189 protein-coding genes, 1 pseudogene and 1 riboswitch (1 of these 191 only partly in view) are annotated in these 185,005 nt (G+C 32.5%); of the genes and pseudogenes, 138 read left to right on the forward strand and 52 right to left on the reverse strand.

Annotated features, from left to right (window positions below; translation table 11 throughout):
- The 3 genes from KA856_RS03195 to KA856_RS03205 form a co-directional block, all read left to right on the forward strand.
- Positions 1 to 400: the 3' portion of a DUF2871 domain-containing protein gene (locus KA856_RS03195; protein WP_107384989.1), read on the forward strand. It extends 14 nt beyond the left edge of the window; only the last 400 of its 414 coding nucleotides appear in the window; its start codon lies beyond the left edge, outside the window; it ends in the stop codon at positions 398 to 400.
- 193 nt (positions 401 to 593) lie between these two features.
- Complete coding sequence (locus tag KA856_RS03200) at positions 594 to 1,625, forward strand: NAD(P)/FAD-dependent oxidoreductase (protein ID WP_107385700.1); 1,032 nt, start codon at positions 594 to 596, stop codon at positions 1,623 to 1,625.
- Between the two features lie 58 nt (positions 1,626 to 1,683).
- The gene (locus KA856_RS03205) at positions 1,684 to 2,085 is read left to right on the forward strand and encodes a GNAT family N-acetyltransferase (protein WP_107384987.1); all 402 of its coding nucleotides are present in this window, start codon (positions 1,684 to 1,686) and stop codon (positions 2,083 to 2,085) included.
- Positions 2,086 to 2,763: 678 nt separating this feature from the next.
- Here KA856_RS03205 and glcP read toward each other — a convergent pair.
- Both glcP and KA856_RS03215 read right to left on the reverse strand, forming a co-directional pair.
- Complete coding sequence (gene glcP, locus KA856_RS03210) at positions 2,764 to 4,128, reverse strand: glucose transporter GlcP (RefSeq protein ID WP_154409439.1); 1,365 nt, start codon at positions 4,126 to 4,128, stop codon at positions 2,764 to 2,766.
- 214 nt (positions 4,129 to 4,342) lie between these two features.
- Positions 4,343 to 5,332, reverse strand: a complete 990-nt coding sequence (locus KA856_RS03215) for an acrylyl-CoA reductase family protein (protein ID WP_107384986.1) — start codon at positions 5,330 to 5,332, stop codon at positions 4,343 to 4,345.
- A 253-nt stretch (positions 5,333 to 5,585) separates the two neighbouring features.
- Between KA856_RS03215 and KA856_RS03220 the strand changes: the two genes are divergently transcribed.
- Together KA856_RS03220 and KA856_RS03225 are read left to right on the forward strand one after the other, a co-directional pair.
- The gene (locus KA856_RS03220; protein WP_107384985.1) at positions 5,586 to 6,104 is read left to right on the forward strand and encodes a GNAT family N-acetyltransferase; all 519 of its coding nucleotides are present in this window, start codon (positions 5,586 to 5,588) and stop codon (positions 6,102 to 6,104) included.
- Positions 6,105 to 6,373: 269 nt separating this feature from the next.
- On the forward strand, positions 6,374 to 7,228 hold the full coding sequence (locus tag KA856_RS03225; RefSeq protein ID WP_107385699.1) for a hypothetical protein: 855 nt from the start codon (positions 6,374 to 6,376) through the stop codon (positions 7,226 to 7,228).
- 255 nt (positions 7,229 to 7,483) lie between these two features.
- Here the strand turns inward: KA856_RS03225 and KA856_RS03230 are convergent, their stop codons facing one another.
- Positions 7,484 to 9,181: a CDP-glycerol glycerophosphotransferase family protein gene (locus tag KA856_RS03230; protein ID WP_107384983.1), complete on the reverse strand. Its 1,698-nt coding sequence runs from the start codon at positions 9,179 to 9,181 to the stop codon at positions 7,484 to 7,486.
- Between the two features lie 275 nt (positions 9,182 to 9,456).
- On the opposite strand from KA856_RS03230, the gene KA856_RS03235 reads away from it, so the two are divergent.
- Entirely contained in the window at positions 9,457 to 11,061 is a 1,605-nt protein-coding gene (locus KA856_RS03235) for an L-lactate permease (protein WP_107385698.1), read from the forward strand.
- Between the two features lie 380 nt (positions 11,062 to 11,441).
- Here KA856_RS03235 and KA856_RS03240 read toward each other — a convergent pair whose 3' ends face one another.
- Positions 11,442 to 12,593, reverse strand: a complete 1,152-nt coding sequence (locus tag KA856_RS03240) for a glycosyltransferase family 4 protein (protein ID WP_107385697.1) — start codon at positions 12,591 to 12,593, stop codon at positions 11,442 to 11,444.
- A 394-nt stretch (positions 12,594 to 12,987) separates the two neighbouring features.
- Between KA856_RS03240 and mqo the strand changes: the two genes are divergently transcribed.
- Positions 12,988 to 14,466 carry a malate dehydrogenase (quinone) gene (gene mqo, locus KA856_RS03245; protein WP_107385138.1) on the forward strand — a complete coding sequence of 493 codons (1,479 nt, stop codon included), beginning with the start codon at positions 12,988 to 12,990 and terminating at the stop codon, positions 14,464 to 14,466.
- Positions 14,467 to 14,681: 215 nt separating this feature from the next.
- Here mqo and KA856_RS03250 read toward each other — a convergent pair whose 3' ends face one another.
- Entirely contained in the window at positions 14,682 to 16,046 is a 1,365-nt protein-coding gene (locus KA856_RS03250; protein WP_107385137.1) for a sensor histidine kinase, read from the reverse strand.
- Entirely contained in the window at positions 16,039 to 16,713 is a 675-nt protein-coding gene (locus KA856_RS03255; protein WP_107385696.1) for a response regulator transcription factor, read from the reverse strand. Before KA856_RS03255 ends, KA856_RS03250 begins: the two co-directional genes overlap by 8 nt.
- A 155-nt stretch (positions 16,714 to 16,868) precedes the next feature.
- Between KA856_RS03255 and KA856_RS03260 the strand changes: the two genes are divergently transcribed.
- Together KA856_RS03260 and KA856_RS03265 are read left to right on the forward strand one after the other, a co-directional pair.
- Positions 16,869 to 17,921: an ABC transporter permease gene (locus KA856_RS03260; RefSeq protein WP_107385695.1), complete on the forward strand. Its 1,053-nt coding sequence runs from the start codon at positions 16,869 to 16,871 to the stop codon at positions 17,919 to 17,921.
- Positions 17,921 to 18,589 (forward strand): ABC transporter ATP-binding protein, encoded by a 669-nt coding sequence (locus KA856_RS03265; protein WP_107385134.1) that lies wholly within the window; start codon positions 17,921 to 17,923, stop codon positions 18,587 to 18,589. Before KA856_RS03260 ends, KA856_RS03265 begins: the two co-directional genes overlap by 1 nt.
- A 164-nt stretch (positions 18,590 to 18,753) precedes the next feature.
- Here the strand turns inward: KA856_RS03265 and KA856_RS03270 are convergent, their stop codons facing one another.
- Positions 18,754 to 19,725 (reverse strand): YdcF family protein, encoded by a 972-nt coding sequence (locus KA856_RS03270; protein WP_107385133.1) that lies wholly within the window; start codon positions 19,723 to 19,725, stop codon positions 18,754 to 18,756.
- A gap of 223 nt (positions 19,726 to 19,948) precedes the next feature.
- On the opposite strand from KA856_RS03270, the gene KA856_RS03275 reads away from it, so the two are divergent.
- The 3 genes from KA856_RS03275 to KA856_RS03285 all read left to right on the forward strand — a co-directional run bounded on the left by KA856_RS03275 (position 19,949) and on the right by KA856_RS03285 (position 23,642).
- Positions 19,949 to 20,413: a MarR family transcriptional regulator TcaR gene (locus KA856_RS03275; protein ID WP_107385132.1), complete on the forward strand. Its 465-nt coding sequence runs from the start codon at positions 19,949 to 19,951 to the stop codon at positions 20,411 to 20,413.
- Positions 20,414 to 20,776: 363 nt separating this feature from the next.
- Positions 20,777 to 22,165, forward strand: a complete 1,389-nt coding sequence (locus KA856_RS03280; protein WP_181187375.1) for a membrane-associated protein TcaA — start codon at positions 20,777 to 20,779, stop codon at positions 22,163 to 22,165.
- Positions 22,166 to 22,433: 268 nt separating this feature from the next.
- A complete protein-coding gene (locus tag KA856_RS03285; protein ID WP_107385106.1) occupies positions 22,434 to 23,642 on the forward strand; it encodes a putative multidrug effflux MFS transporter TcaB in 1,209 nt (402 codons plus the stop codon).
- A gap of 351 nt (positions 23,643 to 23,993) precedes the next feature.
- Here the strand turns inward: KA856_RS03285 and KA856_RS03290 are convergent, their stop codons facing one another.
- Entirely contained in the window at positions 23,994 to 24,542 is a 549-nt protein-coding gene (locus KA856_RS03290; protein WP_107505327.1) for a TetR/AcrR family transcriptional regulator, read from the reverse strand.
- Between the two features lie 126 nt (positions 24,543 to 24,668).
- On the opposite strand from KA856_RS03290, the gene KA856_RS03295 reads away from it, so the two are divergent.
- Together KA856_RS03295 and KA856_RS03300 are read left to right on the forward strand one after the other, a co-directional pair.
- Positions 24,669 to 25,316 (forward strand): HlyD family secretion protein, encoded by a 648-nt coding sequence (locus KA856_RS03295; RefSeq protein ID WP_210138499.1) that lies wholly within the window; start codon positions 24,669 to 24,671, stop codon positions 25,314 to 25,316.
- A 12-nt stretch (positions 25,317 to 25,328) separates the two neighbouring features.
- Positions 25,329 to 27,203: a DHA2 family efflux MFS transporter permease subunit gene (locus KA856_RS03300; RefSeq protein ID WP_107385692.1), complete on the forward strand. Its 1,875-nt coding sequence runs from the start codon at positions 25,329 to 25,331 to the stop codon at positions 27,201 to 27,203.
- Between the two features lie 394 nt (positions 27,204 to 27,597).
- Here KA856_RS03300 and KA856_RS03305 read toward each other — a convergent pair whose 3' ends face one another.
- Positions 27,598 to 28,233, reverse strand: a complete 636-nt coding sequence (locus KA856_RS03305) for a hypothetical protein (protein WP_107385102.1) — start codon at positions 28,231 to 28,233, stop codon at positions 27,598 to 27,600.
- A gap of 272 nt (positions 28,234 to 28,505) precedes the next feature.
- Here KA856_RS03305 and KA856_RS03310 point away from each other — a divergent pair, with 272 nt between their 5' ends.
- The gene (locus KA856_RS03310; protein WP_107524484.1) at positions 28,506 to 29,411 is read left to right on the forward strand and encodes an alpha/beta hydrolase fold domain-containing protein; all 906 of its coding nucleotides are present in this window, start codon (positions 28,506 to 28,508) and stop codon (positions 29,409 to 29,411) included.
- Between the two features lie 136 nt (positions 29,412 to 29,547).
- Here KA856_RS03310 and KA856_RS03315 read toward each other — a convergent pair whose 3' ends face one another.
- Positions 29,548 to 29,955: a hypothetical protein gene (locus KA856_RS03315; protein ID WP_107384612.1), complete on the reverse strand. Its 408-nt coding sequence runs from the start codon at positions 29,953 to 29,955 to the stop codon at positions 29,548 to 29,550.
- Between the two features lie 12 nt (positions 29,956 to 29,967).
- A complete protein-coding gene (locus tag KA856_RS03320) occupies positions 29,968 to 30,435 on the reverse strand; it encodes a thioesterase family protein (protein WP_107384613.1) in 468 nt (155 codons plus the stop codon).
- A 143-nt stretch (positions 30,436 to 30,578) separates the two neighbouring features.
- On the opposite strand from KA856_RS03320, the gene corA reads away from it, so the two are divergent.
- Positions 30,579 to 31,526 carry a magnesium/cobalt transporter CorA gene (corA, locus tag KA856_RS03325; protein WP_107384614.1) on the forward strand — a complete coding sequence of 316 codons (948 nt, stop codon included), beginning with the start codon at positions 30,579 to 30,581 and terminating at the stop codon, positions 31,524 to 31,526.
- Between the two features lie 74 nt (positions 31,527 to 31,600).
- The gene (fni, locus tag KA856_RS03330) at positions 31,601 to 32,647 is read left to right on the forward strand and encodes a type 2 isopentenyl-diphosphate Delta-isomerase (protein ID WP_107384615.1); all 1,047 of its coding nucleotides are present in this window, start codon (positions 31,601 to 31,603) and stop codon (positions 32,645 to 32,647) included.
- 133 nt (positions 32,648 to 32,780) lie between these two features.
- Here fni and gltS read toward each other — a convergent pair whose 3' ends face one another.
- Complete coding sequence (gene gltS / locus KA856_RS03335) at positions 32,781 to 33,986, reverse strand: sodium/glutamate symporter (protein ID WP_107384616.1); 1,206 nt, start codon at positions 33,984 to 33,986, stop codon at positions 32,781 to 32,783.
- A 357-nt stretch (positions 33,987 to 34,343) separates the two neighbouring features.
- Between gltS and KA856_RS03340 the strand changes: the two genes are divergently transcribed.
- The 4 genes from KA856_RS03340 to KA856_RS03355 all read left to right on the forward strand — a co-directional run bounded on the left by KA856_RS03340 (position 34,344) and on the right by KA856_RS03355 (position 37,607).
- A complete protein-coding gene (locus KA856_RS03340) occupies positions 34,344 to 34,667 on the forward strand; it encodes a PadR family transcriptional regulator (protein WP_107384617.1) in 324 nt (107 codons plus the stop codon).
- Positions 34,660 to 35,220 (forward strand): HAAS signaling domain-containing protein, encoded by a 561-nt coding sequence (locus KA856_RS03345; protein ID WP_210129257.1) that lies wholly within the window; start codon positions 34,660 to 34,662, stop codon positions 35,218 to 35,220. The genes KA856_RS03340 and KA856_RS03345 overlap by 8 nt, the downstream gene beginning before the upstream one ends.
- Positions 35,217 to 36,017, forward strand: coding sequence for a DUF4097 family beta strand repeat-containing protein (locus KA856_RS03350; protein WP_107384619.1), 801 nt, complete (start codon positions 35,217 to 35,219; stop codon positions 36,015 to 36,017). The genes KA856_RS03345 and KA856_RS03350 overlap by 4 nt, the downstream gene beginning before the upstream one ends.
- Before the next feature lie 261 nt (positions 36,018 to 36,278).
- Positions 36,279 to 37,607, forward strand: a complete 1,329-nt coding sequence (locus tag KA856_RS03355; protein WP_107386389.1) for a Na+/H+ antiporter NhaC family protein — start codon at positions 36,279 to 36,281, stop codon at positions 37,605 to 37,607.
- 148 nt (positions 37,608 to 37,755) lie between these two features.
- Here the strand turns inward: KA856_RS03355 and KA856_RS03360 are convergent, their stop codons facing one another.
- Positions 37,756 to 38,364, reverse strand: a complete 609-nt coding sequence (locus KA856_RS03360) for a DNA-3-methyladenine glycosylase (RefSeq protein WP_107505086.1) — start codon at positions 38,362 to 38,364, stop codon at positions 37,756 to 37,758.
- A gap of 210 nt (positions 38,365 to 38,574) precedes the next feature.
- Here KA856_RS03360 and KA856_RS03365 point away from each other — a divergent pair, with 210 nt between their 5' ends.
- Positions 38,575 to 39,153, forward strand: a complete 579-nt coding sequence (locus KA856_RS03365) for a DUF805 domain-containing protein (RefSeq protein ID WP_107384622.1) — start codon at positions 38,575 to 38,577, stop codon at positions 39,151 to 39,153.
- 71 nt (positions 39,154 to 39,224) lie between these two features.
- On the opposite strand, the gene KA856_RS03370 is transcribed toward KA856_RS03365, so the two are convergent.
- A complete protein-coding gene (locus KA856_RS03370; protein WP_107505084.1) occupies positions 39,225 to 40,844 on the reverse strand; it encodes a ribulokinase in 1,620 nt (539 codons plus the stop codon).
- Between the two features lie 243 nt (positions 40,845 to 41,087).
- On the opposite strand from KA856_RS03370, the gene KA856_RS03375 reads away from it, so the two are divergent.
- The 3 genes from KA856_RS03375 to KA856_RS03385 all read left to right on the forward strand — a co-directional run bounded on the left by KA856_RS03375 (position 41,088) and on the right by KA856_RS03385 (position 44,821).
- A complete protein-coding gene (locus tag KA856_RS03375) occupies positions 41,088 to 41,987 on the forward strand; it encodes an ABC transporter ATP-binding protein (RefSeq protein WP_107384623.1) in 900 nt (299 codons plus the stop codon).
- Positions 41,980 to 43,218 (forward strand): ABC transporter permease, encoded by a 1,239-nt coding sequence (locus KA856_RS03380; protein WP_107384624.1) that lies wholly within the window; start codon positions 41,980 to 41,982, stop codon positions 43,216 to 43,218. Before KA856_RS03375 ends, KA856_RS03380 begins: the two co-directional genes overlap by 8 nt.
- 574 nt (positions 43,219 to 43,792) lie before the next feature.
- A complete protein-coding gene (locus tag KA856_RS03385; protein ID WP_182475046.1) occupies positions 43,793 to 44,821 on the forward strand; it encodes an aldose epimerase family protein in 1,029 nt (342 codons plus the stop codon).
- A 275-nt stretch (positions 44,822 to 45,096) separates the two neighbouring features.
- Here KA856_RS03385 and KA856_RS03390 read toward each other — a convergent pair whose 3' ends face one another.
- The gene (locus KA856_RS03390; protein ID WP_107384626.1) at positions 45,097 to 45,753 is read right to left on the reverse strand and encodes an MOSC domain-containing protein; all 657 of its coding nucleotides are present in this window, start codon (positions 45,751 to 45,753) and stop codon (positions 45,097 to 45,099) included.
- Between the two features lie 158 nt (positions 45,754 to 45,911).
- On the opposite strand from KA856_RS03390, the gene KA856_RS03395 reads away from it, so the two are divergent.
- Positions 45,912 to 46,598, forward strand: coding sequence for a ribose 5-phosphate isomerase A (locus tag KA856_RS03395; protein ID WP_181187394.1), 687 nt, complete (start codon positions 45,912 to 45,914; stop codon positions 46,596 to 46,598).
- Between the two features lie 117 nt (positions 46,599 to 46,715).
- On the opposite strand, the gene sdpC is transcribed toward KA856_RS03395, so the two are convergent.
- Positions 46,716 to 48,026 (reverse strand): peptidoglycan release complex CPBP-like subunit SdpC, encoded by a 1,311-nt coding sequence (gene sdpC / locus KA856_RS03400; RefSeq protein WP_107386227.1) that lies wholly within the window; start codon positions 48,024 to 48,026, stop codon positions 46,716 to 46,718.
- Positions 48,027 to 48,281: 255 nt separating this feature from the next.
- Here sdpC and hutG point away from each other — a divergent pair, with 255 nt between their 5' ends.
- Positions 48,282 to 49,211 (forward strand): formimidoylglutamase, encoded by a 930-nt coding sequence (hutG, locus tag KA856_RS03405; RefSeq protein WP_107384914.1) that lies wholly within the window; start codon positions 48,282 to 48,284, stop codon positions 49,209 to 49,211.
- Here hutG and KA856_RS03410 read toward each other — a convergent pair.
- A complete protein-coding gene (locus KA856_RS03410; RefSeq protein WP_107384915.1) occupies positions 49,201 to 50,076 on the reverse strand; it encodes a LysR family transcriptional regulator in 876 nt (291 codons plus the stop codon). The genes hutG and KA856_RS03410 overlap by 11 nt on opposite strands.
- 144 nt (positions 50,077 to 50,220) lie before the next feature.
- Between KA856_RS03410 and KA856_RS03415 the strand changes: the two genes are divergently transcribed.
- The 9 genes from KA856_RS03415 to KA856_RS03455 all read left to right on the forward strand — a co-directional run bounded on the left by KA856_RS03415 (position 50,221) and on the right by KA856_RS03455 (position 61,000).
- The gene (locus KA856_RS03415) at positions 50,221 to 51,495 is read left to right on the forward strand and encodes a YjiH family protein (protein WP_107386226.1); all 1,275 of its coding nucleotides are present in this window, start codon (positions 50,221 to 50,223) and stop codon (positions 51,493 to 51,495) included.
- A gap of 47 nt (positions 51,496 to 51,542) precedes the next feature.
- Positions 51,543 to 53,207 (forward strand): urocanate hydratase, encoded by a 1,665-nt coding sequence (hutU, locus tag KA856_RS03420; protein WP_210138500.1) that lies wholly within the window; start codon positions 51,543 to 51,545, stop codon positions 53,205 to 53,207.
- Entirely contained in the window at positions 53,204 to 54,436 is a 1,233-nt protein-coding gene (gene hutI / locus KA856_RS03425; RefSeq protein WP_107384918.1) for an imidazolonepropionase, read from the forward strand. Before hutU ends, hutI begins: the two co-directional genes overlap by 4 nt.
- 228 nt (positions 54,437 to 54,664) lie before the next feature.
- Entirely contained in the window at positions 54,665 to 55,831 is a 1,167-nt protein-coding gene (locus KA856_RS03430) for a SulP family inorganic anion transporter (RefSeq protein ID WP_233422648.1), read from the forward strand.
- Positions 55,832 to 55,837: 6 nt separating this feature from the next.
- Complete coding sequence (locus KA856_RS03435) at positions 55,838 to 56,962, forward strand: amidohydrolase (RefSeq protein WP_107384919.1); 1,125 nt, start codon at positions 55,838 to 55,840, stop codon at positions 56,960 to 56,962.
- Between the two features lie 77 nt (positions 56,963 to 57,039).
- Complete coding sequence (locus tag KA856_RS03440) at positions 57,040 to 57,921, forward strand: SDR family oxidoreductase (protein ID WP_107384920.1); 882 nt, start codon at positions 57,040 to 57,042, stop codon at positions 57,919 to 57,921.
- 104 nt (positions 57,922 to 58,025) lie between these two features.
- Positions 58,026 to 58,637, forward strand: coding sequence for a flavin reductase family protein (locus KA856_RS03445; protein ID WP_107384921.1), 612 nt, complete (start codon positions 58,026 to 58,028; stop codon positions 58,635 to 58,637).
- An 86-nt stretch (positions 58,638 to 58,723) separates the two neighbouring features.
- Positions 58,724 to 58,824: riboswitch (SAM riboswitch) on the forward strand.
- Positions 58,825 to 58,937: 113 nt separating this feature from the next.
- On the forward strand, positions 58,938 to 60,233 hold the full coding sequence (locus tag KA856_RS03450; protein WP_107384922.1) for a Na+/H+ antiporter NhaC family protein: 1,296 nt from the start codon (positions 58,938 to 58,940) through the stop codon (positions 60,231 to 60,233).
- Between the two features lie 260 nt (positions 60,234 to 60,493).
- Complete coding sequence (locus tag KA856_RS03455; protein WP_107384923.1) at positions 60,494 to 61,000, forward strand: SRPBCC family protein; 507 nt, start codon at positions 60,494 to 60,496, stop codon at positions 60,998 to 61,000.
- 94 nt (positions 61,001 to 61,094) lie between these two features.
- On the opposite strand, the gene KA856_RS03460 is transcribed toward KA856_RS03455, so the two are convergent.
- Entirely contained in the window at positions 61,095 to 61,865 is a 771-nt protein-coding gene (locus tag KA856_RS03460; RefSeq protein ID WP_107384924.1) for a MurR/RpiR family transcriptional regulator, read from the reverse strand.
- A gap of 212 nt (positions 61,866 to 62,077) precedes the next feature.
- On the opposite strand from KA856_RS03460, the gene KA856_RS03465 reads away from it, so the two are divergent.
- On the forward strand, positions 62,078 to 63,676 hold the full coding sequence (locus KA856_RS03465; protein ID WP_107386222.1) for an alpha-glucoside-specific PTS transporter subunit IIBC: 1,599 nt from the start codon (positions 62,078 to 62,080) through the stop codon (positions 63,674 to 63,676).
- Between the two features lie 636 nt (positions 63,677 to 64,312).
- On the opposite strand, the gene KA856_RS03470 is transcribed toward KA856_RS03465, so the two are convergent.
- On the reverse strand, positions 64,313 to 64,843 hold the full coding sequence (locus KA856_RS03470; protein ID WP_107385271.1) for a hypothetical protein: 531 nt from the start codon (positions 64,841 to 64,843) through the stop codon (positions 64,313 to 64,315).
- 256 nt (positions 64,844 to 65,099) lie between these two features.
- Between KA856_RS03470 and KA856_RS03475 the strand changes: the two are divergent.
- The 3 genes and pseudogenes from KA856_RS03475 (at position 65,100) to KA856_RS03485 (ending at position 67,034) form a co-directional block, all read left to right on the forward strand.
- Positions 65,100 to 66,014: pseudogene (locus tag KA856_RS03475) on the forward strand (bile acid:sodium symporter family protein).
- Between the two features lie 180 nt (positions 66,015 to 66,194).
- Positions 66,195 to 66,839: an HAD family hydrolase gene (locus tag KA856_RS03480; protein WP_107385269.1), complete on the forward strand. Its 645-nt coding sequence runs from the start codon at positions 66,195 to 66,197 to the stop codon at positions 66,837 to 66,839.
- Between the two features lie 3 nt (positions 66,840 to 66,842).
- A complete protein-coding gene (locus tag KA856_RS03485) occupies positions 66,843 to 67,034 on the forward strand; it encodes a hypothetical protein (protein WP_107385268.1) in 192 nt (63 codons plus the stop codon).
- 75 nt (positions 67,035 to 67,109) lie between these two features.
- On the opposite strand, the gene KA856_RS03490 is transcribed toward KA856_RS03485, so the two are convergent.
- The 3 genes from KA856_RS03490 to KA856_RS03500 all read right to left on the reverse strand — a co-directional run bounded on the left by KA856_RS03490 (position 67,110) and on the right by KA856_RS03500 (position 68,593).
- Entirely contained in the window at positions 67,110 to 67,295 is a 186-nt protein-coding gene (locus tag KA856_RS03490; protein ID WP_107385267.1) for a hypothetical protein, read from the reverse strand.
- Entirely contained in the window at positions 67,292 to 67,651 is a 360-nt protein-coding gene (locus KA856_RS03495) for an SND2/TMEM208 family protein (protein WP_107385266.1), read from the reverse strand. The genes KA856_RS03490 and KA856_RS03495 overlap by 4 nt, the downstream gene beginning before the upstream one ends.
- Positions 67,652 to 67,762: 111 nt before the next feature.
- A complete protein-coding gene (locus KA856_RS03500; RefSeq protein ID WP_107385265.1) occupies positions 67,763 to 68,593 on the reverse strand; it encodes a formate/nitrite transporter family protein in 831 nt (276 codons plus the stop codon).
- Positions 68,594 to 68,902: 309 nt separating this feature from the next.
- Here KA856_RS03500 and KA856_RS03505 point away from each other — a divergent pair, with 309 nt between their 5' ends.
- Positions 68,903 to 70,291 carry an amino acid permease gene (locus tag KA856_RS03505; RefSeq protein ID WP_107385091.1) on the forward strand — a complete coding sequence of 463 codons (1,389 nt, stop codon included), beginning with the start codon at positions 68,903 to 68,905 and terminating at the stop codon, positions 70,289 to 70,291.
- A 226-nt stretch (positions 70,292 to 70,517) separates the two neighbouring features.
- Entirely contained in the window at positions 70,518 to 71,957 is a 1,440-nt protein-coding gene (locus KA856_RS03510) for an alkaline phosphatase (protein ID WP_107385090.1), read from the forward strand.
- Between the two features lie 129 nt (positions 71,958 to 72,086).
- On the opposite strand, the gene KA856_RS03515 is transcribed toward KA856_RS03510, so the two are convergent.
- The 5 genes from KA856_RS03515 to KA856_RS03535 all read right to left on the reverse strand — a co-directional run bounded on the left by KA856_RS03515 (position 72,087) and on the right by KA856_RS03535 (position 76,818).
- Positions 72,087 to 72,962 (reverse strand): MurR/RpiR family transcriptional regulator, encoded by an 876-nt coding sequence (locus KA856_RS03515; protein ID WP_107385089.1) that lies wholly within the window; start codon positions 72,960 to 72,962, stop codon positions 72,087 to 72,089.
- A gap of 3 nt (positions 72,963 to 72,965) precedes the next feature.
- Entirely contained in the window at positions 72,966 to 74,405 is a 1,440-nt protein-coding gene (locus tag KA856_RS03520; protein ID WP_210129260.1) for a PTS transporter subunit EIIC, read from the reverse strand.
- Positions 74,406 to 74,448: 43 nt separating this feature from the next.
- Positions 74,449 to 75,336 carry an N-acetylmuramic acid 6-phosphate etherase gene (murQ, locus tag KA856_RS03525; protein WP_107385087.1) on the reverse strand — a complete coding sequence of 296 codons (888 nt, stop codon included), beginning with the start codon at positions 75,334 to 75,336 and terminating at the stop codon, positions 74,449 to 74,451.
- 6 nt (positions 75,337 to 75,342) lie between these two features.
- Entirely contained in the window at positions 75,343 to 76,392 is a 1,050-nt protein-coding gene (locus KA856_RS03530; RefSeq protein ID WP_107385086.1) for a MupG family TIM beta-alpha barrel fold protein, read from the reverse strand.
- 96 nt (positions 76,393 to 76,488) lie between these two features.
- Positions 76,489 to 76,818, reverse strand: a complete 330-nt coding sequence (locus KA856_RS03535) for a hypothetical protein (RefSeq protein ID WP_107385085.1) — start codon at positions 76,816 to 76,818, stop codon at positions 76,489 to 76,491.
- 116 nt (positions 76,819 to 76,934) lie between these two features.
- Between KA856_RS03535 and KA856_RS03540 the strand changes: the two genes are divergently transcribed.
- Positions 76,935 to 77,666, forward strand: coding sequence for a CPBP family intramembrane glutamic endopeptidase (locus KA856_RS03540; protein ID WP_107521366.1), 732 nt, complete (start codon positions 76,935 to 76,937; stop codon positions 77,664 to 77,666).
- A 31-nt stretch (positions 77,667 to 77,697) separates the two neighbouring features.
- On the opposite strand, the gene KA856_RS03545 is transcribed toward KA856_RS03540, so the two are convergent.
- Positions 77,698 to 78,390, reverse strand: a complete 693-nt coding sequence (locus KA856_RS03545) for a helix-turn-helix transcriptional regulator (RefSeq protein ID WP_019468333.1) — start codon at positions 78,388 to 78,390, stop codon at positions 77,698 to 77,700.
- 528 nt (positions 78,391 to 78,918) lie between these two features.
- On the opposite strand from KA856_RS03545, the gene KA856_RS03550 reads away from it, so the two are divergent.
- The 7 genes from KA856_RS03550 (at position 78,919) to KA856_RS03580 (ending at position 86,934) form a co-directional block, all read left to right on the forward strand.
- Positions 78,919 to 79,710, forward strand: a complete 792-nt coding sequence (locus tag KA856_RS03550) for an inositol monophosphatase family protein (RefSeq protein WP_107385139.1) — start codon at positions 78,919 to 78,921, stop codon at positions 79,708 to 79,710.
- 113 nt (positions 79,711 to 79,823) lie between these two features.
- The gene (locus tag KA856_RS03555) at positions 79,824 to 80,792 is read left to right on the forward strand and encodes an LCP family glycopolymer transferase (RefSeq protein ID WP_394860903.1); all 969 of its coding nucleotides are present in this window, start codon (positions 79,824 to 79,826) and stop codon (positions 80,790 to 80,792) included.
- Between the two features lie 269 nt (positions 80,793 to 81,061).
- The gene (gene fdhF / locus KA856_RS03560; RefSeq protein WP_107385141.1) at positions 81,062 to 84,016 is read left to right on the forward strand and encodes a formate dehydrogenase subunit alpha; all 2,955 of its coding nucleotides are present in this window, start codon (positions 81,062 to 81,064) and stop codon (positions 84,014 to 84,016) included.
- Positions 84,016 to 84,480, forward strand: coding sequence for a helical membrane plugin domain-containing protein (locus tag KA856_RS03565; protein ID WP_107385142.1), 465 nt, complete (start codon positions 84,016 to 84,018; stop codon positions 84,478 to 84,480). Before fdhF ends, KA856_RS03565 begins: the two co-directional genes overlap by 1 nt.
- Positions 84,481 to 84,605: 125 nt before the next feature.
- The gene (locus KA856_RS03570; RefSeq protein ID WP_181187396.1) at positions 84,606 to 84,890 is read left to right on the forward strand and encodes a hypothetical protein; all 285 of its coding nucleotides are present in this window, start codon (positions 84,606 to 84,608) and stop codon (positions 84,888 to 84,890) included.
- A gap of 26 nt (positions 84,891 to 84,916) precedes the next feature.
- Positions 84,917 to 85,693 (forward strand): N-acetylglucosaminidase, encoded by a 777-nt coding sequence (locus tag KA856_RS03575; protein ID WP_107386434.1) that lies wholly within the window; start codon positions 84,917 to 84,919, stop codon positions 85,691 to 85,693.
- 116 nt (positions 85,694 to 85,809) lie between these two features.
- Positions 85,810 to 86,934: an FAD-dependent monooxygenase gene (locus KA856_RS03580; RefSeq protein WP_107384155.1), complete on the forward strand. Its 1,125-nt coding sequence runs from the start codon at positions 85,810 to 85,812 to the stop codon at positions 86,932 to 86,934.
- Between the two features lie 386 nt (positions 86,935 to 87,320).
- On the opposite strand, the gene KA856_RS03585 is transcribed toward KA856_RS03580, so the two are convergent.
- The 5 genes from KA856_RS03585 to KA856_RS03605 form a co-directional block, all read right to left on the reverse strand.
- Positions 87,321 to 88,277, reverse strand: a complete 957-nt coding sequence (locus KA856_RS03585; protein WP_181187381.1) for a 2-hydroxyacid dehydrogenase family protein — start codon at positions 88,275 to 88,277, stop codon at positions 87,321 to 87,323.
- Positions 88,278 to 88,440: 163 nt separating this feature from the next.
- Entirely contained in the window at positions 88,441 to 88,758 is a 318-nt protein-coding gene (locus KA856_RS03590; RefSeq protein ID WP_107384153.1) for a DMT family transporter, read from the reverse strand.
- Positions 88,758 to 89,078 carry a DMT family transporter gene (locus KA856_RS03595; protein WP_107384152.1) on the reverse strand — a complete coding sequence of 107 codons (321 nt, stop codon included), beginning with the start codon at positions 89,076 to 89,078 and terminating at the stop codon, positions 88,758 to 88,760. The genes KA856_RS03590 and KA856_RS03595 overlap by 1 nt, the downstream gene beginning before the upstream one ends.
- Positions 89,079 to 89,347: 269 nt before the next feature.
- A complete protein-coding gene (locus tag KA856_RS03600; protein WP_107384151.1) occupies positions 89,348 to 89,815 on the reverse strand; it encodes a CHAP domain-containing protein in 468 nt (155 codons plus the stop codon).
- A 313-nt stretch (positions 89,816 to 90,128) separates the two neighbouring features.
- The gene (locus KA856_RS03605; RefSeq protein WP_107384150.1) at positions 90,129 to 90,491 is read right to left on the reverse strand and encodes a DUF4870 domain-containing protein; all 363 of its coding nucleotides are present in this window, start codon (positions 90,489 to 90,491) and stop codon (positions 90,129 to 90,131) included.
- Positions 90,492 to 90,744: 253 nt separating this feature from the next.
- On the opposite strand from KA856_RS03605, the gene KA856_RS03610 reads away from it, so the two are divergent.
- Complete coding sequence (locus tag KA856_RS03610) at positions 90,745 to 91,815, forward strand: NAD/NADP-dependent octopine/nopaline dehydrogenase family protein (RefSeq protein WP_107384149.1); 1,071 nt, start codon at positions 90,745 to 90,747, stop codon at positions 91,813 to 91,815.
- Positions 91,816 to 91,852: 37 nt separating this feature from the next.
- The gene (gene nhaC, locus KA856_RS03615; RefSeq protein WP_210138501.1) at positions 91,853 to 93,253 is read left to right on the forward strand and encodes a Na+/H+ antiporter NhaC; all 1,401 of its coding nucleotides are present in this window, start codon (positions 91,853 to 91,855) and stop codon (positions 93,251 to 93,253) included.
- Between the two features lie 806 nt (positions 93,254 to 94,059).
- Here the strand turns inward: nhaC and KA856_RS03620 are convergent.
- On the reverse strand, positions 94,060 to 94,794 hold the full coding sequence (locus tag KA856_RS03620; protein ID WP_107384147.1) for a CHAP domain-containing protein: 735 nt from the start codon (positions 94,792 to 94,794) through the stop codon (positions 94,060 to 94,062).
- A gap of 499 nt (positions 94,795 to 95,293) precedes the next feature.
- On the opposite strand from KA856_RS03620, the gene KA856_RS03625 reads away from it, so the two are divergent.
- The 4 genes from KA856_RS03625 to KA856_RS03640 all read left to right on the forward strand — a co-directional run bounded on the left by KA856_RS03625 (position 95,294) and on the right by KA856_RS03640 (position 98,935).
- A complete protein-coding gene (locus tag KA856_RS03625; RefSeq protein WP_107384146.1) occupies positions 95,294 to 96,346 on the forward strand; it encodes an LLM class flavin-dependent oxidoreductase in 1,053 nt (350 codons plus the stop codon).
- A gap of 13 nt (positions 96,347 to 96,359) precedes the next feature.
- A complete protein-coding gene (locus KA856_RS03630) occupies positions 96,360 to 96,719 on the forward strand; it encodes a DoxX family protein (protein WP_107384145.1) in 360 nt (119 codons plus the stop codon).
- A gap of 614 nt (positions 96,720 to 97,333) precedes the next feature.
- Positions 97,334 to 97,678: a transcriptional regulator, SarA/Rot family gene (locus KA856_RS03635; RefSeq protein ID WP_107384144.1), complete on the forward strand. Its 345-nt coding sequence runs from the start codon at positions 97,334 to 97,336 to the stop codon at positions 97,676 to 97,678.
- 174 nt (positions 97,679 to 97,852) lie between these two features.
- Entirely contained in the window at positions 97,853 to 98,935 is a 1,083-nt protein-coding gene (locus KA856_RS03640) for a PTS sugar transporter subunit IIC (RefSeq protein WP_107386200.1), read from the forward strand.
- Between the two features lie 348 nt (positions 98,936 to 99,283).
- On the opposite strand, the gene KA856_RS03645 is transcribed toward KA856_RS03640, so the two are convergent.
- Genes KA856_RS03645 through KA856_RS03660 form a run of 4 tightly spaced genes read right to left on the reverse strand, consistent with a single transcriptional unit; the run spans position 99,284 to position 102,280 of the window.
- Positions 99,284 to 99,985, reverse strand: a complete 702-nt coding sequence (locus KA856_RS03645) for an amino acid ABC transporter permease (protein ID WP_107384142.1) — start codon at positions 99,983 to 99,985, stop codon at positions 99,284 to 99,286.
- 12 nt (positions 99,986 to 99,997) lie between these two features.
- Positions 99,998 to 100,684 (reverse strand): amino acid ABC transporter permease, encoded by a 687-nt coding sequence (locus KA856_RS03650; RefSeq protein ID WP_107384141.1) that lies wholly within the window; start codon positions 100,682 to 100,684, stop codon positions 99,998 to 100,000.
- The gene (locus KA856_RS03655; RefSeq protein WP_107384140.1) at positions 100,681 to 101,535 is read right to left on the reverse strand and encodes an amino acid ABC transporter substrate-binding protein; all 855 of its coding nucleotides are present in this window, start codon (positions 101,533 to 101,535) and stop codon (positions 100,681 to 100,683) included. The genes KA856_RS03650 and KA856_RS03655 overlap by 4 nt, the downstream gene beginning before the upstream one ends.
- Positions 101,525 to 102,280, reverse strand: a complete 756-nt coding sequence (locus KA856_RS03660) for an amino acid ABC transporter ATP-binding protein (protein WP_107384139.1) — start codon at positions 102,278 to 102,280, stop codon at positions 101,525 to 101,527. The genes KA856_RS03655 and KA856_RS03660 overlap by 11 nt, the downstream gene beginning before the upstream one ends.
- A 149-nt stretch (positions 102,281 to 102,429) precedes the next feature.
- On the opposite strand from KA856_RS03660, the gene KA856_RS03665 reads away from it, so the two are divergent.
- The 4 genes from KA856_RS03665 (at position 102,430) to KA856_RS03680 (ending at position 106,247) form a co-directional block, all read left to right on the forward strand.
- Positions 102,430 to 103,581, forward strand: a complete 1,152-nt coding sequence (locus KA856_RS03665) for an acyl-CoA dehydrogenase family protein (protein WP_107384138.1) — start codon at positions 102,430 to 102,432, stop codon at positions 103,579 to 103,581.
- 227 nt (positions 103,582 to 103,808) lie between these two features.
- Complete coding sequence (locus tag KA856_RS03670) at positions 103,809 to 104,726, forward strand: ABC transporter substrate-binding protein (RefSeq protein WP_107386202.1); 918 nt, start codon at positions 103,809 to 103,811, stop codon at positions 104,724 to 104,726.
- A 189-nt stretch (positions 104,727 to 104,915) separates the two neighbouring features.
- Entirely contained in the window at positions 104,916 to 105,464 is a 549-nt protein-coding gene (locus KA856_RS03675) for a biotin transporter BioY (RefSeq protein WP_107386203.1), read from the forward strand.
- A 30-nt stretch (positions 105,465 to 105,494) separates the two neighbouring features.
- Positions 105,495 to 106,247, forward strand: a complete 753-nt coding sequence (locus tag KA856_RS03680) for a GNAT family N-acetyltransferase (RefSeq protein ID WP_107386204.1) — start codon at positions 105,495 to 105,497, stop codon at positions 106,245 to 106,247.
- Positions 106,248 to 106,566: 319 nt separating this feature from the next.
- Here the strand turns inward: KA856_RS03680 and fdhD are convergent, their stop codons facing one another.
- Positions 106,567 to 107,355 (reverse strand): formate dehydrogenase accessory sulfurtransferase FdhD, encoded by a 789-nt coding sequence (gene fdhD, locus KA856_RS03685; protein WP_107384134.1) that lies wholly within the window; start codon positions 107,353 to 107,355, stop codon positions 106,567 to 106,569.
- Positions 107,356 to 107,522: 167 nt separating this feature from the next.
- Between fdhD and KA856_RS03690 the strand changes: the two genes are divergently transcribed.
- The 10 genes from KA856_RS03690 to KA856_RS03735 all read left to right on the forward strand — a co-directional run bounded on the left by KA856_RS03690 (position 107,523) and on the right by KA856_RS03735 (position 117,199).
- Positions 107,523 to 108,539: a LacI family DNA-binding transcriptional regulator gene (locus KA856_RS03690; protein ID WP_107384133.1), complete on the forward strand. Its 1,017-nt coding sequence runs from the start codon at positions 107,523 to 107,525 to the stop codon at positions 108,537 to 108,539.
- 99 nt (positions 108,540 to 108,638) lie between these two features.
- Positions 108,639 to 109,799 (forward strand): galactokinase, encoded by a 1,161-nt coding sequence (locus KA856_RS03695; RefSeq protein WP_107386205.1) that lies wholly within the window; start codon positions 108,639 to 108,641, stop codon positions 109,797 to 109,799.
- Positions 109,800 to 109,828: 29 nt separating this feature from the next.
- A complete protein-coding gene (gene galE, locus KA856_RS03700; RefSeq protein WP_107384131.1) occupies positions 109,829 to 110,821 on the forward strand; it encodes a UDP-glucose 4-epimerase GalE in 993 nt (330 codons plus the stop codon).
- 3 nt (positions 110,822 to 110,824) lie between these two features.
- Positions 110,825 to 112,315, forward strand: coding sequence for a UDP-glucose--hexose-1-phosphate uridylyltransferase (gene galT, locus KA856_RS03705; RefSeq protein WP_107384130.1), 1,491 nt, complete (start codon positions 110,825 to 110,827; stop codon positions 112,313 to 112,315).
- Between the two features lie 106 nt (positions 112,316 to 112,421).
- A complete protein-coding gene (gene modA / locus KA856_RS03710; RefSeq protein WP_210138502.1) occupies positions 112,422 to 113,207 on the forward strand; it encodes a molybdate ABC transporter substrate-binding protein in 786 nt (261 codons plus the stop codon).
- Positions 113,208 to 113,219: 12 nt separating this feature from the next.
- The gene (gene modB / locus KA856_RS03715) at positions 113,220 to 113,891 is read left to right on the forward strand and encodes a molybdate ABC transporter permease subunit (protein WP_107384128.1); all 672 of its coding nucleotides are present in this window, start codon (positions 113,220 to 113,222) and stop codon (positions 113,889 to 113,891) included.
- The gene (locus KA856_RS03720) at positions 113,891 to 114,496 is read left to right on the forward strand and encodes an ATP-binding cassette domain-containing protein (RefSeq protein ID WP_107384127.1); all 606 of its coding nucleotides are present in this window, start codon (positions 113,891 to 113,893) and stop codon (positions 114,494 to 114,496) included. The genes modB and KA856_RS03720 overlap by 1 nt, the downstream gene beginning before the upstream one ends.
- Before the next feature lie 79 nt (positions 114,497 to 114,575).
- Entirely contained in the window at positions 114,576 to 115,406 is an 831-nt protein-coding gene (locus KA856_RS03725) for an MBL fold metallo-hydrolase (protein WP_107384126.1), read from the forward strand.
- A 276-nt stretch (positions 115,407 to 115,682) separates the two neighbouring features.
- Complete coding sequence (locus KA856_RS03730; protein WP_107384125.1) at positions 115,683 to 116,687, forward strand: ThiF family adenylyltransferase; 1,005 nt, start codon at positions 115,683 to 115,685, stop codon at positions 116,685 to 116,687.
- 11 nt (positions 116,688 to 116,698) lie between these two features.
- Positions 116,699 to 117,199, forward strand: a complete 501-nt coding sequence (locus tag KA856_RS03735) for a MogA/MoaB family molybdenum cofactor biosynthesis protein (protein WP_107384124.1) — start codon at positions 116,699 to 116,701, stop codon at positions 117,197 to 117,199.
- 62 nt (positions 117,200 to 117,261) lie between these two features.
- On the opposite strand, the gene moaC is transcribed toward KA856_RS03735, so the two are convergent.
- A complete protein-coding gene (moaC, locus tag KA856_RS03740) occupies positions 117,262 to 117,741 on the reverse strand; it encodes a cyclic pyranopterin monophosphate synthase MoaC (RefSeq protein ID WP_107384123.1) in 480 nt (159 codons plus the stop codon).
- A gap of 64 nt (positions 117,742 to 117,805) precedes the next feature.
- Between moaC and KA856_RS03745 the strand changes: the two genes are divergently transcribed.
- From KA856_RS03745 to KA856_RS03775, 7 genes are all read left to right on the forward strand, one after another.
- Positions 117,806 to 119,065 (forward strand): molybdopterin molybdotransferase MoeA, encoded by a 1,260-nt coding sequence (locus tag KA856_RS03745; RefSeq protein ID WP_107384122.1) that lies wholly within the window; start codon positions 117,806 to 117,808, stop codon positions 119,063 to 119,065.
- On the forward strand, positions 119,062 to 119,547 hold the full coding sequence (mobB, locus tag KA856_RS03750) for a molybdopterin-guanine dinucleotide biosynthesis protein B (RefSeq protein WP_107384121.1): 486 nt from the start codon (positions 119,062 to 119,064) through the stop codon (positions 119,545 to 119,547). Before KA856_RS03745 ends, mobB begins: the two co-directional genes overlap by 4 nt.
- On the forward strand, positions 119,548 to 119,994 hold the full coding sequence (locus KA856_RS03755) for a molybdenum cofactor biosynthesis protein MoaE (RefSeq protein WP_107384120.1): 447 nt from the start codon (positions 119,548 to 119,550) through the stop codon (positions 119,992 to 119,994).
- A gap of 2 nt (positions 119,995 to 119,996) precedes the next feature.
- Positions 119,997 to 120,230 (forward strand): molybdopterin converting factor subunit 1, encoded by a 234-nt coding sequence (gene moaD, locus KA856_RS03760; protein ID WP_019468087.1) that lies wholly within the window; start codon positions 119,997 to 119,999, stop codon positions 120,228 to 120,230.
- 7 nt (positions 120,231 to 120,237) lie between these two features.
- The gene (gene mobA / locus KA856_RS03765) at positions 120,238 to 120,846 is read left to right on the forward strand and encodes a molybdenum cofactor guanylyltransferase MobA (protein WP_107386208.1); all 609 of its coding nucleotides are present in this window, start codon (positions 120,238 to 120,240) and stop codon (positions 120,844 to 120,846) included.
- Between the two features lie 12 nt (positions 120,847 to 120,858).
- On the forward strand, positions 120,859 to 121,881 hold the full coding sequence (gene moaA, locus KA856_RS03770) for a GTP 3',8-cyclase MoaA (protein ID WP_107384118.1): 1,023 nt from the start codon (positions 120,859 to 120,861) through the stop codon (positions 121,879 to 121,881).
- 480 nt (positions 121,882 to 122,361) lie between these two features.
- Positions 122,362 to 122,709, forward strand: coding sequence for a transcriptional regulator, SarA/Rot family (locus KA856_RS03775; RefSeq protein WP_019468084.1), 348 nt, complete (start codon positions 122,362 to 122,364; stop codon positions 122,707 to 122,709).
- Positions 122,710 to 122,990: 281 nt separating this feature from the next.
- Here the strand turns inward: KA856_RS03775 and KA856_RS03780 are convergent, their stop codons facing one another.
- Both KA856_RS03780 and KA856_RS03785 read right to left on the reverse strand, forming a co-directional pair.
- Positions 122,991 to 124,199 carry an MFS transporter gene (locus tag KA856_RS03780; RefSeq protein ID WP_107386333.1) on the reverse strand — a complete coding sequence of 403 codons (1,209 nt, stop codon included), beginning with the start codon at positions 124,197 to 124,199 and terminating at the stop codon, positions 122,991 to 122,993.
- Position 124,200: 1 nt separating this feature from the next.
- On the reverse strand, positions 124,201 to 124,635 hold the full coding sequence (locus KA856_RS03785) for a MarR family winged helix-turn-helix transcriptional regulator (RefSeq protein ID WP_107386332.1): 435 nt from the start codon (positions 124,633 to 124,635) through the stop codon (positions 124,201 to 124,203).
- 228 nt (positions 124,636 to 124,863) lie between these two features.
- Between KA856_RS03785 and KA856_RS03790 the strand changes: the two genes are divergently transcribed.
- From KA856_RS03790 to KA856_RS03800, 3 genes are all read left to right on the forward strand, one after another.
- Positions 124,864 to 125,625 carry a VOC family protein gene (locus tag KA856_RS03790; protein ID WP_107385094.1) on the forward strand — a complete coding sequence of 254 codons (762 nt, stop codon included), beginning with the start codon at positions 124,864 to 124,866 and terminating at the stop codon, positions 125,623 to 125,625.
- A gap of 365 nt (positions 125,626 to 125,990) precedes the next feature.
- The gene (locus KA856_RS03795) at positions 125,991 to 127,241 is read left to right on the forward strand and encodes a lipid II:glycine glycyltransferase FemX (RefSeq protein ID WP_107385096.1); all 1,251 of its coding nucleotides are present in this window, start codon (positions 125,991 to 125,993) and stop codon (positions 127,239 to 127,241) included.
- A 168-nt stretch (positions 127,242 to 127,409) separates the two neighbouring features.
- Positions 127,410 to 130,580 (forward strand): efflux RND transporter permease subunit, encoded by a 3,171-nt coding sequence (locus KA856_RS03800; protein WP_107517933.1) that lies wholly within the window; start codon positions 127,410 to 127,412, stop codon positions 130,578 to 130,580.
- Positions 130,581 to 130,892: 312 nt separating this feature from the next.
- Here the strand turns inward: KA856_RS03800 and mspA are convergent, their stop codons facing one another.
- The gene (gene mspA, locus KA856_RS03805) at positions 130,893 to 131,210 is read right to left on the reverse strand and encodes a membrane stabilizing protein MspA (RefSeq protein WP_107386330.1); all 318 of its coding nucleotides are present in this window, start codon (positions 131,208 to 131,210) and stop codon (positions 130,893 to 130,895) included.
- Positions 131,211 to 131,273: 63 nt separating this feature from the next.
- A complete protein-coding gene (locus KA856_RS03810) occupies positions 131,274 to 131,450 on the reverse strand; it encodes an SE1832 family protein (protein ID WP_019468077.1) in 177 nt (58 codons plus the stop codon).
- A 146-nt stretch (positions 131,451 to 131,596) separates the two neighbouring features.
- Between KA856_RS03810 and KA856_RS03815 the strand changes: the two genes are divergently transcribed.
- On the forward strand, positions 131,597 to 132,505 hold the full coding sequence (locus KA856_RS03815) for an AEC family transporter (RefSeq protein WP_107383911.1): 909 nt from the start codon (positions 131,597 to 131,599) through the stop codon (positions 132,503 to 132,505).
- A 117-nt stretch (positions 132,506 to 132,622) separates the two neighbouring features.
- On the opposite strand, the gene KA856_RS03820 is transcribed toward KA856_RS03815, so the two are convergent.
- The 3 genes from KA856_RS03820 to KA856_RS03830 all read right to left on the reverse strand — a co-directional run bounded on the left by KA856_RS03820 (position 132,623) and on the right by KA856_RS03830 (position 135,416).
- Complete coding sequence (locus tag KA856_RS03820) at positions 132,623 to 133,414, reverse strand: glucose 1-dehydrogenase (RefSeq protein WP_107383910.1); 792 nt, start codon at positions 133,412 to 133,414, stop codon at positions 132,623 to 132,625.
- An 84-nt stretch (positions 133,415 to 133,498) separates the two neighbouring features.
- Positions 133,499 to 134,356: a RhaT/GlcU family sugar-proton symporter gene (locus KA856_RS03825; RefSeq protein ID WP_019468635.1), complete on the reverse strand. Its 858-nt coding sequence runs from the start codon at positions 134,354 to 134,356 to the stop codon at positions 133,499 to 133,501.
- Between the two features lie 190 nt (positions 134,357 to 134,546).
- Positions 134,547 to 135,416, reverse strand: a complete 870-nt coding sequence (locus KA856_RS03830; RefSeq protein WP_107383909.1) for a GNAT family N-acetyltransferase — start codon at positions 135,414 to 135,416, stop codon at positions 134,547 to 134,549.
- A 122-nt stretch (positions 135,417 to 135,538) separates the two neighbouring features.
- Here KA856_RS03830 and KA856_RS03835 point away from each other — a divergent pair, with 122 nt between their 5' ends.
- Entirely contained in the window at positions 135,539 to 137,677 is a 2,139-nt protein-coding gene (locus tag KA856_RS03835; RefSeq protein ID WP_107383908.1) for a DNA topoisomerase III, read from the forward strand.
- Between the two features lie 111 nt (positions 137,678 to 137,788).
- On the forward strand, positions 137,789 to 139,123 hold the full coding sequence (locus KA856_RS03840) for an NCS2 family permease (RefSeq protein WP_210138503.1): 1,335 nt from the start codon (positions 137,789 to 137,791) through the stop codon (positions 139,121 to 139,123).
- Between the two features lie 129 nt (positions 139,124 to 139,252).
- Here KA856_RS03840 and KA856_RS03845 read toward each other — a convergent pair whose 3' ends face one another.
- Positions 139,253 to 139,645 (reverse strand): hypothetical protein, encoded by a 393-nt coding sequence (locus tag KA856_RS03845; RefSeq protein WP_107383907.1) that lies wholly within the window; start codon positions 139,643 to 139,645, stop codon positions 139,253 to 139,255.
- A gap of 351 nt (positions 139,646 to 139,996) precedes the next feature.
- On the opposite strand from KA856_RS03845, the gene rpsJ reads away from it, so the two are divergent.
- From rpsJ to KA856_RS04025, 36 genes are all read left to right on the forward strand, one after another.
- Positions 139,997 to 140,305 (forward strand): 30S ribosomal protein S10, encoded by a 309-nt coding sequence (gene rpsJ, locus KA856_RS03850; protein WP_194375799.1) that lies wholly within the window; start codon positions 139,997 to 139,999, stop codon positions 140,303 to 140,305.
- A 27-nt stretch (positions 140,306 to 140,332) separates the two neighbouring features.
- The gene (rplC, locus tag KA856_RS03855) at positions 140,333 to 140,992 is read left to right on the forward strand and encodes a 50S ribosomal protein L3 (RefSeq protein ID WP_019468640.1); all 660 of its coding nucleotides are present in this window, start codon (positions 140,333 to 140,335) and stop codon (positions 140,990 to 140,992) included.
- Between the two features lie 27 nt (positions 140,993 to 141,019).
- Positions 141,020 to 141,643 carry a 50S ribosomal protein L4 gene (gene rplD, locus KA856_RS03860; protein WP_210138504.1) on the forward strand — a complete coding sequence of 208 codons (624 nt, stop codon included), beginning with the start codon at positions 141,020 to 141,022 and terminating at the stop codon, positions 141,641 to 141,643.
- Entirely contained in the window at positions 141,643 to 141,918 is a 276-nt protein-coding gene (gene rplW, locus KA856_RS03865; RefSeq protein ID WP_019468642.1) for a 50S ribosomal protein L23, read from the forward strand. Before rplD ends, rplW begins: the two co-directional genes overlap by 1 nt.
- Before the next feature lie 28 nt (positions 141,919 to 141,946).
- On the forward strand, positions 141,947 to 142,780 hold the full coding sequence (rplB, locus tag KA856_RS03870) for a 50S ribosomal protein L2 (protein ID WP_107383906.1): 834 nt from the start codon (positions 141,947 to 141,949) through the stop codon (positions 142,778 to 142,780).
- Between the two features lie 64 nt (positions 142,781 to 142,844).
- Positions 142,845 to 143,123, forward strand: a complete 279-nt coding sequence (gene rpsS / locus KA856_RS03875) for a 30S ribosomal protein S19 (protein WP_019468644.1) — start codon at positions 142,845 to 142,847, stop codon at positions 143,121 to 143,123.
- Positions 143,124 to 143,150: 27 nt separating this feature from the next.
- Positions 143,151 to 143,504, forward strand: coding sequence for a 50S ribosomal protein L22 (gene rplV, locus KA856_RS03880; RefSeq protein WP_019468645.1), 354 nt, complete (start codon positions 143,151 to 143,153; stop codon positions 143,502 to 143,504).
- A 23-nt stretch (positions 143,505 to 143,527) separates the two neighbouring features.
- The gene (gene rpsC, locus KA856_RS03885) at positions 143,528 to 144,181 is read left to right on the forward strand and encodes a 30S ribosomal protein S3 (protein ID WP_019468646.1); all 654 of its coding nucleotides are present in this window, start codon (positions 143,528 to 143,530) and stop codon (positions 144,179 to 144,181) included.
- A 2-nt stretch (positions 144,182 to 144,183) separates the two neighbouring features.
- Positions 144,184 to 144,618: a 50S ribosomal protein L16 gene (rplP, locus tag KA856_RS03890; protein WP_019468647.1), complete on the forward strand. Its 435-nt coding sequence runs from the start codon at positions 144,184 to 144,186 to the stop codon at positions 144,616 to 144,618.
- Positions 144,608 to 144,817 carry a 50S ribosomal protein L29 gene (gene rpmC / locus KA856_RS03895; RefSeq protein WP_002482620.1) on the forward strand — a complete coding sequence of 70 codons (210 nt, stop codon included), beginning with the start codon at positions 144,608 to 144,610 and terminating at the stop codon, positions 144,815 to 144,817. Before rplP ends, rpmC begins: the two co-directional genes overlap by 11 nt.
- Before the next feature lie 26 nt (positions 144,818 to 144,843).
- Positions 144,844 to 145,107 carry a 30S ribosomal protein S17 gene (gene rpsQ, locus KA856_RS03900; protein WP_019468648.1) on the forward strand — a complete coding sequence of 88 codons (264 nt, stop codon included), beginning with the start codon at positions 144,844 to 144,846 and terminating at the stop codon, positions 145,105 to 145,107.
- A 30-nt stretch (positions 145,108 to 145,137) separates the two neighbouring features.
- Positions 145,138 to 145,506 (forward strand): 50S ribosomal protein L14, encoded by a 369-nt coding sequence (rplN, locus tag KA856_RS03905; RefSeq protein ID WP_019468649.1) that lies wholly within the window; start codon positions 145,138 to 145,140, stop codon positions 145,504 to 145,506.
- 41 nt (positions 145,507 to 145,547) lie between these two features.
- Positions 145,548 to 145,868 (forward strand): 50S ribosomal protein L24, encoded by a 321-nt coding sequence (rplX, locus tag KA856_RS03910; protein WP_107383905.1) that lies wholly within the window; start codon positions 145,548 to 145,550, stop codon positions 145,866 to 145,868.
- A gap of 22 nt (positions 145,869 to 145,890) precedes the next feature.
- Complete coding sequence (gene rplE, locus KA856_RS03915) at positions 145,891 to 146,430, forward strand: 50S ribosomal protein L5 (RefSeq protein ID WP_026034769.1); 540 nt, start codon at positions 145,891 to 145,893, stop codon at positions 146,428 to 146,430.
- Between the two features lie 21 nt (positions 146,431 to 146,451).
- A complete protein-coding gene (locus KA856_RS03920; RefSeq protein WP_002482625.1) occupies positions 146,452 to 146,637 on the forward strand; it encodes a type Z 30S ribosomal protein S14 in 186 nt (61 codons plus the stop codon).
- A 31-nt stretch (positions 146,638 to 146,668) separates the two neighbouring features.
- Positions 146,669 to 147,067 carry a 30S ribosomal protein S8 gene (rpsH, locus tag KA856_RS03925; protein WP_019468652.1) on the forward strand — a complete coding sequence of 133 codons (399 nt, stop codon included), beginning with the start codon at positions 146,669 to 146,671 and terminating at the stop codon, positions 147,065 to 147,067.
- 27 nt (positions 147,068 to 147,094) lie between these two features.
- Complete coding sequence (gene rplF, locus KA856_RS03930; RefSeq protein ID WP_210138505.1) at positions 147,095 to 147,631, forward strand: 50S ribosomal protein L6; 537 nt, start codon at positions 147,095 to 147,097, stop codon at positions 147,629 to 147,631.
- A gap of 31 nt (positions 147,632 to 147,662) precedes the next feature.
- Positions 147,663 to 148,025: a 50S ribosomal protein L18 gene (gene rplR, locus KA856_RS03935; protein ID WP_107383904.1), complete on the forward strand. Its 363-nt coding sequence runs from the start codon at positions 147,663 to 147,665 to the stop codon at positions 148,023 to 148,025.
- 20 nt (positions 148,026 to 148,045) lie between these two features.
- Positions 148,046 to 148,543 (forward strand): 30S ribosomal protein S5, encoded by a 498-nt coding sequence (gene rpsE / locus KA856_RS03940; protein ID WP_019468655.1) that lies wholly within the window; start codon positions 148,046 to 148,048, stop codon positions 148,541 to 148,543.
- A gap of 16 nt (positions 148,544 to 148,559) precedes the next feature.
- Positions 148,560 to 148,739: a 50S ribosomal protein L30 gene (gene rpmD, locus KA856_RS03945; protein ID WP_002482630.1), complete on the forward strand. Its 180-nt coding sequence runs from the start codon at positions 148,560 to 148,562 to the stop codon at positions 148,737 to 148,739.
- A 16-nt stretch (positions 148,740 to 148,755) separates the two neighbouring features.
- Complete coding sequence (gene rplO, locus KA856_RS03950; protein ID WP_019468656.1) at positions 148,756 to 149,196, forward strand: 50S ribosomal protein L15; 441 nt, start codon at positions 148,756 to 148,758, stop codon at positions 149,194 to 149,196.
- Positions 149,196 to 150,488, forward strand: a complete 1,293-nt coding sequence (gene secY / locus KA856_RS03955; RefSeq protein WP_107383903.1) for a preprotein translocase subunit SecY — start codon at positions 149,196 to 149,198, stop codon at positions 150,486 to 150,488. The genes rplO and secY overlap by 1 nt, the downstream gene beginning before the upstream one ends.
- Positions 150,489 to 150,505: 17 nt before the next feature.
- Positions 150,506 to 151,156 carry an adenylate kinase gene (locus KA856_RS03960; protein WP_019468658.1) on the forward strand — a complete coding sequence of 217 codons (651 nt, stop codon included), beginning with the start codon at positions 150,506 to 150,508 and terminating at the stop codon, positions 151,154 to 151,156.
- Between the two features lie 173 nt (positions 151,157 to 151,329).
- The gene (gene infA / locus KA856_RS03965; RefSeq protein WP_001118443.1) at positions 151,330 to 151,548 is read left to right on the forward strand and encodes a translation initiation factor IF-1; all 219 of its coding nucleotides are present in this window, start codon (positions 151,330 to 151,332) and stop codon (positions 151,546 to 151,548) included.
- 31 nt (positions 151,549 to 151,579) lie between these two features.
- Positions 151,580 to 151,693 carry a 50S ribosomal protein L36 gene (gene rpmJ / locus KA856_RS03970; RefSeq protein WP_002482634.1) on the forward strand — a complete coding sequence of 38 codons (114 nt, stop codon included), beginning with the start codon at positions 151,580 to 151,582 and terminating at the stop codon, positions 151,691 to 151,693.
- A 21-nt stretch (positions 151,694 to 151,714) separates the two neighbouring features.
- On the forward strand, positions 151,715 to 152,080 hold the full coding sequence (gene rpsM, locus KA856_RS03975) for a 30S ribosomal protein S13 (RefSeq protein ID WP_107383902.1): 366 nt from the start codon (positions 151,715 to 151,717) through the stop codon (positions 152,078 to 152,080).
- A gap of 23 nt (positions 152,081 to 152,103) precedes the next feature.
- A complete protein-coding gene (rpsK, locus tag KA856_RS03980; protein WP_019468660.1) occupies positions 152,104 to 152,493 on the forward strand; it encodes a 30S ribosomal protein S11 in 390 nt (129 codons plus the stop codon).
- A 76-nt stretch (positions 152,494 to 152,569) separates the two neighbouring features.
- Positions 152,570 to 153,514, forward strand: a complete 945-nt coding sequence (locus KA856_RS03985) for a DNA-directed RNA polymerase subunit alpha (RefSeq protein ID WP_210138506.1) — start codon at positions 152,570 to 152,572, stop codon at positions 153,512 to 153,514.
- Between the two features lie 18 nt (positions 153,515 to 153,532).
- Entirely contained in the window at positions 153,533 to 153,901 is a 369-nt protein-coding gene (rplQ, locus tag KA856_RS03990) for a 50S ribosomal protein L17 (RefSeq protein WP_019468662.1), read from the forward strand.
- Positions 153,902 to 154,468: 567 nt separating this feature from the next.
- On the forward strand, positions 154,469 to 155,281 hold the full coding sequence (locus tag KA856_RS03995) for an energy-coupling factor transporter ATPase (RefSeq protein ID WP_019468663.1): 813 nt from the start codon (positions 154,469 to 154,471) through the stop codon (positions 155,279 to 155,281).
- Complete coding sequence (locus tag KA856_RS04000; protein ID WP_107383901.1) at positions 155,278 to 156,141, forward strand: energy-coupling factor transporter ATPase; 864 nt, start codon at positions 155,278 to 155,280, stop codon at positions 156,139 to 156,141. Before KA856_RS03995 ends, KA856_RS04000 begins: the two co-directional genes overlap by 4 nt.
- On the forward strand, positions 156,131 to 156,937 hold the full coding sequence (locus KA856_RS04005) for an energy-coupling factor transporter transmembrane component T family protein (protein WP_107383900.1): 807 nt from the start codon (positions 156,131 to 156,133) through the stop codon (positions 156,935 to 156,937). The genes KA856_RS04000 and KA856_RS04005 overlap by 11 nt, the downstream gene beginning before the upstream one ends.
- A 3-nt stretch (positions 156,938 to 156,940) precedes the next feature.
- Positions 156,941 to 157,747, forward strand: coding sequence for a tRNA pseudouridine(38-40) synthase TruA (gene truA / locus KA856_RS04010; RefSeq protein ID WP_107386077.1), 807 nt, complete (start codon positions 156,941 to 156,943; stop codon positions 157,745 to 157,747).
- Between the two features lie 202 nt (positions 157,748 to 157,949).
- Entirely contained in the window at positions 157,950 to 158,387 is a 438-nt protein-coding gene (gene rplM / locus KA856_RS04015; protein WP_107383898.1) for a 50S ribosomal protein L13, read from the forward strand.
- A gap of 19 nt (positions 158,388 to 158,406) precedes the next feature.
- A complete protein-coding gene (rpsI, locus tag KA856_RS04020) occupies positions 158,407 to 158,799 on the forward strand; it encodes a 30S ribosomal protein S9 (protein WP_019468668.1) in 393 nt (130 codons plus the stop codon).
- Positions 158,800 to 159,046: 247 nt separating this feature from the next.
- Positions 159,047 to 159,919 carry an alpha/beta hydrolase gene (locus KA856_RS04025; protein ID WP_107383897.1) on the forward strand — a complete coding sequence of 291 codons (873 nt, stop codon included), beginning with the start codon at positions 159,047 to 159,049 and terminating at the stop codon, positions 159,917 to 159,919.
- A 79-nt stretch (positions 159,920 to 159,998) separates the two neighbouring features.
- Here the strand turns inward: KA856_RS04025 and KA856_RS04030 are convergent, their stop codons facing one another.
- Positions 159,999 to 160,994, reverse strand: a complete 996-nt coding sequence (locus KA856_RS04030) for an LLM class flavin-dependent oxidoreductase (RefSeq protein ID WP_107383896.1) — start codon at positions 160,992 to 160,994, stop codon at positions 159,999 to 160,001.
- A gap of 143 nt (positions 160,995 to 161,137) precedes the next feature.
- Between KA856_RS04030 and KA856_RS04035 the strand changes: the two genes are divergently transcribed.
- The 6 genes from KA856_RS04035 (at position 161,138) to KA856_RS04060 (ending at position 166,576) form a co-directional block, all read left to right on the forward strand.
- Entirely contained in the window at positions 161,138 to 162,145 is a 1,008-nt protein-coding gene (locus KA856_RS04035) for an NADP-dependent oxidoreductase (RefSeq protein ID WP_107383895.1), read from the forward strand.
- Positions 162,146 to 162,162: 17 nt separating this feature from the next.
- Positions 162,163 to 163,170, forward strand: a complete 1,008-nt coding sequence (locus KA856_RS04040; RefSeq protein WP_107383894.1) for a zinc-binding alcohol dehydrogenase family protein — start codon at positions 162,163 to 162,165, stop codon at positions 163,168 to 163,170.
- Between the two features lie 342 nt (positions 163,171 to 163,512).
- A complete protein-coding gene (locus tag KA856_RS04045; RefSeq protein WP_107383893.1) occupies positions 163,513 to 165,105 on the forward strand; it encodes a BCCT family transporter in 1,593 nt (530 codons plus the stop codon).
- A 116-nt stretch (positions 165,106 to 165,221) separates the two neighbouring features.
- Positions 165,222 to 165,758 (forward strand): alkaline shock response membrane anchor protein AmaP, encoded by a 537-nt coding sequence (amaP, locus tag KA856_RS04050; RefSeq protein WP_210138507.1) that lies wholly within the window; start codon positions 165,222 to 165,224, stop codon positions 165,756 to 165,758.
- A gap of 12 nt (positions 165,759 to 165,770) precedes the next feature.
- Entirely contained in the window at positions 165,771 to 166,010 is a 240-nt protein-coding gene (locus KA856_RS04055) for a DUF2273 domain-containing protein (RefSeq protein ID WP_019468675.1), read from the forward strand.
- A gap of 59 nt (positions 166,011 to 166,069) precedes the next feature.
- Positions 166,070 to 166,576, forward strand: a complete 507-nt coding sequence (locus KA856_RS04060) for an Asp23/Gls24 family envelope stress response protein (RefSeq protein WP_107383891.1) — start codon at positions 166,070 to 166,072, stop codon at positions 166,574 to 166,576.
- Positions 166,577 to 166,648: 72 nt separating this feature from the next.
- Here KA856_RS04060 and KA856_RS04065 read toward each other — a convergent pair whose 3' ends face one another.
- Positions 166,649 to 168,598 (reverse strand): IucA/IucC family protein, encoded by a 1,950-nt coding sequence (locus tag KA856_RS04065; protein WP_181187387.1) that lies wholly within the window; start codon positions 168,596 to 168,598, stop codon positions 166,649 to 166,651.
- Between the two features lie 100 nt (positions 168,599 to 168,698).
- Here KA856_RS04065 and KA856_RS04070 point away from each other — a divergent pair, with 100 nt between their 5' ends.
- The 7 genes from KA856_RS04070 to KA856_RS04100 all read left to right on the forward strand — a co-directional run bounded on the left by KA856_RS04070 (position 168,699) and on the right by KA856_RS04100 (position 177,522).
- A complete protein-coding gene (locus tag KA856_RS04070) occupies positions 168,699 to 169,874 on the forward strand; it encodes an MFS transporter (protein WP_107383889.1) in 1,176 nt (391 codons plus the stop codon).
- Positions 169,871 to 171,628, forward strand: a complete 1,758-nt coding sequence (locus KA856_RS04075) for an IucA/IucC family protein (RefSeq protein WP_107383888.1) — start codon at positions 169,871 to 169,873, stop codon at positions 171,626 to 171,628. Before KA856_RS04070 ends, KA856_RS04075 begins: the two co-directional genes overlap by 4 nt.
- A gap of 2 nt (positions 171,629 to 171,630) precedes the next feature.
- Positions 171,631 to 172,692, forward strand: coding sequence for an alanine racemase (locus KA856_RS04080; RefSeq protein WP_107383887.1), 1,062 nt, complete (start codon positions 171,631 to 171,633; stop codon positions 172,690 to 172,692).
- A 94-nt stretch (positions 172,693 to 172,786) separates the two neighbouring features.
- A complete protein-coding gene (locus KA856_RS04085) occupies positions 172,787 to 173,797 on the forward strand; it encodes an ABC transporter substrate-binding protein (RefSeq protein ID WP_107383886.1) in 1,011 nt (336 codons plus the stop codon).
- A gap of 12 nt (positions 173,798 to 173,809) precedes the next feature.
- Positions 173,810 to 174,844, forward strand: a complete 1,035-nt coding sequence (locus tag KA856_RS04090; protein ID WP_107383885.1) for a FecCD family ABC transporter permease — start codon at positions 173,810 to 173,812, stop codon at positions 174,842 to 174,844.
- Entirely contained in the window at positions 174,841 to 175,803 is a 963-nt protein-coding gene (locus tag KA856_RS04095; RefSeq protein WP_107386484.1) for a FecCD family ABC transporter permease, read from the forward strand. Before KA856_RS04090 ends, KA856_RS04095 begins: the two co-directional genes overlap by 4 nt.
- 345 nt (positions 175,804 to 176,148) lie before the next feature.
- The gene (locus KA856_RS04100) at positions 176,149 to 177,522 is read left to right on the forward strand and encodes a YjiH family protein (protein WP_107385332.1); all 1,374 of its coding nucleotides are present in this window, start codon (positions 176,149 to 176,151) and stop codon (positions 177,520 to 177,522) included.
- 98 nt (positions 177,523 to 177,620) lie between these two features.
- On the opposite strand, the gene KA856_RS04105 is transcribed toward KA856_RS04100, so the two are convergent.
- Together KA856_RS04105 and KA856_RS04110 are read right to left on the reverse strand one after the other, a co-directional pair.
- Positions 177,621 to 177,938: a heme oxygenase gene (locus KA856_RS04105; RefSeq protein WP_107385333.1), complete on the reverse strand. Its 318-nt coding sequence runs from the start codon at positions 177,936 to 177,938 to the stop codon at positions 177,621 to 177,623.
- Between the two features lie 184 nt (positions 177,939 to 178,122).
- Positions 178,123 to 178,383 (reverse strand): SunI/YnzG family protein, encoded by a 261-nt coding sequence (locus KA856_RS04110; protein WP_107385334.1) that lies wholly within the window; start codon positions 178,381 to 178,383, stop codon positions 178,123 to 178,125.
- A 176-nt stretch (positions 178,384 to 178,559) separates the two neighbouring features.
- Between KA856_RS04110 and KA856_RS04115 the strand changes: the two genes are divergently transcribed.
- The 6 genes from KA856_RS04115 (at position 178,560) to KA856_RS04140 (ending at position 184,525) form a co-directional block, all read left to right on the forward strand.
- Complete coding sequence (locus KA856_RS04115; protein WP_107386485.1) at positions 178,560 to 179,060, forward strand: metal-dependent hydrolase; 501 nt, start codon at positions 178,560 to 178,562, stop codon at positions 179,058 to 179,060.
- Between the two features lie 115 nt (positions 179,061 to 179,175).
- Entirely contained in the window at positions 179,176 to 180,363 is a 1,188-nt protein-coding gene (locus KA856_RS04120) for a UTP--glucose-1-phosphate uridylyltransferase (RefSeq protein WP_107385228.1), read from the forward strand.
- Between the two features lie 18 nt (positions 180,364 to 180,381).
- Positions 180,382 to 181,065, forward strand: coding sequence for a PAQR family membrane homeostasis protein TrhA (gene trhA / locus KA856_RS04125; RefSeq protein ID WP_107385227.1), 684 nt, complete (start codon positions 180,382 to 180,384; stop codon positions 181,063 to 181,065).
- Positions 181,066 to 181,313: 248 nt separating this feature from the next.
- Positions 181,314 to 182,657, forward strand: coding sequence for a multidrug efflux MFS transporter SdrM (sdrM, locus tag KA856_RS04130; protein WP_107385226.1), 1,344 nt, complete (start codon positions 181,314 to 181,316; stop codon positions 182,655 to 182,657).
- Positions 182,658 to 182,843: 186 nt separating this feature from the next.
- Positions 182,844 to 183,299 carry a SepA family multidrug efflux transporter gene (locus KA856_RS04135; protein WP_107385225.1) on the forward strand — a complete coding sequence of 152 codons (456 nt, stop codon included), beginning with the start codon at positions 182,844 to 182,846 and terminating at the stop codon, positions 183,297 to 183,299.
- A 161-nt stretch (positions 183,300 to 183,460) separates the two neighbouring features.
- The gene (locus KA856_RS04140; protein ID WP_107385224.1) at positions 183,461 to 184,525 is read left to right on the forward strand and encodes an Mrp/NBP35 family ATP-binding protein; all 1,065 of its coding nucleotides are present in this window, start codon (positions 183,461 to 183,463) and stop codon (positions 184,523 to 184,525) included.
- Positions 184,526 to 185,005 lie beyond the last annotated feature (480 nt).

Below are 185,005 nucleotides of genomic sequence, written 5' to 3' on the forward strand. Positions count from 1 at the left end.
ATACGCTTTTTTAATTTATACAATCTTAGGATTGCTTAGTGGTTTTTATTATCGTGAATTAACACTTGCCTATGACTTTACAGGTGATACACAATTGGTTGTAGTACATACGCATACGTTAATATTAGGAATGTTTATGCATCTTATTTTATTACCGGTAACGAAGGTATTTAATTTGAGTAGTTACTATTTATTTAATTGGTTCTTTATTGTGTATAATATAGGTGTATTATTGACGATTGGCATGATGTTTACAAAAGGGACATACCAAGTTATTGGACTTAAAGTTCCAGAATCATTTGCCGGCTATGCTGGTATTGGACATACAGTAATTACAGCTGGTTTTATTTTATTATTTTTCTTGCTTAAAAACGCCATTGTCAAAAAAACAGAAAAATAATTTGTATAAATAAATTTTTCTAAATAAATATAATTATATATATAGCAGACGATCGTTATGAATTTGATCGTCTTTTTTTATATCATTTTACATATAAAGTAATGATTTATTAAAAAGTTGCCTTTTTAATTGATAAGCATTATCAATAATAGGATAATAGGTATTAAGAAGAAGTACATGTAGGAGGATTATTATGGATGATGTAATCATTATCGGTGGTGGACCAGCCGGTTTGTTCGCGAGCTTTTATTCTGGATTAAGAGGGATGAATGTAAGAATTATTGATATTCAAGATAAGCTAGGTGGTAAAATGCACGTTTATCCCGAAAAGATTATTTGGGATATCGGGGGATTGGCACCGAAGCCTTGTTATGAAATTATTCAAGATACTGTTAGTCAAGGTTTACATTTTAATCCTAAAGTAAATTTAGAGGAACGCGTTATAGATATTAGAAAAATGGCTGAACGCCATTTTGAAGTAGAGACCAATAAAGGAAATGTATATGAATCAAAATCTGTCATCATCGCCATTGGTGGTGGTATCATTAATCCAAAACAACTTGATATCAAGGGAGCAGAAAGATATCAATTAACAAATTTACATTATGTAGTTCAGTCCTTAAAACATTTTAAAGACAAAGATGTGTTGATTTCAGGTGCAGGTAATTCTGCGCTAGACTGGGCGAATGATTTAAGTGGTTATGCTAATAGTGTGACATTAATTTATCGAAAAGCGGATATCAAAGGTTATGAAGCAATGAAAGATATATTAAATAAACTTGCAGTGGAAAAGTTAGCCAACACACATATTTATCAATTAATAGGTGACGAAACCCAGTCACGTATAGAACAAGTAATATTAGAAAACATTGAAACAGGAGAACAAGAGGTACGATCTTTCGACGAAGTTATTGTCAGTCATGGATTTGATAGAGAAAATACATTGTTAGAACAGTCTACAACTCAAGTTGATATGCATAGTGAATATAATATTAAAGGATTTGGTAACACGGCAACGAGTATTGAAGGTTTATATGCTTGTGGTGATATTATTTATCATGAAGCAAAAGCACATTTAATCGCGAGTGCTTTTAGTGATGCAGCAAACGCAGCTAATCTAGCTAAACTTTATGTTGAACCTGAAGCGGATCCTGAAGGTTATGTATCTAGTCATAATGATGCATTTAAAGAGTCTAATAAAGTAGTGATGAAAAAATATTTATAAACACATTTATATGATTATGCTATAAATGTTTGCTTTGTAGTTTGGGGGATGACACAACATGGTTAAAGTAAAATATGAGGCACCAACGGTACAAGATTATAGAAATATGAGGAAAAAAGCTGGATTGAGTGAAAAATCACAAAAGGCGGCAGAAAAAGGGATATCAAATGCATGCTTTGACGTCACAATATATGATGACGACTTATTAATAGCGATGGGAAGAGTAATTGGTGATGGAGGTACTGCTTTTCAAATTATTGACATAGCAGTAGAACCACGTTATCAAGGTCAGGGTTATGGTAAACAGGTAATGACAGATATTATGAAATATATCTCATCTGTTTCAGAAGATGGTACTTATGTGAGTTTAATGGCAGATTATCCGGCAGATAAATTATATGAACAATTCGGATTTACGACTACGGAACCTCATTCTTGTGGTATGTATATCAAATACTAAATATTTTTAAAAATATTAAGATGCAAAGAAGTGACATGGAGATAGATATATCTGAAAGTACACGTCAATTTCTATATCATCATTATAGTAACTGACGTGTTTTTATTTTATATTAAATGTTTTCATTTTTTAGCGATAATTATACGCGTTAGCACTCAGGGGAATGATACGAGTAGAACCATATCCCAAGGAAGCATGCACGATTAATTTGCAAGATACAAAAAGAGTAATCCAAGGTGGATTAGCTCAGAACGTAAACAAACCCTTCGCATTAATTTGCGAAGGGTTTGTCTAATGTTTATTTATATAGCTTTTTCTTGTGTTAATCTTCATTTATTTGTTTCAATCCCCAATGCTTCTTGGGAGTGAAAAGTATCTACTTTTCACAACTTCTTTGATTGTTTGTCTCATTGATTTGAGACAAAATAGTCTCTGAATTAATAATATTTTTAGTGTGATATTGGCAGTATTTGGGCCGACTCCTGCGGGAAGCGCACTAGCCGAAGACTACAGGCTAAGGCAGTGCCCGCGGAAAGCGTGCACAAAAAAACTGCCAACAAAGTCGGAGACTTTGTTGACAGTCTGAGCAAATCCAAGATGGATTAGCTCTCTTATTTTGAGAATGGATTTTTTAATATCATAAAAACTCATTTTAGTTGTGATTTAGAAATATAGTGTTTATTTTGACTCTTTAACATTGACATCTGTTGCATTTGTTCTAGAACGCAAATCAGCTTCAATTTCTTCTAAACTGCGTCCACGTGTTTCTGGTAAGTATTTAATGACAAAGATTAAAGCGAAGACACCAACAGCTGCGAAGATCAAGAATACTTGTTCTACTGATAAAACATCAGTCAAAATAGGGAATAATTGCGCAACTAGTAAACTACCAATCGATAGTACTAAAGCAGCGATTCCTGTTGCAGCACCACGTGCACGCATTGGGAATAATTCTGGTAACATAACCCAAAGTACTGGTCCCCAAGTGAATCCAAAGAATATGATGAAAAGTGTTAGACAAGCGACCATAATCCAAGCAGAAGATTGAATACCGATTGTCCAAACTAATATTGCCATGATTAATAGTGATGCCACCATACCAATATTACCAATTACTAATAATCGCTTACGATCTATTTTATCAATAATCATAATCGCTACAATCGTAATAAGGACGTTTACAGTACCAATACCAACCGTACCTAATATAGAAGTTGCATCACCAAGACCAGCTTTACTAAATATCGTTGGTGCATAATAAATAATAGCGTTAATACCTATAATTTGTTGTAATAAAGCAAATACACTACCAATGATAAGTGTTGGTCGTAACCAAGGTGATTTTAAAACATTCCAAGTGCTTTCAGAAATAGCATTTATTTCTTTCATATCGGCAATTTCTTTATCGATTTCGCTTTCTTTAAACGTTAATTTCATAACATCACGAGCAGCTTTTTCACTTTTATGTTCAAGTAGCCATCTAGGGCTTTCAGGCATAAATGCCACACCGATTAAAAGAATGAGTGAAGGTAATACTGCTAGACCGAGCATCCATCTCCATCCTTCGATTGGTGTAAAAGCATAGTTAATTAAATATGAAGATAAAATACCAATTGTAATCATTAATTGGTTTAATGAACTTAACGAACCACGTTGTTCGGTAGGTGCCATTTCAGATAAATATACTGGTACGATTGCTGTTGAACCACCGACAGCTAATCCGATAACAAGTCTACCGATTACTAATACTGGCATTGATGGTGCCAAGGCTAAAATTAATGCACCGACAATATAAATAATAGCGATAATAAATACAACGCGTCTACGACCTAACCTATCAGACATAGGTCCACTCGCACCGGAGCCAAATATAGCGCCGACTAACATAGACGCAACGACAAGACCTTCAGTAAAACTATTTAACGGTATATCATCTTTTATAAATAATAGTGCACCTGATATAACTCCCATGTCATAACCATAGAGTAATCCTCCCAATGCACCAAGGAAAAAGATGAGCTTTTTATTCACTTTGATTCCCATATAAACCCTCCTGATAATATTCAATAATAATAAGTATACGCTTTCATATTTTAATTGTAAATGTTAAAGTATAATAAATTTATCTATTGATATATAGTTATATGAATTATAATATTTTTGTAGTTTAAATAAAAATGTATAGTTATATAAGTTGATATCAAATAAAACTCCGCACATCCATTTTTGCTTGATGTGCGGAGTTTATAGAATCATCTTATGAGTCAAATTCGATAACAATTCTACCAGAATTATTATGTTGAATCACTTCATCTATGCTTTTTTTAATATCTTTAAATTTTATATTATGTTTTATATCATGTAATTGGTCTGGTTTTAAATCTTTAGATAGACGACGCCAAATGTGTTTTCGTTGTCTCATTTCTGTATATACCGAGTCAATACCTATAACGTTTACGCCTCTTAATATGAAAGGAAAGACTGAACTGTCGAATGTAGCGCCTCCTGTCATGCCGATGAGTGCAACACTACCATTATAATTAAGTTGTTTAATAACTTGTGAAAAACTGTCGCCACCAACTGGATCGATAACAGCTTGCCATGTGCGTTTACCTAGAGGTTTATTATCTTCTTTGGTAATTCTAGATATAACATCTTTTGCACCTATCGTTTTGAGTGCTTCAGTAGCTTCGGTTTTACCTGTACTAGCGATTACATCGTATCCAATTCCATTTAACATCATTATCGCTAATGTTCCTACACCACCTGTTGCACCTCTCACAAGTACTTGATCTTTTTCTACTGATAGCCCATTATGTTCTAATCTTTCAATTGCTAAACCAGCTGTGTAACCTGCTGTCCCATATATCATAGCTTCTTCAAGTGTGAGATCTTTAGGTAAAGGTACAATCCATTCTTCTTTTACGCGCACATATTCACTAAAACCTCCGAAATGGTCTGTCCCTAAACCGTAACCAGTAACGATGACCTCATCTCCTGGCTCAAAAGCATGTGTGTCAGAGTGAGCCACAACACCTGCCAAATCTATGCCAGGCACCATCGGATAACTGCTAACAATTTTTGAATTGTCCAATGTAGCTAGTGCATCTTTATAATTAATTCCAGAATATTTTGTTTTAATCAATACTTCACCTTCTGGAAGCTCATCTATTGTCATATCTTTAAATTCGCTTGTTACTTTGCCGTCTTGTTCATTGACCACAAAAGCTTTAAATGTTTTAGTCATTGCCTTATGGCACTCCCTTATGTATATATTTATGAACAATTAAAAAACTAGAACTACTTTATCATGTTATTGTTAATTTCACAATAAGCGTAAAAGCACTGATTTAAAAGTAAGCGTTTTAATTTTAGGGGACTTGAATTTTATGTCATAACGCTATACTTTAAGTTGTCAAATAAATATATTAAGTCGTATAGTAACATATTTAACATTTTAGTATACTAATTGACAAGATGATAAAAAGGGGCGATGAAGTATGACTGATAATATTGAATTAGTAAAAGAATCGGAAGTACACCAATTAAGAGAAATTAGTATTGCGACATTCAAACATACATTTAGAGATGGTGGATATACAGAGGAAGATTTTGAAATCTATTTTAAACAGGCATATAATGTGGAAACGTTACAAGAAGAGTTACGTAATAAACATTCATTCACATATTTTTATCTCAGTAATAATGAAATTGTAGGTTATTTTAAATTGAATATAGATGATGCACAAACTGAAGCAATGGGGGAAGACTACTTAGAAATACAAAGAATATACTTTTTACCTCAATCGCAAGGTGGAGGTAAAGGGAAAAAAGTTTTTGATTTTGCAATTAAGAAAGCACGCGAGTTGTACAAGACAAAAATTTGGTTAGGCGTATGGGAATATAATGACAAAGCATTAAATTTCTATAAAAATCAAGGATTGCGTATAACAGGTTCTCATGAATTTTATACTGGTAACGTGGTAGATACAGATTTAATTATGGAAAAAAACATATAGTAGCTTTTGAAAAAGTCATTTTTTCTTTAATCTGTTTAATTATTTTGAATCGCTGTTTGTCTATTATAAAAGCTAATTATTTAATTAAAGTTCTAAAGTTTTAAGTTTTTGTAAAAATTATATTTATTTCAAAAAAAGTTTTGATAAAAGGTGTTTATTTTAATAATAATAGTGAATAACATAATAATTCTCATTCATCCTAATTGCTAAATACATTACATAACTTTTAATTAGGCAATGAGAAAGACACAACTAAGGAGGCTTATTATATGAAAAAGTTATTAGCAGGTTTTCTTACACTTACATTAGCGCTTGCTGCTTGTTCTAATGGTAGTGATGACAATGGTGGTAATAAAGATGATAGCTCGAAAGACAAACAGTCTTCCGATGACAAATCAAAAGACTCAAAAGATTCTAAGAGTGATGACAAAAAAGACAATGATAGTTCCGATGAAAATTCGGATAGCAAATCAGACAGCAACTCAGATAGTGATGCTGATAAAAATGGTTCTGACTCTAGTTCTAGCTCTGACTCTAATTCTGACTCTAGTTCTAGCTCTGACTCTAATTCTGACTCTAGTTCTAGCTCTGATGACAGTAGCAATTCTGGAAATAGTGACAATGCCAATGATAGTTCGACTAATGGTTCCAATGAAAGTGCTAACAATAGCGGTACTTCAAATAATGGTGATAATTCAAGCAATACGAGTAACAATGATAGTACAGCAAGTAATGCAAATAGTAATGCAGACCAAGCTTCTAATAGTGCAAGCAGTTCGAATGAGGGTAACACAAATAACAGTGGAACTTCTCAATATGTGGCACCTTATCAAGGTCAAAATGCAGTACCTGTTGCACAAAACATTACTTCAGGTAGTACTGACCCACAAACAGCTTTACAGTCATTGCCTAATTTCCAAAATTCATTAGATAATGCAACTGCAGAAGTTAATGCGTTAAATGGCCAATCTAATCCTTATAATGATTACGCTATTGAAGGTAGTGAAGGCAATTATAGCTATATTTTTAGTTTCCAAAATCAAGCACAACCGGGTAGTTATTCAATTGTAACAGTTGACCAACAAGGTACTGTTAGAGTAGTTGACCCAGCATATCAACAATAAAGAATCATAAAATAGTGCAAGTTTTATACTTAATATGATAAAGAGGCAAGTAGATGAAATGAATTTGAAAAAAATTGATTTCTAACTTGCTTCTTTTTATTTTTGCTTAACTTTGCAGTATATACTCATGTTACTATTGTTATCACTTAAAACACATTTTATATTTAAAAAAACTCCAAAGTTAACATTGGAATATGAAAACTTTGAAGTTTAAAGTCGGCAACAAATCGTTGATTGTATTTTTGATTATTAAGTTTATGTGTTGGAATTAATAGACTTTTGAATAATATGGGAAATCGTTTCAAAAGCATGATTGTCTTTGTTTATAAATGGATTATCGTGTATATCTTTCATTTGATGACTGATTAAATCATTTAAAAGTGCTTTTGAATCACTATATCGAACTGTAGAAAGAGAATGCATAACATCTTCATAAACACCACGTTCGCAAACATATTTTTCGTGATCAGGCGTATATTGGCAGACAGTTTTATCAATCGTGAGTGCATCAAAAATAATTGAAGAATAGTCTGTCAATACTGTATCTGATACTAACAACAAATCTTGAATTTCTATATGTGAAGGTGCAATGATAGCATTTTCAGGCATATAGTTAGATTGATCGTTGACATGTCCTTTAAAGATAACGTTATATTTATTTAATAAACCATCACTAATTGGTAATAAATCGGTTGTTTCATTTGCTGCTTTCCATGTAGGAACGTAAAGTAATGTTTGTTTTTGAGGGTCTAGCTTTAATTCTTTCTTAATGAATGAGATATAAGGTTGATCAGATTGTTTATCTAATAAATATCTAATTCTTGGATAACCACAATTTAATAAATGAGTATGTTGTTGTGGAAATGCAGATTTAAAATGTTCCATAATGGCTCCGGAATCACTGATGAAATAGTCTTGTTGTAACCATTTATTATATTTGCGTGCGCGATAATTATAAATATTGAGATTTTCATTTGGTTCATGACTATCTAAAAATAGTTTTTTTATAGGTGTGCCATGCCACAGTTGTATAATTGTACCATTTGGTTTGATATCGTCGGGGATATCGTTTTCTAAAATGACCACACTTGCTGTTTCGATAAGACTTTTTGCTTTCGCATCATTTGGATCAATAAAATTAGGTCCATTTACATCATTAGTTATAAAAAATATAGGTAATTTAGAAAAATATTTTGCAAAATGATTAAATAAATAGCGAGAATTACCTCGGAACCCATAATCAAAACCTAAAAAGACAATATGATTTTTAACTTTCGATTTATCTTTTTTGTAAATATAACTGATTTCATCATGTTTTTTTTCGTAATGATGTTGAATTAAATTATAAAGCCAATGTGGAAGTTTGAATTTAGTATTTTTAAGCACTTTATCTGTAAATCGAATATCATCATTATTAGGTGCTAATGTTTCACTATTTTTAAATGGTAACGTGTGTTTATGTTCAAAGGCTAATTTGTTTAAATTAAATTTAGTAGTGTTTAATGGCGTGAACGCTTGAATGCAATTCCAAACAGCATCACTAGTTGTATACGTATGTTTGAAATTAAAAACAACATGGCTATCTGTAGCAACATCATCTTGTAAAAGTGATAATAATGCTAAATCAAATATATTATTAACTGTATATTTGTTTATTATTTTTTGAGCAGTTTCTATATGAAAAATAATATTTGGAAAATGATTTAGATTATCCATCCAATCATTAAAAGTGATTTCTGATTTACCGAAATATCGGCAATCATTTAAATATTGCTGATTGATTGTATAATCTGCAACGATAGTGACGGGTCTTAGTGTAACTGCCTCTAACATTGATTGATAAATCTCACTATTTTGATCTATATATACAAAATGAGAATATCCTTCCGCTGTAGCTTTCTCAAGATGCTGAGCTAAAAGGTCCCACGTTGAAAATTCTATTTGCTTTATCATTTATAATCCCTCTATTTAAATATTATTATCCCTATTTTATCATTTAATATGTCATAGATAAAAGAAACATTGATATTCATATCATTACTGACGTACAGCGCCTGAATTGATATATATTCAATTGTAGTTTATTAGAAAATTAAAAAACTTTAATTTTGGGCTTTTAATTTTTTGAAAATTATTGTATTTTACTTAAAGTAGATGTTATAATTTATGTGAAATAATTCACAAATAAAAGGATGATTAATTATTTTAAGTATAGGAAGTGAGTATATATGTTTGTAGAAAGTATTAACCCCTTTAACAATGTATTATTATCCAGTATTGTGGCTGCTATCCCTATCATTTTATTTTTATTATGTTTAACCATTTTTAAAATGAAAGGGATATACGCTTCAATTACGACATTAGTCGTTACGTTGATACTTGCCATAACGATATTCAAATTGCCTATGAATATCGCTACAGGTGCATCAATTGAAGGATTTTTCCAAGGTGTAATTCCAATTGGTTATATTGTAATTATGGCAGTTTTGTTATATAAAGTTACAAATGAAACTGGGCAATTTGATAAGATTCAAGATAGTATTGCGAGTGTATCTCAAGACCATCGTATCCAATTATTGCTCATAGGTTTTGCATTTAATGGATTTTTAGAAGGTGCAGCAGGTTTTGGTGTACCGATTGCGATATGTGCTTTATTATTAACTCAGTTGGGCTTTAAGCCTTTAGAAGCTGCAATGTTATGTTTAATTGCCAACGCTTCAGCTGGTGCTTTTGGAGCTATTGGTTTACCTGTCACTGTAATTGATACACTTGGTTTGCCAGGTGATGTTACAGGTTTTGCGGTTTCTCAAATGTCGGCTTTAACTTTATCGGTTATGAATATGTTTATACCATTTTTATTAGTATGGATTATTGATGGTTTTAAAGGTATTAAAGAAACATTACCAGCAATCCTTATTGTTGGTGGGACTTTTACCATACTACAAGCTTTGATCACGGTGTTTATTGGACCAGAACTAGCTGATATTATCCCACCGTTAGTATCAATGTTAGCTTTAGCAGTATATTCTAAAAAACATCAACCAAAAAATATATTTAGATTGAAAGATAGCGGAGAACCTAAGACTATTGTAAAACATAATTTTAAAACTTTAATATATGCGTGGAGTCCATTTGTGATTTTAACAGTATTGGTTATGGTTTGGAGCGCACCACAATTTAAAGGACTGTTCACATCTAATGGTGCATTGAGTGCATTAGTATTTAATATTCAACTTCCAGGTACGTATAGCGCTATTGCTGATAAAGCAATTACATTGCCACTCAATATCATTGGACAAACTGGTACAGCAATTTTATTAGTAATTTTAATAACTATATTGATGTCAAAACAAGTGAATATGCTTGATGCAACACGTTTGTTAAAATTAACTTTTAAAGAATTATGGTTGCCTATTATTACAATTTGTATTATTTTAATTATTTCTAAATTAATGACTTATGCAGGTTTAAGTAATGCTTTAGGTGAAGGTATTGCTAAGGCAGGATCAGTCTTCCCTCTATTATCACCTGTTTTAGGTTGGATCGGCGTATTTTTAACTGGTTCTGTGACAAATAATAATACGTTATTTGCTCCGATACAGGCAGCAGTAGCTAATAATATTGGTACAAGTGGTGCATTACTTGTATCAGCCAATACTGCTGGTGGTGTAGCAGCTAAATTGATTTCACCTCAGTCCATTGCTATTGCAACTGCATCTGTACAACAGGTAGGTAAGGAATCGGAATTATTAAAAATGACATTGCGTTATAGTTTTGCATTTATTATCTTTGTATGTTTATGGACATTTATGTTGAGCTTTATCATTCATTAAAACAACAGCATTGATATGTTTGCTAGTCAGTTATCTGTAAATACGCAGAATTAAGGCTGCTTTGATTTGGTATTATATCGAAACACGAAGTTAAATATAAAGATAGAAAAAAAGAAGCCATATGGCTTCATTCAGGCTGTCGACAAAGTTTCCGACTTTGTTGACAGTTTTTTTGTGCCCACTATCCGTGGGCACTGCCTTAGCTTGTAGTCTTCGGCTAGTGATATTCCCACAGGAGACGGACAAATCACTACCAATATTTAATATATAATAATTAACAGTGGCGTTGTTTGTTATGGTGAATAAATCAATTGATAAATGGAATCATAGTGAAATAATGTACTAAAGCTGGCATATGGAAAAAACTAAAAGTTTCTTTTTTATTTCGACGCTATCATCATTTGAAAGTAATGGTAGACAGAATCTGATGAAAATGATTGAACAGTTTGGTATCCATTTTCTATGATCGCTTGTTTATTAAATTCTTGGTTTATAAGTCGTAGTAGTTTATTAGAAAGATCTTCTACATTTCCATGTGCTACTAAATATCCATTGACGTTATTTTGTATCAGTGCATCTGGGCCAGCGTTACCATTAAAGCTAACCACAACATTACTTTGATTCATTGCTTCTAAAATCACCATTCCGAAACCTTCATTACGAGAGGGGATGACTGTAATATCACTTTTAGCTAATTTTTCGTTTAATTGTTGAGTTGAACCATAAAGCTTTATGATATCTGCCAGTTGATGCTCTATGATTAATTGTTGTAAGAGTTCGTGTTCTTTTCCATCACCATAGATGTGTATTTGATATTTAAAACGTCTGACCTCTTGTTGAATAGGTATGATACTTTGAATTAATAGATCGAATCCTTTCTCGTATTCTAATCGTCCTGCAGCAGTGATGATTTTATCTTTTGATACTGAGAGGCGAGGTTCATTTAAAATATTGGGTATGACATAAACAGGAGTTTGAATGAAAGCTTCATATTTACTTTTATCACTTTCTGTTAGTGTGGTTACTTTATCTAAATATTGATAAGCATCTGCAATTTCTCTTTGTAAAGCAATGTTGTGTGCTTCAAAATTCATATGCTCCATACCAATCTTCTCTACATTTTGTGAACCATAGTGAGCAATTAATATATTGAAACTCGCGCGTGTACCTATGAGTATATCAGTAGAAACATTACGTATTGCTTTAATCATTTTGTTTTCAATATAATGTGAAAACTGATATAGTCCTGGTTCATATTGAGAAATTAATTTTGGTTTAGAAAAAGAGGTATATTTGTGGATTCTATTGAAAAAAATATCCTTAATATTAAAAAATTGTAATTGATAGTCTGTTAAAGCACGCACTTTAATAGATTTATGTAGCTTGAAATAAGGTTTAGAAGCCCCTTTGAAAACGGAAATGATTTCAACTTGATGGCCTTTTTCAGCTAAAACATTAGCTAATTGAGAAATAGATTTAACGGTACCACCCATAGCATATAAGTTATGCGTAAAAAAAGTGATAGATTTCATTGGAATACCTCCAAAAGTATAAGAATTAAATTAGAATTTATTATAGCATGAAATTTAGGTGATTGATAAAGTAATGAAGGTTATATGAGACACAATGTAATTTGCTCAATATATTTAAATTTAAAATAGTAATTTAAGTCGTATCATAGCAATGATAGTTAACAGGTATTAACATAATTTAAGTAGAATTACTGAAAGCCCTTTTTTCATAGGGCAATAACGTATATAATTAGAAGTGTACCAAAAGATTCTGCTATTTTTTAAGTACTTCGTATAATTATAGTAGATTAAGATTTAAATCATTTACTATAGAAAACGCTTTATCATGGTTGAGACTTTCCTAGATAAAGATAACGTGTCTATAAACATATATAAAAGGGGGACTGTGTTTGTTATGAGTAAACAACATAGCAAAACAGATGTCATATTAATTGGCGGCGGTATCATGAGCGCAACACTAGGAACTTTATTAAAAGAACTTGCACCTGAGAAAGACATTAAAATGTTTGAAAGATTATCTACACCAGCAGAAGAAAGTTCGAATGCATGGAATAATGCAGGAACAGGGCATTCTGCATTATGCGAACTAAATTATACAAACGAAAACAAAGATGGATCAATTGATATTACTAAAGCTGTTAAAATTAATGAACAGTTTCAAATTACAAAACAATTTTGGAATTACCTTGTTAAGCAAGGTCAATTATCAAAACCAGAAGCTTTTATTAAACCTGTGCCACATATGAGCTTTGTACAGGGCGTACGTAATGTAGATTTTTTAAGAAGACGTGTTGAAAGATTAAATAAAAATATTTTGTTTAGTAATATGGAAATTACGGATGACAAAGATCAAATTTTAGAATGGGCACCGTTGATTATGGAAGGGCGCACATCAAATATACCAATGGCTATTACATATGACAAAACGGGGACTGATGTAAATTTTAGCGCGCTAACAAAAAAACTATTCTCTAATTTAGAAGATAAAAACGTAGAACTTAATTACGAACATGAAGTAGAAAATCTGAGTCAACGTAAAGATGGAACTTGGGAAGTTAAAGTGAAAGATTTGAAAACGGATGAAGTTACAATAGTAGATAGCGACTTTGTATTTATAGGTGCCGGTGGAGCGAGTTTACCTTTATTACAAAAAACAGGCATTAAGGAGTCTAAACATATTGGTGGATTCCCAGTAAGTGGTCTGTTCTTAGTTTGTAGAGACGAGGCTATTACTTCAAAACATCTTGCGAAAGTTTATGGAAAAGCAGCTGTTGGTGCGCCACCGATGTCAGTACCACATTTAGACACACGTTATATTGATGGCAAGCGTACCTTATTGTTTGGACCATTTGCTGGCTTTTCACCAAAATTCCTAAAGACAGGTTCAAATATGGATTTAATAAAATCAGTGAAACCAAACAACCTTATAACAATGTTATCGGCAGGAATTAAAGAAATGAACTTAACTAAATATTTAATTTCTCAACTAACACTGTCAAACGAGGAGAGAATGGAAGATTTACGTCAATTTGTGCCAAATGCTAAAAGTGAAAATTGGGAAATTGTAGTTGCAGGACAACGTGTACAAGTCATTAAAGATACTGATAAAGGAAAAGGTACTTTACAATTTGGTACTGAGGTTATTACTTCTGAAGATGGTTCTTTAGCAGCACTTTTAGGCGCTTCTCCAGGCGCTTCGACTGCAGTTGACATCATGTTTGATGTACTTCAACGTTGTTACAAAGATGAATTTAACAATTGGGAAGAAAAAATTAAAGAAATAGTGCCTTCATTTGGTATGAAATTATCAGAAAATGAAGCTTTATACACTCAAATTAATAAAGAAATAACTAAAAACTTAAAAATTAATTAATAAGTATGATGTACTCATTTTATTAAATGAAGTTCTTGCGAGATAAATTTCCATACTTAAAATAGAAGCGCTAATCCATTACGGGTTAGCGCTTCTTTATATTTAAATCTTGAAATTTTGATCGTGCATGTATACCACAAGTATGTTGTATGATGGTTCGAGCATCGAACCCGTGGCCTCTGAAACATATGGTTTTCTAGGCGTTTACACGCTTGTTATTTATTGATATTAACAGTGAAAGTAGTACCTTCATATTTCTTACTTGATACTTCAATTGTGCCATTGTGTAATTCAAAAATAGCTTTAGCAATTGCTAAGCCTAAGCCATTACTATTATCATGATTGCTTGCTTTATAAAAACGTTCAAATAGACGAGATTGAGTTTCTGGTGTCATACCTTGACCATCATCAGTTATATTAAAACGAATGTGATCAGTATCATGTGTGAGTGTAATGTCAATTGTACCACCTTGTTCTGAATATTTAATCGCATTAGTTATTAAATTTTGAAATGCTTGATTTAATAGTCGCTCATTTCCTATTAATGATATATTAGCTAAATCAGACATAATAATTAACTCTTTTTCGTTCGTCGCAAATTGTTCATGACGTATAATCTGTTTAATGAGCTTATTGAGTTCGATATGATCAGTTAATTCTAGATGCTCCCCATTATCAATTTCTGATAACAATAAAAGTTCTTTTGTTAATTCACTTAGTTGCGTTGTAATTTGGTATATTTCGTCTATATACTGTTCTCGTTCTGTGGCACTTTTTGTAAATTTTAATTGATCAAGTAAATGATGAATATGCGTTAAGGGTGTTTTAATCTCATGTGAAACATTTTGAACAAAGTGTTGTCTCATGTCATCTACTTGTTTTAAAGAAAGTCTCATTTTATCAAAACGGTATTGCAACGTGCCGAATTCATCATTACGCTTAATATCTATTGGCACATCAAAATTGCCTTCCATTAATCTTTCAGTCGCTTGTTTTAACTGTTGTATTGGTTTAATAATCATGTAAGTTGAAGAAATAACCCAAATGATTGAGATGACTAATAATAGTGTAATTAATATGACTAAGAAAATTCTAAATTCACTAAATGTTTTTCCAATGTCTGGTCTCATAAATACTGCATAGTTATGACCATTGGATTGAAATTGCACACCAACAGTATTTTGAGTAGTATTTTCAAAGAATCCAGTGATGAAAGGATTGTATGGTAAATTGCTTATCCCGTGATAGTCATTTCCCTTTAAGACAGATTTAATATTTTTCGAGTCAACATTGTCTTTTCTAAATGCAGTACCATAATAAGCTTTTTTACCATTTTCTGATACGGTCATAACTTGATAATTCATCTGTCCAAGGTGTTCGAAAAAGGGTTTTGGCAATTGTATTTTAGATTGCTTTTCATAAGAAATTGCATCTTTTAATGTTCTCATGATTTTAGCATCATTATTCTCTTTTAAATGATTATGATAAATGACGTTAGTTAATAGGAAACTAAGCACAGCGCTTGATAGTAAGATGACGATTGTATATATAGCAATACGTGAATATAGTGATTTAAACATTGTCATCAACCTTGTAACCTAAGCCACGCACTGTATGAATTGTAATAGTAGCTCCTAGTTTCGATAAACGTTTTCTCAAACGTTTAATGTGTACGTCAACTGTTCGTTCATCACCTTCATAATCAAACCCCCAAATTTTTTCAATCAAATCATCACGGTTAAATACTTGTTTTGGATGCGAGGCAAGTAAGAATAAGAGTTGAAACTCTTTATTTGGCAAGTTCATTGATTTAGTAGAAGATTGAAGCTCTAAATAAGCTTGATTAAGCGTAAGATTTCCAACTTTCAACTCATTATTAGCATTTATATTATAGCGTTTTAATACGGCCTTTATTCTAAAGATAAGTTCTTTCACTTCAAATGGCTTGGTAACATAATCGTCTGTGCCAGTTAAATAAGCTTGTTCTTTATCACTAAGTGCGTCTCTAGCTGTTAACATAATAACTGGCATTTCAAAATCTTCTTTTAAAATTTTACATAATTCAAAACCACTCATGCCAGACATCATTACATCTACGATAGCAATATCAACTTGATGTGTATCTAAATATGACAATGCGTTTTCAGCACTTGATTGTGTTACTACATCTAATCCTTCTCGTGAAATATAATTTGAAACATATTCTAAAATTTTACTGTCATCATCGACAATTAAACAAGTTGTCATGCTCAAAATCTCCTTAATCATTTTACAGACATTATATATGGAAAAATTTAACTTAACAAATAGGAAATATTTCAAAAAGTTAATCATAGTTCATATTGAGTTCATATACAGAGACTAAACTTTAAATATAAGTTCTTGAAAGGGAGTGAATCACTATGAAATTAGCATGGCAAGAAATAAAATATTATAAATTTCGTTATATATTAATCATGTTAATTATATTATTATTAGGCGTTATGGTTCTATTTATTAGTGGGTTGGCACAAGGTTTAGCAAGAGAAAATATTTCTATGTTAGACAATATGAAAGCTGAAAAATATGTGATGCAAAATAACAAAACACCACAAATTGAAAAATCAATTATTAAACCAGAACAGCAAGAGAAGATTGAAGATATTAGCGGGCAGTCACCTTTAAAAATAGCATCTCAAACTTTGAAAATTGATAAAGATGAAGAAGATGTTGTTATGACGAATACAGTGAAAAATGAAAAACCCAAATTGTCAGAAGGGCATTATCCTAAAAAAGACAATGAAATTGCAATTAATAGTAAATTAACTGCAAGTGGGGTAGATGTTGGAGACAACATTAAAATTAAAGACGGTAAAACGTTAAAAGTTTCAGGTGTTTTGGATGACACAATGTATTCTCATAGTTCAGTGGTTATGATGAATAATAATGGATTTGATGAATTGAATAAAAATGTGAGTACTGTTTATCCAATTAAAGATATGTCACAAAAACAGATGAATAAATTAGAAGATATTAATGGTATAGATGTATTTACAGAAGATGATATCACAAGTGAAATACCAAGTTATCAAGCAGAACAAGCACCACTTAATATGATGATAGTTAGCTTGTTTGTTATTTCTGCTATAGTCCTTAGTGCATTCTTCTATGTTATGACGATACAAAAAATTCCTGAAATCGGTATTTTAAAAGCAATTGGAATTAAGACAAGACATTTATTAAGTGCATTAATCATTCAAATATTAATAACTACAATGATTGCAGTTATTATTTCTGTGGCGTTAATCAGTGGATTGTCATTAGTAATGCCAATTTCTATGCCTTTCCATGTAACTGTTACAAATATATTATTAGTCGTGGGTATTTTCATAGTTGTTGCAATTGTCGGTGCAGCATTATCATTTATTAAATTATTTAAAGTAGACCCTATTGAAGCTATAGGAGGTGGAGAATAATGAGTTTACAAGTTAAAGATATTAAAAAATCTTTTGGTAAAGGCTCTTCCGAAACTAAAGTACTAAAAGGGATCAATTTTGAAGTGAATGAAGGAGAATTTATAATTTTAAATGGAGCCTCAGGTTCTGGTAAAACGACGCTTTTAACTATTTTAGGTGGATTATTGTCACAAAGTAGTGGAGAAATATTATATAATGGTGAACATTTATACGATAGTGATAAAAAAGCTTCTGAACTAAGATTAAATGAAATTGGATTTATATTTCAATCTTCACACTTAGTACCGTATTTAAAAGTTAAAGATCAGTTAATAACTATAGGTAAAGAAGCGGGAATGGCTAAAAAAGAAGCCACTGATAGAGCAGAAAAATTATTAACACAAATCGGTTTAGCAGACCAGTTAAACGTATTTCCACACACACTTTCAGGTGGACAAAAGCAACGTGTTGCCATCATGAGATCATTAATGAATAATCCTAAAATAATATTAGCTGACGAGCCAACTGCAAGCTTAGATGCCGAACGTGCTACAGAAGTGATAGATATGATTAAAAATCAAATTCAAAGTAAAAATATGATAGGTATTATGATTACACATGATAAAAGACTATTTGATTATGCTGACAGAGTAATCGAATTAGATGATGGTGTCATTGTTAATCGATAGTATATTTAAAAGAGACATGATAAAAGTCGTGTTTTCAAATTAAATGGGAGTAGGATAGAAATCTTTTTAATAAAATTAGATTTCTGTCCCACTCCCTTTTTTATGAATAGCATTGCACATTCAATCGAATGTAGTATCCACATATTATTTCGTAGTTAATGACTTTAAATGGTTGGTATATGCCACAGTGCCATTATACATGCCCAAAATAACACTGCAAAAAAACAAGTTAGTAAAAGCTTATATTGATACATGATGGCTAAAAAGTCCCTGATTAATGCAATTTCAAAAAAATGATAAGGTGTATGACTGCCGACACCTTTTAAATTGAGATTTAATTTTTGTCCAAACCTTAAAGCGCGCATAATATGAAATTGACTAGTGACACATATGATATTTGGTTCATATTTAAATAATTGCTGAATGAGCACTTTCGTATATTTAAGGTTCTCATAAGTGCTCGTCGATTGGTCTTCAAGTATGATTGCTGAAGGATTAATATTTCTTTGCACTAAATATCGATACATAGCCAAGGCTTCTGAAATTGGTTCGTCAGGTCCTTGCCCACCACTAACAATGATATGTGCGCCTGGATGTAAATGGTATAACGTTATAGCTTTGTCCAATCTTTTAGCAAGCATAGGTGTTACTTGTTCTGTAAAAATACCTGCGCCCAACACCAATATGACGTCAAAATCTTGTTTATACGTAACATTTGAAAAGGCAGAGGCACAAAGTGCATAACAAATGAAGGTGAAACATGCACTAAAGGCAATAGCGGCTAACCAATAAAAAATCACATTGATGCCCACAGGAATTAGACTAATATAAGCACAAGCAATCATGAACAGTAATACCTTATATGCTATAGCGTATAAACGGCGCAAAAAAAGTGTGCTTACACTATGTTTAAATAGATGATGATGTTTGATGTGTAAAAGCAATACACCAACAAACATCGTTATGATTAGAGGGATCGGCAAAGATGACTTACCTACATGTAAGATGATAACAATGTAGCCTAAAATGATTTGAATTACAAAAAAAGTTAAATTAGTAGTAAATTTTAAATTCTTATACATAGCAATAAAACCACATAAAATAAATAAACTTATAATTAAAGACAACGTATACATGGTTCACCCCGAAAATTTATAATATTTTAAATGTAGAGCAATTCTTAAAATTAATCAAATTTTATAGGTATTGTTGATTGTAATTTAGATAGGTTTAAAAATTAAAAACGCAGCGGTTAGAAATTTCTGCTTTTATACCGTCTCGAATATTGATATTATTAACATAATATAAAAAAAATAACGTTTACTTATGTGAGCTAGAATAGTAGAGGTGCGAGAAGTTATGGTTAAAAATTTAAGTAGTCATATTGATTTTATGGGTGAGTTTATAAATGATGTGAATACTTTATTAGCTAAATTGTTAAAAGAACTAAGAGAAGACTATAACGTATCAAAAGAGCAAGCCAATGTTATATTAATGTTAGAAAACGAAAAAGCAATGACATTAACAGAAATAACTGAAAGACAAGGCGTAAATAAAGCTGCCGTTAGCCGGAGAATAAAAAAATTAATACAAGCAGAAGTAGTGCAATGGGAGAAAGCTGAAGAAAATGCAGATCAAAGGTTAAAATATATTAAATTAACAGCAAAAGGTAAACAATTTAATAAACAAAGTAAGGAAATTATCAATACAATTGTCAGTGATATATTACACGACTTATCGGATGAACAAATCGAACAAGCAAGATATGTTTTAGAGATTATTGATCAAAGATTAAAAAATTTCAATTTGAAACACAGTGTTTAATAGTAAAAACAATGATAATATTTTTAAGTAAAGCAAAATGCGTTTAATTAAAACATATTTCAATAACTAGAATGATGTGTTCATGTAAAAATGATTTATTTGAAGTGCCTCATTAAAAGAACAACTATATAAGATTGAAGAAAAAATTAAAGGAATTGTAAAAAGACATTGGACTAATGATGTATATCTTTTACTTATTCATGTACATATAATAGAAATAAAGTAGCGTAAAAATGAATTTTACTTAATTAAAAAACTACAAAAAATTGGTGAAAATGGCTTGATAAAGCCGTATAGTTTATGAATATATTATGTTAAAATAACGGGATAATGTAAAAAATAAGGACTAAGCGTGGTGATAAAATGCAAAAGTGCCCTAAATGTGGGGGAAACATAAGGATAGGACAACGAAGATGTAGTCATTGTGGCTATCGTTTAGAGTCGACTAGTAACGAAAAAATGACTCGAACTTCAAAAGAAAATAAAAAAACTGTTAATAGCAAAGCAAGGAAAATTATTCCCTGGGGTATTGCAGCTTTTATCATTATCCTGCTGGTTATTATATTTATCTTATTGAAAAATTTTAATTCGCCGGAAGCACAATCGGAAATATTAATTAACGCAGTAGATAATAATGATACTCAAAAATTATCAACCTTATTAAGCACGCAAAATAATAGTGTAGATGAAAATGAGGCAAAAGCTTATATTAAATATATAAAAAAAGAAGTTGGCATGAAAGAATATACGAAAGATATTAAGCAAAAAATAAAATCATTAAATAAAAATGAGACTAGTGAAGAAGACTTTGTAACAGCAAAAAATGGTGAAAAAGTTTTGCGTATCAGCAAAAATGGGCAACGTTACTTGATATTTGATAATATGAGTTTTACAGCGCCTACAAAAGAAGCGATTGTAAAGCCTAAGTACGATACAACTTACAAATTCAAAGCAAATGATAAACAAAGAACAGTACATGCACAGAAGAATAAGACGACAGTACTCGGTGAATTTATACCAGGTGATTACGTCATAGAGTCTAAAAAAGAGATGGCTAACGGACAGTTTAGCGGTGAACTCAAATTTAATTTTAATAATAGTAATCATGAGACAGTTGATGTATCAGAAGATTTTAATGAAGCTTATATCGTCTTAGATTTGAAAGGTGCATCTGAAATAGATAAAGATACTGTTAAAGTGAAAGTGAATGATAAAACATATGACTATGCTGATAATAAAGAAATAGGACCATATCCAAAAACACAAGAGTTAACAGTTTCTGCTGAAGGAGAAGCGAAGAAAAAGACATTTAAATCAGCTGAAACGACTGTTAAAACGGATAACTTGAAGGATAAAACATATGTAACATTGAACTTTGATGGTGATGAAATTCAAGACTATGTAGATAAAAAAGAAAAAGAAGAAAATAGCTTCAGAAATAAGGTGGCTCGTTTTTTCGGTAATTATACTGCTGCAATGAATAATGCACATAGTCAAAGTAACTTTAAATTAGTTTCATCTTATTTGAAAAAAAATACTGATAACTATAAATCTATAAAAAATAATGTGAAAGAAAATGCTGTATTTTATTTACCTCAGCCACAAATCACTGAAATTGTGAGACAAGGTGAAACATTTTATATTACAGCTCAAACCGTCAAAGAAAATGGTCAATATGGCGAAGTGGATTACCAACTTGAAGGCGATGATGATGCCAGTAACCTTAAAGTTGTGAAATATTCGGAAGAGTAATATAAAGATATGCTTGCTGATAATAATATAATATATGGAGTAGTGGATAAGCAGAGGAATCTGGAAACAAGCCAACACTGACTCATGAATAAGTGTCAATTTCTATAATAGTTAATAGAAATTGACACTTTCTTTGTTTTTAAGCTAAAGCTATAATAGTAATAATGCTTATTAATTAATAATTTGTAATAAGTTAGTTAACAATACATAAACAAGTGTAAATATCGTCGAATTGGATATTTCAAGTAATTTTTGAAGGAGTTATAAAATGGTAGATAATCAACAACAAAAGCAATCATTCATTTTTATTTTAATTCTAGGTGCGTTAACTGCGATTGGTGCCTTATCGATTGATATGTTTTTACCTGGTTTACCTCAAATTCAGTCTGATTTTAATACGACAACTTCAACTTCACAATTAACTTTATCTTTATTTATGATTGGTTTAGCCGTTGGGAATTTATTCACGGGTCCTTTTTCTGATTCAATCGGGCGTAAGCAACCACTTATGATTGCGATGTTGTTATTTACATTAGCAAGTTTAGGTATTATTTTTGTAAACAATATATGGTGGATGATTATTTTAAGGTTTGTACAAGGTTTTTGTGGAGGCGCAGGCGCAGTTATTTCTAGGGCGATTTCTAGCGATTTGTACAGTGGCAAACAATTAACAAAATTTTTAGCTTTACTTATGTTAGTCAATGGTGTGGCACCTGTGTTAGCACCTGCTTTAGGTGGCGTGATCTTATCATTTTCCACTTGGCATATGGTTTTTGTCATACTAACTTTATTTGGGATACTTATGTTTTTGGGGACTATGTTTAAAGTACCAGAATCATTATCTATCGAACATAGAGACAGTCCTCATATAGCAATTATATTTAAGAATTTTAAACAATTATTAGTAACGCCACGTTTTGTATTACCAATGTTGATTCAAGGTGTCACATTTATCATCTTGTTTAGTTATATTTCAGCTTCTCCATTTATCACGCAACATATATATGGTATGTCTCCACAGCAATTTAGTATTATGTTTGCAGTTATTGGTATTAGTCTCATTATTTCAAGTCAATTGACTGGTAAGTTCGTTGATTATATAAATCGACAAACATTATTACGGATTTTGACGTTGATTCAATTAGTAGGAATTTTAAGTGTAACGATTACTTTATTAAACCATTTTTCAATATGGATTTTATTCTTAGGTTTTATCATTCTTGTTGCACCAGTTACTGGTGTAGCAACGCTTGGTTTTTCTATTGCGATGGATGAACGTACTGGAGGTAATGGGAGTGCATCAAGTTTACTTGGACTTGTGCAATACTTATTAGGAGGGGTGGTTTCACCGCTCGTAGGTTTAATGGGAGAAGGGAATTATGTGCCTTATATCACAATTATCATAATCGCGGGTCTGTTATTAATATTGCTGCAAGTGATGAGTTACTTTGTGTTTAGAACAAGGAAAAGAGCATAAGTGCATATGTGTAAAATCTTGGTGTTACATTGGCAGTAACTGATGCATGAGCTTCAGCTCAAATACTTAAAGTTAATTCAACTTTAATCCACAGAGCAGAAGGTGTGGCAATGACATCCGTTTAAATAAATTAAATTGCTGTCTTACTTTGATTTATTTTGCATGAGTGATTGAGGTTGGTGAAAATCTATTTGCTTTTGGTATACCATGTTGATCTACAGATACTAGATTATGTCGCACTATTATAGTATCAATTTTTATATATATGTGTTCGAATTAGTTAATATAATGAGACTATTAAATTTCTATTATTTTGTAGAAATTTAGTAGTCTTTTTAATTAGATAATTTATTAACGATTCAACTTAATTGTGTTAGCTAATAAAATTTGAGCTAAATCTTTAACCGATTGATTACATCCTTCTTTAATCCAAGTATAAACAAGGCCCATTTGACCACCTAGTGCGTAAATTACAAATTGTTTTTTGTTTAATACATCGGTATAGTCGTCCAAAATTTTAATATAAGTGTCCCGCGTTGCATGCATATACTCAAAAAATAAATTACGATTAGGATATGTGACTAAAATAGCATGGAAATAGCCATAATGACGTTTGATATAACGCAAAATGATTTTGAAAAATTGATATAGTTTAGAGTGATTATCTGCAATTTCTTCTGAACTTTTATATAGATTTTCTAATAGTGTTTTATATTTTTGAATATGGTGTGATTGTATTGTAGCTAAAAGGTCATATTTATCTACGAAGTAATCATAAAATGTAGTCCTATTTATACCACTATATGCGCATAACATTTTGATAGTTATATTTTCAAATGGATGTAACTCGAGTAATGCAATCATATTACGGATGATTTTTCGTTTTGCATTTTGTTTCATAATAACTCCTTCATAGAACATAAATAATGTACCCAACACATTTTATTTAAGTGTCGGTATACTTTTAAATTTCATCTCTTTATAATATACAAGGTGAATTTTAAATGCAAATAGGAGGAAAGTATCATGAAGAAAATGGTATTAATCAATGTCATTACCATTGTTGTGCTTGTAATTATTGGTGTCGTAGGATTCCATTTTTATAATCAAGCAACATCTTTTGTAAGTACAGATAATGCTAAAGTGGATGGAGAACAAATTAAGGTGTCAGCTCCAGCTTCTGGCGAAATCAAGTCACTTGATGTTAAAAATAATGAAAAATTAAGCAAAGGTGATAAAGTTGCAGAGGTTGCTGCTAAAGGTGAAGGTGGTCAATCTCAAGATATGAGTATTAAAATGCCTAAAGATGGCACAATTGTAAAAGTTGATGGCATGGAAGGCTCAATGGCTCAAGCTGGCACACCAATCGCTTACGCTTATAATTTAGATGATTCTTATATAACTGCTAATGTGTATGAAAAAGATATTGCAGACGTTGAAGAAGGTAAAGATGTAAATATTAAATTAGATGGTGAAGACGCTGAATTAAAAGGTAAAGTAGAAGAAGTAGGTAAAGCAACTGCTTCAAGCTTTTCAATGATGCCTTCATCAAATAGTGATGGCAACTATACAAAAGTATCACAAGTGGTACCAGTGAAAATTTCACTAGATTCAAAACCATCTAAAAATGTTGTTCCAGGAATGAACGCTGAAGTAAAAATTCATAAAAATTAAGGAGGTCTTAAAATGACAATGACCTTCATTATTGTTTACGTAGTCATAGCGCTCATTCTTGTCGGTGGACTTAATCTCTTTATCGTGAAAAGAAATAAGCAAAAATCTACCCGAAAAATGGAACAATCTAAGTATGAAAGCATTGCTTCTAACGAAAGTTATCAATCTAAATTTAAAGTTAAAGACGATAAAACAACAACAGAAAACCAAGAGCAAAACAAAGGTGAAACTACAGAAGAAAAGGCAGAGAATGCAAGTCACGCTAATAGTGACACTTCTGAATCATCAACACAACATGATTCGGATCATGAACAAATCAATCCGAATTCTGAAGAAGCACAAGTAAATGAAAAGCTGAAAGCTAAACATAGTTCATTTATGTTTGGAAAAGGCACTTCTCAAGGCAAAGTTTTAATAGCGATGATTTTCGGTATGTTTATAGCTATTTTGAATCAAACGTTATTAAATGTTGCATTGCCTAAAATAAATACTGATTTTAATATTTCAGCAAATACAGGTCAATGGCTTATGACAGGATTTATGCTTGTGAATGGTATTCTGATACCAATCAGTGCTTATTTATTTAATAAATATTCGTATCGTAAATTATTCTTAATAGCGATGGCATTGTTCACAATAGGTTCCTTAGTATGTGGTATGTCAGGTTCATTTACAATAATGATGGTAGGCCGTGTACTGCAAGCAATTGGTGCAGGTATCTTAATGCCACTTGGTACAAATGTATTTATGACTATATTTCCACCTGAAAAACGTGGCGCAGCAATGGGGACACTCGGTATAGCAATGATTTTAGCACCCGCTATAGGTCCGACATTGTCAGGTTATATTGTAGAAAATTATCATTGGAACGTGATGTTCTATGGTATGTTCATCATAGGACTTATTTCATTAGCTATCGCATATATATGGTTCAGAGTTTATCAAGTTACTACAAATCCTAAAGCAGATATTCCAGGTATCATATTTAGTACAATAGGTTTTGGTGCGCTATTATATGGCTTCAGTGAAGCAGGAAATAATAGTTGGAGTTCTCCAATTGTTGTAGTATCTCTTATCCTTGGTGTCATTTTTATTACTGCTTTTGTAATTAGAGAGCTTACAATGCGTGTGCCAATGCTAAGTATGGAAGTTTTAAAATATTCAGGTTTTACATTAACAACCGTTATTAACATGATTGTAACGATGAGTTTATTTGGTGGCATGATTTTATTACCACTTTATTTACAAGACTTAAGAGGCTTTACACCAGTACAATCAGGTTTATTATTATTACCAGGTGCTTTAATAATGGGTGTCATGGGTCCAATCGCAGGAAAATTATTAGATACGATTGGTATTAAACCACTAGCTTTAGTAGGGACAGCAATTATGACCTATGCTACGTGGGAATTAACAAAATTAAACATGAATACAACGTATGGTCACTTAATGGTTATTTATATCATTCGATCATTTGGTATGAGTTTTATCATGATGCCAATAATGACTGCTGGTATGAACGCGTTGCCACAACGACTCATAGCACATGGCAATGCTTTATCTAATACATTGAGACAATTGGCAGGTTCAATTGGTACGGCTTTACTAGTTACAGTAATGTCTACACAAACAACACAACATATCGCCTCATATACACAAGATTTAGATAAAACAAATCCATTTATTAAAGACCGTTTACAAGAAATGGCTCAAGCAATGGGTGGAGAACAAATGGCAACTTCTCAAGTTTTAGAATTTGTGCAAAAGCTTGCTTCTATTAATGGTGTAAATAGTGCTTTCTTAATAGCCACTTTATTAAGTGCTTTGGCATTTATTTTGAGTTTGTTCTTAAAAGGCAAGTCACATTATATTTCAAATGAAGAATAAGTGAAAAAACAGTGATGTAACATCACTGATTAATGAATAAGCGTCAATTTCTATAATAGTTACGTAGAAATTGACGCTTATTTTGTTATTAATACAGTCTGAGTTAATATTTTCATATAGTTAAAGCGATTGGGATAAAAACTTGTGCTAAGTTGATTTTATGTACATTATAAGTGAAAGCTAAATCGTTTTTATAAATTCGCAAGTTAATTAGATAATATATATGATATTGATTATAGTCTTGAAAAATTGCTTGTTTTAAAATCCTTTTACCGATTGGTGTATCGATTAAGTGGAGAAAAAAAGCCCGCAAATGAATTTTTTTCAGTCATTCATTTACGGGTGTAATCTATGATAGTATATGTATCGGCTTTTTGGTAAAGTTTAAATGAAGTTATATTCTAGGTTTTCGATTTCTAAAAAATAAACTAATTAATAGTAAAGCGATACTACAACTTAATAAAATAAAAGCGTTATGGATTGCATTTGACTCTGTTAATATTTGAGCTGAATCAACAGTGATATAATACTGATTCATTGAATTGGCAATTCTTGTTGCAATATTTTTAATCAATGCAGAAAAACCGAAAGTAATTGCAAGCATGATCGCTATGATAAACATGTTAACTATTTTCAATATAGTTTTGTTAAAAAACAACGTAAAAAAGGTTAAGATTAAACTTAATATACAAGCGATAAAAAATACATAAAATACAAGTATCAAGCGATCAATGCTTGTTTGTAAGTTATCGATACTTTCAACGTTGATATTTAAATTCGTTAAGTTATTGATAGTTTCTTGAAAATTTGTTAATTCTTTAAAATTAACCGTTTTATCTACAAAAACTAAATTGAATATAGGTTCCTTAAACATACTATAACCTGAAATAGCAACTAGGATTAAAACGATAACTTGTATAATAAGGCTAACCCAAGATTTTTTCTTTTTTCCATAACGAGCGCCTCGTTGCATTGTTTCACTCGTTAAAGTATGTTCAAAATCTTTAAATTGCTGATTATTTGCGGTCATAACTTACTCCTTTCATTACATTAGATGGGGATCTAGTTATTTTATGACTTTTATTTTGTTATAATATGTAATAACTGTTACATTTTAACCAATGAAGTTGAATAATTTAATTTTTAGTATGAATGGTCATATTTTTTAACTTCAATATCTATTATAACTTCGTTTTTATGTCATTATTTTTATTTTATCATATAATTTATTTTAAATACTGAATTGAAACAAAAATTCTATAATTCTAAAATTTGTTACAAAAAAGATAGGGATGATTATGAATGAAATCAAGACTAACAACAAAATTTGTTAATAAATATTTATTACCACATCGTTCAATTATATTTGATGACCAACAAAGCTTTGAAAAATTTTTACAAAAAAGATTAACGATGAATGAAAAAAAGCACAAGCAACCTGAAACTTTAAATGTAAAATCAGACTTAGAAAAACAAATGATGGATGATATGCAGGTGTTCAGATTTCGCTTTAGACACAGTCAACAAAAGAAAATATTATATATTCACGGTGGATATAATATTTTACAACCTTCTGCATTTCACTGGAGATTTATGGATAAACTTGCGTTAAGTACTTTAAATGAAGTTATTTTGCCAATTTATCCAAAAGCACCCAAATATCATGTTGAGGATACTTATGCTGCGATTCATAAAGTGTACCAACAATTATTAACAGAATGTAGTAATGAAGATATTATTGTGATGGGAGATGGAACTGGAGGCGCATTGGCGTTGAGTTTTGTGCAACAGTTAAAATCAAATAATCAACCTTTACCAGCTAAATTGTATTTGTTTTCACCGATGCTAGATGCTCAATTGGATAATGAAAATATTACAGATGATTTAATCGATAAAGATGTCATCATAAATATAGAAGGTTTACAAAAAATTATGAAAGTATGGTCTGGAAATCTTCCATTAAACGATAGTAGGTTATCACCAATTAATGGAGAATTATTTGGTTTACCACCCATATATATATTTGGTGGCGGAAGAGAGATTTACTTACCAGATATGAAAAAATTGGCTTATATGTTAGAAGATATGCGTCAGCCAGTTCAACTGTATACTTTTAAAAAAATGGTGAATGCATTCGCATTATTACCTATTAGAGAATCGCATAAAGTTGTTAAAGAAATCGTCAATACAATTCACGATAAACGTTAATGTGGAAGCATACACTCGATTTTTAAAATGATGATAAGGCTACGAAAAATTAAAAACAGAGGCGGGGCAGACACCAAATATAATTTTGTTGATATCGCCTTGCTTCTGTTTTTATATGCTCAAACATTTCGGTCAATTAATGGTGTTCATTAATTGTTGTATCAAGGACAGTTAATATAGATTGTGTCCCTTTTAGCTTATAGTATTGCGCTATAAAGTCGTTAAAATCTTGCGTTGGTATATCCATATTGTTGAATTTCGAGAGATATTTTTCATATAGTTGTGTTTCTTCTTGAACAAAAGTTGTGTAACGCTGTATAAAAGCTGCTTCTACATCAATTTGTTCCACTAATGAAGTAATAGTATCTATAGCTTGTTTTTGACCTTGGTAGTAACTAATATCAAAACCGCGTTTAATCAATTGACTATCAGGTCCATTAATGACTAGCTGTTTGTTTTGATTGAGTTCACTAAGTGCAGCTTTCATATCATCATTTAAATCATAAAGTTGCACTTTGATTGTGTCGATTAATCCTTGTGACATATTTATCACTCCTTATCTTGAGATACCGATTTTATGACCTAATTGTTTTGGCCATTCGATTAATTGTTGGTTATCATAATAATTGCTAATTTGGTCAGCAAATGATTGAGGGAATGGCGCTGTTTTGTTGATTGTGCGATCAATCCCTAACATCATTGCTTCATTTGTTGCTATATTGCTGCCGTCTTGGTTCGTCATAACGGAAAAGAAATGTAAGCTTTTTTCATTATAATCATAGATGTAAATTGTAATGGTAAATGTGTCATCTTCAGTTAGTTCAGATAAATAAGCTGTTTGTTCTTCAACAGTGAATAGTGTGTAATTTAACTTGGTACGTTCTTCTAAAGATAAACCATGTGTATAATTAAATTGATTGATAGCTTCGCTGAAGACCATATTGTAATTCGCATCATGTACATGACCGTTATGGTCAATCATATCGGGTGTCACATTGTTGGAAATTGTGAAAGGATTTTTCATTGTTACATCTCCTTTAAAACTTTAATTGTTAAAATAGACATATTTATATTATTTAAGCTAACCTAAGTTTACTAAAAATTGTATATAACATACACAAATAGTATTTCATGATAAAATAAAGAAAATGATTATAGGGGTGAGCTATGGCTATAACAATTAGATACTTATCTTCTGGAAATACATTAGCAAGCGTTAATTGTTTAGAAGACATTCCTGAAACAGCGCAGTTTATATGGTGTGATTTTAACCAACCAACCGAGGCTGAAAATACATTTTTAAAAACACGTTTTAACTTTAATAAACTTGAAATTGATGATACAGTGAACGGGACACCGAGAGCTAAATATAAAGCATATGACACATATCAGTATATAGTTGTTCATGATGTGGATACCGAGAATTTTAATGCAAAAGCATTAAATATTTTTATAAAAGATCGTTTACTTATTACATACCATCATCAACCATTTGATATTTTAAAGAAGATAGAAACTACTTTCAAAACGCAAACAATACGTAATATTCTCCCAACATATATATTTATCTTGGTGTTAGATTGTTTAGTAGATCGTTATTTTGAATTCGTTTATGCCATCGAAGATAAGGTATATGACTTCGAAGACAGTGAAAATATGAATGGTTCTATGAAATTTGCGATGGATAATGTATTTAAAATACGTTCTGAGCTAATTAAATTAAAGCGTGTGATTTATCCAATGACAGAATTAGTTAATCAATTAAAAGAAAGTAACCTATTATTATTAGATGACAAGGATAAACTTTATCTTCAACATATTGATGATCATATGATTAAACAACAAAATATTTTGAAAATATGCCAAGAAATGACAAATGAAATAAAAGATAATTTGACATCATATGCTTCATATAAAATGAATCGGATTATGCAGGTCCTTACCTTGGTGTCAGTTGTTTTTTTACCATTGACATTAATTACAGGTATTTATGGTATGAATTTTATAAATATGCCAGAATTAAAATGGCAATATGGTTATTATTTTGTTTTAGCACTTATGCTATGTATTAGTATAGGTTGTGTGATTTATTTTAAAAAAGAAAAATGGTTTTAATATCATAGTATTATATTAATGATGCAGTTTTAAACTGACTTGAGTAAAATAACTATTGAGGATTGGAGTAAACAATGAGCGATTTAAAAAGAGAACAAAGAAAAAATGAACACGTTGAGATTGCAATGGCACAAACGGATGCTACAATCTCAGATTTTGATGAAATTAGATTTGTACATGATTCTATTCCGAGTATAGATGTAAGTGATGTTAATCTTGAGCATTCGCTAAAAGATTTTACACTTAGTCAACCACTTTATATTAATGCGATGACTGGTGGCAGTGAATGGACGAAACAAATTAATGAAAAATTGGCAATTGTGGCTCGGGAAAGCGGTATTGCAATGGCAGTTGGTTCTACACATGCAGCGTTACGTAATAGTGATATGGCATCATCTTTTACAGTCGTGCGTGACACAAACCCAGAGGGGATTATATTTAGTAACGTAGGTGCCGATGTACCTGTTGATAAAGCTGTCGAATCAGTAAAATTGCTAGATGCTCAAGCATTACAAGTACATGTCAATGCACCACAAGAATTAGTCATGCCTGAAGGTAATAGAACCTTTTCTACATGGATGGACAATCTTGCGCAAATTGTAGAACGGGTAAATGTCCCAGTAATTGTCAAAGAAGTAGGGTTTGGCATGAGTAAAGAAACAATCAAAAACTTATATGAAATTGGCATTAGATATGTAGATGTGAGTGGACGTGGTGGTACGAACTTTGTAGATATTGAAAATGAAAGACGTGCATACAAGGACATGGACTATTTAAGTATGTGGGGACAAACGACTGTGGAATCATTATTAGAAAGTACTTCTTATCAAAAAGATATGGATATACTTGCTAGTGGTGGCGTGCGCTCTCCTTTAGATGCTGTGAAATGTTTAGCGCTTGGAGCGAGTGCGGTTGGTATGTCGCGACCATTTTTAAATCAAGTTGAACAATATGGTATTACAGAAACACTAAACTATACAGAACAATTTACTGAACATATGAAAAAAATTATGACGATGTTAAATGCGCCTACAATAAATGATTTAAAAGGTTCGAAAATGATCTTTGGTCCTAAATTACAATCTTGGATAGATCAGCGAAATATTGATATTTCTAATTAATATCTCATAAAGAAATCATTTTTGTAGGTTAGGTCATTAACTACTGTGTTGATTTTCGTATATGAAATTATTATAGAAAAAACCTGAGACATTATGTCTCAGGTTTTCTTATGTTAAAAATCAAATTATATCATTAGAATAGATTGATAAATGTAGTAACGATTGGGACACCAAGCAAATCAATTAAAAATGCGCCCACAATTGGTACGACAAGATATGATTTTGGTGAAGCTCCGAATTTCTTGGTAATTACATCTAGGTTTGCCATAGCATTTGGGGTTGCACCAAGACCATGACCAATAAAGCCACCAATCATTACAGCAGCATCGTAATTTTTTCCTAAACCGCGGAACACGATAAATATAGAGAATAGCACGATAAACACGACTTGTATTAAAACGATAATAATTAAAGGTAAAGCCAATTGATATATTTCTGTAAGTTGTATACTCATCAAAGCGATAGATAAGAATAGGCTTAGTGATATGTCACTAATTTTATCCACGAATTTCATATCAATAAGATTTAAATTATTATATTCAGAAATATTTCGAATAATTACCGCAACAAACATTGCACCAACATATATAGGAATGTTAATACCTGTTAAATCAGAGAATGTATTTCCTAAATATGAACCAATAGCCATACAAATGGTTACAATCGTAAATTGTAAGAAAAAGATGGTAGTAGGGTTCATGCGATTATGTAAGTATTCATTAGATTTTACGTTACCATAGTCTGTCGTAGTTTCTTCTGCATGTTCAGATTTTAAATTATATTTAGTGATTAAAAATTTCACTACTGGACCACCTACTAAACCACCAGCTACAAGACCTAATGTTGCTGCTGCTAAAGCTGCGGTTAATGCAGAATCAAAGCCCATGTCGCGTATGGTTTGACCATAGGCGGCAGCATTACCATGACCACCTTCCATAGACATAGAACCTGCTGTCAAGCCTAATAATGGTGGTATGTTTAATACTTTTGCTAATGAAATACTAATAAGGTTTTGGAAGACTGCAAGAAAACCACAAAATATAAAATATAAAATAAGTACTTTTCCACCCAAGCGTAATAACTTTAAAGAAGCGCCTAATCCAATTGTTGTAAAGAACGCAAGCATAAAGAAGTTTTGTATAAATTCAGAATCCAGTTTGATTGTTATGATATTTGTAGATTGTAATATTGCAACTAAAATCGAGAAGATTAAACCACCGATAACAGGTGCAGGAATACAAAGCCTTCTTAATATTGAAATATGATTAACAATATATATACCTAAAAGGTATAACAAACTTGCGATTGCTAAAGTAGTAATTGCATCTAGCTCTAGCATTTTCAATCCCCCTTAAATTTCAAATGAAACTCTCCTGTGTGTCTGGTTATATAGATGGAGTCATGTGCAAAATGACAATAAAGAAAGTGCTTACAAAACTCCATGCTATCTATTATACATATTTAAATAGTATAAATCTAGTTTGGAATTAAATATTAAATAGAATAAATAGAGATTGTTTTATTTGTAATTTTCAGATAATCATTCTCTTGTCTAATACGCAAAAATAGATGTTAGAAGAATGAATACACTACTTATCTATAACACAGTACCTTGCAATGTATAGTAGTCTGTGTTATATTCTTTTCGACAGCTACTGTGTAATGTATAGTACTGGATTTACATAGGAGGTAACATATGAATAGCCAATTTAAAAAGGGCGCGCTAGAGCTTATAGTGCTACTTATTATCAAAAGAGATGATCAGTACGGTTACTCGCTCGTTCAAAATATTTCGAGACATATGAGTATTGCAGAAGGAACAGTGTACCCATTGCTACGAAGATTAGTGAAAAATGGAGAACTCACGACATATTACCAACCTTCTTCAGAGGGTCCAGCAAGGAAATATTACAAAGTGACTGACCAAGGTAATGACAGATTAGTTGACTTATTACATGAATGGCGATCGTTTTCGAATATTGTAGAAGTATTTATAAAGGAGAGTGAATGGAATGACTAAAAATGAATTTTTAAAACAGTTGCATAAACATTTGAAACATGATTCTGATGCAGAACGACAAGATATTTTAAATGAGTACGAAACACATTTTTATAGCGAATTAAAAGAAGGTAAAACAGAAGCACAAATTTCAAAAGAACTAGGTGATCCTAGAACTTTAGCTAAAGAAATGAATGCGACAGCTGCTGTAGAAAAAGCTGCTGACAGTAAAAAATTTGGCGACGTTGGGAACGCCATTTTTGCAGTGATGGGTTTAAGTATATTAAATTTCTTTGTAATTTTAGTACCGTTTATTTTCGTTTTAAGTATCGTTGTTTCATTAATTGTAACGACAATTTCATTCGTTTTAAGTCCAATATTATTATTGGTAAAAGGATTTTTAAGTGGATTTGAAAATGTATTACTTTTTGATGTATATGCAGTAGGTGCACTGTTTGGAATGGGATTAATGTTATTTGTGATTACGTATTTAATTTCTAAAGCATTTTATTTAATTTGTGTGAAGTATCTCAAGTGGAATATAAGTGTTGTGAAAAGGAGTGGGATTTCATGAAGAAAACATTGATTAGTCTTTTTGTAATTGGATTAATTGTAACGATTGTTTGTGGCATTGGTGTAGTAAACCAATTTCAAGTAGAAAGTAAAAAGTCGAAAGAAGTCACAGAGAATTATCATAAAGAATATGATGAAAATAAAGTAAAAAATCTCAATATAGATTTGAACAATAGTAATTTAAAACTTAAAAAAGGTGATCAACTTAAAGTTGAATCACGAGGTTCTAACGACAAAATAAATATGGATACTACTATAAAAAACGGTACGTTATATGTGAAAGATAAATCATTAGATAGCAATGTCGATATTACATTTATGGACTTTAAAAATAATGATGTCATTATCACATTACCTAAATCATTGAGCCATTTAAATGTTAATACTGAATCTGGTTCGATTATGATTGATCAAATAAAAGCGGATTATGCTAAGTTATACGCAGATGTTGGAAAATTAAATATCACGCATGCTAAATTTGATCGTTTAATTGCTGAAGTTGATGTTGCAGATATGTATATGGCAACGACTCAATTTAATTCAGGTGAGTTCGAAGCTGATACTGGATCAATCAATATCAAAGACACGCCTATTGATATACCAATTAAAGTGAAAACGGATGTAGGCAACATAGCAATGGCATATACGAATAATCAGCCTGAAAACACACGCATAGAATTTGATAGCGACGTAGGAGAACTGGACATTAATAATCACTTGTTTAAAAACAAACAAGTAGGTAATGGCTCTAACCTCATTCATATTGAAACGGACACAGGTAATGCAGAAATCAACTAAAATTGAAAATATGAGTAAATAACATCGTATGCATTAAGCTACATTGTGTGAGTATAAGCATATCAAAGTCAATTCACTAAAACGATTTTGACTTATGCTCATATTTTAGTTTTCGTATTAAAATTATAGTGATATTGAAAATAATTTATAATTATTTTGTTATTAGCCTGAGAATTGATGAAATTTTAAATTTCTGTGTTTGCTTCTTTTTTGATATACTATAAGCCATATAAAATTACTAGGTTTATAAGGAGGAGTGTTATGCAGGAATTGAATAGAAGTGATAAGCAATATGGTGTTTTAGCACTTCTACCATTAATCATATTTTTAGGGTTATATATTGGTGTAGGACTCACTTTTACCATAATGGGTAAAGAAGACGCGTTTGATCAATTACCAAGACATGTTGCTATTTTTATCGGCATCGTTATCGCTTGGACATGCTATGATAGAAAAACGAAGTTTTCTAAAAAAGTAGAAATATTTACAGCGCATGCAGGCAATTCAGGTATTGTTAATCTAGGCTTGATACTGTTATTAGCAGGCGCTTTTTCTACCGTTACCTCGGAAATGGGTGGTAAGACAGCAATGGTGAATATGGGGCTTACTGTCATCCCACCAAGTCTACTCATACCTGGTATTTTCATTATGAGTGGTTTTGCTGCGCTAACGTTAGGTACTTCTACGGGGGCGCAAGCTGCTTTTATTCCAGTAGGTGTTGCTGTAGCTCAAGCTGCTGATTTAAGTGTCGCAGCAGCAGGTGCCGCTGTTATTGCAGGTGCATATTTTGGTGATAACTTATCCATTATTTCAGATACGACGATTGCAGCTACAAATGGCGTCGGTGCTAAGATGAAAGATAAATTTAAGATGAATGTGTTGATTGCGCTACCTGCTGCACTTATTACTGCAGTTATATATGCAGTTGTGGGTGGAACAGGTAAAGTGGAAGGTGACTTAAGTTTTAATTTTATAAATATACTGCCATATCTATTTGTACTTATAGCAGCAATCGCAGGTTTGGATGTGATTTTAGTGTTGATTATCGGTATCATAATGGCAGGTGTCATTGGTTTGCTTCAAGGCAATTTGGGCATATTCCAGTTTACAAAAGCTATTGGTGAAGGTATGGAAAGCATGTTCCTTATTTTTCTTGTGGCGTTTTTAGTTTCTGGACTTGTGGCATTAATTCGCTATTATGGCGGTGTTGATTGGATTATTAAAACAATGAAAGAAAAAGCAAAAGGCCGAAAAAGTGCAGAATATGTGATTAGTTTAATGTCCGGTGTACTTTCTGCTGCTTTATCACACAATACGTTAGCAATTTTAATTTCTGCGCCTATCGCTAAAGAAATTGGAGATGAATATAAGGTACCTCCTAAACGTATGGCAAGCTTATTAGATATATTCGCATGTTGTGCCTTAATGGTACTGCCGCATGATAGTGGTATGTTAATGGTTGAACAATATGGAGATGTTTCTTATATAGAAGTTTTACAATACACATTTTATCCTGTGATATTTGTCATTTGTACGGTTATTACGATACAATTTGGTTTACTTGATAAAGAAAAAAACCTTTCTAAATAATTTCTATTTTAATTAAGCTAATTATTAGAAAGTGAAAATGATATATCACAGACTAGCCATTCAAAGTGAGCGTTTATAATTCAAATAATTTAATAATATTATAGGGAAGCAGAGATTATATTAAATTTTAATCTCTGTTTCCCTTTTATTAACGCCATGTATCTTGTGGTGGTATGGTAGTACGTTTTGAAATTCTTGAAACGTAGGGATTGCCTTTAACAATAAAGCGAAGCGGTTTTTGCGTCCATTCACCTTTATTAGGAATACCAATTCTCGGTGTTTCCTCAATATGTTTAGGATGTTTACGGTTTTTAGTATCTATTTTTAGATTGCCTTCATTTAATCGTGAACCATCCAAATGTCTCGGTATATTAAATGCTTTAGTCCATTTTCCTGGGCCATTTGTTAATTCAAAGCCATCTTTGTTTCTATTTGAACGCATAGCTTCAATATTCTCTTCTGGTTCAACAGCACGTATCAGGACACCTTCAGGTACACCTTCTAATTGTGTTACAAAGTTGATGAGTAAATGCGTATGCATCACATGGGCATAAATAGTGCCACCAAGTTTATATAATGATTCTACTTTGGGTGTGCGTTTGCCATTAAATCCGTGAGCGGCTTGATCCTTTTCACCAACATAGGCTTCAGTTTCAACGATGTATCCAGTAAATGTATGTAAATCATCTTCGAAAATGACACGCACACCTAATAAATCTTTGGCGATAGTGACTGTATCACGTTGTAAAAAATCCATTTATTAATCCTCCATATAATAGTTTTTGAAATTAAATGTTTTTAAAAATTTTTTATTAAATTGTAAAATTGTGTTACAAGCATGTGAGAATTTTGGTAGAATAACCTTATAAGTTTACTAAAAATTAAAAACTCATAAGTTAAAGTATCAATGACTATATTAAAGTTAAATGAACATTATATCAAATGTACTTGAAACGGGGGGAGCAATTTGGAAAGAAAAATTGGATTTGGAGAAGCATTAAAACTATTTTGGAAAAATTATTTTAACTTCAAAGGCCGTGCACGCAGAAGTGAATATTGGTATATGGTTTTATGGCATATGATTTTTCTAGTACCAGCGTTTGTTGTATATTTCATTGGTTTGATTGCATTAATTAGCGCTGCTGCTTCTCAATCTGAAACGGCCATTATGATAAGCGTAATCTTTCTTATTATCAGTGTGATATATATAGCTGTGTACGGATTAGCTACTTTAATACCTAATTGGGCGATATTTATTAGAAGATTTCATGATACAGGTAGATCGATGTTACTACCACTTATTTATTTAGGTATTTCAGTGTTTTCATATATCATATTTACAGTAATAGCTATACTAGATTCAGATTTCAATCATATGGCAAGTGTGATTTTCATCGTATTGATATACGCATTCTATATAGGTTTTGGTATTTATGCGCTAGTCGTTAGTTGCTTGGATAGTGAACGAAAAACAAATAAATATGGTCCAAGCCATAAATATGCAAACCAATATACTAAAATTGATGACATGTATAGAGAGCAATAGTTAAAATAAACCCAATTATGACAAGTCAAACTGTTAGACTGTTTTTTGTCATAATTGGGTTTTTATAAAGTTTAATTATTAATATATGATAAATTTGGATAATGTTTTCCTAATACGTCATGCAAAGCTTTGTAGCGTTGAAAAAGTACTTCATATTGTTTTACCTTTTTTGGATCAGGCTGTAAACGGTAATAAACAGGTTGTTTCATATGATGTACTGTTTCTTCAAGTGTTTGATAAGCACCACCTACATTTGCACCTAACATTGCTGCACCTAATGCTGTAGCATTGGAAGAATCCATAACGACGACTTCTTTATTTAAGACATTAGTATATATATCTACGAGTAATTCGCTTTTAATTGGTATACCACCAGCAGCATAAACAGTATTAACCGGTATTTGGTTATCTTCAAATTGTTGCATAATTAACTTAGTCCCAAAAGCCGTTGCTTCAATATAAGCACGATGAATCATTTCGAATGGTGTTTGTAACGTTAAGCCAAAGATACTACCAGTAAGGTTACTGTTGCTTAATATACTACGATTACCATTATGCCAATCTAAAACGGTTACGTGCTGTTGATGAATTGGTATCTCAGAAGCTAAATTTTCTAAGTGTTCTAATATAGTAATACCTTCTTTTTCAGCTTGTTTTACTATGGACGCTGGGGCCTGACTAGCTGAATAACTAAATAAATCACCAACTGCAGCTTGACCAGCTTCATAAGCATATAAACCTGGGATAATTGCATCTTTGACTGATCCTGTAATCGCAGGAATTGCAACTTGCTTAGCGTCGAGCATGAGATGACAAGTGCTAGTACCTATAACAGGTGTGAATTCACCCTGTTCGATTGCACCAACGCCGAGTACTCCTGAATGAGCATCTATAATATAAGGAGAAATTTGAACTTTATCTGATAGCCCCCATAATTTTTGATAATAAGTAGTTAAAGCCCCTGCACTTTCACCAATATTTATCACTGGTGCCTCACATTTATTTTTTACAATTGAAGGTAAGTCTTTATCTACCGCTTCAAAAAACGAATAATTAAAGCCATCTTTTTCGTTGTAAAAACCTTTGAACCCTATGCCACAATTTGAACGAATATTGCGATTGGTTAATAAACTAACAATATAATCTCCAGCCTCCATAATATATGCACTCTGCGCTAAAATTTCTGGCGCTTTGTGTTTAACCTCTAATATTTTTGGAATCATCCATTCACTATTAACACTATGACCATAAAAGTCTAACCAATTTGCGTTATATGTGTCATTTATTTTTTTCATAAATGTCGCTTCTTCATGAGCACCATGGTGTTTCCAAAGCTTAACATAAGCATGTGGTTCATCTTTTAATGATTCATGTGTATGTAATGGTTTGAAATGTTCATCTAAAAAGACAATCGTACAACTTGTGAAATCGATTCCCATACCAATTACATTTGATGGATCAATTTTACTTTCTGATAAAACGTGTTGAACACCTTTTTCTAATATATTTGTGTAATCTTCAGCGTTTTGTAAAAAATAATTATGCGGTAAATCATGGCCGTTCAATGAACCTGAAATTGTACCATGAGGATATGCTTCTATGTAGCTAGAAATAATCTCACCATTGGAGGTATCTACGAGAAATACACGACCAGATGCTGTACCAAAATCGATCCCAATACTGTAACTCATGCGGCATTGCCTCCCAATAATCATTTTAATAAGTTCTGATTACTTATTTAATCTAATAATAGTGCTTGCAAAAAACATTGTAAAGATAACAACGTTTTTAGATAATAATGGAAGGTAAGAGTTGATATGAATCATCATACAAATAGGTTAAAAAGCTAAAATACAATTTGAAATGTATATTTAAGGTGCGAAATGTTATTATCAATATATATTCATTCGACTTTAAGGGAGGGAAATCTTATCATGTCCTTAAAAATAGCAAATGTTACAAAAAAATATAAGGATTTTACAGCAGTTAATGACATATCGATAATTTTAGAATCAGGAAAGATGCTAGGATTTTTAGGACGTAATGGTGCAGGAAAGACGACAACTTTTAGAATGATACTTGGTTTGACGCCGATTACAGAAGGACAAATTTTATATAAAGATAAGGCGATTGACCAATCAATATATGATAAAATAGGATATTTGCCTGAAGAACGAGGGTTACATCCGAAAATGAAAGTAGAAGATGAATTGAGATATCTAGCTACATTAAAAGGGATGAAATCAAAAGAGATAAGCAAATCTATTGATTATTGGTTAAATCGTTTTGATATTGAAGAAAATAGAGAAAAGAAAATAGAAGCGTTATCTAAAGGAAATCAGCAAAAAATTCAACTCTTAGCAAGTATGTTACATAATCCAGAATTATTAATCTTGGATGAACCTTTTAGTGGTTTAGATCCAGTTAATGTTGAATTATTAAAATCAGCCGTAAAAGATTTAAATGATGCAGGAACGACGATTATATATAGTTCTCATAGAATGGAACATGTAGAAGAACTATGTGATGATGTTTGCATTTTGAATAAAGGTGAACTTGTTGTTTCTGGGCCAATTGATGAGGTGAAAGCAAATCATGGCAATAAAAGCGTTATAATTGAAACAAATCATGCGATGTCAGAAATAGATGATATTACTGGTGTTATCCAGGTTGAACGTAATAAAAGGGAAATAAGAGCGTTGATAGAAGACGAAGTGATTGCTGAAGAAATATATAATATTGTAGTTCAGTATGGTTTTGTCAAAAGGTTTCAAGTTATAGAACCAACGTTAAATGAGATTTTTATAGATAAAGTAGGTGATGCAAATGGATAAATTTTGGGCTACTTTTTCACTTACGTATAAAAGTAAAGTAAAAACAAAATCATTTATGATTTTCACTGCGATTGTAGTTGTATTAATGTTGGCAGCCGCTAATATTAATAAAATCGTCGATCTATTTGATAATGGCCCTGATAAGATTGGTATTGTAGTTAATCAGGACCAAGTATATAAAGTGATTAAAGCACAAAGTAATCACCTTGATAGTGATGCGAAATTTAAAAAAGTGACTAAATCACAAGCACATCAACAAGTAAAAAATGAAAAGTTAGATAAAGCGTATGTCATTGATTTGCATGATAATCACAAACTGACTGGTAAAATTTTAAGTAAAGATACCGTGTCAAAAACAGATGAACAAAAATTACAAACTACTTTGTCAGCCATTCAAACCAAACTTGTGGCATCTAGTTTAAATCTATCTGAAGATGAGCTAAAACAATTGCAATCTCAAAGTGAAGTAAGCTCACAAGTGCTTTCAGATAGTGCGAACGAGACAAATTTAAGTGAGTCACAAAAAACATTTAATACGATTATCGTTTATGCAGGCATTATGCTCATGTTTTTCATAATCATAAATTATGCCAATCAAGTGGCAATGGAAATTGCAACTGAGAAGACCTCACGTGTCATTGAAATGATTATCACAAGCATATCTCCAGTAACACACATACTTGCAAAATTGTGTGGCGTCATCGCTGTGGCATTAACACAAATTAGTATTTTCATTATTGTAGGCATCATAAGTGTGTTGCTATTTGATATTGGAGATATGCTTAAAGGATTTGATGTTGAGCCTAATGATCTAACAGTACAATTAATTATCGTAGGTATACTTTCTCTTATTTTAGGTATACTTTCTTATATTATATTGGCCGCTATATTGGGTTCGATTACTGCACGAATCGAAGATATTAACCAATCACTTATGCCGATGACTTTGATTAGTATCATTGCATTATATATGGCAATGTTTGGTGTTATAAATCCTGACACGACGCTCATAAAAGTTGCAAGTTTTATTCCTTTATTATCTCCCTTTATCATGTTTTTACGTGCATCAACACCTGACGTAGCTACTTGGGAAATTGTAGTAAGTATGAGTTTATCAATATTAACAATATTTATCTTACTTTATATTGCAGTAAGAAGTTATAAAGATACAATATTAAGTTTTGATAAAGGCTTGTTAAAGTCTATGAAACGTGTCTTCAGTAAAAATTAAAGTGTGTTAACAATCATTAAGATAAGTTATAGATAAACCAATAACTTTTTGAAGTGTATTTAAATATATGAGTAGGGGAGTGAAACTAAAACAACATAATGGTTTCATCCCTACTTTTTTATAAAAAATACTTGGAAGCGTGATTTGCAAGTGCATTAAATATGCTAAATAAATCATATCTATAAAAAAACTAGAAAAAACATCACAATTTTAAATAATATTTGATAGAATTAATAATTAGTATAGATAATGATTTGGTTAAGTTGTTACACTATAGGAAAGTAAGATAACTACCTAGGGAAGTAGTAAACTGTTTTAAAATTTTAAATATTAGTGAATGAGGTATTTTGCTCAGTAAATGGGGACATATTGAGCGCATAATTATCTAAGCTAATTTAAAATGCTGTGCAATTCACTTTAAAAGTAATGCATTATTAAACTGATGAGAATATTGTATCTTGTTTAATAAAGCAAGAATGATGTTCGTTACAGTTGTGATTGAAGTTTTATTCAAGATAAAGCTGAAAGTTAAAGTGAATAATAATATGTTTGGTTCGAAAGGGAGTAATTGATGATGTTTGCAAAAGTAGAAAGACAAAGTAATGGTATTGACTTAATTAAAATAGACAATGAAGCAACTAAGATTGTTTTCACGAACTATGGCGCCCGTATCGTGTCATGGAAATATGATGATAACAATATTGTATTAGGTAATGTGGTAGAAGCGGATGAATTCTATCAACAAAACCCTTTTTATTTTGGTGCTACTGTAGGTCGTTATGGCGGACGTATAGCAAATGCTGAGTTTCATTTAGATGGTACAACGTACCGATTAGATACAAACGATGGTGAAAATAATATTCACGGTGGCTTTAAAGGTATAGATAAATGTTATTTCGATTATGAAATATTTGAGCAAGTAGGCCAAGTGAAAATTGTATTTTCTACCACAATTCAGCAGTCAGATGATCATTTCCCAGGAAATATCAATTTAGAGGTGATACATACTTATGATGTTGACCACAAATGGACAATTGAGTATAAAGCTGTAGCTACCGAAAAAACAATTTTTAATCCTATGAATCATGTATACTTTAATTTGAACAGAGACAATAACGTCATCGATAATCATAGCATCTCAAGTTCAGTATTAAAAATGCACTTATTAGACAATAATCATTTTGTAACAAAACAAGAACCATTAAATTTAGAAAGTGTGTTTGAGCGTAGTCAAATTCAATTTAAAGATATTTTTAATAGTGAACACCATGATATTCAAACACAAATGAAACGATATGGTGGTCTGGATCATCCGTTTCAAATTGGAGAGCAAGGTATGACAGTTGAAAATAAGCATTTTCAACTTTCTGTTGAGACAGATATGCCTAATGTCGTGATTTTTACTTTTAATGATACTACGGAATGGGAAAGTGACTTTAATATTTATAAAGCACATTCAGGATTTACATTAGAAACGCAATGCATCCCCAATGATATTAATTTGTATGGAGAAAATGCGCCATCAATATTAGAAGCGAATCGACCTTTTTATTCTAAGACTTCATATAAAATTGCTGAAAAAACAGGTGGGGAAGCAGAATAATATTACTGTGGTTGAATCAAGTACATTGAAGTGATTTAAAGTAATGCAAAATAATCAAGTGATACTTGTGAATAAGCAACCGACGTTTTATAATATCGTGCTATAGAAGATAGGTTTAAAAGAAATACTCAGGTTAGTGAATCTGTATGAATATCATATTTTGTCAGTTACTTAACCTGAGTTTAATAAATGTATAATATTTACAGATGCTTGTTGTACAGGGGTCTGTTTTTTTATTGCGCATTAGAATATGGCATTTTAGTATATTGTGATATTTATTTTTGTGCGCGTTTTAGATACTTTTCTAATTTGCGTCGTCTTTCTTCAGTTAAATAAGGATTTTTTAAGGCATAGGCTAAGCGCGCAACATTTTTATTATCATTGTAATAAATATCATTGAGTTCAAATACAGTTAAAAGGGAATCTTGCTCTCCGTATTTTATGAGCTGAAGATGAGATGAGTCGCTAACAAAACCTTCTTTAATTACTCTAAGGTAACAACCAGTTCTACATGTACTAGACATACGTTTAATAAGGTTAGGAATTTTATACTTTTCTTGTATTTTCCAACAAGGTTCTCTAATCTCTGAAACTTCGATAATCGCTTCACCTAATTGAAATTGATCACCAAAATGTAAGTCTTTTTCATCCAAATCTTTGACAGTTAAATTTTCGCCAAACATTGCATACTCTGGTAAAACCGAGACATCATCTTTCCATAAATTATAATTTTTTTCACTATATAAACACACAGCTTTATTGGGACCGCCATGTCCTTTGTATTCTTGCTCATCTTCAGAAAAACCTGTTTTTGAAAGCCACATTCTACCGGTGAATGGCTGTTTGTTAAGTGCTGAACGCATCGGTCTTTTAGAACTATAAGGTAAATCTTCTATTTTTCCTGTAGCAATCGCTTTTAAATCATAAATCATGACAATCCCCCTTGTTGGTTATGTATTATTATTGTAAAGCACATATTTGATTATGCAAGAAGATATATTAATTTAAAATTTATACATATTTTTTAGCTATGTATTTTTTTCAATCTCATGTACAATAAAGGTGAGAGTAAGTTATGTAAAGGGGACGCATTATGGATACGAAACAGTTGAAAATTAGTACATTTAATGACGCGTTAAGCCAAATCAGCGACGGTATGGTAGTTGGAATTGGTTCTGGTTCAACAATAGAGTTGCTTGTCCCAAAATTAGCTGAGAAATTGAACCATGAACAGATTGATATTACAGGTGTATGCACTTCTAATAAAACCGCTTATATCGCCAAAGAATTAGGTATTCGAGTAGTGGATGTCAATGATATTGAGAAAATAGACGTTGCAATTGATGGTGCAGACGAAGTGGACAACAATTTGAATTTAATTAAAGGTGGCGGTGGCGCATTATTTAGAGAAAAAGTGATTGACGCCATGGCGGAAAAATTTATTGTTTTAGTCGATGAATCTAAGTGTGTATCATATTTAGGTGAAACGTTTAATTTACCTGTAGAAGTAGATAAATTTAATTGGTTATTAGTTTCTAAAAAAATTGCAGCTTACGATAATTTGCAAGTGATACGTCGGATGGTGGATGATGTCCCATTTATAACTGATAATGGAAATTATATTCTTGATGTTACATTGAATTCATCTATCGATCCTTATGCTATGCATGAATTTTTAATTCATTTAGTAGGTGTCTTAGAAACTGGTTATTTTATCGATGTTACAGATCAAGTCATTATAGGTACACAAAAAGGTGTTAAAATTTTAAATAAATAATAATTTGGTATATTAAAATATAATAAAAGCAGGTTAACTACCGGTATAAATTAAGATAATCATGAGGTTTAGTCATTGTATCTGAATATACGGTAAGTGTAACCTGCTTTTTGTTAATTAGCGACGATGATCACGTTTGTTTTTTAGTTTAAAAGGTGAGCGTTGTCGTTTTTTATTTTGTTGTGTGATTGTCTCAGAAGTATTTTGATCATTATCATGTTCTGTTGATGTTGCTTCTGTTTGTGCTCTCTCAGTAGAATTTTCAACAGCACCGTTTACCTGTGTTTTAACATGGTTGTGTTCTCCTTGAACGTCGTTGTTCTCAGGTGTTTGTGGTGTGTTTTCATCTATAATATTGTTTCGACTGTCATCATGATTTGTTTGTTGGTGATTATTTTGAGTGTCAGTATCATCCATAAGTTCAGTTGATGTTTTTGAGTCAGCATCATCTGAATTTATATGTTTGTCTGTTGCCTCTTCAGTTTGAGAAGTAGTAGATTCACTGTGCTCGTCATCTTCTGTATGAACTTGTGCTTTTGTTGTTGCATCATCGGGTGTTTCACTGCTGTCTTCTTCTTGAGGTGCTTCTGAATATTCATTAACGTGGTCCAAATAATTATTATTATCGACTTCATCTAAACTGCGCTTTGTAAAGAAATAGAGTATCGCGCGAATAATAATACTTAATAAAATGTAAACGACTGCTACAGCTGATGTAGATAGTGCAATTACTTTCATTGCGAAAACACTGCCGAGCTCTTCATTGAATAAGAAAACAAGACCAAATGACATTGCTGCATGGAATATCGTTGCGATATAAATCGTGCGTCCTTTTGTAGCACGAATCAATTCACCTATAATCATAGAGAATGCAAATGTATATAATAAACCATATAAAGTATATTCAAGACTAAATACCATGTTTATATTCCAAATGGAATATAATATACCAACAATAATTGATGCAAAAAATGTATTCATTTTTGTTTCTATAATGTTTTGCAAGTAAGAACGGAAACCGAACTCTATTAAGAATGCCATCACTAGCTGTCCGAGTATAATTGCAGTTATAGAAACTGATAAATCTTCTGCTTGTAATAATACAAAACTATCTGCAAAGATGTTGAAGCTTACCATAGCAATCAAGAAAATGACTAAAGGTAATATAAATGCAAGTAGAATTCGTTCAATCACTTTTAAATCTATTGTTAGTTTTAAACCAGATAACTGCGCTTTGCGATTACTAAAAACAATAATACAAATAAGCGCAGCAATAAATGGTGCTATAGCACTTAAGTCAAAGACAAAAGTTTTAAGTGAAATAGTACTTTGTAAATCTTTTAGTATAATAGGAGCTGCATAAGCAATAATAAAGAAAATAAAAATCATTATTGCCCATTGAAAACCTGATATACGTTGTTTATTCATTATGTAACCTCCAATAGGGTTCAGAAAATCATTTATCACTAATTATACATATTTATTAATCAGAAATAAATTAAATTTAGATATTTATCATTGAAATGTAATAGTAATGCCAAAACTAACATCTAAATGAAATAATTAATTGTAATTTGAAAAATTAAGCAGCTGAATATTGGGTAAATAAAAGCATAAATTGAATTGAATTCAATGTAAGCGTATACTTTTATATGAGGATATTGTTTTAAAAGGAGGAGAATTATGTATAAATTAGCACAGCGCGATTTATGGACAGGTAGAGTCGATAGTGAAACAGATTCATCTCAATTTAGACATTTTCAAACTGTAAATTTTAGGAATATCAAAGATGACTATCGTGAGAAACGCCAAGGTGTGGGGTTATTAGGTTACGCAGTAGACAAGGGTGTTGAATTGAACAAAGGAAGATTAGGTGCAAAAGAAGGTCCCGACGCAATTAAGAAAGCATTTGCCAATCTACCTGTGTTGAGTGACTGCAAGATATATGATTATGGTAATGTAGAACATGATCACAATCACTTAGAAGATACCCAAAAAGAATTCGCACAATATGTTGCAACCTCAATCCAAAGACATAAACAGACGTTCTTATTGGGAGGCGGACATGATATCGCTTATGCCCAGTATTTAGGCATAAAAGAAGTTTATCCTGATGCTTCTTTAGGTATTATTAATATTGATGCGCATTTTGATACCAGAGCAGAAGCACAGTCCACTTCTGGAACGAGTTTTAGGCAGATTTTAGATCAAGATAATCAAGCAGACTATTTAGTATTAGGCATACAACAAGGTGGTAATACACAAGGCCTATTTGATTATGCAAACGAAAAAGATATCGGCTTTGTTTATGCCGAGGAATTATTACATCAAATATCTCCTCCTGTAAAAGATAAGGTAGAACGTTTTATACACAACCATGACGTTATTATGTTCACAATATGTATGGATGTTATCGATAGCGCATACGCACCAGGCGTAAGTGCTAATGCAGTATTAGGCCTATTTCCGCATATTGTACTTGAACTTGCCAAACGTATTATCCCAAATGAAAAAGTCTCAACGATTAGCATTGCTGAAACCAACCCTAAATATGATGTCGATAATCGTACAGCAAAGCTCTCAGCTAATTTTTTACATCATTTTATTCTTTAATATTCCAATAATAAAGACATAAATCTATAAAGGAAAGTACTCGTTCAGGGTGCTTTCTTTTTTTTAAGTAATTGATGTAAATCGTACGACTGAGTGTTGGCTTAATTTCAATTGCATCTAAATCTCGTGCATTAAAAGATTGGTAATAGACACGTGGTATGACTGCATAACCTAATCCTCGATGAACGAAATTAGTTGAAGCTTCAAAGCGGTCGGCTTCAATAATAATATTTGGATGAATATTTAGACGGTTAAAATAGTCATCTAAATGCTTGCGTACTTGTGAACCTTTTGTAGGTAAAATTAGTGGTAAAGATTTAATAGAAACTTTTTTGCTATTCGGGAATGTATTTTTAGGCGTTATGAGTACATAAGATTCTTTATATAGTGGGACAGAGTGTATATCGTCATGGACAATCTGCTCATTTGTTAGGCCTAGATGATTTTCAAAATTTAAAAGTCGCTCTAATATGGTGCTCTGATCATGTACTTCTGAAGCATGATATGTTTGGTCTGCATATTCCTTTTGATGCATAGCAACTACTTGTGAGATCCATTGATTTGAAGATTCAAGAATAGAAAATTTTATTTTAGGTGCATGCCCCATTTTTAAATCATACATTTTTTCCAGCGTTTGATGATAACTTTGCACGAGTTGAACGGCATAGTTATAAAAATGGATACCTTTTTCTGTAATTTTAATATCCTTTGTAGTTCTTAAAAATAAATCATAACCTAAATCTGCTTCTATTTTTTTAATTGTATTCGTTAAAGACGGTTGGCTTATATGTAAAAAATCTGCAGCCTTTGTAAAACTATTATATTTAACGACGGCAATAAAATATTCTAATTGAACAATTTTCAAATGAATGTCACTCCTAAATGATTCGTGTATTTATAGTTTAAAACTATTAATAATTAGTTTATTGATATTGGTAGTCTATATAATAACATATTATACTTTTAGATATAGAGGGAGTCGTACTTTCATGTTAGGGGCGTGAAGTACATGTGGAGATTTTTTATTTATAGCTTGATTGGCATTATATTTTTCTTTGTTCCTGTGACTATACATGGTCAATCAACAATTATGATTGATCATATTGTGCAATGGATCACACTAATCGTGAAACCTGTTTTACCATATTATGTATTGATTTTAATTATTATAGGTGCAATTCATCCATTTCTCAATCAACGGTGGAATGAATCGAAAACAAACATAATCTTTAGTTTATTTAAAGTGGTAGGGGTATTCATTGCTTTCATGGTTGTTTTCAATATAGGGCCTGCTTTTGTTTTAAAAGAAAGTATCGGACCATTTTTATACGAAAAGCTAGCAATACCATTAAGTGTTTTAATTCCTATAGGAGCGATATTTTTATCATTTTTAGTAGGTTTCGGCTTGTTAGAGTTTATCGGTGTGATTTGTCGGCCGATAATGCGACCAATATTTAAGACGCCAGGAAAATCAGCGGTCGATGCAGTAGCATCATTTGTTGGTAGTTATTCAATAGGCTTACTGATAACAAACAAAGTCTACAAGAGTGGTAGTTACACACATAAAGAAGCAGTAGTTGTAGCAACAGGATTTTCTACGGTTTCCGCTACGTTTATGATTATTGTAGCTAATACATTAGGAATTATTCAGTATTGGAATTTATATTTTTGGTTTACACTCGTAGTGACATTTATTGTTACTGCTATTACCGTACAACTCCCACCTATCAGATTTGAACAGCATACGACATATAAAGACCAGCCATATAAAAAAGAGATTCGTAGAAATATGCCATTATTAAAAGAATCTTGGTTAGAAGCAAAATTAGCTGTGAAACAGTCAAAGTCATTAATGGAGCATGTATTTGAAAATTTAAGAGATGGTGTCGTAATGACTATAGCTATTTTACCTTCTATCATGTCAATAGGTTTTCTAGGGTTAGTAATCGCAGAATTTACACCAGTTATCGAATATATTTCTTACATCTTTTATCCATTCATTAGCATTTTTCCAGTAGAAAATGTGGGGGTATTAGCACAGGCTTCAACGATTTCAATTGTTGAAATGTTATTACCAGCTGCAATTGCACAATCAGCAGATTTAGCAACAAGATTTACAGTAGCAGTAATGAGTGTTTCAGCGATTATCTTTTTTTCAAGCGTTGTTCCAGTCATATTATCTACAGAAATTAAAATTTCAGTAGGAAAACTTGTGCTTATTTGGTTTGAAAGAGTAGTACTAACACTACTGATTACAATTCCATTTGCATTATGGATATTTTAAATATCAAAACAAAGGTTGAATTAAAATCGATGAAGGAGAGATTTTTCATGAAAAAAATTAAAGCAAAAAAAGGTTTAGAGATTGAATGTAAAGGTTGGGAACAAGAAGCAGTATTACGAATGCTATATAATAATTTAGATCCTGAAGTTGCAGAAAGACCTGAAGATTTGGTTGTCTATGGTGGCATAGGTAAAGCAGCTCGGAACTGGGAGGCATTTGAAGCAATCGAATCCACACTGCGTTCATTAGAAGCTGATGAAACAATGTTAGTCCAATCAGGTAAACCGGTTGCTGTATTTAAAACGCATGAAGAAGCACCACGTGTGTTACTTTCTAATTCTGTATTAGTACCTGAATGGGCAAACTGGGATCATTTTAATGAATTAGATCAAAAAGGATTAATGATGTACGGACAAATGACTGCGGGTAGTTGGATTTATATAGGATCACAAGGCATCGTTCAAGGTACATATGAGACATTTGGTGAACTCGCTAATCAACATTTTAATGGCAAATTAAATGGGACGATTACACTAACTGCTGGTCTTGGCGGTATGGGTGGTGCACAACCATTAGCAATTACAATGAATGGCGGTGTTGTCATTGGAGTTGATGTAGATGAAACCCGCATTGATAAGCGTATTGATACACGTTATTGTGACGTGAAGACACGAGATTTAGATGAAGCATTAAGTTTAGCGGAAGACGCACGCAAACAGGGTAAACCATTATCTATTGGATTGGTTGGTAATGCGGTCGATGTACATCAAGCAATTTTAGATAAAGGATTTAGAATTGATATTATTACGGATCAAACGAGTGCACACGATCCTTTAAATGGATATGTGCCACAAGGGTATTCATTACAAGAAGCAAGTGCACTACGCAATAAAGACCCAAAACAATACGTAAAAGAATCTCAAGCATCAATGCATAAACATGTCTCGTTGATGTTAGAATTTCAAAAACAAGGTGCAGTCGCTTTTGATTATGGCAATAATATAAGACAAGTCGCATATAATGACGGCTTAAAAAATGCTTTTGATTTTCCTGGGTTCGTGCCAGCATATATCAGACCATTATTCTGTGAAGGTAAGGGGCCATTTAGATTTGCAGCATTAAGCGGAGATCCTAAAGACATTGAGCGTGCAGATGAAGAAATGAGAAAGCTATTTCCTGAAAATGAAAAACTTATCCGTTGGCTAGATTTAGCACAAGAGAAAATTGCATTTCAAGGATTGCCTTCAAGAATTGCATGGTTAGGTTATGGAGAACGTGCAAAAATGGGATTGGCATTAAATAGACTTGTACGTGAAGGTGAAATTTCTGCACCAATTGTAATTGGCCGAGATCATTTGGATTCGGGTTCAGTAGCTAGTCCTAATCGTGAGACTGAAGGCATGAAGGATGGCTCAGATGCTGTAGGAGACTGGGCAATATTAAATGCGTTAATCAATACTGCAGCAGGTGGATCTTGGATTTCATTCCATCATGGTGGAGGTGTTGGTATGGGTTATTCATTACATGCCGGCATGGTAGTTGTTGCTGATGGTTCAGAAAGGGCAGACAAACGGTTAGGACGAGTACTAACTACAGATCCGGGTATGGGAGTAGTAAGACATGCTGATGCAGGTTATGAATCAGCGATTAATGTAGCAAATGAAAAAAGTATTCACATTCCAATGATTACGGGAAAAGGAGATAAAAAATGAACGACTTAATTATTCAAAACATTAAACAACTAATTTTACCAAAGGCTACCGATCGTCCTTTAAAAGGCAAAGAATTAGATGATTTAAACATTATTGAAAATGGAACAGTAGTTGTGCAAGATGGCAAGATTGTTTATGCTGGTGAACATTCTGAGGCTTATGAAGCAAATGAGACAATAGATGCCTCAGGAAAAGTCGTTTCACCTGCATTAGTAGAAGCACATACGCATCTTGTGCATGGTGGCTCACGTGAACATGAGATGTCACTCAAACGTCAAGGTGTCTCTTATTTAGAAATACTTGAACAAGGTGGCGGCATATTATCTACTGTAGAAGCTACACGTCAAGCGACAGAAGACGAACTTTTTGAAAAAGCGGAAAAAAACCTATTAACCATGTTACAACACGGTGTCTTAGCAGTTGAAAGTAAGAGTGGTTATGGATTAGATAAAGAAAATGAACTTAAACAATTGAGCGTTTCGAATCGATTAGCAAAAAAATATAATTTAGACATGAAACATACATTCCTTGGGCCACATGCTGTACCAAAAGATGCGAAGTCTAACCAAGCTTTCTTACAAGAAATGATAGATTTATTGCCAGAAGTTAAACCGTACGCTGACTTTGCTGATATTTTCTGTGAAACAGGTGTGTTCACTGTAGAAGAATCTAAAGCTTATATGGAAGCGGCTAAAAAACAAGGCTTTGATGTTAAAATTCATGCGGATGAAATTGATCCATTAGGTGGTTTAGAACTTGCAATTGATGAAAATGCAATCTCTGCAGATCATTTAGTAGCATCTAGTGAAAAAGGCAAACAAAAATTGAAAGATAGTGATACGGTTGCGGTATTACTTCCAGGTACAACTTTTTACCTTGATAAGGAATCATATGCAGATGCGAGAGGTATGTTAGATAACGACGGTGCTATTGCCATAGCTACTGACTTCAATCCAGGTAGCTGTGTGACTAATAATTTACAATTAGTGATGTCTATTGCAGCATTAAAATTAAAATTATCCCCAAATGAAATTTGGAATGCAGTGACAGTGAATGCAGCTAAAGCGATTAATGTTGATGCAGGTACCATCAATAAGGGTGATAAAGCAAATATTGTAATTTGGGATGCACCGAACCATGAATATATTCCTTATCATTATGGTATTAATCACGCAGAAAGAGTGATTAAAGATGGCAAGGTACTATTTGATAATCGCGTAAAACTTTAAAAGTGAAACTGTAATTAAAATGAATCATTAAGACTTTTGACACTAGATAGAGTGAGGAATGAAATCAACAATATTGATTTGTTCCTTGCTCTATTCTTATTTTAGTTATTTTTGTAATATACATACTTTCTAAACGTAAAATCTAAAAGTACATAAAACGCAAGTTAATAAAATATTTTGACAATTATGATAGTATAGTAATTAAAGGGGTTGGGGGTGAAGTATAGTGTGAGTAACGCTGGATATATTGATCAATGGAAAGGCGACATAGTACAGAATATGCTTACAGGTATATTACTTGCACTTGCATTGTTGCCTGGAGCAATTGCTTTTTCATTTATAGCAGGCGTGACCCCAACAATCGGTATGTTAAGTACTGGTTTGATGATGCTCGTACTCAGCTTGACTGGAAATAGAACCTTGATGGTTTCAGCACCAAGTAGTGGTGTATCATTAGTCGTAGCACCTTTAGCAGCAAGTCACGGGATGCAAGCAGTCATTTTAGCTACATTATTTATGGGAATCATTCAAGTTATATTGGGATATTTTCAAATTAATAAATGGTTAGAATTGATACCAGTAGGTGTAGTAATTGGATTTATGAATGCTTTAGGAATACTATTATTCACATCTCAGCTAAAGAATATCTTGGGGATTTCTATGCCAACGTATATTGTTGCAATCGTATCATTTTTAATTATTTGGTTGGGCAATCGATATATCAAAATTATCCCTGCACCGTTAATATCAATCATAATATTGACTATATTTTCGTGGATATTAAAGCCTGATATTAAATATGTGCATGATTTATCTTCAATACATATTAAACTACCTTATCCAAGTATTCCTACTGAAATATTAAATGTTAATTTCTTCTTAACTGCGTTGTTATATGGATTGATGATGGCTATTGTTGCAATTGTTCAAACGACTTTAACAGCAAGTATGATGGATGAAGTAACCGCTACAACAAGTGATAAAAATCGTGAGTCGATAGGTCAAGGTATAGCCAATTTTGTAGTAGGGTTATTTGGTGGTTATGGTGGAAGTGCGCTTGTTGGGCAATCACGTTTTAATGTGACAATGGGTGCGAATTCTAGAATTTCGACGTTTGTTACCGGTAGTTTTTTACTGGTAAGTTTATTTGTTTTTGGTGAAATTATAGGACATATTCCAATGGCTGTTTTAGCTACTGTACTCATTACCATTTCACTGAACACATTTGATCGACGTACAATACCTTTTATACGCCAATCGCCATTAATAAATGCTTTCATTGTAATACTAACGATGGTGCTTATCCTAATTTCTAATAATTTAGCGCTCGGAGTAGTGGTTGTAACAATACTATATTATTTTTTAAAACGTTTTATAAATTTAGAAAGGACGTGACATGTAATGCCACAATATGAAGATTATGTAAAGTGGAGACGTACATTTCATCAGTTTCCTGAATTGTCGGATGATGAATATGAAACAACGAAACGATTAAGACGTATTTTAGAGAGTTATGAAATTAAAATTTTAGATATACCTTTGGAAACTGGATTGATTGCAGAAGTAGGACAAGGAGATTCATTTGTTGCTGTTAGATCGGATATTGATGCATTACCAATTAATGAAGAAGTTGTACATGAATTCACTTCAACTAATAAAGGCATTATGCATGCTTGTGGGCATGATATCCATATGGCAAGTATTTTAGCAGTAGCTACAAGATTAAAAGAAATTGAAGGGCAATTAAAAGGTAGGGTACGTTTTATTTTTCAACCTGCCGAAGAGCTAGGCTATGGTGCTGTTAAATTAGCTGAGTCAGGTGCCATTGATGGTACAAAAGCTGTGCTAGGTTATCATAATTATCCTACGATGGATATAGGATCATTAGCAGTGAAATCCGGTGCTGTGACATCTTCTGTAGATCGTTTTGAATTTAAAATTAAAGGTAAAGGTGCGCATGCAGCAAAACCTGAACAAGGTAATGATCCAGTCGTCGTGTTAGGTCAATTAATCAATAGCGTTCAATCCATCGTCAGCAGAAATTTATCTGCTTTTGATAATGCTGTGGTAACGATAGGAGAAGTCTCTTGTGGTAACACATGGAATGTTATTGCAGATCAAGCTTATGTACAAGGTACAGTGAGAAGTTTTGATGAACGTATTCGTACATTCATTGAAAAAAGGTTGAGAGAAATTGGTAATGGACTGGCAGAAGTATTTGATGTTGAAATTGAAACAGAATATATCCGTTTACCAGGTGCGGTTATCAATGACGAAAAATTAACGGATGATGCAATCAACATTGCTAAGCAAGTGGGTTATAATGTGAATATAATGGAACAGCCATTAACCATTGGTGAAGATTTTTCTGGTTTTGCTAATAAGTACCCAAGTGTATTTGTCTTTATTGGCTCGAATAGTGATTATGATTTACATCATCCAAAATACGATCCCGATGAACGTATTTTAGAAAAAGTACCAGATTACTTTGTAACATTTGTACAGAAATTATTAAATGAATCTTAAAGTAATAGCTTATGTTATGGACGATTTAATTTGGGTAAAAAATAATTATAATCATTATTTTTGAGGAGGATTAAGCCATGGTGTCTCAAGATCCTAGAACGAAATTTTCAAATGCAGATTTTCCAAAACAAGAGCAAGCCGTTCCAGGTTTACAAAAAAATCTAAACCCTAAACCAGATTGTGGAGAAACTTCATATATTGGTTACGGTAGATTGAAAGGTTTAAAGATGTTGGTAACAGGTGGAGATTCAGCTATAGGTAGGGCTGCTGCGATAGCTTATGCTAAAGAAGGTGCTGATGTTGCGATTAATTACTTGCCATCAGAACAAGAGGATGCTGAAGAGGTAAAAGAAGTTATTGCATCGGCTGGACAAAAAGCTGTGCTAATACCGGGTGATTTACGCAATGAACAATTCAATTATGAGTTAGTAGAGCGAGCATATCATGCGTTAGGCGGATTAGATAATGTTACACTCGTAGCTGGTCATCAGCAATACAGAGATACGCTTAAAGACTTTGATACAGCATCATTTGCTGAAACTTTTGAAACGAATGTGTATCCAATATTTTGGACAGTACAAAAAGCAATCGATTATCTGGAACCAGGTGCTACAATTACGACAACATCATCTGTACAAGGTTATAATCCTAATCCTATTTTACATGATTATGCAGCGTCAAAAGCTGCAATCATATCGTTGACTAAAAGCTTGTCTGAAGAATTAGGTGCTAAAGGTATCCGTGTTAATTGTGTCGCGCCAGGACCATTTTGGTCACCACTTCAAATATCAGGTGGACAACCACAATCGAAAATTCCGGCATTTGGCCAAAAAGAAGTGCTTGGTAGAGCAGGTCAACCTGTAGAATTAGCTGGTGTGTATGTTCATTTAGCAGCTGATGAATCAAGTTACACAACTGGCCAAGTATATGGCGTTACGGGTGGTACACAATTAGATTAATTTGATAGATGGCTATTTCAAAGTGATTAGTGCTTAAATGAACGGTTTACGCACTGACATTTTGACATAGCCACTTTTTATTTATGAAAGGAAAGTGAATTTCAGTGAAGCATTTTAAAGCAAGTCAATTGTCTAAAAGGCAAAACTATAAATTATTGAGTGGCAGTATCATACCTAGACCTATAGCATTTGTTACGTCTCAAGATAAAAATGGCAAGTTAAATGCGGCGCCGTTCAGTTTCTTTAACGTAGTGAATAGTGCACCACCGATGATTATGATTTCTACAGGACGTTCGGAAGGCAAACGTAAAGACACTTCGCTTAATATTGAAGAGACTGAAAATTTTGTAGTGCATATTACTGATGAAACAAATGTTGAACAAATTAATCGCACAGCCGCACCATTGGAGCGTAGAGAAAATGAATTAGAACGCACAGAATTAACCCTTGTCGACTCGGAACTTATATCTGTACCTGGCATTGAGCAAGCGAAGATACGTATGGAATGTAAATTAGAGCGGATTATTCCTTTAGGAGATACTGAAGAGGGGTCAGATCTAATTATTGGTGAGGTATTGATGTTTCATATTAATGAAGATGTGTATTTTGAGGACAGTAAGATAAATGCGCAAGCACTAGAAGCCGTGTGCCGGTTAGCCGGAAATGATTATGCATCAATCGGTGATACATTTACAATTGTTAGGCCAACGGAATAATATTTGAGTTAAAGTATCATTTCATACTGCAAATATATAATTGACGAAGTCGCATGAATAGTGTACTGTTATAAAATAAATAAAATAGCTTATCTAGAGAAGTGGAGGGACTGGCCCATTGAAACTTCGGCAACATGGTGATGCGTGTGCCAATTCCAGTAGCATAAATTGTGCTAGAAGATAAGATTAAAGATGTAACGATTTACTCTTTTCTTCTACAAGAAAAGAGTTTTTTATTTTTTATGGTAAGTAAATAAAACGATTGATTATAAAAGTAATGATAAAGAAAGTTGGTTTTGTATGGCGGAAAATAAAAAAGGTAATGCATGGGCGCTTGTACCGCTTATCATATTTGTTGGTATATTTTTAGGTGTGGGCGTTATTACTGGTGACTTTTCAATAATGCCACTTAATGTTGCAATCATTATTGCATCTATCGTGGGTTTATTGATGAATAGAAAAGAAACATTTCATAAAAAAGTAGATGTGTTTACAAAAGGTGCAGGACATTCAAATATTATTTTGATGATGTTAATATTTCTACTTGCGGGTGCATTTTCTCAAACCACAGAAGATATGGGTGGAGTCAAGTCAACTGTTAATTTAGGACTATCTTTCATACCAGAGAACTTAATTATCGTCGGTTTATTTATCATTTGTATGTTTGTATCACTTTCAATGGGTACTTCAGTAGGTACAGTTGCAGCCATAGCACCGGTTGGCTTTGGTTTAAGTCAGGCGACGGATGTCTCTGCAGCGATTACAATGGCTACTGTAGTAGGTGGTGCAATGTTTGGTGATAATTTATCAATGATCTCTGATACGACAATTGCTGCAGTACGTACTCAAAAGACTAAAATGAGTGATAAGTTTAAAGTGAACATAAAAATTGTATTACCTGGTGCGATATTTACTGTTATAGCGCTCTGGTTTTTAACTCATGGTGCTCAGATAGATACGACAAAATCATATGATTATAATTTTATTAAAGTTATTCCATACTTATTGGTGTTAATTTTAGCGCTAGCAGGCATCAATGTAATTATAGTATTGATAGGTGGTACCGTATTATCTGCTATTATTGGACTAGTTGATGGGTCATTTAATTGGTCAGGATTGCTTAGTTCGATTTCAAAAGGAATTGTTGGTATGGAAGATATTGCAATTATTGCGCTATTAATTGGCGGACTTGTAGCATTGATACAACATAATGGTGGTATAACTTGGTTATTAAATTTTGTACGCAATAGGGTTAAATCAAAGCGTGGTGCAGAATTAGGTATAGCAGGACTTGTAAGTGCTGCTGATATCTCAACTGCCAATAATACAATTTCGATATTAATGGCAGGTCCCTTGGCTAAAGATATAGCGGACGAATACGATATTGATCCAAGAAAATCTGCAAGTATTTTAGATATGTTTGCAAGTTGTTTCCAAGGCTTATTACCTTATAGCCCGCAAGTTATAGCAGCGGCAGGTGTGGCGTCTATTTCGCCAGTTTCATTAATGCCGTATTCAATTTATCCTATAATTCTAGGTATTTGTGGATTAATTGCAATCTTCTTTAGATTACCAAAATTGAATAAAAAAAATTAATTATAAGGAGGGGCGTCGGTTTATACCAATTGAATATAGACTGACTCCCCTGTTTTTAATAAATAATACGATATTTAAAAATAAACATTTTAAATAAAAAAAAGGTAAAATTTTGACGTTTACTGACTAATAACGATAAAATAAATAGGCTGTCACTTTTATAGTGAAAATAAAGGGAAGTTGGATTTCATAGTATTATTGTTTAGAAGTCTAGTATAATGAGTTAGAATAGTAATAAGAGTGAAAGTAGGTGAACAATCATGGCTAGATACAATGTGGAAAATGAAAATGTAGAAATTCAATTGGAACGACTTTTTAAAGTTGAACCTGAATTAGTATATCAAGCTTGGACCGAGCAACGATTTCTTAAACAATGGTTTATGACAACAGAACGAACGAATAAAGCAATAGAAATAGATGCTGTACAAAACGGTGGCTATGAAATTATTGATGTACGTAAGGGAAAAGAAAATATAGTAAAGGGTTCATATGTTACATTGAACCCAAATGAATATATTGTTATGACTATAGGTATGCCTGAATTAAGTGACTCTGAAGATACTATTGAAGTTGAGATGTTTGAAAGAGAACCAGGTATTACACAAATGATTTTTAGTTACACGGCTTATGTGCCTAGAGAACGTAGACTGACATCGTTAGAGTATAAGCAAAAGAAAAAGGAATATCATGATTCCACTGCGCATGGTTTTGAAATGCTATTTGATAAGCTTCAAACAACGCTAGAAGAATATGAAGAAGAACAATAAAATCATTATATCAATTCAACCGAACTCAATAAAAAAGTAGTTGGACTAAGAGGCTGAGACAATTAATTTGTCCAGCCTTCTTTTATTTTATAGATTAATTATTATGGGTAAATTGACCATATTGTTTACGCTCATTAAACTTACGCAGTACCGTTTCAAAAAATATATGATAACTGATAAAACTGGAATAATCGATGCCATTTGTTAAATAAAAAGTATTACTTGAAACGTAAATATTATAATTTGCTTTTTGAGCTAATGTGTTATCTTGGAGCGTAGTAATAGAAATAAAATATTTTTGACGCAGTTGCAATAAATTCGTTATGTCAGATAAATGATATGTCTCTCCGGATAAAGAAATAATAAAAAATAAATCATTATCAGAAGCTTTATTTAATACCATTTTAAATTCATGTACATCGTGTAGCACAATAATATTCTTATGTATGGTTAATAAAATTCTTTGAGCTTCTTGCGCAACGTTCATTTGTGCTAAACCTGTGCCATATAAGTATACCGTTTCAGCTTGATATATTTTGTCTGTAACTAGGTCGTAATCAATACGCTCTAAATAAGTGAAGGTATTTTCAATTTCTTGCTTAAAAGCATTCATAGAGTCAGAAGGCAATTGATGAACTTGTTCAGATTCGAATTTTAAATATGATTTAAAATCACTATAGCCATCAAATCCTAACTTACGAGTGAAACGATGGATACTTGCATTTGATGCATGTGTATAAGCCGCTAGATCTTGTATTTTCATTGTTTTACATTCTGATATATGTGTGTTTATAAAATGAGCGATTTGTAGGTCATTTTCATTTAATTTATTAAAATTATTGTTAATACGTTCATCTAAAAGCAATGGTCTCACCTCAAATTTTTGAAAATATTTTCACGTTTTGAAAATATAATCTTATTGTACAAAATTGTTCGTAATAGCGTCAAACTATTGTTTGTATGTAAGCGTTTACTATAAAATCGAAGATAAATTGATATTTAATCATTCGAATTGATAAGCACTTTATAATTATAAATGGATAATTTCAGAAATTTAGAAAGAAGGGGAAATTTTATATGAACGCAATAAAGAGATTTGGGAGTGCAATGATTGTACCTGTATTAATGTTTGCATTTTTTGGTATTGTACTCGGTTTAGCGACGCTATTTAAAAATCCTTCAATAATGGGGAGTATTGCAGATGAAGGTACGAATTGGTTCAAAATATGGTCAGTGATAGAGTCTGGTGGTTGGACAATATTTAATCACATGGAAGTGGTGTTTGTTGTTGGACTACCTTTATCCTTGGCCAAGAAAGCACCTGGACATGCAGCATTAGCAGCATTAATGGGATATTTAATGTTTAATACTTTTATCAATGCCATATTAACGCAATGGCCACATACATTCGGAGCAAATTTGGAAAAAGGTGTGGAAAATGTAACGGGGTTAAAAGCGATTGCTGGTATAGAAACATTAGACACTAATATTCTAGGCGGTATTATTATTTCAAGCATTGTGACATGGATACATAATCGATTTTATAGTAAAAAATTACCTGAAATGCTTGGTGTATTTCAAGGTTTGACATTTGTAGTAACGATTTCATTTTTTGTCATGTTACCGATTGCTTTAATTACTTGTATTGTATGGCCAACGGTACAAAACGGTATTTCTTCATTGCAAGGTTTTATTATTGGTTCTGGTTATATAGGTGTTTGGTTGTATCATTTCTTAGAAAGAGTATTAATACCAACAGGATTACACCACTTTATTTATGCACCAATAGAAGTAGGTCCTGTTGTTGTGAATCATGGGTTAAAAGCAGAATGGTTTGAACATGTAAATGAATTTGCTAAAAGTAAAGAGCCATTAAAAGAATTGTTCCCGTATGGTTTTATGTTACAAGGTAACGGGAAAGTCTTCGGTTCAATTGGTATTGCTTTAGCAATGTATGCAACAACACCGAAAGAAAATAGAAAGAAAATTGCAGCATTGTTAATTCCAGCAACATTGACAGCGATTGTTGTTGGCATTACTGAACCATTAGAGTTTACGTTTTTATTTATAGCACCTTATTTATTCGTTTTACATGCAATCTTAGCAGCAACAATGGATACGTTAATGTATGGTTTTGGCTTAGTAGGTAACTTTGGCGGAGGGTTATTAGATTTCTTTGCTACGAATTGGATACCTTTGGCACAGAATCATTGGTTAACTTATGTGATTCAAATTGCAATTGGTTTAGGTTTTACAGCAATTTATTTCTTTTTATTCAAGTTTTTAATTATAAAATTTAATATTCCTCTTCCTGGGCGTAAAAAAGACGACAAGGATATGAAATTATATAGTAAAGATGATTATAAAAACAAGGATGGTAAAGGAGCAGTTACTAAAAAAACTGGTTCAACAAATGAGTTTGAAGATAAAGCAATATATTATTTAGAAGGTCTGGGTGGAAAAGAAAATATTAAAGATGTTACAAATTGTACGACGCGTCTAAGATTAACAGTGAATGATGTCAATAAAGTTGAAGATAGTGATTACTTTACGCATAGACAAATGGCACATGGTTTAGTAAAAAGTGGGAAAAATGTGCAAGTCGTAGTAGGTATGTCTGTACCTCAAGTAAGAGAAGCATTTGAAAATTTAGTATTTGAAGAAAAAAATAATTAATAAAAAGGTTGCATATAAGATTATGCTCAAAAAAGGACTAATCCATATGAAAAAAATGGATTAGTCCTTTTTTATATGAATAAATTGCGATTTTGATCGTGCATGCTTGCCTGGGAATATGGCTCGAGCCTGTAGTCTCTCACTCATATCATTACCCTGGGCGTCAGCACGATGCAAAATCGTTTGAAATATTTCTCAAGATATAAAAGAAAAAGCTCAATTAAAACAATTCATTAACCCTGATAAATTGATGAAGTGCTTATTTTATAAAATTAATAACATGAATTACTTTGAAATAATAAGTAATAAAGAATTGTCCTTTTTATATGGATAAATTGCGATTTTGATCGTGCATGCTTGCCTGGGAATATGGCTCGAGCCTGTAGTCTCTCTCTCATATCATTCCCCCCGGAGTCAGCACGATGCAAAATCGTTTGAAATATTTCTCAAGATACAAAAGAAAAGGTTCATTACAGAACACAAAAAAAGTCAATTTCTATATAATTACAATAAAAATTGACGTTTATGATTGAGTCTTAGATGTTGATACTTTAGACTCATGTTTATTAATTCTCAGTGGAAAAGAAACAAATCGAGTTTGTTGTTTATATTAATGATATCGTGCATGAGTGTGCTTTAAGAAATTCTAGTTTTATGCATTAAACGTGGTTGATAGGTCGCACTATAAATATCAATGTTGTGTGTTGCGATAGCGTGAATTAATTTAGAGAATACTGTAGGTGAACAAGAAACGTTGATGGTATTTCGATTGAAGGTATAAACAATAGTTTCAGTGTGATTGAGTAAATTCATAATATCGATAACTTTATCTTTAATAAAAGCATCGTGAAGGCCGTCAACAGCGATTTCGAAACGTTTAGATGATAATAGTAAATGATCTAAGTCTAATAGTTCATGTGCATGATTATTTTCTAAAATTTGATAGATTAAATAATTGTGGAAACTGAGAAAACTAATTAAATAAGGTAGTTGTTGCTTAGGTAAATTCACTTCTAAAGCATATAAATGATTATTTTTGAAAATAGTAAACTTGAAGGATTTACAAAAGTGTACTTGTTTCAAAAGTTTTAACAAATTTTTGCGGATATGACGTTTATTTAAACCACTGATGTTTAATACAAACGTTTCAGTTTTATCTAAAAACATATTATACCTCCATATCTATATAAAGTGACATACGTATATTAAAAATAATATTCTACTGCACTTAAAATTGTACATGTTTTAAATTCTATTAAATTGTACCACTCTTTTTAAAAGAAGACACTAGGTCTTTAGAACGAAGTATAAAATTTTTTAAAAGTTGCAAATTTAGAATTCATAATATTTAGAAAATTCTGTTGTTTCAAGGCTTAAAGTATGATACATTCTTCTTTATTAATACAGAGAGGGAAGTGTTTAGATGTTATCAAAAGTAAGTAAGTTTGCAACGAATACGTTCTTAGTATGGATGCTTATTGCAGCTATCATTGGTTTTATATTTCCAACGCAACTTGCTACTTTAAGTAGTTGGGTACCTTATTTACTAGGGATTGTTATGCTAGGTATGGGATTAACTATAGATCCTAAAGATTTTAAAATTATATTTCAAGCACCTAGATCAGTAATTGTCGGTGTGATATTGCAGTATACAATTATGCCTTTAAGTGCATTTTTAATTGTCAAACTGTTTCATTTGCCTCCAGAAATTGCTATTGGTGTGATTTTAGTTGGATGTTGTCCGGGTGGTACATCTAGTAATGTTATGAGTTACTTAGCAAATGCAAATGTTGCTTTGTAAGTAGCTATTACTAGTGTTTCAACATTGCTAGCTCCATTTTTAACACCAGCTTTAATATATTTATTTGCGCATGAATGGTTGCAAGTTTCATTTATTAGTATGTTTTGGTCAGTAGTTCAAGTCATTTTAATACCAATAATCATTGGTTTTGTACTTCAAAAAGTATTTAAGAAATTTGCTGATACGACTGCCACTGCATTGCCAATTGTTTCTGTTGTTGCTATTTCATTAATACTTGCGTCTGTAGTTGGTAGTAGTAAAGCACAAATTTTGGCCACTGGTTTACTTATTTTTGCGGTTGTCATTCTTCATAATTTGATTGGATATGTATTGGGTTATACATTTGCCAAAATCTTAAAATTAGATCGACCGGATAAAAAAGCAGTATCAATAGAAGTAGGTATGCAAAACTCAGGATTAGCAGTTTCTTTAGCCACAGTACATTTTAATCCATTGTCTGCAGTGCCAGGGGCGGTATTTAGCTTAATACATAATATTACAGGACCAATTCTTGCAAAATACTGGAACAAAAGGTAAATATAACTGATTTTAGGTTGAAATTAATAAGGAATTCATAACTAAGATGAAAACATTAATATTTTTGTGTTTTCATCTTAGTTTATTTTATCTGAGGCGATGGCAGGCTAGAGGGACGGAAAGTATGATACACTGACAATAATTTGATTTTATCTTGTTTATTTTAGAGGAGGGTACTGTATGTATCGCGCAGTGATATTTGATTTTGATGGAACAATTATTGATACAGAAAAACACTTGTTTGAAATAATAAATAAACATCTAAATCATTATGGTTTGGAGGAAGTTAGTTTAGATTTTTATCGACAATCCATCGGGGGATTGGCTTCAGATTTGCACCAGTACTTGGAGGCTCAACTCGGACAAGAACGCAAGGAAGCAATTTATCAAGAGCATAATGAAACAAGTATACATTTACCGATTGTTACGCATATGAAACAACTTATGGATTATTGTAAAGTGCGCCATATACCAATGGCTATTGCGACAAGTAGTTTTAGAAACGATATTCAACCCACATTCGAGCAATTGGGGTTAGATACGTATATCGATGTTGTTGTTGGAAGAGAAGATGTAGAAGAAATAAAGCCAAGTCCTGAACTATATTTAACAGCAGTTCAAAGATTAAATTATAACCCAGTTAATTGTTTAGCCATAGAAGACTCAGTCAATGGGGCAACCGCTGCGGTAAATGCTGGTTTAGATGTGATTGTAAACACGAATGATATGACGGAAAAACAAGATTTTAGTAACATAGCCTATGTAGGTAAAGATTTATCAGGTACAGCTATCATTGAAAAATATTTTGAAAAAAGTAGAGGCTAGTGTATGAATGGATATTTAATTCTATTTTTTTTAGGCGGTCCAATTGTTTTAGCAATAGGAAATTTAGTTTTAGGTCCAATCTTTAATAAAAAAGTTCCGTTAAAGATACAATTTCGCTCATTTATGGTTGGAAGTCTTGTTTACTTATTGGGAGCTTTGGTTTTATATTTTCTTGTTTTACAAAATCAATTTTAATTTAAAACCCCTTATTTTGACATTGAAAAAATGTGTCGATAAGGGGTTTTTGTAATATAAGATGAAAATGATAGCCTATTTTAAAAATTGAAGTATTAGTGTCACAATAACTAACACGAGTAAAATAGAATCAATACCTACCATAATTGCAAAACGTGGATTTTTTTCTCCAGTAGCTTTAGATTTTTTTACAGCTTTTAAATTAGGAATTAAACTTACGCTTAATAAAATGATAACAATAATACCAATGACAATGCTCACGATTTATCACCACCGTTTTTATGATTATCTATAAATTCCCATAGATAACCTGCTATTATACCAATGATTAGGCCGGTTATAATACCGATTTTCAGAGCAGAAAACATAGCACTGATAATGATTGCAATTAGTAGAGAAATAGGTAAAGTAATACCAAATTTATATTTTCGTTCTGGTGAATTTACAATAGTAAAAATTAAGTAATATAGTATCCCGAATACAACAATCGTAAGTAAACTTTTTAGCACTAAATTTCCGGCAGAAACATCACTATCACTAAAATAATTGATCAGGAAAAATAATATGCCAAATATAATTGAAACTGTGATTGTTCGTTTCAATAGATGTTTATTCATATTGAACTCCTTTATAATAAAATCTATTGACCATTATATCATATAAAATTAGGAACTATAACTTCATAAATACTAGACTTCAACTTTTAATTACAATAACTCAAGCTGCAGTTAATGAATTTTGTTGTTTTGATATTGCTTATGATCATTTAAATAAGCATAGAACAAGCCTATAACTAAGCCACCACCGATATAATTACCAATACCTGCACCAAGCAAATTGATTAAAGCTGGTATGACTGAAAGGACATCACTTTGATATACGAGGCCGCCTGCGAATAATACAGTATTATAAACAACGTGCTCATAACCCATAAATGCAAAAATTGATACACCAAACATCATGACGAACATTTTTGCTAGAACATCGTCTATTTGCATAGCTATTACAAGGGAGATGTTTATAAAGAAATTAGCAAAAATACCTTTTATTAGAATGGCGACAAAACCTGCAGTTAGTGTTTTATGGTCGATTGTAGCTTCTAATTGTTGCATCATCTCAGGAGTCATTATATCTGAGGAACGTATCAATAAAAAGAATATTAATCCACCTAGAGCATTACCAATAAAACAAAGTGTAAAAATTTTAAAAACGCGGAATGGCGAAATGACTCGATAATAAAGTCCTACTGTAAAATACATGAAGTTACTTGTTAATAATTCGGAATTTGTAAAAAGTATTAATACTAAAGCAAAACTGAATGCAATCGCACCGACTAAATTTGTAACACCCATTGGAACATCAGATGCTAATGAACCTTTAATGAGTAAGACAAAAACTGTTATCACGCCTAAGATAAATCCAGCCATAATGGCACGTAGCAGATAGCGTTTTAAATAAAAACTTTGCAATATATCTTTGGCTCGAATTGTCTCTACGACATGATGGACCCAAGCTTTACCATAAAAAACTTTATCCCATTTTATGTTTTTTTCGTTCAAAACTTTATCCTCACTTTCTATTAATTAAAAATATTATACTATGTAACTGCATTTTTGTGAAATAATTCACAAAATAATCATAATTAAAAACTGCTGATTAATTAACTAATATGAATATTTAATTGTCCGCTATAATATCAAAAATAAAATTTACATTGCGTTTTCTCACAAAATAATCTAAAATAAAAACATATGTAAGGGCTTACATAAATGAAAAATAATTGTTTTAATTTTTAGAATTTATAGTATAATAGCGTCATAATAAGTGAATTATTATCACTTATATTTGAATGAGATGGGGTTTGAATGATGAATGAGAATAACGAATTACAAAGGGGACTAGGTGCACGTCAAATGCGGATGATAGCACTTGGTGGAACAATTGGTGTCGGACTCTTCATGGGGGCGACAAGTACAATCAAGTGGACAGGACCTTCAGTAATATTTGCATATTTAATAGCAGGTCTGTTTTTATTTTTAGTGATGAGAGCTATGGGGGAAATGGTATATTTACATCCGACCTCAGGTTCATTTGCAAACTTTGCAAGTGATTACATAAATCCAGTTGCTGGTTATCTGACAGCATGGAGCAATATTTTCCAATGGGTTGTTGTAGGTATGAGTGAAGTTATCGCCGTTGGAGAATATATGAATTATTGGTTCCCTGATTTACCACAGTGGATACCAGGTATTATTGTAGTATTATTGTTGGCAGGTGCTAACTTAGTATCAGTTAAAGCATTTGGTGAATTTGAATTTTGGTTTGCAATGATCAAAGTAGTAACAATTATTTTAATGATTATCGCGGGATTCGGTTTGATATTCTTTGGCCTTGGTAATGGAGGAGAAGCTATTGGACTCTCTAATTTATGGTCACATGGTGGCTTTATGCCTAATGGTTGGATAGGATTCTTCTTTGCACTTTCTATTGTAATTGGTTCTTATCAAGGTGTTGAATTAATTGGTATCACTGCTGGTGAAACTAAAGACCCGCAAAAAAATATTAAAAGTGCGGTTAATGGTGTTATATGGCGTATATTAATATTCTATATCGGAGCTATCTTCGTTATTGTAACTGTTTATCCTTGGGATGAATTAGGAAATATCGGCAGTCCATTCGTTGCAACATTTGCAAAAGTAGGTATTACATTTGCAGCAGGACTCATTAACTTTGTAGTTTTAACGGCAGCGATGTCTGGATGTAATTCTGGTATATTTAGTGCTAGTCGAATGACGTTGAACTTATCTCAAAAAGGAATGTTACCTAAGTTTTTCCGTAAAGTTATGAAAAATGGTGTTCCTATTTGGACAGTAACTGCAATAGCAATTGGTATTTTAATTGGCGCATTATTGAACGTTATTTTGCCTTTATTCATTAAAGGCGCGGACAGCATTTTTGTTTATGTATACAGTGCCTCAATTTTACCAGGTATGGTACCGTGGTTTATGATATTAATTAGTCATTTAAGATTCAGAAAAAATCACAGTGAAGAAATCAAGAATCATCCGTTTAAAATGCCAGGCGGTGCAATAACAAATTATATTACAATGGCGTTCTTTATCATGGTGTTAATAGGCATGTTATTTAATAAAGAAACAGTCGTTTCAGTTGTTATTGGTATCGTATTCTTAGGTTGTATGACATTGTTCTATTACCTGAAGGGCTATCATAAATTAAGTGATGATAAGCAAATTTAAATAGTAAAACAAAACGTAAAACAGTAGGTCGTTTTACAATCAACTTTTAAAAAGCCATAAATGATACATTAACTTGTATCATTTATGGCTTATTTTGTTATCGACAATATCGTAAATATGATTACACTAATGTTTTACAAAAAATTAACAATATAAAAATACTCACTCAAAACTCGTGCTTTAGAATAAAGTTGAGGTCATAATACATATCTAAAGGAGTTATTATATGAAAATACTTAATAAACTAGCTACTGCTACAATTGCAGGGACGATTATTGCCGGTTCATCATTAGGGAGTGGACAAGGGATTTATGCAGCTGGGAAAAAAGATGAGACTAAAGATGCAAATCAGAATTCTGATGTAGCTTACATGGGCAATACAAAAAACCCTAAAAACGTCATCTTTTTAGTTGGAGATGGTATGGGTCCTTCGTATAATGCTGCTTATCGCTATTTTGCAGACAATCCTGATACTAAAGAAATGGATCAAACTGCTTTTGATAAATATCTAATAGGTAGTCAGCGTACAAATCCAAATGATCCAAAAGAGAATGTTACTGATTCTGCAGCCGGTGCAACCGCATTTAGTTCAGGACAAAAAACATATAATGGTGCTATTGGTGTCGACGCTAATAAAAATAATGTTAAAACGGTTTTAGAACAAGCTAAAGAAAATGGTAAATCAACTGGTTTAGTATCTACTGCTGAAATCACAGATGCTACACCTGCTGCATACGCATCACATGTAGATGATCGTGATAAAAAGAATGAAATTGCTAAACAATTTTACAATGACAAAATTAATGGCAAACATAAAGTAGATGTACTTTTAGGCGGGGGTGCTGAGTATTTCGGTAAAGATAACGGCAACTTAAAAAATAAATTTAAAAAAGATGGTTACGATGTAGTTACTAATAAAAATGAACTACAAAACTCTAAAAATAAACAAGTATTAGGATTATTTGCAGATAATGATATGCCGTTACAGATAGACGCACCAGATAAAAATCCAAAATTAGTGGATATGACAGATAGTGCTGTAAATAAATTAAAACAAAATGACAAAGGGTTCTTTTTAATGGTAGAAGGCGCTTCTATTGATAAATCAGGCCATCCAAATGATGTAACAGGGGTAATGTCTGAAATGTCTGGATTTGAAAAATCATTTGAATATGCTATGAATTATGCAAAAGACAATCCAGATACGCTTGTGGTAGCTACTGCAGATCATTCTACAGGTGGGATGTCTATAGCGAAAGGTAAAGATTATGTTTGGAATCCAGATGCCATTCACCAAATGAAACATTCAGGTAAATACATGACTGAAGAAATCAGCAAGGGTAAAAATGTGGAGAAAGTGATTAAAGATGGTTATGGTTTTGAAGTTTCACAAGATCAAATTGATAAAATAAAAGACGAAGCTAAAAAACTTAAAGATCTTAAAAAAGACGAAAAAGCATATGAAAGTCAATTACAAAAAGTTCAAGATGCTGTACAAAAACCGATAAATGACAAATCTAATACTGGTTGGACTACAAATGGTCATACAGGAGAAGATGTAAATACTTATGCATATGGTCCTGGTAGTGATAAATTTAAAGGAAATATTGATAATACTGATAATGCCAAAAATATTTTCGACTTTTTCCAAAAAGATGTAAAATAATGATGTAATAAACAAATAATGTTAACTTCAGATTAAAAAAAGAGAACGACCTAGAAATCCTTTATAAAAATGCGATTTCTAGGTCGTTCTTGTTTATTATGTTATTTAAAATGTGATGTTAGCATTGTTTTAGTGTTTAAATTGGATTTTAGATAAATGTTTACGGTAATTATCAAGCGCCATTTTTGACTGTGTGATTGAATCCAATGAGCGTTGATAATTTAAAGCGATAAATCGATAATACAGAATATCTACAGTGAAAAGTTGTGCAAACAAAGATGTTGTTGCGGCCATGCGCAGTTCATTTTCATCTGTTTGACCATAAATTAAAGTATAATCAGAAATTTTAGCTACAGGGTTATTGTTCGAACTTGAGATCGTAATGATAGGTATATTATAGTCGGTAGCAACTTTTGCCATAGATTGCATTTCACTATGACTACCTTGGTTGGTCACGAAAATAATACAATCTTGTTCATCATGTGTAGCCATGGTAGTCATTAATAAATGCGTTTCTTGTATTAAGCGCACATTTAAACCTATTCGAGACAATTTTTGATATAAATCTGTGACAATGACGAGTGATGCGCCATAACCAAATAAGAATATAGTACGCGCATGTTTCAATGTATCGCAGATGTCATCGATATGAGGTTGCTCAATTTGTGACGCAACACAACTCATTGTGTCGGTTGCTCTAGCTAACATTTTAGATTTGATAATATCGACTGATTCATTATCAATTAATTCCATATGATTATTGTTAATTGCATCTTCAGGCAAATAACGTGAAATTGTAATTTTAAGTTCTTGAAAGCCTTTTTCTGTGATTTTTTTGCTAAAACGTACAATTGAAGCAGTACTTGTATTAATTTCATTTGAAAGATCTTGGACAGACATATTAATAATACGATGCGGTTCATTTAAAATAAAATCAGCAATTTTCTTTTCACTTTTTGTAAAAGTTTCATAGATATTATCAATTTTATAAAGTACGTTGGTCATAGTTTAACCACCTAAGTTATCAGATTCTCTCATTGATTTTGTTGTACCTAAAAAGAAGGTGAAGAGGAAACCACCGATGTAAGCAGCGATTAATCCTGCAATATATCCTAAGTACATATGATCTGAAATCAAAGGTAACAATGAAATACCACTTGGTCCAATAGCATTGGCACCGATGTGTCCAATACCACCAACTACTGCGCCACCAATACCTCCACCAATACATGCTGTAAAGAATGGTCTACCAAGAGGTAACGTAACCCCATAAATTAAAGGTTCACCAATACCGAGGAAACCAACAGGAAGTGCACCTTTAATTGCATTTCTCAAAGTAGTATTTTTCTTACATCTTACCCAAAGTGCTAATGCGGCGCCAACTTGTCCTGCCCCTGCCATGGCAGCAATAGGTAATAAGTAAGTAGCACCAGATTGATTTATCATCTCAATATGAATAGGCGTAAATATATGATGTAATCCTAACATAACTAATGGTAGGAAGAAAGCACCAATGATAAAGCCACTAAAGACGCCACCGATATCAATAACACCATTGACTACGGATACTAAACCATCAGAAACAAAGCCAGCTAATGGCATGATGATAAAGATTGTTGATAAGCTGATAACGAACAAAGTAATCGTAGGTGTTACGATGATATCTATGGCATTTGGTACAATTTTATGTAATCTCTTTTCTACGAGACTTAATAACCAAACTGCAAAGATAACACCTATTATACCACCTTGTCCTGCTTGTAAAGGTTCACCTGTGAAAATATTAGTAATCATATTTTCTTCCGTTAAACCTGTTAATAACGTTGTCCCTCCAATAACACCACCTAAACCTGGTGTTGCACCAAATTCTTTTGCAGCGTTTATACCCGTGAAGATTGCTAAATAAGCTAACATACCATCTTTAATTACATTAAAAACAGTGACAAGTTGTGTGATCCATGCGCCAGATATGACCTCGGCCGCAAGTAAATTGCTTAAAACTGCACCAATACCACCAATTAAACCTGCACCAATAAATGCTGGAATCAATGGGATAAATATATTTGCGATTGTTTTTAATAGTTTATTGAACTTACCGCGTTTTTGTTTGCTTTGAAAAGCCGCCTTGTTTTCTTTAGCTCTTGCTTCAGTTTCAGCTTTATAATTTTTATCATGGTGTGAAATGGTTTCACCTAAACGCACACCACTCATTTCAGATATATGGTCAGCTACCTTATTAACTGTGCCAGGCCCAACGACAACTTGTACACGGTCGTCTTTGACCACACCTATAACGCCGTAAGTAGATTTTAATTTATCATAGTCAACTTTATTTTCATCGTGCACTTTAATTCTAACGCGCGTCATGCAATTTATAACATTTTCCATGTTCTCTAAACCGCCAACTGCATTTACAATGTTTTCTGCAAGTTTTTGTTCTTTAGTCATCGTAAAACCCTCCTATATACATAAATTATTTTAAGTACTTGGTTTAATCTCTGATTGCTTGCTTAACGATGTGGTTATTGTTGTCTAAACGCTGTTTTGCGTCTGCTTTTGATGTATCACACATATGCATAACGATAGCAACTTTAAGGTTATGATCTGCGGCATTATATAGCTTCTCAGATTGTTGATATGATGTGTCACAGATATCTTGTACGATGCGTATAGAACGGTCAATTAATTTTTGGTTTGTAGCTTTTACATCGACCATGAGATTATCATATACTTTACCGGCACCAACCATTGTGATAGTTGAAATCATATTAAGTATCAATTTTTGTGCTGTTCCTGATTTTAATCTAGTGGAACCTGTTAATACTTCAGGGCCTACATTAACTTCAATTGCTTTTGTAGCTATTTTACTTATTTTAGTATTTGTATTGCATGCAATTGAAACGGTGTGTGCACCAATGCTATTTGCATATTTTAATCCTCCGATAACATAAGGTGTATTACCACTTGCAGCAATACCGATCACAACGTCTTTTTCATTAAGGTGAATATGATGTAAATCTTCTTCTGCCAAAGAAGTGCTATCTTCAGCACCTTCAACAGCAACTGTCATTGCTCTTTGACCACCTGCAATTAATCCAATCACTTCATCTGGGGACGTATTGAAGGTGGGGACACATTCAGCAGCATCAAGCACACCTAATCTTCCACTCGTTCCAGCCCCCATATAAATTATTCGACCACCAGCTCTAAATTGTTTTGTCGTGATTTCTATGACTTTAGTTAATTCTGGTATGATTTTTCTAATTTGTTGAGGAACCTTTTGATCTTCATCATTCATTGTTTTAAGAATTTCTGTAATAGACATTTCATCTAAATGCATTGTAGCTTTATTTCTGGATTCAGTAGTTAAATCACTCATTAATTTCTACTCCCTTGTTTTAATAATAAATTTAAAAGTATCATTTGGCTTCATGCAATGAACCAATCTGCGCTCAGACTCACAAATTTTACCTATAACATTAACATGCGGATGCGCTGGTAAGTCAGCTTTCAAGAGTTGTAATTCTCCTTGATAGCGTCCGTTCAGTTTATTATCAATTGTCACAGTACCTGTATCTCGATTTGTCGTATTAAAAGTATTCATTTCACTTGTACAATAGTGTCTAGCTTCTTGTGATCGAATTACATCTTGTGGGTTGTCTGAGCGTACAGTGTGCGTTTGCTGTAATATCGTAGTCGCTTGAATATCAAATAAATCAACTGTGAATGTGAATGTTCTATGGCATAATACATTCATTAATTGTTCGTCTAGTGGCGTATTAAGTTTAGAATCGCCAATCAAAATTTGTGTTGTCTGATGATCTAATAGTAGTTGTGCACTTTCAATAGGGTGTTGTGTTCTTGTTGATTCTATAGTTGGTAAACCTTTGAATAAAGGTCCACGCTTTGTTGTACCTGAGATAAAACCGTAAATTGTTGCGTTTGGATTATACTTTAAAATTAGTGAGTTTTGATGATGTGCAAATTTAGTTGTTAAACCTGTATCTGGCCGTGGGTAATAATTATGGCAGTAACATAAATGCGTAAAGTCTTCGAGTTTTTCATAGAGTTGTTGAAGTAGTGATTCGGAAAGTATGCTTGCATTTAAACAACAGTCAAAACCGTGTTGAATGATGTCATTAATAATTTCTATAGAAGTACTGTGATCAATACGAATCATAAATTGAGCATGATGATATGATTGCAGGAATTCATAAAAAGAATGATTCAGCAATGAAGGATTGATATCAATCATATACGTAAGATGTTTGTCTGATAAATAATTTAAAAGTTCTCCCAAATAGCGATATTTAGATGCTTCATCTTCCTCTGGAATTTGAACAGATGTAAAAATGGTAGTATATCCTAAAGCAATCATTCGTCTAATATACGATTTATCAATGGGTTGTCCTAAATAAATGGAAAAGCCATGCATGTTATCACTCCTATATTGCTGTAATCGATTTCATTTTACAATACATGAAAAAGTATTACAATTTTAAATTTAAAAAAATATCATTTTGAAATATTATTACAAAAATGTTTGTAATAACTTGTGTGTTTCTAATAATTGATTTTGTAAGGTATCAAGATACTTAATTGTATTGCCGATAGTGAGTTCTTCAATAGGGCTCTGATCATGTATTAAAAGGAATTGGTAATAATTATAATGTGGCAAAGAAAAGCGTTGTAAGGATATGTCTGAGAATAGGATGAGCTCGTCTTCAATAAATTGTTGGATATCTTGTTTGTATTGTTGTTTCTTTTTATTTTGAGTAACGATGGCAAATTTATATGTTTCAATTAAATTGAGTAGTTTATGAATGTGTTGAGCGAGTTGATGATATTCTAAGTTATACATAAAACGGATCCTTTCATATAAAATTTAAAATGATGAATATGATTTTCTGGAATTGTTAAGAATGGTAGGATATACAATATAAAATTTAAAAATGATTTTAAAGGGAGCTGTTGAAAGTGGAAAGAACAAAATATCGTTTTAAAGATATTGTGTGGAAAGACTTTTCTCTGATTGCGATTTTAATTGTAAGTATGATTGTTTTTACATTGGTTGGTATTTTATTTAGTTTCGTTTATGTAGATCATTTAACAGAAAAAATAGTGATAAAGTTAAGTGTTGTTATACAACTACTCTCATATGTTGTCACTGTGTTTAGTTTTTATTTTTTACATATTAAAGACTTTAAAATGCATTTGAAGAAAAATACAGCATTTATAAAGCAACATTATTTATTTCTGATTACAGTAACAATTATAATGATGATTTGTAGTGCAATTTATAACATGACTATGCAAATGTTACCTGATGACATTGGTTTTAATGAAACTCAAAACGAGCTAGAACTAATGAATTTGTTTGATCAACCTTCATTTTTGCCATTTACATTTTTATTGATTGTAATTGGAGCGCCATTAGTGGAGGAAATATTTTTTAGACATTTACTGATAGGTGAACTAGGGAAGAAATTTAATGCTATTGTTATGGGGATTATTTCAGCTATTCTATTTTCATTAATGCATGTGATGGGAGCGGAATCTCCATTAGAAATAGGGAGTTATATAATTTTAGCAATTGCTATGGTATATGCATACATCAAATCAGGATTTAAATTAATAGCAAGTGTAAGTATACACATGCTTAATAATTTAATTTCATTTATTTTTACGCTTATTACGTTATATACATAATGTGAACCCTTGAAAAAATCCCATTGAGTTTTTAGGACTCAGTGGGATTTGAAAATTGTTGATAGTTATTGATAGTAATATCTTGTGTTTTTATTTTTTTCTCAAAAGAATATGAAATATCATGGATATCAACAATAGGTATTTCATTTGTTTTACCGAGACCAATTTCAAAAATAACTGCTTTCCATAATCCGTCTGTACATAATAATCCGATAAAAATTACATTTTCAGTAATAATGTCGTTATCTTTATTATACTCCATTGCCATCACATTTCGTTCAGTGCAATAGATTAAAACCTCTGAAAAGATGGGTGGCAAGTCAACATGCGTTTGTTGATTAAATTTTATATACCGGTCGAGCTTTTTAAGCGCTCGTCTCATTTTCGTATAAGGTAAATTTAAACATTTTTTTATAATTGCGTTTATCTCTTCTTTATATGGAAGTGTTGTATATGATTGACTTTCATTCAATACTAAGAATAAAGCAGTAAGTTGATTGTCAGTTAATTCAAGCTCATAACTATTAGGTGTTTCTTGAAGTTGATAACCGCCTAATTTGCCATGTTTTGCTAGAATTTTTACCCCTTGATCTTCTAAATCTTGTATATCTCTTAAAATCGTACGTTTTGATACATCTAAGTCTATCGCAAGTTCTGAAGCGGTAATTTGCTTATTTTGCTGTATTGCTTGTACCAATTTATTTTGCCTTTCGCGTTTATTCATTAGAAAGTCACCTCCCAAATGATTACATATTACATTCATTATAGCATAAAAGTGACAATGACGACATTTATAAAGTTTTAAAAAAAGTTATAGAAAACGCTTACATTTTCTGATTGTTTATGTTAGTATAATAATTAGTAACAAGGGGGTAGCGAAAAGATAACAAAGGGGTAGGCTATTACATATAGTTTTGTTAATATCTTTTTCGTACGAGTTACTAAGCAAACATCTTCAATATTTATTACTTACTTTCCTTTCTATTTAGAGGCTGGGGCAAATTAATTGTCTCAGCCTCTTATCGTTTTATTGGATTTCATCTTTGTCAGGATGATTGCAATGAAATGATTTTAAAATAAATTCGATTTCAGTCCTATTCCTTTATTTATGGTATTGAGTCTATATTGAACAATAATTAATGGTAAAGGTTTGTTACTGTAATTATATTTATATGATAAAATAAAACAAATTATACATATTAAATAATTAAAATGAAAAAATTTATTGATTCGTTTAAAGAGGGGGTCTCAAATGAATAAAGAAGCGTTATTAAACATTGATAATTTAGTAAGAGATTGGCTAACAACATTAGATGATATTATTCCACAGTTAATCAAAGAAATGGTTACTTCAACGAAACAAAATCGATTTGATTTAGTGACCAATGTAGATAAATCTATTCAACAAAATTTCGAACAATTTTTACAGCAACATTTTCCAAGCCACCAACTCTTCGCTGAAGAAAAATCAAATGATGACATCTTAGCAAAAAAAGGACATGTATGGGTCATGGATCCGATTGATGGTACTACAAATTTGGTTAAGCAACAAGAAGATTATTGTATTATTTTGGGCTACTTTGTCGATGGGGAACCTGCACTATCATATATCTATGATTATCCACACGGCAAACTTTATAAAGCAATCAAAGGGCAAGGCGCATATATGAATGGTAATTTATTGCAACAGCCTGAAGCTATTCAATTAAAAGATGCAATTATTTCATTTAATACATTGGTGATGAATGATGATACGATTCATGAACTCAATGATGCTTCTTTTGGATATCGTTTCATTGGCTCATGTGGTTTAGATTCCGTGCGTGTGATTTTAGGGCAATTTGGTGCGCATGTAAATACTAATCCCAAACCATGGGATATTGCTGCACAATTTTTATTCGCTGAAGAATTGGGATTAAAAATGACGACATTAAATAATACAACTTTAGATTTTGCGAAAGCAGGACCTTTTATTATTAGTAATAAAGCTTGCCATAAAGAAATGTTGACGATTCTAAATTCAGGATCTGGATATCAAAAATAATTATTTAAAATTATTAATTATTTAACAATAGGTCTTAAGCACCATGTTTATTAAATAAGTTTACTATATAATTTATAATTAATTGAAATAGAAAATCGAATACAGAATGGAGAATGAAAAAGGTGAATCGTTCTAACAAATATAATAAAAAGAAAATGGGGTTGCCCACGAAAGTATTTTTGTGGTTCTTGGGTATATTGCTAATCTTAGCAATTTTAGCCGTTGTTTATTTAGGGTTTAAAATATTTTCTGTTGGTGGGGCAATACATAACCCATTAGATAGAGATAAATCATCTTTGAGAGAAGAAAAAGCTAATCTTAATAATGGAGATCCTTTTACGATTGCTTTATTTGGCGTAGATTCAGATGCTAAAAGGGATGCTGAAGGTGGGGGACAACGTAGTGATACGATTATGGTGTTATCTATCAATCCTGAGAAGAAATCCTCTGAAATTGTGAGTATACCTAGAGACACTCAAGCGGATATTGTAGGTAAAGGTACAACTGAAAAAATTAATCATGCGTATGCTTATGGTGGGCCTGACATGGCTGTGAAGTCAGTAGAAAAACTATTGAATGTGCCAATAGATCACTATGCAACGGTAGATATGGACGGCATGAAAGATATGATAGATACCGTGGGTGGTATTGATGTCACTAGTAACGCTACTTTCTCATATGATGGATTCCAATTTAATGAAGGACAAAAGTCTCATATGGAAGGAAAAGAAGCAATGGCATTTATAAGAAGTCGTAAAGAAGAAGGCGCTGGTGGCGACTTTGGTAGACAAGAGCGTCAGCAATTAGTGATACAAGGTCTAGCCAACAAATTAACGAGTATCAGTTCAGTTACACATTTTAATTCGTTGATGAATCACGTTGAAGACAATGTGAAAACAGATTTGACTTTAGGAGAGTTAAACAAAGTTAGAGGTAATTATAAAGATGCAAACGATAACGTGCACCGTCATCAATTAGAAGGTCAAGGCGGGATACAAGATGATGGGCTTTATTACTTTATACCTAGCCAAAGCTCGTTATCTGAAATAGAAAGCGATATAAAAGATAATTTAGGTATTTAGTTTAATAAATACACGCAATCAATTACATTGGTTGCGTGTATTTTTATTTTTGTCATTAAAATAATCAATACTCAGCGAAAATATTTAGCACTATAAAATAATATTTATATTAAGCAGGCGAAAAATAGTGGAAAGCCTTAACATTTTATTGATTTACATATACAATATAAATAACATTACCAAAAAGTGTGGGGCTTTTAGGATGGAATGTTATCAAACATCTTTGATTCATAAACATGGGCTTTATAAAATTAATAGGGGTGAATAGTATGCAAGAACATTTAATTATTACATTAGATGGCAAAGATTATCTTGTGGAACCCGGAACAAACTTACTACAATTTATTAAATCACAAGATACGTTTGTACCTTCTATATGTTATAACGAATCGCTTGGTCCTATAGAAACTTGTGATACGTGTACAGTAGAAATAGACGGTGTGATGCAACGTGCTTGTAGTACGACGATAGATAAACCAATGATTGTTAATACACAAAATGATAACGTACAAACAAGTCAAAAAGAAGCTTTAGACCGTATTTTAGAAAAACATATGCTTTATTGTACAGTATGTGATTATAATAATGGTGATTGTGAAATTCATAATACAATGGATCAGTGGGGTCTCGAACATCAAACATATGAATACAAGGAAAAACCATATGAAAAAGATTATGGTCCGTTCTATCGTTATGATCCAGACCAATGTATTCTATGTGGGCGCTGTGTTGAAGTTTGTCAAGATGTCCAAGTCAACGAAACTTTAACGATTGATTGGGAACGTCAACAACCGCGTGTCATTTGGGATAATGATACAACAATAAATGATTCATCATGCGTTGGGTGTGGTCAGTGTGCGACGGTATGTCCTTGTAATGCAATGCTAGAAGTCAACATGGAAGGTAACGCTGGCTATATGACAGATTTAGAGCCAGGATCACTTGCTGCGATGATCGATTTAACTAAAAAAGCAGAACCAGGTTATGGACCGCTATTTGCGGTATCTGATTCGGAAGCAGCGATGCGTGAAGAACGCATCGAAAAAACTAAGACTGTATGTACATATTGCGGTGTTGGTTGTTCATTTGACGTTTGGACAAAAGGTAGAGAAGTATTGAAAGTACAACCTCAACATGAATCTCCAGCAAACAAAATTGCAACGTGTGTGAAAGGTAAATTCGGTTGGGATTATATTGATTCAGAAGAAAGATTAACTAAACCATTAGTACGTAAAAATAATCAATTCGAAGAAGTAGAGTGGGATGAAGCACTACAAGTGATTTCTGATAACTTTAACAAGGTAAAAGCTTCTCACGGCTCAGATGGTCTAGCATTCATTTCTTCATCTAAAGCGACAAATGAGGAATCATATTTAATGCAAAAACTTGCGAGACAAGTGATTGGTACAAATAACGTGGATAACTGTTCTCGTTACTGTCAAGCCCCTGCAACCAAGGGATTATTTAGAACGGTAGGACATGGCGGTGACTCTGGTTCAATCGAAGATCTTGAAATTGCTGACATGGTTGTTTTAATAGGGACAAACACTGCAGAAGCGCACCCAGTCATCGCTTCTCGTATTAAACGTGGACATAAATTATATAATAATACTTTAAATGTGTTTGATATACGTAAACATGAAATGGCTGAAAGAGCTGATAACTTCTATCAACCTAAACCAGGTACTGATTTAGTATGGTTATCAGCTGTGACAAAATATATTATAGATAATGACTTACACGATAAAGCTTTTGTTGATGAATGGGTAAATGGCTTCGATGAATATCATAAATCTTTAGCTCCATATACGATGACATTTGCCGAAGATACAACAGGTATTTCGCAAGAAGCGCTCATTGATTTTGCGCATCAAATGGTTAATGCTGAAACAGTGTCAATTGCCTGGGCTATGGGTGTAACACAACAAGATATTGGTAGTGACACGTCTACTGCAATATCCAACTTATTATTAGCTACAGGTAACTATAGAAAACCAGGTACTGGTGCATATCCGCTTCGTGGTCACAACAACGTACAAGGATGTAGTGATATGGGGAGTATGCCTGATCAATTCCCTGGTTACCAAAAAGTGGTAGATGATGAAATCCGCGCTAAATTTGAAAGAGAATATGGTGAAACATTACCAAGTGTTCCTGGCAAAGATAACCATCAAATGATGGAAGGCATTCATGCTGGTGAAATTGACGCTTTGTATTTATATGGTGAAGATACAGGTATCGTTGATTCAAATATTAATTATGTACAAGCTGCACTTGAAAAAGTTGGTTTTTTAGTCGTACAAGATGAATTTTTCACTTTCACTGCTTCATATGCAGATGTAGTTCTACCGGCATGTCCATCACTAGAGAAGACGGGTACTTTCACCAATACTGAACGTCGTATCCAACGCTTATATCAAGCACTTGAACCTAAAGGTGAATCAAAACCAGACTGGGTCATTATCCAAGATGTAGCTAGAACATTAGGTTATGATTGGAATTACACAAATCCAAGTCAAATCATGGATGAAATTGCTAAATTAACACCATCTTATTCAGGTGTTAATTATGACAGATTAGATGGATACAATAGTTTACAATGGCCTGTTGCTGAAGACGGCACAGACCAACCAACATTGTATTTAGATGGATTTAACTTTGAAGACGGTAAAGCGAATTTCTATCCTTTAACATTTGATAATTTCTTTAAAGTTAATGAAGAATACGATTTACATGTTAACAACGGACGTTTATTAGAGCATTTCCACGAAGGAAATATGACATATAAAGTACCAGGTCTTGCGTATAAAGTTCCTCAACCGTTCGTAGAGGTATCTCCAGAACTAGCAAAAGAAAGAGATATTCATGAAGGGGCAGAGGTTAAGTTGATTTCAGACAGTGGTGAAGCTGAATTGATCGCACACGTAACAGATCGAGTGAAAGGGAAAGAAATTTATATTCCATTAAATAACAATGCCATGATTAATGGCGATCAAGGCGCTATTAACTTATTGACAAATAGTGATGTGGATAAAGATACAGATACACCTTCTTATAAACGTACAAGTTGTCGAATGGAAGTTAAAACACGCAGAGGAAAATCACCATTGAACCCAACAAACTTCCGAGTAAATAAACAAAGACAACCACAGTATAGTGTACGTGTTGAAGACAAATGGAAACGTGATGATTACACTTTCCCAGGAAGTCAGGTGAATAAATAATGGCTGAGAGAATAACGAAAATTAAACGCATGCAAAAGTCTGAAGAACAAATTAAACAAGAAAGTTTAGCAGAAGTTACCGATGCAATTGCAGCAAATAAAGATAGTATCATGAAAGCTATTAATATTATTAGCACGTTAGACGATGCCAAAATACTAGATGCGCTATCAGGTATCGTCAATAGTCGAGGTGTTATCGCTAATAAATTCGCAGTTGAATTAAATAAAGAACAATACACAGGATTGATTACCAATATGGCATCACTTGTTTTCCTTTTAGGTGATTTGAATGTCAAAGATTTGAGCATTATGTTAAATAAAGTAAATAAAGGCTTAAGTGTTGCAAATCAAGCTAGTCCAAACCAAAAAACATCTATTACTGGTTTAATGAGTGTACTTAAAGATGATGAAATGAATCGTAGTTTAACTTATATGTTAAATATGCTCAGAGGTATGTCTAGATAATAAAATGAAGTGCATATATTATATGAAAAAGCTCTTATTGTGAATTTTATTCACATAAGAGCTTTTTGCTATTATAAATGACATATTGAAAATTAAGTAAATATGATACAATTTCAATGAATAGAATGATTGATTTAGAATTTAGTTACAAGGAGTGGAGACTTATTAATCCGAAATTAATTAAAACCATGGCTATTATTTCAAATATATTTTTAGTCATTGGTATTATATTTTTAATTACTTTAAATGTTGTGATGGCAATTACAATGTTTGTTGTTTCTTTGACAATTAGCTTAGTAATTTTCAACACATTATTTAGAAATCGAAAGGGCATGCGTATTGCAATTAACGTTTCCTTTATAATCGTTCTTATTGCGGTTATTTTTGCCTATTTCACATTAACTCAATAAAATGCAATGCAGGGAGATTTTAAAATATGAATGAGCGTGTTAAGCAACGTATACCGTTAATATTATTAATATTAATTATCGCTATATTTGTGATTTTATTAATAATAAATGAAACATCTTTATTTGAGAAACAAAAGACCCATACTTTTAATGAAGCGGTAGATAAACAAGTAAGCTCAGATGCATTAAATATGAAAGAACAAGAAGGTAAATTTATTAAAGCTTCTACTGCAGATGTGAAAAAAGCAATGGAAGTTAATAGTGATCAAGACGATTTAAATCATATGGATATTTCTGAAAAAGTATCTATGTCCGAAGACGAGATAAATAAAATTTTAAAAAATAAAGGTATATTAAAAGGGAAAGGTAAAACTTTCCTAAAGGCACAAGATAAGTATGATGTTAATGTTTTATATTTAGTGAGTCATGCCCTAGTTGAAACAGGTAATGGTAAATCAGAATTAGCAAAAGGTATTAAAGATGGAGATGAAAGATATTATAACTTTTTTGGTATAGGTGCATTTGATGAAAATGCAGTACATACTGGTAGTAGCTTTGCAAAAAAACAATCGTGGACATCCCCTGAAAAAGCAATTATGGGTGGTGCTCAATTTGTAAGGAAAAATTACTTTGATAATAAACAAATATCACTTTATCAAATGAGATGGAATCCTAAGACACCTGGTGAGCATCAATATGCAAGTGATGTGGATTGGGATGACAATATCGCTTGGTTTATGAAACATTTTTATAAAAATTCAGGCATTAAAAAAGATGACATCAACAAAGATTATTATTTGTAGTGACATCAACAAAGATTACAACCACAATTTTTAGAAACTTACATTACATTTTGTTATGTTATTATACAAATGTGAATATAATATTAAAAGATTAGGGAAAGTTGGAGTGAATAAAGATGAAAATAGCCATCGTCGGTGCAGGTATAGGTGGTTTAACTGCAGCAGCTTTATTAATAGAGCAAGGTCATGATGTAAGTGTATTTGAAAAAGAAGATACAGTATCTGAATTAGGTGCTGGTATTGGCATTGGTGGTAATGTCATTGAAAAACTAAATGGTCATGATTTAGCAAAAGGACTGAAAAACATTGGACAAGTTATTGATGTGATGGAAGTTCGGGATGAAAAAGACAAACAATTATCAAAACTTAAGTTGAAAAAAAACACTGTTAATTTAACAATGTCACGCCAAAGTTTATTAGATGTGATTAAATCTTATGTGCCTGATAGCGTAATTTTCACAAATCATAATGTAACAGGAATTGAAAATGGGGACTTGAAAGTGACCTTACAATTTTCTGAACAAACTTCACAATCATTTGATTTATGTATCGGCGCTGATGGTATCCATTCAAATATAAGGCAAGCATTAGTACCAAATAGTAAACCAATTTATCAAGGATACACAGTATTCAGAGGCTTAGTTGAAGATATTGATTTAAAAGATAACCACATTGCTAAGGAATTTTGGTCTACAAAAGGTAGAGTGGGTATTGTGCCATTATTAAATAATCAGGCTTATTGGTTTATTTCAATTTCTGCCAAAGCACATGATACTAAAATACATGCTTTTGCGAAACCACATCTACAGGCAAGATTTAATCATTTTCCTAATGAGGTTAGACAAGTTTTAGATAAACAAAGTGAAACAGACGTATTATTACATGATATGTATGATTTAAACCCATTGAAATCATTTGTTTATCAACGTGTTGTGCTTTTAGGTGATGCTGCTCATGCAATGACACCTAACATGGGGCAAGGTGCTGGTCAAGCAATGGAAGACGCTATTGTTCTCGCGAATTGTGTGCAATCATATGATTTTGATTTAGCTTTGGAACGCTATGATAAATTACGTGTGAAGCATACAAAAAAAATAGTGAAGCGCTCTAGAAAAATAGGGAAAACTGCGCAAAGAACAAATAAATTTGTCGTTAAAGTGAGAAATAAAATTGCTAAAATCCTTCCTGATCGATTACTATCCAATCAGACAAAATTTATTTATAAATCGAAAGAAAAGTAAAACATATATTTAGAACAAAACGCTCAATATCATAAAGGCCGTAAATGTATTTTAGAAAAATACATTTACGGCTTTTTATCTAAATTGACTATTATTTTGTTAACTTTACTAAGGTGATAATCTAGTTTGTCATTTTCAATGCTTAAATTATGTCATATAGAACTATCTGATTAAATTTAATTTGCTCTTAATTTTTATTGCATAAACAACCTTGCAAATAGAAAAACACTTCCGTGCTATTCATTTAAATAAATAGCACGGAAGCGTTTTTATTTTAATCCTATTAATTGCGGGAGTTTATAACTGTTTTCAATAGAAACTGGTATTTAAACATAAGTCAAAAATGAAGATATCTCAGTGTCTATGTTTTGTTAAATAATCAGTGATTAATTAACGACAAATTTAGGTTCTTCACCATTAAGTTTACTTATTGTGTCATTAGCTACAATTTTTGACATCATATCACGAGATTCAAACGTAGCATTACCAATGTGAGGTGTAATAACAACATTATCTAATGATTTCAGTTCATCATTAATTTCAGGTTCAAATTCAAACACATCTAATGCCGCGCCTTCGATATCTTTATTTTTCAATGCTTCTACTAAAGAGGCTTCATTTACGATAGGGCCTCTAGCTGCATTAATGAGATAACTTGTTGGTTTCATTAATTTGAATTGTTCAGTGTCAAATAAATGGTGTAAATCAGGATTATATGCAGCATTAATTGTAATAAAATCTGAGTGCTGTAAGAGTGTATCAAAATCAACATATTTAGCGCCTATTTCACGTTCTTTATCAACTTTTTGATGAGGTCCTGTGTAAAGTACGTTCATATCAAATGCTTTCGCACGTTTTGCCACTGCGCTTCCAATTTCTCCTAAACCAATGATTCCTATTGTTTTACCAGAAACTTCTCTGCCACGGAAGAATAATGGTGCCCATCCGTCAAATCCGGTTGTACGACATAATTTATCGCCTTCAGGAATACGTCTCGCTACAGCTAATACAAGTGCGAAAGTTAATTCTGCTGTAGAGTTTGTTGAAGCTTTTGGTGTATTTGTTACATCAATTTGCTTTTGGCGTGCGTGTTCAACATCTACGTTATTGAAACCAGCGCCATAGTTTGTGATGATTTTTAAGTTTGAGCCTGCATCAATCACATCTTTATCAACATTAGTAGATAGAAGGCTGATTAAAGCGTCGGCATCTTTAACGCCTTGGATCAATGTTTCTTTATCAATAATTCCTTTACCTTCATACATATCGACTTCATAATCTTGTTCTTTTAGCAAGTTATACCCAACTTCTGGTATTGGGCCTGCAATGAAAACTTTTACCATGTATAATCACTTCCTTTACCTAAAGTATAGTAAATTTTATATAAGTAAACAAACTTTTACATTGCTCTCAATTATAACAAAGTACATATTACATATAATTATAGTTCTAAAATAAAGTGATTATTTTATTATCGTAGATATTGCGTTAATTTAAAAAGTTATTTTAGCCAACAATTTTCAAACCAACAATTGCTAAAACAATGATAACAATAAAGAAAATACGTTTGATATTTTTAGATTCATTATAGATGAGCATGCCAGCTAGCGTGCCACCACCTGTACCGATACCGCTCCATACAGCATAAGCAGTCCCCATAGGTATACCCATTGTCATCGCTAGTTTAAGTGTGCTGAAACTACAAATAAAGGCAACTGCTAAAAGCACAACGAATGCTTTCTTTTTAGTACGAGCAATTTCATTTAGAATAATGACACCAATAACTTCTAGTAAACCAGCCATAAATAGTATGATCCATGCCATTATTGTTCAGCCTCCTCTGTAGTTAATTTAAGACCGATAATTCCAATTACAAGTAAGATAACTAATGCTATTTTCGCAATGTTAAAATGGTCTCCGAAAAACATCATATCAACCAGTACCGTTCCAATTGCACCAATACCTACAAATACAGCATAAACAGTTCCAACAGGTAACGATTTACAAGCTGAAATGACTAAATAGAAACTCAATATTAAAATAATAATCGTACCAGCCCAACTCAAGAATGAGTCAGCAGTGTTTAATCCAGTAACCCATAATATTTCTATAATTCCTGCTACGATAACTTTAAGCCACTGCATTTGGTTCAACCTCCTTTTTGCATGAAACGCTATTATTTTCTCAAACTTTTAATTAGCCTGCAATATGTAGACATCATTTCAATATAAAAAAGCCTAAGACATTAAAGAATGTCTTAGGCTTTTATAAGTTACTACTTATTTATTGAAAACGAATTGCTATTGGCATTTTTAACATAAACAACCATATTTATCATACGTATAAAGTCGCCATTTAAGCACATGACTTTATATTACATATGCCTCCCAATAGTGATTATTTAATGGCAATATTAGTTAAGGTGGATATAATTATATGAACTAGCTTCGCCAGCTGAAATTGTACGTTCACTTACTGAGTATGGTCCACCATTATAGTTCATTTCAGAAACATTTACAGAACCATCACTGTTTACATTTTCAACGTATGCTACGTGACCCATGCTACCTTCACTAGATTGTAAGATAGAACCTGCCTCTGGAGAATTGTTAACTGTATATCCTGCTGAAGATGCTGCAGAAGCCCAATTATTTGCATTTCCCCATGTAGAACCGATTTCGCCACCTGTTTTATCAAATACATACCAAGTACATTGTCCAGCAGTGTATAAGTTTGCACTTGAACCTGATGTAGCTTGTGTTGTGTTTTGATTAGCTTGTGTAGTTTGTTCAGCTGCATTTGCTTCATTTCCGTGATCTAAACCTACAATTGCTGCGCCGATACCTGCTGTCAATGTTGTTGCTGTTACTATTTTTTTCATAATAAAAAAGTCCTCCCAAATTTAATTCATCTATTATTTTAATAAAATTTATTTTTATAATTACTGCGTTAGTTTCAACGACAATTTATACAATAACAGAAGATCATCACTTTGTGTGGATTGTTACGTATTTGTAAAACAATTAAAAAGACCTCACATATTGTTGTAATAAACAACACGTGAGGTTACAAAAGCGAATATTGTTGTAATATGGTAAAAAATGCGCAAGTATAAGGTTTAAATACATAATATACACATCTGCTGGATTTGTATATTACAATGAGTGTAAAGAATCACAAAATTTTGATTAAAATTATTTGAAAAATCTAATAGATAGCGGTGGTAAATAATCTTCACCATTATACGCTTTTACTGCTGCTACAATTGTAAAAATAAAGTTTAAAATTGCGATGATAGGAAATAGAATAAATCCTATGAGAATGAACATCAAAATAGTTGAAACGGTTAACCAAATAACATATGAAATTAGGAAATTAAAATAATTTTTACCTGCTCTATCAACGAATGCTGAGTCTTCACGTTTAATAAGCCAAATGATTAGTGGTGCTAAAAATGTAGTGAAAAAACTAAGTACATAAATTAATGTTGCCATCAATCTTGAATCACTATTAGGTTCTTGATTTAATACTTCACGATTTGAGTAAGCTTCAGTCATTATTATTCCTCCTTTTAACTTACTATTACTATAACAAAACCAAAAATGAGTTGTACATTATTTGAAAAATTTTATAAAAAAGACTGTTTACAATGTTGCGATATTGTTAAAATATAGAAATGCACATAAACAAGTATTTAATTGAAAAAATTAAATAGGTTGTATGCCAGTGTTTATCATTTTTCTTAATAGGTTATACATGAGAGTAATGTTTAACACGAAAAATTTGATGTTTAAAGAAAGAAGGGTGTTTATGAAGATAGCTATCGTAGGATCAGGTAATGGTGCTGTTACTGCAGCACTAGATATGGTTAGCAAAGGACATGAAGTCAAGTTATATTGTAGAAATCAATCTTTAGATAAATTTGATAAAGCCATTGAACAAGGTGGTTTTACATTTAATAATGAAGGTGAAGAAACCTTCGTAAAATTTACTGACATAAGTGACGATATGGAATACGTACTTGAAGGTGCTGATGTTGTACAAGTTGTTATACCATCATCATTCATTGAACATTATGCACATACTATGGCACCATTTATCAAAGCACATCAATTAATATTCTTTAATATTGCTGCTGCAATGGGATCAATACGTTTTATGAATGTACTAGAAGATATGCACATTGATGTAATGCCTAAGTTTGCTGAAGTAAATACATTAACTTATGGTACACGTGTCGATTTTGAGGCAGCGCGTGTCGATTTATCTTTAAATGTTAGAAAAGTACATTTTTCAACATATGATAAAGAAGAGTTAAGTGATAGCTTCGATACAATAGAAAAATTGTATCCTTATATTGTAAAAGAAGAAAGCTTGTGGAAAACAAATTTAGAAAATGGTAACCCTGAAGTTCACCCTGGGCCAACGTTATTAAATGTAGGAAGAATTGATTATGCTGACACGTTCGCTCTGTACGAAGAAGGGATTACGAAACATACTGTGCGCTTATTACATGCAGTAGAGTTAGAAAGACTAACATTAGGACGTAAATTAGGATTTGAGTTATCATCTGCAAAAGAAGCTCGAATTGAACGTGGTTATTTAGAAAGACAAGATGAGGATGAACCACTTAACCGTTTGTTTAATACGAGTCCCGTATTTTCTCAAATTAAGGGACCTAATCATGTGAAGAATCGTTATTTAACAGAAGATATTGCACATGGTTTAGTACTTTGGTCAAGTTTAGGACGGGAAATTGATGTACCAACGCCTAACATTGATGCGATTATTATTATTGCATCTACAATATTAGAACGTGACTTCTTTGAAGAGGGATTAACGATAGATGAGTTAGGAAAAGATAAGTTAGGATTGTACTAATTATAATATTCATTCATATAAATAAGGGGAAATGTGTATGAAAAGACAACCAACTTTTTTAGAATCAATTTCAACGATCATAGTGATGATTATTATTGTAATTACTGGTTTTGTTGTGTTTGATATTCCAATTCAAGCATTACTTATTCTTTCTTCAGCTTATGCTGCAATTATTGCGAGACGAGTAGGTTTAAAATGGAAAGATTTAGAAGAAGGCATTACCAATCGCTTAGCAACAGCAATGCCAGCGATATTTATTATATTATCTGTAGGTATTATCGTAGGTACTTGGATGTATTCTGGAACAGTACCTGCACTGATTTATTATGGTTTAGAGTTTTTAAACCCTAATTTGTTTTTAGTATCAGCATTTATTATTTGTGCAATTACCTCAGTTGCTACTGGAACGGCATGGGGGTCAGCATCTACGGCAGGCATAGCACTGATGGCGATAAGTGCACAACTAAATATTCCAGCTGGGATGGCTGCAGGTGCAATCATTGCAGGTGCAGTATTTGGTGATAAAATGTCACCACTATCAGATACGACCAATTTAGCAGCATTGGTAACTAAAGTAAATATCTTCTCACATATAAGAGCGATGATATGGACAACGGTGCCAGCATCTATAATTGGATTAATTGTATGGTATTTTGCTGGTTTACAATTTAAAGATAGCGCGAATACTTCGCAAGTTAATGCGATGCTTAAGGAGCTATCAACGATTTATAACATCAACTTTTTTGTATGGTTACCCTTAATCATTATCATTGTATGTTTATTGCTTAAAATTTCCACGGTGCCGTCGATGTTAATTTCCAGTGTAAGTGCGATTGTTATCGGCGCATTTAATAATGGGTTTAATATGACAGATGGCTTTAAAGCCACTTTTGATGGATTTAATAAAAGTATGGTACCCAATTTACACGGCTCATTATCCGATAAAGCTGTTAATTTAATAGAACAGGGCGGTATGATGAGTATGACTGAAATTGTAGTTACTATTTTTTGTGGTTATGCCTTTGCTGGTATAGTGGAAAAGGCAGGATGTTTAGATGTGATATTGAAGAAAATATCTAGTAATATCAATTCAGTGGGTACTTTAATTCTTGCCACAGTTTTAGGTGGATTAATGATGGTGTTAGCTGCAGGTGTTGCTTCTGTGGTAATAATTATGGTTGGTGTATTAATGATGGATATGTACAATAAAATGGGCTTGGATCGGTCAAATTTATCCAGAACATTAGAAGATTCAGGTACAATGATTATACCATTGATACCATGGGGCACTTCTGGCATTTATTATACTCAACAATTAGGTGTTTCTGTTGATCAGTTCTTTATTTGGGCTGTACCTTGTTATTTATGTGTCCTATTTGCGATATTTTATGGCTTTAGTGGTATTGGCATAAAAAAAGCTAAAGCTAGCGAAGGATAAAAATTATATATTAGCAACATGCTAAAATATAATAAAGCGTAGTAATATATTCAAACTTTAAACTTGTTTATATTACTACGCTTTAGATAGATTTAAGTGAAATTAATAATAATATGTTTATGGGATAGATAATTCGGCTAAACAAAACTATGGATGAGGTGGTTCCGTATTAAATATAGTGTTTATTGTAGCGATAATACTTTATTTTAAGGAATACATCAATATTTCAATATAGGTAAAGATTTTAAATATCCTTCTATTATCTATTTTATAGTCGGTTTTATATTGTATATTGTAGCGATGGTACAGTATAAAACCGATTTATCTGGAAAATACAATAATGATATATGTATCGTTACATGTCAATAAGTAAAGTATTAATTGAAAATTTTTATGACTATACTTCAGTTTAATCTATAATGATAGTAATGTTATATTTACAAAAATATAGGTTTGAATGAAATTGCTAAATTGAGATACTATTCGATGAATAAATGTTTTATTGCTTTTAAAGTGTCTGGGACGAATCAATGATGTCCTAGACTTTTTTTATTTTGTTGCTTATATTGTAGAATGCTTCAATGTCAAAATAGTTTCATTTTATAAAACACCTGAGTCGTCAGCAATTTTAAAACCGTTTTAAATGAAGACATTGTTCAAATATATATCACGAATGCCATTATGTTATCGAAACAATATCTAAAAGTGAAATAAGAAAGCGCCAATTTCTATATTATTACAATAGAAATTGACGCTTATTTTTAGCCAGTGATTTTGTATCCTACCCGCTTATATATTTACGATTATTAGTGAATGTAGTTATAGCTTGAAGCTTGGCTAGCTGAAATTGTACGTGAAGTAACAACACCAGGACCTTGGCCATAGTTCATTTCAGATACACGGATTGAACCGTCACTGTTTACACTTTCAACATATGCTACATGTCCCATAGCACCAGTTGAAGATTGTAAGATTGAACCTTGTGAAGGTGAGTTATTTACTGTGTAACCTGAAGCAGCTGCAGCGCTTGCCCAGTTGTTAGCGTTACCCCAAGTTGAACCAATTTTACCGCCAACTTTATCAAATACATAATAAGTACATTGTCCAGAAGTATAAAGGTTGCTAGAAGAACCTGAAGTACTTGAAATAGAACTTGATGAACTTGATGGTGCGCTAGTTGTAGTTACTTTGATGTTGCGGTCTGAAGTTGAGTTTGAAGCAGCTCCACCGCCACCTGTTGTATTGTTAGCTGTATATGATTGAGTTGAATTACCATATGTAGAACCGTAATTACTGTTTTGACCATTATTTGTAGCACCATTATTATTTGAATGAGCTTGGTCAGCTTGACTTGGATTCCAATTACCTTGCCAAGTATAGTGGTAATTACCTTGTTGATCTATAGTATATGAATAACTATAAGAAGTTGGATCATTAGGGTTATAACCATTATTGTTTTCAGCAGCATCTGCTTCGTTTTGTGCAAATGCAAAAGTAGCGATTCCTGCAGTAGCGATTGTAGCTGTAGCGATTTTTTTCATTGTAAAATATCCTCCTAATAATTATAAAGCATTTAATTTATTATCTCAGTCTCTAAATGACAATAGTTTAATATAGTTTTTTTCGTTGTTTTAACGACAAGCAATACTTTATCAGATAATGGTCGATTTGTGTGCAATGTTATCATTTTGTAATTTAACTCTAATAATTAATCATTAGATGTAACAAAAAACATTAACTTTTTATAGGCCTAAATGCCCATTATAATCGTATTTTACGGTCATTTAAGTGTAATATTGCACTCTAATTTATTACAAATAAGTAAAATAACAGAAAATTACAAATGCTAATAAATGCTAAAATTTAGTTATTTAAATAATATATTATTTTCTAAAGAGAAAGATTATTTATTTTTGAAAGAATTGAGAATAATTGATACAAATGTTTGCATGATATTAATGAGCAATGATATTGACAGTTTATTTGAAAGGTTTTAAGATAATGAGTATAAAAAATATACTTGATAAGCGAGGTGAATGAATGAAAATTGAGATTGGCTTAACATCTTTTGCTGATAATAGTGAAATTTTCACCGATAAAGGTAAAGAACCTGCAATTAGTAATGCTCAGAGGATAAGGAATATAATAGAAGAAATTGAAATTGCAGATCGTTATGGTCTTGATGTTTATGGATTAGGAGAACACCATCGACCTGATTATGCTGTTTCTGATCCAGTTACAGTATTAGCTGCAGCTTCTAGAAATACAAAGCAAATTAAATTGAGTAGTGCTGTTACTGTATTATCCTCAGATGATCCTGTAAGAGTTTATGAAAGGTTCTCAACATTAAATGCAATTTCAAATGGTCGTGCTGAAATAATGGTAGGAAGAGGTTCATTTATAGAATCATTTCCATTATTTGGATATAACTTAAATGACTATGAACAGCTATTTAATGAAAAGATTGAATTATTGATGCAAATTAATCAAAATGAAATTGTAAATTGGACTGGTCAACTGAGAGCGAACATACAAAATTTAGGTGTGTATCCTAGAGTTGAGCAAGGTGTTTTACCTATTGCTATAGCCACAGGTGGAACGCCAGAATCTTCATTGAAAGCAGGAGCATTAGGATTACCTATCACTTATGCTATAATTGGCGGTGACCCTAAAAGATTCCGTAGAAATATTGATATGTATAAATCGATAGCTGAATCTTATGGTCACGATGTGAGTAAATTACCGATTGCTACACATTCTTGGGGTTACATTGCTGAAACGGACGAACAAGCTTTTCGTGAATTTTTCCCTTCAGTAAAAGCAAGCCATGATGTATTAGCTAAGGAACGTGGGTGGCCACTATATGATGAAAATAGCTTCATACGTGAAGCAGGACCGCATGGGGCATTATATGTTGGTAGTCCAGAAACTGTAGCTAATAAAATTATTGAAACTGTTGAAACATTAGGTTTATCTCGCTTTATGTTGCATACCCCTGTGGGCTCAATGCCTCATGAAAATACAATTAACACCATTAAATTATTAGGTGAGCGGGTAAAACCTATTGTAGATAAATATTTTGAAAACAAATAGAAGGAGAGTAAAAATGATATTACGTTATTTAACAAATTTAAAATTAGCAAAAGAATTATATGGTGCGGCAAAACCTAAATTAAAAGGTGACAAATCTATGAAAGATACCTTTACTGAAGTGTTTAATTTGCCAGCAAATGCAGTACCTTTAGCTGGTGCTTTAGAAGGATTAAGTGCAGTATTTTTCGTATTAAGCTTTGCAAGTAAAAGACTATCACGCATTGCTTCACTATTAACTATTACAGTGCTAGGTGTAGCAGCGTATAAACACTTTGAAGCTGGTCATGGTAAAGCAGGTGCAAAACATGCACTTGATTTAACAGGATTAGCAGCACTTAGCTTATTAGATACTTTAGATTGTAAAAAGAAATAATTAATCATTAAAATATCAGCTGGATATGGATATAATAAAGCGTTTCGTTTTAAATGAAAAAGTAAAAATGATAGTTAACACAACTTGGGACTTTAATAAATGTCTCAAGTTGTTTTTTATTTATCGGCAGACGCCTAGTGAGAAAACGCTTGTACATAGTGATAGTAGAAATAGTAAAAAGCGAATCGTTCAATTTGAAAATGATTATTTGATAGTTATGCGTTTAAAATGAGTATATGCTACATATAGATGCATTACGTTAGACTTGTTGATTTAAATTTAGTTGGTTGTCTTATGTAACCATATTTGTAATTGATATTTCAAAGTATATTTAGTTTGCTTTTGTGGAGTTCAATTTATTAAATTAACGTCAAATACTAATAATTTTAAAAATTTATAAGAGGTATTAATGAATTTTTAGTAACAAAAAGGATATATGTAGCACTAAATTTTAATAATAAAAAGTGGTATTAAAAAAATAGTAGCAATTCCTAATATTTTTCATAGTAAGCCATATTGAATTCAATAGCCTAAATAGGATAAAATTATATTACATAAAGACAGGCACACTTTGAAATATATTAACATCATGAAAAAACATAAGGAGTGGTTTTATGGAAAAATTAAAAGAACTAAATGAACTAATAACTTTGTATCAAAAAGGAAAGCAGTTTTTCAAAGAAACTAAAAAATATCACAAATTAAATTATGAAGAAATATTTATTTTGAATTATATACATGAATGTCAATCTTATGAAGTTACTGCGAAAGAAATTGCACAATATTCAGAGTTAAAACCGTACTATTTAACGAAGGCACTACAAAAATTAATTAAAATGGGCTATTTGAGTAAAAAGAGAAGTGATATTGATGAACGTACAGTTGTTGTATATATAAATGAAGCGCAACATCAAAAAATTGAACATATGATAAAAACATTACAAGATTATCTCAAGTAACTTGTTTTGGAAAATGAGTCGTGTTACATATATAAAAAAACGAATATTCTGAAAAGTGTAATTTTATTTTATTAATTATATATTGAACTAAAATATTATTTGAGTAAAACTTTAAATGTGATATACTAATATTTGTTAAATGAAAGCGCATACAAATATTAGAAGGGTGTTATTATGAATTTACTTTTAGGGGTTATATTTTTAGGTATTGTTTTATGTTTGTTTACACTTTTTACTAGTAAGGCTCCAAATGGTGGAAAAGCAATGGGAGCCCTGGCAAATGCTGCAATAGCTTCTTTTTTAGTGGAAGCATTTCATAAATATGTTGGTGGCGATTTACTAGGGATTCCATTTTTAGGCCAGTTAGGTGAAGCGGCAGGCGGCTTAGGTGGTGTTGCTGCTGCTGGTTTGGTTGCTTTAGCAATGGGTGTATCTCCTGTATACGCATTTGTTATTGCAGTTGCATGCGGTAACATGGATTTACTACCAGGTTTTGTTGCAGGTTACATAGCAAGTTTTGGTATGAAATGGATAGAGCAAAAATTTCCGGATGGTTTGGATTTAATAGGTTCAATTATTATCATTGCACCTATTACACGAATTATTGCAATCGGTGTAGCACCTGTTGTAGATGCAACATTATTGCAAATAGGTAATATCATTAAAGAATCGACAACGTCAAGCCCAGTACTAATGGGGATAGTACTAGGCGGCATTATAACAGTAGTAGCTACTGCACCTTTAAGTTCGATGGCATTAACTGCATTATTAGGACTAACAGGTACACCTATGGCAATTGGAGCATTGGCAGTTTTTGGGTCATCATTTATGAATTTTGTTTTGTTTAAGCGAATGAAGTTTGGTGATCGAAAAACAACGATTTCTGTCGCTATTGAGCCATTATCACAAGCGGATATTGTTACTGCAAATCCTATTCCTGTCTATGCGACTAATTTTATAGGCGGTGCAGTATCAGGCGTAATTATCGCAATGTTTGGACTCGTTAATGAAGCTACAGGTACGGCTACGCCAATTGCAGGTTTAATGGTGATGTTTGGCTTTAATAATGCATTAACTGTGATAGTTGTTGCGTTATTATGCGCGATAGGTAGTGCTATTTGTGGTTACTTAGGATCGATTGTATTCAAAAATTATCCTATTATTACTAAAGATGAATTACAAAACGGTACAATGCCTAAAAAAGTTAAAAATTATTATAAAAGAAAAAGACAGTATGCCGAACGTTTGGCAATGTAGTTGTCTAATGATTTAGGTATGCTAAAATCCAAAAATTTAAATAAGACTGAAATATCAATCTCAGTATCAAGCCCGCTAATACATTATTTTTAAAATGTATTAACGGGCTTTTTTCATGTTCATGTTTTTTATCCTTATAGAGTAGCAACATCTCGACGTTGTTTGGTAGAACAGAACATCGAGCGTCTCTCCTGAAATATTCACTTTACATATGATTAACTTATATATTTACTTATAACAAATAAGACACTTCGTATTACATACGTTAACTTTAAAAGTATAGCTAAGTTAACGTAGTATTGAAAATTGATAAAATGACAAATCTAAATGAGTATACAATTTCGTAATTTATGCTGAAGTTTTTGCATACATATATTGAGTTGAACGGTTTTCTATTTTTGAAAATATCAATTCTAATACAATGGCAAGTAACCAATAAAATATTGCAGCTACACTATATACTGTTATAAATCGGTAGCCTTCATTGGCGATAACATGACTGACTGCCATAATTTCAGTAACTTGTACCGCAAATGCTAAAGAAGTCCCTTTGATAAGCATGATAAATTGATTTTCAATATTGGGAAGTGCATAACTGAATGCTTGTGGTAGTATAATTTCTTTGTACGTTCTTATTGTTGAAAGCCCTACAGTTTGAGCGGCTTCAATTTGGTCAGTGTCGACTGAAAGTAATCCACCTTTAATAGATTCTGACAAATATGCAACAGCATGTAACGAAAAAACAATAAAGGCAATAATTAACGGTGAGAAAATATCAGGATTAATTGTCAATGTGAATTTTTCATTACCCCACATCACTAATTTTGGTAAGCCGTAATACATAATAAATAATTGAACAATAAGCGGTGTGCTCCTAAAAAAAGAATTATATATCACTACAAGTTGAGAGATTAATGGAATATTTTTGGTTTGAATAAAGGCAAATAAAGTGCCGATGATTAAACCTACGATCATTGCTACAATTGAGATGATGATTGTATTAGGTACACCTTTAAGTACTTCTGAAAAAGTATAAAGTATAAATGACAAAATAATGCCTCCTTAGATGCGATATGGTTTTTGGGCGTGTTTATTGATGAGTGCAAATATAGTTTGTATGATAAGGGCGATAATCCAGTAAATAATGGATATAACGATATAAACTTCTAACATACCTAGCCCATAATTATTTCCAATAATTAATTTAACTTGGCCCATCATATCAATAATCCCAATTGTAAAAGCTAAAGATGTGTCTTTGATCAGTTCAATAACTTGTGTCGTCAAGTTTGGGATGCTATTACGCAACGCTTGAGGAATAATAATTTCCTTTAAAATCCGTGGATAAGATAAACCGACAGAAAGTCCTGCTTCAATTTGACTATAATCTACTGATTGGTATCCAGCCCGTATAATCTCTGATAGGTAAGCACCTGTATGTAATGTAAATGCTAAAATTACAAAAAACAGTCTACTGAAATGATTAATATCGATTTGGATGAATAATAATAATTGTGGCAATGCAAAATATGCCAAAAAAAGTTGTAAAATTAAAGGCGTACTTCGAATAAAAGACAGATAAATCCGGACAATAGGTGATAATATTTTCACTTTTTTGATACGAATTGTTGCTAGTAAGCATCCCAGTATTAAAGCGAAAAAGAGTGACAATATAAAGATTAATAATGTTATGGGTAATTGCTGTAAAACTTGTCTAAATAAATCGACCCAATCAACAGAATTTGTCATGATTGCACCTCCAATTTATCTTTTTGCTTGTTTATTTCATCCAAATCATCAAATACATTAACATCAAAGTACTTTTCAGAAAGCTTCTGTAATTTGCCTTCATCTATCAGTTCTTGAGTAGCTTCGTCAATATCGTCATGTAATTTTTGATGTTTTTTATTATAGACGATATGCAATGATTCTTTTTTTATGATGCCACCAATTTTGACATCAGCATTGATTTGTTTTTGAATTGCATTATAAGTGTTCCAGTTTAAAATCATGGCATCACGTCTGGCATTACTAACCATTTTTAAATTATCCCCGTTAGAAGGCTCTTGAATGGTATCAATATCAATTTTTGGAGAATGTGTATTATTATACTGAGATAATATAGAATATAACCCGCCACTCGGTGCCATCGGTGTTAATTTTTTTTCAGGTAGGTCATTAAGTGTATGTATATCAGAATTATTTTGGTGAACAACAATCAAAGGTAAGGCGTAACTATAAGGGACGTCTTGGTAGAGAAACTGTTTTTCGCGTTCAGGTGTTTTAAAAAACCAATTAATTCCCATATCAAACTTTCCGGCGCCAATACCTACAAGATTAGATTCTTCTTCACCAACTTCATATTTAAATTGGTATTGAGGTAACTTTTTTTCTAGTAGTTTTAGATAGTCTATATCTAAACCAGCAAATTCATTTTGTTTATTTGTATACAGATAAGGTGGATTAACTTCTGCAGATATTGCTACTTTGATTTCTTCTTTTTTATTCTGATTTGATGATTTTTGCGCTTGACTACATCCGCTGAATAATACCGTAATCAAAAGTGTAATCATTAAAAAGCGTAACTTATTATTTTTCATAAAAGTCACGCTCCATTTCTACGGTGTTTAAGAAACGGTTAATTCTTTTGGAATCTGAAGACGCTAAAACAGATTGTGGTGTACCTTGTTTTAATATTTTACCTTCATCTATAAATAAAATTTGATCAGCAATCGCTTTAGCAAATTGTATTTCATGAGTGACAATAACCATGGTCATCCCCTCTTGTGCAATAGACTTGATAAGCGACAATACTCCTTGAATTGATTCAGGATCTAATGCAGATGTAGGTTCATCTAATAACAATACATCTGGATTAAGCGCTAAAGCACGGATAATCCCTATACGCTGACTTTGACCTCCAGATAGTTGAGAAGGGTATTTATCCTTTTGATTTAATAAATTAAAACGTTCTAAATAAGAGATGGCTATTTCATTTGCCTGCTTAACGGGCATTTTTTTACCATGTATCAAACCAACTGTAATATTTTCAAGTATTGTTTTGTTTTTAAATAAATTATAGTTTTGGAATACCATCGCAGATTTCTTTCGTAACTGTGAGATGTCTTTTTTTGAATGTTTATCGGCGACAAATCTTTGGTTGTCAATTTGAATTGTGCCTGATTTTGGTATGGCTAACGCGTTCAATGTTCTTAGCAGTGTCGTTTTACCTGATCCACTTGGACCTATAATAGCTGTCACAGTACCCTTATTTTGTGAAAAGCTAACGCCATTTAGAACAGTATGGTCTTTATATTTATGTATTAAATGTTCAACTGTAATCATTTTAAACCCCCAGAATATCAATAAATACAAATTATCACATTAATCCTTATCGGTAAAGTAAGATTTTAGATAGTTTAAAGACTTTTATTCGTTATAAGCGAGTGTTACACTAAGATTAATAGATAAAAGTCTAAAATGAGGTGGACACTGTGAATTATTCTGCATTAATACATACAGAGATACAAAAAAAATGGATAGATAAATTTGATTCAATAAAAGAACAATTTAAAGAAAAAGCTGAGTATAATGATAAACATTCAAGATTTCCATATGAGAATATTGATTGGTTGGTAAAAGAAGGCTATACGCTATTAACGTTGCCTAAAGCTTATGGTGGTGAGGGTGCGACTGTTGAAGATATGGTTGTACTACAGACGTATTTAGGAGCAATAGATGGAGCAACTGCACTTTCAGTTGGTTGGCACCTTAGCGTTGTTGGACAATTATATGAACAACATGCTTGGGAACAAGATATGCTAGAGCGCTTTGCAGTAGCAGTGAAAAAAGGTGCATTAGTTAACAGAGCTGTCAGTGAAGCTGAAACAGGCAGCCCTACACGTGGGGCAAGACCTGCTACACATGCAATAAAAAAAGACAAAGGTTTTGTGATTAATGGGGTCAAAACATTTACTTCAATGAGTAGAAGGTTAAGCCATTTTATTGTAAGTGCCTATTATGAAGAAATAGATACTGTTGGGTTTTTCTTGATATCTGAAGATACGCCTGGTGTTGAGATTGCAGACAATTGGAATATGGTGGGTATGCGTGCAACTGAAAGTCATGATTTGATTTTAAATGATGTTTTCATTCCAGAAGAAAATTTTGTTGAAATAAGAGGCGCTGGTGGTAAAAAACCTAATGGTTGGATATTACATATTCCTAGTACTTATTTAGGTATTGCACAAGCAGCGAGAGACTATGCTGTTGATTTTGCAAAAAATTATAGCCCTGCAAGCATTGATGGTGTGATTGGGGATATATCGACCGTACAGCAAAATGTCGGTAAAATGGAATCCTTACTATTGTCAGCTCGTCACTTTTTATGGAGTACTGCAGCTTTATATAATCAGCAACAAGACATACCAATTTGGAATGAAACTTCAGCAAGTAAAGTGTTGGTGATGAACCAAGGTTTAGAAGTGATAGACATTGCCATGCGTATAGTGGGTGCTAAGAGTTTAGAGATGGAGCGTCCATTACAACGTTACTATAGGGATATGCGAGCTGGACTCCATAATCCACCTATGGAAGACATGGCTTATACTAATATTGCTCATAGTGTATTAGGTCACTTCAAATAAATATAGAAAACATGGCCTGTTTTTAAAGTAAATGAATACTTTGAACAAGCTTTATATTTTGGAATGAGTATAAAAATCAATTATTATAGTTGATTTTATAACTCATTCCTTTTTTTATTTTTTAAAATAATAAAAATTTTAGGTTTTCTTAGGTTTTCTATTGTACAAATTTTATAATCATTATATAATTCAATGGTAATGATAATCATTTTCAACGGAGGGACCTTATGAAAAAATTAATATTTCCAATTATTGTAATGGTTTTAATATTAGCTGCTTGTGGGAAACAATCTGAAAGTGGCTCAGATAGTAAAAAAGAAGATACAAAAGCTTATAAATTAGATAGCGGAAAGAAAATTGATATACCTAAAAATCCAGAACGTATTGCAGTTGTTGCACCTACATATGCAGGTGGAATTAAATATTTAGGAGGCAATATTGTAGCAGTAAATGAGCAAGTCGATAGCAGTAATATTTTAAAAGATAAATTTAAAGATGTTGAAAAAGTTGGAGAAAATGATGTTGAAAAAGTTGCTAAAACAAAACCGGATTTAATCGTAGCTTACTCTACAGATAAAAACATTAAAAAGTATAAAAAGATTGCACCGACAGTAGTTTACGATTATGGTAAGCATAAATATTTAGACCAACAAAGACAATTAGGTAAATTACTTGGAAAAGAAGATAAAGTAAAAAAATGGGAAGAAAAATGGAAATCACAAACTGAAAAAGATGGTGAAGCAATCAAAGAGAAAATTGGTAAAAATACAACAGTATCAATTTTTGATGAATTCGATAAAAAACTTTACACATACGGTTCTAACTGGGGTCGTGGTGGTGAAGTCATTTACCAAGCTTTTGGATTAAAAATGCCTGATAAACTTAACGAATTAGTTAAAAAAGAAGGCTGGGCTGAAATTAAACAAGAAAAAATAGCGGATTATGCTGGTGATTATATTGTTTCTACAAGCGAAGGTAAATCAAAACCAGGTTATAAAAAAACCGATCTTTGGAACAATTTATCTGCAGTTAAAAATGATCATGTCATAGAGGTACAAGCAGAAACTTATTGGTATAACGATCCTTATACATTGGAATTTATGAGAAAAGATTTGAAAGAGAAATTTTTGAAATCTAACTCATAAAGCGTTGATTATAGTAATTTTTTAAAGGTTTAATTAGATATCATCAAAATAAAACATGAGTTTTGGACGAAGTAAAGTTGTCCAGGCTCATGTTTTTGTTTATTAAAAGGGTATAGTTTTATTGTAAACTTTTTGTTTTTAATAGTTTACATTTGTGGTATAATTTTTTTCATTAAAGGAGGTTTGATGATGTCAACGAAATATTTAGTTTATACTGCTTTAATGACTGCAATTATTGCAGTTTTAGGTTTTGTACCTGCAATCCCGTTACCAATAATGCCTGTTCCAATCGTTTTACAAAATATTGGTATATTTCTAGCTGCTATTCTATTAGGTCGTAAATATGGAACATTGAGTATTGTTGTTTTATTACTTTTAGTAGTTGCTGGCTTACCGTTGCTATCAGGTGGTCGTGGTGGTATTGGTGTATTTGCAGGGCCATCAGCAGGTTTTTTATTTATGTATCCTGTTGTTACATATCTCATTGGACTTGTAAGAGACTTATATTTGAAAAGAATCAACTTTATTGTATTATTGATAACGACAGTAGTGATAGGGGTCGTTTTATTAGATATTGTTGGTACGATTATAATGGGACTTATAACGAATTTACCGATTTCTAAATCTATTATGCTTTCTTTTGTATTTATGCCTGGTGATATTATTAAAGCTCTGATTGCCAGCTTAATTGGTAATATCATGTTAAATCATAGTCGATTTAAACAATTACTTAAGTAGAATCAGTTTCGATAAAGGGGAGTGAAAATGATGGCAAACATTACTTTAAACAATATTTTCCAACCCGGGAATATTTATGCTGAAGATGAAGATAAAGTAATTTATTTAACTCCTCAAATTCCTTTAGTATTTGATGCAAATAAATGGGTGTACAAACAAATGCCTTCAATTAAACAATGGAAAGCAGATATTGCTACACAAACACATATGCATAAGCAACAGAGTTCTAATCATTTAACCTTTACTTTTCCTGAAAATATAGAATTGGATCAACAATGGATAGCATTAATTAATCAAGAACAATTTGAATTAGGTCTAATGGAGTTATATGCGATTGAACCTCAAAATTTCGAAAAATATGTAGATTCTGAAATCGAAGTTAAAGTGGTGGATGAGAATACCATAGATGATTATATAAGTGTTCATAGCCAGTTCGCAGCACCATATGGTGAGGAATATGTCAGGGAAAGTTCTAATATGATTAAAAACCAATATATTAATGATGCTAAAACACGTCTTATAGCTTATAAGCAAGGTGTTCCGGCTGGTATATTAGATTTGATTATAGATGAGACAACTGTTGAAATTGATGGTTTTGGCGTATTAGCATGTCATCAAAGGCAAGGTGTTGGTAGCGTGATGCAAAGTTTTGTCGCAGAATTAGCCATGCAAAAACCATTGATACTGATTGCCGATGGAGAAGATAGTGCTAAAGAAATGTATGTGAAGCAAGGTTATGTATTTATAAGCTTTTGCTATCATATTGTAAAAGAAGATATTTGAATAAGCTCCAATGTTTTTTACTATAATATAAAAAGTATTTTCACATAGTGAAGATATTAGCGTGTCGACAAAGTCTCCAACTTTGTCGACATTTTTTATGCACGATTTCTGAAGGCATAGCTTCATACTTTCATATTTGACTAATGCTTTTTTGTATGTGTCTGCACCAATTCACACTCAATATTTTAATAGTGAATGAGTATACGTGTTTTATAATATTGCATAACTCAATGGATAAAAAACAAACCTTAGGTGACATATCACATAAGATTTGCCTGTAATTTGATATTTTCACATAGTGAGGAATACTTTTTAATCATTATGATGTTATGCGTTCTGGATGGCTATAAACATTAAAATTACCATCCCGAATAAAACCAATTGCTGTAATATTTAAATCATTGGCAAGCGTTACAGCTAATGTAGTTGGTGCGGATTTAGATAAAATAACACCAACGCCAATTTTCGCAGCTTTAATAAGAATCTCAGAAGATATGCGCCCACTAAAAATTAATACTTTATCTCGCACAGGTATATGTCGTTGTATACAATAACCATAAAGTTTATCTAAAGCATTATGTCTACCAATATCTTGTCTGTGTTCAAAAAATGTCTCTCCATCACTAATGGCAGCATTATGTAGGCCACCAGTTTGTTTGAAAATTTTACTTGCGCTTTGTAAACGTGTCATCATATTAAGTACTTGGTGAGGGGTAAGTTTAATTTTAGACATAGATGTTTTCGCTATAGCAGCATCATTGTGGAAATAAAATTCACGACTCTTACCGCAACATGATGCAATCATACGTTTAGTAGAGTATTCAAAACGGTCATTAAGTGATTTAGTTAATTCTACATGGGCAAACCCTTTACTGTCGTCTATTTGGATAGATTTTAAATCATCACTTTTTAAAATAGCACCTTCTGAAGCTAAAAAACCTAAGACTAATTCTTTCATATGATTTGGACTGCAAATGACTGTAGCAAATTCTTCTCCATTGACCATGATTGTCAGTGGGAATTCTGTGACGTAGTGATCTGTTGTTTCAATAAGTTTGCCGTTTTCATATCTAACAATATGTTGATTTGTCAAAACATCTTCATTCATAGTATTTATCCCCCAGTTCCTATTCACTAACTATTTTAGCGTATTTTTTGTTGCAAAAAAAATAAACTGTATTCATAAACATACTTATAACTATAATATATGTTTGATATATATCATGCTTAGAAGTAAACTTATAGTAAACACGAAGTTGAGAGGTGACTCGATGAATGGCTAGTATAAGAGATATTGCGAAAGAAGCAAAGGTCAGTCCAGGTACGGTTTCTCGTGTGTTAAATAACGACCCTACCTTATCTGTCGCTAAAGAAACGAGAAAAAGAATATATGATATAGCAGATAATTTTCAATATAAAAAGTCTGAAAGAAAAAATAAAAGTATACAAATTATTACTTATGCATCACGAGCCAAAGAAATGTCTGATCCGTATTATCGTGAGATTAGACTTGCCATTGAAGCGGAGGTGAAACGTTTAAATCTATCATTAAAAAGAACGCTTCGTATTGATAGTGAACATGATCCTATTGATTTCACTAAAATAACAAAGGCTGGTGCAATTATTGTTGTGGGGAATTTTGCTTCAGAAGCTATTTTAGAATTACAGAGTTACAATCAGAATATTGTGGTTATCAATAACGCTAACACACCTAAATCTGTTGATGCTGTTTATTCAGATTTATATGACGCTATGATTCAATTATTAAACGATATAGATCGTTCAGGTTTAAACGATATTGTTTATGTTGGTGGTACGCATACAATAAAAAATCTTACTGGTATGCCAACATTGAATAGTCCAAATATCCAAGATAAGCGATATAGCGCATTTACTGACTGGTGTGACAAGCATCAAAGAAAAGGTAGATTATTAATGAATGGTTGGAATAAAGAAGATGGTATAAATGCAGTGAACGAATTATTACAAAACCATCATTTACCTCAAGTTTTTATCGCAGGTAACGATATGATTGCTATAGGTATATTGCAACAATTACAACTAAAAAAATACACTTTACCTGATGATATTAAATTGATAAGTTTTAATGATTTAGAAGTCATTCAGTATGCAGTTCCTTCTATCAGTAGTGTACATATACCAATAGAAGATTATGGAAAAATAGCAGTAAGAATGGCTGAAGAGAGAATAAATAAAACAAGACAAATTGCCATACATGTTATAGCAGAAGCACAATTAAAAGAAAGAATGACTTTTAAAGTTAACAAGTAATGTATATTGACAAAACATTTAGTAAACAAGTAAACTTTATTTAAGTTTACTAAGGAGTTCGATTTTGGTTTATATCGTTTTTTAAAGGAGCGGAATATTATGTTAGAAGCTATGCGCGAGAAATTTGAAAGAATATTTGACAAACAGCCTGAAGTGAGTGCATTTGCACCAGGAAGAATTAACTTAATTGGAGAACATACTGATTATAATGGAGGTTATGTTTTTCCAGCTGCAATTGAATTAGGCACGTATGGTTTAGCGGTTAAACGAGAAGATAATTTGGTTCGCCTATATTCTAATAATTTTGAAACGGTCGGTATGATCACCTTCGATTTAGACCATTTAGATTTTGAAAAGGAACATGATTGGGCGAATTATCCTAAAGGTGTTATTAAATATTTAGTAGAAGCTTTTTCAGAAATTAAACAAGGCTTTGATATTTTGATAGAAGGTAATATTCCAAATGGCGCTAGTCTTTCATCTTCTGCATCAATAGAATTATTAACCGGTTGGCTGATAAAACAGTTATTTAACTTGAATTTAGAGAGATTAGAACTCATTAAGATAGGTCAACGTACTGAAAATCAATTTATGGGTGTCAATTCAGGAATTATGGATCAATTTATAATAGGTATGGGGAAAGCAGAACACGCCGTATTACTAGATACTGCAACGTTAAAATATGAATTTGTACCGGCAAAATTTGGAGACTATGTCATATCGATTATGAATACCAATAAACGTCGCTCATTAACTGAAAGTAAATATAATGAACGCAGAAGTGAATGTGAATCTGCGCTGTCATCATTACAACAAAAGTTAAATATTGAATCTTTAGGTGAATTAACGATGGACCAATTTAAAGCACATCAAATGCTTATTGAAGATGACGTAAAACGTAGAAGAGCAAAACATGCCGTTTCAGAAAATGAACGTACGAAACTTGCTTATCAAGCATTATCCGATAATAATTTTGAGAAATTTGGGCAATTATTAAATGATTCACATGCATCTTTAAAAGATGACTATGAAGTAACAGGTATTGAACTTGATACGTTGGCAGAAACAGCTCAACAAGTAGAAGGTGTGCTCGGTGCAAGAATGACAGGCGCAGGTTTTGCAGGTTGTGCAATTGCGTTAGTGCACAAAAATCAAATCCAAGCATTAGAAGATAAAGTTACAAAAAAATATATAGAAAAAATTGGTTATGAACCATCGTTTTATCATGTCGGCATTAGTGATGGCGTAAAAACAATTTAAAATCAAATTAAAAAAGGAAGGGTTTTTTCATGGGTGTACTAGTATTAGGTGGCGCAGGTTATATTGGAAGTCATGCAGTAGATCAATTAATTCATAGAGGTTATGATGTTGTTGTTGTAGATAATTTAGGCACTGGACATAAAGCAGCAATACACGATAAAGCAAAGTTTTACGAAGGTGATATTCGTGATAAGGCATTTTTAGAAAACGTATTTAATAACGAAAATATTGAAGGTGTATTTCATTTTTGTGCATATTCATTAGTTGGTGAATCTGTTGAGAAACCACTAAGCTATTTTAATAATAATGTTAATGGTTTACAGGTATTGTTAGAAGTTATGTATGATCATGAGGTAGCGCATATTGTTTTCTCATCAACTGCAGCTGTATATGGTGAACCAGATTCTGTACCAATTACAGAGGATGATTCTAAAACGCCAACAAGTCCTTATGGTGAAAGTAAATTAATGATGGAAAAAATGATGCATTGGAGTCATGAAGCTTATGGTGTGAATTATGCTGCACTACGCTACTTTAATGTTGCAGGAGCAAAAGAGGATGGCACAATTGGTGAAGACCATAGACCTGAGACGCATTTAATTCCGATTGTATTACAAGTAGCTTTAGGACAAAGAGATGAACTAACTGTTTTTGGCGATGATTATGATACGGAAGATGGCTCTTGCATACGAGATTATTTACATGTCGTTGATTTAATTGATGCGCATATCTTAGCGTTTCAACATTTGAAAAATGGAGGAGAATCAGGTGCATTTAACTTAGGTAGTAGCCAAGGATATTCTGTGTTTGAAATTTTAGAAGCAGCAAGAAAAGTTACAGGTAAAACAATAAATGCAGTTGTCGGTGAAAGAAGAGCCGGAGACCCTAGCAAATTAATTGCATCAAGTAATAAAGCACAGCAAGTATTAGGATGGAAACCTAAACATGATGATATACATGATATTATTAGTTCTGCTTGGCAATGGCATGAAAAGCACCCTAACGGATATCAGGAGGTATAATGCATGTTATTGAATAAATACGCTGTCCAATTATTTGTATCTCACGCTATTGCACATGGGGATTATGAAGCGGAAGACGCCATTTATATTCAAAATAGGTTGCTGAGTATTTTAAATGCTTCAGGCATAGATGATACAACCACTTCCAAATTTAATTCAGAGACAACTGCACTTGAGATAACACAACACTGGATTCAAGAAGCAATCAGTTCCAAATGTATAGATGACGCATTATATAGCAAAGAAATCATTGAAGCACAAATATTAGATTTAATCACACCTCGTCCATCTGTACTGAATCAAAAGTTTTATGAATTATATCAACAGAGTCCGAAGAAAGCGACAGACTATTTTTATAACATAACCAAACGCAATCATTATGTGAAAGAAGATGCAATTGCGCATAATATAAATTTCAACACAGCAAGTGAGTATGGTGATATGGAAATAACAATCAATCTATCCAAGCCAGAAAAAGATGCTAAACAAATTGCCAAAGCGAAAGAAGCGCCTGCAACAGATTATCCTAAATGTGCACTATGCATGGAAAATGAAGGGTTTAAAGGCTCTGTAATACAAGCAGCGAGAACAAATCATCGTATCATCAGATTGAACTTAGGACAAGAACAATGGGGATTTCAATATTCTCCATATGCCTATTTTAAAGAGCATAGCATCGTTTTATCTCAATCACATGTTCCTATGAATATAGATAAGCAAACATTTGTACAACTGTTGGATTTTGTAGATAAATTTCCACATTATTTTATTGGTTCGAATGCAGATATTCCGCTCGTTGGCGGTTCGATTTTGACGCACAATCATTATCAATCGGGTAGACACACATTTCCGATGGACAACGCTAAGGAACTGCACAGCTTTAGTTTAAAACAATTTCCAACAGTAGCAGCTTCGACTTTGTATTGGCCAATGAGCGTCATTCGTTTGAAAAGTGAAGATAAAAACGACTTAGTGGCGGCGGCAGAATTTATTAGAAAAGCATGGAATAATTATTCAGATGAAACTGTAGATATAAGCGCATACAGTAAAAATGGCGAGCGTCATCATACTGTAACGCCTATTGCACGTTATAGGGAACAACAATATGAACTTGATATTGTTTTAAGAGATAATCAAACATCGGAACAATATCCAGATGGTGTCTTTCACCCTCATAAAGACGTCCAACATATTAAGAAAGAAAACATTGGATTAATAGAAGTTATGGGTACTGCAATTTTGCCTGGTAGATTAAAACAAGAATTACAACAGGTTAAGGCATTTTTATTAGGTGATCAACAACAAACGTTAGGTATACATCAACCATGGGCAGAAGACATGACACAACGATATGATATTAATGAAAAGAACGTAGAGGAAATTATTGAAAAAGAACTTGGTTTTAAATTTAAACGCGTACTAGAGGATGCAGGTGTATTCAAAAACACACCACAAGGTCAAAACGCATTTAAAACGTTTATTACATCGCTATAATAAATATTTTGAAAATTGAGCTATACAAAGTCATTTTTACTTTAGTATACGCTCTTTTTTTTTGAAATAAAGAGGCATATAATTATATGAAAAAGGAGGCAATTAAATGAAAAGAACTTGGCATTTTTTAATTATTGCTACTATTATGATTTGTATGTTAATAACTGGGTGCTCTAATAGCGAAAATAATCATAGTGAAAAAGATGCTAACAATAAGGTTGATAATAAGAAAGAAATACATATTTCAGCTGCAGCAAGTTTAACAGATGTCACTAAAGATTTAGAACAAGCATTTAATAAAAAACATAAAAATGCTAAAATCACATTTAATTATGGCGGATCAGGAGCCTTGAGACAACAAATAGAGAAAGGGGCACCTGTAGATGTATTTATGTCTGCAAATACAAAAGATATTGATGTATTAGGTAAACAAGCTCAAAACAAATATGAATACGCACAAAATGATTTAGTGCTTATAGGTGAATCTAATAGTACATATAAGAATGTGTCTGATTTAAAGCAAGGTGAAAAGTTGGCAATAGGCGAGGCTAAATCCGTGCCTGCAGGTAAATATGCTGAGCAATACTTAAAAGATCATCAATTGTATGAGGATGTTAAATCTCATTTAGTTTTTGCAAAGGACGTGCGACAAGTATTAAATTATGTTGAAAAGGGCAATGCCCAATTAGGTTATGTTTATAAAACAGATTTATATCAAAGTCAAAAAAATGGTGATAGTAATGTGAAAGAAATTCAAACAGTTGAGTTAAAACAGCCTATCACATATAAGTCAGCGACGATTTCAGATAAAAAGTTAGCCACAGCATGGGTTGAATTTTTAAAAACAGATGAAGCAAAAGAAATTTTAAAAAAATATAAATTCAAAGTATAGGAGGTAGCAGAAATGCCAGATGTCACGCCATTTTGGATATCATTGAGGGTCGCGGTTATCAGCACGATTATCGTTACGATATTAGGTGTTTTTATATCAAGATGGTTGTATAAGCGTCGTGGCTTTATAACAAGACTTTTAGAAAGTTTCATTGTTTTACCAATCGTGTTACCTCCAACAGTGATGGGTTTTATTTTACTGATTATATTTTCACCTCGTAGTGTGGTTGGTAGTTTTTTTAGCGATTTTTTACATTTGCCAGTTGTATTTACTTTAACTGGTGCCATATTTGCATCTATCATTGTAAGCTTTCCGTTAATGTATCAGCATACTGTACAAGGTTTTCGTAACATAGATCCCAAGATGTTGAATACAGCAAGAACAATGGGCGCAAGTGAAAGTAAAATATTTTTTAAATTGGTTTTACCGTTATCTAAGCGTTCAATACTTGCTGGTGTAATGATGAGTTTTGCACGGGCAATTGGAGAATTTGGTGCTACGTTAATGGTAGCAGGTTATATTCCTAACAAAACCAACACTTTACCTTTAGAAATATACTTTTTAGTAGAGCAAGGGAAAGAAAATCAAGCATGGTTATGGGTGATTGTATTGGTTGCATTTGCGGTTACTGTAATTGGTACAATCAATCTATTGAATAAAGATGGTTATCGGGAGGTTCGTTAATGCTAAATATATCTTTGAATCATCTTTTAAATAGTACGCAATTACATGTAGAAATAGATGATACTACACCTAAAATCTATGCCATTAAAGGACCTTCAGGCATAGGTAAAACAACAATTTTAAATATGCTTGCTGGTTTACAACAACCAGACCAAGCGTTTATAAAGATTAACGACCATATATTGACAGACACTACTTCAAATGTTGATGTGAAGATTCAAAAACGCAATATCGGTTATTTATTTCAAGATTACCAATTATTTCCAAATATGACTGTGTTTCAAAATATCACTTTTATGACACAGAACTCTCAGCACATAGATAATTTAATGAATCAACTAAATATTGTTCATTTAAAAGATAAATTTCCAATTCGCTTATCTGGTGGTGAATCCCAACGTGTTGCATTAGCTAGAACTTTAAGTACTAAACCAGACTTGATGTTACTAGATGAGCCGTTTTCTAGTTTAGATGATGTAACGAAAGAAGAAAGTATTTTGTTAGTAAAACGAATTTTTAAATTATGGAATATACCTATTATCTTTGTTACACATTCGCAATATGAAGCTGAAATACTGGCACACGAAATTATTAATATAGGGTGATAGGTGATATGCAACTATAATTTATGAGAGGTTGAGTAATAAATGTAATCACATTTATAAATAAGTAGGGGTTGATGCAATGATTATCGAATGTTTAGGAATTTCTGGGGGTATACCAACACTTTATCAATCAGTTTCACAGCATAAAGATGCACAAAAACGAACAGGGCCTGGTATCTTCATTCATGATTTACAATTACTAATTGACACTTCAGAAGATATATTTCAACAACTAAGACAATCAAAAATTTATGATATAAAATATGGCATTTACTCTCATTGGCATCCAGATCACACGATGGGGATTAGAATATGGGAAACACTCAATTTTGATTTTATTCACAAAGTACCTAAGTCCAAAACATCAACGGTTTATATTACAACTCAAGAAGTGGAAGATTTTAAAGCATATTTTGCGCGTTGGGAATATGTTCAATATTTAGAATCATTAGGCGTAATTAACCTAGTAATTGTTGACAATGATGCAGAAATTAATTTTGATGACACAAAGGTAGAATGGATTCAATTAGCAGAACAATTCGCGTTTGGTTTTTATTTAACTACAAATACCAAACGTATACTTATTATTCCAGATGAAATTAAAGGCTTTCGACCAACGGAGAAATTGAAAAATGTTGATGTTGCTATTTTACCTTTTGGTAGCAATGAAGTTAATCCTATAACTAATGAACGTATTCATCCAGAAGGTATGTTAAATGCTTTAGGAGAGGCTACATTTGATGAATGTGTGACTATTGCTAAAGCTATTAATGCTAAGCATACATATTTTACTCATATTGAAGCTACTGAAAGTTTAACGAAGGCACAAATTAAACAATTAGAAGAGCAATTAGAAGAAGATGGTTTAAAATCAACCATTGCATTTGATGGATTAAAAATTCAAATTTAAATAATGATTAGTGACTTTAATGTCAAAAATCAAAGTATCAGTAATCACCATAAATGTATCATTATATCTTTTGAAACTGTTTTGCGATAAAGAGTAGGAATATGAAATCACTATCTAAATTTGATTTCGTTCTTACTCTTTTATTTTGTTAAGTTTTACATTGGTAATATGAATAAAAGTGGCATATAGGATTTTTGCATAATGAATTTAAACAGTTGTTACATAGACCTTCAAGATTTATAATGAAAATAATGACGCAAAGTGAGGGGTTTCATAGTGAGTGTAGAACGTTATTCTAGACAAATGTTATTTAAACATATAGGAACATCTGGGCAAGAGAAAATTATGAATGCACATGTGTTAATTATAGGTATGGGAGCTTTAGGGACGCACCTAGCAGAAGGATTAGTAAGAGCTGGTGTAGGTGAACTAACAATTGTAGATAGAGATTATATTGAATATAGTAATTTACAACGCCAAACGATGTTTACAGAAATGGATGCAGCAGATAAATTACCAAAAGTAGTTGCAGCAGAACGTAATTTAATGGCTATACGTCAAAATTTGAGATTGCATTTACACATTGCACATGTCGATCGGTTATTTTTAGAAACATACGCGCAAGATGTACAACTTATTTTAGATGCAACAGATAATTTTGAAACGAGACAATTGATAAATGATTTTGCCTATAAAGCTGCTATACCTTGGATTTATGGTGGTGTGGTACAAAGTACTTATGTGGAAGCGACGTTTATACCTGAACAAACACCTTGTTTTAACTGTTTGATTCCACAGCTACCTGCAATTAATATGACTTGTGATACAGTAGGTGTCATTCAGCCAGCAGTCACTATGACGACTAGTTTACAATTAAAAGATGCATTGAAAATATTAACAGGCGCAACAATTGCACCTAAAGTTACTTACGGTGATATCTGGGAAGGCACACATTTTACATTTGGATTTAAAAAATTGCAAGATAGCGCTTGTAAAACTTGTGGCACACAACCAACATATCCGTATCTCAATACAACACAAAGGCAATTTGCAACTTTATGTGGAAGGGATACTGTTCAATATGAAAACCCTGAAATTTCCCAGGAAATGTTGGAGACATTTTTGCAACGACAAGAGATTCCATATCAACGGAACCCTTACATGTTACATTTTGAATATAAAGCACATAGAATAGTTAGCTTTAAAGGCGGAAGGTTATTGATTCATGGTATGACTAACCCACAACAAGCGATGACGTTAATCAACCAATTATTTGGCTAAGGAGGTTCAATATGCATACAAATGTTAAACTTGATAGAAATATTAAATGTGCAGTATTAACAGTTTCTGATACAAGAGATTATGAAACAGATAAAGGTGGTAAATTAGTTAAAGAGCTAATCTCTACATTAAATGTTACGATTTCTGAATCGCATTATAAGATTGTTAAAGATGAGCAAACAGCAATTACTCAGCAAATTGAGCAATGGTTAGCAGAAGATATTGATGTGATTATCACTACAGGTGGAACTGGTATAGCACAAAGAGATGTAACGATAGAGGCTGTATCCAGTTTGATTACTAAAGAAATCGAAGGGTTTGGAGAATTATTTAGATATTTAAGTTATGCAGAAGATGTTGGAACACGTGCGTTATTATCTCGAGCTATTGCAGGTACCGTAAATGATAAATTGATTTTTAGTATACCTGGCTCTACGGGCGCAGTGAAATTAGCATTGAATAAGCTCATTAAACCAGAACTGAATCATTTAGTTCAAGAGATTACAAAATAATTAGAGCCCAACGTTTATATGTTCGTCGGACTCTATCTCTTACATATTAATATTTAAGACAATTATCTTTTGTAATCACCAGATTTGCCACCTGTTTTTGAGAGTAGGTAAGTTTCGCCAATGACCATGCCTTTATCTAAAGCTTTTGTCATATCATAAACTGTAAGTGCTACAGCTGAAGCGGCAGTAAGTGCTTCCATTTCCACACCAGTTTTTCCAGTTGTAGAGACGGTTGCCTGTATATTTAAAATGAATGATTGTGCTTTTTTTTGCCAATCAAATGTGATATCTATACCAGTTAAAGGTAACGGGTGACACATCGGTATAATATCAGCTGTATTTTTTGCTGCCATAATACCAGCAATTTGAGCAGTATTAAGCACATTTCCTTTTTGGTTAGTGTGATCAACGATTTGTTCATAAATCGCTGGATTTACCGTTATACTTGAATGCGCAGTAGCTGAACGTTTTGTTATGTTTTTATCAGAGACGTCTACCATTTTCGCATTCCCTTGTTTGTTAATATGCGTAAATTCAGTCAAAGTATCCCTCCTAATCGTGTTCTAGTATATCATGAAATTATTAATTATAAGGAGTAGATTTGCGATGTCTGTAGAGAAAAGAAACCCAATTCCAGTGAGTGAAGCAATTCAACGTGTGATAAACCAAGAAATTTTTATGGATAAAATCACTTTACCTTTAGCAGAAAGCTTAAATTACATTTTAGCTGAAGATATTATAGCGACCCATGAAATACCAAGGTTTGATAAATCACCATATGATGGTTTTGCGTTAAGAAGTATTGATACAAAAGGTGCAAGCGGTGACAATCGCATTAAATTTAAAGTTATTGACCACATTGGAGCGGGGTCAGTTTCAACTAAAACAGTTGGAGCATTTGAAGCCGTGAGAATTATGACAGGTGCACAAATACCTGAAGGTGCTGATGCCATCGTTATGCTTGAACAAACTGTCGAAGGAGAACAAGATTTTACAATAAGAAAAACATTTAGCGAAAATGAGAATATTTCGTTAAAAGGTGAAGAGACAAAGGTTGGAGATATTTTATTAGAAAAAGGTCAATGTGTTAATCCAGGGTCTATAGCTGTTTTAGCAACATATGGCTATACAGAAGTTCCGGTTTTTGAAAAACCTAGCGTGGCTGTGATCGCTACAGGAAGTGAATTATTGGATGTTGGAGATGATTTAGAACCAGGAAAAATTCGTAATTCAAATGGCCCTATGATAACTGCTTTAGCTAAAAAGCATCACTTAGAAGTCAATGCTTATAAAATTCAACAAGATGATTTGAATAGTAGTATTCAAGTGATGCGTGAAGCTATGGCTGAGCATGATATTATAATCACTACTGGCGGTGTATCTGTAGGAGATTTCGATTATTTGCCTCAAATTTATGAAGCGGTCAATGCGCAAGTCCTGTTTAACAAAATTGCCATGCGTCCCGGTAGTGTAACTACAGTAGCTGTTGCTAATAATAAATATTTATTTGGATTATCAGGTAATCCATCTGCTTGTTTCACTGGATTTGAACTCTATGTCAAACCTGCAATACAGCACATGATGGGCGCCAAAGCTATATATCCACAAATTGTACAAGCTACACTTATGGAAGACTTTAAAAAGCCAAATCCGTTTACAAGATTTATTCGTGCAACAGTGACTTTTAATGGTAAAGAGATGACAGTGGTACCATCAGGATTTAATAAGTCTGGTGCAGTAGTAGCTATTGCACATAGCAATGCAATGATTGTGTTACCAAGTGGTACAAGAGGATATCAAAAAGGTCACACAGTTGATGTCATTTTAACTGAATCGCAAACATATGAAGTGGACACTACGCTATGATATTACAAATTGTAGGTTATAAAAATTCAGGGAAAACAACATTGATGACACATGCAGTGAAATTTTTAAAATTGCATGGTTTTTGCGTAGCAACGATTAAACATCATGGTCAACATGACTTAAACCTATCAGATATTGAACTTCAAACGGATACTGTTGATCACATGAAACATTTTAATGCTGGTGCGGATCAAAGTATCGTTCAAGGGCACCATCTACAACAAACAGTTACACGAATTGAAAAACAAAGACTGGATGAAATCATTGATAAATCTGTTACAATAGACAGTGACATCATTTTAGTAGAAGGATTCAAAGAAGCAAATTATGATAAAGTGCTGATATATCGTGATAATGCTGATTACCAACAGCTAAATAAATTATCAAATATTCAGTACGATATTAATATTGAACAACCATTAGCACTTCAAAAATTTGAACAATGGTTATTATCTTTCGTTAATGAAAAAGGAATGGATTGAATGAAACAATTTGAGGTTATAAACGAGCCAATAGCAACAGAACAATATCGTCAGTATGTTCTCAATGAACATCAAGGTGCCGTTGTTATTTTCACAGGTCATGTACGTGAGTGGACACAGGGAGTCAAAACAGAATATTTGGAGTATGAAGCTTATATACCTATGGCAGAAAAAAAGTTGGCACAAATAGGTGATGAGATTTCACAAAAGTGGCCGGGGACAAAAACGGCTATTGTTCATAGAATTGGGCCACTAGCGATATCAGATATTGCAGTATTGATAAGTGTTTCTTCGCCACATAGAAAAGATGCTTATCGTGCTAATGAATATGCAATTGAACGTATTAAAGAGGTAGTACCCATTTGGAAAAAAGAAATTTGGGAAGATGGTGCTGAATGGCAAGGTCACCAACATGGTAGCCATGAGGATGCAGTTGGAGGAGAATAGTTATGAAAGTATTATACTTTGCGGAAATCAAAGAAGTTTTGGGTAAAAGTTCAGAAGATATTGACTTAAGTTATGATATTACCGTTGATGAATTTGTAACAGATTTGTTTGAGCGTTACCCTAATATTAATAACAAAAAGTTTCAAATTGCAGTTAATGAAGAATTTGTCAAAGGTGATGATATCGTAACGTCTAATGATACTGTAGCGTTGATACCACCAGTTAGTGGAGGGTAATAGACATATGAAAGCAATTATACTAGCTGGAGGACAATCAGAAAGATTTGGTAAACCAAAAGCGTTTGCAAAGATTAACTATCAAATGTTTTACAAACGTATCATTGAAGTTTTAGAAGCTACTAATATGTTTAATGAAATAATTATTAGTACTAATGAAACGTTAGCACATGAATTTGATCATGATAAGATTGTTATCGATCATGCTAAAAACAAAGGTAAAGGCCCACTGGTTGGTATTTACTCAGTAATGAGACAACATTCAGACGAAACACTTTTCTTTGTCATATCTGTAGATACACCTATGATTACACAAAAAGCAATAAGTAAATTGTATCAATTTATGGTGGAACATTTAATAGAAGATCAACTAGATATCGCCGGTTTCCAAGAAGATGGAATGCCCATTCCAACGATGGCTTTTTACAGCCCGCATACTCTATCTTTTATAGAATCAGCATTGGAATCAGGCGATTACAGCCTTAAGAATGTCTATTCAAAAGTCAAAAGTGATTGGTTAGATGTGCGTGAAATTGGTTCATCTGATTATTGGTACAAAAATATTAACTATCAACAAGACTTAATAGATTTACATCACGACATTATGAATAGATAGGGGGCTAATCAGATGGTAGAACAAATAACTGATAAACTTGGACGTCCAATTCGAGATTTGAGGTTGTCAGTTACAGATCGTTGCAATTTTCGTTGTGACTATTGTATGCCGAAAGAAATATTTGGTGATGACTTTGTTTTCCTACCCAAAGATGAATTACTCACTTTTGATGAAATGGTACGTATCGCTAGAGTTTATACACGTTTAGGAGTCAAAAAAATACGTATTACAGGTGGAGAGCCTTTATTAAGAAGAGATTTATATAAATTAATATATGAGTTGAACCAACTTGATGGTATAGAAGATATTGGTTTAACCACTAATGGTTTATTATTAAAAAAACACGGCCAAAAATTATATGATGCTGGTTTAAGACGTATTAATGTGAGTTTAGATGCGATTGATGACAAAGTGTTCCAAGCTATAAATAATCGAAATATTAAAGCTTCTACGATTTTACAACAAATAGATTATGCGGTCTCAATAGGTTTTCATGTAAAAGTAAATGTAGTTGTTCAAAAAGGTGTGAATGATGATCAAATTTTACCTATGATTCAATATTTTAAAGATAAAGATATTGAAATACGTTTTATTGAATTTATGGACGTCGGTAATGATAATGGTTGGGATTTCAGTAAGGTTGTAACAAAAGATGAAATGTTAAAAATGGTAGAGTCATCATTTGATATTGAACCTGTGGAACCCAAGTATTTTGGTGAAGTTGCAAAATATTATCGACATAAAGATAATGGTGCTAAATTTGGTCTGATTACAAGTGTGTCTGAATCATTCTGTTCTACATGTACACGTGCGAGATTATCATCAGATGGTAAGTTTTATGGTTGTCTATTTAGTACCGTGGACGGGTTTAATGTGAAATCATTTATGCGATCTGGTGTGTCAGATGAGGCACTGTTTGAACAGTTTAAAGCTTTATGGAATATTCGTGATGATAGATATTCAGATGAACGTACAGCGCAAACAGTAGCCAATAGAAAACGTAAAAAAATCAATATGAACTATATTGGTGGCTGATTTATTAGGAGATAGCATTTATGAGAACTGAACATTTGACCATGATAATCAGCTATTAACTATTTAAAAAGTTTAAATAACTAATAACTTTATAATTATAATCACTATTGTGATTATTCTAAAAAATATTATGAGTAGGAAATAATTCAATGTTTCAATTTGAATTATCTTCTACTCTTTTTTATTATAATTTGAACTCATATCTTATGTGAAATGATTTCAAAAATGTGGAAAGATATTTTTATATGAAAATGTATTATACATAAGTATTTTTTTAACGATTAAAGATAATGAACAATAGAAAAATATTACCATAATCAATTGTAGCTATATAAAAACTTTACAATAGTAAAATTTATTTATCTGTTTCTTTTAAAATAATAGATTTAATGAAGAAAGTGTTATATAATATTTTAAAAGCTTATTCATTATATAAAGCCATTACTAACAATGAAAGTAAATCATGAGGAGGCCAAATTTATGGAAAGTAAAGCATCATTTTATATTACATCTGAGAGGGCTTTAAGTCAGTTAAAACATTGGTTGAAGTCAGTTCACCGTTTATCTATCGAAGAATTTGTAGTGTTGTTTAAAGTTTATGAAGCTAATAAAATTAGTGGAAAAGAATTAAGAGACACCTTACATTTTGAAATGTTATGGGACACTAGTAAAATAGATGTGATTATAAGAAAGATTTATAAAAAAGAGTTGATCTCAAAAGTTCGATCAGAAACAGATGAAAGACAAGTGTTCTATTATTACACTGATGAGCAGTTAAAAGTAATAGATGATATTATAAAAGAAATTGAAAACATAAAAGTTGCTTAATCACTAAAGTTACAATTAGATAATTATCAATGACAATGATATAAATAAGAGATAAGCCAAGTGCTATAATAGCATTTGGTTTTTTTAATAAACTTAAAATATACGATCATTCAAATTGAATAATAACCTTGAAATAACTATTATTCAAATTTAAATATATAAAGTAATACTGGATGGTTCATAATTAAAATGAGTACAAAAAAACTGCCAACAAAAATAGTTTTGTTGGCAGCTAAAGCAAATAATTTACAGTAACCTTAACTTATTGTTTTATGAAAAAATTAATAAGCATTCATGTGTTTTACTTTTCTACCGTGAACGAAGTAATAAATAACACCAGTAATTAAAACCAATACGCCCATAATAGCGTATAATTGAGCGAATGACACTGTAGATGTTACAAAGCCTAATACATAAGGTCCAAAACCTAATCCTAAGTCTAAACCGATAAAGTAGGTTGAGGTAGCAATACCATATTTAGCTGGTGGAGATACTTTGATTGCAATGGCTTGCATACAAGATGAAATATTGCCGTAACCAGCGCCAAGGAGTAACCCAGCAAGAATTAATAACCAACTATTATTTGTAATACTTAATGTTAAAAATGTAAGGATTAAAAAGACAAAAGCAGGATAAGCGATGACGTTTTCGTTTTTGAGGTCCATCATTCTACCAGCAATTGGTCTTGTAATGAGTGATGCAATAGCATAAAAAATAAAGAAATAACTAGATACTGTAACTAAATTGATTTCTTGGGCAAAAAATTGTAAAAATGTCAGGATAGACGAATAAGATAATCCTGCAAGGAGCATAATAATTGCCACAGGTAATGCTTCTTTGGCGATGTAATTATTAATATTAAATTTTTTGCTTTCAGTTGTTTGTGTTTTCGGGATATCACTAGTGATATCGATATCTAACTTAATAAAAAATGAAATGATAAAACTGATGATACCGCACATTAAACAAAGCAAAAATAGCAATTGAATTGGGAATGTATTAATAAGTAAAAGGCCGAAAAATGGGCCGATTGCAGCGCCTATAACTAAACTTAAAGAAAACAAGCTAATACCTTCACTTTTTCTCTCTTGTGGTGTTGCATAAGCAGCAATTGTCCCCGTTGCTGTCGTAGTAACCCCAGTAGCAATACCATTAACTAATCTCGTGAACATTAGAACAGCTAAGGCACCTTCTATAAAATAAAACAATTGTGTGATGATTAATAAGATTAAACCAATGATTAAAATACGTTTAGGACCTATTTTATTAACATACTTTCCAGTGATAAATCGTCCAATTAAAGAACCGATAATAAATAATCCAGACACGAGTCCCGCCATACTGTCTGACGCATGATATTCAGTTTTTGTATAACTCGCTATGATGACGATAAGCAAATACATGCATAAGTAAACTAAAAAGTTTGTAATGAAATTGATATTAAAATTTTTCGTCCAAATTGGTGACTTCATCGATGCTGTTTGATTCATGTTAAAATTCCTCCATTTCTAAAATTTGCGCGTGAATAAGTTGAAGTGATTTTGTAATATGTTCAATTTCTGAAACTGATAAACCTGTATTTTTAATAATTTCGTCTTGCACTTTATCTACACGTGAACTGATGTTTTTATAAAGGTTTTCTCCTTTTGGAGAAAGTGAAAGCCATTTTTCTCGTTTATCTGTACCTGTTTCAACAGTTAATAGAGATTTTTCAGAAAGTACTTTTAATATTTTTCTTGTGGTAGGCTTCTCAATAGAGCGTCGTTTTGAAATTTGTACTAAAGTGGTTGGTGCATTGTAGGAAATATCTTTTAAAACGAGCCATTGTGCAGGATATAGATCAAATGATTCAAAGATAGGTTGGAACATTTTTGTATACGGTCTATAAATTGCGATGATGTTATCAAATACAAATTTATTTTGCATGAAAGCATACCTCCGAAAATGGTTAGCAAAGCTAACTTAATTTTGAACAAGTTATATTTTAGCCTATTTGGACAGGGAAAGCAATACCTATTTATTAAGTGATGCTTTTGATATCTGAATAAAGATAAATTTATAATTGCAATTTAAATCATTATAATGGGTTATCAGAAGTAAACATGTATACAATTTGTTAAAATAAATGTAAAGGAAAATTAGGGGGATAAAGGTATGCAAGATTTAAAGTTAGATCATATCGTTCATTATGTACAACAATTAGATAATTTCAAATTCCCAGGTCATTTATTTACACTATATCAAGGTGGTAAACATGAGAAATTAGGCACATACAATCGTTTAGCCTACTTAAATAATGCTTACATTGAATTATTAGATATTTATAAACCAGAGAAATTGCAAAAAATTGTAAAAAGTGAAGAAGGTCGAGTGTCATTTCCTTCGAAAATTGTTCAAGATCATTATAAAGAAGGATTAAAAACAATAGCATTTCAAACGCAAGATATTACCAAATTAAAAGAAACGCTGGAAGCACAAAGTATAGATGTCATAGGTCCTGTTGAAATGCAACGAGAAAACACAAAAGGAGAAAAGACTACATGGCGCTTGTTATATATAGCTGATCCTGATTATAGGGTGAAGCCGCCATTTTTTATTCAATGGAATGAAAATATTGAAGCAAGAGAAGAAAAGTTAAAACCATTACGCCAAAATGCTTTTAGCATAAAAAGTATTGAAATTAATAGCACAGAAAGAGCACATACGGTTGAAAAATGGCAACAGTGGTTTGGAATGGAAATCGTGAACAACACAGAAACATTCACGACATTAAAATTGGAAAACGATGATATTGTATATCATATATATGATGGTGAATATTCGGGTTATAAAGCAGTTACTTTGAAAGATGATAATACAACTTCACCATATACATTAATCATTAGAGGGCTTAAGTACAAAGTTGAAGCAGATTAATAAATGTAAACATACATACTATGTGCAATAACAATGATGTGTATCAAAGAAATTATTAGTGTTAAAATAGTTAAGTAAGTTCCCCATTTATTGTTATTAGATAAAAGTAGTAAATAACCCGTTACTACAAATGTAAAAACAGCGAGAATAATTCTTAAACTTAAATATGAAACATTAAAAGTTGTATTAAATGTTTGGATTACAAAAATTAAATTTATTAAAAAAAGTAATGACAAGATAATGATACGCACAAAAACACCTCATTTCGTATATTATTATATCAAATAATGGGAAATGATGTGAAAGAATGTGTGAAGCAATGTATAATAACAAAGTATGTAATGGTAAAAGGAGATATCAGGTTTATGGAAAAGATGAATATAACGAACCAAGCGCATGATGCCTTTGTTAAAGCGCACCCTCAAGGTGACTTATTGCAATTAACAAAGTGGGCAGAAACAAAGAAATTGACTGGCTGGTACTCAAAGCGTATCGCAGTAGGTGAAGATGGTGAAATTTTAGGTGTGGCGCAGTTATTATTTAAAAAGGTTCCTAAATTACCTTATACGCTATGCTATATTTCAAGAGGTTTTGTAACGGATTATAGTAATAAATTAGCATTAGAAACATTGCTAGAATACGCAATTCAAATTGCAAAAGAAGAAAAAGCTTATACAATTAAAATCGATCCCGATGTTGAAGTAGATAAAGGTGCTGATGCACTAACACATTTAAGATCATTAGGGTTTAAACACAAAGGTTTTAAAGAAGGACTTTCGAAAGATTATATTCAACCAAGAATGACAATGATAACACCGATTGATAAAAACGATGATGCGTTAATTCAAAGTTTTGAAAGACGTAATCGTTCAAAAGTAAGGTTAGCATTAAAGCGTGGTACGAAAGTAGAACGTTCTGATAGAGAAGGTTTGAAAACATTTGCAGAGTTAATGAAAATCACTGGCGAAAGAGATGGCTTTTTAACTAGAGATATTAGCTATTTCCAAAACATATACGATGCTTTACATCCAGATGGAGATGCGGAATTATTTTTAGTGAAATTGGAACCTAAACCAGTCCTTAAAGATTTACGTCAAGACATCGCACAATTAGAAGCGGAAAAAGTAAAGCTGGCTGACAAAAAACAAGATAAAAAGACATTAAATAAAATAAACGATGCTGACAATAAAATGAAAAAAACACAAGAACTTATTAATGAAATGGAAGCGTTAGAAGCTAAGCACCCAGAGGGATTATATTTATCAGGTGCATTGCTAATGTTTGCTGGAAATAAATCCTACTATCTTTATGGTGCATCATCTAATGACTACCGAGACTTCTTGCCAAATCATCACATGCAATTTGCTATGATGCAATACGCTCGAGAACATGGCGCAAAAACATATGATTTTGGTGGTACAGATAATGATCCAGACAAGGAATCAGACCATTATGGATTATGGGCATTTAAGAAAGTATGGGGAACGTATTTAAGTGAAAAAATAGGTGAATTTGATTATGTGTTAAATAAACCATTATATCAAGTTATTGAAAATGTTAAGCCGAAGTTGACTAAGACTAAAATTAAGCTTTCACGTAAATTAAAACGTAAATAGTTTTGTTTGTAGTTTTGTAAAAAAGTAGACACGTTATAAAGTTTTAATATGCAACTTAAACTTTATAACGTGCATTTTTTATGAGTTTAGAAAATACATAGATATGATTATACATAAAGAAAATAAATGCAATATCGAATTAAAATGTTATTTGAGAGGAGAAAAGATATGATAAAAAAACTATTGCAGTTTTCGCTAGGAAATAAATTTGCAATCTTTCTTATGGTATTGCTGGTCATTTTAGGCGGTGTTTATTCAAGTGCGAAAATGAAACTTGAATTATTACCTGATGTTGAACCTCCAGTGATTACTGTACAAACAACCATGCCAGGTGCTACACCAGAAACGGTAAAGGATGACATTAGTGATAAAATTGATGACCAAATAAGGTCAATGGCAAGTGTGAAAAATGTTAATGCACAATCTATTCAAAATGCTTCTATGGTTTCTGTTGAATATGAAAATGGCACAGATATGGATAAAGCTGAAAACGATTTAAAAAAAGAACTTGATAAAATAAAATTCGAAGAAGGCGTTGAAGAACCAGAGTTAACAAGGAATTCAATGAATGCTTTTCCAATTGTAGCTTATTCTTTTACTACAAATGATAATAATTTAAAAGATACAACCAAAAAAGTTAATAAGCAGTTACTACCTAAACTTCAAACAATCAATGGCGTACAAAATGCACAATTGAATGGACAGACATCGAGAGAAGTTTCAATTAAATTTGACCAAGAAAAATTGCAAGATAGAGGATTGACTGTAGATAGTGTGGAACAATTCTTAAAGGGTGCAACTAGTGAAACCCCATTAGGTTTATTTCAGTTTGGTAAAACTGAAAAGTCGGTAGTAATTGATGGCCAATTCACTTCAGTAAATGCATTGGAAAACCTTGAAATTCCATTATCAGCTTCAAGCATGAGTGCTCAAGGTGGCAACGAAGGAAGTGCAAATCAGAGTTCTGGTGCTCAAAGTTCATCACAAGGCGGTAACATGGCAACAGCAATGCCTAGTTCAGATGCTCAAGACGGAGAAAGTAGCATGCCTTCTGTTAAACTCAAAGACATTGCAAATATTTCAGTAGGTGATGAACGACAATCAATTTCTAAAACAAATGGCAAAGATGCAGTCAATGTACAAGTGACGAAAGCACAAGATGCTAACACTGTTAAAGTAGCGAAAGACACGAAAAAAGAAATTGATGAATTTACCAAAGATAATAAAGATATAAAAGCTACAAAAGTTATGGATACTGCGAAACCTATAGAAGACTCACTATATACAATGATTGAAAAAGCAGCACTCGGCACGATTGTTGCCATAATTGTTATATTATTATTTTTAAGAAATATTAGAACAACTGCAATTTCAGTCGTCTCAATACCGATGTCTATATTAATTGCAATGGTTGCATTGAAATTAACAGATGTATCATTAAATATATTAACACTTGGTGCACTAACAGTTGCAATAGGTAGAGTTATTGATGATTCAATTGTTGTAGTTGAAAATATTTATAGACGTTTATCAGATAAAAAAGAACCATTAAGTGGTAATAAGCTCATTATTAGTGCGACGAGTGAAGTATTTAAACCGATAATGTCGTCGACAATCGTTACCATTATAGTCTTTCTACCATTGGCATTTGTCAATGGATCAGTAGGTGAGATGTTTAGACCATTTGCATTAGCGATTGCGTTTAGTTTACTAGCTTCTTTACTTGTTTCGATTACCATCGTACCTTCTTTAAGTGCTACTTTTTTCAAAAAAGGTGTTAAACAACGTAAAGAAGAAACATTAGGTTTGGTAGGAAGAGGATATAAGCGTATACTGCGCTGGTCATTAGCGCACAAATGGATTGTAATGATTTTAAGTACGGTTATTTTAATCGCTAGTATTGGTTTAGGTGCAGCAAAATTAGGCACTAGCTTTATCTCAACTGGGGAAGATAAATTTATGGCATTAACTTATACACCTGAACCGGGTGAAACAGAAAAAGAGGTATTAGCACATGCTGAACAAGTACAAAAGTATTTGAACAATAAAGATAAAGTTAAAACAGTTCAGTATTCCGTTGGTGGATCAACTCCAACAGACCCTACAGGCAGTTCAAATAGCATGGCTATCATGGTTGAATATGATAGTAATACACCTAATTTTGATGAAGAACCTGATAAAGTTTTAAAACATATCAACAAATATCAGCATCCTGGAGATTGGGCAAATCAAGATATGGGCACAGGTGGAACAAATAATGAATTAGCAGTTACAATTACTGGACCATCTCTTGATGCAATAAAAGGAACTGTCAATAAAGTCGAAAAAGAAATGAAAAATATTCATGGTATAGCTAATGTTAAATCTGATTTATCTCAAACATACGAACAATATAATATCAAAGTAGATCAAAATAAAGCCTCTAGTTATGGTTTGTCTGCATCTCAATTAGCTATGACATTAAATCAGAATACACCTGAGCAAAGTGTCACAACCGTAAAGGAAAATGGTAAATCGATAGATGTGAAAATTAAAGAAGATAAAGAAACGGATTGGACAGAAGAAAAACTTGAAAACACTGAAATACAAACAGCTACTGGTCAAGCTATTGAATTAAGTGACATCGCAACATTAGAAAAAACAACGACGCCAAATAAAATAGAAACTAAAGCGGGAGACTATACGTCAAAAGTTTCTGGAAAAGTTACAAATGATGATGTTGGTGGGACTTCACAGAAAGTGTTATCGAAATTAAATACAATAGATAAACCTAATAACGTAGACGTCAACATGGGAGGCGCAAATGAAGATATAGGTAACGCAGTAACCCAATTATCTATGGCGATGTTAGCAGCAATTATAATAGTTTATTTAGTGCTTGTGTTAACATTTAAAGGCGCATTGGCACCTTTCACTATATTATTCTCATTACCATATACAGTTATAGGTGTTGTAGTTGCTTTAGTAGTAACTGGTGAGACAATTTCTGTACCGAGCATGATTGGTATGCTTATGTTAATTGGTATTGTTGTAACCAATGCAATAGTTTTAATTGACAGAGTGATAAATAAACAACAACAAGGTATGGAAATGCAAGCAGCATTGTTAGAAGCAGGTGGAACACGTATCAGACCAATTCTCATGACAGCATTAGCAACTATTGGAGCGTTGATGCCTATGTTATTTGGTGAAGATAGTTCTATCATTATTTCAAAAGGTATGGCAGCAACTGTAGTAGGGGGATTGATTTCTTCAACCTTATTAACTTTAATAGTCGTACCAGTAATATATGAAATATTATTTACTTTTAAGGCGAAAATCTTGAGAAAACGAAAATAGAATAAAATATAATGCGGACGTACGAGATTACCTACCTTTAAAGATTTCGTATGTCCGCACTTATATAATTAGGCGTTTGGAAATATAAATGATGTGAGTTTCTTTCTAAGTTGATTAAGTAATGATTACTGTGAGGTATGAAAGATAATATTTTTTGGAAAGTACAAGACCATGCCCTGTTCGAGGTAAGCGTGGAAAGCATTACGAAGTATAAATATATAAAATTAGCCCCGATAAGTTTCTTATAATTAGAAAGCTTTTCGGGGCTGATTTTATATATGTTACGTTATCGTATCTTTAAAATAATGTTTTTTAATATAAAACTAAAGTCAAAATAACATAAATTACAAATAAAATAACGCTCATAATGTTTAAAATTTGAACGGCTTTTTGATCATTTTTGCTGTTTTTGAAAGCTGTAATTTCTACATTACTTATGATAAGCAGTAGTACAATAAAGACCCACCAATTTATTGCAGGGAATGATAAAGTTGTAATAGCTACTACGAATAATAAAAGTAAAGACATAATAATACGTAAAATACGCGTTATAATGGTGTTCATTTTAAATATACTTATGTAACTTACGATTAAATATAACACTGGCAAAAATATAAGATACAGTTGCATTTATTACATCCTTTCTATGTTCGCCCTTAATCTTAGCATGTAAATTATTGATTTACTAGGATGTTATTTATTTTCTTTTTGTCTAATTTCTGAACGTACTTCTGACATTTCTTGCTCTATCTTTTCAAGTTGTTTAACTAAAGGGTCCACAGATTGATTGACTGATTCTCTTTTTTCGAGGTCGCCTTGTAATCTAACGTAATCATGTTTCAGTTCTGCTAATTTGTCATTTAAATCCATTCCATTACCACCTTTTTGTCTAATGTAAGCGTTTCGTATATAAATTAAATTATAACATGGATTCGAAAGCTTCTAAAATGGTTGCTACTTATGTTAAAGTATGAAAATAGAATGAAAACAGATGATTGGATGAAAGAAGGATTAATGTGACCCAACAATTTATCATTATTATTTTACTAATTGCACTAGGTTATACACTTAAACGCATAAATTACTTTAAAGCTAATGATAGTCAAGTTTTTTCAACACTCGTTTTAAACGTAACATTACCTTCTTTAGTGATTGTTAATTTAAATGGTGCAAGTTTAGATTTGTCACTATCAGTACTACCGATATTGATGATTTTGTATGGTGTTATCGCTAAGGTCATCGTAATTTGGTTTTTCTTAAAATATGATAATCATATCCGTGGTACAGTTGGAATGATGACTGCTTCGCTAAATATTGGTTTATTTGCTTATCCACTTGTAGAAGCGATTTGGCCTAAAACAGGAATGATATATTTTGGAATGGCAGATATTGGTGGCGCTGTGATTATGTTTGGTGTTACATACTTTGTTGGAAGTTATTTCAGCAGTGCTGGTGATAACTTTGACTTTAAGTATTTAGGCAAAAATTTACTAAAATCGGTTCCTTTAATGACATATATCATCATGTTTATTTTGAATATGCTTAATATTCATTTTCCAGAACCTGTAATTAAGTTTTTCTCAGTATTATCTGGTGCTAACATGCCATTATCAATGATCTTATTGGGCTTAATGCTCAACTTTAGTATCGATAAGCGTTTCTTACCTATCGCTTTGAAATATTTAGGTTTACATTATGGATTAGGTGTCATCGCAGGATTGTTGGTTTATTTCTTTTTACCTGTTGATAATAATATGATTAAAACAACATTACAAGTTGCTTGGTTATTACCAGTAGGTGTTGCTATTATACCTTATTCAATTCAATTTAAGTATAAGACGTTGCCGCTTGTTGGTATGGTGAGCAACTTAACGATTTTAATCAGCATTATTATTTTATATATATATCAAGCATTATTTGTTTAATTGATTATTTGTAAGGCTTTAAATATAAAAAAGAGCTAATCCGTTACGGATTAGCTCTTTTATTTTGAGCAAAGATATTAATGGCTAAGTTCATTTTTTGAATGGAACGTGAGGAATTTATCCTTTACCTCCCATAAATGCTGGGTAATTAGTCATGCCACCATCAACATAAATAGTTGTTCCATGAATATAACTTGCTAAATCAGAGGCAAGAAATCTTGCTACGTTTGCTACTTCATCTGCTTCACCAATCTCTTTTGCTGGAATCATTTCTAATGTTTCTGCACGAGTTGTTGGATCTGAAAATTTTTCTTTTGTATGTTCAGTTACAATTGCCCCTGGTGAAATATTATTAATGCGGATGCCATATTGAGCATATTCCATAGACATTGTTTCCATCATTAATTTCAAACCGCCTTTACTTGCAGCGTAATTTACATAGTTAGGCCAAGGAATCTTGTCATGTACACTTGAGGTATTAAGAATAACACCCTTCTTATCTTCTTTAAGAAATTGATTAACTGCTGCTTTGGCACCTAAAAATGCGCCAGTTAAGTTAATATCAATTACTTTTTGCCATTCATCTAAAGGCATTTCATGTGTTGGTATTGCTTTTTCAAATCCAGCATTATTAATCATGATATCTAATGTACCAAAATGATTTACAGTAGTTTGGATGAGATGATCAATATCATTCTCTTTAGAGATATCTGCTTGAACTTTTATCGCTTTACCACCAGCGTTTTCAATTAATTTAATTGAGGATTCCATAGCGTCCATATGACGTTCGGATCTGTAATTTAATACAACATTCGCTTTTTCTTCACCAAATTGTTCTGCCATCGCTTTTCCAATACCACTACCAGCACCTGTAATAATAACTACTTTTCCTGCTAAATCTTCAAACATTTAAGATTCCTCCTAGTTATTCGGCATAAATTTAGTTTTTATAAAAGTTTATAAGTCGAATAAAATTTTATAATAATGCTTTATCTAAGCTTTAATGTTACCTAAAACAAAGGCAGCTATAACGATTAAAATGATACCCGTCCAAATGCCTATCATCTGACGTTTATCTTTTCGTTCACCTAAAAGGAATATACCGCCAAGTGTAGAAACAATTACTAATAATTGTGAAAATGAGAAGCTTGTCGCCACACCTACTTTGGGTTGAGAATAGAACATAAACAAGTTACCTATACCCCAAATGACACCTGGTATTAAGTTCCACACGGTACTTTTAATAGTAGTCTCATGTTTAGCAGATAATATTAATCCACCGATTGCCATACCAATAGATTGGAAGAATAGGGCATTCATGCCATCAACACCAAAAATTTGTGCAACCACAACATAGACGACATAACCAACAGTGGAAATTAACAAGATAGGAATTGCTTTACCAAAGTTTTTAGTACTTTCTGAAGCTTCATTTTTTCCTTTAATTGATGTAAGTGCAATACCTCCAACAAGTAAAATCATTGCAACTAGGCCAAGTATAACTTGCGTACCCGTGCTCCATTCACCTAGGAATATAGCACTAAATAAAGTAGTACCTACAAGTTGTAATCCTGTTGAAATTGGCATTGTTTTAGATACACCAATTAAACTGACTGATTTTAATTGATAACCTTGTCCCAATGCCCAAAAAGCACCAGATATTAAACCTACAATAATTACGATGGGGTCATCGAATTTTGTATTGCCAGTAAGTAATAATAAGATACCTATGATAAGTGCACCGAAAGTAGTCCCTCTAATTTGATTGTAAGGGCCACCACCAACTAGCACATTAATTAAAACAACACTCCCCCAAAATAACGCTGGGAGTAGGGCAATTAATAAATCCATAACTAAGCTTCACTCACTCTCTATTTAATTTTACTTTCCTTCTATAAAACAATCACTGAAGATTGCCCTAGATACTCATTTTAAAGTAAAGGCATCGAATAGTAAAAATATTAGATTACAGTTCAGCTTTTTAATTTTTAAAATAGTGTGTGTATATATTAAAAATGTAAAAATGTAGAACGCTTACAATTTAAATGTATGCCGCTACGTATTTGAATTTTTTATATTCATAATTAATGTTAAAACCTAATTCATTGAAACGCTCAACAAGCGTAGTATTTTTACTGCGTATTTTAAAATATATCTTATCAATATCAAATGTTGAAAAAGCAAAATGTAAAGAATATGAGAGTAAATCAAAAGCAATTCCCATTAACCTGTAATCAGAGTGAGAAGAAAAATATTTGATTTCAGCTACATTGTTATTTTCAGCGATTTCAAGATATAAATAGCCTTTTAATAACCCTTCAGACATGAATATAAATAGACGATGGTATTCATCTAATGATTTTACAATTTCGTCAGCAGTCATTACATCATGTTTGAATGTTTGATTGTGTAATTTACTAAAATAACGGTAATACGCAGGTTGGTATTCAATAATATTCTGTTCATTACCAACGTCGCCAATATCTTTCGTAGAAATGAGATAATAATCAGTAAAACTATAGGATGCACCTAAAGATTTCATAAATGGTAAATATGTTTGCTCATGTTCTTCAAATGAAAAATTAAAATTTGCAGTATCAGGTTTACTTTGCGCTAATGCATCGAAAAGTTGTGTCATCTCATCGATAGAAGGCTTGATGCTTTTGTCTATGAATGGTCCTAATACTTTATATTTATTGTCTTCGTATTTTAAAGCCAAAAGCAGCATTGTAATTTCATCTTGATTGTTCACTTGTGCAAATACACCTGGGTCTTGTATTGCATTGGTAATAACGGTCCTAATGTCATTATGCATTTGTGGCAATTTATACAAATAGGAAGCAGATTGATAGTTAGCATTATTCAAAAATTCCAAGATTTGATCGACATCGTTCGGATTTGTTGTTTTCATATAATACCTCCATATGATGAACTATTAAGTTAATTATAAGAACTTTTTCATGTAAATGGAAGTTTTGATGTGCTATATACATGTTACAATAAGAATATCATTGAAATTGAAAGGACGAAATTATGAAATCACTCATTATTGCTGAAAAACCGTCTGTAGGCAGAGATATTGCGCAAGCATTAAATATAAATGATAAACGTAATGGCTACTTCGAAAATAATAAGTATATTGTCACTTGGGCACTGGGGCATTTAGTTACAAATGCTACACCAGAACAATACGATGATAACTATAAAGAATGGAAGCTTAACGATCTCCCTATTATACCTAAACGTATGAAGACCGTTGTCATAAGCAAAACTAAAAAACAATTTTCTATTGTACAATCATTAATTAATAATAAAAATACAAAAGACATTATTATCGCAACAGATGCTGGTAGAGAAGGGGAACTTGTTGCGCGTTTAATTTTAGATAAATCTCATAATAAGAAACCTATCAAAAGATTGTGGATTAGCTCAGTAACTAAAAAGGCAATTAAGGATGGTTTTGCAAAATTACAAGATGGTCGCAAATTTAATAATTTATATTATGCAGCGCTTGCTCGTAGTGAAGCAGATTGGATTGTTGGTATCAATGCAACTCGTGCATTAACAACAAAATACGATGCGCAATTGTCACTTGGTAGGGTTCAAACGCCGACGATACAACTTGTTCAAATGAGACAAAATGAAATTAATCACTTTATACCGCAAACTTATTTTAAGATGAATATCGTTGCCGAAGGCCTCACATTCCAATGTATGACGCCGGAGTCTAGTAATGATAAATCAGTTTTTGAAAAGATAAAAAGTGAAGTTATTGATAAAGAAGGTTTGGTTGAAAGTATTAATAAAAAACATAAAAAATCATATGCACCTAAATTGTTTAATTTAACAGATTTACAACAAGAAGCCTATAAACGCTATCACTTTGGTCCAAAAGAAACATTGAATGTTTTACAGACATTATACGAAAGACACAAACTTGTAACTTACCCACGTACAGATTCTAACTATTTAACTGACGATATGGTAAGTACACTTAAAGATAGAATTCAAGCGATCATGGGAACATCATTGAAAGAAATTGCAAAATCTCAAATAGCACAATCATTTTCAACAAATGAAAAATTTATAAACAATCAAAAAGTATCTGATCATCATGCAATTATACCGACAGAAGTACGTCCTGATATGAATCAGCTCTCACAACGTGAAACAAAAATTTATCTGATGATTGCTCAAAGATTTTTAGAAAATCTTATGCCACCACATGAATACGAAGCTGTATCAATCAATATCGCAGCAGGGAATTATAAATTTGAATTTAAAGATAAAGTTACTAAAAAGTTAGGATTTAAAGCGATTTATGAAACTGAAGCAGCAGTCAACAAACAAATAGATAAAATAACCAAATCATCTAAATTGCACATAACACATCCTAAAATCGAACAACATGAAACAACACCACCATCATATTTTAATGAAGGTACTTTATTAAAAGCGATGGAAAGCCCTCAAAAATTCTTTAAATTAAATAATAAAAAATATAACGAAACATTGAAAGAAACAGGTGGGATTGGAACTGTTGCTACTAGAGCAGATATCATAGAAAAGTTATTTAACATGAATGCAATTGAATCTCGTGATGGTAAGATAAGAGTTACATCTAAAGGAAAGCAAATACTAGAACTTGCACCACAAAAATTAACATCACCATTATTAACTGCTGAGTGGGAAGAAAAACTATCATTAATAGAGCAAGGTAAATATAATGCCACTCAATTTATTTCTGAAATGAAATCTTTCACACATGAAGTCGTTAATGAAATCAAAGAAAGTGAACAAAATTATAAACACGATAATTTAACAACGACGGAATGTCCTACATGCGGCAAATTTATGATTAAAGTTAAAACTAAAAATGGTCAAATGCTCGTTTGTCAGGATCCTAAATGTAAAACTAAAAAGAATATTCAAAGAAAAACCAATGCACGTTGTCCAAATTGTCACAAAAAAATGATGTTGTTTGGAAAAGGCAAAGAAGCAGTTTATCGTTGTGTATGTGGCCATACTGAAACACAAGCACAAATGGATAAACGTCACAAAAACAAAAAATCAGATAAAGTTAACAAAAAAGATTTGAAAAAATATATGAATAACGATGATGGATTAGAGAACAATCCATTCCAAGATGCACTAAAAGGATTAAAATTTTAAATTAATCGAACGAAAAGTATAAATTTTAACAAGGAGTTCGTGTTTGCTATTGTAAAATAATGTAATTGGTATTAGAATGTGTAGGTATTTTAAAAAAAGGAGAACTAAACCGTGAAAAAGTATTTCAAGTTTGAAAAGCATAAAACAAACTATAAGAAAGAGATACTTGGTGGGCTTACAACTTTCTTGTCAATGGCATATATATTAGCTGTCAACCCTCAAGTACTTAGTTTAGCAGGCGTAAAAGGTGTTTCAGAAGATATGAAAATGGACCAAGGCGCTATTTTTGTTGCTACAGCATTAGCGGCGTTTGTCGGTTCTTTATTTATGGGTTTGATAGCTAGATATCCAATTGCCTTAGCACCTGGCATGGGCTTAAACGCATTTTTCGCATTTACAGTGGTATTAACAATGGGTATTCCATGGCAAGTTGGTTTGACCGGCGTGTTATTCTCTGGTGTGGTTTTTGCAATTTTGACTATGACTGGTTTAAGAGAGACCATTATTAACGCAATACCCTATCAAATGAAAATGGCAGTTTCAGCAGGTATTGGTTTATTTATTACTTTTGTTGGATTACAAAGTTCAGGAATCATCACTAATAATGATTCTACATTAGTAACTTTGGGTCATATCACTGATGGCCCTGTATTGTTAACGATATTCGGTATTATAATAACAGTGATATTATATGCTGTTAGAGTACCTGGTGCGATATTTATAGGTATGGTCTTAACATCTATTTTAGGAATGCTTACAGGACTAATACATACGCCAAGTGGCATAGTGGGCAAAGTCCCTAGTATTGAGCCTACTTTCGGAGCTGCTTTTGAAGCATTTAAAGATCCTAGTCAATTGTTCACAGTACAATTTTTAATTGTAATTTTAACGTTTTTATTTATAGACTTCTTCGATACTGCAGGTACACTCGTTGCGGTGGCAACACAAGCAGGTATGATGAAGAATAATAAATTACCTAGAGCTGGTCGAGCATTATTTTCTGATTCATTAGCAACAATAGTTGGTTCGATTTTTGGGACGACAACAACAACTTCCTATATTGAGTCAACGTCAGGTGTCGCTGTAGGAGCTCGTACAGGATTTGCTAGTGTTGTTACAGGCTTTTGTTTCTTATTAGCGATATTTTTCAGCCCTTTAATGGAAGTAGTAACAAGTGCAGTGACTACACCAGCGCTTGTAGTCGTAGGTGTATTAATGGCTGCTAATTTTGCGGAAATAGACTGGAAAAAATTCGAAGTTGCAGTACCGGCATTTATCACGATTATTATGATGCCGTTATCTTATTCAATCGCAACTGGTATTGCTTGTGGCTTCATCTTTTATCCAATAACAATGTTGATTTCTAAAAGACATAAAGAAGTCCACCCAATCATGTATGCTTTAATGATACTGATTATATTATATTTTGTATTTGTTCACGGCTAAATAAAAAATCCCTTTGCAGTCGATCCATATCGAAGCAAAGGGATTTTTTATACGTGTTAATTATCTGTATTCAGTTTATAAAAAAGTCGTGTTTCTTCATTATAATATAATAATCATGGCTGTATAACTTTAAAATTTATTATTCTCTTGCTTTTGTTGCGTGTAAACAACTTTTGCATGCTTGTTTGGGACATAAAGCGGCGTAGAGAAAATAATCAAAACAAAGAACAACATCAAGAAAAATAAAACCCAATGGACAATCATCCCAACAAAAGGTATGAATGCTATAAAAGAACCAATAACACCTAACAATGGTATGATTAACATTGGTTTAATAGAATTTTGTTTATCAACTATTAATATAATCACGATTATAAAATAAAGTAATGCATTGATTAATAAAGGCTGCCAACCAAAACTGAAAATGATACTACCACCTAAAAATGGGATGCCATAAATAAACTCGCCAACAATTAATATTAAACTAAGGATTATAAGTGTCGTACGGATACCACTTTTCATTAATATTCACTCCTAACTAATAATAGTATAAACGAAATAAATCAAATGAAAATAAAAAAGGGCAAATAAACATTTAAAATAACAAAAACTAAAAATTTCCTAAAAGTGGTTGAACTGAATAAGTAGTTCAAGTATAATAACAAGGTATGTGTTAGGCAAATAGTAAAAACTTTTGCAGAAAAGCTTGATAAATCACTGCTTTTCATGTAACATATCTAATGTTGGACTTTAAGAACACGCGATGAAGCGAAAGGTTACTGACACACCCGGCCGCTTTGCCATGGCGCTGTGTGAGATAGTTTTCGTGGAGAAGTCTATCACTTAAATGTAGACGAATAAGGAGGGAAAATTATGGCAAAACAAAAAATCAGAATCAGATTAAAAGCTTATGATCACAGAGTTATCGATCAATCTGCAGAAAAAATTGTTGAAACAGCAAAACGTTCTGGTGCAGATGTGTCTGGACCAATTCCGTTACCGACTGAAAGATCAGTTTATACTGTAATTCGTGCCGTGCATAAGGATAAAGATTCACGTGAACAATTCGAACAACGTACACATAAACGCTTAATCGATATTGTTAACCCTACACCTAAAACAGTAGATGCTCTTATGGGCTTAAACTTACCATCTGGTGTAGACATCGAAATCAAATTATAATAGAAAAAATTAGGAGGTGGACTTTCGATGACCAAAGGAATCTTAGGAAGAAAAATCGGGATGACACAAGTTTTCGGAGAAAACGGTGATTTAATCCCTGTAACAGTAGTAGAAGCTAGTGAAAACGTAGTATTACAAAAGAAAACTGAAGAAGTAGATGGCTACAATGCAATCCAAGTAGGCTATGCTGATAAAGCAGCTTACAAAAAAGGAAGCAAGTCAAGCAAATATGCTAACAAGCCAGCTGAAGGCCATGCTAAAAAAGCAAGCTCAGCACCTAAGCGCTTCATTCGTGAATTCAGAAACGTTAATGTTGATGAATACGAAGTAGGTCAAGAAGTCTCAGTTGATACATTTGAAGCTGGTGACATCATTGATGTAACTGGCGTATCTAAAGGTAAAGGATTCCAAGGTGCTATCAAGCGTCATAACCAAGCACGTGGACCAATGTCACATGGTTCTCATTTCCATAGATCACCTGGTTCAGTAGGTATGGCATCTGATGCTTCAAAAGTTTTCAAAGGACAAAAAATGCCAGGACGTATGGGTGGAAACACTGTAACAGTCCAAAACTTAGAAGTAGTTCAAGTTGACACTGAAAACAATGTTATCTTAGTAAAAGGTAATGTACCAGGTCCGAAAAAAGGATACTTAGAAATCTCTTCATCAATTAAAGGTAATAAATAATTATAGAGCGAAAGGAGGAAATGCATAATGGCAAATTATGATGTATTAAAAGTAGATGGAACTAAATCAGGTTCAGTTGAATTAAACGATGCAGTATTTGCAATCGAACCAAACAATAACGTTCTTTTTGAAGCAATTAATTTACAACGTGCTTCATTACGCCAAGGTACACATGCTGTTAAGAACCGTTCAGCAGTACGTGGTGGTGGACGTAAACCATGGAGACAAAAAGGTACAGGACGTGCGCGTCAAGGTACTATTCGTGCGCCACAATGGCGTGGTGGTGGTATCGTATTCGGACCAACACCAAGAAGCTATGCTTACAAAATGCCTAAGAAAATGCGTCGTTTAGCATTACGTTCAGCATTATCTTTCAAAGCACAAGAAAATAGCTTAACAATTGTAGATGCATTAAGTTTTGAAGCTCCAAAAACAAAAGAATTCAAAAATGTACTTTCTAACTTAGAACAACCTACAAAAGTGTTAGTAGTTACTGAATCTGAAGATGTAAATGTTGCACTTTCAGCACGTAACATCCCTGGTGTTCAAGTAACAACTGCACAAGGTTTAAACGTTCTAGATTTAACAAGCGCTGATAGTGTAGTAATCACAGAAGCAGCTGCTAAAAAAGTTGAGGAGGTGCTCGGATAATGGAAGCAAGAGACGTTCTTAAGCGCCCCGTAATCACTGAAAAATCTTCAGTTGCAATGGCTGAAGACAAATATACATTCGATGTTGATACTCGTGCTAACAAGACACAAGTAAAAATCGCTGTAGAAGAAATCTTTGATGTAAAAGTTGATAGTGTAAATATCATTAACTACAAACCAAAGAAAAAACGTATGGGCCGTTACCAAGGCTATACAAACAAACGACGCGTAGCAATCGTTAAATTAAAAGAAGGATCAATCGATCTATTTAACTAAAAAATTACCAATAAGGAGGTAAACGACAATGGCTCTAAAAAAATATAAGCCAATTACTAACGGTCGTCGTAATATGACTAGTTTAGATTTCGCAGAAATTACGAAAACTACTCCTGAAAAGTCATTATTACAACCGCTACCGAAAAGAGCGGGACGAAATCACCAAGGTAAATTGACTGTTCGCCATCATGGCGGTGGACATAAACGTCAATACCGTGTAATTGATTTCAAACGTAACAAAGATGGTATCCAAGCAAAAGTTGATTCAATTCAATACGATCCAAACCGTTCAGCAAATATCGCATTGTTATTTTACGCTGATGGAGAAAAACGTTATATTATTGCACCTAAAAACTTAAAAGTAGGTCAAGTACTTGAAAGTGGTGCTGAAGCAGATATTAAAGTAGGTAATGCCCTACCACTACAAAATATTCCAGTAGGTACTGTTATTCATAACATCGAGTTGAAACCTGGCAGAGGTGGACAAATTGCTCGTTCTGCTGGTGCTAGTGCACAAGTATTAGGTAAAGAAGGAAAATATGTATTAATCAGATTAAGATCTGGCGAAGTTCGTATGATTCTTTCAACTTGTCGCGCTACTATTGGTCAAGTTGGTAATATCCAACACGAACTTGTTAACGTTGGTAAAGCTGGACGTTCAAGATGGAAAGGTATCCGTCCAACAGTTCGTGGTTCTGTAATGAACCCTAACGATCACCCACACGGTGGTGGTGAAGGACGCGCACCAATCGGTATGCCTTCTCCAATGTCACCTTGGGGCAAACCAACACTTGGTAAGAAAACACGTCGCGGTAAAAAATCATCAGATAAACTTATCGTTCGTGGACGTAAGAAAAAATAAAAATAACTTATTTGGGTGTGCGGCTTAAACGCTGCACGCACATAATAAGAAGGGAGGCGCCACTATGGCTCGTAGTATTAAAAAAGGACCTTTCGTTGACGATCACCTAATGAAAAAGGTAGAAGCTCAAAGCGGAAGCGAGAAAAAACAAGTAATCAAAACTTGGTCACGTCGTTCAACTATTTTCCCTGATTTCATCGGACATACATTCGCTGTATATGATGGACGTAAACATGTGCCTGTATTTGTAACAGAAGATATGGTTGGTCATAAACTTGGAGAGTTTGCACCAACACGTACATTTAAAGGTCACGTTGCAGACGATAAAAAAACAAGAAGATAATATCTAACAGGTAGAGGAGGAATTGGAATGGAAGCAAAAGCGGTTGCTAAAACAATAAGAATCGCACCTCGTAAAGTTAGATTAGTATTAGATCTAATTAGAGGCAAAAGCGCTGGTGAAGCGATAGCGATTTTAAAATTAACAAACAAGGCTTCATCACCAGTAATTGAAAAATTATTAATGTCCGCTTTAGCTAATGCAGAACATAACTATGATATGAACACAGATGAATTAATAGTTAAAGAAGCTTATGCTAATGAAGGACCAACTTTAAAACGTTTCCGTCCACGTGCACAAGGTAGTGCAAGTGCGATCAACAAACGTACAAGCCACATTACAATCGTCGTAAGTGACGGTAAAGAAGAAGCTAAAGAAGCTTAATAAAATCTTAAGGAGGGAACACTGTGGGTCAAAAAATTAATCCAATTGGACTTCGTGTCGGTGTAATCCGTGATTGGGAAGCTAAATGGTATGCAGAAAAAGACTTCGCATCATTATTACACGAAGATTTAAAAATCCGTAAGTTTATTGATAACGCATTAAGTGAAGCATCAGTTTCTCATGTAGAAATTGAACGTGCAGCTAATCGTATCAACATCGCTATTCACACTGGTAAACCAGGTATGGTAATCGGTAAAGGCGGTTCAGAAATCGAAAAACTTCGTAACAAATTAAATTCATTAACAAATAAAAAAGTACACATCAACGTAATTGAAATCAAAAAAGTTGATTTAGATGCTAAATTGGTAGCAGAAAATATTGCGCGTCAATTAGAAAACCGTGCATCATTCCGTCGTGTACAAAAACAAGCTATTACAAGAGCGATGAAACAAGGCGCTAAAGGTATCAAAACACAAGTATCTGGTCGTTTAGCTGGTGCTGATATCGCTCGTGCAGAACAATATTCAGAAGGAACTGTTCCACTTCATACACTACGTGCTGACATAGGCTATGCACACGCAGAAGCAGACACAACTTATGGTAAGTTAGGTGTCAAAGTGTGGATTTATCGTGGAGAAGTTCTTCCTACTAAGAACACTAGTGAAGGAGGAAAATAATAATGTTACTACCAAAACGTGTTAAATATCGTCGTCAACATCGTCCTAAAACAACTGGTCGTTCTAAAGGCGGTAACTATGTAACATTTGGTGAGTATGGTTTACAAGCAACTACAACGTCTTGGATCACATCTCGTCAAATCGAATCAGCTCGTATTGCAATGACTCGTTATATGAAACGTGGCGGGAAAGTTTGGATCAAAATCTTCCCACATACACCTTACACTAAAAAACCTTTAGAAGTTCGTATGGGTGCTGGTAAAGGTGCCGTTGAAGGCTGGATTGCAGTTGCAAAACCAGGTAGAATTTTATTTGAAGTTGCAGGCGTAAACGAAGAAGTTGCGCGTGAAGCATTACGTTTAGCTAGTCACAAACTTCCAGTTAAAACTAAGTTTGTAAAACGTGAAGAATTGGGTGGTGAAACAAATGAAAGCTAAGGAAATTAGAGACTTAACCACTTCTGAAATCGAAGAACAAATCAAATCTTCAAAAGAGGAGCTTTTTAACCTACGCTTTCAGTTAGCTACAGGTCAATTAGAGGAAACTGCACGTATTCGTACAGTAAGAAAAACGATTGCACGTCTAAAAACTGTTGCTCGTGAAAGAGAAATTGAACAAGGTAAGGCTAATCAATAATCAAATTGAAAGAGGAGGTTACTAAAGTGAGCGAAAGAAATGATCGTAAAGTTTATGTAGGTAGAGTCGTTTCCGATAAAATGGATAAAACAGTAACTGTACTTGTTGAAACATACAAAACACACAAACTATATGGCAAACGAGTAAAATACTCTAAAAAATACAAAACACATGATGAAAACAACTCAGCTAAATTAGGGGACATCGTTAAGATTCAAGAAACACGTCCTTTATCAGCAACTAAGCGTTTCCGTTTAGTAGATATTGTTGAAGAATCAGTAATTATTTAATAAACAGTAAAGATAAAGGAGGTTTAACTCATGATCCAACAAGAAACACGATTAAAAGTAGCAGATAACTCTGGTGCACGTGAAGTACTTACAGTCAAAGTATTAGGTGGATCTGGTCGTAAAACAGCGAACATTGGTGACGTTATCGTCGTTACTGTTAAACATGCTACACCAGGCGGCGTTGTCAAAAAAGGTGAAGTAGTTAAAGCTGTTGTTGTACGTACTAAATCAGGTGTACGTCGTAATGACGGTTCATATATCAAATTTGATGAAAATGCATGTGTCATCATTCGTGACGACAAAGGCCCACGTGGTACTCGTATTTTTGGACCAGTTGCGCGTGAATTACGTGAAGGTAATTTCATGAAAATTGTATCATTAGCTCCAGAAGTACTTTAATAAATTATTTATAAATATATAAATTTAAGGAGGTGCCACACATGCATATCAAAAAAGGTGACAACGTAAAAGTTATCGCAGGTAAAGACAAAGGTAAAGAAGGTAAAGTAGTAGCTACAGAACCTAAAAAAGACCGTGTCGTTGTGGAAGGTGTTAACACTATTAAAAAACACCAAAAACCAACTCAATTTAATCCTGAAGGTGGAATCTTAGAAACAGAGGCAGCAATCCATGTTTCTAATGTACAATTATTAGACCCTAAAACGAATGAACCAACTCGCGTAGGTTTCAAATTCGAAGACGGTAAAAAAGTTAGAATCGCTAAAAAATCTGGCGAAGAAATCAAATCTAATAATGAATAACTAATTGAAAGGAGGATCCACTGTGAATCGTTTAAAAGAAAAATTTAATTCTGAAGTTACAACGGACTTAGTCAAAAAATTCAACTATAGTTCAGTAATGGAAGTACCAAAAATAGAAAAAATTGTAGTGAACATGGGTGTTGGTGATGCTGTACAAAACTCTAAAGTATTAGATGATGCTGTAGAAGAATTACAAGCTATCACTGGTCAAAAACCATTAGTAACTAAAGCGAAAAAATCTGTCGCTACATTCCGTTTACGTGAAGGTATGCCAATCGGCGCTAAAGTAACTTTACGTGGTGAAAGAATGTATGACTTTTTAGATAAATTAATTGCGGTATCACTTCCACGTGTTCGTGACTTCCGTGGTGTATCAAAATCAGCATTTGACGGTAGAGGTAACTACACTTTAGGTGTTAAAGAACAATTAATTTTCCCTGAAATCGACTATGACCGAGTAAGTAAAATACGAGGAATGGATATCGTTATCGTAACAACTGCTAACACTGACGAGGAAGCTCGTGAATTGTTAACACAATTCGGTATGCCATTTCAAAAATAATCTCTAAAGGAGGCTAATTAAGTGGCTAAAACTTCAATGGTTGCTAAGCAACAAAAAAAACAAAAGTTCCAAGTACGTGAATATACGCGTTGTGAACGCTGTGGTCGTCCACATTCTGTATATCGTAAATTTAAATTATGCCGTATTTGTTTCCGTGAATTAGCTTATAAAGGCCAAATCCCTGGCGTTCGTAAAGCTAGCTGGTAATAGAAAAAAGTCTGAAAGGAGGCAACATTCAATGACAATCAACGATCCAATTGCAGATATGCTAACTCGTGTAAGAAACGCAAACATGGTGCGCCATGATAAGTTAGAATTGCCTGCATCAAATATCAAAAAAGAAATTGCTGAAATATTAAAAAGTGAAGGTTTCATTAAAAACGTAGAATACGTTGAAGACGATAAACAAGGGGTTATTCGTTTATTCCTTAAATATGGTCAAAACAATGAACGTGTTATCACTGGATTAAAACGTATCTCAAAACCAGGTTTACGTGTTTATGCTAAAGCAAACGAAGTGCCTAAAGTGTTAAATGGTTTAGGTATTGCATTAGTTTCTACTTCTGAAGGTGTAATCACTGATAAAGAAGCAAGAAAACGTAATATTGGTGGAGAAATCTTAGGTTACGTTTGGTAATAATTAATAACAAGGAGGTGCGATAACATGAGTCGTGTTGGTAAAAAAATTATTGACATCCCTAGTGACGTTACAGTAACTATCGAAGGAAATACAGTTTCTGTTAAAGGTCCAAAAGGCGAATTATCACAAACAATGAATGAAAGAATGACATATAAGCAAGATGAAAACACATTAGAAGTTGTAAGACCAACTGATTCTCAAAATGACAGAACAGTTCATGGTACAACTCGTGCTTTGATTAATAATATGATTCTAGGTGTTAAAGATGGCTACAAAAAAACACTTGAACTTGTAGGTGTAGGTTACCGTGCTCAAATGCAAGGTAATGACCTAGTATTAAACGTTGGATACTCACACCCAGTTGAATTTAAAGCTGAAGATGGTATCACTTTCGGTGTTGATAAAAACACTACAGTAACTGTAGAAGGTATTTCAAAAGAACAAGTTGGAGCTATTGCTTCAAACATTCGTTCAGTAAGACCTCCAGAACCTTATAAAGGTAAAGGAATTCGTTACCAAGGTGAATACGTTCGCCGTAAAGAAGGTAAATCTGGTAAATAATAAATAACTTTCAGAAGAAAGGAGTAATAAAATGATCAGCAAAATTGATAAAAACAAAGTGCGTTTGAAAAGACATGCTCGTGTCCGTAACAAATTATCTGGCACTGCTGAAAAACCACGTTTAAATGTTTATCGTTCAAACAAACACATTTATGCACAAGTTATCGATGATGTTAATGGTAAAACATTAGCACAAGCTTCAACACAAGAAAAAGATCTAGCTAATGAAACTGGATCTAAAGTTGATTTATCAGCTAAAGTCGGCGAAACAATTGCTAAAAGAGCGAATGAAAAAGGCGTAAAAACAATTGTATTTGACCGCGGAGGATATTTATATCACGGACGTGTTAAAGCATTAGCAGATGCAGCTCGTGAAAATGGTTTACAATTTTAATTTAAAGGAGGGACATTTACATGGCTCGTAGAGAAGAAGCGAAAGAATTTGAAGAACGCGTTGTTACAATTAATCGTGTTGCAAAAGTTGTAAAAGGTGGTCGTAGTTTCCGTTTCAGCGCTTTAGTAGTAGTTGGAGATAAAAACGGTCGCGTTGGATTCGGTACTGGTAAAGCACAAGAGGTACCTGAAGCAATCAAAAAAGCAGTTGAAGCAGCTAAGAAAAACTTAGTTGAAGTTCCACGTGTCGAAGGTACAACTCCTCACATGATCACTGGACAATTCAGTTCAGGTAGTGTATTAATGAAACCAGCAGCTCCTGGTACTGGTGTTATTGCGGGTGGTCCTGTTCGTGCAGTATTAGAACTAGCAGGTATCACTGATATCTTAAGTAAATCTTTAGGTTCAAACACACCAATCAATATGGTGCGTGCAACAATTAATGGATTACAAAACCTTAAAAATGCTGAACAAGTTGCGAAATTACGTGGCAAGTCAGTAGAAGAATTATATAATTAAGGAGGGAAAATAAGTTATGGCTAAATTACAAATTACCCTCACTCGTAGTGTTATAGGTCGTCCAGAAACACAACGTAAAACTGTTGAAGCTTTAGGTTTGAAAAAAACAAACTCTTCAGTAGTTGTTGAAGATAACCCTGCTATTCGTGGGCAAATCAACAAAGTAAGTCACTTAGTGACAGTAGAAGAAAAATAATTAAGGAGGTGCCGAAATGAAATTACATGAGTTAAAACCAGCAGAAGGTTCTCGTAAAGTTCGTAACCGCGTAGGTCGTGGTGCAGCTACTGGTAACGGTAAAACTAGTGGCCGTGGACAAAAAGGACAAAAAGCGCGTTCAGGTGGTAGTATTAGACCAGGATTTGAAGGTGGACAATTACCTTTATTCCGCCGTTTACCAAAACGAGGTTTTACTAACATTAACCGCAAAGAATATGCTATTGTTAACTTAGACCAACTTAATAAATTTGAGGATGGTACTGAAGTAACTCCTGCTTTATTAGTAGAATCTGGTGTAGTTAAAAGTGAAAAATCTGGTATTAAAGTACTAGGTAGTGGTTCACTTGACAAGAAGTTAACAGTGAAAGCTAACAAATTCTCTGCTTCTGCAGCAGAAGCTATTGATGCTAAAGGCGGAGCACACGAGGTGATCTAATGTTTCAAACGCTTGTGAGCTTCTTTACTACAAAAGAAGTTCGTAACAAGATCTTTTTTACGCTCGCAATGTTAGTTATTTTTAAAATAGGTACTTATATTCCAGCACCTGGCGTAAATCCAGCTGCTTTTGACAGTCAACAAGGTTCTCAAGGTGTCACTGACTTACTTAACACGTTTGGTGGCGGAGCCTTGCAGAACTTTTCTATCTTTGCCATGGGTATAATGCCATATATTACTGCATCAATTGTGATGCAGTTATTACAAATGGATATTGTTCCAAAGTTTTCAGAGTGGGCAAAACAAGGTGATGCAGGTAGAAAAAAACTTAATAACGTAACCCGTTATTTTGCGATTGTACTTGCTTTTATCCAATCAATAGGAATGGCGTTCCAATTTAATAATTATTTGAAAGGTCAACTTATTATGGATCAGTCCGTAATAAGCTACCTAACAATAGCTGTTGTGTTAACAGCTGGTACAGCGTTTTTAATTTGGATAGGTGAACAAATCACTCAATTCGGTGTTGGTAATGGTATTTCCATCATTATCTTTGGAGGTATTTTATCTTCATTACCTTCATCATTAATCCAGTTTTACCAACAGTCCTTTGTAGGACAAGATGATACAACTTTAGCATGGTTAAAAGTTATTGGATTAATTGTTGGAATGGTATTGCTAACGGTTGGTGCAATATTCGTACTACAAGCTATTAGAAAAATACCAATTCAATATGCGAAAAAACAGTCTGCACAACGATTAGGTTCACAAGCAACATATTTACCTTTGAAAGTTAACTCTGCAGGGGTTATCCCAGTCATCTTTGCAATGGCGTTCTTCTTATTACCAAGAACATTAACTTTGTTCTTCCCTGATGCAAGTTGGGCGCAAAAAATATCTGACGTTGCAAATCCATCAAATAATATAGGGATGATTGTTTATGTGATTCTTATTATTGCATTCACATATTTCTATGCATTTGTACAAGTCAATCCTGAAAAGATGTCTGATAACCTTAAAAAACAAGGCAGTTATGTTCCGGGTATTAGACCTGGCGAACAAACAAAAAAATATATTACTAAAGTTCTCTACAGATTGACCTTTGTAGGATCAATATTCTTAGCTGTCGTTGCTATACTACCAATCATTGCTACTAAGGTGATGGACTTACCACAATCGATACAAGTCGGTGGTACAAGTCTACTTATCGTAATTGGTGTTGCGATTGAAACAATGAAGAGTCTTGAAGCTCAAGTGAGTCAAAAAGATTATAGAGGCTTTGGTGGTAGATAAATTGTAGGAGGGCACTTATGAATATCATTTTAATGGGTTTACCTGGCGCAGGTAAAGGAACTCAAGCGAGTGAAATTGTTAAGAAATTCCCAATTCCACACATATCTACTGGAGACATGTTCAGAAAAGCGATTAAAGATGAAACTGATTTAGGAAAAGAAGCTAAATCGTACATGGATCGTGGAGAATTAGTCCCTGATGAAGTTACTGTGGGCATTGTTAAAGAAAGAATTTCTGAAGACGATGCAAAAAAAGGATTCTTACTTGACGGCTTTCCTCGTACTATTGAACAAGCAAAAGCATTAAGTGAAATCATGCAAGAACTAGATAGAAAAATTGATGCTGTTATCAATATAGAGGTACCTGAAGAAGAATTAATGAACCGCCTTACTGGTCGTAGAATTTGCGAAAAATGCGGGCACACTTATCATCTTGTATTCAATCCTCCAAAAGTTGATGGCATTTGTGATATTGACGGTGGTAAATTATACCAACGTGAAGATGACAACCCAGAAACAGTTGCAAATCGTTTAAATGTCAATGTAAAACAATCTAAGCCAATCCTAGAATACTATGATAATGAAAATGTATTGAAAAACATTGATGGTTCAAAAGATATTAATGAGGTTACTTCAAACGTAATCGATATTCTTGAGAACCTAAAATAGTATCAACTTTGTACGGTCTATGTAATGCCAAGAGTATAAACGAAAAAGAGTGACAATGCGATATAGTAATTCATTTTAATTTTGTTGAACTTATTAACAACACTTATAGACTCGTATGGTTATAGTTGATCTTAGACGATAACCAACTATTGTAAAAAGGGGGAAGTTAATAAATGGCTAAGCAAGATGTTATTGAATTAGAAGGTACAGTATTAGATACTTTACCAAATGCAATGTTTAAAGTAGAATTAGAAAATGGTCATGAGATTTTAGCTCACGTAAGTGGTAAAATCAGAATGAATTATATTCGAATTCTACCTGGCGACAAAGTAACTGTAGAAATGTCTCCGTATGATTTAACACGCGGAAGAATTACGTATCGTTATAAATAATCGTCACTCCATAATATAGGGAGGTATTAAAATGAAAGTAAGACCATCAGTAAAACCAATTTGCGAAAAATGTAAAGTCATTAAACGTAAAGGTAAAGTAATGGTAATTTGTAGCAATCCAAAACACAAACAAAGACAAGGTTAATAAAGAGAGGTGTAAATAATTATGGCACGTATTGCAGGAGTAGATATTCCACGTGAAAAACGTATTGTTATTTCTTTAACTTATGTATATGGTATCGGTACTACTACAGCTCAAAAAATTGTTGAAGAAGCTAATGTATCTACAGATACTCGCGTTAAAGACTTAACTGATGACGAATTAGGTCGTATCCGTGAAGTAGTAGACAATTATAAAGTAGAAGGTGACTTACGTCGTGAGCAAAACTTAAACATTAAACGTTTAATGGAAATCTCATCATACCGTGGTATCCGTCACCGTCGTGGTTTACCAGTACGCGGACAAAAGACAAAAAACAATGCTCGTACTCGTAAAGGCCCAGTTAAAACTGTAGCTAACAAGAAAAAATAATAGGTAAAGGAGGCAAATTTTAAATGGCACGTAAACAAGTATCTCGTAAACGTAGAGTGAAAAAGAATATTGAGAATGGTGTGGCACACATCCGCTCAACATTCAATAATACAATCGTAACTATTACTGATGAATTTGGTAATGCTTTATCATGGTCATCAGCAGGTGCACTTGGATTTAAAGGATCAAAAAAATCAACACCATTTGCAGCACAAATGGCATCAGAAACTGCAGCTAAAGCAGCTATGGAACATGGTTTAAAAACTGTTGAAGTTACTGTTAAAGGTCCTGGCCCAGGTCGTGAATCAGCGATCCGTGCATTACAATCAGCTGGATTAGATGTAACTGCAATCCGTGACGTTACTCCAGTACCACATAATGGTTGTCGTCCACCAAAACGTCGTCGCGTATAATATTATCGTTATTGTCGCAAGTCACTGAGAAACACAGTACAATTCAAGTCGACGTAATCAAGGAGGATATTTGTAAATGATTGAAATCGAAAAACCTAGAATTGAAACAATTGAAATTAGTGAAGATGCTAAATTCGGTAAGTTCGTTGTTGAACCACTAGAACGTGGCTACGGTACTACACTAGGAAACTCCTTACGTCGTATCCTACTATCTTCATTACCAGGTGCAGCCGTTAAGTACATCGAAATCGAAGGTGTATTACATGAATTCTCAGCAATAGATAATGTTGTAGAAGATGTTTCAACAATTATTATGAACATCAAAAAGCTAGCATTGAAAATTTATTCTGAAGAAGATAAAACATTAGAGATTGATGTAAAAGATGAAGGCGAAGTTACTGCAAGCGACATCACGCATGATAGTGATGTAGAGATTTTAAATCCTGAGATTAAAATCGCAACAGTATCTAAAGGTGGACATTTAAAAATCCGTCTTGTTGCTAATAAGGGTAGAGGTTACGCATTAGCAGAACAAAATAACACTAGTGATTTACCAATTGGTGTAATTCCAGTGGATTCACTATATTCACCAGTAGAACGTGTTAACTATACTGTAGAAAACATACGTGTAGGTCAAAGTAGTGATTTTGATAAATTAACTTTGGATGTTTGGACTAATGGTTCAATTACGCCACAAGAGTCTGTTTCTCTAGCGGCAAAAATCCTAACTGAACATTTGAACATCTTCGTTGGATTAACTGATGAAGCACAAAATGCTGAAATCATGATTGAAAAAGAAGAAGATCAAAAAGAAAAAGTACTTGAAATGTCTATAGAAGAATTAGACTTATCTGTCCGTTCATATAACTGTTTGAAACGCGCAGGTATTAATTCTGTTCAAGAATTAGCTGATAAATCTGAAGCAGATATGATGAAAGTGCGCAATTTAGGACGCAAATCATTAGAAGAAGTTAAATATAAACTTGAAGATCTAGGCTTAGGTCTTAGAAAAGAAGATTAATAAAAAGGAGGTTAACTCATGGGTTACAGAAAATTAGGTCGTACTTCTGATCAACGTAAAGCGATGTTACGTGACTTAGCTACTTCACTTATTGTTAGTGAACGTGTTGAAACGACAGAAGCACGTGCAAAAGAATTACGTAGTGTTGTTGAAAAATTAATCACTTTAGGTAAAAAAGGAGATTTAGCATCTCGTCGTCAAGCTGCTAAAACTTTACGTAATGTTGAAGTCTTAAATGAAGATGAAACTACACAAACTGCACTTCAAAAATTATTTGGTGAAATTGCTGAACGTTATACAGAACGTCAAGGTGGTTACACACGTATCCTTAAAGTAGGCCCTCGTCGCGGTGACGGTGCTGAATCAGTAATTATAGAATTAGTTTAATTTAAATACACATACTACTATGTATAAAGCAAATGAGTGCAACGATAATGTTTGCCACATACAAATATTGTCTAGCTCAGAGTACCCCATCAAACTTAATAAATTTTAAAGCGTGAACTCAAATATGATGGGGTGCGCGCTTTTTTTTGTTAGTCCCCCTTAATTCGAAGAATTTAGGGGGACTTATGCAATTGCGAAGCAATAGCGAACCGCTGAGCCTTAATTCGAAGAATTTAGGGGGACTTATGCAATTGCGAAGCAATAGCGAACCGCTGAGCCTTAATTTGGGTAAGGTAAAGGAATACATTCATAGAGCCAATGCATAAGAAGTTCTAACTAGGCAATATTTTGTTCATAAATTTAAAAGTAGATAAATTGCTAAGAAACAATAATTGTTAACTATTTATATTAATGAGAAGTGTATTTTATGCTCAAAATTATCTTTATGCGTGTCTCAATAAATAAAATTTAAAAGAGAAATTAATGAAGATGAAGTGCTTATTTATCGTTTTTCATGTAAAATGATTAAGTATATGATTAATATTTTTGATTTAGGAGATAACTGGTATGATAACGCAAGCAGAAGAAATAATTAAATTTGATCATGTATCTTTTAAATATAATAGCGATGAACCACTTGCGTTAAATGATGTATCATTTAGCATTCCTAGAGGCAAATGGACCTCTATAGTAGGTCATAATGGTTCAGGTAAATCAACGATAGCAAAACTGATGATAGGCATTCAAAAACCTTTTGAGGGCCAAATATATTTAAACGGTGTTAGTATCAATGACGATAACTTAAATAAGTTGAGACAGCATATAGGAATTGTATTTCAAAATCCAGAAAATCAATTTGTTGGGTCTACTGTGGAATTTGATGTAGCATTTGGTTTAGAAAATAATGCTATGACTTACGAGAAAATGCATGAAATTGTGCCTAAAGCATTAGCGGATGTAGATATGCTGGACAGAGCTACATATGAGCCGCAATCACTTTCTGGTGGCCAAAAACAGCGTGTCGCTATCGCAGGTGTTTTAGCATTAAATACAGATATCATCATATTAGATGAAGCGACGTCTATGTTAGATCCAGAAGGTAGAACAGAATTAATTTCACTCATACATCGTTTAAAGGAAGAAAAAGATGTGACAATTATATCCATCACTCATGATTTATCTGAAGCTATAGATGCGGATCATTTAGTTGTTTTAAACCAAGGCTTTCTATATCAATCAGGTTTGCCTCAAGTTATTTTTAATAAAGGAGAGGCATTAACACAAATAGGTTTAGATTTACCGTTTGCAATGAGAATGAGCCAACAACTATTAGGTGTTACTGACTATATTTCTTATGAAGGGTTGGTAAGCAAATTATGACTGTTAAATTCAATCAAGTGTCCTATGTTTATCAAAAAGGAACACCTTATGAACATCTTGCATTGAAAGAGATTGTAACTACTTTTGAACAAGGTAAGTATTATGCAGTGATTGGTCAAACAGGCTCTGGTAAGTCTACATTAATACAGCATATTAATGGATTGCTAAAACCGTCACATGGCGCTTTAGAGGTCAATGAGGTCATGATTACGCACAAGACTAGAGATAAATATTTAAAGCAAGTGCGTAAGCGTGTAGGGGTAGTATTCCAATTTCCAGAATCACAACTTTTTGAAGACTCCGTGGAACGAGAAATTTTATTCGGACCTAAAAATTTTAATATGCCACTTGAAGAAGTAAAAACACGAGCATTTCAATTATTATTAGAGTTCGGTTTTAATAGGGATATACTTGAACAATCACCTTTCCAAATGTCGGGAGGTCAAATGAGAAAAATAGCAATTACTTCTATATTAGCTATGGATCCAGATATTGTTATTTTAGATGAACCTACTGCAGGACTTGACCCTAAAAGTAGAAATCAAATCATGGAAATGTTAAAGAAACTTCAGCTTGAACAAAATAAAACAATCATATTAGTTACGCATGAAATGAATGATGTTGCAAAATATGTTGATGAAGTGAAAATTATTAAACATGGCAAGTTAGTGGAAAGCTGTTCTCCAAGAAAATTGTTTAATGCTGACGACTATGTTAAAGATATGCATTTAGATGTACCAGACATCGTCAAATTACAGAGAGATATTGAAGCAAAGCATCAATTTAAATTTGAGCGCACGGCATTAACCGAATCAGAATTCACTGAGATGTATAAGGAGTGGCAACAACATGAGAGATAAGTTTATTATAGGACGTTATCTTCCATTAGACACTTTTGTACATCGTCGTGATCCACGTGCCAAATTAATATTTGTATTTTTATTTATCATACTAATATTTTTTGCACATTCATTTATCACTTATTTATGGTTATTCTTGATCATTGTAACCATGATGAAAGCAGCGCACATAAAATCTTGGTTTTTAATAAAGGGATTAACACCTATATGGATTTTTCTGATTTTCACCTTTTTAATGCATTTGTTTTTAACTAAAGGTGGTATGCGTATATTTGAGATAGGGTTTATTTCAATTGATACTCAGGGCGTTTTAGAAGGTATTTATATTGTGTTGAGGCTAATGTTTATCATTATGGTATCTACGATCATGACTTTAACGACAAGTCCATTAGATCTTACTGATGCGTTTGAACGATTATTATATCCATTAAAGTTGATAAAAGTTCCTGTACATTTACTGAGTATGATGATGTCAATCGCTTTACGTTTTATTCCAACTTTAATGAATGAGCTAGATAAGATTATCTTAGCACAGAAATCAAGAGGTTCTGAAATCAGTTCTGGGGGGTTAATTAACAGAGTTAAAGCATTTATTCCTTTATTGATACCCTTATTTATCTCAGCTTTCCAAAGAGCAGAAGATTTAGCCATTGCAATGGAAGTCCGTGGTTATGAAACAAACAAACAGCGAACAAGTTATCGTCAATTAGACTGGCAATGGTCTGATAGTTTGTTATTGATTTCAATTATACCAATAGCAATAATATTATTTGTGTTAAAGTATATGGGAGTGTAAAGAATGGTTCGTGTTTTAGTAAATATTTCATATCAGGGTAGTCAATTCTTAGGTTTTCAAATTCAAAATAATGGTAGAACCGTACAACAACAATTTGAAAAAATACTTAAACGCATGCACAAACGACATATTAGAATACATCCTAGTAGTCGAACTGATCGTGGCGTGCATGCATTAGAACAATATTTTCATTTTGATACAGAGCTTAACATTTCACCAGATCAATGGCGATATGCGATGAATCGGGCATTGCCTGATGATGTTTATGTGAAAGATGTTTCATTTGTAGATGAATCATTCCATTGTCGTTATGATTGTGTCGGTAAAACTTATCGCTATAAAGTTTATCAATCACCTAATAAAAATCCATTTGAATGTGGTTTAAAAAATCACGTACCAGAAAGTTTAAACTTTGAAAAAATGTCACAAGCTGCCAATTTGTTTATTGGTACACATGACTTTACTGGATTTTGTTCCCAAAAAACAGAAGTTGAAAGTAAAGTCCGTACGTTATATGAAAGTAAAATAGAAAAAACAGAATATGGTTTTGATTATGTCGTTACTGGTTCGGGATTTTTATATAATATGGTGCGTGTGTTAGTAGCATTTTTAATTGGAGTAGGCAAAGGGAAATTCCAACCTGAGGTAGTTCCACAATTATTAATTGCTAAAGATCGCAATAAAGTTCCGTTCACTGCACCAGCTGATGGATTGTATTTGGAACATATATATTTATCCCCCGAAGCACTGAAAAGAGACTTTGGTGAAGATATAAAAATATATCAAAAAAAATCTACACAAAATAGTTGAATTACATTGACAAAACCCCATAAAAATTATACGATAACTAACGGTATTGTTTTATATCACCCCACGATAAGCCCCGGAATCTTATTGTGTAACAAGATATAGAAGCACGTAGAAATTATAAATTAACAAAATAAATGAATTTAAGTTTAAATATCACTTTAATTAGACAAGAAACATTTATTTATTCTAGGAGGACAATTATATGCGTCAAACATTTATGGCTAATGAAGCAAACATTGAGCGCAAATGGTATGTTATTGATGCTGAAGGTAAAACACTTGGTCGTTTATCATCAGAAGTAGCTGCTATTCTACGCGGTAAAAATAAAGTAACTTATACACCACACGTTGATTCAGGTGATTATGTAATTATCATCAACGCTGCTAAAATTCAATTCACTGGTAATAAAGAACAAGACAAAATGTATTACCGTCATAGTAACCACCCAGGCGGAATCAAATCAATCTCTGCTGGTGAGTTAAAAGCTACAAACCCAGAACGTCTACTTGAAAACTCAATTAAAGGTATGTTACCAAGCACACGTCTAGGTGAAAAACAAGGCAAAAAATTATTTGTATATGGTGGCGCTGAACATCCACACGCTGCACAACAACCAGAAAACTACGAGTTACGTGGTTAATTAAAAGGAGGAAATTACATTGGCACAAGTTGAATATAAAGGCACAGGCCGTCGTAAAAACTCAGTAGCACGTGTACGTTTAGTACCTGGCGAAGGTAACATTACTGTTAACCACACTGATGTACGTAGCTACTTACCATTCGAATCATTAATCTTAGACTTAAACCAACCATTTGATGTTACAGAAACTAAAGGTAACTATGATGTATTAGTTAACGTTCACGGTGGTGGCTTCACTGGACAAGCACAAGCTATCCGTCATGGTATTGCACGTGCTTTATTAGAAGCAGATCCTGAATATAGAGGTTCATTAAAACGCGCTGGATTACTTACACGTGACCCACGTATGAAAGAACGTAAAAAACCAGGTCTTAAAAAAGCTCGTCGTTCACCACAATTCTCAAAACGTTAATTTCCCAAATGTTGTTGCGAATATTTTTCGCTCACAGATTTGGTACATTAATTGCTTAGGTAATTGATGTCAAACAGAAGAAACGTTTCAAACTTCCCATATTAATATGGGAAGTTTTTTTGTTTTATAAATAATCAAAAATGTATACAACTTTTGTACTCGTAAAAATAGAAAGAATTTGTTTTATTTTAGTAAGTTCAAATAGTATGAAGTATAATAAAATAAAACAGTATTAGAGGTTATACATATGACATTCAACAAACTAAATCATCACTTAAAAAAATTGAGTATCGTATTAATATTAATTATTTTTTCTAGCATTATTCTTTTGGTCATGAACCAAGTGTTTAACAAAACGTTAATTAAAAACATGTCCAGTGAAACATCAGTACCGACATTTTATTTACATGGTTATTCTGGAACAACTCAATCAGAAAAATACATGGTAAATTCGGCAGTCCAAAATAATATTACAAATGACGTTGTTGAAGCTAAAGTTTCATCAAATGGAAAGGTGACATTTAATAAAAATATATCTAACAATATGAAGCGTCCAATTATAAAAATTATACTTGAAGATAATGAAAATAAAAATTTAGAAAAAAATGCACAATGGATCAAAAATGTTATGATAGCTTTTAATGCAAAATATCATTTTAAAAAATTTAATTTTGTTGCACATTCAATGGGAAATCAATCTTTTAGTTATTATATGTTAAAGTATGGTGATGATAGTGTTTTACCTAAGTTGAATAAGCAAGTTAGTTTAGCTGGAAACTTTAACGGAGAAGTAGATATCAATGGTTTAGACTTAAATATACATTTAGACAAAAATGGCAAACCCAACAAGATGTTAAAAGAATACCGCGATTTATTATCCATGCAAGCACACTATCCTAAAAACGCTGAAGTTCTTAATATTTATGGTGATTTAAAAGACGGGACGCATTCTGATGGTAGAGTAACGAATGTATCATCAGAATCGTTAAGGTACTTATTATCAAATCATGTTAAAACTTATAAAACATACAAAATTTATGGACCTAAAGCTGAACATAGCGAGCTTCATGATAATGAAAAAGTTACAGATCAAATTAATGCATTTCTTTGGGAATTATAAATAAAAAAGATAACTCTATTATATTAGAATTATCTTTTGAACAGTTATGAAGTCACTATATTTACTCATTATAAAAAACTTAAAATTGATTGTTTTCAATTGCTAATAATTGTAACACGTTTTTGCGGTTTGACTCCCCATAAACATGTGGTTGAATCATTACTTCATCCGCATTGTAGTTATGTGCGATTGCTTGTAATTGTGTGTAAACTTCATTTGGTAAACCACTGATAAAGCGTGGTTCATTTTGCCTCATTTTTTCAAGTTCTCTAGTAGATGGTTGTCTTTGTTGAGCAAATGTAATTGATGGATAGTGACTAGGTTGTTTTAAATAGTTAATACGCAATAACCATAGATGAAAAGCTTGTTCCAATTCTTTAATCTTTTGAATGTCATTTGCAGTGATTACAAAAGTTGAAATAATAACATAAGGTGTTCGGTTTGGATGAAGTTTTGAAAATAGTTTTCGATAATCATCGATGGATTGTTTAACCTTATCTTTATTCTTACCCATTAAAGCAGTGACAAAGGGTAAACCAAGTTGTGCAGCGAGTTCAGCGCTATTTTGGCTTGTGCCCAATAAATGCATATCAGGTTGTGTATTGATTAAAGGTGTAGCGTATAATCCAAGAAATCTTTGTCTTTGAATGTCATCATTAAAATAGTTTGTTAAATCCACAATTTGTGTTTTAAAATCAACGTTGGTTGTTTTGTTTTCATTTAATGCTTGATTTACATTTTTAAAACTCATAGAACGGCCAATGCCTAAATCCACTCTGCCGGGATGACGTCCTTCTAGTATTTTAAATACTTCTGCTACTTTATATGCACTATAGTGAGGAAGCATAACACCACCACTGCCTATGCGAATCGAATTTGTATTTTCTAGCAAAGTCATCATTATCATTTCAGGAGCACTAGAAGCAACTGACAATACTTTGTGATGTTCAGCAACCCAAAATCGATAAAAACCTAGCGATTCTGCAAATTGAGCTAATTCAACAGAATGATTTATCGCTTGAGTAGTATCGCTGCCTTCAAATATTGGAACATAGTCTAGTATACTTAATCGCATATTACACTCTCCTTCATTACAATCATTTAAGTGCTCCATTTTATTTATCATAACACGAGGACAAAATATCAAATAAGCGATTTGATTGATTGCATAACTTCATCACTATAGAATAGAAGAAAATATGAAATGGAGGCAAAATAATGAAAACAGAAAGCATTGTATTAGCAAAACGCCCAGAAGGCATACCTTCTGATGATGTATTTAGATACGAAACTATTGAAATAGATGAGCCTGGTAATGATGAGATTCAAGTTGAAGCGATATATATTTCGGTAGATCCATATATGCGTGGCAGAATGGATGATAGTAAATCTTATATACAACCATTTCAATTAGATGAACCATTGGCAGGACATATTGTTGGAAAAGTAGTGCAATCCAACGCTGACACTTTTGAGCAAGGTGATTATGTATTAGGTATGTTACCTTGGCAAAAATATACAAATGTATCAGCTCAAAAAGTTACGAAAATTACTCAGAGAGACATTCCACTTTATTTATATCTAAGTGTATTAGGTATGACTGGTCAAACGGCATACCATGGTCTGCTAAAAATCGGCCAACCAAAAGAAGGAGAAACTGTTGTTGTATCTGCAGCTTCAGGGGCTGTCGGTTCAGTAGTAGGTCAAATAGCTAAATTAAAAGGTGCGCGTGTGGTTGGTATTGCAGGCGGAACAACCAAAACGAAATATTTAACTGAACAATTAGGATTTGATGCTAGTGTAGATTATAAAGCTGATAACTTCTCAGAACAATTAGCTCAAGCAGTTCCAGATGGTGTAGATGTTTATTTTGAAAATGTTGGTGGACACATTGCAGATGAAGTAATGAAACACTTAAATCAATTTGCTAGAATTCCAGTATGTGGTGCAATTTCTGGCTATAATGATAAAAGTATTGAGCACGGACCACGTATTCAGCCGATTTTGATAAAATCACAAGCACTTATGAAAGGATTTGTTGTTGCAAATTTTGCTGATGACTTTAAACAAGCGAGTCAACAGCTTGCTCAGTGGGTAAATGAAGATAAAATAAAAACAAAAACTTCGATCGTAGAAGGATTTGAAAACGTGCCTAATGCATTTAGAAATTTATTTACTGGAGATAATTTTGGTAAACAAGTGGTCCAAGTTTCAGACAATTTATAAGTAAAGGAGATGCACATATGAAAGCAATTGCTGCAGATAGACCGTTTACATTAGATGAGGGTAATCAATTTTATGAAATGGATATAGAGAAGCCAAAGCCTCAGCAATATGAATTATTAGTGCGTTTAACTGCTATTAGTGTGAATCCAGTAGATACGAAAATTAGACAATCGTCTATAAATGAGTCGCCAAGAATTTTAGGATATGATGCTGTAGGTGTTGTAGAAGCTATAGGCGAAGATGTTAAACAATTTAAGATTGGCGATGAAGTTTATTATTCAGGTTCACCTTCGTATCAAGGATCGAATCAGACATATCAACTTGTTGATGAACGATTGGTAGCATTGAAGCCGAGTAATATTAGTGATGTTGAAGCGGCAAGTCTCCCTTTAACTGGTTTAACAGCTTCAGAAACGCTTTTTGATGTTTTTAATATTTCTCATAATCCAGAAGAAAATAAAGGCAAGTCCATATTAATAATTAATGGCGCAGGTGGCGTAGGCAGTATCGCAACACAGATAGCAAAGTATTACGGGCTACACGTCATCACCACTGCATCTCGCAATGAAACGTATAATTGGTCAAAATCATTAGGTGCAGACATCGTGTTGAATCATAAAAATAATCTGACAGATGAATTTAAAAAATATGAAATTAGTGAAGTAGATTATATATTTTGTACTTTTGATACGGACTTGTATTACGAAAAAATGATTGAATTAGTAAAACCACGCGGTAAGATTGCTACAATTGTTGCTTTCAACAATAAGCAAGATTTAAATTTATTGAAGCCTAAAAGTGTAACCTTTACACATGAATATATGTATTCAAGACCGTTAAATAAAACAGAAGATATGTCTATTCATGGTACCTATTTAAAAGATATCACTAACAAAGTAGAATCAGGCGACTATAAACCAACAGCAAATGAAGTGTTAAAAGGATTAACAGCAGATAATATTTATGAAGCGCATAAAAAAATGGAAAACCACAGCATGGTTGGCAAATTAGTTATTTCTATTTAGTAAAAGTGCACGATGTTATAAATATGAACACTGCTATTGAGAAATTCTTATTGTTAAGCAATACTATAAAAGTTTAACAGCTTTCAATAAAATAGCTGCTACAAAGGAGCAAAGACAATCAAAACAATATATTTGATTGTTATTTTGCTCCTTTATTTTTTCAAAGTAACGGTTTCTCACAATATCAATATCGAAAATTATTACTTTTGAATATACGCACAATTTAAGATATAAAATGTATAAATTAAAGTGTTAAATACAATTAAATTCATAAATTACGCATATTACCACGATGTAAGGGTATATATGACACATAAAGTAAAGGGAGAGTGTCATGTTAATATGCGTCTTAAAAAATTAACAGTAGTTTTTTGGGTAGCGCTAACGATTTGTACGCTATTTGTTATTTATGGCGCAATTGCGCCTAAACAATTAGAATCGGTTACACAAGCGATTACCAATTTTATTGCAGTAAATTTTGGATGGTATTATTTACTATTAGTATTAGCTATTTTAGTTGTATCTATTTATTTATTATTTTCTAGATATTCAACAATAACTTTAGGAGAAGAAGGAGAAGACCCAGAATTTTCACTAAAATCATGGTTTGCAATGTTGTTTAGTGCGGGTATGGGGATTGGTTTAGTATTTTGGACAACAGCTGAACCTATCAGTCATGCATTTACATTAACACCGATACATAAAGCAGGAACACAAACTGCTATAAATGAAGCGATGCAGTTCTCATTTTTCCACTGGGGTATACATGCATGGGCAGTGTACGGAATTGTTGGACTTGTGTTTGCATACTTTAATTTTCATAAAGGTTATCCTGGATTAGTGAGTGCTACATTAAGACCAGTTTTAGGAGAAAAGATGATGCGTGGGCCAATAGGTGGCGCAATCGATGTGCTTGCAATTATCGCCACAGTGACTGGTGTTGCTGCGACACTTGGATTTGGTGCATTACAAATTAATGAAGGTCTAAATTTTTTATTTAAAATACCTTCTAATTTTGGTACACAAGTTGTGATTATTGTTATTGCTACAGTGTTATTTACGTGGTCTGCTTGGTCAGGTATTGATAAAGGCATTAAAAACTTAAGTAATATTAATATGTTTTTAGCTTTTGTAGTATTAATCGCATTATTTTGTGTCGGACCTACGTTAAACATTTTAAATACGTTTACTAACTCATTGGGAGATTATATTGCTAATTTCTTTAACATGAGTTTACGTATTCCACAATCAGGTGGGGAGAAATTCCAATGGTTGCAACAGTGGACAATTTTCTACTGGGCATGGTGGGTCTCTTGGGCACCTTTTGTTGGCATATTCATTGCTCGAGTTTCTCGAGGTAGAACAATTAAAGAATTTATTTTAGGTGTACTTTTTGTACCTGCACTTGTTTGTTTTTTATTCTTTGCAGTGTTCGGGGCGTCAGCGATTTATTTACAGCAAAATGGCATTGCCAACATTGCTAAAGAGGCAACTGAAACTGCAACATTTGCAACACTTGAGCATTTTCCATTAGGATTTTTACTCAGTATTATTACACTCATTGTAATTATGATTTTCTTTGTTACTTCAGCAGACTCTGCAACTTATGTGCTAGGTATGTTGAGTTCTAAAGGGAGTATTAATCCATCTGGCGTAGTAAAAGTAAGTTGGGGTGTTATTTTAGCACTATTTGCTATGATTATGATTTATACAGGTGGTACACAGTCAATACAAAACTTATTAATCATAGCAGCATTACCTTTTTCAATCGTTATTATCTTTATGATTTGGTCGTTATTCAAATCATTATCAATTGAAAAACCACGGCCTAGCAATAAATTACTTGTTTCAGATGAAAAATATTTACAATATCGAAAAGCGAGTCAAGACCATGAAAAAAATAGTCAATCACAAACGCATCACGACAGTAATTAAAATTATTTTACCAAATACATTATAATTTCAATTTAAAATGTTTTTACTTTTATTTAACGGGGTATAAAGATGTATGACATGTACATATAATTTAACTATAGGAGGTGTCATACGAGGTGAAGCGAATTAAAAATTTTATACTAGGTCTATTAATCGTAGTCATCGTTGGTTTTTTACTATTTATGTATATCAAAGATTCTAGAATTAGTGAGTACCAAGACTACTTCAAGCAATTTAATTGGTTTGAACCGACGCTTATTGGCTTAGCAGCCCTACTGATTTTAATAGGTCTAATACTTGTATTTAGCTTGTTTAAACCTACGTACAGAAAACCTGGACTTTATAAAGACTATGAAGATGGACATATTTATGTATCAAGAAAAGCAGTTGAAAAATCTGCATACGATACACTTGTAAAATATGACCAAATTCGTCAACCAAATGTTATAGCGAAACTATATAACAAGAAAAAGAAATCACATATTGCTTTAAAAGCGGATTTCTTTGTTCCAGGTGATGTTCAAGTTGGTTCATTGACAGAAGAAGTAAGAAATGACATTAAACAAAATGTTGAGCATTTCACAGAATTACCAGTTTCAAAATTAGAGATTAATGTTAGAGATCAAAAAGCCTCAGGCAAACGTGTGTTGTAAGGGAGGGTTATCATGGCTAACAATAATAACCAACAAAGACAAGATTCTACACAAGAAGTTGTTGATTTTTTCAAAACGTTTAAATGGAGAATAATTGGATTTTTAGCATTTCTAATTATCGCTATCTTATTTTTAACGTTAGGTTTCTGGAGTACAATATTAATAATTGTTTTATGTTTAATTGGTATTGGTATTGGGTATACTAAAGACCGTAAGCAGGATTTTTTGAATTTCTTAAATCGATGGAGTTAATTAATTTAAAATAGTAAATTAATCATTTTAAAATCTTATATAAAAAAGGAGAATTAATTATGGCAGTAGATAATAATAAAGCAAAACAAGCATATGATAATCAAACTGGAGTAAAAGAAAAAGAGCAAGAACAGCAACAACAGCAACAACAACAGCAACAAGAACCAGAATTCACTAATAAGTTAACTTTCTCAGACGAAGTTATTGAAAAAATTGCTGGTATTGCTGCACGCGAAGTAAATGGTATTTTAGAAATGAAAGGCGGCTTCGTTGATAACATTTCTAGTTCATTTGGTAGCAGTAACAACGTAACACAAGGTGTTAGCGTTGAAGTAGGCGAAAAACAAGCGGCAGTTGATTTAAAAGTTATTTTAGAATATGGTGAATCTGCACCTAAAATCTTCCGCAAAGTGACAGACTTAGTAAAAGAACAAGTTAAATATATTACTGGTCTTGAAGTTGTAGAAGTGAATATGCGTGTTGAAGACGTGATGACTAGAAAAGAATGGTCACAAAAAAATGAAAAAAGCCAAGATTCAAACAACGAAAATAAAGGCTTACAATAATGCTTAATACAAAACTACCGGTAAAGTAATTACTTTACCGGTAGTTTTTTTGTACGTTCATATAGCGTATTTTTATTCCTGATATAATGGATTGCTAACCTTGATATAAGTATAATAATCCGCTTCATCTGTGAGGCGCATCGTTGTAACACATTTATAATCTATTTTTGGTGCCAATAGAATTGATTTAATATTTTCTACGCGTTGTTGGTCATCTATATCATTTGCAATAACTTTTAATTTAGCAATTAAAATATCATGGATCAATTGCCAAAGTTGAGTTTCAAAATTAGAGTGCTCACTTGATTTTGTAATACTGACAATTAATTCACCGAGATGATTTTGAATACTTGAGTAAAAAACTTTATTGAATACTGTTTGAGGTTGGTCAGATAAAATTAAAGATTTTTCATGAAATTTTGCAGTACTATAGCCCATCTTATTTAAGTGCATTTGATCTATACGTAGCCCTTCAAAATCACGTAAATAAAGTGTATCTAAAAGCCCATCTTCGGTAAATGTAGCGATTGAATTTTGTAGATGCGCTTCAAGGGCGATTCCGTATTTCACATATAGAGGAATCGTGATATCTATTAAGGCTTGGCTGTATTGTTGTATCCAAGATAAAGCAGCTATTTCAAAGGTCGGAAGTTTATTTTTTTCTTTATATTTTTTAATTAACGAGACAATTAATGGTTCATCATTATATATAGTTGAAGTAACTAATGCTGAAGGAATGATGGGTGTAGTATCATTTTTGATCAATTGATAAATATTGGTTCTAAATAATGTACCTAGTTGTTCACTTCTTTTTGTTCTGATAGTTGTCTCATCCAATGAGTTATAAAAATGAATACCGGCAAGCTCATCAATTGTATCAGCGTTTATATGCTTAAACAATGAATCATTTTGTTTAATATCATTAAGGATACGTGTTACCTGTGGCCCATTTATTGTAGTTTGTTCAGATAATGTTCTTATCTCACCAGTAATATGAACATTAGTTGATAACTTAATATGAGGTAATTTTTCAGGATATTTGGGCATTAATGTTCTAAATGATAGTCCTGCGTAATATGATTGTTGATAATCAATTGGTATCACTTTCTTGGTATTTAATTCTGCTTTGTACTCCTGTAATAATATATGGTCGTATTGCCATGGATGCACGACCATTACGTAATATTGATTAATTTGATCACGACCAACATGATTCATAACAGCTGCTTCTAACCCTTCAAACATTCTAAAAAGTAAATCATTTTCTTCTTCAATATAAGTTTGAGCTTTTGCTATTGATTTATGTATTAAAATAAATTGTAAGGATATGGCATTACCAAATTCCGCTGAATAATTAATTACAGTTTCTGGTGTCATTCCTTTTCGTAATTTAGCTCCCGGATGAATTGGGTGTCCTTCAATAACAAACTGTTCAGAACTCAAATAACTATCCTCTGAATTTATAATTAAATCATATAAACTTTTTTTATTGTTTTCTAATGTGTATGCTTGATAGCTTAATGCAATTGCCATATTTGTGACACTATTGTTCAAATCTTCATAAAATTGAGTGCTAGCTTCATTATCAAGTTCTGGCGATATTGTTAAAATAATGTTTAATATTTCATTTGGATGTTGTACCCTATTGTAACTGCCATTGTGTTCAATATAAAATGGCCCTTGAACATCTAAGCGATCAAATGCATGTTCTCCTGTTATAGTTGCATATAGTGTCTTATTAAGTTTAGGAAACGCAATGGATAACAATTTACTGTTTGCTGGTAAGTGTTCAATGTTCAAATCTTGATTAGAAATAACCTTACTGTGGCTCCGACTTTCTACTAAATTTTCCCTATGTAATGAAGAAATTAATCTTTGAGATATTTTATCTCGACTTTCTAAAAGCATATTTAGGAACAATTTTGCCCATTGTTCATTGATTGATGATAAATAATCAAATGCATGTTGTTCGTCATTGTTAATATTATTTAAAAAATTGTTGTTAATACTTTTTGAATTCATAAAGCACCTCTAAAAATTATTTTACAAAAGTATAAGATATTTGTATAATCCATAATATCGATAATGATAATTATTATCAATTAAAAAGTCAGGTGAAATTATGGCAAAGTATTTTTTCCCAAGTTCGTTCCTATTATTTTTAGGAAATTGGATTGGACATATCACTTTAAATTGGTATGTGTATACGTTATATCATAACGCAATTCATCTTGGACTCATTAATTTTTTCCGTCTTGTACCTATTTTACTCATAAGTGTATGGGCTGGTGCATTAGCAGATCGATGTAATAGGGGGAAATTATTGAAAATAACTATCTCTTCTTCTTTCTTACTTACCACTTTATTGTGTGTCTTAATCTTTCAAGAATGGGATATACCGATTGTAGTATTTTTATTATATTCATTGGGTAGAGGTATTATGAGTGCAATAGAAACGCCAGTTCGTCAATCTGTACTACCAGATTTGACGAAACGTTTAACAACAACACAGGTTGTTTCGTACCATTCATTTATTATTAATATTTGTAGATCTATAGGTCCTGCTATAGCAGGTTTAGTAATGGCGAGTTATAACGCAGAAATAAGTTTCATTATACAAGCGGTATGTTACTTAATATCTTTAATGCTGTGCTTGCCTCTCAAGATTGAACAACCGAGAGATAATGAAGCACAAACACAAATGAGTATTAAATTTGTGTTTGAATACTTTAAAGATAATAGTGTTGGCACTAGGATATTTGTAACATCTTTATTTATAATGGCTAGTGGTTTTACATATACTTCATTATTACCAGTTTTAACAGATAAGACGTTCCCTGAACAAGTAACGATGTTTGGGACAGCAATGACATGTTGTGCAATAGGTGGTATTATTGCGACGATGATTTTACCTAATTTACTAGAAAACATCTCTATGGTGAAGATGTATTATTATAGTTCGATATTATTTGGCGTTTCTTTATTAGGTAGTATTAGCCAGAATATTGTTGTTTTTTTTATTTCAGTTTTCTTAATTGGTCTGTTCAGTCAATGGATGCGTACCACTAATAGGATTTATTTTCAACATCGTGTTAAATCAGAACATCGAGGGAAAATACTAAGTGTTGTAATGATGGATAGAGGGATGATTCCCCTAGGTGCCATGATCATGAGTTTTTTAACTGAGTACATAGGTATTATAGAAACCTTCATTATTATGGGATTAAGTACCTTAACGATTGCATTAATATTTGGCACGATTAACAGACAAAGAACAAATGGAGGCAATGTTGTATGATGCATCATATATGGAAATTAGCAGATTTAAATATTCAACACCGCATGTTTAATGCAATTCTTAAAGAACATATTTTTCCTGAGCAAATGTTCTTTAAGTCTTTTGATAAATGCCTAGAACTTCAATACAAAGGACAAGCATTAAATGTTAACTATATAAGAAAGAGTCCTTTAATGCGTTATGTCTTTGAAGGTGAGATACGTTATATTAAAGGTGACGCAAGTTTTAATATTGAATCTTTGGAACAATTGCTTGAATTATTAACAAATCAATTTGATATCCCTATTAGTACTAGACTAACAGCAGAGTTACAATCAAGCCGAGAAGGACTAGCGATGAGTTATGAACATTTTAATAATAGACAATCTAACATTCGTGATAGTTTGAATTTTTCAAGAATGCCAATTACGATCAACTTTTTTACATGGCTCCAACATATGAAAGAAGATAATGACGTTAATGATTTAATTTATTCTGAAAGTCTTGTAGTGGAGGGGCATCCAACGCACCCTTTAACTAAAACAAAGTTACCCTTAACGAATGAAGAAGTTAAATTATATGCGCCTGAATTTGAAAAAATTATTCCATTGAAAATCATGCTTATCCATAAACAATTTTGTATAGCAACTGCGATGGAAGACGATGAACAATATATCATCAATCAAGTCATTCCTGAATATAAAGTTAAAATAAAAGCATTTCTAGATTCACATGATTTAGATTTAGCAGATTATCGAATTATATTTGTACATCCATGGCAATATGAAAATGTTATTCCACAACAATTTGGACATTGGATAGAAACACAACGTCTTGTAGCGACACCGTTTGACTTAGAATCCAAAGCAACACTGTCTTTTAGAACAATGGAGCTACTCAATAAACCATTTCATGTCAAATTACCAATAAATGTTCAGGCGACAAGTGCAGTGAGAACCGTTTCAGCAGTAACAACCGTTGACGGTCCTAAATTAAGTTATGAGCTGCAAGATATGATGGATGTGTATCCTCAATTAAAGGTCGCGTTGGAGCCCTATGGTATATATGCTGATACAGATGAAGATATCGCACGCCAATTAGCTTGTATTGTGCGCTATCAGCCACAAATTTCAAACACTGGTCTCACGATAGTAACTGGAAGTTTGGTCAATAGAAATCCTGTAGATAATCAAATCATTGTCGATAGTTATATAGAATGGCTTGGTCTAAAGTTAACCAAAGAGACAATTAAAAAATTTATTAGTAATTATGCATTAACACTTATAAAACCATTAATAGCCTATATCCAAGATTACGGTGTTGCATTAGAAGCGCACATGCAAAACACAATTGTTAATTTGAACCACGATTTTAAAATGAAGTTTATGATCAGAGATTTAGGAGGTTCAAGAATTGACTTAGATACGTTAAAAGCTCAATTACCTAACATTAATGTTACTAATAAAAGTTTAATCGTCGAGAATATTGAAGCGGTCATAGCAAAATTTCAACATGCTGTCATTCAAAATCAAATTTCAGAACTAATACATCATTTTACGCAATATGATGGTATTGAAGCAGACGAACTATTTGACCTTGTACGCGAAGCAGTTGAACAATCCATTGATTCTAAAAAAGCACATGCACACATACTACGACAAACCTTATTTGGAGCTAAAATAAATGTGAAAGCATTGCTACGTATGCGAATGGAAGGTAAGGTTAAAAATTATTTAACTGTAGATTTAGATAATCCTTTAAGTAATGAGGTGTAATTATGGCAAAAATCAACATAAATCTTTCTAAAATTAAATACAACGCCATGACATTAAACACACTTTTAAAACAACATCACATTGCTTTTACACCTGTGATTAAATGTGTAGCGGGTGATAAAACAATCGTTGAAACGTTGAAAAGTATTGGCATTACACATGTTGCAGACGCAAGGATCAGCAATATTCTAAAAAGTACAGATGAAGCCATATCTTATACATTAATTAGAAATAGTAACCATGATGAATTAGAAAATGTAGTACGCCACGTTGACATGAGCATCCAAACTGAATTAAAAACAATACGACAAATCAATGAAATCGCAAGTAATTATAATGTGAAACATAAAATATTATTAATGGTTGATTGGAAAGATGCTAGAGAAGGTGTGCTGACTTACGATGTAATTGCTTATATTAGAGAAATTATTAACATGCATCATATTTCCCTCAAAGGATTGGCTTTTAATTTTATGTGTTTTAATGCTATTGCTCCAACCGAAGAGGACGTTGAGATGATCAATCAGTTTATAACTTCAATCGAGAAAGAAACACATATGAAATTTGAAATAATCTCAGGTGGCAATTCTAGTATGCTATTACAAATGCTTTATAACGATTTAGGAAAAATTAATGAATTAAGAGTTGGAGAAACTTTGTTTAGAGGAATTGAAACGACTACAAATAATTCATTTGCTACTTTATATCAAAATGCCATCATTTTAGAAACAGAAATTGTTGAAATCAAACCACGTATTAACATGAATGATGGAGAACACTATTTACAAGCAATTGTAGATATAGGAAATTTAGACACAGACGTTAATGACATTAAACCATTACATCATCAAGTGAAAGTTTTGGGTGCGACGAGTGACCACCTTATGATAAATTTATTAAATAATGATCATTACCGTATCGGAGATAAAATACAGTTCAGTTTAGGTTACAAAGCTTTAGCACAAAGTATGTTTGTACCTAATTTAGCTAAAGATTATCAGAGTGATGATGTTATTGAAAAAATGTGTTATATCAAAAATATGAGAATATTGAATAAAATTTGATTTTTATCAAATTTTAATAAAAAAATTATTGACATTGAGAATCGTTATCAATAAAATTAGATGTGTAATGATACATATCTAAGGAGTGAAAACGATGAAGCAGAGATCTAAATGGATGGGTCTATTATTAATCACATTAACGCTTATCCTGTTAGCGGCTTGTGGTAAAGTTAGTGATAATGGTTCTGACCAATCTAAAAAGGACGACAAAAGTAAAAACGGCACAACGATTAAGCATGATGGAGGAACAACTAACATTGATAAAAAACCTAAACGTGTAGTTGCACTTGAGTTTTCATTTGTTGATGCATTAGCGGCATTGGATATTAAACCGGTTGGTGTCGCTGATGATGGTAAAAAAGATAGAATTTTAGCACCGATTCGTGAAAAAATAGGTGATTATCAATCAGTGGGTGCACGTAAACAACCAAACCTGGAAGAAATTAGTAATCAGAAACCAGATTTAATTATCGCAGATAGTAATAGACATAAAGGCATACAAAAAGATTTAGAAAAAATTGCCCCTACGATAATGTTACCAAGCTTTGATAGTGATTATAAAGACAACTTAGAGGCATTTAAAACAATTGCTAAAGCTACAGGTGAAGAAGATAAAGGAAAAGAAAGATTAAAAGAACATAATGAGTTAATGGATAAATATAAGAAAGAAATAACAATGGACAAATCTCAACCAGTATTAGCTACAGTAATTGCCAAATCTGGTTTGCTTGCACACCCAGAAAATACATATGTAGGTGAATTATTAAAAGAATTAGGTTTTAACAACGCGCTTAATAAAACTGAAACAGATAATCTATCTAAGTATTTAAAAGGACCATACTTACAACTAAATTCAGAAGTGCTTTCAGACATTAATCCAGGACGCATGTTTATCATGGTGGACAAAGGAAAAGCTGATCCAAACTTGAAAAAGCAAGAAGAAGAGCCAGTTTGGCAAAGTTTAGATGCTGTTAAAAATGATAGAATTGCTATTGTAGATAGAAATACTTGGGCTCGTGCAAGAGGTATCATTTCTTCTGAAGAGATTGCTAAACAGTTAGTAGAGATTTCAAAAGATGAAAAAAATGATAAACAACAAAAGTAAGGTGAACGGTAAATGACTAAGTCTAATAGCATTAACCAAACCAAAACTGAAGACAAGAAAAATAACAAACGCACAGCACTCACATTTATTGTGAGTGTGTGTGCGCTTTTTGTCATTATTTATTTTAATTTAAGTATAGGCGCATCTCATATTACTTTCAATGACTTTAATGATTATTTTTTTGCGCATTCACAAACGAAACAAACTTTTTTAATACATAATGTACGAATACCAAGAATGTTAGCTGGTTTATTCATAGGTGCAGCGCTAGGGTTAGCAGGATTGTTAATGCAAGCGATGACTAGAAATCCTTTAGCTTCTCCTCAAATATTTGGCGTGAATTCAGGTGCATCTTTCGTGATTGTATTGATTACTATGATTGTGCCATCGTTGTCATCTTATGCAACGATATTAGCTTTTATAGGTGCCTTTATAGGTGGTCTAACTGTCTACGCTTTATCTGGCTCAACTAGAGGGATGACTCCAATTAAGTTAGCGCTTGCCGGAATGGCAATCCATTTATTTTTTTCAAGTATGACACAGGGTATTATCTTATTAAATGAAGATGCAACATCAACAGTGATGTTTTGGTTAGTAGGATCTTTATCTTCGATTACATGGACACAAGTATTAGGTATCTTGCCATGGTTGATACTTGCATTTATCTGTACAGTTATCATAGCTAAACAATTGACAATCATGGAATTAGGTGAAGATTTGGCCACCTCATTAGGCCAAAATGTTAAATTGATAAGAATGATCATTGGTATCTTAGTCATTGTGTTGGCAGGTACTTCTGTTTCAATCGCAGGTCCAATTGGTTTTGTAGGACTGATAGTGCCACATATTGTTAAACACTATATTAAAACAGATTATAGATTAATGGTGCCTTTAACGATGATTATCGGTGCAAACTTATTATTATTATCTGACGTTTTAAGTAGATTGATTGCCTTTCCTTTTGAATCACCTGTAGGTATAGTAACGTCATTTATAGGTGCTTTTTATTTCTTAGCATTTACAATAAAAGGGGTGAGAAGGCTATGAGGCGTCCATTCATATTTCGCTATTTGTTAGTTACAGTATTGTTATTGATTGCGTCAATTGCGTCCCTTTCAATAGGTGCTGTTTTAATCAATCCGTTTGAAGCGGTAAATAGCCTTTTTACGCAAAATAATTTTATAATTAACGAGTATAGAGCGCCAAGAATGTTTTTGGCATTAATTGTAGGTAGTAGCCTTGCTATTTCCGGTGCATTGATACAGGGCGTAGTAAGAAATGCTCTGGCTTCTCCTGATGTGATAGGTATTACCAAAGGTGCAAGTTTATCTGCCGTTACAATCATCATGTTATTTCCATCAGCGCCTTTATTCATATTGCCATTTGGATCATTTGCAGGCGCATTAATCATAAGTTTAATTTTAACTATATTAATATCAAGATTTAATGTAAAGGGCTCTAAGTTAGCATTAATTGGTTTAGCGATAGGTGCAATATGTACAGCAATTGTACAATATATGCTCATACGTAACCCGCTTGACGCTAACACGGCATTAGTCTGGCTAACAGGTAGCTTATATGGTCATAGTATGTCAAATGTGTGGGTGATATTACCTTGGTTTATTGTTGCGTTACCGGTGATATTTTATTATTGTCATCAACTAGATATTTTGACATTAGGAGATGAGATAGCGATTGCACTCGGGGCAAAAGTGAAAAAGGTAAAAGCAATTCTTTTATTTTTAGCTGTCATCCTAGCAGGTGCTTCAATATCAGTAGTTGGTGGACTGAGCTTTTTAGGTCTCATTGCACCTCACATAGCTAGACAATTAGTTGGTCATAAACATAAGCATATTACGCTTATGTCTGGCTTATTAGGTGCTTTAATTTTAATGATAAGCGACAGTCTAGCAAGAGGCATCCATCCGCCAATTGATATTCCTGTTGGTGTCATTGTCGCAATTGTTGGTGTACCATATTTTCTATTTTTATTGAGAAAATTATAAATTTAATATATAAAAGATTGAAAACGAAAGCGCTTTCATTTAAAGTAGAGGCTGAGACAACATGCATTTGTACCAACCTCACTTCATATTGACAGAAAATGACTGAACTGAAAACGCGCTTTAGATTAAGTTTTTCAATTCTAGTCAACCTTATCGGGGTGGGACGACGAAATCTATTTAATAAAATTAGATTTCTGTCCCACTCCTTTTATTAGCTATAAAAAGAAATGACATTAAAAAGACATTAAAATTTGATTTACATATTTATACAAAATAGGTTATAATTATTGCTGTTGCTTTTTAAAGTGTTTATGAAAATATATACACACCTAAGGGGTGAACGAAATGGACGATTATAGTAAAGCACAAATTATCAAAGGAAGATTAAAATTCATTTTGATGTCAGTTTTGGGGATTATTCTATTTTTGATTCCTATAACCGTGACTGAAGATGGTGAAAAGCAAACGACTTTACCAGTGGCATTTTTAGCAGGTCTATTAAAAGATTTATTAGGTGATGCGATGCCAGTGATTATTGTAATAATAATTACTATTTCAGGTGTTTTATCTATCATCTGTTCGACGGTATTGAAAAATAAATTGAAACCTGATGGATTAATGAATAACGCATTTAATGTAAAATTTGTATGGCTTATTTTAAGGGTTTTAGCCGTTATTTTTGTCTGGATGACATATTTGAAAATGGGCTCAAAAGCAATTTATTCAACTGATACTGGTGGTTTAGTGTTCGAAAGTTTATTACCAACGCTTGTATCTGTGTTTTTCTTTGCGGCACTTTTTTTACCTTTATTAATGGAATATGGCTTATTAGAATTATTAGGACCGATTTTCAGACCAATCATGAGACCACTATTTACGCTGCCAGGACGTTCGACAGTAGATAATTTAGCATCATTTATTGGCGATGGGACAGTTGGAGTTTTAATAACAAGTAGGCAGTATGAAGGTGGATTTTATTCTAGACGTGAAGCGACAGTGATAGCTACAACTTTCAGTGTAGTATCATTAACATTTGCAATTGTTGTTGCAGAAACAGTACATATGCAAAATCATTTCTTTTATTTTTATTTATCAGTAATCGTATCATGTATTGTATGTGCCTTGATTTTACCTAGAATATGGCCATTGAGTAAGATTAAAGATGAATATTCCAAAGAAGTATCTGAGGAAATGAGAACTGAGAAGTTACCTGAAAATAAAACTGCGTTGAAACATGGATTTGATATGGCTACAGAAACAGGAATTAGAGCACCAGGATTCAAATCGTTCTTTAAATCTGGATTTAAAACTGTTATAGATATGTGGTTCGTTATATTACCAGTTGTAATGAGTGTTGGGACTTTAGCTACAGTCATTGCGACTTATACTCCAATATTTGCAATCATTGGTAAACCTTTTGTACCTTATTTAGATTTATTGCAAATTCCAGAAGCTACACAGGCTTCAGAAACAGTTTTAATAGGTTTTGCTGACATGTTCTTGCCTTCTATTTTAATTGAAGGTGTGGGCAATGACATAACATTGTTTGTCATTGGTGCTTTGAGTATTACGCAGTTGATCTATTTATCTGAAGTGGGTGGCGTCATATTAGGATCTAAAATACCAGTTAGTATTTTTAAATTGTTTGTTATTTTCTTGATTAGAACAATCATCGCTTTACCAATTATTGCTTTAATGGCACATCTTTATTTTAATTAAATAAAATAAAACACACATGAACTCATATTTGAAATTTTTAGAGGTAACCTACCTTTAAGTCATTTCTCATATTTGTAAATGTGTGTTTTTTAATTAGATTAGTGAAGTTCTGTTAAAACAGTAGCTTTGACAATTTTATTTCCTAAAATAGGAGATGGCTCATCTTGTTGGGAATTATTGTTTTGACTATGCGCTTCTTTAAAAGCGTCACTTTTTAGCCAACCGTTGAAAGCTGCCTCATTTTCCCACCAAGTATTAACATACATTTGGTCGTAATCTGCTTCGTCATCTATTAACCATACTTCAATATGATGAAAGCCATCTAAATCTTGAATTTTTCCGCCTTGTGTAAATTTTGGTGCTAGTTTTTCAGCAAACCCTTTCTTAACATCTATTCTATTAGTAACAACATACATATTATTCACCTACTTTCTAATTGATATTTTTAGTATAGCATTTAACTAAACCTTTATATGATTGAAAGCCATTGTTCAATATTCACTTACTCTGTATATTGAAAAAGAAGTGAAATTCTATTTATCAGAATTTCACTTCTTTTTATAATCAATTAGATTTATTAAATTAAACTTTTAGTGATTATTATTTTGTAATTTCATTATAAACTTTTTGATCATTTTGCGTGTATATAATGTATTCATGATTATCAGTATCAATGATAACACGATTTGTTTTTCCAAATGTAGAACCAATACGTGAAACTTTTTCTCTATCTAATTTTGGAACTGCATGGATATTTTGATCTTGAGAAACATTTTTAATTTCACTTGTTGGAATCTTAATATCAGCGACTCTCCATTGAATTCTTACTTCATTGTTATCTTTTTTTACTGTCATTGCCATATCGCGAACACATCCTTTAAATTATTTATAGCTATAGCATACAATAAAAAGTAATCGTTTTCAAGTGATTGTGTGATACTTTTAATCATTATGTCATACTATTTTATTTTACGAAAGTATGTTCGCATTTTCTATAATTTTATGGTAAAATTTAGCCGAGAAAAGGGGCAATGCACATGACAGGTAAAACACACACATCATGCGGTTTATTAGTAGGCGCATTAACTATAGAATATTACCAAACAGATTTATTTACATCGATTACAATTATGACGCTTGCAGTTATATCAAGCTTATTACCTGATATTTGTCACACGCAAAGCAAGGTTGGAAGACGTTTCAAAGTATTGAGTTTTTTAGTTCGTATACTGTTTGGTCATAGGACATTTACACACTCGTTATTATTCCTTTCTATAATTAGTATCCTTTTATATTTTATTCAAACACCAGAGTATTATTTGGTTTCAATTATCCTTGGTTTGCTTTCACATGTTATACTAGATATGTTAACACCTAGAGGTGTAAAATTATTATATCCAATACCGTTAACGATTAAATTCCCCTTAGTTTTTAAAACAGGTGGCTTAGTAGACTTATCGTTAGCAGGCGCGCTTTCAATAGGTGCGCTTTACGTATTATTCAAATCATTTTTTAATAATCTCTTTTTAAATTTTTAGTGATTATGGTTGTGATTATAATTGTAATAATATAAAGTGCATATAGTGAAATTATATATTCCTATTAGATATAAGATATTATTTTTATCTATTTTGAATATAAAGGAGAGAGAACATGTTAGATAAGAAAGAGTTAGCAAAGTTTAACCAAGAACATCTAATAGAATTTGAAAAATTAATGAGTAATAATGAAAAAGAACAATTAGCTAGTCAAGTTGATCAATTAGATTTAGCTTACATTCAAGATTTATATCGTGATTTGTATTTAAATAAACAAATGATAGATGATATATCTTCAGTAAATGAAGTGAAATACGATATAAAAGAAAATTTTTCAGATGAAGAAATTAAACAATTTGAAGATGTTGGCATAGAAGCAATTAAAAAAGGTAGATTTGCAGTAGTTTTAATGGCAGGTGGACAAGGCACACGTTTAGGATACAAAGGACCTAAGGGTGCATTTGAGATTGAAGGTGTGAGCTTATTTGAACTACAAGCACGTCAATTATTAGAATTGAAAGAAAAAACGGGTGTTTATGTAGATTGGTATATCATGACAAGTAAAATAAATGATAGTCAAACCCAGTTGTTTTTTGAAGAAAAAAATTATTTTGGATATGACAAAGAACATGTACACTTTTTTATTCAAGATAATATCGTCGCATTATCTGAAGAAGGCAAACTTATTTTAGATGTTGATAGTTCTATTTTGGAAACTCCAAATGGTAATGGTGGCGTATTTAAATCACTCAAAAAAGCAGGATATCTTGAAGATATGACAGAAAATGGTGTTGAATATATCTTTTTAAATAACATTGATAATGTTTTGGTAAAAGTGCTAGATTTATTTTTTGCAGGTTATACTTTCCAAAATAGTATGGATATTACAACGAAATCGATTCAGCCCAAGCATGGGGAAAGCGTCGGAAGGTTAGTTACAAACGAGGATAAAGATACAGTGCTTGAATACTCAGAATTGGAAGCAGAAACTGCAAATCAATTAAATAATGCAAACATTGGTATACATATGTTTAAGCTACAATTTATTAACACTGCTGTAGATAATCATTTGCCATATCATTTAGCAGTAAAACAGCTTAAACAATTGGACGATGATTTTGGCGTTATTGAAAATCCTGCTTTAAAATTTGAATTATTTTATTTTGATATCTTCCAATATGCTCATAGTTTTATAACATTACAAGTACCGAGGGACGAAGAGTTCTCACCATTAAAAAACAAAGAGGGCAAAGATAGTGTGGAAACCGCTACAGCTGATTTAAAACGTTTAAATAGGATCTAAGAAAAGGTGATTACACTAATGACTAAACCATTAGAGATTAAAAGCAATAAAGTCACTAAATCATTTAAAAACATCATACCATTAACTTTTGGAGAAGAAATTGGTAATGCAGTATCACATGGCGTAGCTGCCTTTGTTACTTTATGCGCATTGCCATATGCAGCATTACAAAGTTATTTTGCACATGGTGTTTTAGGCTCTTTTAGTGTTTCTGTCTATGTAATAAGTATTTTTTTAATGTTTCTATCTTCAACGGTCTATCATACAATGCCTAATTATTCTTCACATAAATTTATACTTAGAATCATTGATCATAGTATGATTTATATTGCCATTGCTGGAACCTATACACCAGTGTGTCTAGTACTAGTAGGTGGTTGGATAGGCTGGACAGCAATGATTGTTTTATGGGGTATAACGCTTTGGGGCATACTCTATAAATCTTTAGCTAAACATGTCAATCATAAGCTTAGCTTAACGATGTACTTAGTGATGGGATGGATTGGCATAATATTTTTACCCACAATTATTTTCGATACTAGCTTGAAGTTTATGTTATTTATACTATTGGGCGGTATAGCCTATACAATAGGTGCGTGGTTCTATGCGCAAAAAGATAGACCTTATTTTCATATGATTTGGCATTTGTTTATTTTAATAGCTTCTGTTTTTCACTTTATAGCTATTTTATATTTTATGTAATCATTGAATAGATGGACCATTTAAATGTAAAGTATGATTATTTTACAAAATGAATAGGATTAAAAAAGCACTCAAATAAGGGAGCGAGAAGTAAATCAAAAAAGGTTCATTTGATTATAATTCTCGCTTTCTTTTTAATCCCTTTTTATAGGGCAAAAGAAGTAATTTGCAGCAAACCTATTGAACTTAGGCACAATTAGTGATTTAGTAATGATTGATAATGAAAGTATCGTGTTAGGAGATTAATTATGAATATAAAAACATTTGGTGTTGTTGTTGCATTAATATTAATTATGTTTATGTCTGCAATTGAAACATCAATCGTTTCATTAGCATTGCCTACTATAAAAGAAGATTTAAATGTGACTGGTTCAATATCACTCATATTTTCAGTCTATTTTATAGCAATTGTAATTGCTAATCCAATTGTAGGTGAGTTGTTGGACCGCACTAAAATCATATACATAACACTATTAGGATTAGTCTTTTTTACGATTGGAAGCTTTTTTTCAGGTATAAGTAGTACATTTGGTATATTAATTATCTCGCGCTTTATTCAAGGATTAGGTGCAGGAATAATGATGGCTTTGAGTCAAATAGTTCCAAAGCTTGCTTTTGCAATTCCATTAAGATATAAAATCATGGGGATTGTGGGCAGTGTGTGGGGTATATCAAGTATCATAGGTCCCGTCCTAGGCGGTGGGATTTTAGAATTTGCTACATGGCATTGGTTATTCTTTGTCAATATACCTATCGCTATCGTTGCGATGTTATTGGTAGTGTTTACATTTCATTTTGAACATGAACAAACGACAACTTCACATAAATTAGATATTAAAGGGCTTATGTTATTTTATCTGTTTGTTTTCTTTTTAATGTTTACAGTAATGAATAGCAGTCATTGGTATTTAAATTGTATTTCGTTTATTGTAGCGATAGCTATGGGTATGATCTTAATTAAAAATGAAAAGGGCGTAGCGGCTCCATTTTTCCCTGTTAAAGAATTTAACAAAACAATTATACTTGTTTTCATCACAGATTTTTTATATGCAATGATATTGATGGGATATAATTTATATATGCCGATATATCTTCAAGAAGAACTCGGACTATCACCATTACAAAGTGGGTTTGTTATTTTTCCAATTTCCTTTGCTTGGTTAGTGTTAAATTTCAACTTAAATAGGTTAGAAGCAAAAATGTCTAGAAAAGGCTTGTATATATTTGCTTTTACATTATTAACAATATGTGGCATTTTTATATTTGCAGGTACAAAAACACCAATATTTATAGCGTTTAGTTTATTGCTGGCTGGTATTAGTTTTGGAACAGTTTATACGAAAGATAGTGTAATAACTCAAGAAGAAACTTCCCCACAGAATATGAAGCGTATGATGTCATTATATACATTAACAAAAAGTTTAGGTAATTCTATCGGCTCTACAATTATGGGTACGGTTTATGGTTTAACAATCGCATTTATTCATTTACCAATACACAATGTGATTTTACTCAGTTTTATCATCTTAATCGTACTGTTTGTACTTTGGAATACACTGTATAAACAAGATGATCGCAAATTCAATTCTTAGAATAAAAACAAAAAGTTATATGTATTTTAATTATTAAGCAAGTATTGAAGTTTAGTGAATTTTAATACTTGCTTATTTGTATTTGGGTGTATGTTGTTATAATGGTAAAATAAGAAACAGTTTTTAATTAAGGATTAATGTGAAATAAGCAGAAAATAAATTAGGTGAAGGGGAGGACAGTAAGCAATGAAATATATAAAGTATTTATTTACGACGCTTATTGTGCTTTCGGTATTTATCATTTCTGGCGCTATATTTTTAGCATTCTTAGGATTTGGCTTATATGGATTAAGCCGTATCCTTATATTTTTTCATCTAGCATACTTTGGTTATAATAAAAGCTTTTATGATAACTTAATTTATTACGGCAGTTATATCGTATTAGGTTATTTTACTTTATTTATTATTGAGAACTTAATGGATTATTTCAGAAAAAAATTACCAGATAATCCCTATTTTCAAGGAATAACTTATCATTTAATAACATTTGTTGTTACAACGTTATTATTCTATTTTATTGTTCACATTCATTATGCATATATAGATATTGATTTTTGGGTGATTGTTGTAATTATGGGTATTCTATTTATATGTAAAGAAGTCTTTTATCCTGATAGCAAAAATCTTAATCAGAATAAATAGTTGATGATATAAGTGCTAAGAGGTGGTTAAGTGACCGTTGAGCTAACTGCTTTTGTATTACCAAGATTATATTTATACTAAGTGTAAACTACTTAAGCAAAATTAAGTTATGTTTGTTAGAATATTAGTGGATATATTTATATAATAGAGGGGGACGCTTTGTGTTAACGATAGAGCAAGTTAAAGAACTTGTTGGAGAACTTAAGGATCCAATTATTAATGTTCCTTTAAAGGAAACTGATGGAATCGTAGAGGTAACAACAAAAGATGAGATAGAACATGTAAGTGTTAAAGTGGCTATGGCTCAATTAGGAGGACAGCCACAGTTAGATTTACAAATGGCTATTGTGGAAGTGCTTAAAGAAAATGGCGCGAATACTGTTGGAATAAGATTTGAGGAATTACCGTCTGATGTTGTTGAACAGTATAGAGGTAACAGTGATGACCAACCGCAAACAATAGAAGGTTTACTATCAAAGGATAATCCTGTTGAATTTATAGCAATCGCATCTGGTAAAGGGGGCGTTGGTAAATCCACTGTAGCTGTAAACTTAGCCGTTTCATTAGCAAGGGAAGGTAAAAAAGTTGGACTCGTCGATGCTGATATATATGGTTTCAGTGTTCCAGATATGATGGGTATAGACAAAAAGCCAGAAGTGGATGGCAAAGAGATTATACCAGTTGAGAGACATGGAGTTAAAGTCATTTCGATGGCATTTTTTGTAGAAGAAAATGCGCCAGTTATATGGAGAGGACCTATGTTAGGTAAAATGTTAACTAACTTTTTTGTTGAGGTACGTTGGGGAGATTTAGATTATCTTCTTTTAGACTTACCTCCAGGTACAGGTGATGTCGCTTTAGATGTTCATACAATGCTACCATCTAGTAAAGAAATTATTGTTTCTACGCCGCATCCGACTGCAGCTTTTGTTGCAGCAAGAGCAGGTGCAATGGCTAAACATACAGAACATTCTATTTTAGGTGTTATAGAAAACATGTCATACTTTGAAAGTAAAGAAACTGGTAATAAAGAATACGTGTTTGGTAAAGGTGGCGGTGAAAAGTTAGCTGATGAGTTGCAAACAGAACTTTTAGGTCAATTACCATTAGAACAGCCATCATGGAATCCAAAAGATTTCGCACCTTCTATTTATCAAGCGGATGATCGACTAGGTAAAATATATCAATCAATGGCAAAACAAATCATCGACAAAACAAAAAAATAGATTATTTATAGAACTGGGTAGAAATTTTTAATTCTGCTCAGTTTTTCTCTTGCAATTTTTTGAATTGCTGTTAGAATAATTTCTTGTGACCAATGAAAGCACGATTAAGTAGCTTGAAAAGTTTGTTGCAAAAATATATTTAAACTATTGACTTTTTATTATGAAGTTGATAATATATAAAAGTCGTCAAAACGGCAAAACATTATTTTAAATAAATTTTTAAAAGTGTAAAAAATATACTTGAAAAAAAGATATTAATAATTTAATATTGTTAAAGTAATGTTAAATGATTGTTAAGCAAATGAAATCTTTGTTGACAAAGTGTAAACAAAGATGATATAGTAGTAAAGCAATTATTTATTTAAATGAACATTGAAAACTGAATTGCAATATGTCAACGTTAATTCCGATTTCAACATTAAATGTTGAATCAAAACAACGTGTTATTAATAACACAAATTAGTATTTTATGAGCTAATC

The organism is Staphylococcus sp. GDB9P120P (assembly GCF_017893435.1).
GTDB classification, from domain to species: domain Bacteria; phylum Bacillota; class Bacilli; order Staphylococcales; family Staphylococcaceae; genus Staphylococcus; species Staphylococcus cohnii.

Bases quoted from the DNA above. Each gene is read 5' to 3' on its own strand.
- KA856_RS03200 (WP_107385700.1), top strand. From the start codon at position 594: ATGGATGATGTAATCATTATCGGTGGTGGACCAGCCGGTTTGTTCGCG.
- KA856_RS03205 (WP_107384987.1), top strand. From the start codon at position 1,684: ATGGTTAAAGTAAAATATGAGGCACCAACGGTACAAGATTATAGAAAT.
- glcP (WP_154409439.1), bottom strand. From the start codon at position 4,128: ATGGGAATCAAAGTGAATAAAAAGCTCATCTTTTTCCTTGGTGCATTG.
- KA856_RS03215 (WP_107384986.1), bottom strand. From the start codon at position 5,332: ATGACTAAAACATTTAAAGCTTTTGTGGTCAATGAACAAGACGGCAAA.
- KA856_RS03220 (WP_107384985.1), top strand. From the start codon at position 5,586: ATGACTGATAATATTGAATTAGTAAAAGAATCGGAAGTACACCAATTA.
- KA856_RS03225 (WP_107385699.1), top strand. From the start codon at position 6,374: ATGAAAAAGTTATTAGCAGGTTTTCTTACACTTACATTAGCGCTTGCT.
- KA856_RS03230 (WP_107384983.1), bottom strand. From the start codon at position 9,181: ATGATAAAGCAAATAGAATTTTCAACGTGGGACCTTTTAGCTCAGCAT.
- KA856_RS03235 (WP_107385698.1), top strand. From the start codon at position 9,457: ATGTTTGTAGAAAGTATTAACCCCTTTAACAATGTATTATTATCCAGT.
- KA856_RS03240 (WP_107385697.1), bottom strand. From the start codon at position 12,593: ATGAAATCTATCACTTTTTTTACGCATAACTTATATGCTATGGGTGGT.
- mqo (WP_107385138.1), top strand. From the start codon at position 12,988: ATGAGTAAACAACATAGCAAAACAGATGTCATATTAATTGGCGGCGGT.
- KA856_RS03250 (WP_107385137.1), bottom strand. From the start codon at position 16,046: ATGTTTAAATCACTATATTCACGTATTGCTATATATACAATCGTCATC.
- KA856_RS03255 (WP_107385696.1), bottom strand. From the start codon at position 16,713: ATGACAACTTGTTTAATTGTCGATGATGACAGTAAAATTTTAGAATAT.
- KA856_RS03260 (WP_107385695.1), top strand. From the start codon at position 16,869: ATGAAATTAGCATGGCAAGAAATAAAATATTATAAATTTCGTTATATA.
- KA856_RS03265 (WP_107385134.1), top strand. From the start codon at position 17,921: ATGAGTTTACAAGTTAAAGATATTAAAAAATCTTTTGGTAAAGGCTCT.
- KA856_RS03270 (WP_107385133.1), bottom strand. From the start codon at position 19,725: ATGTATACGTTGTCTTTAATTATAAGTTTATTTATTTTATGTGGTTTT.
- KA856_RS03275 (WP_107385132.1), top strand. From the start codon at position 19,949: ATGGTTAAAAATTTAAGTAGTCATATTGATTTTATGGGTGAGTTTATA.
- KA856_RS03280 (WP_181187375.1), top strand. From the start codon at position 20,777: ATGCAAAAGTGCCCTAAATGTGGGGGAAACATAAGGATAGGACAACGA.
- KA856_RS03285 (WP_107385106.1), top strand. From the start codon at position 22,434: ATGGTAGATAATCAACAACAAAAGCAATCATTCATTTTTATTTTAATT.
- KA856_RS03290 (WP_107505327.1), bottom strand. From the start codon at position 24,542: ATGAAACAAAATGCAAAACGAAAAATCATCCGTAATATGATTGCATTA.
- KA856_RS03295 (WP_210138499.1), top strand. From the start codon at position 24,669: ATGAAGAAAATGGTATTAATCAATGTCATTACCATTGTTGTGCTTGTA.
- KA856_RS03300 (WP_107385692.1), top strand. From the start codon at position 25,329: ATGACAATGACCTTCATTATTGTTTACGTAGTCATAGCGCTCATTCTT.
- KA856_RS03305 (WP_107385102.1), bottom strand. From the start codon at position 28,233: ATGACCGCAAATAATCAGCAATTTAAAGATTTTGAACATACTTTAACG.
- KA856_RS03310 (WP_107524484.1), top strand. From the start codon at position 28,506: ATGAAATCAAGACTAACAACAAAATTTGTTAATAAATATTTATTACCA.
- KA856_RS03315 (WP_107384612.1), bottom strand. From the start codon at position 29,955: ATGTCACAAGGATTAATCGACACAATCAAAGTGCAACTTTATGATTTA.
- KA856_RS03320 (WP_107384613.1), bottom strand. From the start codon at position 30,435: ATGAAAAATCCTTTCACAATTTCCAACAATGTGACACCCGATATGATT.
- corA (WP_107384614.1), top strand. From the start codon at position 30,579: ATGGCTATAACAATTAGATACTTATCTTCTGGAAATACATTAGCAAGC.
- fni (WP_107384615.1), top strand. From the start codon at position 31,601: ATGAGCGATTTAAAAAGAGAACAAAGAAAAAATGAACACGTTGAGATT.
- gltS (WP_107384616.1), bottom strand. From the start codon at position 33,986: ATGCTAGAGCTAGATGCAATTACTACTTTAGCAATCGCAAGTTTGTTA.
- KA856_RS03340 (WP_107384617.1), top strand. From the start codon at position 34,344: ATGAATAGCCAATTTAAAAAGGGCGCGCTAGAGCTTATAGTGCTACTT.
- KA856_RS03345 (WP_210129257.1), top strand. From the start codon at position 34,660: ATGACTAAAAATGAATTTTTAAAACAGTTGCATAAACATTTGAAACAT.
- KA856_RS03350 (WP_107384619.1), top strand. From the start codon at position 35,217: ATGAAGAAAACATTGATTAGTCTTTTTGTAATTGGATTAATTGTAACG.
- KA856_RS03355 (WP_107386389.1), top strand. From the start codon at position 36,279: ATGCAGGAATTGAATAGAAGTGATAAGCAATATGGTGTTTTAGCACTT.
- KA856_RS03360 (WP_107505086.1), bottom strand. From the start codon at position 38,364: ATGGATTTTTTACAACGTGATACAGTCACTATCGCCAAAGATTTATTA.
- KA856_RS03370 (WP_107505084.1), bottom strand. From the start codon at position 40,844: ATGAGTTACAGTATTGGGATCGATTTTGGTACAGCATCTGGTCGTGTA.
- KA856_RS03375 (WP_107384623.1), top strand. From the start codon at position 41,088: ATGTCCTTAAAAATAGCAAATGTTACAAAAAAATATAAGGATTTTACA.
- KA856_RS03380 (WP_107384624.1), top strand. From the start codon at position 41,980: ATGGATAAATTTTGGGCTACTTTTTCACTTACGTATAAAAGTAAAGTA.
- KA856_RS03385 (WP_182475046.1), top strand. From the start codon at position 43,793: ATGTTTGCAAAAGTAGAAAGACAAAGTAATGGTATTGACTTAATTAAA.
- KA856_RS03390 (WP_107384626.1), bottom strand. From the start codon at position 45,753: ATGATTTATGATTTAAAAGCGATTGCTACAGGAAAAATAGAAGATTTA.
- sdpC (WP_107386227.1), bottom strand. From the start codon at position 48,026: ATGAATAAACAACGTATATCAGGTTTTCAATGGGCAATAATGATTTTT.
- hutG (WP_107384914.1), top strand. From the start codon at position 48,282: ATGTATAAATTAGCACAGCGCGATTTATGGACAGGTAGAGTCGATAGT.
- KA856_RS03415 (WP_107386226.1), top strand. From the start codon at position 50,221: ATGTGGAGATTTTTTATTTATAGCTTGATTGGCATTATATTTTTCTTT.
- hutU (WP_210138500.1), top strand. From the start codon at position 51,543: ATGAAAAAAATTAAAGCAAAAAAAGGTTTAGAGATTGAATGTAAAGGT.
- hutI (WP_107384918.1), top strand. From the start codon at position 53,204: ATGAACGACTTAATTATTCAAAACATTAAACAACTAATTTTACCAAAG.
- KA856_RS03435 (WP_107384919.1), top strand. From the start codon at position 55,838: ATGCCACAATATGAAGATTATGTAAAGTGGAGACGTACATTTCATCAG.
- KA856_RS03440 (WP_107384920.1), top strand. From the start codon at position 57,040: ATGGTGTCTCAAGATCCTAGAACGAAATTTTCAAATGCAGATTTTCCA.
- KA856_RS03450 (WP_107384922.1), top strand. From the start codon at position 58,938: ATGGCGGAAAATAAAAAAGGTAATGCATGGGCGCTTGTACCGCTTATC.
- KA856_RS03455 (WP_107384923.1), top strand. From the start codon at position 60,494: ATGGCTAGATACAATGTGGAAAATGAAAATGTAGAAATTCAATTGGAA.
- KA856_RS03465 (WP_107386222.1), top strand. From the start codon at position 62,078: ATGAACGCAATAAAGAGATTTGGGAGTGCAATGATTGTACCTGTATTA.
- KA856_RS03470 (WP_107385271.1), bottom strand. From the start codon at position 64,843: ATGTTTTTAGATAAAACTGAAACGTTTGTATTAAACATCAGTGGTTTA.
- KA856_RS03480 (WP_107385269.1), top strand. From the start codon at position 66,195: ATGTATCGCGCAGTGATATTTGATTTTGATGGAACAATTATTGATACA.
- KA856_RS03485 (WP_107385268.1), top strand. From the start codon at position 66,843: ATGAATGGATATTTAATTCTATTTTTTTTAGGCGGTCCAATTGTTTTA.
- KA856_RS03495 (WP_107385266.1), bottom strand. From the start codon at position 67,651: ATGAATAAACATCTATTGAAACGAACAATCACAGTTTCAATTATATTT.
- KA856_RS03505 (WP_107385091.1), top strand. From the start codon at position 68,903: ATGAATGAGAATAACGAATTACAAAGGGGACTAGGTGCACGTCAAATG.
- KA856_RS03510 (WP_107385090.1), top strand. From the start codon at position 70,518: ATGAAAATACTTAATAAACTAGCTACTGCTACAATTGCAGGGACGATT.
- KA856_RS03515 (WP_107385089.1), bottom strand. From the start codon at position 72,962: ATGACCAACGTACTTTATAAAATTGATAATATCTATGAAACTTTTACA.
- KA856_RS03520 (WP_210129260.1), bottom strand. From the start codon at position 74,405: ATGACTAAAGAACAAAAACTTGCAGAAAACATTGTAAATGCAGTTGGC.
- murQ (WP_107385087.1), bottom strand. From the start codon at position 75,336: ATGAGTGATTTAACTACTGAATCCAGAAATAAAGCTACAATGCATTTA.
- KA856_RS03530 (WP_107385086.1), bottom strand. From the start codon at position 76,392: ATGCATGGCTTTTCCATTTATTTAGGACAACCCATTGATAAATCGTAT.
- KA856_RS03535 (WP_107385085.1), bottom strand. From the start codon at position 76,818: ATGTATAACTTAGAATATCATCAACTCGCTCAACACATTCATAAACTA.
- KA856_RS03545 (WP_019468333.1), bottom strand. From the start codon at position 78,390: ATGAATAAACGCGAAAGGCAAAATAAATTGGTACAAGCAATACAGCAA.
- KA856_RS03550 (WP_107385139.1), top strand. From the start codon at position 78,919: ATGAATAAAGAAGCGTTATTAAACATTGATAATTTAGTAAGAGATTGG.
- KA856_RS03555 (WP_394860903.1), top strand. From the start codon at position 79,824: ATGAAAAAGGTGAATCGTTCTAACAAATATAATAAAAAGAAAATGGGG.
- fdhF (WP_107385141.1), top strand. From the start codon at position 81,062: ATGCAAGAACATTTAATTATTACATTAGATGGCAAAGATTATCTTGTG.
- KA856_RS03565 (WP_107385142.1), top strand. From the start codon at position 84,016: ATGGCTGAGAGAATAACGAAAATTAAACGCATGCAAAAGTCTGAAGAA.
- KA856_RS03570 (WP_181187396.1), top strand. From the start codon at position 84,606: ATGATTGATTTAGAATTTAGTTACAAGGAGTGGAGACTTATTAATCCG.
- KA856_RS03575 (WP_107386434.1), top strand. From the start codon at position 84,917: ATGAATGAGCGTGTTAAGCAACGTATACCGTTAATATTATTAATATTA.
- KA856_RS03580 (WP_107384155.1), top strand. From the start codon at position 85,810: ATGAAAATAGCCATCGTCGGTGCAGGTATAGGTGGTTTAACTGCAGCA.
- KA856_RS03585 (WP_181187381.1), bottom strand. From the start codon at position 88,277: ATGGTAAAAGTTTTCATTGCAGGCCCAATACCAGAAGTTGGGTATAAC.
- KA856_RS03590 (WP_107384153.1), bottom strand. From the start codon at position 88,758: ATGGCATGGATCATACTATTTATGGCTGGTTTACTAGAAGTTATTGGT.
- KA856_RS03595 (WP_107384152.1), bottom strand. From the start codon at position 89,078: ATGCAGTGGCTTAAAGTTATCGTAGCAGGAATTATAGAAATATTATGG.
- KA856_RS03600 (WP_107384151.1), bottom strand. From the start codon at position 89,815: ATGAAAAAAATAGTAACAGCAACAACATTGACAGCAGGTATCGGCGCA.
- KA856_RS03605 (WP_107384150.1), bottom strand. From the start codon at position 90,491: ATGACTGAAGCTTACTCAAATCGTGAAGTATTAAATCAAGAACCTAAT.
- KA856_RS03610 (WP_107384149.1), top strand. From the start codon at position 90,745: ATGAAGATAGCTATCGTAGGATCAGGTAATGGTGCTGTTACTGCAGCA.
- nhaC (WP_210138501.1), top strand. From the start codon at position 91,853: ATGAAAAGACAACCAACTTTTTTAGAATCAATTTCAACGATCATAGTG.
- KA856_RS03620 (WP_107384147.1), bottom strand. From the start codon at position 94,794: ATGAAAAAAATCGCTACAGCTACAATCGCTACTGCAGGAATCGCTACT.
- KA856_RS03625 (WP_107384146.1), top strand. From the start codon at position 95,294: ATGAAAATTGAGATTGGCTTAACATCTTTTGCTGATAATAGTGAAATT.
- KA856_RS03630 (WP_107384145.1), top strand. From the start codon at position 96,360: ATGATATTACGTTATTTAACAAATTTAAAATTAGCAAAAGAATTATAT.
- KA856_RS03635 (WP_107384144.1), top strand. From the start codon at position 97,334: ATGGAAAAATTAAAAGAACTAAATGAACTAATAACTTTGTATCAAAAA.
- KA856_RS03640 (WP_107386200.1), top strand. From the start codon at position 97,853: ATGAATTTACTTTTAGGGGTTATATTTTTAGGTATTGTTTTATGTTTG.
- KA856_RS03650 (WP_107384141.1), bottom strand. From the start codon at position 100,684: ATGACAAATTCTGTTGATTGGGTCGATTTATTTAGACAAGTTTTACAG.
- KA856_RS03655 (WP_107384140.1), bottom strand. From the start codon at position 101,535: ATGAAAAATAATAAGTTACGCTTTTTAATGATTACACTTTTGATTACG.
- KA856_RS03660 (WP_107384139.1), bottom strand. From the start codon at position 102,280: ATGATTACAGTTGAACATTTAATACATAAATATAAAGACCATACTGTT.
- KA856_RS03670 (WP_107386202.1), top strand. From the start codon at position 103,809: ATGAAAAAATTAATATTTCCAATTATTGTAATGGTTTTAATATTAGCT.
- KA856_RS03675 (WP_107386203.1), top strand. From the start codon at position 104,916: ATGTCAACGAAATATTTAGTTTATACTGCTTTAATGACTGCAATTATT.
- KA856_RS03680 (WP_107386204.1), top strand. From the start codon at position 105,495: ATGGCAAACATTACTTTAAACAATATTTTCCAACCCGGGAATATTTAT.
- fdhD (WP_107384134.1), bottom strand. From the start codon at position 107,355: ATGAATGAAGATGTTTTGACAAATCAACATATTGTTAGATATGAAAAC.
- KA856_RS03690 (WP_107384133.1), top strand. From the start codon at position 107,523: ATGGCTAGTATAAGAGATATTGCGAAAGAAGCAAAGGTCAGTCCAGGT.
- KA856_RS03695 (WP_107386205.1), top strand. From the start codon at position 108,639: ATGTTAGAAGCTATGCGCGAGAAATTTGAAAGAATATTTGACAAACAG.
- galE (WP_107384131.1), top strand. From the start codon at position 109,829: ATGGGTGTACTAGTATTAGGTGGCGCAGGTTATATTGGAAGTCATGCA.
- galT (WP_107384130.1), top strand. From the start codon at position 110,825: ATGTTATTGAATAAATACGCTGTCCAATTATTTGTATCTCACGCTATT.
- modA (WP_210138502.1), top strand. From the start codon at position 112,422: ATGAAAAGAACTTGGCATTTTTTAATTATTGCTACTATTATGATTTGT.
- modB (WP_107384128.1), top strand. From the start codon at position 113,220: ATGCCAGATGTCACGCCATTTTGGATATCATTGAGGGTCGCGGTTATC.
- KA856_RS03720 (WP_107384127.1), top strand. From the start codon at position 113,891: ATGCTAAATATATCTTTGAATCATCTTTTAAATAGTACGCAATTACAT.
- KA856_RS03725 (WP_107384126.1), top strand. From the start codon at position 114,576: ATGATTATCGAATGTTTAGGAATTTCTGGGGGTATACCAACACTTTAT.
- KA856_RS03735 (WP_107384124.1), top strand. From the start codon at position 116,699: ATGCATACAAATGTTAAACTTGATAGAAATATTAAATGTGCAGTATTA.
- KA856_RS03745 (WP_107384122.1), top strand. From the start codon at position 117,806: ATGTCTGTAGAGAAAAGAAACCCAATTCCAGTGAGTGAAGCAATTCAA.
- mobB (WP_107384121.1), top strand. From the start codon at position 119,062: ATGATATTACAAATTGTAGGTTATAAAAATTCAGGGAAAACAACATTG.
- KA856_RS03755 (WP_107384120.1), top strand. From the start codon at position 119,548: ATGAAACAATTTGAGGTTATAAACGAGCCAATAGCAACAGAACAATAT.
- moaD (WP_019468087.1), top strand. From the start codon at position 119,997: ATGAAAGTATTATACTTTGCGGAAATCAAAGAAGTTTTGGGTAAAAGT.
- mobA (WP_107386208.1), top strand. From the start codon at position 120,238: ATGAAAGCAATTATACTAGCTGGAGGACAATCAGAAAGATTTGGTAAA.
- moaA (WP_107384118.1), top strand. From the start codon at position 120,859: ATGGTAGAACAAATAACTGATAAACTTGGACGTCCAATTCGAGATTTG.
- KA856_RS03775 (WP_019468084.1), top strand. From the start codon at position 122,362: ATGGAAAGTAAAGCATCATTTTATATTACATCTGAGAGGGCTTTAAGT.
- KA856_RS03780 (WP_107386333.1), bottom strand. From the start codon at position 124,199: ATGAATCAAACAGCATCGATGAAGTCACCAATTTGGACGAAAAATTTT.
- KA856_RS03785 (WP_107386332.1), bottom strand. From the start codon at position 124,635: ATGCAAAATAAATTTGTATTTGATAACATCATCGCAATTTATAGACCG.
- KA856_RS03790 (WP_107385094.1), top strand. From the start codon at position 124,864: ATGCAAGATTTAAAGTTAGATCATATCGTTCATTATGTACAACAATTA.
- KA856_RS03795 (WP_107385096.1), top strand. From the start codon at position 125,991: ATGGAAAAGATGAATATAACGAACCAAGCGCATGATGCCTTTGTTAAA.
- KA856_RS03800 (WP_107517933.1), top strand. From the start codon at position 127,410: ATGATAAAAAAACTATTGCAGTTTTCGCTAGGAAATAAATTTGCAATC.
- mspA (WP_107386330.1), bottom strand. From the start codon at position 131,210: ATGCAACTGTATCTTATATTTTTGCCAGTGTTATATTTAATCGTAAGT.
- KA856_RS03810 (WP_019468077.1), bottom strand. From the start codon at position 131,450: ATGGATTTAAATGACAAATTAGCAGAACTGAAACATGATTACGTTAGA.
- KA856_RS03820 (WP_107383910.1), bottom strand. From the start codon at position 133,414: ATGTTTGAAGATTTAGCAGGAAAAGTAGTTATTATTACAGGTGCTGGT.
- KA856_RS03825 (WP_019468635.1), bottom strand. From the start codon at position 134,356: ATGGATTTATTAATTGCCCTACTCCCAGCGTTATTTTGGGGGAGTGTT.
- KA856_RS03830 (WP_107383909.1), bottom strand. From the start codon at position 135,416: ATGAAAACAACAAATCCGAACGATGTCGATCAAATCTTGGAATTTTTG.
- KA856_RS03835 (WP_107383908.1), top strand. From the start codon at position 135,539: ATGAAATCACTCATTATTGCTGAAAAACCGTCTGTAGGCAGAGATATT.
- KA856_RS03845 (WP_107383907.1), bottom strand. From the start codon at position 139,645: ATGAAAAGTGGTATCCGTACGACACTTATAATCCTTAGTTTAATATTA.
- rpsJ (WP_194375799.1), top strand. From the start codon at position 139,997: ATGGCAAAACAAAAAATCAGAATCAGATTAAAAGCTTATGATCACAGA.
- rplC (WP_019468640.1), top strand. From the start codon at position 140,333: ATGACCAAAGGAATCTTAGGAAGAAAAATCGGGATGACACAAGTTTTC.
- rplD (WP_210138504.1), top strand. From the start codon at position 141,020: ATGGCAAATTATGATGTATTAAAAGTAGATGGAACTAAATCAGGTTCA.
- rplW (WP_019468642.1), top strand. From the start codon at position 141,643: ATGGAAGCAAGAGACGTTCTTAAGCGCCCCGTAATCACTGAAAAATCT.
- rplB (WP_107383906.1), top strand. From the start codon at position 141,947: ATGGCTCTAAAAAAATATAAGCCAATTACTAACGGTCGTCGTAATATG.
- rpsS (WP_019468644.1), top strand. From the start codon at position 142,845: ATGGCTCGTAGTATTAAAAAAGGACCTTTCGTTGACGATCACCTAATG.
- rplV (WP_019468645.1), top strand. From the start codon at position 143,151: ATGGAAGCAAAAGCGGTTGCTAAAACAATAAGAATCGCACCTCGTAAA.
- rplP (WP_019468647.1), top strand. From the start codon at position 144,184: ATGTTACTACCAAAACGTGTTAAATATCGTCGTCAACATCGTCCTAAA.
- rpmC (WP_002482620.1), top strand. From the start codon at position 144,608: ATGAAAGCTAAGGAAATTAGAGACTTAACCACTTCTGAAATCGAAGAA.
- rplN (WP_019468649.1), top strand. From the start codon at position 145,138: ATGATCCAACAAGAAACACGATTAAAAGTAGCAGATAACTCTGGTGCA.
- rplX (WP_107383905.1), top strand. From the start codon at position 145,548: ATGCATATCAAAAAAGGTGACAACGTAAAAGTTATCGCAGGTAAAGAC.
- rpsH (WP_019468652.1), top strand. From the start codon at position 146,669: ATGACAATCAACGATCCAATTGCAGATATGCTAACTCGTGTAAGAAAC.
- rplF (WP_210138505.1), top strand. From the start codon at position 147,095: ATGAGTCGTGTTGGTAAAAAAATTATTGACATCCCTAGTGACGTTACA.
- rplR (WP_107383904.1), top strand. From the start codon at position 147,663: ATGATCAGCAAAATTGATAAAAACAAAGTGCGTTTGAAAAGACATGCT.
- rpsE (WP_019468655.1), top strand. From the start codon at position 148,046: ATGGCTCGTAGAGAAGAAGCGAAAGAATTTGAAGAACGCGTTGTTACA.
- rpmD (WP_002482630.1), top strand. From the start codon at position 148,560: ATGGCTAAATTACAAATTACCCTCACTCGTAGTGTTATAGGTCGTCCA.
- rplO (WP_019468656.1), top strand. From the start codon at position 148,756: ATGAAATTACATGAGTTAAAACCAGCAGAAGGTTCTCGTAAAGTTCGT.
- secY (WP_107383903.1), top strand. From the start codon at position 149,196: ATGTTTCAAACGCTTGTGAGCTTCTTTACTACAAAAGAAGTTCGTAAC.
- KA856_RS03960 (WP_019468658.1), top strand. From the start codon at position 150,506: ATGAATATCATTTTAATGGGTTTACCTGGCGCAGGTAAAGGAACTCAA.
- infA (WP_001118443.1), top strand. From the start codon at position 151,330: ATGGCTAAGCAAGATGTTATTGAATTAGAAGGTACAGTATTAGATACT.
- rpmJ (WP_002482634.1), top strand. From the start codon at position 151,580: ATGAAAGTAAGACCATCAGTAAAACCAATTTGCGAAAAATGTAAAGTC.
- rpsM (WP_107383902.1), top strand. From the start codon at position 151,715: ATGGCACGTATTGCAGGAGTAGATATTCCACGTGAAAAACGTATTGTT.
- rpsK (WP_019468660.1), top strand. From the start codon at position 152,104: ATGGCACGTAAACAAGTATCTCGTAAACGTAGAGTGAAAAAGAATATT.
- KA856_RS03985 (WP_210138506.1), top strand. From the start codon at position 152,570: ATGATTGAAATCGAAAAACCTAGAATTGAAACAATTGAAATTAGTGAA.
- rplQ (WP_019468662.1), top strand. From the start codon at position 153,533: ATGGGTTACAGAAAATTAGGTCGTACTTCTGATCAACGTAAAGCGATG.
- KA856_RS03995 (WP_019468663.1), top strand. From the start codon at position 154,469: ATGATAACGCAAGCAGAAGAAATAATTAAATTTGATCATGTATCTTTT.
- KA856_RS04000 (WP_107383901.1), top strand. From the start codon at position 155,278: ATGACTGTTAAATTCAATCAAGTGTCCTATGTTTATCAAAAAGGAACA.
- KA856_RS04005 (WP_107383900.1), top strand. From the start codon at position 156,131: ATGAGAGATAAGTTTATTATAGGACGTTATCTTCCATTAGACACTTTT.
- truA (WP_107386077.1), top strand. From the start codon at position 156,941: ATGGTTCGTGTTTTAGTAAATATTTCATATCAGGGTAGTCAATTCTTA.
- rplM (WP_107383898.1), top strand. From the start codon at position 157,950: ATGCGTCAAACATTTATGGCTAATGAAGCAAACATTGAGCGCAAATGG.
- KA856_RS04025 (WP_107383897.1), top strand. From the start codon at position 159,047: ATGACATTCAACAAACTAAATCATCACTTAAAAAAATTGAGTATCGTA.
- KA856_RS04030 (WP_107383896.1), bottom strand. From the start codon at position 160,994: ATGCGATTAAGTATACTAGACTATGTTCCAATATTTGAAGGCAGCGAT.
- KA856_RS04035 (WP_107383895.1), top strand. From the start codon at position 161,138: ATGAAAACAGAAAGCATTGTATTAGCAAAACGCCCAGAAGGCATACCT.
- KA856_RS04040 (WP_107383894.1), top strand. From the start codon at position 162,163: ATGAAAGCAATTGCTGCAGATAGACCGTTTACATTAGATGAGGGTAAT.
- KA856_RS04045 (WP_107383893.1), top strand. From the start codon at position 163,513: ATGCGTCTTAAAAAATTAACAGTAGTTTTTTGGGTAGCGCTAACGATT.
- KA856_RS04055 (WP_019468675.1), top strand. From the start codon at position 165,771: ATGGCTAACAATAATAACCAACAAAGACAAGATTCTACACAAGAAGTT.
- KA856_RS04060 (WP_107383891.1), top strand. From the start codon at position 166,070: ATGGCAGTAGATAATAATAAAGCAAAACAAGCATATGATAATCAAACT.
- KA856_RS04065 (WP_181187387.1), bottom strand. From the start codon at position 168,598: ATGAATTCAAAAAGTATTAACAACAATTTTTTAAATAATATTAACAAT.
- KA856_RS04070 (WP_107383889.1), top strand. From the start codon at position 168,699: ATGGCAAAGTATTTTTTCCCAAGTTCGTTCCTATTATTTTTAGGAAAT.
- KA856_RS04075 (WP_107383888.1), top strand. From the start codon at position 169,871: ATGATGCATCATATATGGAAATTAGCAGATTTAAATATTCAACACCGC.
- KA856_RS04080 (WP_107383887.1), top strand. From the start codon at position 171,631: ATGGCAAAAATCAACATAAATCTTTCTAAAATTAAATACAACGCCATG.
- KA856_RS04085 (WP_107383886.1), top strand. From the start codon at position 172,787: ATGAAGCAGAGATCTAAATGGATGGGTCTATTATTAATCACATTAACG.
- KA856_RS04090 (WP_107383885.1), top strand. From the start codon at position 173,810: ATGACTAAGTCTAATAGCATTAACCAAACCAAAACTGAAGACAAGAAA.
- KA856_RS04095 (WP_107386484.1), top strand. From the start codon at position 174,841: ATGAGGCGTCCATTCATATTTCGCTATTTGTTAGTTACAGTATTGTTA.
- KA856_RS04100 (WP_107385332.1), top strand. From the start codon at position 176,149: ATGGACGATTATAGTAAAGCACAAATTATCAAAGGAAGATTAAAATTC.
- KA856_RS04105 (WP_107385333.1), bottom strand. From the start codon at position 177,938: ATGTATGTTGTTACTAATAGAATAGATGTTAAGAAAGGGTTTGCTGAA.
- KA856_RS04110 (WP_107385334.1), bottom strand. From the start codon at position 178,383: ATGGCAATGACAGTAAAAAAAGATAACAATGAAGTAAGAATTCAATGG.
- KA856_RS04115 (WP_107386485.1), top strand. From the start codon at position 178,560: ATGACAGGTAAAACACACACATCATGCGGTTTATTAGTAGGCGCATTA.
- KA856_RS04120 (WP_107385228.1), top strand. From the start codon at position 179,176: ATGTTAGATAAGAAAGAGTTAGCAAAGTTTAACCAAGAACATCTAATA.
- trhA (WP_107385227.1), top strand. From the start codon at position 180,382: ATGACTAAACCATTAGAGATTAAAAGCAATAAAGTCACTAAATCATTT.
- sdrM (WP_107385226.1), top strand. From the start codon at position 181,314: ATGAATATAAAAACATTTGGTGTTGTTGTTGCATTAATATTAATTATG.
- KA856_RS04135 (WP_107385225.1), top strand. From the start codon at position 182,844: ATGAAATATATAAAGTATTTATTTACGACGCTTATTGTGCTTTCGGTA.